This window comes from Flavobacterium sharifuzzamanii (genome assembly GCF_003254585.1).
GTDB lineage: Bacteria > Bacteroidota > Bacteroidia > Flavobacteriales > Flavobacteriaceae > Flavobacterium > Flavobacterium sharifuzzamanii.
In genome coordinates this window covers 115,343-346,028 of sequence record NZ_QJGZ01000038.1, presented here as the reverse complement: position 1 = coordinate 346,028, position 230,686 = coordinate 115,343, and the positions used below count along the sequence as shown (strand labels likewise).

Sequence of the window (230,686 nt, the reverse complement as noted above, 5' to 3'; positions counted from 1 at the left end):
TCGTCCGAAAGGAAATCACGTAAGTCTACACTAGGAATGTTTTGCATACTTTACATTTTTATTTTAAAGAAGAAAGGTGTCATAAATACCTTTTGATAACAAAGGTAGATAATATTTTAGAAAATAAACTTAAGATCAGGTATTAAAAGCAGATCTCTGATTAAAATTTTATTTCAAATTCTAATAAAACAGCAACAATTTGTTATATTTGAAACACTAAAAAACAAAAAATTACATGATTTTTTACCGCCAAAACCTGACTGACGCACAATTATTAGATTTATACAATAAAATATTGAAACCACGCTTGATCGAAGAAAAGATGCTTATCTTAATTCGACAAGGAAAAGTTTCTAAATGGTTTTCAGGAATAGGGCAGGAAGCAATTGCTGTGGGAGTAACTTCTGTTTTAGATGATTCTGAATACGTATTGCCAATGCATCGAAATCTTGGTGTATTTACAACCAGGAACATTCCTCTTCATAGACTTTTTTCGCAGTGGCAGGGAAAAGCAAATGGTTTTACAAAAGGACGCGATAGAAGTTTCCACTTCGGAACGCAAGAATACAATATCATAGGAATGATTTCGCATTTGGGGCCGCAGTTAGGAATTGCTGACGGAATTGCTCTTGCGAATAAACTTCAAGAAAACAAAAAAATTACCGCAGTTTTTACCGGCGAAGGTGCTACAAGTGAAGGAGATTTTCACGAAGCTTTGAATATTGCAGCAGTTTGGAAATTACCTGTAATGTTTGTTATTGAAAATAATGGTTACGGACTTTCTACACCAACTAATGAGCAATATGCTTGTGAAAATCTTGCAGATAAAGGTATTGGTTACGGAATTGAAAGCTGGATTATTGACGGAAATAATATTGTAGAAATCTACAATAAATTGTCTCAGTTAAAGAAAGAAATGCAGGAAGATCCGCGTCCAATTTTATTAGAGTTTAAAACTTTTAGAATGCGCGGACACGAAGAGGCGAGTGGTACAAAATATGTTCCTCAAGATTTAATGGATCAGTGGGAGCTAAGAGATCCTGTTACGAATTACAGAAAATATTTGACCGAAAACGGAATTCTAACAGATGAATTAGACGAACAATTTCATGCCGAAATCAAACACGAAATCGATGAAAATTGGGCAATGGCAAATGCAGAACCTGAAATTGAACCAACTTACAGTGAAGAGCTAAATGATGTTTACAAAGGATATGAATACGAAGAGTATAGCCATAATTCAGAATCAGAAAATATTCGTTTTATAGATGCTATTCGAAATGGTTTAGAGCAGTCTATGTGGCGCCATAAAAATCTTGTAATCATGGGGCAGGATATTGCTGAATATGGCGGGGCTTTTAAAATTACAGAAAGTTTTGTTGATGCTTTTGGAAAAGACAGAATACGCAATACGCCAATCTGCGAAAGTGCTGTTATTTCAACTGGAATGGGACTCTCTATAAACGGCTATAAAGCAATTGTAGAAATGCAATTTGCTGATTTTGTTTCATCTGGATTTAATCCAATTGTAAATCTTTTAGCCAAATCTCATTACCGCTGGGGTGAAAAAGCCGATGTTGTTGTTCGCATGCCTTGCGGCGGAGGAACTCAGGCAGGACCATTTCATTCGCAGACTAATGAAGCTTGGTTTACTAAAACTCCAGGTTTAAAGGTAATTTATCCAGCATTTCCATACGATGCAAAAGGACTTTTAAACACCGCAATTAACGACCCGAATCCTATTTTATTCTTCGAACATAAATTATTATACCGCAGTATTTATCAAGATGTTCCGAAAGACTATTATACTATTCCTTTAGGTAAAGCGGCTTTGGTAAAAGAAGGAAAATCGGTAACGATTATTGCCTTTGGAGCTACTGTTCATTGGGCTTTAGAAACTTTGGCCAATAATCCAGAAATAGATGCCGACTTAATCGATTTAAGAACTTTACAGCCTCTTGATACAGAAACTATTTTTGCTTCGGTTAAAAAAACCGGAAAAGCTATAATCTACCAAGAAGACACCATGTTTAGTGGAATTGCAAGTGATATTTCGGCATTAATTATGGAAAATTGCTTCGAATATCTAGACGCTCCAGTAAAACGTGTGGCAAGTCTAGATTCGCCAATTCCATTTACTAAAGCACTAGAAGATCAGTTTTTACCGAGAAATAGATTCGAGCAAGCTTTGAAAGAGCTGCTAGAATATTAAAAATACAAACACATAGAAACATAGCCTCTTGGAATCTACAAAAGGCGTTTCACTTGTTTAAACACACATAGCTATGTGTGAGAAACTAGTTTCTTTCCAATTCCCTTTTTTAAGAATAAAATTCTATGTCTCTATGTGTTTAAAAATATTAGATTACCACAACTAAACGTTTTCCGTCAGGAACTTCTGCATTCCACATTTTTTCTATATCGGATAGATTTACTGTTTCAATATTTACTTTTAGTATATTTTTTGACGCTAAAAGAAACATTTCAGGAAGTATCTCAGAAAATAATAATTTGACTTCTTCTTTTGACCAGCTTCCTAATCCAGATCCTGACAACTGAAGATCTACACTTCGTAAAATCTGAGCTGATAATTGAATTGTATCACCAGACATTGATCCTACAGAAACATATCGGGTTTTATGCGTAAAGTTTCCATTTCCTTTTAAAATAGAAAAAATAAGCTCTGCTGAATGTCCCCATAAATAATCAATTACAATATCTATTGGAGTATTTTTATGGATTTCTCTTAGTTGGGAAACAAAAGATTCATCATCTTGTTTTAGAGAAACAGTTTCATCGGCACCTAATTCTAAAAGACTTTCAAGCGCTTTTTCGTTTCTTCCTGTAACAATAATGTTTTTAGCTCCATAATGTTTTGCAATTTGAACAGCCATCTGTCCTGTAAAACCAGTCGCTCCATTTATTAAAACAGTTTCTCCAGATTTTATTCCAGCCCTAAAACGAAGAGCCATTGCTGAACCTGCAACTGCATTTGGCATCGCTGCGGCTGTTGCATCATTAATTCCGCCTGGTAATTCGACCATTCTATTTTTCTCTACAATCGCTTTTTCTGCAATTGTTCCAGAAATTCCGCGGGCGTAAACTCTTGTTCCGTTTTCTAGCACTCCAATTCCGTCGCTTCCAACTATAAATCCGTTTTGGTTTTCTTTTTCCGAAGAATAATGTTCTCCACTCGCAATTCCTTTATCCAGATTTGTAATGGCTACCGCTTTTACCGAAACTAAAACTTCATTTTCATTGGATGCAATTGGTTCTGCAAATTCTTCATATTTTGGCAATTCGCCTTTTTTATAAACTACTGCTGCTTTCATAATTATTAAATTTTATGAAGCAAAATTACAGAGCCGTTTATGGGCAGACAATAACATTTGTTATCAAATTTTTCGTCAAACCATATAAGTTATATAAGCTAATTTAAGTTTGACTTTTTAACTATTTTTATTTACTAATTTGCTTTTTAATCTGCTTAAATGCACAGTAGTTATTCCCAAATAAGAAGCTATATAATGTTGCGGAACACGCAGTATGATTTGAGGTCTTTCTTTAATTAAGTTACTATATCGCTCTGCAGGAGAATCTTTTATGAACGAAACAAAATACTTCATATAATCAAAAGTACGCTCAAAAAGCTTATTAATGAGACTATCCCTTAATTCTGGTATTTCTTTGATTTCTTCGAGAATTTTATCCAGATCATTTTTATGAATCCACCACAAAACCGAAGGCTCAATCGTTTCTATATTTGTCGGACTTGGGAGTTTCTTCATAAAACTTTCGATAGAAGCAACGCTCTCATTTTCAAAAAAGAATTGTGTAGTAAGATCTTTTCCATTGTTGTTAAACCAAACCCGAATACAGCCTTTTTCGATGATATAAAGTTTTTTTGAAACTTCACCTTCTTCTAAAAGAGTAGTTTTTGCAGGAACTTCAATTCGATTGAAATAACCGATGTATTCATTCCATTTTTCATCGGTTAAAGGGAATCTGTTTCGGAATTGGCTGAACATTTATTTTAAATATAAATTTATTGCATTAGAATTTATTTTCAAATCTCTTTAAAACATGTCTATCTGAAAAAACATCTTTCCACATTTCAATTCTATAATAATCCTTAGGTGCTTCAGAATATGCAGATTCTAAATTACCATAATAGACACGAACTCTATAATTCCCAGTTTCAATTTTTTCTTCTAAAATAAGGGTCGTTAACGGACAATCATTTATTTGTACTAAACCAGTTTTTATTTCTAAACTAGCTTCTACAACATGATCAAAATCACTGAAATCAGAAATTAAACTTTTAGAATCTAAAAATTCAAGTTCACATTTTACAATTCCGTCACTATTTTCAATAGAAATCCCTAAAATCCCTTTCTCTACAGCAAGTTTATCATTAAAAGCTTCATTAGACCAAAAACTTTCGCTTTCAGTATCTCCTTCATCATCTTTTTCATTTAAATAAAATTGACCATAATCTGTTGTAAAATCTAAACTAAATTTCATCTAAACTAAAATTGCATGCTTTTTTATTATTAATTTGATTCCACTTCAAACAACTGCACCTGATTTTTTAATCTATCAATCAGTAAATTCATCATACGTTTATTCAAATCAGAAGAATTCTTAATATAGGTATTGTATTCATCAACTGTAAAAAGCGCCATTACAATTCCTTTTAAAGAATTTCTGAATTTAATGTCTTTCTGAATGGAATTTTCGATGGTCTGTAGTTTCTTTTCAACTGAATAAGAATAGAAATCAGGTTTGTTTTTATTTACATAATTGATAAAAACGGCAATGAATAAGTCGTTTTGTAGTTTTAAAATTGGCCTGATGGTCTGGTTTTGAAAGATCTCATCTGCTGAAGATTGAGCACTTACAGTTCCTAAAGTTTCGCCTCTGAATTCTTTTAAAAAAGTGTCTCTATCTTCCATGGGGTTTTGTTTTAAGTTTTCCTTAAAGTTAAAGAAATAATCCCATTGTAAAAACCTATTTTTGTTTTTCTAAAAATAAATTATGCGATTATTTCTGTTTTTATGCTTATTACTAGCTTCTTGCAATTCTAAAGAAGATAAAGAAAAATACAATCGTCAATTATATCGTGCTGTAAACAATAAAGACACAGCGGTTTTGGATATTCATATAAACAACAAACGCTTTTATGGTCGTTACGAAATTAATCACTACGGAACCGGAAAAGATTCTGGAGATGTACGAGGTGATTTAAGAGGCGATACACTTCGAGGCGATTACCATTATATTTCTTTCGGCGGAGCTTGGAAAAGAGTTCCTTTAGCGCTTTTAAAGAAAGATGGAAAGCTTTATTTGGGAAAAGGAGTTATTGGAACGTATTTTAATCTTCCGTGTTACGTTCCAGAAGTTCCTATTGAATATCAAAATCCTGAGTTTCTTTTTGAAAGGATAGAGGAGAAATAATAAAAGTTCCAAATTCCAAACTGAAATAGTCTGCTATATTTTAACGCAAAGTTCGCAAAGCTTTATCAAAAAAACTTTGCGAACTTTGCTTATTCTTTGCGCTCTTTGCGGTTAAAATTTAACCAATACTCGACGGCAATTCAAAAATCTCAAGATCAAAATATCTTACTGATGCCATTACGTGGTCGAAAATATCGGCCATGATATATTCATAATTTGCCCAGCGCTTATCGCTTGAGAAGACATAAATTTCCAACGGAACTCCATGTGCGGTTGACTGCAACTGTCGGCACATAATATGCATATTTTTGTTCAATCCCGGATGGTCATGTAAATATTGCATAATGTATTTTCTAAACAATCCCAAATTGGTCATGTTTCGGCCATTTAGCGAAAGCGTTTTATCAATTCCTCTAAGATCATTGTATCTGTCAATTTCCGCTTGACGGCTGTCTATATACGAAGTAATCAGCTGAACTTTTCGCAATTGATGCAAATCTTCATCGTTTAAAAAACGGATTGTACTGCTTTTTATCAAAACATGTCTTTTGATACGTCTTCCATCAGATTTCTGCATTCCGCGCCAGTTCTGAAACGAATCGGAACTTAATGCATAAGTTGGAATTGTAGTAATGGTGTTATCAAAATTTCGAACTTTTACCGTTGTCAAATTGATTTCGATAACGTCACCGTCTGCACCAAACTTATCCATTGTAATCCAATCGCCAATACGAACCATATCGTTTATGGCAACCTGAACACTCGAAACAAATCCAAGAATTGTATCTCTAAAAATTAAGATGATAATTGCCGAAAGTGTTCCAAGAATCGTTAGTAGTTCGCCTTTTTTAATTCCGAATAAAGTCGAAATAATCATGGCTACTCCAAAAATCCAGAGCACAATCATGATAACCTGAACAAAACTGTCAATTGGCTTATCGCTATATTCAGGCTTTTGTTTTAAATAATCGCGTAACGAATTAAAAACAGTTCGAACAATCCATAATCCAAGCAATACAATATAAATACCAACTATTTTTCCGAAAATCGATTCCCAATATTCATATTTGTCTAGAATAACAGGAACGGCTTTATAAATAAAGAAAAACGGAATTAAATAAGCGGTATATCTTGTTGTTTTGTTCTGAATTAAATAATCGTCAAACTTTGTTTTGGTACGCTGTGCAAAAACGGCTGTTAGCGTAACCAAAAGAAATTTAGCAGCATAATAAATAACATATGCCAGCGCTATTAGAATAAGAATATTAAAAATCAGACTGGTATAAGACGCTACATTGCGGCTCATTCCCCAATCTCTAAAAACAGGATATAAAAAGTTAAATATTTTCTCCAAAAACTTATGCATTTGCTTTAGTTTCTAAATATTTTTTCTCGATGTAAAAAGTTCCAAACGGAATAAGAGAAGCAACTAGAATGATTGCAAAAGTTTTTAAATCCCAATTCATTGATTTTTTCAATAAAAAAGCTAAAAGAATGTATCCGATAAATAAAACACCGTGTGTCATTCCTAACGGACGTAATAATGTATGATAAAGTTCAGGATTATTATTTTTGATAATCAACATATTAGCAAACAATACTAAATAAGAGATTCCCTCTAAAATGGCAGTAACTTTGAAAATCTTGAGCATGTATATAATTTTTAAGTTTAATAGGCGCAAAATTAAGTATTATCGTTGGTTTTTGAGGTATTTATAAAGAAAGTAATTTACTTTTGTAATCTTAAGTTTTGAGAATGAGTAAAAGAGATTTAAAAAAATATTTAGGCGAATTAACAAAAGAGCAATTGGAAGAACAATTGATAGAATTGTACGAGAAATTTGCTCCCGTAAAAGTATATTATGACTTTGTTTTTAACCCAAAAGAAGACAAATTGCTTCAGGAAGCAAAGGTTAAAATCTCGCACGAATATTTCCCAATCAAAAAGCCTGGAGCAAAATGGCGTCCAAAAGCCAAAATGAGAAGATCTGTCGCTCAAAAACTCATTAAACATTTTATGATGCTTGGTGTAGACTCGTATGTTGTTGCTGATATTATGCTTTACAATATTGAAATAGCGCAAACGTTTTCTTCGCAAAATTTAATCAAGCAGGAATTATTCTACAAAAGCATCTTTAATTCTTTTGAACAAGCAGTAAATTTTATTGTTTCAAATGGAATTTTTAATGATTTTAAATTACGAATTAATGCAATTCAGGAGGAAACTTTAGAGCAAAAATGGAAAAATAGATACGATTTTGAGGCAATTTTGGAGAAAATCGACTACTAAAGCCCTTTCTCATAAAAAATATTTATTCAAAAAAAATATTTATTTTAGGTTAAAAGAGGATGAATAACTGTTTTTTCGATGTATTTTTGCAAAAATCCAAAAATAAACAATGTCTCAAACTTTAGAAATACAAAGAGAAGATAAAAAAGAACTGTATGCATACCAAAAAGGCGATATTGACGCTATTTTTGACCGTTTAGATAATGCTCCTCCAAAACACCACTTACTGTATCAGCTTCCAACAGGAGGAGGAAAAACAGTAATATTTTCTGAAATCGTTCGCCGCTATTTGTCTAATAATGATAAAAAAGTGGTTGTTTTGACGCACCGTATCGAACTTTGTAAACAAACTTCAAAAATGTTGACGGGTTTTGGCGTTACAAACAAAATAATCAATAGTAAAGTAAAAGAATTGCCAGACCAAAATGATTTTTCATGTTTTGTGGCGATGGTTGAAACTTTAAAAAACCGTATAAATGATGAAAAACTTCATCTAGACAATATCGGTTTAGTTATTATTGATGAGGCACATTATAACTCATTTAGAAAATTATTAAACTCATTCAAAAATGCTTTTATCCTTGGAGTAACAGCAACACCTTTGAGTTCGAATATAAAATTGCCAATGCACCAAAGTTACCACGAACTTATTGTTGGGGATACAATTGGTTCATTGATTGAAAAAGGTTTCTTGGCGAAAGCAACAACTTATAGCTATGATGTAGGTTTGACTTCATTAAAAGTGGGTATCAATGGAGATTATACCGTAAAATCTTCAGATGATTTATATACCAATACTTTAATGCAGGAAAAGTTGCTTCATGCATATACAGAACGTTCTTTAGGAAAGAAAACCTTGATTTTCAATAACGGTATTCATACTTCATTATATGTATATGAAACTTTTAGAGAAGCAGGATACGATATCAGACACTTAGACAACACGAGTAGTTCTGAAGAACGTAAAGACATCTTACAATGGTTTAAAAAGACTCCAGATGCAATTTTGACTTCTGTTGGAATCTTAACAACTGGTTTTGACGAACCAACAGTAGAGACCATTATTTTGAACAGAGCAACAAAATCATTGACTTTATATTTCCAGATGATTGGTCGTGGCTCTCGTAAATTGCCAGGAAAAGACGAATTTACGGTTATCGATTTAGGAAACAATGCCGCTCGTTTTGGTTTATGGAGTGATCCTGTAAACTGGCAGCATATTTTTAAATCTCCAGAATTTTATTTAGAGAATCTTCGTGATGACCAAGAAATCGAAATGTTCTTTAAATATAGCATGCCACCAGAATTGCGTGCAAAATTCAGTAAAACTGCCGATGTTAGTTTTGATGTCGATGAAGAGCACAAATTAATCATTAAACAAAATCTTCGTTCTAAAGTAGTTTTAGACAAATCTTTAGATCAGCATGCTGGAATGTGCGTAGATAATACAGAAACGCTTCAGGAAGCAAAAATGCTGGCTAGAGAACTAGAAGATGATATCGAGGATCGTATTAAACGTTATTCTAAATGTTTGAGCCAATGCAGTAAAAATTACCGCGAATGGCTGGTTGATGATTACAAACAGAGATTAACTTTATTAATTGGTAAAAAGTATCGTGAAAAAATCATGAACGAACCAGATTGATAAAATTTAGTTGAAAAGTTTCAGGTTTCATGTTTCAAGTTGTTGGAACCTAAAACATTATTTATAATATAAAAGGAGAAATAGCATTTCAAAGTAAATGTAATTTCTCCTTTCAACTTATTAAGTTTTTGGTGTAACTTGAAACCTGAAACTTTAAACAAATTAAAGAACATGTCTAAACCATTCTCAACATTAGGAATTTCAGCTCCAATTTTAAAAGCTTTAAGCGAATTAAATATTGTTGAACCAACAGAAATTCAACAAAAAACAATTCCGTTATTTTTGGACGAAACCCATGATATTGTTGGTTTAGCCAAGACAGGAACTGGAAAAACGGCTGCTTTTGGGTTGCCTTTATTGCAATTGGTAAATGCAGAATCGACAACAGTTCAAGCCGTAATTTTAGTTCCGACGAGAGAGTTAGGACAGCAAATTTTCAGAAATTTAGAAAGTTTTTCAAAACATATTCCGAATATCTCAATTGCGTCAATTTGTGGTGGAACTCCAATAAAACCTCAAATAGAAAGATTAAAAGAAGGTGCTCAAATTGTGGTGGCAACTCCAGGTCGTTTAATTGATTTGATTCAGCGAAAAGCTATTGACATTAAAAAAGCTGAATATTTAGTTTTAGATGAAGCTGACGAAATGGTGGCGATTCTTAAAGAAAGTTTAGACGAAATTATCGCTGAATTACCTAAAAAACACCGCACTTTATTATTCTCTGCAACACTTCCCGGAACAATTAAACAATTGATTCAGAATTATTTGAATAAAAATGTAGTTCAAATAAGCGCCAACATGGAAACTGTTGGAAACGAAGGAATTGACCACGAATACATTGTGGTTGATCCTATTGAAAAACTAGAAGTTTTAATGCATTTCTTGAATTCTAGAGATGGCGAAAGAGGTATTATTTTCTGTAAAACCAAAGCTGCTGTAAATAAATTAGCTAAAAATCTGGCAATTAACAAATTTTCTTCGGGAGCACTTCATGGAAGTTTGACACAAGGCATTCGTGATAGAATTATGGAGCAGTTTCGTGAAGGACACATTAATATTTTGGTTGCAACTGATTTGGCTGCGAGAGGTATCGATGTGAAAGAAATCTCGTATGTGATTAATTATCATTTACCTGACACTTACGAAAATTACGTTCACAGAAGTGGAAGAACCGCAAGGGCAGGGGCAAAAGGGCTTTCTTTGACAGTATTACAGCAAGAAGAAGTCTTTGAAATTGCTGATTTTGAAAGAGAGTTAGGAATTAAGTTCTCTGAATTTAAAAAGCCTTCTGCTGCAAGTCTTGAAGAAAATAATATGCTTTTATGGGCAAAACAGATCTTCAAAACAAAGCCAAATCACGAACTTTCTGCAGATTTAAAAACGAAAGTAAAAACGGTTTTTCACCATTTAACGAAAGACGAACTAATCGAGAAATTAATGGCAAGTTATGTCTTACAGAACAAAATCGATATAGTTGAAAAAACAGTTAAAAAATTCAAAAAGTAATAAATATGACAATTGTCATTGCATATTAAAGTTGTATATTTATAAGGAATTATTTTATAATCCTACTTAATACAACATATATGAAAATAGTCATTATTGGAGGTGGGTTTGCAGGAATTAATCTTGCAAAAGAACTTGTAAATCAGCCTCAAATACAAGTAACACTTGTCGACAAGAATAATTATAACTTTTTTCCACCACTTATATATCAAGTTGCGACGGCATTTTTAGAACCATCGAGCATTAGTTACCCTTTTAGAAAATTCTTTGCTGGTAAAAAAAATCTTAGTTTTCGTTTAGGCGAACTATTATCAGTTTCTCCAGCAGAAAAGAAAATCACGTTAAGCAACGGAGAATTAGAATACGATTACCTTGTTTTTGCTACTGGTGCAGAAACGAGTTATTTTGGCATGGAAAACGTGATGAAAAACGCTATTCCGATGAAAACTTTAAATGATGCCATCGTAATGCGTAATACATTGCTTAAAAATCTTGAAAAAGCGGCTATTTGCAAAGATATTCGCAAGCGTCGTAAATTATTAACGATAGTTGTCGCCGGAGGTGGACCAACTGGAGTTGAAGTTTCGGGAATGTTTGCTGAAATGAGAAAAAACATTTTATTAAAGGAATATCCAGAATTAGAAACATCTGCGAGTAATGTTTATTTAGTCGATGGAGGAGATGCTCTATTGGCACCAATGAGCAAAGAATCGCAAAAAGATACGCTCGATGCGCTTACAAAACTTGGTGTTGTTGTAAAACTTCATACTCGTGTTGTTGATTATGTTGACGATACGGTACATTTTGAAAACGGAGAAACTATAAAAACCAAAAACTTAATCTGGGCTGCAGGTGTTTCTGCCAAGATTTTTGAAGGAATGCCAAAGGAAAGTTATGGCCGCGGACGTCGAATGGCAACCGATGAATTCAACAAAGTAAATGGTGTAGACAATATTTATGCAATTGGCGACACAGCGATTTCTGCCGGAGATAAAAATTTCCCTGATGGACATCCTCAAGTGGCGCAGGTAGCAATTCAGCAAGGTTTGAATCTGGCTAGGAATTTTAAAGCTATGGTTGCCAATAAACCTCTTAAAGCTTTTGCTTACAAAGATAAAGGTTCAATGGCAATTATCGGAAAAGCAAAAGCTGTTGTAGATTTACCAAGTCCAAAATGGCATTTCAAAGGTTTCTTTGCTTGGATTATCTGGCTATTTATTCACTTAATTTCGCTGATAACTTATAGAAACAGATTAAATACTTTCTGGAACTGGATGGTAGCGTATTTCGCAAAAGATCAATCTCTTAGAATGATTATCAGACCTGATAAAAAGACACAAAATTAGGTTTTGTAAAATTCCATTTTTTTTAAATTGCTTCGCCTGTTCGCTATCGCTCGAGTCCAAATTTCAAAATTGGAAAGCTCAAAATACCAAAAAAGCCTAAAATCTATAGATTTAGGCTTTTTTATTGGAATTTGGAATTTTAAAAATTTGAAAATTAACCATTTATTCAGCTGTAGTTGGATCGATTATTCCTGTGACCTGATTTACAGAATTGGCAGGAAAACCACCTAATTTTGCGTGTTCATAAACCATTTCTTCATTTGGCGCTATATAAATGCAATACAATTTATCGTTTGTAATATAGCTGTTTACCCATTGAATTTGAGTTCCTAGTTGATTAAGTACGCCGCAGGAAGCCTGTGAAATACTTTTTAATTGATCAGATGTAAGTTTACCGGCATTTGGGATTTCTCTTTCAATAACATATTTAGGCATAATCTTTAGAAATTTATTCCTACTCATGTGGCTTTTCGGTTTCGCCCCGTTTTTAAAATGGTTTCTGGATTCCATTCCATTTTATGTCCTATAAAATTACTGAAATAAAACCGCAAAATCAATTATTATGTTTTGATTTTTAATTACTTACAACCTATATCAATGAACAGAAGCAATGTTGTCATCTGCAGATAATTCTACTTTTTGTTTAATGAAACGCTTTCCGATATTTAAAATTATAAATGCGGTAATAGTTGTAGTCGTCATAATAACTACCATTGGAGTCACAGAATTTTTTACAAAAACACCAACTGCAAACGAAGCCAAAGCACCAATTCCGAGCTGAATTGCGCCCATTAATGCAGAAGCGCTTCCGGTATTTTTAGCAAAAGGAGCGAGCGTTAATCCAGCAGTATTTGGATTTGAAATTCCTAAGCAAGCCAAAAACAAGAATAGCATTCCGATAGTTTGATACAATCCTAAAAGATCATTTAAAGCCAAAATCAAGAATATAATACTGATTATAGATTGAGAAATTAAAGCTCCAAAAATCATCTGTTCACTTGAAAATCGTTTTAACAGCATAGAATTCAACTGACTAGATCCGATAAAACTAACCGACATAAGGGCAAAAATCCACCCGTAAGTTTTCGCATCAACTTTATAAATATCCATAAAAACAAGTGGAGAAGCTGCTACATAAGAGAATAATCCCGAAAAAGCAACAGCTCCTGTAAACGCATACGTGTAAAATTGAGGTTCTCTTAAGACTAAAAGAAAATTCGATAAAATCGGTTTTGGTTTTAATGAAATAGAAGTATCTGGCTTATATGTATTTGGAAGTCCAAATTGTGAAGCGGCCAAGATCACGATTCCCATGCACATAAGTATAAAAAATACAGCGTGCCAACCTAAATCTTCGGTAACATAACCGCCAATAGTGGGCGCCAGCATTGGAGAAAGTCCAACAACAAGCATTAAAAGAGAAAATACTTTCGGAATATCTTTTACAGGAAACAAATCACGAACCATTGCTACTGAAGCAACTGTAGCAGCACAGCTTCCAATAGCCTGAACAAAACGAAGAAATATAAAAGAATCAATATCAGCAACATAAATACAGCCTAAAGAAGCAAGAATATAAATTAGAAGCCCAACAAACAAAGGTTTTTTGCGTCCGAAACGATCTAATAAAGGTCCATAAAGTAATTGTCCAGCAGAAATTCCGATAAAATAACTGGATAAACTCATAGAAACTTTAGCTACAGAAGTATTTAAATCCTTTGCAATACCCGAGAAACCAGGCAAATACATATCGATTGAAAAAGGACCAAGAGCAGTTAAAGATCCCAATATAAGAATCAGCTGAATATATTTTTTTGTTGTCATTATCTTAAAAAGTGGCTTATAATTTTTTGCAAAGGTAAAGATTTCATACCTTGTAATATAACATGAAGAAGTTTATAACAATAAATTAAAGTAATTGCCAACATTATTTAGTGTTACTATTTATTAATCTTTAAATTAAAATTATGAAAAAGTACCTTTTATTAGCAGCAGTTTTATTCACAACGATTTCATTTGCTCAAACTATTACATCCAAACAAGAAGAAGCCAGTGTTGAGCAATATGAACTTTTGAAAAAAGTAAACCAGTATTATCCAGACATTACATTGAGCAAATCGGTTACAAATTTTTACGCTGATGGAAAAATTATCGATTCTCAGCAAGATTTTGATTTAAGAGGCACAAAATTTTCAAGTTACAAATTAGGCATTGAGCCAGGAAATAAAAAAGTAAAATTTGATTATACATCTAGTGAAGCTGGTCATGTGTATGGTGACGTTACCATTTTTAACGGGAATGCTTTACGAACTACGTTTAACGAAAAAAACAATCAAATTGATGTATCATTAAACGGAAAATCGGTTTATTTGAAAAAATTATAGATTTTGAAGAATTTAGAAAAAGCATCGCAAATTTGTGATGCTTTTTTGATTTATATTTGGTTCAGATTTTAATAAAACAAACTACAATGAAAAAATTTCTTTTGCTGGCATTTTTAATTTCCATGCAAGCATTCTCACAGCAAAACAAATTCTCAGGAACTTGGGGAAACCAAAAATGCAAAAACTGCAAGAAAGAATATATTTTTAGAATTACGATAGCTCAGTCAAATTATAAGATTTTTGGAACTGCAGAAGTTACAAGTGAACACAAAGATTTAAATTCTGGAATTTTGGAAGTTACCGGACATGTTTATCCGCATGGCGATAAAGCACAAATAAAATAAAATTAAAAGATAAAGACGGAATTACAGCCAGTGCAGTTTTATTTGTAAAAGATGACGTAATTCAGTTTACAAAAAATGGCGGAGGCGATGTTGTACCAAAAGAGATGATTTTGAATAAATTATATGAATAAGCCCCTTTTCAGGGCTATTCTGTTTTGACCTATAATTTATATTATGTAAAATAGAATATTTCGAAAACTGCCCTATAAATACGCTGTACAGCTTTCAGTTTAAAATGTTTTCATTTAGCGGAAATCTATGATCCTTTGCTCTACAGTTATATTCTGCATGAGAGTTTTACTTTTTTTCTAAAACTGAAATCTCTGAGAATGCGTTATATGATTTTATTTTCTAAAAATTCTCAAATATTGAAAATTTAGACTGTTACATTTATACAGTTTGTTTTTGAATTCAAACATTTTCCTTAAATTCAAATCGCCATAAATCGGCTGTACGATTATTTATTTAAATAATTCTTAAATATCGCAAAACTATCAGCCTTCCTTTGCATAGTCATATTTTATTTGAATAAAATAGCTTATATTTAAAATTGGAAATAGTGAAAATTTCAAAACATAAAAACTTTTTCAAGTCTTATTACCATTATCTTTTAACATTTCCTTAAAATAATTAGTTTCTACTGAAGAACCTTTCGTTGTAAGACTTTATTTTACTATTTTTACATTCGATACTTTAAAAATAAATTATCACTTATATGAATACAGTTGCTGAGCATATTGCAGATTTTTTAAAAGAATACAAACCGTTTGATAATTTAACCTTCCAGGAATTATCGGATATTGCCACGAATATTCGTGTCATCAATTTAGAAAAGCATGCGGTACTATTTCAAAATAACGATCCGCTTCATGAAAGTTTTTATGTTGTAGCTTCTGGTGTCATTAATCTTACGACTATTGCAGACGCAGAAGAAACCATTATAAACAAATGTCATGAAGGCGATATTTTTGGTTTACGCCCGTTTTTTGCAAAAAACAACTATATGATGACGGCTAAAGCACGTGAAGAAAGTATTATTTATGCTATTCCTATCGCTGTATTCAGACCTTTTGTTGCTAATAATTCTGATGTATTGAACTTTTTATTGGAAAGTTTTGCTGTAAATTCACGCCACACAAAAGATAGCGTAAGTTCTAATGGCAAGCTAGTTTCTGACAGTGACTACATTGATCAGCAGACAGAAATGCAATATATTCAGTCACTTAACTATAATAATTCGCCTCTAACTACCCAGGCTAATTCTATAATTAAAGACGTTGCGATTTTAATGACTGATTCTATGGTAGATAATATCATAATTTGTGGCGAGAAAAATCATCCAATTGGTATTGTTACCAATGCCGATTTATCTTCAAAAATTGCAACAGGACGTTACCCTATTACTGAAACCATAGACAAGATTATGTCTTCTCCAGTTGTTACAGTTTTAGAAAATGTATCTTTGGCAGAAGCGCAATTGTTAATGCTTAAGCATAATGTAACGCACTTATGCGTTACTAAAGATGGCACTAGTAAATCTGTTGTTAAAGGAATTATTTCTGAACACGATCTTATTGTTGCTCAAGCTAGTAACCCAGGTGTATTAATTAAAGAAATTAAGCGTTCTCAGCTTCCAAAAGATTTAAAACAAATACGTGATCGTCTATCTGATTTGATTCAGAATTCGATTCAAAAAAATATTCCGATCTCGCATGTCAGCAATATTGCAAGTGAGATTAATCTAGCTATTATAAAAAGAGCAGTAGAACTGGCGATTTTAGATTTAGGCTCCCCTCCTGCGCGTTTTGCGTGGTTAAGCATTGGAAGTCAAGGACGTAAGGAGCAATTATTGCTTACAGATCAGGATAGTATTTTAATTTTTGAAGATGTTACTCCTGAAAAATACAGAGAAGTAAAAGATTATTTCTTAAGATTAGCAAAACGCGCTACTTCTATATTAGAAAAAGTAGGTTATGATTATTGTCCAAACGGGCACATGGCAAGTAATATGCTTTGGTGTAAATCGTTGAGCGACTGGACAAAACAATACAATAGCTGGATGAATACTCCAGGTGAAAATAGTAATGATTTGAGCAGCATTTTCTTTGATTATGAAATTGTCTTTGGGGAACCAAAAATTGAAGAAGCAATAGAAAACGTGATTTTCAAAAATGCTGTCAACAATACTTTATTCTTTGATTTCCTAGGAAATGATGCTCTAAAAAGAAATTCTCCTTTAAGTTTCTTCAAGAAATTTATAACTGAAGAAGATGGTCCAAATAAAGATAAATTTGACATCAAAACCAGAGCTTTGATGCCTTTGATTGATGGAGCACGTTTATTGATACTAAATGCCAATATAAAAGGAATCCAAAATACGTATCTAAGATTCAAACAATTAGCTATTACAGATTCTAAAAATGCAGAAATTTATTTAAGCTGTGCAGAAGCTTTCTTGACACTTTCTAAATTTAGAACTGTTGAAGGATTAAAAAATGACGACTCTGGGCAATATATTAATTTAAGAGAAATGTCAAAATCTGACAAAGAGAAATTAAAAAATGCATTATCCCCAATGAAAGATCTGGAGGAACTTATTAAGAGTAAATTTCAATTGACACAATTCTCATAAAATATGCTAGACTGGCTGAAAAATATCAATAAAGACTATCCAGATTTCTGGAAAGACTATTTAACTAAATTCGAAACTAAACCTAACAAGTTTGTTGTATTATCAACTGAAACTTCTGGCTTAAATCCGGATAAGGATGTTGTATTATCACTTGGAGCCTTTTCAGTTATAGATGATAGCATTGTTATTAAAGAAAATTTTGAAACAGTCTTACTGCAATACAAGTATCTTCAAGACAATGGACTCTCTAATGAATTCATCATTGAAAGTAAAATGATGAAAATGCCTGAACCTGATGCACTTGAAGCTTTTGTAAATTTTATTGGAAATTCTATTTTGGTTGGGCATCATATTAATTTTGATATTGAAATGCTAAATGCAGCTCTAGAGCGTCTAAATTGTGGAAGACTAAAAAATGAAGCTCTGGATGTTGATGTAATGTACAGAAAATTGACTGATATAAATGACAAACAATTTTCGCTTGATGATTTATGCGGAATTTACAAAATTCCAAAAAGCGATAGAAATTCTTCTTCTGAAGATGCCTATAGAATTGGCCTTCTTTTCTTGAAATTAAAATCTAGATTGGGAATAAAATAGATTAGTAAAATTTCAATCAATGCAATAAAAAAATGTCTCTTAATAATTTAAGGGACATTTTTTTTTAGACAGATGCTTTTAACAGAAAATTATAAGCTAAATCATTTTTCAAATTAAGTAAAGCTGTAATTTTATATTAGGAATATTTATAAAAATATAAACTATGAAAAACTTATTACTAATACTGCTATTACTGTTTTCTGGATCAGCAATTTTTGCACAAGATCAAGATCCCTCTTCCAAACGTATTCTCGGAAATTGGTATTCAAACACAAACCATAATACAAAATGGAGTTTTACTCAAGATGGAAAAGTTTACAATTATGTAAACAACCAAATGAAAGTAATGTATAAATATACAATCTCAAACAGTTGCCAAAACTTTTCAGATGACACTGCTGAATTTGTGACTTTTAGAGATAAAGACGGGAATGAGTTTTGTTTTAGAATAAATGGAATTAATGAAAATAAAAATGGAATCCTGTCACTTACAAACTTAAGCAATATGGAACAACTTACATTTATAAATGATGCAAGTTTAAAAAAAACGCAACAGCAGTAAATGCCATAAAAAAAGCCTCTTATTTCAAAGAGGCTTTTTTGTGTTTATATTTCAATTAAGAAATTCTATCCTTAATAATTTCGTCTACAATTTCTGGATTTAATAATGTTGAAGTATCACCAAAATTAGAATTATCTCCTTCTGCTATTTTACGTAAAATTCTACGCATAATTTTTCCAGAACGAGTTTTTGGCAAACCAGAAACGAATTGAATTTTATCCAATTTTGCAATTGGCCCAATGTGATCAGAAATATACTGATTAATCTCTTTACTTAAATTCGTTCTATCTCTAACTTCTCCCGTTTCTTTCAGAATAACATAACCATATAAGGCATTTCCTTTAATATCATGCGGGAATCCAACAATAGCAGATTCTGCTACAGCTGGGTGTTCATTGATCGCGTCTTCAATTGGTGCAGTTCCTAAATTATGACCAGAAACAATTACAACGTCATCTACTCTACCCGTGATTCTGTAATATCCAACTTCGTCTCTTAAAGCTCCGTCTCCTGTAAAGTATTTTCCTGGGAAAGCAGAGAAATAAGTTTCTTTATAACGATCGTGATTATTCCAAATTGTTCTAGCAATTCCAGGCCAAGGGAATTTGATGCATAAACTACCAACCACTTGGTTTCCTTCAATTTCATTACGTTTTTCATCCATTAAAACTGGCTGAATTCCAGGCAATGGCAAAGTAGCGTAAGTTGGTTTTGTTGGTGTTACAAAAGCAATTGGCGAAATCATGATTCCTCCTGTTTCTGTCTGCCACCAAGTATCTACAACCGGACATCTCTTATCTCCTACGTGGTCATTAAACCAGTGCCACGCTTCTTCATTGATTGGCTCTCCAACAGATCCAATAACTTTAAGTGATTTAAGTGGGTATTTTTGAATATAATCTAAACTTTCTTTTGCCAATGAACGGATTGCTGTTGGCGCAGTATAGAATTGTGTAATTTTATGTTTTTCGATGATATCCCAAAAACGGCTAAAATCTGGATAAGAAGGAACTCCTTCAAAAATTACAGTCGTAGCACCATTCAATAATGGTCCGTACAATATATAAGAGTGACCTGTGATCCATCCGATGTCTGCTGTACACCAGAAAATATCATTGTCTTCGTAATTGAAAACATTTTTAAAAGTATAGGCAGTATAAACCATGTAACCAGCCGTGGTATGAACCATTCCTTTTGGTTTTCCTGTTGATCCTGAAGTATATAAGATAAACAACGGATCTTCGGCATCCATAATTTCAGCAACACTATTGTCTAAAGCTGCGTCCAATAATGGCTGTAACCAAATATCACGACCATCTTTCATCTTAACATCAGTATTTGTTCTTTTTGCAACTAATACTTTTGTTACAGAAGGGCAAGTTTCTAGAGCTTCATCTACAATTCCCTTAAGATCAATTGTTTTGTTTCCTCTATATCCACCGTCTGATGTGATTACCATTTTACATTCACAATCGTTGATTCTTGCAGAAACTGCCGAAGCAGAAAATCCAGCGAAAATAACAGAGTGAATTGCTCCAATTCTAGCACAAGCTAAAACTGAAACTGCCAATTCTGGAATCATTGGCAAATAAATACAAACTCTGTCTCCTTTGCGAACACCTTGCTCGCGAAGAACGTTTGCCATTTTTGAAACTCGCTCGTATAATTCATTATACGTTATATGTAAAGCTTCTTCAGAAGGATCGTTCGGCTCAAAAATAATAGCCGTCTTCTCTCCTCTTTTGCTTAAATGTCTATCAATACAGTTTTTTGTAATGTTAACCTTAGCATCTGTAAACCATTTTACTTCTGCTTCGGCCATATTAAAATCAACAACTTTTTCCCATTGCTGGTACCATGTAAAATTCTCCTCAGCTATTTTTCCCCAAAATTTTCTTGGCTCTCTTATTGACTTATTGTAATGTTTAAAGTATTGTTCTAAATTTTCAATTTTGTAATAGCTCATCGTTTGTTGAATTTTTTTATAAATGTATTAAATCTGAACGTATCCGTGAAATAATTTAATTCATAAATTTTATTAAAAAGAAACATTTATTTAATAAAATATGATAATTATTTGAAATTATTTTAAAACTTTATTTTCTATTATTACTTAAGGGCAAAAAAGGCATAATAAATAGATATTATGCCTTTTTTAATTTAACAAATTTCAATAACAATTAATTTTGTAACCGCACTGCGTGATTTTTTTCTATTTTGAAAATAGCAGCATCTTTATTAATTAAAACAGAAATTTCAACAAGTATATTTTTCTACAAAATATACCCCATTTTAGGGATCCGCTTCACTTAACTTACTCACTCTCTGAAGTTAAGTGAATGCAATATGCATCTATATCTTTTTTCTTAATAAGTGCTTACTAATTCAAAATATTACAAATCATTGATACAGTGCAAATTCCGCAGAAAGAAATCTTTTCTGCGGAAGTTCCCAAATTTTATTATCCAATTTTTTTCATTGCTGTCATAGACTCTCTCAACCAAGCTCCTACTTCTTCGATAGGGTGCTGACGAATTTCTCTGTTTACAGCGATAAGTACTGCATTATCTACTCCGTTTGAAGTTGAAAATGGTTTACCAATAATATTAGTTTCTACTTTTTTCATGAATTCAGTCAATAATGGCTTACAAGCATGATCAAATAAATAACATCCGTACTCAGCAGTATCAGAAATTACACGGTTCATTTCGAACAATTTCTTTCTTGCAATTGTATTTGCAATTAATGGCAATTCGTGTAATGACTCATAGTAAGCAGATTCTTCGATGATTCCAGCTTCTGTCATTGTTTCGAAAGCTAATTCAACACCAGCTTTTACCATAGCAATCATTAAAACTCCATTATCAAAATATTCTTGCTCAGAAATTGGAGCGTCTTGCGGAGCTGTTTTCTCGAAGTTAGTTTCTCCTGTTGCAGCTCTCCATTTTAATAAGTTCACATCGTCATTAGCCCAGTCAATCATCATAGTTCTAGAGAATTCTCCAGAAATGATATCGTCTTGGTGTTTTTGGAATAACGGACGCATAATGTCTTTCAATTCTTCAGCTAATTCGTAAGCTTCAATTTTTGAAGGATTGTTTAAACGATCCATCATATTTGTGATACCACCGTGTTTTAAAGCCTCAGTGATAGTTTCCCATCCGTATTGGATTAATTTAGAAGCATATGCAGCATCGATTCCTTTTTCAACCATTTTATCGAAACATAAAATAGATCCAGTTTGCAATAAACCACAAAGAATAGTTTGCTCACCCATTAAATCTGATTTTACTTCAGCTACGAAAGATGATCTTAAAACTCCTGCTCTATGTCCTCCAGTTGCTACAGCGTAAGCTTTTGCTTGATCTAAACCAAATCCGTTTGGATCGTTTTCTGGGTGAACTGCAATAAGAGTTGGAACTCCAAATCCTCTTTTGTATTCTTCACGCACCTCAGAACCTGGACATTTAGGAGCACACATAATAACAGTGATATCTTTACGAATCTGCATTCCTTCTTCCACAATGTTGAATCCGTGAGAGTAAGACAAAGTAGAACCTTGTTTCATTAATGGCATAATAGCAGTTACCACAGCTGTGTGTTGTTTGTCTGGTGTAAGGTTGCAAACTAAATCTGCTGTTGGAATCAATTCTTCGTAAGTTCCTACTTTGAAACCATTTTCAGTTGCATTTTTATAAGAAGCTCTTTTTTCTGCAATTGCATCAGCACGCAATGCATAAGAAATGTCTAAACCAGAATCTCTCATGTTTAAACCTTGATTCAAACCTTGTGCTCCACAACCAACAATTACAACTTTTTTTCCAGCCAATGCTGCAATTCCGTCTGCAAATTCTGATTGCTCCATAAATTCGCAAACTCCTAATTGTTCTAATTGTAATCTAAGTGGTAATGTATTGAAATAATTTGCCATTTTTGTTTTAATATTTAATGAAATGAAATTTAATATTGATTATATATAACTAAGATTTTATTATTTAAAGGATTCTAATAATGTAGAAATCTCCATTTTTTGTTTAGAAACTGATATTCTTCCCGAACGTACAAACTGCATAATTCCGTATGGTTTGAACTTCTGGTATAATTCTTCAATTTCAGAACGTCTTCCTGATTTTGAAATCACAAAGAAATCGCGAGAAACTGTCACAATTGTAGACTGGCTTTCTTTGATGATATTCTGAATTTGTTTTTCGTCAAATAACAAACTTGAAGCGATTTTAAACAAAGCATTTTCTAAGAAAATCGTTTCTTCATCTGTATGATAAAATGCTTTTATAACTTCAATTTGTTTTTCAATCTGGCCTACAATATTCTGAACCCATTTTTCTGTCGTATTTACTACGATGATAAATCTTGAAACATTCTCTATTTCTGACTCTGAAACATTTAGACTTAATATATTAATGTGACGCTTTAAGAATATTCCAGATATTCTATTTAATAAACCCACATTATTTTCTGAATATACCGATATGGTAAATGTTTTATCTTCCATCTTGTTTTTTAGTTTATTTTGTTTCAAGTTTCAGGTTTCAAGTTGTTGAACTTGGAACATGAAACTTGAAACCTGAAACTTTTTTCCTTAACTTAATCTAATTTCTGACACACAAGCTCCTGTTGGAATCATTGGGAAAACGTTGTTTTCTTTTTCGACTACAACTTCTAAGAAGTATGAATCTTTTGAAGCCAGCATCTCAGCGACCGCTGCATCTAAATCTTCACGTTGTGTAACTTTTTTAGATTTGATATGGTATCCTTCAGCAATTGCAATGAAATTTGGATTAATCATTTTTGTTGAAGCATATCTGTTATCAAAGAATAATTCTTGCCATTGGCGAACCATTCCTAAGAATTCGTTATTTAAAACCACAATTTTAACTGGAACTTCTGTTTGGAAAATTGTTCCAAGTTCCTGAATTGTCATTTGGAAGCCTCCATCACCAATAATAGCTACTACTTCACGCTCTGGTTTTCCCATTTTTGCTCCAATTGCAGCAGGCAATGCAAATCCCATAGTTCCTAAACCACCCGAAGTAATGTTACTTTTAGTCGAATTGAATTTAGCATAACGACAAGCAAACATTTGGTGCTGACCAACATCTGAAACGATAATGGCATCTCCTTTTGAGTGTTTGTTGATCATTTCGATAGTTTCTCCCATCGAGATTCCTTTACCATTCGTTGGATTTAATTCTTCTTTTATTACAGAATCGTATTCAACTTTGCTTAATTCTTTGAATTCATTATGCCAAGCATCATGAGATTTTGCATCTAATAATGGTAATAAAGCCGCCAAAGACTCTTTTACATCTCCTAAAACAGCAATTTCTGTTTTAACGTTTTTATCAACCTCTGCAGGATCAATTTCGAAGTGAACTACTTTTGCCTGTTTTGCGTAAGTGCTTAATTTACCTGTAACACGGTCATCGAAACGCATTCCGAAAGCAATTAAAACATCACATTCGTTTGTTAGTAAATTTGGCGCATAATTTCCGTGCATTCCAAGCATACCAACATTCAAAGGATGATCTGTAGGTAATGCTGACAATCCTAAAATTGTCCATGCTGCAGGAATACCAGATTTTTCAACAACCTCTTTAAATTCTGCTTCAGCTTGACCCAAAATAACTCCTTGCCCAAAAACAATAAACGGTTTTTTTGCACTATTGATTAAAGCTGCAGCTTCGGCAACTTTGTCTAAGTTTAATTTTGGAACTGGAACATAACTTCTGATTCCTGTGCATTTTTCGTAGCTAAATTCGAACTCATCAAACTGAGCGTTTTTAGTAATATCAACCAAAACTGGCCCTGGACGTCCAGAACGAGCAATGTAAAATGCTTTTGCAATAATTTCAGGAATTTGAGAAGCTTCAGTTACCTGAAAATTCCATTTTGTAACTGGAGTTGAAATTCCGATAATATCTGTTTCCTGAAATGCGTCAGATCCTAATAAATGTCTTCCAACTTGCCCAGTAATACATACTAATGGAGTTGAATCGATCTGAGCATCTGCAATACCAGTTACTAAGTTTGTAGCTCCTGGACCAGAAGTAGCAATTGCCACCCCAACTTTTCCTGTAGCTCTTGCATAACCTTGAGCTGCATGCGTTGCACCTTGTTCGTGACGTACTAAAACGTGGTGTAACTGATCTTGAAATTTATATAATTCGTCGTAAACTGGCATTATAGCACCACCTGGGTAACCATAAATTAAATCTACTCCTTCTGCTAATAAACATCTTATAACGGCTTCTGCCCCTGATATTTTCATAGTATATTGTTTTTATCAATTTCAATGTTGCTGAAATTGATTTTTGATTTTTTTATAATTAATTATCGGTAACACATCCTGTTGATGCACTCGAAACCGACTTAGCATATTTAAGTAAAACCCCTCTGTCAACTTTTAATTTCGGCTGAACCCAAGCCGCTTTTCTTGCTGCAAATTCCTCGTCAGATATCTTCAGGTCGATTGTATTTTTCACCGCATCGATAGCAATTAAATCGCCATCTTTTACTAGTGCAATACCACCACCGTCATATGCTTCTGGTGTAACGTGACCTACCACGAAACCGTGCGAACCGCCCGAGAATCTACCGTCTGTGATTAGCGCACAACTGCTTCCTAATCCAGCTCCAATAATCGCAGATGTAGGCTTCAGCATTTCAGGCATTCCCGGACCACCTTTTGGCCCACAACCCCTGATGACGACTACATTACCTGGTTTAATTTTTCCGGCTTGAAGACCTGGAATTACTTCAAATTCACCTTCAAATACTACAGCTGGCCCTTCGAAATATTCCCCTTCTTTTCCGCTGATTTTTGCTACAGCACCTTCAGAAGCAAGATTTCCGTATAAAACTTGGATATTTCCTGTTGGTTTTAATGCTTTTTGAATTTCATGAATTACTTCTTGTCCGTCTTGTAAATCTGGAGTCGAAGCTAAGTTTTCAGCAACTGTTTTTCCTGTTACAGTTAAACAGTCTCCGTGAATAAGTCCTACTTTCAGCAAGTATTTCATTACTGCAGGAATACCGCCAACTTCGTGAATGTCTTCCATCATATACTTACCACTTGGCTTCATATCTGCCAATACTGGTGTTCTATCATTAATCGCTTGGAAATCATCTAAAGTGATTGTAATTCCAACTGAATGCGCCATTGCAATTAAGTGCATAACAGCATTTGTAGAACCACCTAAAACAGCTACAATTGTAATAGCGTTTTCAAAAGCCTTACGAGTCATAATGTCTCTTGGCTTAATATCTTTTTCTAATAATATTTTGATTGCTTTTCCAGCTTCAAGACATTCGTCTCTTTTTTCTTGACTTAAAGCAGGGTTAGAAGAACTATATGGCAAACTCATTCCCAATGCTTCAATAGCAGAAGACATTGTATTTGCAGTATACATACCTCCGCAAGCACCAGCTCCTGGACAAGCATTTTGAATAACTCCTTTAAAATCTTCTGGAGTGATTTCGCCTTTTACTTTTTTCCCTAAAGCTTCAAAAGCAGAAACAATATTTAGAGATTCTCCTTTCCATTTTCCAGAGTGAATAGAACCACCGTAAATCATCATCGATGGACGGTTCAATCTTCCCATTGCGATTAATGCTCCTGGCATATTTTTATCACAACCAGGAATTGCAATAATACTATCATACCATTGCGCTCCAGCTACAGTTTCGATAGAATCTGCGATTACATCTCTAGAAACCAATGAGTAACGCATACCTTCAGTTCCGTTAGAAATTCCGTCACTGACACCAATGGTATTAAAAATAAGTCCGACAAGATCTGCATCCCAAACACCTTTTTTAACATCTTTTGCTAAATCGTTCAAGTGCATGTTACAAGTGTTACCATCGTAACCCATGCTCACAATACCAACTTGTGCTTTTTCTAAATCTTCTTCAGTTAAACCAATTCCGTACAACATAGCTTGTGCCGCAGGCTGTGTTTGATCTTGTGTGATGGTCTTGCTGTACTTATTTAATTCCATTATAGTTTTATTTTTTTTAATTTTTTATTCAAAAAAAAACCTTCCAGTATTTGGAAGGTTTGTAATATAGTCTTTCAATTATATTTATAACATTCCCGATGCAGATGTGTGAATCACATTGACAACAACGACAGAAGTAATAATAATTGAGATTTGCATCATTTATTTTTTAGTGTTACAAAAGTAAATAAACTTCTGGAAGTAAAAAAATAAAATCTCAACATTTACAAGACTTCTTGTTATTATCTTCACATTTTAACAAAAAATATTAAACAATTGTAGATTGTCCAATACTTACATTATCATTATTAAAATACAGCAAATCATCTTTGCTGAAAATAAAATTAGAAACGAACTCTCCTACTTCGTTTGTTCCAAATTTTGAATCTGGTTTCAAATCAACCGTAACTACTTTGTATTCAATTGCTTTTTCTACCGCTTTGTAAATTACATGAGCTTCTTTAGTTAATCCAAAATGCTCTAACAAAAGCGCTGCCGCTAAAATCGAAGCAATCGGATTAGCAATGTTTTTTCCTTTTGCCTGCGGATATGATCCATGAATTGGCTCAAACAAAGCATTTTTCTCTCCTAAAGATACTGATGGCAATAAACCAATAGATCCTGTAATCACACTAGCTTCATCTGATAAAATATCTCCAAACAAGTTCTCAGTCAAAATCACATCAAATTGTTTTGGATTTAAGATTAACTGCATTGCTGCGTTATCTACAAATAAGAAATCAAGCTTAACATCTGGATAATTTTCGCTCACTTTCTGAACTACTTTTCTCCACAATCTTGAAGTTTCCAAAACATTCGCTTTATCCACCATTGTTAGCTTTTTGCGTCGTTTTTGTGCTGATTTAAAAGCTAGATGTGCAATTCTAGTGATTTCTTCTTCTGAATACTCACATAAATCCGAAGCATGTGTTCCTTCGTCATTTAGTGTTTTTGTACCAAAATAAGCTCCACCTGTTAATTCTCTAAAAATGGTAAAATCAGCTCCTTCAATAATCTCTCTTTTTAAAGGAGAAGCTTCTATTAAGGCTTTATAAGGTTTTATAGGACGAATATTAGCAAATAATCCTAACTCTTTTCGCAGTTTCAGTAATCCTTGTTCCGGACGAACCTTTGCGTTTGGGTTATTATCGTATTTAGGATCTCCAATAGCGCCAAGCAAAACTGCATCGGTATTTAAGCACAGATTCAGAGTTTGTTCCGGCAACGGATTTCCTGTTTTATCGATAGCAACCGCTCCCATCAGCGCTTCCTCAAAAACAAATTCGTGATTATACACTTCGCCAATGGCGTACAAAGCTTTTTTAGCCTGTAATATTATTTCAGGTCCAATTCCATCTCCTGGTAAAACTGCAATTTTTAAATTCATAATCTCTCGCTATTTATGTCTTTAAATCCTTATTGTTCCTAGTTTATTTTTTTAAATATTAACTTCTATTTTAGAAGCTTCTATAATTTGGTGAATATCTGCATCTACAACTTCTTTTTTAATGTCAGCAAATTTCAAGAATTCGATGTAAACGATATCCAACTGTACTTTTGTCAACTCGTAACCTACTTTTTTAGCACGGTAAGCCAAAGCAGCTCTTCCGCTTCTTGCTGTCAAAATGATCGAAGATTCATTTACTCCAACATCTAGCGGATCCATGATCTCATAAGTAGCTCTATTTTTGATTACACCATCTTGGTGAATTCCAGAACTGTGTGCAAAAGCATTTGCTCCAACAATCGCCTTATTTGGCTGAACAATCATTCCCATACTTTCAGAAACTAAACGGCTCATTTCGTTTAATTCTCTTGTATTGATGTTTGTATCTAAATTTAAGTAAGGGTGTTGTTTGAAAATCATTACTACTTCTTCAAGTGCAGTGTTTCCAGCTCTTTCACCAATACCATTAATAGTACATTCTATTTGTCTTGCTCCATTTATAGCTCCTGCGATTGAATTTGCAGTTGCCATTCCTAAATCATTATGACAGTGACATGAAAGGATTACGTTTTCGATTCCTTTTACGTTTTCTTTTAAGTATTTAATTTTTGCTCCGTATTCTTCTGGAAGACAATATCCAGTAGTATCAGGAATATTCAATACAGTTGCTCCAGATTTAATAACTTCTTCACAAACTTTAGCTAAGAACGCATTGTCTGTTCTACCAGCGTCTTCTGCATAGAATTCTACATCTTCTACATAAGATTTAGCGTGTGATACAGCAAATTTTGCTCTTGCAATAATATCTTCAGGCGTAGTTTGTAATTTGTGGAGTATATGAGATTCTGAAGTTCCGATTCCAGTATGGATTCTAGGTTTCTTAGCATGCTTTAAAGCAGCTGCCGCAACATCAATGTCATTTTTTACGGCTCTTGTTAGTCCGCAGACGGTTGCATTTTCTACAATTTTACAAATCTCAGAGACCGATAAAAAATCGCCCGGACTTGACACAGGAAAGCCTGCTTCGATAATGTCAACTCCCATTTTGTCTAGTCGTTCTGCAATAACTAATTTTTGCTTAGTATCTAACTTACATCCTGGAACTTGTTCACCATCTCGCAATGTGGTGTCAAAAATTTGAACTTTCTCTCTATTCATATTCATTTATTTAATGTAATTTCACATCTTGATAACAAATATATATTGTACTATTACAGTACGAAATTCATTTTAATGAAATTATACTGTTTATAAAACGATTTATACTTCATTAACTTACTTATAATCAATAAGTTATATTATTATTTTTTACAATGGCTAACCATCAAAAAGATTTCTTATTTGTTCTAATCAAATCACTTTCAAAATCAGAAAAAAGGCAGTTTAAAATTTTTGCAAGCCGATTAGAGACGAGTTCAAACACAAAATTTATCGAATTATTCAATATTTTAGATAAATCTGAAGTTTATGATGAAAAACTCATTTTGAAAAGTGGTGTTATCCAAAAAGTACAGTTATCTAACTTAAAATCATACTTATACAAACAGATCTTAGTGAGTATAAGATTAAATATTCCTAGCCAGAATATTCGCTATCAGCTTCGCGAGCAAATGGATTTTGCTGTTATTCTCTATAATAAAGGATTATATAAGCAGAGTTTAAAAATATTAGACAAAACAAAACAGCAGGCTCTTGAGAATGATGAAAAATATATGGCGTATGAAATTGTAGAATTCGAAAAATTAATCGAATCGCAATATATTACTCGAAGTATTCAAGGCCGCGCAGACGAATTGGTTATTCAAGCCAAAGAATTAAATTACAGAAATACAATTTCAAGCAAATTGTCAAATCTATCGCTTCAGCTATACGGAATCATGCTTAAAACAGGTTACGTAAAAAATGACGATGAATACAGATATATTGATGATTACTTCAATAAACATATCTCTAAACTTGATGAGAGCAAATTTGGTTTCCGCGAAAAATACTGGTTTTACAATGCGAATCTTTGGCGAAGCTTTCTAGTTCAAGATTTCTTGGCGAGTTATAAATTTGCCTATAAATGGGTGCAGCTTTTTTATGATAATCCAAACATGATTTATCTGAATCCTGTATTTTTCTTAAAAGGAAATCATTATTTTCTAGAATCGCTTTATATGCTAAAATATACATCGAATTTCAAGAAATACTTAAATCTTCTCGAAGAAACTATTGCAGATCCTAAATTTCCTGTAAATGATAATATTGCATCTTTGTCATTTCTTTATGTTTATAACAATAAGTTAAATCTTCATATTTTAGAAGGTACTTTTGCAGAAAGTGAGTATCTAATTCCTGAAATTCTAGAAAAACTGAAACTTCACAGTGAACATTTAGATGAACATCACGAAATGTTATTCTTCTATAAGTTTGCTTCTATTTATTTCGGAAACGAAAAATATAATGAATGCATAAATTATCTAGATAAAATCATTAATAATAAAAACTTGACCATGCGTGAAGATTTAATGTGTTTTGCGAGATTATTGTCGCTTATTGCACATTATGAGCTTGGAAAAGATTATTATCTAGAAAATCATTTAAAAAGCACTTATAAGTTTTTATTGAAAATGAACGACTTGCATGAAGTCCAAAAAGAAATCATCAAGTTTTTAAGAAACTTAAACAACTTCTACCCTGCCGATATTAAAAAGGAATTCAAGAAAATGCACACTCGTTTCGTAGAACTTGAAAAAAACACGTACGAAAAAAGAGCTTTCTTATATCTTGATATAATTTCTTGGCTTGAAAGCAAAATCGAAAACAGAAAAATTGCCGATATTATAAAGGAAAAGGCAAAACTTAATAATCGTTAGGTAAAATTCTATTAAAGAAATTCCAAATTCATATAAAAAAAGGTCTGAAAACAATAGTTTTCAGACCTTTTTGTCATTTCGACTGAAAGGAGAAATGACAAACTATATGTAAAAATAACAAACCCGACAGTCCTGAGGCTTCTAGACTGTCGGGTTTACTTTTATTTGTGAGTTTTAAAAATTACAAATTTGCAATTCATTAAATACTTTTTTCGTAATATCTTTTCGGCAAGTTCCAAAATCACTTCTGTTATTATTTCTGTCTTGTAAAAGTCTGGTAGCAAAAAAGTAACTTCTACCTTCTTTTTCAACATAACCTACCCACCAGCCAATATTAACACCTTTTTCTCTTGTCCATCCGGTTTTTGAATAAACTTTATAATCCGGACCTTCATCGCTTAACATTACTTTCTTTACTATCTGAATATTTCTTTTAGAAAAAGGCAACTTTTCATCGTATAACTTCTTTAGAAATTCAACTTGATTAATCGGAGAAATTCCAAAATCACCAAAGTTCCAAAAATCGGCATCTTTTTGAGAGAGATTAACATTTCCGTAATCGCATAACTGCAAATACTTTTCGTAATTCTGCTTACCAATTTTCTTTGCTAATTCTACAAATACCCATCCGGCAGAAACTTTAAAAGCTTCCTTTACTGTCATATCATGATAAATTTCTGGTCTATAACCGTACTTTACAGTATCCGTTTTCCCTATCCACTTTATTATATCATTCTCACTACTTATTGTTTTTGTTTCAAGCGCAATAAGCAGATTGGCGATCTTAAAAGTAGATGCTGGCAATGTTTGTATGTTACCAGCATCTTTATCAGACAAAATCCATTTGTATTTTACGTTATCATAAATAGCAATTGAGCCCGTAACACCACACGAATCAAAATATTTTTTAAAATCCTGACGAACTACAATAGTATCTTTTTCATCTTTCACAGCACTATTTTTATTTGTGCCCTTAGACAAACAAGAAATTAATACTGCGCTCGTTAAACTTAAAAATACTTTGTATGTCATTTCTAAAATGGATTATTAAAATCTATTCTACAATATTAGAAGTCGTAACATAGAAATCTTTATCAACCTCTAGTTTTCTGTCTTCATTATCTGTTTTTACAGATTGCCATTCTGTTGTTGGTTTCAGCCAAGTTTCAACACCGTTTAATTTTACTCTTACTGGCATATCAAATTTAGAAACACAGTTTGTCCAATGATATCCAAAAGTTCCATTTTTAAATATGTATTCGAAAACAGGAATTTGTGTTGTAGTTAAATATTGTGCAAAAACTCTGTTGAAATTAATTCCAGACTGTTCGTTAATATAATCTTGAATCTGCTTTCCGGTAACTGTCTGATGATAAAAAGTTTTATTCATACCTCTCAAAATCGATTTCCATTTAGCATCATCGTTGATTACCTGACGAATCATATGAAGCATTGAAGCTCCTTTTGGATACATATCGCCAGAACCTTCATTATTTACATCATAATGTCCGATAATTGGCTTATCATTTTGAATATTTTTTCTGCATCCAATTACGTATTCTGCACCAGCATCTTTTCCATAATAATATTCAACAAAAAGGCTTTCAGAATAGTTTGTAAAACTCTCATGAACCCACATATCAGCAATGTCTTTGTAGGTAATATTATTAGCGTACCATTCGTGGCCAGATTCATGAATGATGATAAAATCAAACTTTAAACCCCAGCCTGTGCCGCTTAAATCACGCCCTAAATATCCATTTTTGTATTGATTTCCATATGTTACAGAACTTTGATGCTCCATTCCTAAATACGGAACTTCAACCAATTTATAACTGTCTTCGTAGAACGGATAAGGTCCAAACCAGTTCTCAAAAGCTTTCAACATTCTCGGAGCATCTTTAAACTGCTCTTTTGCCAAAGCTAGATTATCTTTTAACACATAATAATTGCAGTCTAAATTTCCTTTTTCACCTTTAAATACTTCTGAGAAATTAACATAATCACCAATATTGATGTTTACACCATAGTTATTTATAGGATTTGAAACGTACCAGTTGAAAGTTTTAGTTCCATCTTTTTCTTTTTTAACACTTTGTAATCTTCCGTTAGAAACTTCTGTCAAATCTCCAGGAACATTCACGCTAATTAGCATATTTTCCACTTCATCATACATATGGTCTTTACATGGCCACCAAACACTCGCGCCTAAACCTTGACAAGATGTAGCAATAAAATCTTTTCCGTTTTTATCTTTTTTCCAAGAAAAACCGCCATCCCATGGTGCTCTAACGGCTTCTTTAGGTTTTCCGTTAAACGAAATTTTAATCTCTTTGGTATCTCCAACTTTTTGCTTTTCATTTAAAGTAATAAAAAACGCATTTCCGTCTCTTTCAAACTTTAACTCTTTTCCATTCTGCGTTACTTTAGTGATGTTCATTGGTTGCTGCAAATCGATCTGCATACGGTTGTTTTCTGTCAAAACAGTATAACGAACTGTATTAAAACCTGAGATTGATTTTTCTTTCGGATTCACTTTTACATCAAGGTGATAATATTTTAAATCCCACCAAGCTCTTTCCTTTGTGATGCTTCCGCGTAAAGTATCCTGATGTGTAAAAACGGTTTCTGACTTGCTTAAAAGTCCTTGAGCATTGGCAGTAAAACCAACCAAAAAGGCGAAAACTACGCCACCAAAGTATTTTTTCATTATTTTAGAATTTGAAATAATTAGGTAATTAAACCAGCTTAATCTTCAACAAATGTAAACATTCGAATCAAGTTTTTTAAAAAATTATGATCTCAATACAAATAAACAATATTCAAATTCATTATTCTTCTCTATTTTAGTACTTTCAAAATTTTAGATTTCATAATATGAGATTAACTACACTTGTTTTCTATTTAATTATAATGTTTTCGACAGTTGCCAATGCACAAACCATTCCTGTCCATAGAACAAATAAGCAAATAATGATTGACGGAAACTTATCTGATTGGAACGAACCATTTCTAGGTCCTTTTGTAATTCATAATTCTGGAGAAAAAGCATTGCAAAACACTTTTGTTTCACTTTCGTGGAATGATGAAAACTTATTCTTAGCCTATAAATGCAATGATTCTCAAATTATTGGAACATCAAAAAAAAGAGACTCTCAGATATTTGATACCGATGATTTAGTAGAAATTTTTATCGATCCAGATGGAGACAGCCAGAACTATATTGAAATTGGCGTAAATACATTCTCTACTTATTACGATTTACTTTTAAAATGCATTTCACCAGAATGCGGCGGTTGGAATACGTCAATGGATTTTGATATTAAAGGCTTAGAAGCTGTTAGTAAAATAACTCCTGAAGGATATATTGCAGAAATTAAAATTCCTTTTTCTAGTCTTGAAAAAGTTAAAAACGGCGGTTTCCAAAAACCAAAAATTGGAACAAAATGGAAAGGAAACGCTTTTAGAATTGATTACGGTAACACGACTGAATATCTTGCTTTACAGCCATATAAGAGCTTGAAATTTGGATTTCATCAACCAGCAGAATTTGCCGTTTTTGAATTTGTAGATTAATTATATAACGGGAAAAATTGTACTTCTGTTGGCTTGTAATACTCTACATCATCAACTAAAAACTTAAAAGCTGTATTCATTTTTGCCATTTTATAAACTTCAAAAATGGATTTAATGCGTACGAAATTTATATTTTGATAAAATCTATCATTAAAATTTCCATAAAACGCATACATATCCAAAAACATAGAAATCCCTTTCTTTAAATTTGTAGGGTTTAAAAAAGCTTTGGGCAAAAATATATCAAGAAAAGCGTTATTATCTATATACAACTCTCCTGTACTTTCATTGATGGGATAAAAATTTCCATATGGCGATTTTTCTAAAAACAAAATCATTCTCTGCCCAGACTTTAATTCTTTCATTCTTGAATCACAAAGCCATTCTTTCCAAATTGCTACATTAATTTTCGAACTAGATTTCCCTTTAATGAATTGATTTACTTTGAACTCATATTCATTTTTGGAAACTTTAGTGACAGTTCCGTCAACAATCAAAACAGCTTTAGAAATAACCAAGGAATATGGCATTATATCTTTCTTAAAGCCATAGTTTAAATTCGGAACCAAAAACAAAAACAAGTATACAATTAATCTCATAAATAATTATTTAGTACTAAAATAGTATATTTTTTTTTTGTCATTCTCAACTTAAGGACGACTAGAGCGATACTAAAAGGTAAAAAAATCACACCCCTAGATAGACAAAAATATTACAAACATAGCCCGCGGTTTCAACCGCGGGAAACGTATTGTAATATTGCATGCCCTCCCGCGGTTGAAACCGCGGGCTATATAATAAATGCTTCCTAAAATTATTTGAAACTATTTTTGGCGTCCTTTTAAAACTTCCACAACATCATTCAATTGGTAACCTTTTGCTTGAAGCAGGATTAAATAATGAAATAATAAGTCAGCGCTTTCGCTAAGAAACAAATCATCATTATTATCTTTTGCTTCGATAACAACTTCTACAGCTTCTTCACCTACTTTTTGAGCAATTTTATTGATTCCTTTTTCGAATAAAGAAGCCACATAACTTTTTTCAGAATCAGCATTTTCTTTGCGCGTTTTGATTGTATTTTCTAATTGCGAAATAAAACCATAATTCGCATCATTAGGTTCTTGCCAACAAGTATCTGCACCTTTATGACAAGTTGGCCCAACAGGTTTTGCCTGAATTAAAAGCGTATCGCCATCGCAATCATTTTTAATGCTTACCAGATTCAAAAAATTACCACTCTCCTCGCCTTTTGTCCAAAGTCTTTGTTTTGAACGACTAAAAAAAGTTACTTTCTGAGTTTCTATTGTTTTTTGAAGCGATTCTTCATTCATATAACCCAGCATCAAAACATTTTTTGTTTCAGAATCCTGAATGATCGCCGGAATTAATCCGTGTGCGCTTTTGATATCGATTTCCATTTTTAATTTTAGATTTTAGAGTTCAGATTTTAGATTTATTTCTAAACTCAGATTATTGGAATTTGGAATTTAAAAATTGGAATTTCTTCTCAAATTCTAACTTCTATATTATTATTTCTTAATTCTTGTTTTAAAGCTTTGATTTCTATTTCCTTAAAATGGAAAACACTTGCCGCTAAAGCTGCATCAGCTTTTCCTTCTTTAAAGGAATCAACAAAATGCTGAATGTTTCCGGCACCTCCCGAAGCAATTATTGGAATATTAACCAACTCTGAAAGTTTGGCTAAAGCTTCATTTGCAAAACCATTTTTAGTTCCGTCGTTATCCATTGAGGTAAATAAAATTTCTCCCGCACCACGTTCAGCCACTTCAACTGCCCAATCGAATAAATTTAATTCAGTTGGCACTTTTCCTCCAACTAAATGCACAATCCATTGTCCGTCAATTTGTTTCGCATCGATTGCGACAACAACACATTGACTTCCAAATTTCTGTGCCAAATCATTAATTAATTGCGGATTTTTTACTGCCGATGAATTGATAGAAACTTTATCAGCTCCATTATTCAACAGAATATCAACATCTTCAACAGATGAAATTCCGCCGCCAACCGTAAACGGAATATTAATTTTTTCCGCAACGCTTCGTACTATATTTACAAGCGTTTTGCGTCTTTCTTCAGTTGCTGAAATATCCAGAAAAACCAATTCATCTGCACCTTCAGCCGAATAAATTTCAGCTAATTCCACAGGATCGCCTGCATCACGCAAGTCAACGAAATTAACGCCTTTTACGGTTCTTCCGTTTTTTATATCTAAACAAGGTATAATTCTTTTTGCTAACATTTATTTAATGTGTTAATTAGATAATTAGTCAATTAGATAATTTTCTGCATTTGCTAAATCATTATCTAATTATCAAATTTTCTCATTTACTAATTATATAGCTCTCCAACTCTTTCAAACTAATTCTTCCCTCGTAAATTGCTTTTCCTATAATCGTTCCTTCACAACCTAATTCAGCTAATTTTGGTAATTCATCGAAAGTAGAAATTCCTCCAGAAGCGATTAACTTTATTCCTTTTGCTTCTGCTAAAATTTTACTGTACAAATCAAAACTTGGCCCTTGAAGCATTCCATCTTTAGCAATATCAGTACAAATAACATACTGAATTCCTTTACTTTGATAATCTTGAATAAACGGAACCAAATCTTCATTTGATTCTTCTAACCAACCAGAAACCGCGATTTTTTCGTCTTTCGCATCAGCGCCTAGAATAATTTTATCTGAACCGTATTCTGAAATCCATTTTTCAAAAATTGCTCTATTTTTAACCACGATGCTTCCGCCAGTAATCTGATTCGCACCGCTTTCAAAAGCAATTCTCAAATCATCATCAGATTTCAAACCGCCACCAAAATCAATTTTTAGGCTTGTTTGCGTTGCAATTTGTTCTAATATCTTATAATTTACGATTTTGCTTGATTTCGCTCCGTCTAAATCCACTAAATGCAAATATTCAATTCCGTGCGCTTCAAATGATTTTGCCACTTCAAGCGGATTTTCATTGTAAATTATTTTGGTATCATAATCACCTTTGGACAAACGAACACATTTTCCTTCAATGATATCTATGGCTGGTATTATTCTCATTTTTCTAATTTTAGAGTTCAGATTTTAGATTTTAGATTCTAAAACTGAAATTGACATTTTGATTGATTTTTGATATTGAAAACTTTACATCTTTAGGAAATTCCCAAGGATTTTCTCTCCAACATCACCACTTTTTTCTGGGTGAAATTGAGTTCCGTAAAAATTATCTTTTTGCAAAGCCGAGGCATATTCAACGTCATAATTGGTTGTTGCGATAGATTCTGCACAATTTGGCGCATAAAAACTGTGAACCAAATACATGAATTCATTTTCAGAAATATCTTTGAACAAGTCAGTTTTTAAATCATAAATCTGATTCCATCCCATTTGCGGCACTTTTACGTTATTTGAAAATTTCAAAACATCCACATTAAAAATTCCTAAACCTTTTGTATTTCCCTCTTCAGTTTTGTTGCACATCAATTGCATTCCCAGACAAATTCCTAAAACAGGCTGTTTCAATTGCGGAATCAAACTATCTAAACCACTTTCACGTAGCTTCGTCATCGCCGAACTCGCCTCGCCCACGCCAGGAAAAATCACTTTATCTGCCGATTTTATTTCAACTGGATTGTTACTCAGAACAGCTTTAAAACCTAATCTTTCAATAGCAAACATAATGCTCTGAATATTTCCTGCTCCGTAATTTATAATTACTATTTTCATTCGTTTTTTGTTTGTTTTGTTTCAGGTTTTACGTTTCAAGTTACTCAACAAAACGTGAAACCTGAAACAAAATTCATTAAAGCATTCCTTTCGTTGAAGGCAAAATCATTTTTTCGGTATCTCTTTTTACGGCTACTTTTATGGCTTTCGCGAAAGCTTTAAAAATTGCTTCAATTTTATGGTGTTCGTTGATTCCTTCTGCTTTGATATTTAAGTTCACTTTTGCGCCGTCTGTAAACGATTTAAAGAAGTGATAAAACATTTCTGTTGGCATTTTGCCTACCATTTCACGTTTAAATTCAGTTTCCCAAATTAGCCAGTTTCTTCCACCAAAATCAATTGCAGCTTGCGCCAAACAATCGTCCATTGGAAGACAAAATCCATAACGCTCAATTCCTAATTTGTTTCCTAACGCTTTCGCGAAAACTTCTCCCAAAGCAATTGCTGTATCTTCAATTGTGTGGTGTTCGTCAACTTCTAAATCGCCTTTTACAATTATTTCCAAGTCCATTTGACCATGACGTGAGATTTGATCTAACATGTGGTCGAAAAAGGCAATTCCAGTATCAATTTTACTTTTTCCTGTTCCATCAAGATTTAGATTGATGTAAATATCGGTTTCGTTCGTTTTACGCGTAATCGAAGCTGAACGCGCTTCTAATTTTAAAAACTCATAGATTTTCTTCCAATCCATTGATTGCAAAACGATTGTTGCGTCAAGTTCTTCACGTTTTGACGAAATTTCATTACTTCCAATTCCGTCTGTATCATTCATGAAAATCGCTTTTGCTCCCAAGTTTTTAGCCAGTTCAACATCTGTCAAACGATCTCCTAAAACAAATGAATTTTGTAAATCATATTCAGGATTATTTAAATATTTAGTCAGCATTCCGGTTCTTGGCTTGCGTGTTGGCGCATTTTCTTCCGGAAAAGTTCTGTCTACGAAAATTTCATCAAAAACGACTCCTTCATTTTCAAAAGCTTTTAGAATAAAATTCTGTGTTGGCCAAAAGGTATCCTCAGGAAAACTATCCGTTCCTAGTCCGTCCTGATTGGTTACCATTGCCAATTCGTAATCTAATTCATTAGCAATTTTAGCCAAATATTGAAATGCTTTTGGATAAAACTCTAGTTTATCTAAGCTGTCTAATTGATAATTTTCTGGTTCTAAAACAATCGTTCCATCACGATCGATAAAAAGTACTTTTTTCATATTTTTTTGTTTTGCCACAGATTTCGCAGATTACAAGGATTTTTTTTCTTTGCCCCGAATTACACTAATTTTCACGAATTTAATTTGTGTTAATTCGTGAAATTCGTGGCAAAAAATTAAACACAAACAGAATAAAAATCTTTTTAATCTGTATAATCTGTGGCTATATATTTTTTTAGCTCAACAATTTTAATTCTCTAATTACAACCGCATTTTCTTCTTTTGTGCCAATTGTAAAACGAAGACAATTTTCACATAAAGGCTGCGTAGTTCTGTTTCGAATCACAATTCCTTTTTCGATCAATTGATCGTATCTTTTATTCGCATCATCCACTTTTGCTAAAATAAAATTAGCTTCTGTCGGATATACTTTTTCTACAAAACTCACTTTAAGCAAAACTTTAAGTAATTCCTCTCTTTGCTCAATAATAGAAGCTATTTCTTGTTTTATTTTTTCAGAATCTTTCAGACGTTCTATCGCTCGTTGCTGAGTCAATTCGTTTACGTTATAAGGCGGTTTTATTTTATTTAAAATCGAAATTACAGCTTCAGAACCATAACAGATTCCTAAACGAATTCCAGCCAAACCATAGGCTTTAGAAAGTGTTTGCGTAATCACTAAATTAGGATATTCATCGATTTCTGTCAGCCAGCTTTCTTTATCCGAGAAATCAATATAAGCTTCATCAATTACGACTAAACCATTAAAGTTTTGAAGTAATTTTACAACACTTTCATCTGAAAATGAATTTCCAGTTGGGTTGTTTGGCGAACATAAAAAAATAATCTTGGTATTCTCATCAACGGCTTCTAAAATCTTTTCAACTTGTGGCTGAAAATCAGTAGCCAATAGAACTTCTCTGTTTTCAACAGCATTAATATTCGCTAAAACCCCATACATTCCGTATGTTGGTGGCAACGAAATAATATTATCCTTGTTTGGCTCACAAAAAGCCCTGAAAAGCAAATCAAGAACTTCATCACTACCGTTTCCTAATAAAATCTGGCTTTGCTTTACCAAATTGTTCTTAGCTAGAATTGCTTTAACCGAATTCTGCTGCGGATCTGGATAGCGATTTACTCCATTTTGAAATGGATTTTCATTGGCATCCAGAAAAATCATTTCGGCTGTGTCAAAATCTTCAAACTCATCTCTCGCAGAAGAATATGGCTTTAAAGATTTTACGTTTTCACGTGTTATTGTATTTAAATCGAATTTCATTTTTCTTTATTTTTAGAATATAGAAAATAGAATAAAGAGGATAGATTCTCCTCTGATTAGCAGAACTTTCTTTACTCTTTGTTCTATATTCTTTTCTCTCTTTATTTTAAACTCTTCAATCTCAATGTCACAGCATTTTTATGCGCTTGCAAACCTTCAGCTTCAGCCATTAATTCAATTGCTTTTCCTATGTTCTGAATACCCTTTTCTGAAATTTTTTGAAAGGTCATCGATTTCATAAAGCTATCTAAATTTACACCACTATAATTTTTAGCATAACCATTTGTCGGCAAAGTATGGTTAGTTCCTGATGCATAATCACCTGCACTTTCAGGAGTATAATTTCCGATGAATACAGAACCTGCATTTACAATTCCATTGCAATAGAAATCATCATATTCAGAACAAATTATAAAGTGCTCTGGTCCATATTCATTGATTAAATCTAAGGCAATCTGATCATTTTCAACATAAATTAATTTTGAATTTTCAATCGCTTTTTCAGCTATGGCTTTTCTCGGAAGCAGTTCCAATTGTGATTGCACTTCTTTTTCTACTTCTGCAATTAGTTTTTTTGAAGTCGAAACTAAAATCACCTGACTATCTGTTCCGTGCTCCGCCTGAGACAATAAATCTGATGCAACGAAAGCTGGAACAGCAGTATTATCGGCAACGATTAACAATTCAGAAGGCCCTGCAGGCATATCAATCGCAACACCAAACTGAGTTGCCAGTTGTTTTGCTACCGTTACAAATTGGTTTCCAGGCCCAAAGATCTTATATACTTTCGGAATAGATTGTGTGCCGAAAGTCATTCCTGCAATGGCTTGAATTCCGCCAACTTTCAAAATTTTAGTTACTCCACACAAATTAGCAGCATACAAAATCGCTGGATTTATTTTTCCTTTTTTATCTGGTGGCGAACACAAAACAATTTCTTTGCAACCGGCAATTTCAGCCGGAACAGCCAACATTAAGACTGTAGAAAACAAAGGTGCTGTTCCTCCTGGGATATATAAACCAATTTTCTGAATTGGTCTTTTTTCTTGCCAGCAGTTTACTCCTTCAATCGTTTCAACAGAAACGCGATCTGTTTTTTGAGCGTTGTGAAAATTATAAATATTGTTTTTTGCTAATTCGATCGCTTCCTTCAATTCAATTGGTATTAGACTAATTGCTTCTTCAATTTCTGCCTGAGAAACTTCATAATTGTCTAACGAAATTCCGTCAAAAATCGAAGTGTATTTCGCAACCGCTTCATCTCCTTTTCTTTGAACCTCTTTGAAAATCTCTTTTACTGTAACTTCAATATCATCAACAGTTTGTGTTGGTCTTTTTAATATTTCTGACCAGATTTCTGGTTTTGGACTATCTATTTTATTCATAATATTTTCAATATTAAATTCCAAATTTCTAAAATTCCAAATTCCAATTCTTTATTTTAAAAATCAACACTAAGCTTGGAATTTGGAATTTAAAAATTGAAATTTCTTTTTAAAGTACCATTTTCTCAATTGGACAAACTAAAATTCCTTCTGCTCCTACTTCTTTTAACTGGTCAATTACATCCCAAAAAGTATCTTTATCAATTACAGAGTGAACACTACTCCAGCCTTCTTGTGCTAATGGAAGAACTGTTAAACTTCTCAAAACTGGAAGGATTTTTCCAACGGCTTCGATTTTGTCGTTTGGAACATTCATTAGGATATATTTCGAATTTCTTGCTCTTAAAACCGCTTGAATTCTAAATTTTAAAGTATCAATGTGTTTTTGAATTTCTGGAGAAACTTTTGGAGAAACTGCCAAAACCGCTTCACTTTTTAAGATTACTTCAACTTCTTTTAAGTTGTTTTTGAAAAGTGTGCTTCCGCTTGAAACGATATCTACAATTGCATCTGCAAGTCCAATGTTTGGCGCAATTTCAACAGAACCAGAAATTTGGTGAATGTCGACAGTTAAACCAAATTTACTGAAATATTCGTTAACAGTGTTTGGGTATGAAGTCGCAATACGAAGATTGGCTAAATCTTGTACAGAATTGTATTCGAAGGTTTTAGGAACTGCTACAGAAACTTTACATTTAGAGAATCCTAATTTTTGAACCACTTCGATTCCTTTTCCTTTTTCTACTAAAAGATTATCGCCAACAATGGCTAAATCAACAACTCCATCAATTAAATATTGAGGAATATCTGAATTTCTCAGGTATAAAACTTCAAGAGGAAAATTTGAAGCTTCTGCTTTTAGCTGGTCGATTCCATTGTTTATTGAAATGCCGCAGTCTTTTAGAATTTGAATGCTGTCTTCGTTTAAACGACCAGATTTTTGAATTGCAATTTTTAAAGTACTCATTTTTTAGTTGTTTGTTGGATTAATAGTTTGAGTACAAAGAGAGCTTAAATTAAAAAACCCGTTTGATGTACTCAAACGGGTTTTAAAATATGATGATTTACACGCATACCATTAACACATCGCTTGAGAGCAATAATGTAAATGATGATGATGTAATTGAATTGAAATCATGATTTGTTTTGTTTTTTACTTCTTTGATTCGGTTGCAAATATACTAGATAAAATAATTAAAAAGCAATTTTTATTTTAACTTAACGATAGTTTATTGTTAAAAATCGTCGTACACTGCGATATGACTAATAATTTTAAAATTACTTTAACGAATTATCATATTCATCAAAAACCAATAGCACGTTGGTACCAACCCCAATTTCACTTTCAATTTTAAATTTAATTTTAAGCAAATCTGTCATTCGTTTTACAATAAACAATCCAAGACCAGTTCCTTTAATTTCTGAATGACTTAGCGAATCTGATCTGAAAAAAGGATTCAGAATTGACTCAAGGTCTTTTTTCGCAATTCCTATTCCGCGATCTGAAATGTTGCAGATAATTTTATTATCCTCTCTTGATAATGAAACCGTAACTTTACTATCAGGTTTGGAATATTTTACCGCATTTGAAATAATATTTCGAATAATTGTCACTGTCAAATAATTATCTGAATAAATATAAAATTCTTCAGATGCCTCTAAAATCACATTTATTTTTCCCGATTTAATTTTCTCTGTATTCAACTTGAGAACATCTAAAATTACAGCATTTAGATAAACATTTTCTTTAAGAATATTCTGTTTCTGATTCTCAAAACGAGCCATCATAAGCAGCTGATCAACAAGAGAATTTAAATGGTCAACTTCATTAATACAATAATTTATTTTTTCTTCATATTCTTTGCTATCTCGAGGTTTGCGTATCAACACTTCAAGTGTTCCTTTAATAACAGTTAACGGTGTTCTCAATTCATGAGAAGCATCTGAAGTGAACTGTTTTTCACGTTCAATTGCATCTTCAATTCGGTTTAATAGATTATTTATAGTCTTAGAAAGTGTAAACAGTTCATCTCTTGTTTTTGGCAACGGAATACGCGCTTTAAGATTATCTTTAGTAATAACTTTTGAGGTCTGAATAATATTATTTATGGGTTTAATGCTTCGTCCCGCATAAAATCTAGCTAAGAAAAACAGAATCAGCAAAATGATGGGAAAAGTAATCAATAAAGTATCCATCAGATTATCCAAAACTTTTGAAGAGTCGGAAAGCGACATTGCAATAAGCAAATAACCAACTTTCTTAGACTGCACATGGAGCGGAACCTGAATTTGACGAATTTTATTTCCTAATAATTTAGTATCAAAAGGGTGGAAATCTTCACTTTTTCTATGAAAAACGAGTTTTTCATTTTTCAGATTAGGTGATTTTTCAATGATTTTTTTGTTCAAGTCCAAAAACTGAACAAAAATTGGATTTACGTCGACCGAATTATGTTCTCTTTCCTCCCATTCTTCGGCATCCATAAAGATTACGACGCCTTTTTCTATCCTTAGCTCTTTTAGATGATCTTGAATTTCTATGTTCAAATTCTCATCTATATGATTGTAAACTGTCAGTTTTACAATAAAATAAATAGCAGAAAAGACCGCTAAAATCAACAGTCCCGTTCCTACAATATAATTTAATGCTATTCTGTTTTTAAAAGATAATGATGTCATTTGTTAATCATTGGCAATATATCCAATGCCTCGAATGGTTTTGATATAATCTTCCTCGATTTTAAGGTTCAGTTTTTTTCGAATTGCGTTCATAAAAACATCTATTACGCCTGTATCGTACTCAAAATTGATTTCCCAAACATCTCTTAAAATCTGGTTTCTAGTGCAGACTTTTCCTTTATGCTGAATCAGATATGCTAAAAGTTCAAATTCTCGCTGAGTTAATGAAATTTCTTCATCACCTTTCAATACAATATGTCTGGACAAGTCCATTGTAATGTTTCCGAGAGTCAGGGTTTCAGTTTGTTTTTTGTTTCTAAAGTGAACTTTTATTCGCTCAACCAATTCCTCAAAACTAAAAGGTTTTTTAATATAATCGTTTGCTCCAGCTTTCAGACCTTCTATAGTTTCTTGAACAGTATCTTTTGCTGTCAAAAAAATGATTGGAGTATCTTGATCTTTAATTCGAATGGCTTTGCATAAATCGAGGCCGTTAATTTTTGGCAGCATCCAATCTAAAAGAATTAAGTCAAATTTTTGCTCCTGAACCAGCTCAAACCCTTTAGAACCATCACCTGCAGTAGTAATTTGATAACCTTCTTCTTGCAAACCCTGTTTTAGAAATTGAACAATCCCTACTTCGTCTTCAACTATTAAAATGTGCATTTATCGTATCTGATTAAAATTTGAATTTCTTTTTTGCCATTCAAAGATAGATAATTTAGCTCTCAGAAACAGTTCAACACAGCAATAAATAAAGAAAACCAATATCTTAAGCAAACTTTAAGTTAATGTTAAGTAAGGTAAAAGTCGAACTTAATCTGGCATTAATCATTCGAAAGTAATTTTGTAAAAAAATAAAACTGATGAATTTTTACAAAAAACTTTCGCCTTTCTACAATCTTGCTTTATTGTATTTTATTGTGAGTTTTACACTTAGAATGGTATTGCTATTTCATCCTATTACCCAAAGTACTTTCACATTTACAGAGAGCTTAAAAATATTCTCATTGGGTTTACTATCAGACTCTTTTGTATTTGTACTGGCTTCAGGCTTTTTATGGCTTTACCTTATTTTTATTTCCAATTCAAAATACAACAAGCCTTACGGGTATATTGTACTAGCAGGTTTTATTGCGCTTTTACTTTATATCGCATCGGGAAAAAGCATTTTTGATGAATACGGCGGTGCTTTGCCAAGAATCGTTCTGATTTTTGTTTCGTTAAAAACACTTTTGTTTGCACTTTTTCTTTTTCTTCCAAAACATAGAGATAAAATCAGGTTTTGGCTTTTTGCTTTTGTTATCTTTTTGTACGTTATAGTTATTCTTCAGAATGCAATAAGTGAATTTTTCTTCTGGAATGAGTTTGGTGTAAAATACAACTTTATAGCTGTCAATTATCTGATTTACACCAACGAAGTTATTGGAAACATTATGCAGTCTTATCCTGTAATCCCAATATTTTCTGCTTTATTCATTATTACAGGAATCATCACTTATTTTATTATTAAAAAATCAAGAAATTATATTGATGAAATTCCGAGTTTTAGTGACAAAATAAAAATTACAGCTCTTTATGCAGTTCTATTTTTAGCCTCTTTAGTAGCTGTACCAGGATTAGCTAAAACAGAAAACTCTAAAAATGTCTTTGTTAATGAGTTACAATCAAACGGGATCTATAAATTCTATCTAGCTTTCCAAAATAACAAATTGGATTATTTTAAATTTTATAAAACAATTCCAAACGAAAAAGCATTTGCTCTGCTAAAACAGAATTTACCTTCTATATCAGGAAAAAACACATTACGCGAAATAAAAGAAGATTCTCTCGAACAGCGTAAAAATGTAGTGCTAATTACAATTGAAAGCTTAAGTGCTGATTTCATGAAAACGTATGGAAACGAACAGAACATAACGCCATTTTTAGACAGTCTTGCACAAAAAAGTTTACTCTTTACAAACATTTACGCTGCTGGAAATCGTACAGTTCGCGGGCTTGAAGCCGTTACTTTATGCTTACCTCCAACAGCTGGTGAAAGTGTTGTAAAAAGAGAAGACAATAAGAATAAATTCTCAACCGGATCGGTGTTCCTTAAAAAAGGCTACAATGTTAAATTTATGTATGGCGGAGATGCTTTTTTTGATAACATGCAGGACTTTTATTCAGGAAACGGCTATCAGATTATTGACAAATCGAGCTTTGCCGAAAATGAAGTCACTTTTTCTAACGTTTGGGGAGTTTGCGATGAAGACATGTACAATAAAGCAATCAAAGTGATGAGTGCTGAGGCTAAACAAAATAAGCCTTTTTTCAATCATATTATGACCGTAAGCAACCACAGACCTTTTACTTACCCTAATAACAAAATTGATATTCCTGGAAATATTAAATCTCGTGATGGAGGTGTGAAATATACAGATTACGCACTTAAACAATTCTTTAATCAGGCATCAAAACAGCCTTGGTTTAAAAATACCGTTTTTGTAATCATAGCTGATCATTGTGCTTCGAGTGCTGGAAAAACAGAACTTCCGTTAGATAAATACAGAATTCCTGCTTTGATATATTCGCCAAGTATAAAACCTGAAAAGTATACCAAATTAATGTCGCAGATTGATATTATGCCAACATTATTCGGACTTCTTAATTTTGACTACGAAAGCAAATTTTTTGGACAAGATGTATTTAAACCAACCTATCAGCCAAGAGCTTTTATAGCAACCTATCAAGATCTTGGTTTAATAAAAGACAATGTTTTGACAATTTTATCTCCAAAACAGCAAATAAAACAGTTTCAATTGAAGCTTAATGAAAAAGCTGGAATTTCTCCTGAATTTCAAATTCATTACGATGAAATTCCGTTAAAAACCGAAAATGAAAATCTGGTCGATGAAACTATTTCTTATTATCAATCAGCATCTTATGTATTGAAAGAGAAAGAATATCAGTTTAAAGATTTAGCTGCAAAAAATGCTAAACTTTATGCAAACGAAGTAAAACATAAATAATTAAAAAGCCGCAAACTGAGAGAGTTTGCGGCTTTTTTTATGTTTGACTTGAAGAGAACTTTAGTCGTTTTGATTCTTCATTCCAAATAAATCTCCTCTTTGGTATAATTTTAAATCATCCTGCAAAAATTGATAATTTCTTTGTGTAACAGCTGGTGAGTCTAAGTCACTTAAATCAGGTTTACCTGCGTTTACCCAAGCAGTATACCAAAAACTTGCCGTTGCAGCAATTGCTTTTCTCATTTGGCTCTCAACCATTCCGTTCAATTGTTCGTGTAATTTTTTAGCATATTCATCAGAGAATTTAGAAGTATTGTATTTCGTTTTTGCGATTTTACCTTCAGCATCCATTTCAAAAACTTTATTCTCTGGAGTTTCTACTCTCAGTTTTTTATCAATATCCAACAAAGGTTGCGCTAAGGTATGAGTGTCATTAATCATATCCCAAATTGCCTTGTGAACATTAGCATAATATTGTGCTTCTGGAACATTTAATTTGTAGTTCTTAACGAATAATTCTGGCAATCTGCTTTCCCAAAGAGAATGAATCCCTTTTTGATCAGTCAATTGTCCGTCGTGATTTTTAGAAGTGTGTAAAGGCATATGCGCATCACCAACATAATGGCCTAAATCTGCTGCAAGAAATAAGATTTCTGCTCTATTTTTTTCTTTAAAAGCTTTAGTCAACTTTGCCATCATATCTTCAATATACCAAGGCAAGATTCCATTATCGCTTAAAAATTTAGCATCATATTTTTGTTTTGCTTCTTCTAATGTCTGTGGATAAGTGTCAGCAGGGCCGAAGTTTTCCATGTCAAAATAATGTCTTTGACCTTCTTCTTTATAATTTAAAGCATACTTACGGATATCTGGAACCGATGCTTCTTGTGTAATAAAATCAATGTGATTGTAAAAAAAGATCTGTAATTGTTTTGGTAAAGCCATTACAGCTGCTTTGTTAATACGCTCATGGCCAACATTTCCCCATGACAGCATAATAAACCCAATAACTAAAGCTCCGAAAGCGATTAGTTTTGGTCTCATTTGGATTTTCTTCATTTGTTTTTTTATTAGAGGGAGCAAATTTAGTTTTAATTAAAGAATACGCAAAAAATACTGTAATTAAGATTTACTAAATTTAAATTTTTGAGATTTTTCGCCCTAAAAGCAACAGAAGTTCATATTAACAATAATTTTCTTTGTAAGTTTGTTTTAGTATTAAATCTTACATATGCGCCATACTTTTCTTATTGCTGCTAGTCTTTTATCTAGCATTTGCTTTGCTCAAGAAATTGAATTAAAACCAGGCAAAGTAAACGACACCATCTTAAATCAAAAAAGAACTTTAAAAATAGCCGAACCTTTTAAAGCAAAAAAGGTAATGTGGGAGCTTTTTCCTGGTACAGAATATGGCAAACGCGACGGAAGCGGTTTCATTAGTTGGATCTGTAAAACTTGTACACCTTCTCCTTTTACAGATGTAAACGGTGTTGAAGGCGATCAGTTATTTCCATACACAGAAGGTGTTGCAACGAGACTTTTAGCAAATATCGACTATTCAGATTCAAAAGGCAATCAATATAAAATATTAGCTTTTAATCATTCTGTCCATGATGAAGACGGACTTCAGACAGGGCGTTTTTCCGGAGGATTGCTTGGTTTGGCAAAATTTGCAAAAAATGGCAATTCTTGGGATATGAGATCTTTTCAGCCAGCAGTTGCCGCTTTTGGCTCTTTTGCGCAATGTCCAACCCCAAAATTGGTCGAGATTGGGGAAGATCAGTTTGCTTTTACATTATTGCATGTTAATGGCGGCGCAGGCGGACCTTTTGAAGGATGGCTGTATCTAGTTGCTGGTTTTGATGGAAAATACCAGCCTATAATGGAAGTGAACGATTATCAGCTTACCAACGTTCAAAGCATAGAATGGTCTGGAACATACACCGTTGTAAATGATAATACAAAAAAGCATTTTAGAGATATTATCATCAAAACAAAGGGATTTTTCAATAAAGCATTAAAAGCTCAAGATGAATTTGAAACTAATGTTCCTGAAGAAATTGCGGCAATGGCCAAAACAAAAAAGTCATTCAATTTTGAGATTGAACGACGTTTTGCTTTCAAAGGAAAATTTTACAAAATGATTGACAAGCCAATTGTAAAATTCTCCAATGTAAAGTAATATAGTTAAAAAACTTTGAGTATAGTTTTACCGTAAAGAGCGCAAAGTTTATTTGCCTAAAATTTTGAATAAAACGCAAAGTTCGCAAAGCTTTGCACAAAAAACTTTGCGAACTTTGCGTAATTCTTTGCGGTTAAAAATATTAGCCTAAATAAAGAATTGATAGTAAAGCCAAAACGGCTATAAAAATCCAAAGAAAAACACCTTGCAATAAAGGCTTTACTCCTACTGTTTTTAAAGTAGCGAAATTTAAAGTTGCTCCAATCAAGAACAAAGTTATCGTTAAACCAATTTTTGCAATCCCAACAAGATGACCCGTAAAAATGGCTGTTGAAGGTATATAAGTATTCACGAGCATTGCTATAACAAACAAACCTATAAAGTAAGGTATTTTGATTTTTGAATTCTTGCTTTTAAAAAGAAAAGCGGTCAAGATTGAAATTGGAATAATCCATAAAGCTCTTGCTAATTTTACAGTTGTGGCAACTTGCAGTGCTTCAGCACCATATTTATTGGCAGCTCCAACAACAGAACTGGTATCATGAATGGCAATGGCACACCATAAACCAAAATCTTTTTGAGATAAATCTAATTGATGTCCGATAAACGGAAAAACAAATAAGGCAATTGAATTCAGTATAAAAATAACACCCAAAGCAATTGAAGTCTGATTTTCGTTTGATTTGATTACTGGCGAAATTGCCGCAATAGCACTTCCTCCGCAGATCGCTGTTCCGCAAGAGATTAAATGAGACGTTTTTCTTTCTGTTTTAAGCCACTTACCTAAAAGAAGCCCAAAAAGTAAAGTACTAAAGATTGAAAAAACGGTTAAAATAAATCCTTCTTTTCCTGCTGAAACTGCGCTGTTGGCGTTCATTCCGAATCCTAAGCCAACAACCGAAAACTGCAATAAAAATGTAATCGCTTTATGATTGAATTCTACAAATGGATTCCCGAAAAGATTCACAATTAAAACTCCCAATAAAAGCGCAATTGGTGGAGAAATAATCGAAAATAAACATAAAAGAATTACAGCGAGAAAAAGCACTTGCTGTACTGATTGATTAATTTCAAATAATTGTGCTGTGGTTTGTTCTTTTGTTTTCAAAATAAATGGGTATTGATATTATATTGCAAAGTTCCGCCGTTTATATTGAAAACGCCAATCGTAAATTACAATTGGCTATAACTTCAAGTTATAATGAATTGCCAAATTTTGAATAAACAGTTCTGATAACGAATCTGATTTCCCTTGTAAAGTAGCAATATAAAAATATCTTTCTATTGATAACTTTTCAACATCTAAAACAATCAATTCTTTATTTTTCAACTCTTTACTCACGGCATGAATAGACATAAAAGCAAAACAATCTGAGTTTAACAAATATGATTTTATGCTTTCTGTACTTCCAAGCTGCATTTCAATTTGTAGATCCGAGAATTTTAAGCCAGCTTTTTTCAAGGCGAATTCAATAACTTCAAGTGTTCCCGATCCACGTTCTCGAGTTATGAATTTCATTGATTTTAAATCATTTACCGAAATTTCGTTTTTCTTGACAAAAGGATTTTTGCTATTGCAAACCAAAACCAATTCATCTTTTAAAAACGGAATGTATTTTATAGATTGATTTTTAGAATGTCCTTCTACAATTCCGATTTCGATTTCTTTATTGATTAAGGCGTTTTCGATTTGTTCTGTATTTCCATTCAGTAAATTGACTTTTATATCTTTTTGTTTTTGATGAAAACTAGCCAAAACTGGAGAAATAATATATTGAGAAATGGTTGTACTCGCTCCTAGCCTAAGCAATCCTTGACGTTCTGCATTAAACGAACTCATTTCAAAGTCAATTTCGCGATAGATATCAAAAATACTTTTAGTATACTTTAGAAGAATTTTTCCTGCTGGAGTCAAAGCAATTTTAGAACCGTTTCGCTCGAAGAGCTTGGTTTTATAAGTTTCTTCTAACTCTTGAATATGCTTAGAAACTGCTGGCTGTGTAATATACAATTCTGTTGCCGCTTTAGTAAAATTAAGGCGGAGCGCAACGGTGTAGAAAACTTTTAGCCTGAAGTCCATGATTTTGGTTTATTTTGTTTCACGTTTAAAGTTTCAAGTTAGTGAAAAACTTTGAACCTTTGTCTCTCTGAACCTTTGCAACTTATAGTAACCCATTATACTTCCTAACAAACCATTCGATTGTTAGTAAAGTAGCAATCAAAATCAATAACCAAACCCAATCAATAATTGGCGTTTTACTTGAAATATTTTTCTCGATTGATTTGTATTCTTTGTTTTCTAAAAGTGCATTAATCAATTGATCGGCTTGATTTTCGAAGAAAGCTTTTCCTCCTGTTTGCTGCGCCAATTGATTTAATTTTAAGACATCTGGGTTTACGAATTGTTTTTCGATATCAAAATCTAGAATTTCAAAATGACTTGCGTATGAAGTATTCGAATTCAATTCTTTTACAGTAAAATTATACTTTCCAGCTGGAAGTCCTTCTAAGTTGGCTGAAAAAGAATTGCTTCCTTTTAGTAAATCGTAATTTTTAGTTTGTTTGGTCGCTACATTTACCACGCTAATTGTAAGTCTGGCTTTTTCGTCAAACTCATAATTCTTGTTGAAATATTGCGCGTTGATGATAATTTCTTCTCCAGAATTATAAAAACTTTCGTGTGTTACTACCAAAGATTTCTTTGAAGTCGATGATGCTAAATATTGAACAATCTTATCAATGAAAACATCATATTTTTCAAAAGACTGATTATCAACATGACTTTGCAAACGCCATTTCCAGCTATTTTCTCCTAAAAGGAAAGCAGTTCTTTTTCCTTGATTTTCGGCGAAAGCCAATAATGGAGCATTTGTAGAAACGTTTCTAATTTTTGACGAAAGCAAAACAGAGACATTTCCGTTTGTACTTATATTTCCGAAAGGATTCTGCAGAGGCGGGAAATTTTCAAAACCAATATCGTCAATTGCAAAAAGATTAAAATCAGAATGGAATTCATTAAGAAAATCTTCTCGCTGATTGCTCATTTTAAAAATCAGATTGTTTTGCTGCTGATTTAAAAAATTGAAATCAGTATTGTTTCCTGTTATAATAAAGGCATTTGTTCCTTTTAATTTATTATTGTCAAATATCGGTTTAAAAGCCGTTGTTGGCTGATACAAAACCAAAACAGAAACATCTTGTAAGTCATTAATTTGGTTTGGTTTAACGAATATCACTTTACGCTGTGCATTAACTTCAATTGATCTTTTTAAAGATGCAATATCTGGATGGTTAATTGCAGAAACAATAGCAATTGTTGATTTCTGATCGATAATTTCAACTGCAAAATTTTTGATATTGTTGTAGCTATTTTTTTCTTTAGCCGAAGATTGAATACTGGCTTTATAGATCTGTAATCCCACTTTATCCGCTGGTAATAGCAAGTTTAAAGAGGCTGTTTTTTTTGATGGCGAAAACGAAAGTTTTTCTTTTGCTACAACAGTATTTCCTTGCGAAATGGTAAATTCTGCATTTGCCGTTTTGTTACCAGCATACTGAAGAAAAACTTCAACAGGAAATTTATTTTTATGAAAAGCGTACTTGTTTACGTTAAGCTGATTGATTTTTAAATCAAAAAAAGTAGTTGTATCTCCCACAACCAAAGGATAAACTTTATTGACAGGATCGAATCTATACACATAGTCGTTTCCTGTAGTTTGATTTCCGTCTGTAATAATTACAGTTGGGAAAATAAGGTTTTTATTGATGCTTTTTAAATTCTTTGCCGCTTCATCTAAATTGGTTTGATTTCCCTTAAAATCAAATTTATCTGAAGTTTTAAAATCGTTGTCAAACTGATAAGATTGGATTTCAAATTTCTCTTTTAAAGCCGGATTTGAAACTAGTTTTTGATATAATTCGACTGCTTTTTTATCTGATTTTAAAGTTGCAATAGAACTAGAATTGTCGACAACAACTGCCAAAGGAGTTTTAGTAATCTCCAAGGAATTTTTAGAAATTATCGGATTGATTAATAAAACCAATAATCCGAAGATGGCCAAAAAACGTAAAAAAGCCAAAAGTATAATCACATTGGATTTACTTTTGGCTTTGAAAAAATATTGAAAGTACGATAAACCACCAGCAATTACTAAAGAAAGCAATAATAAAAGAATCGTGTTTGTCGTCATATTTATTTAGTATTCAGTATCAGTTTACAGTCATCAGATTTTAAAAGTCAATTACTTGACTAAAAGTGTTCAGCTATCTAGAATCAGAATAGACTGAATACTAAAACCTTTGAACCTTTGCAACTTAGTACCTCAGTACCTTATGTTAGCATTCCTCCGCAAACATTAAGAACTTGTCCTGTAATGTATCCGCTCATATCAGAAGCAAGGAATAAACAAGCATTTGCTACGTCTTCTGGAGTTCCTCCGCGTTTCAACGGAATACCTTCTCTCCATCCTTTTACTACATCTTCGCTTAATTTTGCAGTCATTTCAGTTTCGATAAAACCTGGAGCAATTGCATTGCAACGAATGTTACGAGAACCTAACTCAAGAGCTACAGATTTTGTAAATCCGATTGCACCAGCTTTAGAAGCTGCGTAGTTTGTCTGACCTGCGTTTCCAGAAACTCCAACAACAGAACTAATATTGATGATAGATCCAGCTCTTTGTTTCAAGAAAGTTTTCTGAATCGCTTTTGTCATATTAAAAACCGATTTCAAGTTTACATCAATTACTTGGTCAAAATCTGCTTCAGACATACGCATTAAAAGGTTGTCTTTTGTAATTCCAGCATTGTTGATTAAGATATCTACAGTTCCAAAATCTGCTAAAACAGCATCAACAAAGGTTTGAGCTTCGTTAAAATCTGCTGCGTTAGATTGGTATCCTTTTGCTTTAACTCCTAAACTATTTAATTCTGCTTCTAAAGCTTCCGCAGATGCTGCAGATGAGCTGTATGTAAAAGCAACGTTTGCTCCATGTTTAGCAAAAACTTCAGCAATTCCTTTTCCAATTCCACGGCTTGCACCAGTAATAATTGCAACTTTTCCTTCTAGTAATTTCATATTAAGGTATTCGTTTTATTTTTTGAATTACAAATATAGATTATTTGAGCATTTAATAAAATTTGTAATCCAAAAATTGGCTTAAGAATTTTATATGCTGCTAAAACAAAAAAAAACAGCTCATAAAAATGAGCTGTTCCCCCCAAAATAAAAAAACAAAACTAAAAAAGTTTAAATGCGATTTTGAATTGCTTGATTCTATTCTTCTTTTTCTTCTCTATTCTCCTTAATTTTATCAAAGACTATACAGCCAATCGCAACTATTATTGAGATATATAAGTAAGTCCTTAAGTATTCATAGAAGTATTGATTTATAGTAAGAAGCCCTATTCCCCAAAGGAATATTGCAATTGTTGCCGGTGTCAATATTTTTTTAACCATAATATCTATACAATGAAAAGTTAGATTGTTTAATTCAGAAATTATGTTTGGTAAAAAACAGAACAAAAGAAAGTTTAAATGTGATTTTGTTTCGTAACATAAAATATAACAATCATGACTACCGCCATAATTAGCATTCTGAAAATCGAAGTTTTAAATTCATTTGTTTCTTCTACTTTATCCTTTTTCCATTGTTTGATAAGATTCCAAACCATAAAAGGAAAAATTACAAGTATAGAGATATACAAATAGTAGCGAACGTATTCGTAGTAATATTGATTTATAAGTAAAAGACCTATTCCCCAAAAGAATATTGCAATTGTTGCCGGTGCCAATATTTTTTTAACCATAATATCTATATAATGAAAAGTTAGATTGTTTAATTCAGAAATTATGTTTGGTAGAAGCAGCTCAAAAAATGAGCTGCTTTCTGAAATAAAAAATATTCTTAACTAATTATTGGAACGCATATGTAGTAATTCTAAAACTGCTTGATGCACCAGCAAAAGTGTAGATTGTGTTAGAGAAACTTATTCTGAAGTTTTCTCTAGTAACATATAAACCTTTAGGATCCATCAATTTGTCGTCAAGATTTTTAACTAAAGGATCTGCTGCAATCACTGCAGTTCCGTTATGCCATAATGAATGTTTTAGAATAATAGTTTTATTAACTGCATCTTCTGTAACAGTTGCTCTATGATATACAGTTGCTTTTCCTCCTGTAAAACTATACATAATGTCTACCGTACGATTATTGTAAAAAGTAAATTGTACTCTGTTTACTTTTGCCACTGATGCACTATTAATTTCATTTAATAAATAATTGCACAATTGCGAATTTGTAGGTGCGTTTACTAGATTTGCAGCAATATAACCATAAGCAGTAGATGGAGCTCCAGCTGCTGGCAATGTCACTTTATAGTCATCTGTAAGTCTTGGCGGTGCATTTGTATACATAATAGTAGCCTTAACCCCATCTTTTCCGGTAGCAACAAAAGTATTTGTAGCACTGTCGTAAACAAAGTCGGTAAGTTTTTGTCCTTTAACCTCTAATGGAAGTTTAGTGTAAGCTCCTTTTGGATTGAATGAGAATGCAAGATCATAACTTGTATTAACAGCAGGATCTAAAGAATATCCTGTACCGAAACGAGCACTAGCGTTATAACTAAAATCATAATTTTTAGTAGCTGTACCATCATTTATTGCTAATATTCTAAATAATGGGCTATACATATCACCTGTAATGGCTTTAATAATAGGAACGTTTCCTGGTAAATCTGCCCAATCTTTTGGTGTAGCTTTTACAAAACGAAGAAAGTGGCTATTTCTATTTGTTCTAAAGATAATGTCACCATTTTTTTGTCCATAGTAATAAAACTGAAAGTCACCTAAATATCCTTTTGCAAGAAGTGCCGCAGTTGGATAATTACTCGCATCTGATAAAAGGTGGATTCTATTTTGTGTACTAAAAACTAAACTCACAGTGCTTCCTACTTGAAGATCGTACTGGCTTTGGTAAGTTTTAGTGTCAATCTGACCATCTTTACCTGTAAAATCTGATGCCATATCTACTTTCATATCTGGCAAAAATTTAAACAAATGTGTCCATCCTCCTAATTGCGTACTATCAGTATAATAAACTGCTTTCCAGCCGTCTGCAGAAGAAAGCAACAAATCGTTTAATTCCTTTTGACGTCCACTTAATCGATCAGTAGCATTTTGATCGAATTTTGCATCAACTTCTGGGCTAGAACATGATCCCAAAAGCAAAGCTGCAAAAGCGATCGTTAAGCACTTATATATATTTTTTACTTTCATAATATTGAATTTTATAAAAATTTATTGTCCTTAATTATTTATTACAGCATCTGTATTCTTTTGAGCTTCATCTCTTAATGCGTAAAAGTCTATATTGAAAGAATCTTTATAATATTTAACTACCAAAGCTTCTTTTGCTTTAATATTAGCTTTTGCAGTAGCGTCTGTTATACTTGCTAAAATGGCATCATATTCAGCTTTAGAACTTGTTAAGATTGTAGCGGCAGTTTCTGCGAAATCTTCGTATATGTTTAATCTCGCATAACTTGTAATAAAACCTAAAGATCTAGAAGTCGCAATTGCTTCATTATACCATGTAGTGGTATATCCAGAAGGCGTTAATTTTGCCCACGCCTGCTCATCAAAAGGTTTAGTTTGGTTTAAAATATGTACGTATTCATGCTGAATAGTATGAATAAATTGCGTTACGCTAGATCTGCTTTTTTTATTAAGATTATCAACTTGAAAAAGAGACACTCTTTGACCAGCTTCTGCAAGTCCAAGCGTTACAGTACCATTTGTATTTAAGTTGACTCCACCTACAAGAACAAATTCTCTCGGAGCAATTTTTTTAACAAAGTCCTTTCCTCCAATAGTGCTATAACTATCAATCCAGATTTTCTTTACAACTTCCATTGCAGGCTGCACTTTAGCTCCCTGCGGAGGATATAAATATCTATTTTCGTCTACCATATTCTGGTTCCATTCGTAATACACATTGATATTGTATGGACTTAAGAAATTTGCACCAATCCAATTGTCTAATTCTGTTTTTTGTGGTGTAGAAAAATCTAACTGGCTTTCTTTTGGCTGATCTTCGTGTGCACATGACGCAAGCAATAAGGCACCTGCAATGACTACTGTTTTATATGTTTTGAATATCTTCATAATACTTTCTAATTAAAAATTTACCTAGGATTTTTTTCAATACCATTATCTGAAGCTCTAAGCGGTATTTGCAACGCTCTTCTTTTATCGTCTTTTTCTAAGATGTTGTTTTTTACCACTTTTCCAAATTCAAGAGTATTGTGCGTCACAACAAGATTAAAACGTTTGATATCAAACCATCTAAGACCTTCGCGGATAAAATCTCTTCTTCTTGCTTCGGCAATTGCTTTGATATACGATTTTTGAAGATCTGTTAATGCATAAAATGGCGTAAATTCATCTGCAATCGGCGGATATTTAGCAGTAACAATTGCTTCATTTAAAATATCTGTTGCTGCATTGTATCCTGAAGTTCTAGTTCCTAAGAAATATCCTAATTCTGTATTCACTTCAGCAATTCTGTTTTTCATTACCAATGCTTCAATACGGTTCAAATACATTTCATCATTACTAAATAATACAGAACCAGTGTAAGGCTCACCTGTACGAGATGTTAAATTTGTGTATTTAAAATACTCATAAAGCTTAGGAACAAATACGTTTGTACCTCCAAAATACTGGCCGTTTGCTCTAATTAAATTAGGTTTTGCCCACATATTGGTTTGTGTACCTAATATTTCATCAGATCTATTTCCAGGAAGCGCAAATCTGTACGCTGCTGATCTGTTTGCAATTGAGTTTGGATAAGCTACCAATAAATTAGTTTCTTGTTCAACTCTTGAATATTCAATTGGCATTTGAGCAAAAGCTGCAGCATTAAAAGCCGTATAGTTTCTGATTTTTGTCGGTTTAGAGCCAAGCCCTTCAGAATATTCCAATACCTTATCCCAATCTCCTTTGATTAAGTAAAAACGGCAAGCAAATGCTTTTGCTGCATCTACATTGAAGTGGTATTTTGGCTCTTTATATTCACTTGTGATGTATTTCATTCCTTCATTGATGTCTTGCTCAATAAAGTCGAATACTTCTTTTACAGTGTTACGCTTGTATTTTACCAATAATTCTGTTTCTGGTTTAGTTATATAAGGAACTCCTAAATCTGTCGCTGCTGTTGCAGGATTATAACGATTTGCCCACAATGAAACTAACATAAAATGATTGTAAGCTCTTGCAATTAAAGCTTCTCCTTTTAACGGATTAAGAGTCTCTTTGCCTCCAAGCTTTTCGATAGCATCTAAAGCCTGATTTGCCGCTGCAATTGCTTCGTAAGATGACATCCAGAATGCATTTTCACTATCAGTTCCGATTTGACTCTGCATTTCCCAGTTGAAGCTCTCCTCGTTAATTATGCTTACAGATTGTAATGATTCAGTATCAAAAACGTTATCTGACATTACCTCTGCAATCGGAAAGTACGATCTATCTGGATAAGCAGTAACTAATAATTCTGATATTTTTTCTGGAGTATCTATCTGTGTTCTATTATCTGGCACTTCTGAAAGAAAATCATCGCAACTGCTAATAGTAACCAGTAATAATAATGACAGTGCTATTTTTATATTTTTCATAATCAATTTAGTATTAGAATGAAATATTAATTGCAAAAGTATATTGTGCCGTAATTGGGAAAGCTACCCCTCCTGTGTTACGGAATTCAGGATCTTGTCCGTTTAATTTTTTATCTGAATAAATCAACCAAGGATTAACCGCTGAACCTTTCAAAGTGAAAGTTGACAATCCTAATTTTCTCTTATAATCGCTTGGGAATTCCCAGCTTAAAGAGATGTTTTTTAAACGTACGAAATCACCGCTTGCAATTCTAACATCAGAGTAATTGTAAGTATTATAAGCAATCTGCAAGTCGCTTGGACCATAATTTCTATTCATTAATTTATCTGCAATAACAGGAACATTAGTATAATTTTCGTCTCCCGGATTAATCCATCTGTTTGCAAAGTCTTTTGTAAATACTGTCTGATCTGTATACTTGTTGCTATACACAGGGTTTAATCTTACTTTGTTTCCTCCAGATCCAACAACAAATACATAAAGTGACCAGTTTTTGTATGTGAATGTGTTCGCAAAACCAATAGATTTGTTAGGCTCTACAGATCCTTCATATTTCAAATATTTAGTTACGTCATTAGTATCTTGGAAATTAGCATCTGTTATATTGTTTTCTGCTCCGTCTTGCAAAATAAAAGTTGGAAGACCTTCATTATTTAAACCTGTAAATTGGTAAGAATATAACGAGTTTCTAGGATGTCCTACTGTATTACCACCATTTGTAGCAATCAAATCAAAAACAGCTGGTTTGTTAGCCAATTTTGTGATTTTTTGATCATACACAGAGAAGTTTACTGTAGTAGACCATTTAAAATCTTTTGAAACAATGTTTTGAGTTGTAAAACCAACTTCAAGACCTTTAGTTTCCATATCTGCATTATTACCTTGTTTAATAGATTCTCCACCTACTCCAGATGTAATTACGTAATCGATCAAATCGAATGCTTTACGGCGATAAACATCTGTTGTAAACTGTACTCTATTTCTAAACATTCCAAGATCTACTCCAATATTTGTTTCATATTGTTTTTCCCAAGTCAAATCTTTGTTCTGTAAATCTTCTATACGAATTGCATTTTCTCTATCTCCAACAGCAAAACGGTCTGTGATAAAGCTTTTATAAATTGCCAATGAGTTTGTTGCCGGCCCAGCAGTTGCTGTTAAACCATAAGAAGCTCTTAATGCCAATGTATTGATAGTCTCAACATCTTTCATAAAGTTTTCCTCTTTAATATTCCATTTACCACTCACAGTATAAGTTGGTAACCATCTTGAAGAACCAACATCTCCTTGTCTATTTGAACCGTCATAACGACCTGTTAAAGAAGCTGTATAACGACGATCATAAGTATATCCTACTTTACCAAAGAAACCAACAGTACGCTCTCTTTCTGCTCCAAACTCATAGTAAGAGTTTCCTTCATTTACCAATTTTTCAATCAATTTAGGATCAACAAAAGAAGTAAGACCTTTCTCGAACTGAATACCAGCAGCAGTAAAATTGTCATTATTTCTATCTACAGATCTAAACTCTGTACCTACGAATGCTTCTAATTCATGTTTTTCATTAAATGTATTTCTGTATGTAACACTATTTCTAACATTGTAAGAAGTCATATCATTAGTAAACTTTCTTAAGAATCCACCATTTGGCAACACCGAAACTTTAGGTGCTGTTAAATCATTTGGATTTTGGTATAAAAACACGTTGTCTTTCTGAATTTGAGTATTCAAAGTTGCACCAACTCCAGCGTTGTAAGCTCCCACTACGTTAGAATCTTCGTAGATCTTGTGCTCTCTTGAAGTATTAGCATAACGTGCTGATGCTGTAAGGTTATAAGATAAATTTTTATTGATTTTATAATCTAAATCAGCTTGAAAACGAATATCATTTACTTTAATATCTAAAGTATTATTTTCCAATTCGTTAAGAATATTCATTGGAGCCCAGTTATTTTGGTAATATTCTAGGTTTCCATTTTCATCATAAGGTCTTAACGTTCTGCTTGTACTCAATACATAATTAAATGGGTTGATATCAAAATCTCTAGTTACTTTACCAAAAACAAGATCATTCTTGCTATCGTAAGCACCTGGAGCCTCTTGATCACGCATCGATCCTAAAGTCGATAACGTAATATTTAATTTGTCGTTAATGTAGAATGTCCCTTTAATGTTAGCTGACAACTGTTTTACATTATCTGCCACAGTCCATCCTGGATCTGTATAATACCCTAGAGAAGCATAAAAAGTATTATTTTTTCCTCCGCCAGAAAAACTTAAAGAGTGATTTTGAGTAATTGAAGGTCTAAATAAAACTTTAAACCAATCTGTATTTGCTAACTCGTATTTTTTCAAAAATTGATTAATGTATGGTTGCTCATTTCTAACTCCAAATTGTCCGTTAGAACTATCATATAAATTAATCTGTTTTGCCAAAATTCCATAAACACCACTAAATCTAGCTGTTAAAGAAGAGCTTTGATCCAAATATCCTTTTGTTCTCATTTCTTGAAAAACACTCATAGATTCTTGAGAGTTTAAGATGTCAAACTGAGTATAGCTTGGTACCGTTCTAACAGTATTCTCTACAGAATAGTTTATTTTTAAAGGAGAATCTCTACGACCTTGTTTTGTCGTAACAACCACAACTCCGTTTAACGATCTAGAACCATAGATTGAGGTAGCAGACGCATCTTTAAGAATTTCAATACTTTGAATATCATTTGCATTTAAACCAGCAACTGCAGAACTTAATAATGTAGCAGAGTTTCCAGATGCTAAATCTGCAAATGTTACATTGATAATATCTTCTTGAACCACACCATCAATAACCCATAAAGGTTTTGTATCACCAAAGATAGAAGAAGATCCACGAACTGTAATTTTTGGAGTAGCACCAAAAGATCCTGTTACGTTTTGTACCGTAACTCCGGCAGCTTTACCTTCAATCATTCTACTTACGTCTACAACACCATCAACTTTTAACTCAGCACCAGAAATTTTACTGATTGCTCCAGTAAATGTTCTTTTTGATGTTTTTTCATATCCTGTAGTAACAACAACTTCTTTAAGATTTTGTCCTGCCTCAGTTAAAACCACAGTTGGCGTAGGATTATTAATTCCGATTTCTTTTGTCTCCATACCTACATAAGAAATAACTAAACGATCTACGTTTGCAGGCATTTCGATAGAGAAATTTCCATCAAAATCTGTTAATACAGCAGTTTTCGTTCCTTTTGCCATTACAGTAGCTCCAGGAAGAGGCGACCCACTTTGATCTGTAACTTTTCCTTTGATGATTGGTCCGAAAGTCAAGATTTCAAACAAAGAATCGTGATTATTTGCATTAGAAAAAGAAACTGCACTTTTTTGAAGTACAATCTGATTACTCACTTCAGAAAAAGTAATATTAAAAGGAACCAATACTCTGCTCAAAATGCTGGCCAGAGTTTCTTGATTTGCTTCAATACTTACTTTCTCTCCAAGCTGAGGAAGTCTTGAGTTATAGGAAAATTTTACATGAGCAGACTTTTCGATTTTCGATAAAGCATTATCTAAAGTTAAGTTATCAACTGTAATCGTGACTTTAGTATCTAATTTTTTCTGCCCATTTACATTATTTGCGAGAGTAACGCTTGAAAATACAAGCGCTAACACAAACTGAAACAGCGTTATTTTCATGATTTGGTGAAGTAATCGTTGCTTGACAACAGGTTTTTTCATAATTTTGGTTTGTTTTGATTAATACTATTCGAGTGTATTTTAAGAAACATCATAAATTGCCCTTTACAGAGAGTAATTTATTCAGATTTAAGTGTCGTTAATGTTACAGCATTCTCGGCACTTTTTTTATGTATTAGTTTTTTACATAGGCAGTTATAAATTATTTTTTAGTTCTTAATTAGTTTAATTTTGGTTTTATTTTATTTCAATTTTTAATTGAATTAAGAATTCTAGTTACAGCCAGAACTCGTAATTACAATTTGATTTCCGTTCATTTCGTAATTAGTATCATTACCAATACTTTTACAAATTATTTTGAGCTTTTCGGCAAGCGGCTGATCGCTTAATGAAGTAGTTAATCGGCAATCTTTCAATTTTTCATGTGGAAAATCAATATCTACCAAATAAGCCTGCTCAATAGTTTCAAGAATTTGTGCCACAGGAATGTCGTTAAATTCAAAACTTAACTGTTCGATATTCCTAATACTGCTAACTAAAATAGGATCTTGCGTAATATTAGTTATTTTATTAAAAACTAATTCTTTACGAGCAAAACGCAATGCCTGATTAGGAAGAAGAACAATTTCCTTGTTTTCAACATTGTGAACTAAATTGTTAGATTTTACCTTAACTTTACCGGTGCGAACAAGAACTTCGACATTCTGCTGGTCTGGATAAGCCTTTATCCTAAAGCTTGTTCCAACAACGCGAGTTACAATTTCGTTAGCATAAACAAAAAAAGGCTTTTTAGGATTTTTACTAATTTCAAAGAAACCTTCGCCGGATAAATACACCTTTCTTTCGTTTCCGGTAAAGATTTTAGGGTAACTTAATTTACTGTTGGGCTGTAATAAAACCGAACTTCCATCAGATAAAGTAACTATCTGTGATTTTTCAGAATTGTTGGTTTGTTCTACCAAACCTTCATCATTATCCTGAATAAGTTCGTTATAAGTAACTACATTATCAGTAGTTATTATATTCATCTTAAAAAACCATACGGAAAACACACCAACTAAAATAGCCGCCGCAACGCCACTAATCCAGTATCTTTGTATTTTTAGTTTTTTAATTTTTGAAGTCTCTTGAGAAAGTTCTTCTCTCTGTTCAATTTTACGCCAAGTTTCTTTTAAGGCTTCATGAACATCGTTTGATGACAAATGAGATTCTGGAACTCGCATTGCCAAAAGTACGAGTCTAGCATCTTCAACAAGTTTGGCTCTTTGCAGATTCTCTAAAGTCCATTCTTCCCAGCCTTGTTCGTCAACTTTAGATAAAATCCATAATTGAAAAGATTCATCAGCTAGAAAGTCTTCTATTTCGATATAATTGTTACGTTTTTGCATCTTACTATTAAGGTTACAAAAACATAGAGGACAGTTTTATTATTATATACTCACCTATTTAAGATTTTTTTTTGATTTTTTCTTAAATTTTTAAAAAACTCCTGAAGATATAAGGACTAGAAGCGGAATACTGCCTTTCCATTCCTTACGAAGATTTAATAAACCACGATGAAGAAGGTTGCTCGCAGACTGATAATTCACCTCCAATAAATCGGCAATTTGATCTACACTCAAGCCTTGATGGTAACGTAAATACAATGCTTCTTTTTGGCGTCCAGGCAAATCATTTAATAATTTATTCAAAAGAAGAACACGTTCGGCTGTGACTTCGTCTTCAACCAAATCATTTTCTATCGAAAAGTCAAAAAGAAACTCCAAAACGTCAGTAGTTGTAGTTTTTCTAAAAACATGATCTCTTTCATGCAAACGAGCAATTCTCTTTCTAACACTTGAAAGTAAATATGCCTTAACAACAACATTATCTTGAAGAGAATCTCGGTAAAGCCAAATATCAGCAAAAACATCTTGAATACAATCTTGCACCTTTTCAGCATATGGACAAAGCGAATTGCCGTAACTGATTAGGTCTCTATAATACTTTTCAAAAAGTAAAGAGAAAGATTTCTCATTACCATTTTTCAAATTATTCCATAGAATAAAATCATCTAAAACTTTGTTTTTTAAAATTTGGCTCATACAAAATACTTTGGGCAAAAAATCCAATCATTTTCGATTACTTTAAAAGAAGATTAATTGCAAGAGATTAAAATTATGATGAAAAAATTTAATTCAATAGACTCGTCCAGATTCATAAACAAACTTTAATTTAACAGAAATTAAATAAGAATTTTACATTCCAACAGACTTTAGTCATCTCAAAAAGAACTAAGTTTTAACATTATTTTTTGTTTTTGTGTGATAAATATAGAAAAGCAAATGATTAAAACCCAATAATTCGCTAAAATTTGCTTCTTTTTCCAAATTCATCAGTATTTACCCTACTTTTTTGATCAAACTTAAAATTTACCATAATTTAAATTTTAATTAACAGAATTACGCAAAGTGATTTACATTTGACCTGATTATTCAATCAAATAAAAATCACAAAAAAAGCCTTACAATAAGTAAGGCTTTTTTCTTGAAAGTAAAATACTTTTAAATTTTAACAAACTTCACAACTGATGCTCCTGAAGCAGTTTTGACTTGAAGAATATAGTTTCCTGATTGAAATTTTGAAACATCAATTTTAGTAATATTCTTAGCATTTGGAATCACTTGAATCAATTGTCCCAAAACATCATAAAGATATATTGATTCTATTTCCACTAGATCTTTAGATTCTATTTGTAAATAATTTCGAACTGGATTTGGGTAAATATTAAAATGGGATAAAAGTCCGAAATCTGGTCTTCCTAAAGTTTTAAAAGTAGATGTTTCTTTATTTGTCAAAATAGGAAAATTATAATCAAAATAGATATTAGCTTCATTTTCAAAAGAATCACCGACATTTAATGTTGGTAAAGTTTTAATTTTAAAGACAATATAACCATCATTATTAGCATCATCAAAAGGAAGATTTATTTTTTCGAAAATAAATTCAACCTTGTTTCTATCAGAAATTTTCATTTTATATGAATGGCTTGCACTAGTAGGAACTAATGTAGAAATATCAAACTTTGATTCATTAATTATATCTTTAATTACTACATTTTCAGCTTTATAAGTTCCAGTATTTTCAAAACGAATTAGATAATGAACATATTTACCTATGAGCTCTGGTTTTATAACATTCCCTTCTAAACATGTTTTGTCATTAGGATCATAAGATCCTACAACAGTTTGATTCAATTCAAAAAGATTATCGTCTGGTGTTTCATCTGATACTAACGAACTAATCGCAACAGTGTATTTCAATGCGTCTCCGTTATTTACTGCTGGAGTTTCAATCGGAGAATTAACATTTAAAACCAATTCAATTTCTCTGTTTTCAAAAGGTTTTAGATTTAAAAAATTCCAAACTATTTTGTTAGAAGCTTGATTCGAAATTCCAAAATTTGAAGAAACAAAATCTAAAGTTGAATCATTAAAATTAAAAGTTATAGTTCCTGATTGAACAGCAGTTCCTTTGTTTTTATAAACCAATTTATACTTTGCATCAAAACCAGGTCTTGCAGCATCGATTGGTAGTATTGTAATTTCTAAATCGTTATAAGATCCGTTTGGGACAATACAAAAATTTTGATTAAAAGGACTTGTCTGTGCCGGAAAAACAACATCTACAGAAGACGGTGAAACCGCATAATAGTTTGCATTTTCAATAATAGGAGTTATTTTATATGAACCAGCAGGAACTTTTAAAGAATAATCGCCATTTGAATCTGCGGTAAAATTCTGCAAATTTGTTCCGTCAAAAATTGAAAACTTTAAGTGTGAAGCTCCTACATCACCAGTATCACAGCCGTTGCTATCAGCATCAATCTGACTTTTGCCTATTATGGTGTAGTTTGTTCCGCCTGGTTCAAATGAACAATAATTTCCAACTAAGCAATTTTCATACTTATATGGCACTATCTTGTTTGTAATAGTCTCCAAGTTAGAATCATCATCGCAGATGTATTGCAGATTAGGACAATTTGAAAAATTTAGACCATTGTAGCCTAACGAACTCAAAGGCGTTTCTAAAAAACTTAAATTTTTAATTGCTCCGTTTTTAATATTAAGAAATTCTAAGTTTGGACAATCTGATATATTTAACTCTTTTAACTTTTTCGAATTACTAATATCTAAAGACTTAATTAGTGTATGTCCAATCCATAAAGTTTCTAAAAGTTCTTGATTTGATAAATCAATAGATTCAATTGGATTTGCTCCACCATAACAATCTGTTATTTTTTTAGAATTTGAAAAATTAAGAGATGTTATTTTATTATCCCAAAAATCAAAATATTCAAGACCAGTTAGTTTTGCAATATCTAAGCTTGGCAATAAATTTTGAGCACACTTAAAGAACCACAGTCGTGGTGAATTAGGTAGTTTTAATTCAGTAAGCTTATTTTTATAACAAACGAGCTCTGATAGATTAGAACTATTTGAAACATCTAAAGATTGTATACTATTATTATTACACTCAAATATACTTAACTCTATTAAATTGCTGACATCCAAAGAAGTTAACTTGTTTTGAGCGCAAATAAGATTTCGTATTTTATTTAAACCAGAAAGATTTAAATCAGTAATTAAATTTGAAGAGCATACTAGTCTCGTAAGCTTTTTTAAATTACCAACATCCAACACTTCTAAATTATTATTAGAGCAGTTAAAATCAGTAAGATTAGAAAAGTTTGACAATTGATCCACCGATGAAATACTAGAATCGCTTAGATCTAAATAACTCACATTTAGTGCTTCAGATATTTCAATTTCACCATTACTGTTAGAATCAATTTTAAAATAATTTGAATTTAAATCTTTTGCGATCGTATTAGTTCCATTCGCTTGAAGCAATTTTGTCTTGAAATTAGCATCTGGAATATTAATTATTTGTGCATTTAAAAAAGAAAAAAAGCACAAAGCCAGTAATAACAGGTAGTTTTTTATCATAGGTTTTGTTTGTTTTTGGTATTTAAATATATAAAACCGAAAACTAAAAACCTATAACTTCATAAAAAAAACCTTACTAATTAATCAGTAAGGTTTTTTGATAATATTCAGATTGAAAGGAACTTAAAAAGCCACATTCCATTTTGGAAGTTTACCATTTTCATCTAAGAAGTTTTGCAAAACCTGTCCTTCAACAGCAGTTGGAATTGCTTTTACATCATCTCCAGCAAAAGTTTCATACCAAACTACTTCTAACGCTTCAATATTCTCTAACTTCATTTGAGCTGGCCAAGAATATTTTCTTCCTGTTTTAGCAAACTGATGTCCGTTTACGATTTTGTCATAAAGTCCACCATTTTTACTTTTTAAAGTTCCATCATTCTGCACAGTCCCTGTAGAACCAACCATAATTAATTCTTTTTCTCCGCCTTGAACAGCATATACAATAAAGATTCCAGCACTTCCTTCTGGAGCGTTGCAAGCCTCTTCTAAACTATCATTTACAGTAAAAGTAAAACTGTTTGTTGCTTTAAATTTTTCTAATTCTTTGTACATATTTCTTTTTTAAGCTTCTAAGATACTGAGGTTCTAAGATGCTAAGTTTTTTTTATTTACGCCTCAGCCTTTAAAATGTAAAAAAGTCTCAACAGAATATTGAGACTTTTTTTTGGAATTTGTTATTTTGAGACTTGAAGATTATCCAAGTACTTCTTTTACTTTTTTACCAATTTCAGCTGGTGAATCAACAACGTGAATTCCGTTGTCTCTCATGATTTGCTTTTTAGCTGCAGCTGTATCATCAGAACCACCAACAATAGCACCTGCGTGACCCATTGTTCTACCTGCAGGAGCAGTTTCTCCAGCGATAAATCCGATTACTGGTTTGCGGTTACCATCAGCTTTTACCCATCTTGCAGCATCTGCTTCAAGTTGACCACCGATTTCACCAATCATGATGATAGCTTCAGTTTCTGGATCGTTCATTAATAATTCAACAGCTTCTTTAGTTGTAGTTCCAATGATTGGATCTCCACCAATACCAATTGCAGTTGTGATACCTAAACCTTGTTTTACAACTTGGTCAGCAGCTTCATAAGTTAAAGTTCCAGATTTAGAAACGATACCAACTGTTCCTTTTTTGAAAACGAAACCTGGCATAATACCAACTTTAGCTTCACCTGGAGTAATTACACCTGGACAGTTTGGACCAATTAATCTTGAATTTCTTTCTTTAACATAATTATTTGCTTTAATCATATCTGCTACAGGAATTCCTTCTGTAATAGCAATAATTACTTTAATTCCAGCATCAGCAGCTTCCATAATTGCATCAGCAGCAAAAGCTGGCGGAACAAAAATGATAGAAGTATCAGCACCAGCTTGATCAACAGCATCTTTTACTGTATTAAAAACTGGACGATCTAAATGGCTTGTACCACCTTTTCCTGGAGTTACACCTCCAACAACATTAGTACCGTACTCAATCATTTGAGAAGCGTGGAAAGTACCTTCGCTTCCTGTAAATCCCTGAACAATTATTTTGGAATCTTTATTAACTAAAACGCTCATGATATATATTTTATGTAGTTTTTAAATTTGTGTTGCAAAAATAAGGTTTTGTAATGTATTTTGACTCTTTTATTGTCAAAAAAATATTAAGAAAATTGACTCATTTGATAACCTCTATAAAGTTTATCATCTTTTATTTGCCAAATGGTTGCAAAATGTGCTAAAAGCATCTCTTCTCTCGGATTCTCGATCGTTTTTACAAAATGAGAGTAACGCACTGATACTAAATCATCTTCGCTAATAATATGGCTAATTCTAACCTTAGAACGCACATAGGCACGACTAAGCTCATTAGCCATTTCAATTATCGAATCATAATCCATCTGAATAAAACCTTTACTGCTGTTCCATTCAAGCGTAACGTCAGGATGCAGATATGTTTTTAAAATTTCGCTATCAATTAAGGCATCTGACTTATAAAATTTCTGAACAAATTCTTTAATAGACATATTACTTCAATTTACTTAAAATTTCAGGAATCTTTTTGATATTGGCTAATTGTTTCAATTTTTCTCTCGATTCTTCAATTGGAGTACCAAAATACGATTTTCCACCTTCAACCGATTTAGTTACACCAGTTTGTCCCATCACAACTGCTTTTGCCCCAATTGTAATGCCACTTGTTGTTCCTACTTGTCCCCACAGCGTTACTTCATCTTCAATAATCACACATCCAGCAATCCCTGTTTGAGAAGCAATTAAACATTTTTTACCTATTACAGTATCATGCCCAACATGCACTTGATTATCTAGTTTTGATCCTGCGCCAATTGTCGTATCACCAGTAACACCTTTATCAATCGTACATAAAGCTCCAATACCAACATTATCTTCAATGACAACTCTTCCGCCAGAAACTAATTGATCGAAACCTTCTGGACGTTTTTTATAATAAAAAGCATCAGCCCCTAGAATAGTTCCAGCATGTATAATTACATTGTCTCCAATTACAGTATGATCGTAGATAGAAACATTAGAATGTATCAAGCAGTTCTTACCAATTTTAACATTATTACCAACAAAAGTATTTGGCTGAATTACAGTCCCCTCTCCTATTTCTGCAGATGGTGCAATAGCAACATTAGCAAACTGGAATGGTTTAAAATGTTTTGTAAGAATATTGAAATCTCTAAACGGGTCATCTGAGATTAAAAGCGCTTTACCTTCTGGGCATTCCACTTCTTTGTTTATCAAAACAATTGTCGCAGCCGATTGCAAAGCTTTGTCATAGTATTTGGGATGGTCAACAAAAACAATGTCTCCAGGCTCCACAACGTGTATCTCGTTCATGCCTAAAACTTGAAAGTCTTTGTCTCCGATAAATTTGCAATTAAGCAAACTAGCAATTTCTTGTAAAGAATGACTCTTTGGAAATTTCATATAGTATAATTAGAAAACTTGTAAATTAGAAAATGAGTCAATTAGAATGTGAATATACAAAATTATGTCGATTCACTTATTATCTAATTGACTCATTGTCAAATTATCTTAATTAAAATAACTATTCTTTAACACGCTCCATGTATGAACCTGAAGCTGTATCAATTTTAATTTTATCTCCTTCATTGATAAACAAAGGAACGTTGATGTTTGCTCCAGTTTCTACTGTAGCATTTTTTGTTGCGTTTGTAGCTGTATTTCCTTTTACGCCTGGCTCAGCGTAAGTAACTTCTAGAATAACAGATGCTGGCATATCTACAGATAATGGCAAATCTGTTTCTGTATTAATTTGAACCATTACATTTGTACCTTCTTTTAACAAATCTGGAGCATCCAAAATGTTTTTATTTAAAGAAATTTGCTCAAACGTTTCAGCATTCATGAAGTGAAACTCGTCACCTTCTGGATATAAATATTGAAATGTATGTGTTTCAACACGAATAACGTCAATTTTATGACCTGCTGAGAAAGTATTATCTAATACTTTACCAGAAGTTAAACTTTTCAATTTTGTTCTTACGAAAGCTGGACCTTTTCCAGGTTTTACGTGAAGAAATTCAATAATTTTATAGATATCGTGATTAAATTTAATGCACAATCCGTTTCTAATATCTGATGTAGATGCCATTTGTATTTGTTTTATTTTTTTGTTTAATCGTTTAACCGTCTAACTGTTTTTTCGATTAAACGATTAAACAAATAAACAATTAAACTCAATTTTTAATAATTTCCTGAGTAACCCTTCATAATTCCTCGAGAAGAATTTCTAATAAAATCTAGAATTTCATCTCTTTCTGGAGTCGCTTCCATTTCCGCTTCAATAATACTCAAAGCTTGAGTTGTATTATAATTCTTTTGGTATAAAATTCTATAGATTTCCTGAATCTCTCTAATTTTTTCAGTTGTAAACCCTCTTCTTCTTAAACCAACAGAATTAATTCCAACATAAGATAATGGCTCTTTTGCTGCTTTTGTAAATGGAGGAACATCTTTTCTAACCAAAGATCCTCCAGAAATCATAGCATGATCTCCAATATGAATAAACTGATGAATCGCTGCTAAACCTCCAATAACTGCATGATTTCCAACAACTACGTGCCCAGCTAATGCAACACCATTTACAATAATTGCATTGTTTCCGATCTCACAATCGTGTGCAATGTGCGCATAAGCCATTACTAAACAATTGTTCCCAATTACAGTCTGACCCGATGCTATTGTTCCTCTATTTATAGTTACACATTCTCTAATTGTACAATTATCACCGATAATCGCTAGAGAATCCTCACCTCCGAATTTTAAATCTTGTGGCACCGCAGAAATTACAGCTCCAGGAAAAATGTTACAATTTTTTCCAATTCGAGCACCTTCCATAATGGTCACGTTTGAACCAATCCAAGTACCATCACCAATAACAACATTATTGTGAATTGTTGTAAATGGCTCTATTACAACGTTTTTAGCGATTTTCGCGCCTGGATGAACATATGCTAATGGTTGATTCATCTGTATGTTTTATATTTTTAATTAAAATATTCTAATTTGAAGCAACAAACCTAAACAATAAATTTGATAATTTATTATTGTTTTCTTGCTATTTGTGCCATTAATTCTGCTTCAGTAACTAATTTGCCATTTGCATAAGCGTTTGCCTGCATATGACAAATTCCTCTTCTGATAGGAGATATTAACTCACATTTAAAGATTAAAGTATCACCTGGCAATACTTTGTGTTTAAATTTAACATTATCAATTTTCATGAAATATGTCAAATAATTTTCAGGATCTGGAACCGTACTTAATACTAAAATTCCTCCTGTTTGTGCCATTGCTTCTACAATTAATACACCTGGCATAACTGGAGCTTCTGGGAAGTGACCTACAAAGAAATTCTCATTCATAGTAACATTTTTCAATCCTACTACGTGGCGATCAGACATTTCAATAATTCTGTCAATCAACAAGAATGGAGGTCTGTGAGGCAGCATAGACATGATTTTATGAATATCCATCAATGGTTCTTGATGTAAATCATAAGTAGGAACATGATTTCTCTGCTCTATTTTAATAATCTTAGCTAGTTTTTTAGCAAATTGAGTATTTACAAAGTGTCCTGGTTTGTTAGCAATAATTTTTCCTTGAATACGAACTCCAATAAGAGATAAATCTCCAATAACGTCAAGTAGTTTGTGTCTTGCTGCTTCGTTTGGATAATGTAAAGTTAAGTTATCTAAAACACCGTTTGGCTTAACAGATATTTCTTCTTTACCAAATGCTTTCTTCAAGTTTGCCATTGTAGACTCAGAGATTTCTTTATCCACATATACAATTGCATTATTTAAATCTCCACCTTTAATAAGTCCGTGCTCCAATAATGATTCTAACTCATGAAGGAAGCTGAAAGTTCTAGAACTTGCAATTTCAGATTTAAAATCAGCTAAGCTTTTAAGAGTAGCATTTTGAGTACCTAAAACTTTTGTACCAAAATCTACCATTGTTGTAACTTGATATTCGTCGCTTGGCATTACAAGAATTTCACTTCCAGTTGCTTCGTCTGTAAAAGAAATTACTTCTTTTACTACATAAACATTACGTTGCGCGTCTTGCTCTTCGATACCAGCTTTTTCAATAGCTTCAACAAAATATTTTGATGAACCATCCATAATTGGAAGTTCAGAGGCATTCAATTCAATAATAATATTATCCAAATCGCAGCCAACTACTGCAGCCAAAACGTGTTCTGGTGTTTGAATTTTCACACCAAGTTTCTCAAGATTTGTACCTCTTTGAGTATTAACAACATAATTAGCATCAGCCTCAATGACTGGTTGACCTTGCAAATCTACTCTTACAAAAGTGAAACCATTATTAACGGGTGCAGGTTTAAAAGTCATTGTAACTTCTTTTCCAGTGTGTAAACCAACTCCTGTTAGTGAAATTTCATTTTTGATGGTCTTCTGTTTAACCATTATTTCCATTTTTTGGGTTTATTATTTGTTTCTTTAATTCTTCAACTTCGGCCACAATTTTAGGCAGATTCTTAAAATGAACGTACGATTTATTAAAATCTGTATATCCAAGAGATGGAGTTCCTTGTAAAACTTCATCATCTTTAATGTTTCTGGCTACACCTGATTGGGCTTGAAGCCTAACATTATTTCCTATTGTTAAGTGACCTGCAATACCAACCTGTCCACCAATCATACAGTTTTCGCCGATCTTTGTAGAACCTGCAACACCGCTTTGAGCCGCTATTACAGTATTTTTTCCTATTTCTACATTATGGGCAATCTGAATCTGATTGTCTAACTTAACTCCTTTTCTAATTATTGTAGAACCAAGAGTTGCTCTGTCAATTGTAGTATTAGCACCAATATCTACATTATCTTCAATAATCACATTTCCAATCTGAGGCACTTTACTATATTCTCCGTTTTCGTTTGGAGCAAATCCAAAACCATCTGCACCTATAATAACCCCAGAATGAACCGTACAATTATTACCAATTACAGTTTCAGAATAAATTTTAGCACCAGCAAAAATGAACACATTATCACCGACAACAACATTATCGCCAATAAAACTATTCGGATAAATTTTCACATTATTGCCTAAAACTACATTTTGTCCGATATAACTAAAACTGCCTAAATATAGATTCTCACCATATTTCGTTCCTTCAGACATAAACGACTGAGGCTCGATACCGTTTTTGTTTAATTTTACCTGATTATAAAAATGCAAAAGTTTAGAAAACGCCGCATAAGCATCTTCTACCTTTATAAGTGTAGTATTAATTTCCTGTTCCGGAATAAAGCTATCATTAACAATTGTTACTGTCGCTTTTGTAGTATATATATAATTGATATACTTTGGGTTAGCCAAAAAAGTAAGAGAACCTTCCTCTCCTTCTTCGATTTTAGAAAGCTTAGAAACTTCCGCATTGGGATTCCCAACAACTTCTCCTTCTAAAATTCCTGCTATTTGTTCTGCTGTAAATTTCATCGCGACAAAAATATAAAAAATAGGTTTTAAATGTTAATTTTATATAAGTTGTTTTGGAAAACAGATATAATATTTTGTTACCAATTTAGATAACGATTTCAAATTCAGCTGGTCAGAAGCTTCAACAACATCTTCAATTGTTTTATCTTTTTTCAAAATACGAATTGGTTCTGCTTCCTTACTATACGCCTGATTTTTTATTTTACCTCTAAAAATAAAATAACCTGCATCTACAGCCGAAATTTGATGTGCTTCCGCAAACTCTTCTTTTAAAGATTGCGATTCTTCCATCGGAATTTTTTCCGCACTAAGCTTAATTTTCAATAAATCTCTATTGATAATCATTTTACTTAATGTAGAAAGTATAAAATCACTATGCTTCTGCCAAGCTTTTAATGCGCTTATAATATCAAAATCGTCTAATTGTGAAAACAAATCCAATTTTTCAGCATCAAAATCTTCGAGTGTAATTTTATTCTGCATGAAATACATTAGAGGTTCACTACAAGGCAGTTTAACACCTTTTAAAGTCAGCTCTTTTGCTCTTTTCAGCACCTTCATTAAAATTAATTCAGCTACTAAACTTGTTTTATGCAAATAAGCTTGCCAATACATCAACCTTCTAGAAAGCAAAAATTTCTCAACAGAATAAATTCCTTTTTCTTCAATTACCAATACATCGTTTTCTACATTCATCATCTGAATCAATCGCTCAGAATTTACATTTCCTTCTGCAACACCTGTATAAAAACTATCACGTTTTAAATAATCCATTCGATCCATATCCAACTGACTAGAAATCAATTGCAACATAAATTTTCTGTGATACTCTCCTCTAAAAACCTGAATTGCCAAACTTAATCTCCCATCAAATTCTTCATTCAGCTGATTCATAAACAATAGCGAAATAGCTTCATGATGCACATCTTCTACAATACTTTTTTCCATGGCATGCGAAAATGGTCCGTGACCTATATCATGAAGTAAAATTGCTATCAAAAGTGCATTTTCTTCTTCTTCAGAAATAACAACATCTTTAAAGCGAAGCGTATCAATTGCTTTCTTCATCAAATGCATACATCCTAAAGCATGATGAAAACGAGTATGATTAGCTCCTGGATATACTAAATACGACAATCCCATTTGAGAAATTCTACGAAGACGCTGAAAATACGGATGCTGAATTAAATCGTAAACCAACGCATTCGGAATCGTTATAAAACCATATATAGGATCGTTGAATATTTTAAGTTTGTTGATCTGAGTCACTATTGAGTTATTTTTTAGGTCAACAAATATAAGTAAATAACTATAAAGAGATTGGTGTTTTTTATTTAAAAATCACAATCTAAATTGCAATGATTATCAATAAAATACATCTAAAAATGTTAAAATTCAAATTAAAATCGTGTCTAATCTTTGGTAATTTTATACTATTTTTAATACTTTTTAAGTTCTATAACTTTAAATTGCAGTAAAATTAAATTGATTTATGGATAAGATAAAAATACTTTGGGTCGACGATGAAATCGATCTTCTAAAGCCTCACATATTATTTCTAGAAAAAAAGAATTACGAAGTTACGACTTGCAATAATGGACTCGATGCGATTGCCTTATTTGAAGAAGATAATTTTGATATTGTTTTTCTAGATGAAAACATGCCCGGAATGAGCGGATTGGAAACACTTTCTGAAATGAAAGAGAAAAAATCAGCTATTCCGATGATTATGATTACCAAGAGCGAGGAAGAATATATTATGGAAGAAGCCATTGGTTCTAAAATCGCTGATTACTTAATCAAACCGGTAAATCCGAATCAGATTCTATTGAGTTTGAAGAAAAATCTAGATGATTCAAGATTAATTACAGAAAAAACAACTTTAGATTATCAGAAAGAATTCAGAAAAATTTCTATGGAATTAGCAATGGTTAATTCTTATGAAGACTGGATCGAATTGTATAAAAAATTGCTTTTTTGGGAATTAAAACTAGAAGACATCAATGATACAGCAATGATCGAAATTCTTGAATCTCAAAAAGTTGAAGCCAATTCGCAATTCGGAAAATATATCGAAAGAAATTATGAAGATTGGTTTGCTCCAAAAGCAGATAAACCTATCCAATCAAATACTTTATTTAAAGAATTAGTAGTTCCAGAAATTAAAAAGAAAGACAAACCAATTCTTTTTGTAGTTATTGATAACCTGCGCTACGACCAATGGAAAGCTTTTGAAGGTGTAATTTCAAATTACTATAAACTAGAAAAAGAAGTTCCGTACTACTCTATTCTTCCAACTGCCACACAATATGCAAGAAATGCGATTTTTTCTGGTTTAATGCCTTTAGAAATGGAAAAACAGTTTCCTGAATATTGGAAAAATGATGTTGAAGACGGCGGAAAAAACCTTTATGAAGCAGAATTTTTATCAGCTCAATTGAAACGTTTAGGTTTAAATATTAAAGAAGACTATTTTAAAATCACCAATTATGCTGGCGGAAAAAAACTAGCTGAAAACTTTAAAGCTTTAAAAGGAAACGACTTAGTAACCGTTGTTTACAACTTTGTTGATATGCTTTCGCATGCTAAAACCGAAATGGAAGTAGTTAAAGAATTAGCTTCTGATGATAAAGCTTACCGTTCTCTAACATTAAGCTGGTTTAAAAATTCACCTTTATTAGAAATTATTCAGCAGGCACAGCTTTTAGGTTTCAAATTGATCTTAACAACAGATCACGGAACTATTAATGTAAAAAATCCGTCGAAAGTTGTGGGAGATAAAAATACAAGTCTGAATTTGCGTTACAAAACCGGACGCAGTTTAACGTATGAACAAAAAGATGTTTATGTAGTTAAGGAACCAAAAACAATTGGTTTACCGGCAATTAACATGAGTAGTTCGTTTATTTTTGCTAAAAATGATTTTTTCTTGGCTTATGTAAACAACTATAACCATTATGTGAGCTATTACAAAAACACATATCAGCATGGCGGAATTTCATTAGAAGAAATGATTATCCCGTTCTTGGTATTTAACCCGAAATAAAAGTTTACAGTTTCAGTTTTCAGTTTCGAGCAGTGAATACAATTAAATAAAATATTTTTTGCCACAGATTTCACAGATTATCACTGATTAAAAAATCCTTTTTAATCTTTTAATCTGTGGCATTAAAAATAATTCGCGAAAATTTGCGAAATTCGTGGCAAAAATAAACACAGCAATGAACATCGTTTTTTCATTAGATCAAATTCAAGAAGTTGCCGAGCAGATTATAGCTTCAAATCCTAATAAAATTATCCTTTTTAATGGAGAAATGGGAGTTGGAAAAACCACTTTAATCAAGCAGCTATGTAAAAGCCTTGGAATCACTGACGCAACTAGCAGCCCAACTTTTTCTTTAGTAAACGAATATCAAATTCCAAGCGGAAAAAAAGTCTATCATTTTGACTTTTACAGAATAAAACAAGAAACCGAAGCACTAGATATGGGAGTTGATGATTATCTGTATTCTGGAAATTGGTGTTTTATTGAATGGTCTGAAAAAATTGCAAGTTTGATTCCAGAAGAACATTCTACTATAAATATCGAATTACTTTCTGACGGAAAAAGAAAACTAGAATTAGTCTAGAATATTTTCAAAAAGAGAAATCTGACCTTTATTGATAGTTATTAGAGTTTCTTAACTTTTGACCTTCAGTATTAGCAGAATTTTTACACTAATTTTAAAACTTTTTACGTAATTTGTACTCTTAATTTTTTGCACTATCCATGTCAATCACGTTAACTCCATTTACAAAACAACAATTAATACCGCAGGAAGAAAAACTTGAGGTTGGTCGTTTTAAAAGAGAACTTTTTATAGGAATCCCTAAAGAAACAAGTTATCAAGAACGTCGTATCTGTCTTACGCCCGATGCAGTCGCTTCCTTAACTTATGAAGGGCATCGCGTTATGATAGAATCTGGCGCTGGAGAAAGTTCGAGTTATAGTGATAAGGAATATGCTGATGCCGGTGCAGAAATCACAAAAGATGCCAAAAGAGTTTTTGGATGTCCGTTTCTATTAAAAGTAGAACCTCCAACTTTGGCTGAAATTGAGATGATTAATCCAGAAACGGTTATCATTTCTGCTATTCAGCTTAAAACCAAGAAGAAAGAATACTTTGAGGCTTTGGCAAAAAAGAAAATCACTGCCTTAGCTTTTGAATATATAAAAGATGAAGACGGTTCTTATCCAGCAGTAAAATCTTTAAGCGAGATTGCTGGAACTGCTTCTATTTTAATAGCCGCCGAATTAATGATTACAAATGAATTCGGAAAAGGACTTTTATTTGGAAACATTACAGGCGTTCCTCCTACTGAGGTTGTAATTATTGGCGCTGGAACTGTTGGCGAATTTGCCGCTAAAACCGCAATTGGATTAGGAGCAAACGTAAAAGTTTTTGATAATTCGATTACAAAATTGCGTCGTTTACAAAACAATTTAAATCAAAGAATTTTCACTTCAACTATACAGCAAAAAGGCTTGCTAAAAGCTTTAAGACGTTGCGATGTCGCGATTGGAGCCATGCGCGGAAAAGAACGCTGTCCGATTGTAGTTAATGAAACAATGGTTGAACACATGAAAAAAGGTGCTGTAATTGTTGATGTCAGCATTGATACAGGTGGCTGTTTTGAAACTTCAGAAGTTACCACTCATGAGAAGCCAACATTCATAAAAAACAATGTTCTGCATTATTGCGTACCTAATATACCTTCACGTTATTCCAAAACAGCCTCATTATCAATTAGTAACATCTTAACACCTTATCTGCATCAGATAGCCGAAGATGGTGGTATTGAAAGTGCCATTCGATGCAACAAAGGCCTTAAAAACGGAATTTATCTTTATCACGGAATCTTAACAAATAAAGCAATTGGCGACTGGTTCGATTTACCAGATAACGATATTAATTTACTTGTATTCTAAAGGAACTTTAATGTACCTTTGCAAAAATTTTATTTCATGAAGTTCGTACACCGTTTTGCATATTACCTGATTGGTCTCGTTATGGGATGTTTTATTGTATCAGGATTTTTTATCGGAAAAGACACCCGATGCAATTATTTTCCAAATGCCAGAGTTTTAAACAATCTTAGAACAAAACCTTTTCAATATTCTCCAAAAGCAGTTCAGACGCTTAACGAAAAATGGGTTGATACTGCAGATATCAAAAACACATTAACTTACGGAGATGTCGATTTTGATCAAAGCAACGTTCCATTCAAAAAAGGAAAACTTTATATCATTGAAGGAAAAACAGTAAAAAATCAAGAGATTATTCTAAAAGTGGTGAATTATGAAAACAAAGCCGTTTTAGAAGAAATTGTAAAAAAATAAAAAGAAACCCAATAACATTCAAACAGTTATTGGGTTTTCTTTTGTCAAAAATATTTATTCAAAAATCACAAAAACACAAAGTCTTTCCCTTTGTCACTTTGCAACTCTGAACCTTTGCAAATTAAAAAAAAATCACCATTCAATTTCTTTCAATCCTTTAGATTTTAAAAATTCATTAGTTTGGCTAAAATGTTTATTCCCAAACCATTTTCCTTGATTTGCACTCATTGGTGAAGGGTGGCCCGATTCTAAAACATTATGTTTTGACCTGTCAATTTTTGATCCTTTTTTCTGAGCAAAACCTCCCCACAAAAGAAAGACAACATTTTCTTTCTGATCAGAAATCGCTTTAATAACAGCATCGGTAAATAGATTCCATTTTAAATGTTTATGACTATTTGGACTATCTTTTCTGACTGTCAAAGATGCGTTTAAAAGCAAAACACCTTGCTGAGCCCAGTTTTCTAGATTGCCAGAAGTTGGCATAAAGATCGAATCAAAATCTGTATTTATTTCCTTGAATATATTTCGCAATGAAGGAGGTATCTTTACATTATCATTTACAGAAAAACTTAACCCATTGGCTTCTCCTTCTCCATGGTAAGGATCTTGACCAATAATAACAACCTTTACAGCATCAAAACTACAATTGTTAAAAGCTGAAAAAATTAACTCTGCAGGAGGAAAACAGGTATGCGCTTTATATTCAATATCAAGTGCCGCCATTAATTCCTGAAAATACAGTTTTTCTATTTCATCCTTTAAAACTCTCTGCCAGTCTTGAGCTAAATTAATTTTCATTTTATAAATTTTATTACAAATAAAGTAAAGTTTTATTCAAACTCCCAACTATTAGTGCTGTTTAGTTTTTAAAACTTTGTAACTTTGAAATCTTTACAACTTACGTTATATAATGGTATCTATTACAGAAAAAACATTACAAGATTTACAATTTCCAACGGTGCTCGAAACCATTTCTGATGGTTGCAATACCGATATTGGAAAAGAGAAGGCTTTACAAATAAAACCATTTAGAGATAAAGAAGAATTAATGCAAGCTTTGATGCAAACATCTGAGTACGTTTCTTCTTTCCAAAATAATAACGCCATTCCGAATCACGGATTTGACGCCATAACACATGAAATTAAATTTCTTGCCATCGAAGACAGTTTTCTTGAAGTAGGAAGTTTTAGAAAAATTGCCAACCTTTCTGCAACAACAAATGTCTTATTGAATTTTCTTAAAAAGTTCGACGATTATTATCCAAACTTAAATGCAAGAGCTTCAAGAGTAGAATTGACCAAAGACATCATAACTGCAATTGATGCCATTGTAGATAAATATGGAGAAATAAAAGACAATGCATCTCCTGCTCTAGCCGGAATTAGACAAAATATGAACCTAGTTCGCGGAAAAGTGAATCAAAGTTTTGGAGTAGCTTTAACTCAGTATAATGGTTTAGGTTATCTAGATGATATCAAAGAAAGTTTTGTACAAAACCGTAGAGTTTTGGCAGTTCTAGCAATGTATCGTCGCAAAGTAAAAGGTTCTATTTTAGGAAGTTCAAAAACTGGAAGCATTGCTTATATCGAACCTGAGGCCACTTTGAAATATTCGAGAGAATTAGCCAATTTGGAATATGAAGAGAAAGAAGAAATTACAAGAATTTTAAAAAATCTGTCGAATGTAATTCGCCCCTATCTTCCTTTATTAGTTGAATATCAAGACTTTTTAAGTGATATTGATGTTGTTGCGGGTAAAGCTAAATATGCAAATCGAATTAACGGAATTCTCCCAACAATTACAGAAGAAAGAAGATTATTCTTCAGAGAAGCATATCATCCTATTTTGTATTTGAACAACAAACAGAAAAAAGAAGTTACGCATCCGCAAACCATTGAGTTAAAACAAGAAAACAGAATTATTGTAATTTCTGGACCAAATGCTGGAGGAAAAACCATTTCCTTAAAAACGGTTGGATTATTACAATTAATGCTGCAATCGGGAATTTTGATTCCGGTTCACGAAAGAAGTGAAACTTTCTTGTTTGATAGAATCTTAACCGACATTGGAGACAATCAATCTATTGAAAATCACTTAAGTACATATAGTTATCGATTAAAAAACATGAATTACTTTTTAAAGAAATGTAATAGAAAAACCATGTTTTTAATTGACGAGTTTGGTACAGGTTCTGATCCTGAATTAGGAGGGGCTTTGGCTGAAATTTTCTTAGAAGAATTTTATCACCGTGAAGCATTCGGAATTATCACAACGCATTATTCTAATTTGAAAATTTTGGCAAACGAATTGCCTTATGCGACAAATGCGAATATGATGTTTGATGAAAAATCTCTTGAACCAATGTATAAATTAGCTTTGGGTCAAGCAGGAAGTTCGTTTACTTTTGAAGTCGCTCAAAAAAATGGAATCCCGTTTGGATTGATCAATCGTGCGAAAAAGAAAATTGAAGTCGGAAAAGTTCGTTTTGACAAAACTATCGCAACACTTCAGAAAGAGCGTTCGAAGTTGGAAAAAACTTCTTTGAATTTAAAGGAAGAAGAAACTCGTGCTCGTGAAGAAAGTAAAAAGATGGAAAACATCAATACTAGAATCCAACAGAAATTAGAAAGCTATCAGGAATTATATGACAGCAATCAGAAAATAATTTACATCGGACAAAAAATTGATGATATTGCCGAAAAGTATTTTAACAACAAAAACAAAAAAGAACTGATTGGTGAGTTTTTGAAAATTGTTGAAATTGAAAATTCAAAACGAAAAAAAGCAACTCCAAAAGAAGTCAAAGCAAAAGTTGAAAAACAAAAAGAAGTTTTGGCTGAAGTACAAGTGAAAGTTGAGGAAATTAGAAAAGAGAAAAAAGAGAAAAAACTAAAACCAGTTATTGAAAAACCAAAACCAATCTTAAAAGTTGGTGACCGAGTAAGAATGCTTGATGGAAGATCTGTTGGAAGTATCGATTCTATTGAAAAAAACAAAGCAACTGTAAATTATGGCATTTTTACTTCCAAAGTAAATCTCGATGAGTTGGAATTGGTGGAAGCTGTTAAAAAATGATTTTTCTGTGAAAACAACAGTTTTTGACTCTTAAAAAAGACTAAAAAACATCAAAACTAAAATAAGCCGATTTAAGCAACGATTTTTCTTTTTACACAAAAGAAGATTCCAAATTTTCAAAAACAGATTTAAACCTATTTATTGATGCTGTTTTTGATTCGTAAAACTTATTAAAAAGTAAAAATCAATAGATATTTATAATACAAGCAAAAACATATTAATTCCTGTTTTACTCGTTTCAATTTAAAACTCAAACGTAAAACTTGAAAAACAAATTAAAAAATGGAAAGTCTTCCAGAAAATAAAAAAATAGTTCTTTTTGATGGAGTTTGTAATCTCTGTAGTTCTGCTGTCCAGTTTATTATAAAATATGACAAAAAAGACATTTTTAGATTTGTAGCATTGCAGTCACAATTAGGCATTTCAATCTGCAAACATTTGGGAATCAGTTTTTCTAAAATGGATAGCATTATTTTGTATGATCCAAAAACAGCTTACTTTTATAAATCTTCAGCAATTATTGAAATTGCTAAAAATTTTGGAGGCTTATGGAGACTCAGTCCAATTTTTAGAATTGTTCCCATTTTTATTAGTGACAGAATTTATGATTATGTAGCAAAAAACAGATACAATTGGTATGGCAAAAAAGAAAGCTGTATGATTCCTACTCCGGAATTAAAATCTAAATTTCTTTAAAAAGAAATTTCAAGCTGAAAATTTCAAATTCCAAAAGCAAAACTTCAGTGAACGCAATATTGTCATTTCGACGAAGGAGACTCGAGCGATAGCGAACAGGCGTAGCAAATCTTCGTGAGAAACTCAACAAAGATTGGATTCTCGTTGCGGAATTACTTGCGAAGATTTCTCCTTCGTCGAAATGACAAACTCAACGTAAAAACCTATAAAATATAAAAATCCCAAGCTCCGATAAATTTGGAACTTGGGATTTTTTATTTGAAACTTATTAGAAAAATTATCTAATCAATTTTCTGTATTTCAAACGTTTCGGAGTTAAGTCACCACCAAGACGTTTCTTTTTGTTTTCTTCGTAATCAGAGAAACTTCCTTCAAAGAAATAAACTTCAGAATCTCCTTCAAAAGCTAAAATGTGCGTACAAATTCTATCCAAGAACCATCTGTCGTGAGAAATAATTACAGCACAACCAGCAAAATTCTCCAAACCTTCTTCAAGTGCACGAAGTGTATTTACATCAAGATCATTCGTAGGCTCATCCAGTAAAAGTACATTTCCTTCTTCTTTCAAAGTCATTGCTAAGTGTAAACGGTTACGTTCTCCACCAGAAAGCATTGAAACTTTTTTGTTTTGCTCGCCACCACCAAAGTTGAAACGAGATAAATAAGCTCTTGAGTTCACTTGCTTTCCACCCATCATAATCAATTCCTGACCATCAGCAAAGTTTTCCCAGATTGATTTATTCGGATCAATGTTCGAGTGTGACTGATCTACGTAAGCAATTTTCACTGTATCTCCAACTGAAAATTCTCCGCTATCAGTAGCTTGCTCACCCATAATCATTTTGAAAATGGTAGATTTACCAGCACCATTTGGCCCGATAATTCCAACAATACCAGCTTGTGGCAACGTAAAGTTCAAGTTATCATACAATAATTTATCACCAAATGCTTTCGCAACATTTTTAGCCTCAATAACATTTGTTCCTAAACGCGGACCATTCGGGATATAAATCTCTAATTTTTCGTCTAGTTGTTTTTGATCTTCATTTAATAATTTGTCGTAGTTCTGTAAACGAGCTTTTTGTTTTGTCTGACGACCTTTAGCTCCTTGACGAACCCATTCCAACTCACGCTCTAAAGTTTTTCTACGTTTAGAAGCTACTTTTTCTTCTTGAGCCAAACGATTAGATTTTTGATCCAACCAAGAAGAATAATTTCCTTTCCATGGAATACCTTCTCCTCTATCTAACTCTAGAATCCATCCGGCAACATTATCTAAGAAATATCGGTCGTGCGTTACAGCAATTACAGTTCCTGAATATTGTGCTAAGTGTTGCTCTAACCATAAAACTGACTCAGCGTCAAGGTGGTTGGTAGGCTCATCTAGTAACAATACATCTGGTTGTTGCAACAACAAACGACATAAAGCTACACGACGACGCTCTCCACCAGAAAGGTTTTTAATTGGTGTATCTCCTTCTGGAGTACGCAATGCATCCATTGCGATTTCAAGTTTTGTATCGATTTCCCAAGCACCAAGAGCATCAATTTTATCTTGCAATGCCGCTTGACGGTCCATCAATTTATCCATTTTATCCTGATCTGAATAGTTTTCTTCAAGACCAAACAAATCATTGATTTGATTGTATTCTTCTAAAACCGCCATAGTCTCAGCTGCTCCTTCACGAACAATTTCGATAACTGTTTTAGTATCATCAAGAATTGGCTCTTGCTCCAAGTATCCAACTGTATATCCTGGCTGAAAAACCACATCTCCCTGATAATTTTTATCAACTCCTGCAATAATTTTTAAAAGTGAAGATTTTCCAGAACCATTAAGTCCCAAAATACCAATTTTAGCTCCGTAAAAGAAACTAAGGTAAATATTCTTAAGAACTGGTTTGTCTGCTCCTTGATAGGTTTTACTCAATTTCTGCATTGAGAAAATTACTTTCTTATCGTCTGACATTTTTTATATTTTATTTTAATTATTTATTTCGATTTGAGATTAATATTATTTGGTATTTAAATTAAACTCTACCTTTTAAAGCATTGAACACCCAGGCATTTGCAAAAAAACCAACTCCAACAGCAGCAAATCCCCAGCCTGAAACATCACTGTACCTAAAGATTCCAAGACCTATAAGCAACAACCCCATAAGCACCATTATTAAAGTAGCCCATCCTAAAATGGTATTTTTATTCATTCCCATAGTTTTATAAATATTTTAATGCAAGATTTTTAGAAAGGCAAATATCGTGAATTTTAACGGCTTAATTAAAAATTTTATACAGCATTTCTTTTAACAAATCAGATTGAGGTAAAGCATTAGCTCCCACACCTTTACTCTTAACATCAATATCTCGTAGAGCTCCAACAATTTGACTTACTTTTCTCATTGGATAATTTTTTACTGCCAAATCATACTCTTTTAAGAAATACGGATTAACTCCAAGCGCTGTTGCCACATTTTTAGGACTTTTATCTTTTAATCCGTGATATTTTAGAAGCTGTACAAAAAAACCGAATACCAAACCAGTAGTCATAACCAAAGGATACTCTTTTGGATTATGAGCAAAATTCTCTGCTATCTTATATGCTTTCAACTGATTGCGCTCTCCAATTGCTTTTCTAAGCTCAAATACATTATAATCTTTACTGAAACCAATATTTTCCTCAATGTGCTCAGCTGTGATCATCGTTCCTTGAGGTAAGATAATCTGTAATTTTTCTAGCTCATTATTAATTTTACTCAAATCTGTTCCTAAAAACTCTACTAACATTGCATTGGCTTTTGGATCAATGGTATATTTTTTTCCAGCCAAAACACGCTTAATCCAGTCTCCTACTTGATTTTCATACAATTTTTTGCTTTCATAAACTATTCCTTTCTGCCCTAGCAGTTTAGTAACTTTTTTACGTTTATCTAGCGTTTTATATTTATAGCAAAAAACCAAAACAGTTGTCTGCATCGGATTCTCTACATAAGATTCGATTTTATCAATTGTTCTGGATAAATCCTGCGCTTCTTTCACTATAACAACTTGACGTTCAGCCATCATAGGATAGCGCTTGGCCGTTGAAATAATATCATCTACAGAAACATCTCTTCCGTATAAAACTGTCTGATTAAAACCTTTCTCTTCCTCAGCTAATACATTCTGTTCAATATACTCCGACAACTTATCTATATAATAAGGTTCTTCACCCATTAAAAAATAAATTGGTTTAATATCTCCGGCTTTAATATCGTTAACAATTTTTACTACTTCGTCCATTCAATCTTTTGTTTCAAGTTTAAAGTTTCAAGCCTTGTTTCAAAACTTGAAACTTTAAACTTGAAACCTGAAACTATTTTATATTTTTGCTTTATGCTTAAACTTAATTTCCCAGCTTACACTTTCCGATTCAAAAATAGCGAAAATAAAGTGTCTATTTTTGATGAAATCAGGAAAAAATTTATAATTCTCACGCCAGAAGAATGGGTTCGCCAACATGTAGTTCATTTTTTAATGCATGAAAAAAAATACCCAAAATCACTTATCAACGTAGAGAAAGTTTTAACTGTCAACGGATTACGAAAACGATACGACGTAGTAGTGTTTAACTCAGATGGCTCTATACATATATTAGTAGAGTGTAAAGCACCTGAAGTTAAAATCTCGCAGGCAACTTTTGATCAAATTGCTCGTTACAATATGACAATGCAGGCACGGTTTTTGAATGTCACAAACGGACTGAACCACTTTTATTGTCAAATGGATTTTGAAAACGAAAAATATGAGTTTTTAAGAAACCTTCCTGACTATAAAGAAAACCATTAACAAATAATAAAGAACTAAGAACTTTTGGATAAAATAGCAGTTGTCATTTTAAATTGGAACGGAGTAAAATTGCTGGAGCAGTTTTTACCATCTGTTATTCAGTTTTCAGAAGAAGCAACAATTTACGTTGCTGATAATGACTCTACGGATAACTCTGTAGAATTCGTCCAACAAAATTTCCCTACAGTTAAGATTGTAAAAAACACAGGTAATCATGGTTTTGCAAAAGGTTATAATGATGCCCTGCAACATATAGATGCAGAAATTTACACATTAGTAAATTCAGATATCGAAGTTACCGAAAACTGGCTTAAACCAATTCTTGATACTTTCGAAAAAGAAAAACAAACTGCCATTATTCAGCCAAAAATCCTTGATTTTAAGAATAAGGAATATTTCGAATATGCTGGAGCTGCGGGTGGTTTTATTGATAAATATGGTTTTCCTTTCTGCAGAGGAAGAGTATTTGAAACCATCGAAAAAGATAACGGACAATATGATGATAACATTGAATTGTTCTGGGCTTCTGGCGCATGTTTCTTTATAAGAAAAAAAGTTTACCACGAATTAGGAGGTTTTGACGAAAGCTTCTTTGCACATCAAGAAGAAATAGATTTATGCTGGAGAGCTGCAAATGAAGGACATATTATAAAATACAATTCGCAATCTGTTGTTTACCATGTTGGTGGCGCAACATTACAACAAGGAAATCCGAAGAAAACCTATCTGAATTTTAGAAATTCATTATTAATGATGGTCAAAAATCTTCCAAAAAGAGGATTATTCTGGGTGATATTCTTCCGTATGGTTTTAGATGGAATTGCCGGTATCCGTTTTCTTACACAGGGTAAAATTAGCCACACTTTTGCCATTTTGAAGGCTCATTTTTCCTTTTATTGCTTATCTTTAAAATATCTCGGAAAACGAAAAGATTTTCAAATTCAGCAATACTATATGGTAAAAAGTATCGTTTTCCTTTACTATATACGAAAATTGACCTTATTTAAAGAAATCTTTAACAGTATTCAAAATATTAAAAACTAAATTTGTAATTCAAGTCTAATTAAAATTAAATTTATGAGAAAAATAGTTATCGCACTATCAGTATTAATGGCTCTAACATCATGTGTTTCTAAAAAGAAATATGCTGAGTTGGAAGCTAAAAACAAAGAAACTCAAGATTTGTTAAACTCATGTACTGTAAAATTAAATACGTGCTTAGAAGAAAAAGCTGGATTAGCTGCTACAGCTGAAAGCTACAAACAACATAATCAAGATTTAATCAATAGTTCTAAAGATTTAACTATCTTAACTACTAAAGGTGCTGAAAACCTTGAAAAGTCTCTTGAAAGTTTAAAAGAAAAAGATTTGAAAATCTCTAGACTTCAAGATGCTTTAACTAAAAAAGACAGTGTAACTTTAGCATTAGTTACAAGCTTGAAAGGCGCTGTAGGTATCAACGATCCAGACATCGAAATCAATGTTGAAAAAGGAGTTGTATTTATCTCTATCGCTGACAAATTATTATTCAAAAGCGGAAGCTACGACGTAAGCGATAAAGCTAAATCTGTATTAGCTAAAGTTGCCAAAGTTGTAAACGACAAACCTGATTTTGAGTGTATGGTTGAAGGACATACAGATGACGTTCCTTACAAAAGCAACGGAATTATCTTAGACAACTGGGATTTAAGTGTTAAACGTTCTACTTCTATCGTTCGTGTATTAACAAACGATCTTGGAGTTAACCCAGCTAAATTAATTGCTGCTGGTAGAAGCTCTTACGTACCATTAGTTGCTAATGATTCTGCTGAGAACAAAGCTCGTAACAGAAGAACTCGTATCGTAGTTATGCCAAAAATCGATCAATTCTATGATATGATTGAAAAAGAGATGAAAAAACAAGCGAAATAATTCTTGTTTTCATACTATAAAAACAGAAAAAGCAGGTCGTTTGACCTGCTTTTTGCTTTTGTATTCTTATTTTTTTTAACACAAATTAAGAATAACATTATTTTTAAGTAACTAACTAAATTTTAACATAATAAAGTTACTCATTATTTTTTGCATTTTACGCTTTTAGTGTATTTTTTTACAAAATATCAATATCGCCCTTACCTTCTCTTACTATAATTGGCTCATGCTCAGAAAGATCTATAATTGTTGACCCCACATTATCTCCATAGCCACCATCTATTACCATATCGACAAGATGCTGCCATTTTTCAAAAATCAATTCTGGATCTGTAGTGTATTCTATTACATCATCTTCGTCACGAATAGAAGTCGAAACTACAGGATTTCCTAACTGACGAACAATTTCTAAAATAATATTATTATCTGGAACACGGATACCAACAGTAGTTTTCTTTTTAAACTCTTTTGGCAAACTACTGTTTCCAGGTAAAATAAAGGTATAAGGCCCTGGAAGAGCTCTCTTTAATATCTTAAAAGTTGATGTATCAATCTGGCGCACATAGTCTGATAAATTACTCAAATCGTGGCAGATAAAAGAAAAATTGGCTTTCTCTAATTTTACTCCCTTTATTCTAGCAATTTTTTCTAATGCACGCGAATTGGTAATATCACAACCTAAACCATAAACAGTATCAGTCGGATAAATTACCAAACCACCATTCTGAAGCACTTTTACAACTTTTGCAATTGCAGCTTCACTAGGTCTATCTGGGTATATTTTTATAAATTCTGCCATGGTTTTTTAGTTTATTTTGTTTCAAGTTTCAAGCTTCAAGTTTCAGGTTGCTTCTTATAACGTGAAACCTGAAACTTGAAACACATTTTTTATCCTACGACATCTAATTTAGCAAATCTTAACAACAATTTCTTGATTCCGCCCACTTCAAATTTAATTTCTGCTTTTCTGTCTGCTCCAACACCTTCAAGATTAATCACTTCTCCTTTTCCAAAACGTTCATGCATCACGACATTTCCAACAGTCAGTTTACTGTCAAATAAATTCGAATTTCCATTACTTGGCGCATTTCCAGAAACTGGTTTAAGTTTTCTGATATTCAAATCAGGCTTTGGACTATTGTCTGTAATATGCTTTGGAGGAGTTCCTCCAACAGGTTTGTTTAATCTTAATTTTGATTTATCGATGTCGCCAAAAATATCACCATCAATTGGAGATTTATAACGATAATTGGTCTCTGCAGGCGTTAAATATTCTAAATACTGATCTTCAATTTCTTCAATAAAACGAGATGGTTCACTGTCTGTCAGTTTTCCCCAACGGTAACGAGACTGAGCATAAGTCAAATAAGCCTGATGTTCTGCACGAGTCAATGCCACATAAAACAGTCGACGTTCTTCTTCTAACTCGCTTCTGGTACTCATACTCATAGCACTCGGAAATAAATCTTCTTCCATACCCACCACAAATACATGCGGAAACTCTAATCCTTTTGCTAAGTGAATCGTCATCAAAGCAACACGATCCTCATCATTTGTATCTTTATCCAAATCTGTTGCTAAAGCCACATCTTCCATAAATTCAGAAAGCGCACCTCTTGCTCCGTCAATTTCTCTCTGTCCTTCAGTAAAATCTTTAATACCGTTTAAAAGCTCTTCGATATTCTGAATTTTTGCCATTCCCTCAGGAGTCGCATCTTTCTTTAATTCCTGAACCAAACCAGTTTTCTTTGCAACGTGATCTGTCAAATAGAAAGCGTCCTGATTTTGATCAATAACCTGAAAACTCTGAATCATTGTCACAAAATCTTTCAGCTTATTTTTTGTACCAGCATTCAGCTTCAAATCGATTTTATCGATATTCACCATTACTTCCCAAATCGAACGTTTGTAATGATTTGCCGCAATAGTAAGTTTTTCAACTGTTGTATCTCCAATTCCACGAGCTGGATAATTAATCACACGAATCAAAGCTTCTTCATCTTTTGGATTCAGAACCAAACGTAAATAACATAAAACATCTTTAATCTCTTTACGCTGATAGAATGACAATCCGCCATAAATTCTATACGGAATATCGCGTTTTCTCAACGCGTCCTCCATAGCACGCGACTGCGCATTGGTTCTATATAAAATCGCAAAAGCCCCATTATGAAGCTGATTCTGCATTTTCTGTTCAAAAATAGTACTCGCTACAAAACGACCTTCTTCAGCATCGGTCAAACTTCGGTGCACTTTTATTCTCGGACCAAACTCATTGGCCGTCCAAACTACTTTATCCAGCTTGGTTTTATTATGCTCCATAACCGTATTTGCCGCCTCTACAATGTTTCGTGTCGAGCGGTAATTCTGCTCTAAACGATACATTACTACCCCTTCATAATCTTTCTGGAAATTCAAAATGTTATTGATATTCGCTCCACGGAAAGCATAAATACTCTGCGCATCATCACCAACCACACAAATATTCTGAAATTTATCAGACAAAGCCCTAACAATCAAATACTGAGAATGGTTCGTATCCTGGTACTCATCAACCAGAATGTAGCGGAAACGGTTTTGATATTTCGCCAAAACCTCTGGAAAACGAGTCAATAATTCGTTGGTTTTCAATAATAAATCATCAAAATCCATTGCACCGGCTTTAAAACAGCGCTCCACATATTGCTGATAGATCTCTCCTAATCTAGGCTTTTTGGCCATTGCATCGGCCTCCTGCAATTCAGGATTATTAAAATACGCTTTTACCGTAATCAAGCTATTCTTATAACTTGATATACGTCCTAAAACCTGTTTGGGTTTATAAATATCACGGTCCAGCTGCATTTCTTTGATAATCGAAGAAATTAGACGCGCCGAATCCTGAGAATCGTAAATAGTAAAATTGGAAGGATATCCTAAAAGTTCCGATTCTGCACGAAGAATACGAGCAAATATCGAGTGAAAAGTTCCCATCCAAAGATTCTTAGCTTCAGAGGCTCCCACAATATCCGAAATTCTATGCTTCATTTCTCTTGCCGCTTTATTAGTAAAAGTCAGCGACAAAATATTAAATGCATCAATTCCCTGATGCATCAAATAAGCAATTCTAATCGTTAAAACACGGGTTTTTCCCGAACCTGCACCAGCAATAATAATCATTGGCCCGTCTTTTTGTAAAACAGGCGCTCTCTGCGCTTCGTTGAGCTGGTCAATATATTTCTGCATGTAATTTATCTCCTTTTAGGCAAAAATAAGAATTTAAAGAGAAAGTTCCTAAGATACTGAGACGCTAAGGTTCTAAGTTTTTTTTGAAGCCAAACAATTGGCATTTTATTAAACATGGTTTCCCGCTTTCGGCTATATCTCTCCGCTCCGCTGCGAGGATACCGCCTCAATCGGGGCTAAATTTAAATAATTGGATCAAGTTAAATTGAAAGAAAATTCTTTAAAATAATTTATATTTGTAAACTTATAAAAAAGCAAATGAAAGTAAAATTAACAGAAAACGCCGAAAAGACATTTTTACAAATCATAAGTAGATATAGTAATCTCAAAGCGACTAAATTTTCAAATCAAACCATCTCGACTATAGAGATAATTGTTCAAAATAATTTTATTGGCTCTAAGTATAAAAAAACATCTTATAGAAAGTTCCCCATATCCAATCAAGTATTTTTATTTTATCAAATAGAAAAACAAATCATCTACATTGTTTTATTCTGGGATAATAAAAGAAACCCTCTAGAATTAGATAATATACTTAGCTCTTAATTTTTGCTTAAAATCTTCAAAGTCTACTGTCCTTCCTGCCTTAATATCTTCTTGACTTTTTTGTAATTCCTGCATTAAAATTTCTTCAGGAAATAGTAAAGAAGTAATCAACTTCACTTCCTGATGTGTAAAACTATTCGACTTTAATTTTCTGTAATAAGTAGCATGTTTTAAGCCTAGTTTTTGAATAAAAAACTCTGTCTTATAATAAGATTTATCAATTAATTCAGGCAATGAATTAATGTAATTTTCATAATTCTCAACTATTTCTATCATTTTACGCAAATTAAATTATCAAAATATGATACAAAAATAATCATTTTATAATTGCAAAAGATAATTTTAACTATAATTTCAAAAAAGGAAAACTTAGAAGCTCAGTATCTCAGAACCTTAGTCACTTACTTAAAAAACACATCATAAGCAAATCGAATCAGTGTTCCGACAACCACAATTAAAAAGAAAATTCTAATAAATCCGTTGCCTTTATTGATTGCTAGTTTTGCACCAAACCAACCTCCAAGTCCGTTGCTAACAGCCATTGGAATAGCAATTGCCCAAATGATTTTTCCTTTTATCATAAACAAACAAATCGAACCAAAATTGGTTGCCAGATTTACCATTTTAGCATTCGCGGAAGCGTGAAGAAAATCAAAACCTAAAAGCGCAATAAAAGCAACTACAAAGAAACTCCCTGTTCCTGGACCGATAAATCCATCATAGAATCCAACAATTATACTAATGACCACGGCATACATAATTTGTGTTGCAGCAGAATGATCTTTTGCAACATGCTGTCCGAAATTTTTCTTAGCATAAGTATATACAAACAGTAAAGATAAAACCACCAATAAAAGTGGTTTCATAAAATCATTGCTTACAAGCGTCAAAATTGTTGAACCAAGAAATGCTGACGGAACCGCCAGACACATCATAATAATTAAGAGTTTCCATTGAATTACTACTTTCTTTAAGTATTGAAAAGCAGCAAAAGCGGTTCCGCTAAAAGCTGGAATTTTCAATGTTCCAACTACCGTCGAAACTGGAAGATTTGGCAATAAAATTAATCCCATTGGTGTTTGGATTAATCCGCCGCCACCAACAATTGCATCAATAAAACCAGCAGCAAAAGCCGCTAAACAAAGAAAAAGTATTATGTATGAATCCATTAAGAATATATTTCGGTCTCAGTAAAAAACAAGTTGCAAAAATACAGCTTCCTTTTTGTTTATTACCATAAATTTAAAAACGAATTTTTATAAAAAATCGTTTTTAAATTGACCTTAATTTTATATTTATATAATAAAAAGAATAAAAAATCGATTTTATTAAACATTCGCTAATCCTAAATTGATTATGATTTTAGATCGCCATTAATCATCAAAAAATAACTTTAGAAAAATTATGAAATCAATTCAAGCAATTGCACATCTATCATCACCTTTTGACAGCGATGAAGTTCCTACTTCAGATTCAGATGTTATCTTGAACTTAGTAAAAGGAAGAGAATGGTGCCTTACAATACATTGCAAATTATGTGATTTCAATGTACTTGAAAAAATACGTGAAGCTAAATGGGATGATCACACATCAATACAATTTGGTTCATGTCTTGAAAAACCCACTTGGTGGTCATTAGAAGAAGAAGGAATAATAATTCTTGTTGGTAGCGATACTGAATTCTGGGAAATTTGTGTAACCATACCTTCAGATGAAATTAAGAATTTCTTAAATTAACTTTCCAATATACCTCTTAAACTCGGCTTTAAGTAATATTCTTATTTGTTTATTCAAATAAATTTAAAGTTGATTTCTCATCAAAAAGTATATTTTTGCTTAAAAATTATTCCAATGGATTTCAACAAAATAATAGAACTTGCGAGTTATACTTTACCAGCCTTAGTTACAGGAGTTGTAGCATATCGTTTCTTTGAGCTACACATTAAGAACAATGACAGAAAGCGTGCTTTTTTACTAAATAAACAAGCACACAAAGAATCTCTTCCTGTACGTTTACAAGCATGCGAGCGTATGACTTTGTTCTTAGAACGTATTAATTTGACCAAATTGTTAATTAGAGTTGCTCCTATTTCGCAAAACAAAAATGATTACGAAAATTACTTAATTGACCTAATCGAGCAGGAATTTGAACATAATCTGACACAGCAGATTTATATGTCTGAAGAATGTTGGACGATCATTACCACTGCAAAAAATGCAACAATCCAAATGATTCGTAAAGCTGCTATGAGCGATAAAGTGGAAAATGCTGATAAACTTCGTGAAGTAATCTTAAATGATTTATTAGAAAAACAATCTCCAAGTAATGCCGCTTTGAGTTTCATTAAAAGTGAAGTTGCTGAGCTTTGGTATTAAATATTATTGCAGATTTTAGATTTAGAACATCCAATCTAAAATCTAAAATCTGCAATCTAAAATCTTAAATCAATATCTTATTATCGCTCATAACTTCCGATTTATTCTGAGCATATTCATAACCTTGCTTCCACCATTCTTTCATTACCTCTTTATTAAAAATCAAAGCATTATCGGTTAATTTTATAGGAGTATAATATAAATTTAATTTCACATTCTTATTGTTTGCCATAAGTTTTCCTATAGCAATATCATGTTTTTCTACTTGATCTAAAGCAATTCTAAACAAATCGATCATTAATGAAAACGGGTTTTTCCCGATTACTGTTTTCGTTGTATTAACCTCCGTTTCAAGCACAATTACATCAATTTCTGTTGCTCCTCTGTTGATTGCTTCACGAATTGGAACTAAACTTGAAAATCCGCCATCGCCATATTCGCAGTTGTTTTTTTCAACTAGACTCATAAAAGGAACATAGTTGCTCGATATCCAAGACCATTCACAAAATTCCTCGTATGTACAGTCTTTTACCGATTTATATTCTGATTCGTTTTTAGTAAAATTGGTTACCGTAACAATTACATCGGTTTTTAGCTTTTTAAGCTTATTAAAATCAGAAAGAGAAAAATTATTCTGAATATACTTTTTCAGTCCTTTACTTTCTCCAAAAGTGCGTTTCCCTTTAAAAAACTGGCGTAATACATTAAAGTGATTTATGGTTACAATATCGACTCCATCCTTGCTTTTCACCACAAATGGGCAAATATTAAAAATACTCGACATGGTTACGTTAGTATAAACAGAATGGATTTTTTTGATATGACCTAGAGCTAAATGCGGAATCAATAAACTTCCTGTAGAAGTCCCTAAAAACAAGTCATATTCGTGTTTTTTTTCTTCTATCAAATATTGGGCAACACCGCCAGCAAATGCGCCTTTACTGCCACCACCTGAAATAACCAATGCTCTCATAAATTGTAATGTAGGTTTTGTTTTTTTTGGGATATACTTTATTTTGAAAATAGAAGCAAGAAACAAGAGCAAAGAATTCTAAAGTCTTTTTTCTTGACTCTTGTTTCTATTTTTCAATTCTCTCACGTCTTTTCATTCTTTCAACAAACGATTCAATTGAAACTGTTCATCGGGTGTCAAATTAGGTAAAATTCTATTAAAAGAAGCACGCATTTCAGGATTTTTTAACAGAAGTCTTATCGTATCTCTTCCAAATTTTGAAAACTGCCACATATGATGTGTTGTAGCACCAACTAAATTACTCAAAACCTGATCGTTAATAATTTTAAAAGCTATCAATTTTTCTAGCGCATTTTGTCGTGTTGTAGCTTCGTATTTTGCCGAAGAAAATGCAATCAGTTCATTTGCCAAAGAATCAGTATCATTACTATAATTTGTCGTAGATAAAGCTAGTGAAAGCCATAGAGTTCTAAGATTGTAATCGTTAAAACCAATCCAATTTTTAGATTTATTCAAATATTCTGTTCTATGGTTAGGGAAATTTCTCCACAGCCAATAAAGTGCTATTTCTTGCGTCTGATAGGATTTATCATCCAAAAGCGTCTCATAATTTGCTCTGAATTCTTCTGGAATTGTAGTCAAAGAACTGGCTACATTCTGGCGTACTTTTGTATTATTGGTTTGCAATGCTAAAAGCAATAAAGACTTTTTATCTTCATACTTTTCATTTTCCAATTGATCAACAACAGCTTCTTTTACCGATTGATATACATCAGATTCTAAAGTTGTTTTCAAAATATCTTTTTTCTCTGCAAAAGGTGTTTTTTTCAATTTATCGATTTCCAATCGTTTTTGAATCGTCTTGTTTTTGCTCAATAATGCATTTGCTGTTGGTGTATCAAAAGTTGTAGATTCTAGCCAAGTTTTCTTAAATTTATCCAAATCAAAATCAGAAACTTTTTTAATTTCATCAAAGAAATTCTGTGTATTAACGGTTTGATAAGCATATTTATTCAAATAACTTTTTATTGCTTTTTTGAATGCTTTATCGCCAATTGATTCGTGCAAAACAAACAATGCCCAAGCTCCTTTTTCATAAAATGTAAGCGAACTTGCTTTTGCATTTAAAACTGGAATCACATCAGTACGAGATGCAAACTTAATCTGCTGTGCTGTATCGTATAATTTAGAGTAAAAATAATCTTCTCCATAAATGTCTTTTTCAGCAAGCAACGCAAAGTAAGTTGCAAAACCTTCTTGTAGCCAATGATGCGTACTGCTTTCGGCAGTAATAAGATCTCCGAACCAATGATGTGCCAATTCGTGAGCGTCAACATTGGTATAATTTCGATCGCAAAAACCAATGGAATCTACTACATAACGTGTTGCAAAAAGAGTCGAAGTAGTGTTTTCCATTCCAGCATACAAAAAGTCTCTTACTGGAATTTGTCTGTTGATTTTCCATGGATATTTTACGCCAATTTCTTTCTCTAGGAAGTCAAAAATGCGTATAGAATATCGGTAAGTTGGTTCAAAACGATCTGCATCTTTGGGTTCGTAATAATATTCTAAAGGGATCCTACTCTTAGATTTAAATTCTTTTTTATCAAATTTCCCAATAGCCAGCATTAATAAATACGAACTCATTGGTTTTTCCATTTCAAACTGCCAGTGATTTAAGCCTCCGTTTGCTTTTTTATCTTTTAAAACCCCATTAGAAACTACCTGATAATCCTTATCGTAGGAAATTCCTAAATTGAAAATCAATTTTTCATTGACATCATCAAAACTCGGAAACCAATTGCTTGTATATCTTCCCTGCCCCTGTGTCCAAATTTGCACTTCATCATTGCCCATATCAACAAAATACAGTGCTTGCTTTGGCTTTGCCGTATAATTGAACGTCAAATGATTCTGTCCTTTTTTAAAAGGAAAAACCAACTTTAGTTCTTTGTTAGTATTGATAAACATGATTTCATTTTCATTGATTTTTACATTCGAAAATTCCATGTTTTTAGCGTCAAGGGCAATAGTGTCACATTCTTCTAAAACCTCAAATTGAAAATCTACAGCACCAGAAATTAATTTATCTTTTGTATTGAATGACAATTGCCCAGAAACCAATTTAAAATCGACGAATTGTGTTTGCTGCGCAAAAAGAAAGCTGGTGAATAATAAAAGAATGTATTTCATTGAAACGAATTTAAAAGGCAAAATCCCAAAGTTACAAAGGTTTCCTTTACAAATAGAACGAATTTTGTAAGTTTACCATATAAAACAGCCAAATCGTGTCTACACCTCAAAAAGCCTTATTTAACTGGAGCAGCGGAAAAGATTCTGCTCTTGCCTTATATAAAACATTACAAAATAATGATTTTCAAATTGAATGTTTGCTGACCAGCGTAAACCAACAATATCAGCGCATTTCTATGCACGGAATTCGTGTTGAATTATTGCAGGAACAAGCACAAAACATTGGAATCCCGCTAAAAATTCTAGAAGTGCCCGAAATGCCAACAATGGAAGTTTACGAGAAAGTAATGACCGAAACTTTAACCGAATTAAAGCAAAATGGTATAACACATTCTATTTTCGGAGATATTTTTCTGGAAGATTTACGTCAATACCGCGAAAATCAATTGGCAAAAATTGGGCTAACCGGCGTTTTCCCTATTTGGAAAATCCCAACTCAAGATTTAATTCAAGAATTTATTTCATTGGGATTCAAAACAATTGTGGTTTGTGTCAACGAAAAGTATTTGGATAAAAGTTTTGTCGGCAGAATAATCGATCAGGATTTTATAAATGATTTACCGGAAAACGTTGATGTTTGCGGTGAAAACGGTGAATTTCATACTTTTACATTCGATGGTCCAATATTCTCAAAACCCATTGATTTTGAAATTGGCGAAATCGTCTATAGAAAATACGAAAAACCCCAAAAACAAGATTCATCAAATACAGCCTGCGATACTAATGATGAAACTGCCTTCGATTTTGGCTTTTGGTATTGTGATTTAATTAAAAAATAAATGAAATTTTTCTTTAAATTAGTTTTACTAATCCTAGTTTCTTTTTCTCTTCAAAGCTGTTTAGTCAGCAGATGCGAGAGACCTCAAATAACAGGATATATTTATGATGCCGAAACAAAACTGCCTATTGTAAATTGTAAAGTTGGAGAAGTTTTAAGTCAGTCAAACGGTTATTTTTCATTAAAAGAAAAACGGTATCGCCAATTTACCTTTTTTGGTTTTGAAGCGCCAACTTTGGCTGTAAATGAAGTAGTTGAAAAAGAAAATTACGAATCTCAAAACATTCAATTTATGCAGCCTTTTGGCGGTGGAATGAAAAAAGGAGCTTTTCATAATGCAGACACGATTTATATCAAGAAAAACATTTTAAAAACAAACTGATTATGGATTTAAAAGAAAATGATGAAGTAAAAAAAGTAGTTTTCTTTTTGAAAGAAATTGGAATTGATATTATCGAAAAAGAGCTTGGAGATACTTTTTTACCTGGATTGGATTTAGGTCCTGACTGCATTTATATCGATTACAATAAATTATTATATCCTGGCGACATTTTGCATGAAGCTGGACATCTTGCTGTAACAGTTCCAATGGAAAGAAAACTAATCGGTACAGCGGAAATTTCTCAAGACTGGCCAACTCAAGGTGACGAAATTGCGGCGCTTTTATGGTCTTATGCAGCACTGCATCATTTACAGCTCTCACCTGAATTTGTATTTCATCCACACGGTTATAAAGGCAATTCTGAGTGGTTTATTTCGAATTTTACTTCAGGAAATTATATGGGTTTGCCTCTTTTAGAATGGATGGGATTATGCCTAGGAAACGAAAAAGCCGAAAAAGAACAAAAAATGCCTTTTCCAGCTATGCAAAAATGGATTCGAGATTAATATTAAGTCGATTGATCGACCAACGTTTTCAAGAACCATTTGTTCTCTTTTAATTCAAAGACATAATCAATATAAATTCCGTTATCAAGTCCGCGTTGCTCAAGAGTAGCTTTGTTTTTCTTTACTAATAATGTGCGTTTTAAATATTTCTCATCAGCTTTATTATTGAGATGAAGGACTTTGTATCCTTCTTTTGCCATTGTATAATCTGATAATTCAAAATCGTCATTGTTCGCTTTGTACTTTAGAGGAAAAATAACTCTGCTGATTTGAAATTTAGTATCTGAATTGAACTTCTTAAAAAATTCACTAAAATCTTCGGAGGCTGTTTTTGTGCTCTGAGCATAAACAAATGAATTTAAACTCATTGCAAAAACAAGAAATATATAAAAATACTTTTTCATTATTCATTATACATTTTAAGCAAGTTGGTAACCGTGTTCCAGTTTCGAATTGTTGCTGTTACATTTAATTTCTTCTCAATATACTTTTGGTCAAAACGGGTTTTTCCGGCACCAATATCATATTTTATAAAAATTTTATTTTCATCAATGCTGGCTTCATCGGGTTTGAACTGGCTAATTTTCAAATCGTTTATATTTTCTTTTTTCAATGTCGTTGAAACGAAAGCCACATAGAGTTTTTTCGTATCGATATCCTTCTCTTTCAAAAACGGATTATTAGTAAAACACGATTCCAAGTTTTCTTTGGTAATCATCACGACAGGAACTTCGTGGCCAAAAACTTTAAAGATTTCCTGTTTGATCATAAAACCAACTTTCGAAGCATCTTCTTCACTATCCACAAAAACATTTCCAGATTGCAGATAGGTTTTTATATTTTGAAAACCAAGATTCTCCAGCATTGCTTTCAAAGCTTCCATTTTCATCATATTATGCCCAGAAACATTGATTCCGCGTAAAAGCGCTAAATGTGTTTTCATTTTTTCTAATTTTTTTTCAAAGATAAAAAACACTATTCATCTTCTTCACTGATTTCAATGCCAAACTTTACTAAAAAGTCGTTAAACTTTTGTTTATACTTTTTTTGTGCTTCTTCTACAATTTCATCGGCTTCTTCGTTGGTTTCTACTGCATTGAGATTAAATTCTTCTTGTACCCATTCACGAAATTCTTCCTTATTTTCACTTTCTTCGTAATATTCTTCGTCTTGATAAAAATAAGCTTTATCGAAATCAACAGAAATTTCGGTGTCTAATGTTAGAAGTTGAATTAATTTTTGAGTGTTTTCTGCTACGACATGAACTCCGCCTTCATCTCCAAAAACAACTATAGGGCAATTGTTCAAATCATTATCGATAATCCAATACGCATACGAACTTCCTGAACCATTTGCGCCTGCAAATTCGATAAAACTATTATAAAATTCTTCTTCTTCAGACCATGTTTTTATACCAGTTTTTTCCTCCGTTATGGTTAGTCCAAAACATTCCGAATACGTTTCTACGCCATATTCCTGCTCAAATTTATACAGTTTTACTAAATCTTCTGGCAGTTTGTAATTGCCAAATTGAGAAGCAAATTCCTCCAATGAAAATCTATTACTATAATCGGCATATTCTGTTTCATCATCTTCGTCATTATCTTCAACAACTTCGGCCGTCAATATTTCAAAAGTTTTCATGACAGCATTTTTTACACAGAAAAATTCAATTCCTGGAGCATTTTCGTCATTCATCCATTGGTATTTCGGATCTCCGTTTTCATCTAGATATTCCAGAATAATCATAATTTCTTGATCCTCATGACACCATAAAGCACGCATTCTGATATTAAAACCATTCGAAATTTCTTCTGAAATCTGACTGTATTTCTTCCCTTCATAATCAAAAGGGACAAACAAATAAGTTGTTCCCGAGATATGTCTAACGATTTTTCCACTTTCTTTTAGCTCTTCAGTTTCAGACAAAACTTCGACCATATTAATAAACTGATTTCGGAAATCAGCATACATGTACTTTTCTTTTTTATCGTAATCTAAGATTGAAAGACCTTCTTTAAAAACATCTAAATAATTATTGCCTAATATTTCTTCGTTATAATCTGAAATTTCAATAAAAGAATCTTCAACAATATCAGACAGTTTATGGGTTGAAGGCAGATAGTTCTCAACAGTAATAATAGATCCGTCAGTATCTTGCACAGAACTACAGATTAAAATATCGGGTCTGTTGGCACTGATAATTGCTTGAACATCTGTAAAACGCTCAAAATGAAATAGCATATCGTCACTATAAATCAGCCAAGCTGTAAGATCTCCTTTTACAAAAAGTTCTCCGTGATTGTATTCGCCTGCAAGTGTGTCGCATTGCAGGCCACCGCCTAAATAATGAACACTTCCGAACAGATTAATATTTACTGTTGTAGTTTTTCCTAAAACGATCAAAGCAGGAGAATTATCGGTATCATAAGAACTGATCAGTTTTGAAACTGTTAGATTTCCTTTAAAAATAAAACCTAAAATAAAAATATCAGGATGTTCTTCGGTACTGAAATCCATCTCAAATGAATCCATTTCTACATCTTCTTCTGCTAATAAAAATATTGGATTTTCTTCGTAATCGGGAAAACGCCAAGTATCTTCAAAAACATTATAGATTTTCTGATTGCTGAAATCAGTAAGATCTCCAATGATATTATGCGCTTCATGTCGGTTAATTACCTTGAATGTAATCCCAGAAAATACCATTGTTTCAAAAGGAACTTTTTCTTCTTTAATCATAATTTGAGGCTTATAATTTAAATGTTTTAACAAATCTAGTAATTATCTTTTTTATTAAAACAATACTGACGTTAAATAAAAAACTCCGTTAGGAAACTAACGGAGTTTTACAAATTGCAATATTAAATTTTAATTTGATTTCTTAAATACGAAACTGGCATCACATGCACGGGCATCATCTATTAATTTTCCCGACTCGTCTAGAGTAAAACTTTCTATCAAACCGCCTCCACAGCTCGAAATAAATGAATTATCCTTTTTCTCTTTATAAGTTAATACAAAACGAGTAAGATTATCTTTGATTATAATCTCAAAAGTTCCTGTCAGCGTTACATTGATATTTTCATATACTCTGTTTTTTGAAAATGTATTATCCTTATTAAAAATATAAGAATACTGATTTGAAGAAGGATGGTCATTCTTAGGTTCATTATATTGCACCCATTTTCCATAATAGTCTGTAATGGCTGTATCTGCCTTATTGCTTGAATCGTCATTTGAGCAAGAAATTAAAGACGCAAACATTACAATTAAAAGTCCAATTTTTTTCATTTTTAAAGTTTTTGATGGTTAATTATTATTAAGATTTTACTTTCTTAAAATGGTTGCGTCTTCAATTTACAATTTTACGATAAGTTAACATTCAAGCACTTGAAAACAACAAATCATTTTCAAAATTCCTAATTAAAATCTATCTTCGCTTTTTAAAGAAAAAAGAATCTAGAAGAAAGAAAATAGAATATACTTTGTCTTTCTTCTTGGTTCTCTACTCTTTTATTCTTGGCTCTATAAAATCTAATCTTCGAATGTCTAATAATCTTTTTGAAACTCCTATTGAATACTTAAAAGGTGTTGGTCCAAGCCGTGGCCAGCTGCTTCGTAAGGAATTGGGCATTCATAAATATGGGGATTTAGTTAATCTTTTTCCGAATCGATACATTGACAGAACGCGTTATTATAAAATTAATGAACTGCAAAATACGGGCTCTGAAGTTCAGATAATTGGCAAAATAATCAACATCAAAACAGTTGAATTTGCTAAAAACAAAAAACGTCTTGTGGCTTCTTTTGTTGATGAAACGGGGCAAATTGATTTAAACTGGTTTCAAGGCCATAAATGGATCCGCGAAAGTTTAAAACTCAATGAACCTTTGGTAATTTTTGGAAAATGTTCGCTGTATGGAAGCCAGTTTAGTATGGCGCATCCCGAAATTGAATTATTAAGCGAACACGAAAGAAGTTTGCGTTCTGCCATGCAACCGGTATACCCTTCAACAGAAGCTTTGGCTAACAAAGGCATTTCAAACCGAACGATTAATAAATTAATGGAACAGCTTTTCTTGGAAACACAAGCGTTGTTTACAGAAACTTTTCCGCCATTTTTGATCGAAGAACTGAAGCTGATTCCGAAACGTGCCGCTTTATTCAATATTCATTTTCCGAAAAGCGCTGAGATTTTAGCGAAAGCGCAATTCAGACTAAAGTTTGAAGAACTGTTCTTTATTCAGCTGCAGTTAATCACTAAAAACCTTATTCGAAAGCATAAAATAAAAGGACATCCATTTGATAAAGTGGGCGAACTTTTTAATGAATTTTATAAAAATCATCTGCCTTTTGATTTAACAAATGCCCAAAAAAGAGTTATTAAAGAGATCAGAACTGATATGGGAAGCAACGCTCAAATGAATCGTTTGCTTCAAGGTGATGTGGGTTCTGGTAAAACTATTGTGGCTTTTATGAGCATGCTTTTGGCTATTGATAATGGTTTTCAGGCTTGTTTGATGGCTCCGACGGAAATCTTAGCCAATCAGCATTTTCTTGGATTGTCTGAATTTGCTCAAACATTAAACATCAATATTCGAATTTTAACCGGTTCTACCAAAACTTCTGAAAGAAAAATTATTCATGAAGAATTAGAAAGCGGAGAACTTAAAATTTTGATCGGAACTCACGCTTTATTGGAAGATAAAGTGCAGTTTCAGAATTTAGGTTTGGCTGTAATTGATGAACAGCATCGTTTTGGTGTGGAGCAAAGGTCTAAATTGTGGAAGAAAAATGATATTCCGCCACACGTTTTGGTTATGACTGCCACTCCTATTCCGAGAACTTTGGCTATGAGCTTATATGGTGATTTGGACATTTCGGTTATTGATGAATTACCACCAGGCAGAAAACCTATTCAAACCGTACATCGTTATGATACAAATCGTTTGAAAGTATGGAAATTTCTTCGTGATGAAATTGCAAAAGGTAGACAGATTTACATTGTTTATCCGTTGATTCAAGAATCAGAAAAAATGGACTATAAAGATTTAATGGATGGTTACGAAAGTATTTCTCGTGATTTTCCGCTTCCTCAATATTCTATTTCTATTCTTCACGGAAAAATGAAACCTGCAGATAAAGATTCCGAAATGAAGCGTTTCTCTGAAGGAAAAACGAATATCATGGTTGCCACAACTGTGATTGAAGTTGGTGTAAACGTGCCAAATGCTAGTGTAATGATTATAGAAAGTGCCGAAAGATTCGGACTTTCTCAATTGCACCAGCTTCGCGGACGTGTAGGACGTGGTGCCGAACAAAGTTATTGTATCTTAATGACAGGACATAAATTAAGCTCCGACAGCAAAACCAGAATGGAGACTATGGTACAAACCAACGATGGTTTCGAAATCGCCGAAGTAGACTTAAAGCTTCGTGGTCCAGGCGACTTAATGGGAACACAACAAAGCGGTGTTTTAAACCTGCAAATTGCAGATATCGTAAAAGACAGAGAGATTTTATCTCTAGCAAGAAATTACGCCATGAAAATCTTAAAAGAAGATTCTGCTCTTCAAAAACCAGAACATGCTGTTTTAAGAAACATCTTCATAGAGTTGACTAAGAAAAAGAATATTTGGAATTATATTAGTTAACTGAGGTGCAAAGGTACAGAGGTACAAAGGCTCAAAGGTTTTGAAGATTCTAGTTTAAACTTTGAACCTTTGAACCTTTGAGCCTTTGAACCTAAAATAAAAAAACTCCATTGCGTCCTTAATTATTTATCATTCAGGTGATTTAGTTTTGCTGGGGGACAAATTTAAAGGGGATGAATATTCTTCCGGACACAATGAAGTATATACTTGATTATTTCTTTTTCACATCATTCTTTTTTTCGAAAATACCACTGAACAAACCTTTGCTAATTTTGTTTTTATCATCTTTTCCAGTTGCAATCAAATGATCGATATATTCCATATAGGTCTTCTTTCTTTCTTCTAGAAAACCTACCAGATACTCTTCAGATGCGTGCATACCGCTGGTTTCTTCTATCTGCAAAAGTTTCTTGTACAAAGGCTCGATAAATTTTACAATAATCTCATTCGGAACCGATTTTCTGGTGCCAAAATAACCAACAATTTCACCATCTGTATCGGCGATTATTTTAAAATCAGTTACAACCCAGTAATAACGCCCAGTTTTAGCCATGTTCTTTATGATAACATGAATATTTTCGCTGGATTTAATACTGTCCCATAAAAATTTAAAAATAACCTTAGGCATATCCGGATGGCGAACTATATTGTGAGGCTGGCCGACAAGCTCAAATTCATCATAACCAGAAACATCTATAAAGTCTTCATTAGCATATAAAATGGTTCCTTTTTTATCAGTTTTACTTAGCAGTACTTTATTCTTATTCCAATCCACTTCTCTATCAGAAGGTGTCGGACGGTGCAATCTGGTATCCATAAATTTTACATTTAAATTAATTTACAATTCAATAAGTATAAAATGAATCCTTTAAACCATTTTTAATTTGACTCGATCTCCAAGACAAGCAGAATATTTCTGATTTTGCGAAAAACTGTTTCCAGTTCATTTTCCAACCATTCAGGAATCTCGTTATTAACCGCAAGATTAAGCTGGCGAATATCATTCATAATCTGGATTAGCTTTTTATACTGAAAGTCAAGATCGTAAACATGTGAACTAGTTTGGTAATTTTTAAAAATCTCTTTTACCTCTATTTCAAAATCAGATTGGACTTTAATTTTTTCAATCGAATCTAATGTTATGCTTTCATTCAAAAAATCTTCAATTATCTTTTTAAGATTATGCAGCGTAGGCACTGCAGTTGGTAAATCATACTTAAACATACAATTGGTTTAAAAAATATTAGTATTGTTTTTGGGGGGCTTGGTTTGAATTCTAACTCTTGCTATTTGTTGATTTCACATGGATATCATTAACTAGATCATCAATTTTTTTAGCACTTTCTCTCATCATTTCAAGATAAGTAAGCAATTTATCATTATCTGTATGGCCTTTTGAGACATCAATAAGCTTTAAAACTGAATTTACAGGTAATTTCAAATCTAAAGTTGTTCTATGAATAAAATCATTATAATCTTTTGTAGCAGACATTGAACTGTATTTTGCAGAAGCCAATTTCATGTTTTCCAATTCATATTCGTCTGAAATTTTTGAAATGTGATTTTCACTGTGCTCTTTAAAATAATACGCCCAATAGCCGTTCATAAAAAATACTACAGCCGCCAAAACGGTATGGATAATTAAGGTTTCAAGATCAAAATTTACTTGTGAAAAATAAACCTGAAGTCCGTTTGCGTCATTGTATATATAATTTTGAAGATAAGCTAGTCCTGCGTGATGAAGCACAACCAGCAAAGTAAGCGGAATTTGAAGTTTCCAGTTTTGATAAATAATCAAAATCGTACTGGCAATAAATACCGTAAAATGCATTTCGAACATTCCGTGCATTTGATAAATGTACTGTGCCATAAAAATAGCCAGAACAATAGACAGGACATACTGGTAAAACTTAGAATTTTTCATAAAAAATTTTGCCGAGTAGTACAAAAGAAGATTCAGCGTTCCAACGCCAACGCCAATTTCGAAAGTATCGTATTTAAAAGACAGTCCGATACCCAAAAGAAAATATACTGCAAGTACATAATTGATAATTGTATCTGATTTTTGTGTCATTGTAGACATAAAACTGTGCAGATAATCTTGTTCGTTTAAGCTAGCTTTTGCTTTCATAGGTTAATAGATTTTGGTTATTGGAAAATAGTTATTTAGTACATTTTGGTAATGAACATCCGTAAGCTCTTAGAGCTAAAGCATTAAAAGAAGGATTGTCTTTTCTGCTAAGGAGAGAATCGATCGCCATTTGAGCATAATTGCTTGAAGCATCTGTACAATATCTTGTTTTATTGTAATTGCCTCGATAGTACAAATTATGCGACTGATCTAGTAAAACTGCTTGAGGTGTTGAAATAACGCCACAATTTTTAGCAATTGATTCATCAAAATAAACAGGAATTTTAGCATCAAACTTTTGCTGGATTTCATCAATAGTGAAATTTTTCTGTTTGTTTAACACTACAATTTTAAAATTTATCAGATCTCCATACTTTTTTATCAAACTGCTAACATGTGGTACATTGAACCGCGAACAAGGGCATTCGGGATTAAAAAAATGTATAAAAATAGGCTTATTATCAAATGCGCAACATGGGCCAAGTTCTACTTTAGATCCCATTGCAATAGCGTGATAATTTTTTGGAATAGGCGTTGGAAGACTGTATTTAAACTCGTTCTGCCAAAACAGGTAACCAATTGAAAGAAGTAAAAATGTAAACCATAAACCTAGAAGTAATTTTTTCTTCATAAATTATTTTTTTTATATTATTCAACAACGAAAGAATAAACACTTGTTAATATAATTATTCATTATATATAACCAAACCCAAAAAAAAACAACTTCTACATAGAAATTTTAACATAAATAACAAACGCAACCGTTAGCTTTTATGTAAAATCTTTTCATTTTGTTTAACATATCAATAATACAAATAAAATCGATAAAGTGCAAAAAAAATCAGACAAAAAGATTAAAATTTTCTTTCATGGCAGAAACAATCGATACTTCGACAGATGAAAAAGCAAACTCTATTTGGAGTTTTGTTTGTTTTCGAGAAAAAAATTTAATCTTTAATTAAACCTTTTTGCCAACTTATAGTCTAAATGCAAACCTTTGTACATACAAATGTTAAATAAAAGCTAACGGCTTTCGATTTCACACCAAAAAGTTAAATTTGTAAACTTGCTGAAAAACAAAACCTAAAATCTATATTCACCTCAATTTTATGAAAGTAAAACACCTCATTTACACCCTTTTAATTATTACAATTGGAGGCTTTATTACCTACAGAATCGTCTCTAATAAGGGTAAAAACGAAGACTCTAAAAAGTTTAATGATAAAAAATCTCCAACAACTGTTAACGGACTTGTAATAAAAACAGCAACTTTTGACAATAATTTAGCGTTGTCTGGATCTATTGAAGCAAATGAACAAGTTGAAATTCACAGTGAGGTTTCAGGAATTGTGGAAGGCATATTCTTTAACGAAGGTACGAATGTAACTAAAGGACAAGTACTTCTTAAAGTAAATGACATTGAACTAAAAGCACAGTTAAGACAAGCTTTAACCAGAGAAGATTTGGCTGCTGAAAATGCAAGAAGAGCGAAATTGCTATTGCAAAAAGAAGCAATCAGTCAGGAAGAAGCTGATGTTGCAAAAGCTGATCTTGCTTCTGCTCAGGCTCAAAGCCAATTAATTAGAGCTCAGATTTCTAAAACATCAGTAAGAGCACCATTTTCAGGAAAAATTGGTTTACGTAACATTTCTCCAGGAACTTACATTACTCCTACTGTCTTGGTAGCAAAGTTGGTAAATACTAGCAAATTAAAAATTACTTTTTCAATTCCGGAAAAATACGCATCAGAAGTAAAATCGGGATCTATAATCGATTTTAAGGTTTCTGGATCAGACAAAATATATAATGCAAAAATCTACGCTATCGAACCAGAAGTTGCTGTTGCGACTCGTACACTTCAAATTCGTGCACTTGCTGATAATAATGACGGAAAACTTTTTCCAGGAACTTTTGCAGACGTCAAATTACCTTTAAATATTATTAAAGACGCTATAGTTGTTCCTTCTCAGGCAATTATTCCGATTCAAGATGGTAAAAAAGTTTTTATTGCTAATAACGGACAGGCAAAAGAAGTAATGGTTGATGCAACAACAAGAACAGATTCTTCTATTTTAATTTTATCAGGATTAAAACCTGGAGACACTTTAATTACAAGCGGTGTTATGTCTTTAAAAGATGAAGCTCCAATTAAAGTTCAAATAAAATAGTTCTAAAGCCAAAAGTCAAAAGTCGAAAGACTTGAATATAGATTTAAAGATGGTAGGTCAAGATTTAGCAATAAATCTGAAATCTAAAATCAACAATCTAAAATCTAAAATCAAACATGAGTTTATCAACTACAAGTATTAGAAGACCTGTTTTAACAATAGTACTGAATCTATTAATTATATTATTCGGTTTTATTGGTTATACTTTTCTAGGTGTTAGAGAGTTTCCCTCTATTGACCCTGCTCAGGTATCCATTCGTACTAATTATACTGGTGCCAATGCTGATATTATTGAATCGCAAATTACAGAACCACTTGAAAAAGCAGTAAATGCAATTGACGGAATTAGAAATATTACATCTTCAAGCAACCAAGGAAGCAGTAACATTACCATAGAGTTCAACTTAGATAAAGATCTAGAAGAAGCAGCAAACGACGTTCGTGACAAAGTTTCGCAAGCCATTAGAAGTTTACCGCAAGATATCGATGCTGCTCCAGTTGTATCTAAAGCCGATGCAGATAGTGAGGCGATTATTTCGATGACTGTTCAAAGTGACACTAGAAGTTCATTAGAATTGAGTGATTACGCTGAGAACGTTATTTCGCAAAGATTAGAAACAATTCCTGGCGTAAGTGCTGTGCAAATCTGGGGACAAAAACGTTACGCAATGCGTTTGTGGATTGATCCAGCAAAACTTTCTGCTTATGGATGTACCGTTTCAGATGTTCGTACAGCATTAAATGCTCAAAACGTCGAATTGCCTTCTGGAAAACTTACAGGAGACAATACTGAATTAACAGTAAAAACAGTTGGAAATCTTTCTAAACCAGAAGAATTCAACAATATTATTATTCGTACAGATGGTGATAAAATTGTTCGTTTAAGTGATATCGGAGGCGCTGAATTAGGGCCAGAAAACTTAGAAACAAAATTAAGCCAATCTGGACTTCCGTTAATTGGTCTTGCTATCGTTCCGATGCCCGGCGCAAATTATTTGGACATTTCAGCAGAGTTTTATAAAAAATATGAAGCTTTAAAGAAAGATCTTCCAAAAGACATCAAACTTAATATCGCACTTGACAATACTATTTTCGTAAAGAAATCAGTACTTGAGGTTGCCGAAACATTAGGGATTTCAATCATTCTGGTTATCATTATTATTTATCTGTTTTTCAGAGACTGGGCTATTGCTTTCAGACCTTTAATTGATATTCCAGTTTCTTTGATTGCTACTTTTTTTATCATGTGGCTTTTTGGATTCTCTATCAACGTTTTAACCTTATTGGCTATCGTTCTGGCAACAGGTCTTGTGGTTGATGACGGAATTGTGGTAACAGAAAATATCTTCAAAAAAGTTGAAGAAGGAATGACACCTATTGAAGCAGCAATTAAAGGCTCTAATGAGATTTTTTATGCAGTAATTTCGATTTCAGTAACATTGGCGGCAGTATTCTTACCTGTAATTTTCTTAGAAGGTTTCGTTGGACGACTCTTTAGAGAATTCGGGGTCGTAATTGGAGCTGCAGTATTAATTTCTGCCTTTGTATCATTGACATTAACTCCTATGTTGAATGCTTATTTAATGAAAGGCGGCGAACAGAAAAAGTCGAAATTTTACATTAAAACCGAGCCTTTCTTTGAAAAAATGAACAGCAGCTATGCTGAAGCGCTGACAAAATTTATGGATAGAAAATGGATCAGTTTTCCTATCCTTATTGCTTGTTTTGGATTAATTTATTTATTCTTTACTATTCTTCCAAAAGAAACTGCTCCTTATGATGACCGAAGCGCTGTAACTATGCGTATGACGACTCCTGAAGGTTCTTCTTATGAATATACAGATAAATTTATGCAGGAGATTTCAAGACTAATTGATGACTCTATTCCAGAGAAAAAAGTTAGTTTGGTAATTACTTCTCCAGGATTCAGTTCAAACTCTGTAAACAGCGGTTTGGTGCGACTTACCCTAAAAGATGTCGACGAAAGAAAGAAATCTCAAAAGGAAATCGCTGACGAATTAACCAAATGGACAAAACAATATCCGAATGCTAAAACTTCTGTAACGCAGCAACCAACAATTGCTGTAAACAGACGTGGTGGTCTGCCAATTCAATACATTATTCAGGCTCCTAATTTTGATAAACTAAGAGAAAAAATTCCTCTTTTTATGAATGAAGTTGGAAAAAGCGATGTGTTTTCGACAACAGACGTAAACCTTAAATTTAACAAACCTGAAATTAATGTTAGCATTGACCGTGCAAAAGCTGAAAGTTTAGGAATTTCTATTCTTGATATTGCGCAGACTTTACAGCTTTCTTTAAGTGGTCAGCGTTTTGGCTATTTTATTAAAAACGGAAAACAATATCAGGTAATTGGACAGTTTGACCAAAAAGACAGATCGAAACCCTTGGATTTGACTTCTATGTTTGTAAAAAACAAAAAAGGCGAATTGATTCAGATGGATAACGTTGTAAGCGTTTACGAGCAAAGTAATCCTCCACAATTGTATCACAATAATAGATACATGTCTGCGACTGTTTCTGCTGGTTTAGCACCTGGAAAAAGTTTAGGAGAAGGTATCGAAGAAATGAACCGAATTAAGGCTAAAGTTTTAGATGAAAGTTTCACAACAGATTTAGCTGGAGAATCAAGAGATTTCGTAGAAAGTAGTTCTAATACTTCTTTTGCTTTCGGATTGGCTTTACTGTTGATCTTCTTAATTCTAGCAGCACAATTTGAAAGCTTTATTGATCCGTTTATCATCATCCTGACAGTTCCTATGGCTGTTGCGGGAGCATTATTCTCATTATGGCTATTCAACCAAACTTGGAACATTTTCAGCCAAATTGGTACCGTAATGTTAATTGGTTTGGTAACCAAAAACGGTATTTTGATTGTAGAATTTGCTAATCAATTACGAGAACAAGGCAAACCTAAACTAGAAGCTATTTTAGAAGCTTCAGAAGCACGTTTACGTCCAATTTTAATGACGAGTTTAGCTATTGCATTAGGAGCGCTTCCTATCGCAATGTCACTTGGAGCTGCATCTACGAGTAGAATTGGTATGGGAGTTGTAATTGTGGGTGGAACTATTTTCTCATTGGCTTTAACGCTTTTTGTAATTCCTGCTATTTATTTTATGTGGTCTAAAGCAAGAAAACATTATCCTGAGTTTGACCATATTGACGAATACGAAAGAGACAGCATTAAATAGAAACCGAAAATCGATTTTTGGTTAAAGAAAACGAATATGAATATCAAAAAAATATACTGTACAGCACTTATCCTATTCCTTTGCACTTTCCAGTCAAAGGCACAGGAAGTTCTTACTATTGAGCAGGCTATGACTATAGCTCTGGAAAATAATTTTGAAATTAAAATTGCTAAAAATAATTCCAAAATAAACGAAACAAACGTAACAATTGGAAATGCAGGAATGCTGCCTACAGCAACGGCAAATATTACCGACAACAACAGCATTACAAATTCTACACAAGTAAGACAGGATGGAACATCGACTTCTTTGGACAATGCAAAAAACAACAGTTTAACTTATGGCGTAAGTTTAGGCTGGACTGTTTTTGATGGAATGAAAATGTTCGCAAAACTTGATCAGCTGAAAGAACTTCAGAAATTGGGCGACGCAGAACTTAAAAGAACTATTTTAGTTAAAATTGCTCAAGTAAATTCTGCTTATTATGATTTAGTACAAATGCAACAACAATTATCTGCATTGGACACTACAATTGTAATTTCAAATCAACGATTAACTTTGGCTAAAAACCGTTTCAGTATCGGAAAAGCATCAAAATTGGAAGTTTTAAACGCACAAGTCGATTTAAACTCAGATCAAGTTGCTTTATTGAGACAAAAAGAAGCATACGCTAATGGTAAAATTTTATTGAATCAGCATTTGGCACGCGACCCAAAAATTGATTTTAAGGTTACAGATGAAGTAAAAGTGGACAATAAATTGGTTTTGGCCGATTTAATGGATTTAGCTCAAAAACAAAATCCAGGTTTAGAAGCACAAATCATCAATAAACGTATTGCCGAATTACAGCTAAAACAAGTAAAAGCAGATCGTTATCCTACTTTAAGACTAACTTCAGGATATAATTTTTCTGAAAGCCAGTCAAGTTTAGGTTTTACGAGCGAAACATCTTCAAGGGGTTTAAATTATGGTTTTAATGCTTCTATGAACATATTTGATGGTTTTAATCAGCATCGAAATGAAAAAGTAGCCAAACTACAGATCGAGAATTCGCAGATTGCTATAGAACAGCAAAACACTGTTCTAAATACGCAGTTAAGCACAGCTTTTCAAACGTATTTAACCAATCTGGAATTAATTGATTTAGAAGAAAACAATGAAGCAATTGCTAGACAAAATTTAGAAATTACATTGGATAAATTTAAAATTGGAACCATTACAACACTCGATTTTAGAACTGCCCAGCTAAATTATGTTAACGCAAAAGTACGCTACAGTAACGCACAATACGAAGCAAAACTATCTGAAATTGCTCTAAAAGAATTAGCAGGAAATATTAATTTTTAATTTTCCTTTTAAAAATCAAATATTATCTGCCGAATCTGCTAAATCTGCGAGCTATTTTTCTCTCGCAGATTTAGCAGATTCGGCAGATTTTTTTTAATGTCATAAAGGATATACAGCACTTTTCAAGGAAATATTCTGTTTGTATAATCTTAAATCACCACTATTTCTTGGTATTCAATATTTTTCTATTTTACACACAGCAGAATATTTTTTTAATTTAAATTTGTTTCAAAACATACTTCAATGATTACATACAATACCAAAGACTGGTTCACCTTTATTTTTCATTTTCATAAATCGGATACTGTTCGAAAACTGTTTACGATTATGATCGCAATTGGAATCTATGCTGCCATCGTATGCTATCTTGAACTTCAATATTTTAAGGTAACCAAAAACGATTATATTCATAACATTCCGATGATGCACGGAATGCTTGGATTCGTGATTTCACTTTTGCTTGTTTTTAGAACCAATACGGCTTACGACAGATGGTGGGAAGGTCGAAAACTTTGGGGCGGACTTGTAAATAACAGCCGTAATCTAGCTATAAAACTTTCGGCAATTTTAAAAGACGAAAATGACAGAAAGTTTTTTAGAAAATTTATTCCGATGTATGCTGAAATTCTAAATATCCATTTAAAAGACGAAGAAACCAGCAAACAGCTTTTTGAAGATGTTGATTTGGAAATTGACCATCACAAACACAAACCAAATCAGCTGAAAAGAATCATGTATCATAAAATCAATGATTTGTATGATGCAGGAAAAATAACTGGAGAACAGTTAATCACTATTAATGATGAATTAGTTGCATTTACAGATATTTGTGGTGCTTGCGAGCGTATTAAAAACACTCCTATTCCCTACTCTTACAGTGCTTTTATAAAGAAATTTATCTTCTTTTATACCATGACTCTTCCGTTTGGTTACTCTGTTAGTTTAGGCTATCTAGTGGCTCCTGTAGTGGTTTTCATATTTTATGTATTAGCGAGTTTAGAGCTAATTGCCGAAGAAATTGAAGATCCGTTTGGAAATGACGAAAATGACCTTCCTACAAGAAAAATAGCCGAAAATATCAAAAAACATGTGGAAGAACTGATTTAACAAAACGTTAAATCTGCCGTTTATATTTTTATTTTCATTAAATTTAGAGTCTTCACCAAAAATAAATTTAATGAACAATCAACGATTTTTAGTCAATCCGCTTCAATTATCGCAAGAGAAATCATTAAAAACTCTTGTAGAAAACAGAACTATTTACAATCTTAATAATTGCGAATTAAATCTATTTGAAACCTACGAATCGACTCAAAAAGTTCCTTTGAAATTTAATGATTTGGTAGTCACCAGTATGCTGAGAGGCAAGAAAATCATGCACCTTTTTGATGATCCTGAATTTGTTTACCTTCCTGGTGAAACAGTTATTGTTCCGTCAAATGTAGAAATGAAAATTGATTTTCCCGAAGCTACAAAAAACAATCCTACACAGTGTTTAGCATTGGCTATTGATCAGGATAAAATTATTGAAATATTAAACTTCTTAAATGAACAATATCCGAAAGAAGGAACTAATATGTACTGGCAGTTAAACTATCAAAACTACTTCTTTTACAATAATGTAGAAATGGCTGCAACAATCAATAAACTCATAAAGGAATGCATGAGTACTTCTGTTGCCAAAGATATTTTTGCAGATTTGACTTTAAAAGAATTACTAATCAGAATTATTCAGACACAAACAGTTAAATCTATTGACGAAGGAAAATTTTTAGATGCAAATAATCCAATAAAAGAAGTTACAGAATATATCAAACAAAATCTGAAAGAAAATATAAGCTTAAAATCACTGAGCGAAAAAGCTTGTATGAGCACAACTTCTTTCTATCGCTTCTTTAAGCGTGAACTCGGAATGAGTCCGATTGAATATATTTTGAATGAGAAAATAAAATGTGCTAAAAATCTTCTGAAGAATCCAACCCTTCAAATTAACGAAGTCTGTTATTTGGCTGGCTTTGAAGATGCCAATTACTTTATTCGATTATTTAAAAAACACGAAGGAATTACACCGAAACAGTATCAGTTACTTTATATTAATTAGGGTCAAAGTAACAAAGGTGCATAGGTACAAAGTTTTGAAAACCTTTGTCGCTTTGCGCCTTTGTTACTTTGCACCTAAAAAAAGGTTACTGGTTCTAAATCCTTCTCTTCTTCGGGAGTAAAAATTCGGTATTCTATTTGAAAAGTCTTTTTTAATGGAGTTTCTAAAGAAAAACCTCCTACTCCAAATGCATCAATTACAGTCAAAGTAAAATGAGCATGTTTCCAATATTCAAATAAATCTTTGTCGACCCAAAATTCGGTATCTTCAATTGTACCAATACAAACATCGCCTGTTCGCTGATAATAACCTCCTTTTTCAAAACACTGTGGCTGTGTGCCTTCACAACATCCGCCTGCTTGATAAAACATCAGATCACCGTGTTTTTCTTTTAGAACTTTAATCAGTTCAATTGCTTTTTCTGTTGCATCAATTCGTTTAATCATCGCTTTCAAAATTAAAAAAAGCAGCAAATTCAATTAAGAATTTACTGCTTCAACATAAACCACCTATTTACGATTGTGCTATATCAAGTACGACTCTACCTTCTATTTCACCTTTTTTCATTTTATCAAAAACATTGTTAATGTCTTCCAATTTTGTTGGCGTTACTGTAGCTTTGACTTTTCCATCAACGGCAAATTCAATCGCTTCTTTCATATCTTTTCGAGTTCCGACAATAGAACCTCTAATGGTAATTCTATTTAAAACAGTATCGAAAATAGACAAATCAAAATTACCTGGAGGAAGTCCGTTTAATGCCATTGTACCTTTTCTTCTCAATGTTTCAAGCCCTTGTTTGAAAGCAATTGGAGAAACTGCGGTAACCAATGCCCCATGCATTCCACCAACTTCTTTCTTTAAGAATTCTCCAGGATTTTGATTTTTAGCATTCACTACCAAATCGGCGCCTAATTTTTTTGCCAGTTCCAATTTATCATCTCCAATATCAATTGCAGCCACATTCATTCCCATAGCTTTTGCATATTGCACAGCAACGTGTCCTAAACCTCCAATTCCAGAAATTGCCACCCATTCGCCAGGTTTTACCTCAGTTTCTTTTAACCCTTTGTAAACTGTAACGCCGGCACATAAAATCGGAGCCATTTCGATAAAATTCACGTTAGAAGGCAAAATTCCAACATATCTGGCATCTGCAATTACATATTCTGCAAATCCGCCATCTACGCTGTAACCGCCGTTCTGCTGGCTCTCGCATAAGGTTTCCCAACCAGTGATACAATGGTCACAGCCACCGCATGCACTATACAGCCAAGGCACACCAACAGCATCGCCTTCTTTTACGTTTTTTACATCTTGCCCAACTGCTACAACATATCCGACAGCTTCGTGTCCAGGAATTAAAGGCATTTTAGGTTTAACTGGCCAATCTCCTTCTACAGCATGTAAATCGGTGTGGCACACTCCACTTGCAATTACTTTTACAAGAATTTCATTTCTACCTGGGCGTTTTACTTCAACTTCTTCGATTTGCAGAAGAGAACCAAATTCTCTAACGACCGCAGCTTTCATTGTTTTTGGAAGCATAATTCTATGGTTTACGAGAGCAGAAAGTCTATCGAAATTCTATTCTCTGGTTTATATTCTTTATTATGAACTATCTACCAAACGAACTACTAATTAAATGACGCTGATAAAACGCATTTACTTCGTAAAAACGCAGATTAAGACGGATTTAATTCAGATTAATAAAAAACCCGTCTCAATCCGTGTCTTCGCGTTAGCGAATCAGTATCATCCGTGTGCCCTTTCTAAAATTAGCACAGGGGATGGATAGTCCTATTCTTTCTTTAGAAGAATCCTAATTTCTTTTTGTCGTAAGAAATCAGCATATTTTTGGTTTGGCGATACTGGCTCAGCATCATTTTGTGGTTTTCACGACCAATTCCAGATTGTTTGTAACCTCCAAATGGAGCGCCAGCAGGATAAGAATGATATTGATTAATCCAAACACGACCTGACTGAATTGCTCTCGGCACCTGATAAATCTCGTGTGCATCACGTGTCCAAACTCCTGCACCTAAACCATACATGGTATCATTGGCAATTTCGATCGCTTCTTCAGTAGTTTTGAAAGTCGTAACTGCTAAAACTGGCCCGAAAATCTCTTCTTGGAAAATTCTCATCTTGTTATGCCCTTTAAACAGCGTTGGTTTGATGTAATAACCACCTTCTAAATCACCTCCCAATTTATTTTCATCACCTCCAGTCAATAATTCTGCTCCTTCTTCTTTTCCTAATTTGATATAAGACATAATCTTCTCTTTCTGAACAATCGAAGTCTGAGCACCAATCATAGTAGATTTATCCAGCGGATTTCCAGCAATAATCGCTTCTGTTCTCTCAATTACTTTTTTGATAAACTTGTCGTAAATATCTTCATGGATTAATAATCGAGAAGGACAAGTACAGATTTCACCTTGATTTAAAGCAAATAATACGGCACCTTCTACGGCTTTGTCAAAGAAATCATCATCATGATCTGCTACTGATGGGAAGAAAATATTTGGAGATTTTCCACCCAATTCTAATGTAACCGGAATAATATTTTCTGTCGCATACTGCATTACCAAACGTCCTGTTGTTGTAGAACCAGTAAATGCAGCTTTCGATACCTTTTTATTGGTTACTAATGGACGTCCTAATTCAGCACCAAATCCGTTTACAATATTCAGAACTCCAGGAGGAAGAATATCGCCAATTAATTCCATTAAAACCATAATAGAAATTGGCGTGCTTTCTGCTGGTTTCAAGACAATAGTATTTCCTGCTGCAAGAGCTGGAGCAATTTTCCAAACCGCCATTAAAATTGGAAAATTCCACGGAATAATCTGAGCTACAACACCAAGAGGTTCGCTCAAAGCGATTGAAACAGTTTGCGAATCCAATTCAGAAATCGCACTTTCTTCTGCACGAATTACACCGGCAAAATATCTAAAGTGATCAATAGCTAACGGAATATCTGCCGCAAGTGTCTCACGGATTGGTTTTCCGTTGTCTACCGTTTCAACTGCTGCAATATATTCTAAATTGTCTTCAATTTTTTGTGCAATCTTATTTAGTAAAATACTTCTTTCGGTTACAGAAGTTTTTCCCCACGTTTTAAATGCTTCATAAGCAGTATCAACAGCCAATTCAAGGTCTTCTTTTCCAGAATGCGCTGCTTTTGTAAATACTTTTCCATCAATAGGAGAAACTACATCAAAGTATTCTCCTGTAATTGGCGCTACAAATTTTCCTCCAATATAGTTATCGTATTTTGCCTTAAATTCAGGTCTTTTTACTGCGGTACTCATAATATTCTTTTTTTGATTTACTCCAAATTTAGTTTCATAAAAAGAAAAAGAATAGCATTATTCATTCATCTTGTAGCACAAAAATTACACATTCAGTTTTTTTAATCTTTTATAATAATCATTTATCAAAATTTTAATCTATAAATTGCTAAATAATTAGTAGGCAGCATTTTTCGGTCAATTAAAAACAACTAGAAAAAACTACTCAATTTTTTCCTACTCCAACGCGCAATCCTTATATTTGTAACCTCATACAAAGAATTAAAGAACTACAATGAAAATATCTTACAACTGGTTAAAACAATTTATTAAAACAGATTGGACATCTGAGCAGACTTCTGAATTACTAACAGATTTAGGTTTAGAAGTTGAAGTTGTTGAAAAATACGAATCTATTAAAGGAGGTTTGGCAGGCGTTGTTGTTGGACACGTTTTGACATGCGAAAAACATCCTGATGCTGATAGATTGAAAGTTACTACAGTTAATATTGGTTTAGAAGCTCCTGTACAAATTGTGTGTGGCGCTGCAAACGTGGCTGCAGGACAAAAAGTGCCAGTTGCTACTATCGGAACCGTTTTATATGATAAAGAAGGTGAAGAATTTACCATTAAAAAAGGAAAAATCCGCGGACAGGAAAGTCACGGAATGATCTGTGCTGAAGATGAATTAGGTTTAGGAACAAGCCACGACGGAATTATGGTTTTGGCTGATGATTTAGTTCCTGGAACACCTGCTTCTGAAGTTTTCCAAATTGCAAATGACGAAGTTTTCGAAATCGGATTAACTCCAAACCGTGCCGATGCCATGAGCCATTTTGGAACTGCGCGTGATTTAAGAGCGGGAATGTTGCAGCGTGGCGTAAACATAGAATTGATTACACCTTCTGTAAGCAATTTTAGAGTTGACATGCGTACGCTAAAAATTGATGTAAATGTTGAAGATACTCATTTAGCTCCAAGATATTGTGGTGTAACTATTTCTGGAATTTCTGTACATGAATCTCCAAGCTGGCTACAAGACCGTTTAAAAGCGATTGGATTAACTCCGAAAAATAATATTGTTGACGTTACAAATTATGTTCTTCATGAGTTAGGACAGCCTTTACATGCTTTTGACGCTGCCAAAATCAACGGCAAAATTATTGTAAAAACAGCTACTGAAGGAACTAAATTTGTGACTCTTGATGATGTTGAAAGAACACTTCACAAAGAAGATTTAATGATTTGCGACGAAAAAGGTCCATTATGTATTGCTGGAGTTTTTGGAGGTAAAAAATCTGGAGTTTCTGAAGGAACAATATCTATTTTCTTAGAAAGTGCTTATTTTGATCCTGTAAGCATTCGTAAAACAGCCAAAAGACATCAATTAAGTACAGATGCTTCTTTTAGATTTGAAAGAGGAATTGATCCAACGATTACAGAATATGCTTTAAAACGTGCAGCACTTTTAATTCAAGAAGTTGCTGGCGGAAAAATCACTTCTGATGTTGTTGAAGTTTATCCTAAAAAAGTGGAAGATTTCTCTGTTTTACTGAATTTTAGCCATGTTTCTAAAATCATCGGACAGGAAATTCCAAAAGATACCATCAAAAAAATCTTGGTTTCTTTAGATATTAAAGTAAATAGCGTTTCTGATACTGGTTTAGGCTTAACGATTCCTGCATATCGTGTAGACGTTCAGCGTGAAATTGACGTAATCGAAGAAATCTTGAGAGTTTACGGTTATAATAACATTAATTTCTCTAAGAAATTTAATGCTACTGTAGCAAATTCGCCAAGAACAGAAGATTATAAGGTACAAAACGTAATTGCTTCTCAGTTGAATTCGCAAGGTTTCCACGAAATGATGGCTAACTCATTGACAACTGCGGCTTACGCGAAATTATCTTCTTCATTAAAAGAAGAACATAACGTTTCAATGTTGAATCCGTTGAGTAGTGATCTAGCGACACTTCGCCAGTCTTTATTGTTTTCTGGATTAGAAGCTGTTTCTTATAATATCAATAGAAAAAATTCGGATTTAAAACTTTTCGAATTCGGAAAAACCTATCATAAGTATTTAAACGGATATGAAGAGCACAAACACCTTTCTTTATTAGTTTCTGGAAACCGAAACAAAGAAAGCTGGACAAGTCCACAAAAAACAACAGATTTCTTCTTGTTGAAAGGATATGTAAAAGCGATTTTATCTCGTTTAGGAATTGAAAAAATTTCGAATGCGCCCGTTCAATCAGATATTTACTCTGAAGGAACTGCGATTACATACAACAATGATATTTTAGTTGAAATGGGTGTTATTAAAAAACCTATTTTAAAACATTTCGGTATTAAACAAGACGTTTATTACGCAGATTTTAACTGGGATTTGGTTCTAAAAATCATTACAGGAAAAATTAAATACACTGAAATTCCTAAATATCCAGAAGTACGTAGAGATTTAGCCTTATTGATTGACGAAAGTACAACTTATGAAAGTATTTTCAATTTGGCTAAACAAACAGAAAAAACACTTTTAAAAGACGTTAATCTATTTGATGTCTATCAAGGTGATAAATTACCAGAAGGAAAAAAATCGTATGCATTGAGTTTTACCATTCAAGACAATACTAAAACTTTAACTGACACTCAAATTGACAAAATCATGTCTAAATTACAGCAGACATTTGAAACGGAACTTGGAGCAAGTTTAAGATAGATTCTTTCAAATTCTAAAATAAAAACCCGACAGGTCTAAGATCTTGTCGGGTTTGTTTTTTTGTTTCAAGTTTTAGGTTTCAAGTTTCAAGTTTCAGGTTTCGGGTTTCAGGTTTCAGGTTTTTAACCGCAAAGAACGCAAAGGTTTACGCAAGGTTCGCTAAACTTTGTTTTCTTTGCGTAAGCCTTTGCGTTCTTTGCGGTAAATCTACACTCAAAGTTTATCAACTTGAAACCTGAAACTTCAAACTTGAAACAAACTCATTTAGCATATTTCTGATACGCTCTCATCAGCTTTTCATCGTATTTATTGGTTTTATAAGCTGGTCCGTTGTATTTTAAAGCAAACGAAGCCCAGTTTTTATTTTGTAGCAATCCGATCAAATTATTTTTCTCAAGAAATCGTCCAAAAGCTTTGAGATGTTCTCCTTCATTCTGATTCATTTTATCTACAAATTCATCAATACTGCTATATCCGATAGAAACTGCATTAAAGCCCATAATTTGAAAAAGTCCCCAAGAAGCTGAACAGTTTGCCGCATCAGCTATTTTTTTGTCTGAGCCGAGCTTTTTTGCCTTTTCTAAGCGTGTATATTCGGCTGTTCCTCCAACGTAATACTTCTTAGTATAATTTTCGAATAAAATATCCTGCGTATTTGCATTAACAAAAGTCTTCGGATCGATATTTCTTTTCTTCAATTCACTCCAAAAAATATGTCCTTCAAACAAAATTTTCGGACGTCCGTCAATTAAAAAACCTTTTCCGTTACTTTCAACTTCGTTAACCGCTTTTACAACTGCGAGTTCCAACTTAAACTCATTCGAAAAATTAATCAAATCCTGTTCTGATAATAGCTTATTATTTGTCGACAAACCATTTTTGCTTTTTTCTAAAAGTGTCGACCAAGTTTTAAGCCCCACTACTCCATCAACCACAAGACTGTTTTTCAACTGAAAATCTTTGATTGCTTTATCTGTTTCTTTCCCGAAATAATCGGAAACAATTACACCGTATTTTAATTTTGCTAAAAGTTCATTTAAGTAATAAACTTCAGGAGATTTTGTACCTGCTTTTATGGTTCTCATTATTTTTATTTTTGGTTTTACTTGATGTTTGAAGAAATCAAGAACATCACTTTGTCAAAACAATTGACTTTGTAGAAATCAGAATATTATTGTTCATCGTGCTTCTTACAATAAAACTGAACAATATAAGGGTCGGGAATTTAGATATTGATTGCAAAACAATCTAACTAAACTTAGAAATGATATTGGCCGTGATATAATCTCAGAAAAATAATTATTTAAGAAACTACCTTTTGAATGTCTGTTTTTTTATCTCAAAACTGGCAATGTAAAATTAAATTTTTATAAAATACTACACAACAGTACTTTAACCCGATTTTTTAGATAATTTTACTAAGCAAAAAAGGGTATATTTCCCCTTGTCGAAATTTTCTGATTCAGATAATTTTGTCCTGTAAACAAACTCAAAAAACTGTTAACTAAACATTTAAACCAATTAACAATAAAAAACTATGAAAAATCCACCTGCAAAACCTAGTCAATTGATTACTAAAGAATTTGCCAAACAATTAAATGCAAATTACAATAATAAAAGAGCTTCTCTTAGAGCTGGGATAGAGGAAAAAGAAGATGCTAATGCCATTTGGTATTCTCTAGAAGAATTAGAAAACTACATTCATTATATAAAAACTAATGGCGCAAAAGACGGTTACAATGTTGATGGAATCCGTTTTTATTTTGGAGTTTATCCTGAGGATGAAAAACATGGAGAGAAAGCAGGAATGACTACTTTATTTCTGGTTCCAACAGGCAAAAAGGCAGAAAATAACACGCAAGTCCAGCGCATGGCTTTAATGCAAGAAGCCTCTTCAGACCTACAAGACATTGAACCAATGAATTACGGAAACATTGGAAGACCACCAAGCCTAATTTACTAAAAAAATATGTTCGAATTTTTAAGATCTTATATCATTTATTTGGCTTTATTGTCAGGAATTATTGGTTTGTTTGCAATGCCAAAACTTCCTAGCAATAAAGCTAAATTTTTAGTACTTTTAATCTGGTTTTCTGTTGTAATAGAAATTGTAGGCTATTATTTTACCCAATGGACGGGTTTGCTGAATTTTCACGTCTATAATTTCTACATGTTTGCCAGCCTCTCTGCCTATATTTTACTTTTAAGAGCCCTACTTACTAAAAAAGATCACAGAATTTCGGCTGTACTTTTTTTAATTCTGTTTATTGTTTCCTTTTTCTTAAATATTTTATATTTCAAAGAAGACATTAACCGTTCTTTTACCTATAGTTTTGCAATTGGTGTATTATTAATTTTAATATTATCCTGCCTATACCTGATCGAGATATTCAACTCAGAAAAAATATTGAATTTTAAAAAATCGGTTTTTTTCTGGTACATTCTCGGCATACTGGTTTTTCATGTTCCGTTTACACCTTTTATGCTGGCTATCAATTGGTTTTTAATAAAACAAGATGATTCTATTTTTAGTTTAGTCGTCTTTATTTTAAATTTTCTGGCGCATAGCTGTTTTATAATCGGATTTATATGGAGCGAAAAGAAATACAACTATTAGTTATTTCCCTGGGTATTGTTTTCTTTACCCTGATCGTTATTTTGCTCGTTATTTTCTTCTATTTTTTAAAGAAAAAGAATAAGTTTTTAGTAGAAAAAATGGAAGCTGATTTATATTTCCAATCCGAATTGGTCAAAACAAGGATTGAGATAAAGGATCAGACTTTATGCGAAATCAGCAAAGAATTACACGATAATATTGGACAGATTATTTCGGTTGCTATTATGCAGCTTAATATCTGTATTAGCAGCAAGGATGTCCAAATGAACGAACTTAAAGATTTAAAAACTCTCCTCGCAAAATCTTTAGACGAATTACGAATTCTTTCGAGAATTATAAACAAAGACAATCTACTTCAAAATAACTTTCTCGAAGCTATTCAGCAGGATTTGGAGCGGATTAAAAAACTCAAAAAAATTAAATTCAATTTTAGCCAAATTGGAGCAGTTCCCACAATAAACAAAGAGCATGAACTCATTATTTATAGAATTTTCCAAGAAGCTCTCCACAACAGTTTAAAACACTCTAGAAGCGATTTATTTGATGTTCATATCGAAACTACTGATTCTCTTTTTACGTTGAAACTAAAAGACTTCGGAATTGGATATGACCTCGAAAAGTCAAATTCAGGAATCGGATTAAACAATATGAAATTAAGAGCCAAACTTATTGGCGCCGAATTAATTCTAAACTCAGACAGCACCGGAACCAGTGTAACCATCGAATATCCTTTACCCCTAAACCATGAAGACTAACTCTAAAAGAAAAATAATAATTGTAGACGATCATTTACTTTTTTCCCAGTCTCTTGAACTGTTGATTAAAAGTTTTGGCGATTATGAAGTTGTAGAACGTTTTGAAAACGGAAAAGTCTTTATAGACTATCTGGAAGAAACTAATCCTACTGAAATCGATCTTATTTTACTAGATGTCAATATGCCTGTTCTTGATGGATTAAGCACTATGCAATGGCTCAAAGACAATAGACCTGATCTAAAAGTAATTGCCTTATCTGTTAATGACGACGAAGAAATTATAATTAAAATGATTACAAATGGAGCAAAAGGCTATCTACTGAAAGACACTTCGCCTGAGATATTCAAAGAAGCAATTGAATGCGTCATCGAAAAGGGCTTTTATTTTACCGAACTTGTTTCTGGAATGCTGATTAATAAAGTTAACAGCGATAACAAAAAGATCTCTCTAAAAGAAAAAGAGATTGTTTTTATCAAACATGCCTGCACTGAAATGACGTATAAAGAAATCGCATCAGAAATGTGTTTGAGCCCTAAAACCATCGACGGATATAGAGAATCACTTTTTGATAAACTGGAAATAAAAACCCGAATCGGACTGGTACTTTATGCCATTAAGCATAAAATTGTTTTTGTTTAATACGTTAAAGCTGCAAAAACAGGATATGGCGCAATTTTTTCTCTTCCGTTAAGAAAAGTCAGTTCCATCAGGAAATTGCATTGCACGATTTCGCCACCTAGTTTTTCTACCAATTCGCAAACTGCTTTAGCCGTTCCTCCCGTAGCCAATACATCGTCATGGATTAAAACACGATCTCCTTTTTTGATGGCATCTGTATGCATTTCCAAGCTATCCGTTCCGTATTCTAACTCGTAGGAAGCAGAAATCGTATCAAACGGAAGCTTTTTTGGTTTACGAACAGGAACAAATCCAGCATTTAATTCTTGAGCAAGCAACATTCCGAAGAAAAAACCGCGACTTTCTGCTCCAACAACCTTATCAATTTTCTGGCCTTTTAAAGAATCTAGTAAAATTTTGAGACAATTTGTTCGCGCTTCTGGGTTAATTAGTAAAGGTGTGATATCTTTAAATAAAATTCCTTCTTTTGGAAATCCCTGAATATCACGTATATAATTTTCAAACTGCATTTTTTTTTAATTTTATGTTATTTTTCCCTTGTTTATCTCACATTTATGTCTATCTTTGCACCCGCAATAAGCAATCAACAAAGCTACAAAAAAATAGCTAATTGATAACAAAAAGGCCTCGTGGCGCAACTGAATAGCGCATCTGATTACGGCTCAGAAGGTTACAGGTTTGAATCCTGTCGAGGTCACTAAAATTAAAATCCCATTTCTAGCGAAATGGGATTTTTTTTATTCAAAATTCAAGATCCTCTTAGCAAAAGCTTTCTTTTCACTTCGGGAAGCTTTTTTTTCATTCGCAATTATTTAAAAATATTCAGTTCTTCATTATAAACAGGACTTTCTATATTTAGAAAATTTAAAACACTATGAAACACATGATTTTGTGATACTGTTTCATTTGCTTTAAGCTGTTTTGAATTATCTGATACCCAAACTATAAAAGGAATTTCATATTGTTCTTTAGGAGCAATACTTAAAGGCACGCCATGCATATACAAGTTCTTTTCTCCTAAAGATTCTCCATGATCGGAAACAAAAATCATAGTGCTTTTATATTCCTTTAATTCTTTTAAATCATCAATAATTTTAGAAAGAATATAATCGGTATAAACGATCGTATTATCATAGGCATTCATCAATTCCTGCTGGGAACATTTACCCAATTCGACACTGTTACAAACAGGTTTAAAAGACTCAAATCTAGATGGATATTTCTTGCTGTACAAAGGGCCATGACTTGTACTTGTATGTAATACAATTAATACTTTATTCTTTTTACTATGTAATATCTGTTCTTTCAGTCCTGTAAGCAAAATTTCATCATAATTGCATCCTTCTCCTTGGCAGTCCTTCATCAAATATTCCTTATTTTGATAGTTTTTTATATGAACAGGAGGCTCTCCCCAGTTTGTTGTCCTCCAAATCACTTCTACATTATTCCTGTAAAGATAATTTGGAAGAATCTCATACAAATCATCAGAATTGGCATGTTCTAAAATACACTTAACACCTGCTGTTGTATAGGTTGCACATGACGAAGCTTCAAAATGAAACAGGTTCTTTTCTGCAGACAAAAGCGGATTAGTATTCTTATTGTAACCATAAAGAGAAAAATTCTGTCTTCTCGCCGATTCACCAATAACCAAAACAACAACCGATTTCTGATTATCTTTTATAGTAGCTTTTGGGAGTAAAATTTCTTTTTCATTCTTTTTGTGTTTGTGAATGTAAAAAAGCGAAATGTTTACCGAATAAGACCATGGCATTGCAAGTCCGCCTAATTTCTTGGAGTTTTTGTCAATCCAAAGCCAATTGCTTGCGTTTGCGAAAACTAAAACAGCAATAAATAGTAAGGTAAGTGAGGAAAGACTTAAAAATTTTCGCAATGAATCTTTTACAATTTGTGCTTTTATAATGAAGATTGCAGGAATAACACCCAGAAAAATAATGTAAAGAACCAATTTAACTGAGAAAAAACTGCGAGATTCTTCATAATTGGTATTCAGGATATTGCCAATCATGCTTTCGTCTATTATAACACTGTAAGTATTAATAAAATAAAGCGCAGTAGAATTAATCAAAAAGAAAATCGTCAGTAAAAATTTTCCAAGATTACGAGAAAGAGAAAAAAACAAATAAAAAACAAAAGCATTCAAAACCAGCATTAGTATTATTAAGCTGATAATCAAAATCACTCCATTAAAACTTCTGTAATCAACATTATCAAAAACATAGCTATAGAATGGCAAGTGAAAGAATAAAAAATTCAAAAAACTCATCAGTAAAACAAAATGAGTAAGTCGCAGGTTATTTTTTAACATAGATATAAATGATTAAAAACAATGATACAGCCATGCAATTAAAACGTAATAAAGAAACACTATATTCTCAGAAAACATCCTGCAGATCAACAAAATGCAACATCCCAAAAACAACAGCATAAAAATAGGATAATATTCTTTGCTGTTAATCCATGCCCATAATAAATCCATATAATAAAATCGATAATACTGTAAAATATAGTTATCGAATGTCTCGAAGGTAAATTATTATGTCCGCAAACAGCTTTGTATACGATATAAAACTATCAGTATTCTCATTCTTGATTAGAACAATGCGTTTGCAAATGGAATAATTTACAATAGCTCCTTTATTATCAGATTGTATTTATTTCAACCCTCTAAAAAAGAATTATCATCCTTTCTTTACAAATATTTAACTTTAAATACATTAAAACAGGTATTTTTACGCTAAATTCTTACATTATCTGTTTCTAATTTTACTACAGAAAAATAAGCCTTATCAGCCCCACTATTGTACAACACTTTCTGTACACCATACAACTTCCCAATTCAAGCCTTAAAAATAGAATCCTAAGTCCTTTTTATGAAATAGGATTGGCTTCTTAGAACCATACAAATAAGACTAACATTTAAATAAACTAATATTATGGAATCAAAAAATTTAAACGAGCAAGAGGACGTTGCTGTAATCAGTGACGCAAACAGCAATTTTCAATTTAGAACACCAGCTGGTATTCAGGATTTTCAATCTGATCCTTCGAAGCAAACTGCAATGAATCAACTGTGGAGTGCGAATCTGGATGAATTTACACAACAGGGTATGTTAAGCAATCCGTGGAATTCTACTAATACTCCAGCAGTCACAAATTATTACAATCCAGTAAAAAACAATCCTAAAAGTGTTGTAAATAATGTTACATGGTCTGCGTTTCCGGGAAGATTGGCTTTTAATTTTCCTGCTGCCTCGCAAGATCAATTAAACCAAATGGCAGATACTGGTAATATGATATCGCTAATTAATAATAATCCATGCGGCACTCCTACTGAAACTATTCCTTATTTTCCGTATGGTCCAAGAGGTTGGCAAGATGAATACTGCGAATGGGCAGTAACTCGAAATGCTCAAAATAAAATTACACGCATTGATTTTACTTGTGAAAATCCAGAATATTGGAACAGCCTTTGGATTATTGACCCGAACAAAGTGCTATCGCTTTATCAATCTATATTAAATAAACCTCAAATCACTTTAGAAGATTTAAGTTTACCGGGCGCTGTAAACCCTGCTACAGGAGGACCAATCTACAATCCGTTGAATAAATGGAACTCTGGACCTGTATCAAATGCCAATTTGGGAGGTGCAATACATTTAACCAGCACGCCTAACACTTTACAGACAGAAATAGGACTGGCTACTGCGGCAACAGTACAGCGCAATAATCCTTCAGGAACAACAGGAAACACTATATGGCCTTCAAGGTTATATAACAACTTATTGTGCGATGCCCAATATGGACAGAAAAACCGAAATAGTGACCCTAATATTGGTGGTACTGTAAACAATCTTGTTACTGGTAATGTACTAATTCCAACTTTAGGCCCACAGGTAGCTACTCTAGCAGATCCGCCAGGACTTTATATTCAAATGCCTGATTTTACTCATTATGAAACTCCTGATGGCACAAATGCTGCTACATTCTGGAAAATTGCACGAGGATCTGAAACCTTGAATGATCAATATGGTAATCCGATGCCGGGTAATTTTATATTGCATGCTGTGTTTGAAGTTCCTGCAGACAAAAACTATACTATCAGCGATATAACGATAAGCAATAAAAAGATTGATTGGGCATCTCAAGTAGCATCAACTTTTAAAATGCAAATTGTTGCCAGTAGTTACGATAGTCCAACAACTCCTAAAGGTTATGATGCTGTGGGCACTCCTAGCGTTACTTTTGCTCAGCCCTTACAGCTTTTCTATCAGGATTACTTTAATGCCATGTACAAAACCAGCGTTCCTAATCCTGTTAATCATCCAATTTCTCTTTTAAGCAACAGTACCTTTATTCCGCCAACGATATTTAATTCGACAAACGGAGCCAATATGGTATTGATTTGCGATACGTGCACTGCAAGTCCAGGCGATCCTAGTACTTATCCGTCTGTAACTTTTGATGATCCTAACATTACAGCTGTTGTAAATTCTGTTCAAAACGATATAACTTATGCTGTACCAGGAAACAGTATGCCTGGTACTTATACTGCTTTGTTCATTAGCGTTAGTGTCGGTTCAAATGCCGCTGCCGGTCCTCATGGAGTGTTCATCACTAATCCTGGACAACAGCAAAAACCTGCAATGCCTGGATTGCTTGTTGTATCACCTACAACTATACAAGCTAATGTTAAATGGCAAAATACTGGCGTTATTGTACAGTCAGGAACTTCTGTAAATGTTGCTTATCAAAGTGGTCTTTGGACAGCAAATCCAAATGACAATGGCGGACAATTGTATAATGCTTCGGGAAATCCATACTTTATTGCTGCTAAGACAGGCTACACGATGCCGGGACAAAATGAAGGTTCACTTATAGGAAAAATAGGCAACTCTGTATTCTTTATCGGTATGGGAACTACGGTACCCGCTAACCTTCAAGGCGAATTACAACTATGCATTAATGATGATTTAAATGGTATCTACGGAGTTGGTTTTGCAGATAACATTGGCTCTATAACGGTAAAAATTACAGTTGGATAATCATTACTGAATCTACTAATATGGGGGGAAATGCAGGTCATATACTTCAAACCTTACAATTTCCCCTTTCTATTTCATTTAAATACTAAAACAATGAATTTAAAAACTACTTTATCTAAAAAAATGTTTTGGATAGGTCTTGTCATAATTCCATTGGCTGTTATAGCTTCTAAATCAGCACTTGGAAATGCAGAATCCAATTATTTATTGATTCCTTCATCACAAACCAATACTTGTAATTGTTATTCTTCAAGTTTACCAAGCAGTATACTTCCTATTACATTCAACAATATAGTTCCAGCTGATTTATTATCATTTAATCAACCACTAGCAAATTGTTTTGCATGGAAGGAATTTATTGCACTCAATTGGCCCACTAATCCTAATGCCAGTTTTGGAGCTCCAAACGATTTTACCTTTGTGCAATGGGAAACCTATATGCCAAGAGAAGTACTATTTCCTGATGATGGATCAAAACCGCCAGCTTGGGGAACATTGGTATCAGATGAATATAGCAGTCTTTTCAAATCGCAAAAACTTCTGCTGAAGAAAACACAGACCAAACTGCTTACATTTGTCAGTAAAATTGAAGAAAATGATGCCGAAGTAAATTTTAGTCCCAATCAAGCCGAACCATTTAACAAGCCAAGCTGGCTAGGTGCGCAAAACAGCACAAATTTGTGGTATGAAATTATGCTCAATAAAGACTATTATGATTTTATCGTTAAAAAAGGATTCTACAATGCAATAGTACAGCACGACACTGTAAAACTAAACCAGCCCATTAATTTTCCTCAAGGTGACTATAGTACTGGATTTGTTGGTGCAATTGAATTAAAAGCAGCATGGATGGAAGTTACGGATGTAAAATCTCCCAAATGGCAAAGGTATAAATTGTCAAATGCTACAGTATTGGATCCTATTACAAAAAAGCTTAGAAATACTGTAGTGGCACTTGTAGGGCTTCATATATTGCATAAAACACAAAATCAGCCTACATGGGTATGGGCTACTTTCGAACAGATTGACAATACTCCTGATCAAAGTAATTTAAATGGTGCGCCTCCATCTCAATATGGGTATAATTTTTACAATCCAAATTGCAAAAATCAAAATGTAACTATTAAAACACCTACCGGAGATTCTACAAAAGTCGTCACTTGCAAGCCAAATACACCTCCTCCTTATTATCTCAATCAAGCTGGTCCAGTACCTACACAATCTACACGGATAAACAAAATCGATCCAATTGATGCAGCCCCTATCAATGCGCTAATGCAACAAAATATACGAAAGTTTTATCCTAATTCCGTTTGGCAATATTATCAGTTAGTAGATGTAATCTGGTCACAAAGTTTTCAGCAAGATCCAACTACTGCAATTCCTGCGCCAAGAAAGATAAATAATTCATCAATGACTAGCGGAGCTTCTATTGTAGCCAATTCAACAATGGAAACCTATGTGCAATCGACAAAAACCTGCTTTAATTGCCATGTACATTCCACAATAGCTCCATATCCTGGAGACTCTGTAAACAATAATAAATTTGCTGATTTTAGTTTTGCCATCTCTTTTGCAAAATATCCGTCATCAAAAGAAAATCAAAAGAAAAAGTCGATTAAAAAATAACCGACTGTATTTGTATTCATGAATGAGAAAAGCTGCCTCAATTTGAGACAGCTTTTTTTATTAAAAGATGCTTAATATTACTTTAGCCCTAAAATCCAATAAGGCATGAGAACTTTTAAAAGGAAGTTTAGAAAAAATTTTACTATACCATTTTATAGATGAAATTAAAATCTTTCTATCATAAAATAAGCTAATTCCTCTTCGTTTCTTATCAAATTATTCAATCGTTTAAATCCGACCTTTTGCAATACATTTTGCGAACCGATGTTGTCAAGATCTGTTATTGCCACAACTTCTTTCTTATCTGTATTTTCAAAACTATAATGCATAATAGCATTACATACTTCTGTAGCAATGCCTTTTCCCCAATAATCCCTGCTTAGTACATATCCAATCTCTATTTGGTTGGTGTTGTGCACAAAAATTCGGGCAACACACATTCCTATAAAATCATTATCTATAGCATTAAATATAGCCCATCGACTAAGATTTTTCTTTTCATAGTTTTCAAGCAGTTCATTAAACATTTCGATATATCTTTCTGGCGAAGTATCGGGAAGATATTTTGTAACTTCGTTATCTTTAAAAAGGCTTAAAAATGTTTGCTGCTCTTGAGGTAAGAATTCGCGAATAATTATTTTTGGGCTTTGATACAGAATATTCATTGCTTGTTAGGTTAAATAATTTAGAATATTTTCTAAATTGATATTAGTTCTTTTCTTGTAAATACAACCAAATTTACAGAAAATAAGTAGAGCAACCTGAAGTAATCTTATGATTTTATAATTACCACAATTTCTTTAAATCCTTTTGCCTGCGCATGCTGTAGCGGAGTTATTCCATCATGGTCAGGTATATCCATTCTTGATCCTGCGTCTTTTAAAATCTGAACAATCTGTTGGTATTTTAAACTTCCGTCTCCCAACACAATAGCCTCCATTAAAGCAGTCCAACCTAAACGGTTAACATGATCAATTGGAAAGTTTTTAGTGTTTGCAAGCAATCTAACTGTTTCTACATGGCCACGTTCGCATGCGGGTATAAGTGCCGATCCGTTGTAGCGATTGAAGATATCGAAGCGTGCGCCATTGTTCAAAAATAAACGTACCAGTTCTGTCTGTCCGCTTGCGCCCGCATACAAAAAAGGGCTGTCCCTGTTTTCTGCCTGTTGATTCACATCTGCCTTATATTTTACTAAGATCTTTGCCATTTCTATCTGCTTACCCATTGTCGCAATTAGCAACAGAGAACGCTTATTATTATCAACAGCATTTACATTTGCTCCATTTTCTAAAGCTTTCGAAACCCCAGAAATATCATTCTGTTGTACTAGCTGCAGAATATCTTTTTGCATAATTTCATTTTTTTTTAAAGCCCAAACTGACTCACAAGAACCAATAGGCATTATTAGTATTAATAAAAGAATTATAGTTTTTTTCATAATCAAATAAATTAGAAAACGATATTCCCTTTGTAAATCAGAGATTTTATTGGCGATATGCGAGAAACTGCTTCTGCAGAACAACTGGCATCAACAAGTACCAGATCGGCAGTATCACCTTCTTTTGGCCATTGCTGTACACCTTTGTCATCTAACGGAATGGGGCCTGCTGTTGCCAGTTTTAGCATTCTAGACAATCCGAATTCAGAAACCTGTCCGTATAATTGCGACGCTAAATTGGCTTTCTGCAATACGCTTCCAGTTCCCATAGTGCTCCAATAATCTACAATACTGTCATTTCCTGTCATAACATTTACTCCGTGTTTTAATAATGTTGGAATTGGCATAATCGTACCGCCAAAAGGTATTGTAGAAATAATCCCCACTTATGCAGCTGCCAACTGTTCCGCAATTGTTTCCTGTTTGACTTTATCTAAAGCAGCAAGAGCAAAGGCATGACTAACGAAGGTTTTTCCTTTTAAAACTGGGTTTTCATTTACTTTGCCAATTAAGTATTCGATAGTATCAAGACCTGATTTTCCTGATTCATGTAAATGGATGTCAATTCCTTTATTATTGTCCAGAGCGAGCTGAATCGTTGTATCCATCGTTTTTTGAATTGAACCGTCCACATTTGTAGGATCTAAGCCTCCAATAAAATCAATATCCATTTTTGCAGCTTCCTTCATATAAGGAAGTGAGTCTGTATTGTACAAACCATGTTGGGGAAAAGCTACTAACTCTGCTCCAAAACTATTCTTTTTGTTTGCTAGCGCAATTTGAAGATTTTTAAGTGAATCCAGTTTAGATGTAGGCTCAATATTGACGTGGCTGCGCGCAAATCCTGTTCCGTGCGACTGCAATAGTTCGATGAGTTTTTCTGCTTTATAAGTAGAGTTTTTTAGCATATCGGGCAATGTTTTCTGTTCCAGCGCAATCATTCCTTTTATTCCTCCTGAACGACGTACTGCACGCCATTTTTCAGCATACAAAGTTTTATCCAAATGAATGTGCATGTCTCTAAAAGACGGCAACATTAGCATTCCCTTTGCATCTATTTCTTCCTTACCAGTCGCTTTAGAACTGATTCTCTTTATTTTACCATTCTCAATTTCTACAGAAAAAAGTCCAGTCTTAGTTGCCACAACTTCTTCTCCTTCAAATTCAAAACCAGTTTCCAGACGAACATTTTTCAAAACATAAGAATTTCCCAATGCTGTTGTCTGATCTTTCTGCAAATGACTATTTTGCCCTTGTAGTATTGATGGCATAAAGGCAATACCTGCCAAACCTAATCCAGAATTCTTTAGAAAATCTTTACGTGAAATACCTCGCTTGTCCATATTCATTTTTATTTAATTAAGAGCTTTCTTTATTTTAACAAAAAAACAAGATAGCGTTTTTCAAATGTACAGATTTGCAAACCAGAAAACTTGCATGATTCCTACGGCAACTTGAAGAATTTATCTTTTTTTCCGAAATTCAGTTGGCGATATTCCTATATGGCTTTTAAAAAAATTAGAGAAGTAAGCATGGTCTACAAAGCCCAACTCAAAAGTAATTTGTTTTATGGATAAATCGGCACTTTCCAGTAACCTTTTAGCTTCTGTTTCCACACGTTGCTGTATGAGCTGTGTAGCAGATATTTTAAGATGCTTTTTACAGAGGACATTCAAGTAATTAGCAGAAATATTTAACTTGGCAGCATAAAATGCCACAGATTTCTCCTGCTTGAAGAATTCATCTATCAGCATATTGAAAGCTGCTAATCGAGAATTGGACTGATATACTTTAAATTCAGTAAAAGCATATTCTGCTTCTCTACTAATAATGGATGCTATAACTGCTGCACGAGCATTAATCAGATAAGTCAGGAAATCTGGCCGTTTCAGCTCATTTTTGATTGCATCAAATTCATAATGCAACAGTTCAAAAGCAGTTTGGGATAATTGTATAACAGGATGATTCTGGTAATTGGTAAAAGAAAATCTAAAATATGGAGCAAATCTTTCAAAAAAACTTTGTTCAATCATAAGCTGATAACCTATTGTTCCTTCCTTTATGTCCCATTTGTGCATTTGTCCCGGAAATAATACATGGACCTGATAATCACCAATAGGATAATCTATAGAATCAATTGAATGAACTCCATTTGCCTTTTCGAATAAACTAATAGTAAAAAAATCATGTGAGTGAGGTTTTTCAATAATTCTTGCTCCATGGAGATCATTAAATAAAATCTCTACGTTGCCTGCGAATTGGTCATCTCTAAATTCCTGTATACCGATCACTGATACAGAATGTTTTCTTTCAGGTTTATCCATAATAAAAAAGTGAATTTTTTATGAAGCTTTTACATAAAAAAAATCGGCTCAAAAGCATTAAATAAACAGCAAAATTTATAAAAAACAATAAAAGTATAAATTCCTCCCATAGACTACTAATTATGATTTGTTCTTTTTATCACTTTCAAGACTTTATTGCCTTTACACAAGAACCTCTAAATTATCTATAATTTTATTATAATTAGAATTCCAGCTAGCAGAAAATAACTTAAATTAGTGCTTCATTTTTTAGCTGCATATCTGATTTTAAGATTAATTATAATCCCATATTAAGACCTACACATTTGCATCTGCAGCTAATAGCACAAAATTAGGTTTCAATGAAAAACAACCCTAAATTAATTAGTAATTATGAGTACAAGAAGTTTTTTCTTCCAGATATATCTACTCACAATCTATTTAATAATTCGAATGTACAATTGTATCGAATTGAAAAATATTTAAAAAAAATCGTAATTCCTGTTAACCCTTATCAAACGACTTTTAACTTTCTGATTTTTGTAACAAAAGGATTTGTAAAACAGCAGCTAGAAACATCTGTTTTTGAAATTAATGCTAATCAAGCGCTTAGTATTAAACAAGGAAATTTTACGGCAACCTTAGAATTGTCAGATGATGTCGAAGGTTTTTTTGTTATCTATGAAAATGAGGTCATTACTGAAATTTCATTAACAACAGGAGATTTAAACTTCTTTTACACTTCGCCTTTCTCTATTTTAAATCCTAATAAAATTAACTGGCTTATTCGTTTATTTGAATTACTGGAAGAAGAATTAAACCAAACTGAACATATTAATGCAATCACTACATCACTTCTTCAATCTGCGTTATTAAAAATTATACGAACAGAAAATACTACGAACAAATCACTCAGTCGTGCAAGCTTTATCTCTTTCCAGTTTAGAGAATTGGTTCAGAAAAACCATATTCAACATAAAAACATCGATTATTACTCCAATCTATTAAAAATATCAGATAATTATTTGAACAAATGCGTCAAAGAAACCACTGGAAAGGCGCCAAAACAGTGGATAAACGAAATTACTATACAACATAGCCAAATTCTTTTGCAAGATAATTCAAAAGAAATAGCAGAAATAGCATTTGAATTGCATTTTCAATCGCCTTCGTATTTTTCTCGCATGTTTAAAAAAGTGACAGGAGAGTCTCCTTCTGAATATCGATCACAATTTTTAAAACATTAAAATTTGCAATTCATTCAAAAAAACGAAAACGCTTAAACAGGATGTTTAAAAATCCTGTTATAAGCGTTTTTTGTCTAAAAAAGACTCTACTTAAAAAATGTAACTTTTAATTAGTTAATTAAGCTGGTGTACCTTCACTATTAGAAACAACAGCATCAATTTGGATTAAAGCATCCACAGGAATTGCCGAAACTCCAATTACCGTTCTTGCAGGCAGATCTCCGTTGAAAAATGAAGTATAAATTTCGTTTACAGCAGCAATATCAGCCACATTTTTAAGCTGAATGTTTATTTTAACAATATCATCCATTTTGTGGTCTATACTTTCTACAATTGCTTTGATATTGTTTAAACATTGTGCAGCCTGTTCTTTAATTCCGCTTCCAACTATTTGATTGTTTTCTGGAACCAAAGGCAATTGACCTGAAATATGATTGTAATGTGAATAAGCAACTGTGTGTGAATATGGAACTTTTGGTGCGTTTTCTGTGTTATTTGCTTCAATAACTAAAAAACGTGCATCTTCTGGAAGTTGCGGAGGTGTCCCGTCACCATGAGAAACTGCAGTATCTATTTGAACTAAAGCTCCTAATGGCAAAGCTGAAGCGCTAACAATTGTTCTAGCTGGAACATAGTTTGGGAAGAATTTTGCTAAAACTTCGTTTACAACCTCAGCATCTGAAATATCTTTAAGAAAAATAGTAGTTTTAACCACATCATTCATAACGTGTCCAATGCTTTCTAAAATAGCTTTAATATTTTCTAAACATTGTTCAGTCTGTTCTTTTATGCCACCTGCAACAATTTTACCAGATTGTGGATCGATAGGCAATTGTGCAGAAATATTGCTATAGTGAGAAAACGCTACGTTATGTGCGTGTATGCTCTTTGGTGCATTTTCTGTATTTCTGGTTACTTTAACAAGATCTAAAGCTTTTTGCGGAGTTGTTCCCTCGCCGTTTGAAATAAGTGCATCGATTTGAATTAAAGCCCCTTCTAGTGGCAGAGCTTCTACAGCAACCGTTGTACGAGTTGGAAAATTGCTTTTAAAGAATGTTTTGTACACTTCGTCTACTGCTTCTATATCAGAAATATTTTTTAAGAAAACAGTTAGTTTTACTGCATCATCCATAACATGGCCAATGCTTTCTACAATTGCTTGAATATTGGTCAAGCATTGTTTTGCCTGCTCTTTAATACCGCCACTAACAATTTCTCCCGTTTTAGGATCGATAGGCAATTGCGCCGAAAAATTGTTGTAATGAGAAAACGCTACAGTTTGCGTTGAAAATGGGCTTTTTGGCGCATTTTCTGTGTTTCTCGAGTTCTTTTTAATTTCGCTCATAATTTATTTGTTTTTCTGTTTTAATTATTTCTTTTTTATGGACTAATCTTGCTAATAACTTATCATGCCCCAAAAGGATTTTTCCAAATTATATCTAAGGCCAGATAATTCACGTCTGAAATATCAGATCCTTTACCAATAAGGTCATACATATATCCTACATCGAAAATAAATGGAATTTCATGCGGAGTAAGTGAGTAGTAAAGAGTGAGTCGGCTTTCTTTATAATCAAATTTTGACCATTCCTTCTCGGGTTCATTTTCTTTGCTTATTGCAAAAAGAACTTCGGCACCTCCTATAATATGATGTGTTTTGGTAGTTCCTAAATCCAAGCTTAGCTGTGTTTTGAGGCGAGTACGCAACTGAAAATTCTCTTCGGTATTACTAAAATCAGGATTGAAAAATTTCCTAAACTCTTGTCTTATCGTATTTTTCCATTTCAGTCCGTTGCCTTCTGTGATATAAGAATAACGGCCGTATACTCTAAATTCCTGTTCAATTGCAGGATTTAATTCCTCATAAGGCGCTTCAGAGTCATAATTATTAGATCTTCTATAGCTAAGCGCATACGAGTATTCCCAATTTTTACTGTAACGGTTGGAAATTTCCTCGTTGATTACCAAAATTGCCATTTTAGAAAATGGATTATTCTCATCTGGACTGCTCTTTAATCCATAGCCTACATAAGTTGTCGATTCTTTCTGTTTAAGTGAATCTAAAGACTGCCTAACTCCAAAGGCAAACCAAGCTGCGTTTTTTCCTTCTCCTAAACCTGGTGGACTTAACTGTGCGTATGATTTATTACTAAATGTGACCACAAAAATGACCACTGCCAATAGCAATTTGCTTTTTGCAGACACGTTTTTCATATTTTCTAAATTTTAAAATTTGTAGCTTATTCCTGCTTTTACAGCGAACGGAGTTCCGGGAGTAAAACATAATTCTGATACTGAACTAGCCTCGTCTCTAAGTCTGGTTTCTGTTTCAAATTGCGCTTCATTCCATTTGGCATTAAAGATGTTTTGAAACTGCATATTTACTTCCCAGTTTCTTTTTCCATAAGCCAAGACAAGATCATTAACAAAATAGCCTCGCGTTCTTACCGAATTGTCTTCTATGGCTGGACGCGAATCCATATAGCGGTATCTTAAGTTTGCCGAGAACCCCGAAGGTAGTTTTACCGCTACACCTCCAGTGCTTGTAAATGTTGGAACCAACGGAATATAATCTTCTCCTTTTGGCTCATCAATAAAACGGGCATGGGCATAATTAAGATCTCCGTCTAAATAAAGCCAAGAAATCGGTTGGTATCTCAAACTCAAATCAAAACCTAAACGACGTGTTTTTCCTGACGGTTCTACCACAGCTTCGTCTCCAACATATACAAATTCTTGCTGCAAATACATGTGCCAGATCGCCGGCTGAATAATCATATTGGCTGTTGGACGCAGAATAACACCAAAATCACTTCCAAAAGAATAAGGAAGAATATCTTTTCCATCTTGTGCTACTACAACTCTTACGTCATTAGAATGAAATCCAAAACCAGACTTAATATACCATTGTACATTTTGGTTCTGTGTATACGAAATATTCAATTTTGGACTTACTCTAGCCGCCGAAGCTTCTTTCGCCGCAGGTAAACTAGCAAGACGATCATGAAGACTAAAGGTAAAATAGTCTAGCCTCGCTGATGGATTGATGAGCCATTTCCCCACTCTATAATCGATTGAGGTATAACCGTGAACATTGACTTCTGTAGCAGATCCATCAGATAATCTATTTAATAATAAATCGCGCTGATAGACATGATTTAATTGTAAATCCTTGATATCATCAAAACGAAATCCTGCTCCCGATGTCCAAGTCATGTTGCTATTTTCAAATGCAAATCTTCGGATATACTTATTTTCAAGACCATAAATAGAACGATTGTCCGTTTGCTGAATTTCGTCTCCATAAACAGGATCATTTAGAAAAAAAGTAAAATTCGAAAACAGATTAAAATTGTATTTAGAATAGAATAAATTGCTCGAAAACTCTTCATTCTCATTGGCTAGGTATTTATAATTTATAGCAAGGTTTGTTCTCGAAGTCCTTCCGCCTTCAGTTGGATCTATAGATCCCCATCTGCTTATAATTCCTTCTTCTACTGCCCTTTCAGGAATTTGTCCCGAAGCATTCCAGTTTGAAGAAAAGGTAGATCCTAAAATAGAGATATATTGTTTTTCATCAATCCATTGGCTGTACTTCGCTAAAAAATTAACGCGCGTAAAATCCTGTTTGACATCAAACGGTCCATCGGTATAATTGAATTCGCCTGCTACATAGAAACTTTTGTCTTTGTCATTTTTATTTAAAAGATTAAGCATGGTAACGGCGCGCATCGTATTAAACGAACCACCTTCAATTTTAAAAAGGTTGTTTTCTAATTTGTCATACGTACTAAAATTTACATAGCCCGAGGTATTAAAATCTCCTTTGTCGGCATAATAAGATCCTTTACCAAAATCGATATCTTTGATTGTTTCTGGAATCAGAAAATGCAAATCGGCATATCCCTGTCCATGTGCATGTGAGACTATGTTTACTGGCATTCCGTCAGCCATAACGCTGATATCGGTTCCATGATCATTATCAAAACCTCGCAAAAATATTTGTTCTGCTTTACCTCCTCCAGCATGCTGGGCAATAAAAAGTCCAGGAACTTTTCGCAATAGATCCTGCGCAGAATTTACTGGAGCCATTTTTAAATCGACTTTCATTATTTGTTTTCTGAAGTCGATATTACTAATTACTATTTTACTCAGATGCACCGTATCTGCTTCTGATTTGTTTACTTCTATTTTTTTTGCTTCTGGCTTATTTACTTCTTGAGCAAATCCATTCTGCACCGCTAACAATACTATTACAATTGCTGTAAAAAGTTTGTTTCTCATTATTATTAATTTTCTTCTACAATTGCCGTTTTATTTTCAAAACGACCTACTATTTTTTTTAAGGAAACAATTACCCACATTGATAAAACAAATGGAAACGTAAGTGTAATCCATCCGTTATGCATCATAAAAATGTCAAAGTATGTTGCTATGATTACTGATAGCAGCACATATAATCCATCTCTAGGTTTTGTTCCGCTGCATGCAATTCCGCATAAAACAGCGTTGAAACTAAACATTCCATCTTCTATTAATTTTACAGAATCCTGATCAAAATGCGCAATTGCCGCTGCAATTACTGCCGCTAGGAATCCGTATAAAGCTGCTGTGGGATTATTGAGAAAAACCCCAATAAAAAACAGCAAACCTGCGGCAATAGTTCCCTGAAAAATTACTTCGCTATAAGCATGCGCTGCTACTGCAAAATCTTCAAGTTCCTTCATTTCTACATTAACTGCAGGAATTCTTGCAACCGCTAGTCCAAAATGTTGGATACTCAATACTGCAATTACCGTAATTACAATAAAAGGAAAGGTGAAAAAGGGAATCTTTTTACGAATAGAAAATTCCATTAGCAATGTGCTTAGTACAGATCCTAAAACAAGTAAAAACCATATTAACGGACTGGTTTCAAAGAAGAAAACTAATCCTACTCCAACTAACGTTGCGTTAAATCCGTATAAACCTGCCTTTATATTTTCGTCACTGAAATTGCAAATTTTTGCTGTCGCAGTACCGATTATAGAACTTAGCAAAGCTGCAACTCCCATCAGGATCGAGTCATAAGATATCGCAATTAAAAATAATAATCCTGTCCAAGCACTTTCTTGAAGCATGATTTGTCCAATGCCTTTAAGCACTGTTTCTACTATTGATTTTATTTTTTTCATTTGTGTATACTTCTAGAAATAAAAATTATTTGAATTACCAGCCTAAAAAGACCATCCCGACACCACATGCTAAAACTACTGCTCCGCTAATTGCTGGGGTATAACGTTCGAGTTTTTCTGTTTTGAAAAAAGAATATCCATATACTCCTAAAAGCACCATACCAAGCATAGTCAAAACAGTGCTTAGCGTAAAAACACCAATGATTGTAGAAATTTCACCAACAGAACGTTTCAATCCAGAATAGAATAATAAAGGAATTAGCGGTTCACTTGGCCCCATTACAAAAATGGCAAACAAAACTAAAGGCGTTACTTTAACTCGATTCGTAGGCATAACTACTTCCCCATGTTTATGCGAAAACACAAATACATCTTCTCCCATTACGTCAAAATGTTTGTGCGCTTTGTTCTTGTATGCAGCCCAAAGCCCGTAAATAAGATAAATTGCACCAAATAACAGCAGTGCCCAGCTTGCAACATTACCTCTAAAATCTTGGAAAAATGTTATTTTATTGATTTGCCATCCTAAGAAAACTCCAATAAATCCTAAAACTACCGAACTCAAAATATGTCCGAAACCGCAAACTATTGTAAGCATAATTGTCTTGGACATACTCCATTTGCGAGATCTTGACAAAACAATAAATGGCAAATAATGATCAGGTCCCGAAGCGGTGTGAAAAAAGCTGATGCTGATTGCTGTAATTGATAATGCTATTAAATTTGAATCCATAATCTGCTTAAATTTGTATTACTGCTTTTTCTTCCCAAAGCACATCCTGCACTTTTCTGAAAAAATCAAACATTTGCTCTCCTCCATTTCCTAGAATTCTAATGACAAAACCGTTTGCTTCTAGTTTACTGATTCCGAATGATACATTTTCTAGTCCTTCTAGTTCTTTAAAAAAGTATTCTATAAGATCTTCTAAGTCGTCATCTTTTGTATTGAGATATACAAAAGTTCCTTGATGGGTAAAGCCTTCCAGCAAACCCATCGCTGCTAAGGGCATAATATCTGGTCTTAAGAGAACATTGTCTTTTAAGACCAGTCTATCGTGATGAAAAACCTCTAGAAGATTTTGAAAATGAGCATACTTAAAAGTTTCTCCGTGGTGTTTGCGTCCACAGGTAATAATTTCGCTTATTGTCAAATCACAGTCATCTTCGATGTAAATCTTATTATGACTTTTAAATGTTGAATCTTCATGAGGCACCACAGGGTGAGGAACATACGAGAAAGATGTTCCTTTTTCCATTTTGACATTCATGATTTGCGAAGCACTCCCATCCATGTTAAACAATCGCTGATAGGATTGTGACTGCAATTGCAAACGAGCATTTTCTTTTACATTCACCTGAATATCGTAAACGTCACCGCTTAAAATTCCAGGTGATGAACTCATGATCATCAAATACGAAGCTCCATCAGATTTATACTGTCCAACAGGCATAATCCTGAAGGGTTGTGTCACGTATGCATCTCTTAAAAATGATTCCCCATCCCTTTTTTCTACTTCTATTTTTAGGGTACTTACCATTTGATTAACGAACTAAATTTGGTTCTTCAATATCTTCTAGCAATGCATATTTCTTGATCCAGCCAATAACTTCATCAATTCCTTCTGTAGATCTAAGGTTTGAAAACACAAATGGTGCACCTTTTCTCATTCTACGTGCATCGTTCTCCATCACTTCTAAACTAGCTCCAACATATGGCGCTAAGTCAATTTTATTTATCAAAAGCAAATCTGATCTTGTGATACCAGGTCCACCTTTACGAGGGATTTTTTCTCCTTCGGCCACATCAATTACGAAAATCGTCACATCGGCTAAATCTGGTGAAAAAGTTGCTGAAAGGTTATCTCCACCACTTTCAATTAGAATTAATTCGATATCAGGAAAGCGAGAAACCAATTCATCTACAGCTTCCAAATTCATACTAGCATCTTCACGAATTGCGGTGTGAGGACATCCTCCAGTTTCTACTCCAATGATTTTTTCTTTTGGCAGTAAACTGTTTTTTACCATAAATTCGGCATCTTCTTTAGTGTAAATGTCATTAGTAATTACTCCTAAATTATAGTCGTTTAGCATTTTTCGGCTTAAACGTTCTAACAATGCTGTTTTTCCTGATCCTACAGGCCCAGCAACTCCTATTTTTACATACTTTCTAGTTTCCATTTCTTTATTTTTTTATTTTCTCTTTCTTCTTTTCTCTATTTCTACGACATGTATAATCTTGAATAAAGTCTCTCGTGCTGCATACATCGAATATCAAAAGCGACGCTGCAAAGACCTACAAGTTCTCTGTCTATTGTTAAAGTTTCTTTTGCTAATTTTTTAAGCAGTGGCTGCAATTCGAATAAAACATCCTGTCCATCTAATTGTCCTAAAGGCACTAGTTTAACCGAATTGGTAATCATTCCGATAGCGGCATTGTAGTAGAATGCGAATAAAGCTTCGTCCAGCGGAATTTCTAATAACTGTGCATAGATTCCAAAAGCGATGCAATAATGAGCAGATGCTTTTTTGTCGGTGATTGCACGTTCATAATTATTAACGAGATCAAAGGCCTTCTGTCTTCTAAAAATCTTGATTAATCGAATTCCCAACTTCTGACTTGCTTCACGAATTTCCCGTGGACTCTTTAAAGCACTGCATTCTTGATCTAGTTTTATTATAGTTTCCAAATCATTATTTTCAGCCGCTACATAAGCTAATTTCAAAAAAGAGGCATCATTATATTTAATGTTATACATTAACATGTTTGTTACAAACTCTTTTGCCGAAGCCACAGAATTTACCGCTTCATCTTGAACATAAGTCTCCAATCCATTAGAGTGTGTATATCCTCCAATTGGCAAAGTTGGATCTGCCAGATGGAGAAGACTTCCTAAATAAGTGTTTTCTATATTAGTCATTTGAAGAAGCCATGTTTAGGATTTTTGTAAAAAGAGACGAATTTCCATGACCATGAGGCGCTACATTTGATTTTAGTAAATGCAAGAGCTTTATCTCCTGTTTTTCTGGTTTGTAACCACTCGCTTCAAGCCATCTAAACATTGGCATTTCAAAAGGCATCATAATCTGATCATTCTGAATGAATAATGGAAGATGTTTATTTCCAATTTCATAACAGATCGTACCCATTTCTAATAAAGACGAAGGTGTCATTACAATCGCCTCGCAAGGTTTAATGTTTACAACGACTGCTTTTTTATCATCTTGATAAAGAATATCATCTTGATTCAATCGCTGTCCTTCCTGAATAAACTTAATCGCAATTTCAACCCCTGAATTTGTTCGCTTGCGCTGAATTCTTTTAGTAGTTTCAAACCACTCAATTTCGAGAAGATCTATCTCAAGACCTTCAATTGAATGTGTTTTTGTATTACCTATTGTCTGTTGTATAATCATTATTTCGATTTTTTAAGGGAAATGTTTTTTGAAACTCCTAATCCGAATGTTGATCCATTTATTCCAGCAACAAATGTTCGATTATTCGTTTTATTTGCATCATTTCCTGTAGTATTTTCATATGATAATTCACAGAATTTGGCCTTTAGCGCCCATCCATGACCAAGAAATACAGCTACAATTGGATAGATTCTTCCTAAATAGCCATTATAGCTATAAGATCCTGGCGTATTCATAAGCGTATTTCCCCATACATAATGCGCGTCAGCCTGAGCGATGATGGCAAAATGATCTCCAATATTCCAAGAGTCACTGTAAAAAGGACCAATTTCGTGTTTAGAGTCGGTAAGATTTCCTGCTGCGTTTTTCTCTTGGTCAAAAGCAAAATTCATCCCTGCAACAACGTGATCATTAAAAAAATATCCAACTCCGATTGGGTTTGCGCCAAAACTGCTTCCCGTATTATTATTGTCTTTATAAGTTAAAGAACCATAAAGCATTAAAGATCCTTTTTGTGCACGAACCGTTGTAAGACTGGCACATACTAGAAAAAGAATAAAACCCAAATTAATTTTCCAATTATTCATAAAATTCTTTTTTTGTTTTTATCTAATCTTACTGCAACAAGTTAAATTGCCGCAGTAAGAAGTAGAATAACAGTTATTAATTAAAACAAGTAGTATAATTGTGCTAATGGAAGTTTATCCACAGGTTCGCAAGTGATTTTTTCTCCATCGATTGTCACGGTATAGTTTTCAGCATTTACCATGATTTCTGGAGTTGCGTTGTTGTGAATCATATCAGCCTTGCCAATGTTTCTGCAATTTGAAACTGCTAGTAATTTCTTTTCCAAACCATATTCTTCGGCAATATTATTGTCGATACCAGCTTGAGAAACAAAGGTGAAAACCGTTTTAGTCAATGCTTTTCCATACGTACCAAACATATTACGCATAATGATAGGCTGCGGTGTTGGAATAGAAGCATTAGCATCCCCCATTTTGCTTGCGGCAATAAAACCTCCTTTTACGATAATTTCTGGTTTAACTCCAAATAATGAAGGTTTCCAAATTACCAAGTCAGCAATTTTGCCTGCTTCTATTGATCCAACATAATTAGAAATTCCGTGCGCGATTGCAGGATTAATTGTGTATTTAGACACATATCTTTTTGCGCGATAGTTGTCGTTTTTGTTTGCTGCATCTTCGGCTAAATGACCTTTCTGTTTCTTCATCTTATCTGCCGTTTGCCATGTACGGGTAATTACTTCACCTACACGTCCCATAGCTTGCGAATCGGAACTCATGATACTGAATACTCCCATATCTTGAAGCACATCTTCTGCAGCAATAGTTTCTGGTCGAATACGCGAATCAGCAAAAGCCACATCCTCTGGAATTTTTGGACTCAAGTGATGGCAAACCATCAACATATCCAAATGCTCGTCTATCGTATTTGTTGTGTACGGTCTGGTTGGATTTGTAGATGCTGGCAATACATTTGGATACATTGCTGCTTTGATGATATCTGGCGCGTGACCACCTCCTGCTCCTTCTGTATGGAAGGTGTGAATAACACGTCCTGCGATAGCATTCATGGTATCTTCAAGAAATCCTGCTTCATTAAGCGTATCGGTGTGAATGGCTACTTGTACATCATATTTGTCCGCTGCCTTTAGAGAAGCATCTATCACGGCAGGAGTTGCTCCCCAATCCTCATGAATTTTGACACCCAAAGCTCCTGCTTCAATTTGTTCTTCAATTGGAGCTTCTGTAGCTACATTCCCTTTTCCGAAGAAACCAACATTTACAGGAAATGCTTCTGCAGCCTGTAACATTCTTTTAATGTTATGTTTTCCGGGTGTAACAGTTGTCGCATTTGTTCCGTCAGCAGGGCCAGTTCCACCACCAATCATGGTTGTAATACCACTGTACAAAGCTGTTTCAATTTGGGTAGGACTAATAAAGTGTATGTGCGTATCAATTCCTCCGGCTGTAACAATATACCCATGTCCTCCATGAACTTCCGTTGAAGCTCCGATAATCATGCCAGGTGTAATATTGTCCATGGTATCTGGATTTCCTGCTCTACCAACTCCAACAATTTTTCCATCTTTAATACCAATATCCCCTTTTACAATTCCCCAGTGGTCAATAATTGTAGCACCGGTAATTACGAAATCTAGAACGCCTTCATCACGCAAAGCAGTAGAAGATTGGCACATCCCGTCTCTAACGGTTTTTCCTCCTCCAAATTTTGCTTCATCTCCATAAGAGCAGAAATCTTTTTCAATTTCTATAATAAGCTCTGTATCACCTAAACGTATTTGATCTCCAACAGTTGGACCAAAAATACTTGTATAATTTTTTCTAGTTACTTCTAAACTCATGATTTCACATTTTTAAATTGGCCTTCTTTTAAACGTTCTAATGCAACAGCTTTGTTATGAGGAGATAAGTCTCCATCTACTAAGTTGTTGTGTCCAAAAAGTCTCTGGTTTCCGCCAAACTCAGTCAGTTCAACTTCTTTCTCTTCTCCTGGCTCAAATCTCACTGCTGTACTGGCAATAATGTTTAATCGCATTCCGAATGCTTTTTCTCTGTCAAAAGACATCATTCTGTTCACTTCAAAAAAATGAAAATGTGAACCTACCTGGATTGGTCTGTCTCCAGTATTAGTAACTTTTATGGTTAACGTTTCACGGCTATCATTACAAATAATAGCGCTATCTTTTAATATAATTTCTCCTGGAATCATCGCAGTATTTTTTAAGTTTATCGCACAGGATTGTGCACTGTTACTAATTTGGTACCATCAGGAAATGTTGCTTCGATTTGTATATCATGAATCATCTCAGCAACGCCTTCCATTACATCTTCTTTACGAAGCAGTGTCGCACCATATTGCATTAACTCGGCTACTGTTTTACCATCTCGTGCGCGTTCCATCAGTTCACTGCTAATAAGAGCAATGGTTTCAGGATAATTTAGTTTTAAGCCACGGGCTTTTCTCTTTTGAGCAAGTTCGCCAGCTGTATGCAGCATTAGCTTCTCAATTTCTCTTGGTGTTAAATGCATAATAAAATATTTTGGGTTATGTATATAGAGATTCGCATAACTGATCTCTTTTTTTAGATCAATAATGTTTTCTTTAAATAATAAACATGGATTAGATAAGGCAATAACTGCCCGTTCCAATATAGAATAATCTATATGGATAAATATGATGGTGCATTTTTTACGATAAGATACACCTGTTGTTATTTACTGCAAAATGTGGTGCCCACTTATAGAGAATAAGTGTAAACTAAAATTTAGGCATAATTCTTCACTCTAGGTAAAAATCTACTTTTTACCATAAACAGAATGTGCTAAATCCAATTAAGCAGTAAGCAATAAGAATTAAAAATAATTAAATGTGGATTTTCAAGCTGTGAAATAGGATATTTCGTGACGTGTTTCTAAAAGGAGTTATGTTTCGTTCCCATAATCCTTGACTGTTCAATTTTATATTTTCTACATAAATAGAACAGTCCTCTTTTAAGTTTTTGAAATTTAAATTTAGCGGAGATGCTGGCAAAGAACTGTTAGATTTCTCCGTTTCAGAAGTATTCTCTAATAAAACAAATTTTAGCTCATCTGAATCTGAAAGTGCTTTATTAATTACAGTATTATTGGTGGTTAGCGCAAGAACTGATTCGGTTCCTGTGTGAGCATTTATTCTATTTACAATGCGGTTGCTGTAACTATTTGGGATAGTTAAAAAGCAAATTTGTAAAAAAATAATATAAGCTAACTTCATCGGGAAGATTTCAATTACTAGAGGATTATTCCTTGTATAATGGCAAATTTAGCAGGGTTGAAACACAATTGAGTAGCACAAATCTTGACTTTTCTTTTCCAAATTTCCCAATAACAAAAATTTAACACTTTTTACAGTTCATTGATTTTGCTAATGAATCTTTATTTTGAAAACGTAATTTCTAAATACTTTTCGAAGAGTTTAAGCAAATGCTAAATTAAGGTTTACCCAATACCACTTCTACCCCATTAAAAACCAACAAACTAAAAACCAGTATATTAACTGAATAAAAAAGGGGGATTTTCCCCTTTTTTGGTACATGTGCATTTATCTAATTTAGTCGAATCTTAAAAGCACTGTTAGAAGCCTGATTTCTAATTGCATTCTTCGCCCAGAATCTTATTCCTTCCTATAAAATTTCATTTAGTATTTATAATAATTTTTATCAAAAGATGATTTTTGAAGTAATACAAATAATTACAGAACAAGTAAACAACTATCTCGAGGAAATTGGGTTGGACAAATCTGTTGTACCAGAAAATATTGCTTTTTTAGAATCTCAGAATGATGATATCACAGATGCTTTAAAAAATGCTGTGGCGCTTACGATAATTAATTTAGATGAAGAAGCTACTTTAAAAAACTTCCCAAATCATATTATTGAAAATACGAAAACCATATATAAAAACAGTATTATCAATTTAAATCTCTTTATACTTTTTAGCGCCAACAGAGATAAATATATCAACTCGCTCAAAGACATTTCAAAAATTATTGAGTTTTTTCAGGGGAAAAAACTTTTTACTCAAGCCAATACCATCTTTAACAGAAACAGTAGTGCCATGAGCAATGTAGACAACTTTAGATTTACCGTTGAACTCTACACTCCCACTTTTGAAGAATTAAATTATATCTGGGGAACACTTGGCGGAAAACAGCTTCCGTCGGCTTTATACAAAGTCAGTATGATCCAAATTGAACGCAATATTGCGCAAGCAGAAGGAGAGCTTATTGGTGAATTTACGGGAATAACTAAAAAGAAAGAACAGTCATGAGTTATTCTTCTACATATGGATTGTTATTTCAAGTGACGCTTCTTCATAATTATTTTTTGAATAACGGAGAAGAAATTTTCACTAGTATGACAGATGATAAAAAAGAAAAAATGCTGCAGCAATTTAGTACAGATGCCTTTATTGCTGTAACACCATCTATAGAAACCACAACCGTACTCAAAAACTACAAAATGGTATTCAAAAAAACCAAAACAGGTTTCGGAGTATACGTTAAATTAAAAGGTGAATCAGATCCTTTTATTAAAGTCCCTGACAATCTGAACCTAACGTTTTTAATTAAAATTAATGATTATCAGTTTGAAAATTATACTAATCTTGATTTTGCTCTTACTCAAGCATATCTCTTCAGTAATGTAAAACCATTGACTGAACCAGTTTCATTTAAATATCTTCCAAAAATAAGTGACAATAAACTTATTTCAAACGCTTATTTGGTATCTGAAAAAACAACTGCCGATTTAATCTCAACACTGCAGCCGTCAGAACAGCAAAATGTCTTTGGAGTTATTTCTCTTACTGCTAAGGGCGACAATAGCTCAGAAGATATTATAGACAATTCGAACAAAATGATAAGTCCAAATTTTAAAATTCATTTTGATAACCGAAAAACCTTTTGGAGATATATCAACCGTAAAGCAAAAACCGAAATTAAAACCAAGACCGTCAAACCATTAACGCGATCTGGTTTTGTAGAGATTGACCCTGTTAACGATTTGGATCCTTCGCAACCTGCAGAAAGTCAATATCCAAATCCGTCTGTAAAATCAATAACAAAAATCGATAGTGATTACTATTCAGAAATATTTATTTAATAATTAAAAAACAAATCAATTATGGCAACAACTTACAAAACGCCTGGAGTATATGTTGAGGAAATCGTAAAGTTTCCCCCTTCTGTTGCCCAGGTAGAGACTGCGATTCCGTGCTTTATTGGCTATACTGAAAAAGCCACGAACAAGATTAATGGAGATTTGAAATCAAAACCGACAAGAATAACATCTCTTTTAGAATATGAACGCTTTTTTGGCTTTGCCAAACCAGAAACAACAATTAGTGTAACCATTAATGATGTTGCAACAGAGAATGGAGATACAAGATCTATTGTTGTGGATCAGCCAACTTCAAAACAGCCTTTTTTAATGTATTATTCATTGCAGCTATTCTTTGCAAATGGCGGTGGTCCTTGCTACATTATTTCGGTTGGGCGTTATGGAAATGATTTAGATGAAGAAGACGCTCCAGTCACAACAATCAATAGCATTGCTAAATTGGCTGAGGGATTGGCAGAATTAGAAAAGGTAGACGAACCAACTCTAATTCTATTTCCTGATGCAACAAAAGTAAGCGGAATAGATAAAGCTAATTTCTACGGATTGTACAATAGCGCATTATTGCAATGCCAAAATCTTCAGGACAGATTTACCTTAATAGACACTTTAAGTTATGATGAATCAAGTCCAACAGATCCAAATATAGATGATTTAAGAGGTGTAATTAGTGCTGAAAAAGATACTATTAAATACGGAGCCGCATATTATCCGCACTTAGAAACCATCTTAGACTATGCCTTTGACAGCAGTAAAATTGTACTAAAACATTACTCTTATACAGCAAAAGCGTATGATCAAATCGCTGTGGGACTAGAACCAATTGAAAATGCAACTACAGGAATTGATGCAACTGTTGCGAAATTGGTTGACGTTACCACTACTCCTGGAGATATTTCTGGACAAATAAGCGATTTATTTTTGCAAATGTACAGTGGTGGCGCAACAGGTTTTAATTTAGCCGTAACCTTTGAAAGTGACCCTGCGAAAAAAACAGCTTTCCTAGAAAAACTGAATGTTCTGCTTACTTCTTTAGAAAGTTTGTCTCTTTTGAGAAATTCGCTAAACGATGAAGCAAATGCAGCAATCAGCACAATATCTGATGAGGATATGGTTATTGCAAATAACATCACAAGTGCTTTGACTACTTTTAATTCGAATTTTACTGCTGCAGATAAAATTGATTCTGTATATAAAAATCTAAAAGCATTAAAGAAAAAAATACAGGACGAGAACGCAACGGCAAAACTGCTTAAAATTGTTTCAACAGATCCTGTAAGTTTTGATAAAGAATTAAAAAAACTTGTAGAATACGATCCCTTTACTAGTCAAACTGGAATTACGGTATCTAAAAATACTTTTTCTCCTATTAAGGCAAACCTTCTTACACTATTAGATGCTATTAAATCTGTTAGCGGAAAAGATGTCAACAACGGAGCATTAAACGGAAGAAAATTAAGCACTTTAGAAACTATCGACAATGCGACTTTCAATAAAATCCTTACTGAAATCTACAACCTTCCTATAACACTTCCGCCAAGCTCTGCTATTGCGGGAATATATGCCAGAGTTGATAAAGATCGAGGCGTATGGAAAGCTCCTGCAAATGTAAGTCTAAACTATGTCATAAAACCAACGGTTAAAATAACAAATACCATTCAGGACAACTTAAATATTGATACTGTCGCAGGTAAATCTATCAACGCTATCAGAACATTTACCGGTAAAGGAACCTTGGTTTGGGGGTCAAGAACCTTAGCCGGTAACGATAGTGAATGGCGTTATGTGCCCGTTCGTCGCTTCTTCAATATGGCCGAAGAATCTATTAAAAAAGCAACTGAACAGTTTGTTTTTGAACCTAACGATGCTAATACTTGGATAAGAGTAAGAGCTATGATTGAAAATTTCTTAATTCTTCAATGGAGAGCTGGAGCTTTGGCTGGAGCAAAACCAGAACAAGCATTTTACGTAAGAATTGGTCTAGGACAAACCATGTCTGCTATGGATATTTTAGACGGCAAAATGATCATCGAAATCGGTATGGCAGTAGTTCGTCCAGCTGAGTTCATCATTCTTCGTTTCTCTCACAAAATGCAGGAATCTTAATTAAAACATCATTAAAAAATATAAATCATGAGTTATCCGTTATCAAAGTTTCATTTCTCAGTTGACTGGGGTGGAACAAAAATAGGCTTTACAGAAGTTTCCGGATTAGATGTAGAAACTGAAGTTATTGAGTACCGTCAGGGCGCCAGTCCAGAGTACAGCAAAATTAAGATGCCAGGCATGCAAAAGTTCTCCAACATTACGATGAAAAGAGGAACTTTCAAAAGCGATAATGAATACTACGCTTGGTGGAATACAGTAAAACTGAACACCATCGAGAGAAGAGATATTACCATCAAATTACTAAACGAGGAGCACGAACCAGTGATTACTTGGAAAGTAAAAAATGCGTGGCCAACAAAAGTGCAATCAACCGATTTAAAAGCCGATGGAAACGAAGTAGCCATTGAATCTATTGAACTGGTTCACGAAGGTTTATCTATTCAAAATGACTAATCATGGCTAATTATTATCCACCCGTAGGCTTTCATTTTCTGGTTGAGTTTGATCAGCTGGGCACAAAAGAAAAAGACCATCAATTTCAGTCGGTATCAGGACTCTCTGTAGATCTTGAAACAGAAGAATTTGTTGAGGGTGGAGAAAACAGATTCAAACACAAGCTTCCTGTAAAAACCAAATATCCAAATTTGGTTCTAAAAAGAGGAATTCTTATTGACTCTGAAGTAATTGAATGGTGCAGAAAAGCAATAGAAAACTTCGAATTTAAGCCCGTTGATTTAACGGTAAAACTCTTGAATCAAGATCACGAACCGTTAATGCACTGGAAAGTGGTACATGCTTATCCAGTAAAATGGGCTGTTGAAGATTTCAGTGCTTTAGAAAGCAAAATTGTTGTTGAAAGCTTTGAGCTTGCTTATAATCATTTCACCCTTCACAAAAAATAATTTTGACATGCCAATTGAAATCAAAGAGCTTCACATCAAAATAAATGTGAACGAAAGTCCAAGTTCGGGTGCAAAACCAGCTTCATCATCATCTTCTTCTACAGAAAAAGATAATGTAGCTGAATGTGTCGAGCAAGTAATGAAAATTATTGAACGAAAAAAAGAACGCTGATATGACAACTGGTGAATTAAAAAAACTGAAGATTATTGCCTATAGCGATCCACAATTCAATAGTCCGATTTCGGATATTGAAGAGTTCATTACTTTGATGAATCCCGAAAAATATACTTTTCATTACAGAATAGAACAAGATACAACCCAAGCCGCTGGAACGAGCAGTCCTGCACCAAGATTTACAGCGATTGCTCCCGAGGAATTGGAACTGGATTTTGTTTTTGACCGAACTGGTGTTATCGCTGGCAAAGAAAGTACCGAAAATGGTGTTATTGAAGACATTGAGCATTTTAGAAAAGTAATTTTAGAATATAACGGTACAGAACATAAGCCGAATTATTTAAAAATTGCTTGGGGAAGCCTGCTTTTTAAAGGGTCTCTCACCGAAATGACCATTGAGTATAAACTTTTCAGACCAGATGGAACGCCCATTAGAGCCATTGCAAAAGGAAAATTCAAAGGAGTTGTTGAAGATGAATTAAGAGCAAAACAGCAAAACAATCAATCTCCTGATTTAACACACACTAGAACTGTAAAAGCAGGCGATACGCTTCCGCTAATGTCTTTTAAAATCTACGGCGATTCAAAATATTATCTCGAAGTAGCAAAAGCCAACAAGCTTATCAATTTCAGAAAATTAAAAATTGGTCAAAAAATATTCTTCCCTCCTCTACAAAAACAACAATAGATGAACAATACTGACGTCATACAAACCAGTAAAAGTGCCGACTTAGTAACGCATAAGTTGCTCATTGAGGGAACTGAGCTGTCTGGTGTTTACCAAGTAATGAGCATTGTCGTTCATAATGAGGTAAACAGAATACCTATGGCGCAGATTATTTTGACCGATGGAGATGCTGCTGCAAGAGATTTTAAATTAAGTAATGAAGATTTGCTCATTCCAGGAAAAAAGATAGAAATCAAAGCGGGCTATCACAGTGACGAAGAAACTATTTACAAAGGAATCGTTGTAAAACATTCTATAAAAATAAAAGACAATTCGTCTCTGTTGATTGTAGAATGCAAAGACGAAGCCGTAAAAATGACTATCGGGAGAAAAAGCAAATATTTTTATGACGTAAAAGACAGTGATGCTTTTGAAGACATTATTGGCACTTACGGATTGCAAAAAGATGTAGAAAGCACGAATTATAGCCACAAAGAGTTAGTGCAATATAATACATCCGACTGGGATTTTATTGTTTCTCGTGCACAAGCTAATGGAAAATTATGTTTTGTTGAAAATGGAAAAATCTCGGTTAAAAAGCCAGATTTAACTTCAGAATCAGTTGAAACGGTTGCTTTTGGTGCCACTATGCTAGATTTTGATGCTGAGATTGATGCAAGAAATCAGTTTGCCAAAGTTTCATCCTACAGCTGGAATGCATCTAATCAGGAATTATTAGAAATTGAAGCTAAAGATCCTAGCGTTAGTCTAAACGGAAATTTATCTGCTTCTGACTTATCAGACATTGTAAAACTGGAAAATTTAGAATTGCGTCACGGCGGTCATGTCACCGATACCGAATTACAAGATTGGGCGGATGCTAAATTATTATTTCAACAGCTGTCAAAAGTTCGCGGAAGAGTAAAATTTCAAGGAATTCCTGCAGTAAAACCCAACACCATTATCACGCTTGAAGGTGTTGGAGATCGTTTTAATGGCAAAGCTTACATTACTGGAGTATTCCATGAGATAGCAAACGGTAATTGGACTGTAAATGTGCAATTTGGATTAAATCCTGAATGGTTTTCTGAAACGTATGACGTCAATACGCCATCGGCTTCAGGAATAATTCCATCCATAAAAGGACTTCATATTGGAATTGTAACCCAACTTCAGGACGATCCTGATGGTGAAGACCGAATTTTAGTCAAAATTCCAATCATCAATAACGAAGAACAGGGTATTTGGTGCAGAGTCGCAGCTTTAGATGCAGGTGACAACAGAGGCATTTTTTTTAGACCAGAAATTGAAGACGAAGTAATTATTGGCTTTATCAACGAAGATCCGAATGATGCGATTGTTTTAGGAATGCTTCACAGCAGCGCAAAACCCGCTCCATTAAAAGCATCTGATGATAACCATCAAAAAGGAATTTTCACAAGAAGCGAAATGAAAGTGCTCTTTGATGATGATAAAAAATCGATTGCAATTGAAACTCCAGCAGGAAAAAAAATAACGCTCGACGAAGACAAAGGATCTATCGTTGTAGAAGACGAAAATTCTAATGTTATTACAATTGACAGCGCAGGAATAAAGATGGAAAGCGCGGGCGATATTTCAATAAAAGCAACAGGCGATGTAAAAATTGAAGGCACCAATGTCAATCTAAAAGCAACCGCCCAATTTAAAGCCGAAGGAAGTGCAGGCGCAGAAATGTCATCGGCTGCCGTAGCGATTGTAAAAGGTAGCATTGTGCAGATTAACTAACTCATATTATGTCTTCTATTACAAAACACTTAAACAAAAGGTTAACTATAAAAATAAGCAATTATGGGAGCACCAGCCGCAAGAATAAACGATATGCATGTTTGTCCAATGGTAACAGGAACCGTACCTCATGTTGGCGGACCAATATTACCGCCAGGCTCACCAACAGTACTCATAGGCGGTCAACCAGCAGCATGTCTTGGAGATATGATAGTTTGTACAGGTCCTCCGGATAGTATTATTGCGGGCTCAGCCACAGTGCTAATTGGAGGAAAACCAGCCGCAAGAATGGGAGATTCAACTGCGCATGGAGGCACAATTGTATTAGGATGTCCAACCGTTTTAATAGGCTGATTATGGAAAATAAAGAAGCTTTTTTAGGTACTGGATGGAGTTTTCCGCCAGAGTTCAAAAAGAACAGTAAAGCAGTTGTAATGACATCTGATGAGGCAGACATTAAAAGCAGTCTGGAGATATTGCTTTCTACCAAAATAGGCGAACGCATTATGCTGCCCAGATATGGTTGTAATATGGACGAATTGCTTTTTGAAACATTAGATAGAACACTAAAAACCTATGTTTCAGAACTCATAAAAACGGCGATTTTATATTATGAACCGCGAATTGATGTTGAAAAAATCGATATCACACAAAGTGATGATTTAGAAGGAGAATTATTAGTCATAATCGATTATAGAATAAGAAGTACGAATTCAAGAAGCAATCTTGTTTATCCTTTTTACAAAGAAGAAGGCACTAATGTTTAAAAGTTTATAAGCTATGAGCACCAACGGCAGCCAAATAGACAATGTTATTTTTAAAAGAAATGGAGTTAATCAGGAAGAACGCTTTAGTGATGCACTAGAGCCTAGCAACCTGAAACTTCATGATTTTACTATTGAAGACTGGCTGTTATTTGCTTATAATTTTGCAAAAGAAGTCAACTTTTTCGATACGAATAACGATAAAAAACCAGAAGGCAACTGGCAGGAGCTTTTCAATTATTTCGGCTTTTCAAAAGATAATCTTCCAAATGGCAACATCCCACAAAGAACAGATGAAAGATATGGCTATTTAAAAGAAAATATCACCAAAACATTATCAACTGCCAATATCAATCAAGACCTTACTCCTCACCTAACCTTGTTTGTGTGTTTTTTAAAATTATTAGAATTATCACAAAACAAACTTAATGGCATTACCAAAAAACATTTAGATTTTTTCTATAAAGACATACTTCAAATTGAAAAACTGCCTGCAAAAGCAGATAAAGTCAGTATCATTTTTGAACTGGCAAAAAAAGTCGCCGAAGAAAAAATCGATGCAAACACAGAACTTGATGCTGGAAAAGATCCCGATGGCAAAAAACTAATTTACAAAACCACAGAAGAATTTATTGCCAATAAAGCCCATATAGCGTATTTAAAAAGTGTGTACAATGACATTAATTTGGGTGAAATTAAATGTAGCGAAATAGCTAATTCTCTAGATGGAAAAGGCGAACCGTTAAAAGAAGATTCTCCATATTGGTTTCCTTTTGGATATACTTCCAAAGAAGAGAAATATCCAAAACTAGACGATGCTAAACTGGGTTTCGCAATAGCTTCGGAATTATTTAATCTTAAAGAAGGCGACAGAAATATTGACATCACAATTGATTTTGATGAGGTTTTAACTTTTCATGATCTATTGGATACAAATGATCTTTTGAATAATATCAGCATCCTATATAGCGGAAAAAAGGGATGGATTGGAAATATTAAGCTTAGCACAGACCTCTCTTTTAAAAATGTGAGTCAATATACGAGCATTAGCAGCAACCAATTAAAATTGGTTTTTAAGATCCCAAAAGATAATCCCGCAATTGCTAACTACGATCAGTCAGTTTTAGGCGAATTTTTCTCTACAGAACTGCCAGTGATTCGATTTTTAATTAACACGCAAGATAAAAAAGGCCATACTCTTTTTAGAAGTCTAGTTACAAAACCAATAACAAACATTACGGCAAAAGTTGAGGTTAAGGATGTAAAATCTCTTATCTTAGAAAGTGATACTGGAGCCCTTAATGCAGCAAAACCTTTTTTCCCTTTTACAACCCAGCCTGAAAAAAACAGTTCATTTATCATAAACTATCCTGAAATCTTTTCTAAAAATTGGACTGACGCCTATATTAACATAAAGTGGAAAAACACTCCTTTATCATTTGTAACTCATTATGCTGCTTACAAAAATAGTTTCCTTGAAACCGTAAGCAAACAGAGTTTTCTTGATGCGATTTTCCCAAAGGAGAGCGTTAAAAAAATGATGAGCGCCAACCAACCTGAAGATGGTATTTCCAAAAAAAACAATTCGAAAATAAAAGCTCCTATAGAGATTAATGAGGAAATAGAAGCTGTTGAAGAAACACCCGAAACGCCCGAAATAGACCCAAACGCTGGAATTGTTATTGAGAACTACTTTAAAGCAACCTTATCTGTCTTAGATAAAGAAGTTTGGGACGAACAGGATGAAACAGTCAATTTATTTGACGCTGATGATGAAGAAGATAATGCATTCGAATCGAATATCCATGTAAAAGGCGATTATGGCCCTGGGAAAAGCGGACCTATACGATTGACCTTAAATCAGTCATTTTTGCATTCGTTATTTCCAAAAATATATACTTTGGCCATAATGAATGTGGCGGACGAGCCAACAACACCAATTCCAAATGAACCTTACACTCCTGTTGTAGAAAGCATCAGTCTGGATTATTCTGCTGAGGAAAGTATTGTTTTTTCTGAGGAAAACATTGATTTTACTCTTTCTGCCTACGAATCTAACCGAATAAAATTGTTTCATGAAGCTCCTTTTGGCCAGCAGGAAGAACATTCTTATTTGAAACAGCAAGCCATCAAAAAAGAAATCTTAGATCCTTCTGCTCCAATCGCTAGCTGTTTGGTTCCTGATTATTGCAATGGAGGAGAATTTTATGTTGGTTTTCAAGATGCCGAAATAATGCAACAAATTTCGTTATTATTTCAAATATTAGAAGGAAGCGAAAACACCAGCGTTGATACTTTTACAGGAATACAAAAGGTAGAATGGTACATATTATGCAATAATTACTGGAAAAATCTTGATAAGGATATTTTAGCAAATGGTATCGATAACTTTTTAAAATCAGGTATCGTAAAATTCGGCATTCCAAAACAGGCAACTAATGACAATACGCTGTTTCCTGCCAATACCATTTGGATCAAAGCAAAAATGCACAAAGATTATAATGCAGTTTGCAAAGTTATCGATGTGAAAACTCAAGTTGTTACCGCACAATTTTTTGACAACAACAATAATTTAGCACATTTAGAAAGTACATTACCTGCGAAAACAATATCTAAATTAATTACAAGAGTTCCACAAATTAAAAGCATTGAACAGCCATTTAATTCATTTGATGGAAAACCATTAGAATCAGACCCCTCCTATTATCTGCGTGTAAGCGAACGTCTGCGCCACAAAAACAGAGCGATAACGCTTTGGGATTATGAGCATCTTATTTTACAGGAATTTCCAAATGCTTTTAGAGTAAAATGCCTTAATCATACATTTATTTCAGGTAAAGACACCTCTTTTTTAGCTCCGGGGAAAGTAACGTTGGTTGTAATTCCAGATATCGTCGACAAAAATGTATTCGATATTTATGAGCCAAGAGTAAGCACGGCGACTTTAAACAGCATCGAGAGTTTTATTAATTCTAAAAATTCAATGTTAGTTTCTGCAAAAGTCATTAATCCAGATTATGAAAAAGTTATAGTAAAACTGAAGGTAAAGTTTTATCCAGAATACGATGAGAATTTCTATAAAAAACAGCTTAATGAAGATCTTATAAAATTTCTATCTCCTTGGGCCTTCGACACTTCAAAACAAATCATATTCGGAGTTGAACTACAACGCAGTGTTGTTATAGAATATATCGAAAATTTATATTACGTAGATTTTTTATCTATGCTAGAAATGGCAATATACATTGATAAAACAAATAAAGAAGAGCCCAAAACATTAGAAGATACAGATAAGAATGATGCCAAAGCTTATCTATTAGATTTTCAAACTACGTTATCGCCTTCAAGTCCAAAAAACATTTTAGTCTCTGTTAAAAACCACATTATCAGTACCGATATAGATACTTGCAAAAAAATAACCCCACAAGAACCTGAAAAATGTCAATACTAAACCCACATATCACCATTCCTAAAAAATCGGCATCAGAGGACGATTTGGATTTCTTTTATTTAAGAAAAAAAGGAATCGAATATATCGAGTCTTTTGGCAGTAAATTTTGGACTGATTTTAATGAGCATGATCCAGGTATCACGATGCTGGAGATGCTTTCTTATGCCATTTCAGATCTTGGCATGAGACTTAATCTTCCTATAGAAAATATTCTCGCATCAGACGATATTAATAAAGGCATTCCAAAACAGTTTTTTAAAGCTTCAGAAGTATTATCATCAAGTCCAGTAACACAAAATGATTACCGAAAACTGTTTATAGATATAGAAGGCGTTCGAAACTGCTGGCTCGCCAAACATGAGAAAAAAGTATATGTTGACTGCAAAAAAAATCAGCTTTCATATGATTTTAAGGATTATGAAAATCTACCAGATAACTTAAGAAAAACTTTTAAACTAAATGGTTTGTATGATTTGTATGTAGATTTTGAAAGTTCAAAACCCGCAGATATAGAAGCTGTTAAAGAAAAAATAAGAAAACAGTATCATGCTAACAGAAACCTTTGTGAAGATCTTGTCGATATCAAAAAAGTAGTAGACTATCCTATAAAAATATGTGCTGATATTGAAGTAAATACTGAAGCCGATGAAGAATTGGTTCATGCCAATGTTCTTCATGCCCTTGAAAGTTACTTATCTACAACTGTCAATTTTTATTCGCTAAAGCAAATGATTGACAAAGGATATTCGACTTTGGAAATTTTTGACGGCCCATCTTTAGAAAACGGTTTTATCGACACAAAAGAATTGCTTAAAGCCGATTTGAGAAACGAAGTGCGTCTCTCTGACATCATGAGAATAATCATGTCGGTGCCAGATGTAATCTTAATAAAAGATATTTCTTTAGGAAACTGCGGTGGTGATGACTTGGAAAACAAATGGCTTATCTGCCTTGCTCCTTATCAAAAACCTGTTGTTTGTGTCAAAAGTGTTTTCAACTACAACAAAGGATTATTGCCTCTTAACATCAATCAGGCGAAGGTAAAAAAATATTTAGACGCTATAAAAGCAGAAAAAGACAAAGCTACAACCAACGCCAGCCAAAATAAAGAATTAGAAATACCAAATGGCGAATATCTCAATACTGATTTTTATACCACCATACAAAATGATTTTCCTGAAACCTATGGTATTGGCGAAGTGGGTCTTCCAACCAGAGCATCTGTTGAGCGTAAATCTAAAGCAAAACAATTAAAGGGATATCTTTTATTTTTTGACCAGATATTGGGAAGTTATTTTAAACAATTAGGTCAGGTAAGCGAATTGCTTTCCGTAAGCGGAAATTTGACACGAACTCTCTTTACTCAAGTAATTAAAGATATTGAAGGCGCAAATGACATTGTAGACGGATATGATAATTATACTGACGACAGCATTACAGAACTGCTTTTTGACCAGCAGGACAATAATATCGAACGAAGAAATAAAATTTTAGACCATTTATTATCTCGTTTTGCCGAGAATTTTTCAGAATACGTTTTTGTCAATAAAACCATTTACGGCAATACTACAGATCAAGTTGTACTGCGCGACAAAGAAAACTTTTTGAAAGATTATAAAGTCGTAAGCAAAGAGCGCGGCAATGCTTTTGATTATTACAAACAGCCCATTGCCAATTTATGGAATACAAATAATGTTTCAGGAGCAGAAAAAAGGATTTCGAGACTCATTGGTATTAGAGATTACAGTCGCAGAAATCTTTCCAATTCGTTTGTCCAGATGTACAATTTTATTGATTCAGACAATCAATCGGTTTATAGATGGCGAATTGTCGATACAAATAATGAAATTGTGCTTTCTTCAACCGCTGAATACTTTGACACTTCTGCTGCAAATAAGGAACTTTATTTTGCTGTATTACAGATTATTCAAACTCGTGAATATAAAATAAAAGAGGCTTTTAAAAACGGTACTGTAAAAGATTTAGCTATTATCGATAATATTTTAATTCAGCAGTCAGATGCAGGAAAATATTCTTATGATATTATCAATCCAGCCATACCCATTAAAGACAAGAAAAATCCAGACCGTATTATTGCGCGAAGATTTGAATACTATACTAATCTGGCAGATTTAGAAAAATCGATTCTAGACTTGATTCAATTCATGAAAGAAGATTTTACAGAAGAAGGAATGTTTTTGGTCGAACACATGATGTTGCGTCCAGATGTAAATCAGACCACAGTAAATCCAGATACTTTCATGCCAATCTGCGCCGAAGAGTGTGGCGATTGCGAACCTATAGATCCCTATTCCTATCGCGTGAGCGTAGTGTTGCCAGGATATACATTGCGATTTGCTAATACCGATTTTAGAAATTATATAGAAAAAATAATCAAAGAAGAATTGCCTGCTCACGTTCTAGCAAAAGTATGTTGGATTGGATATAGGGAAAAAGATGTAAAAGATCCCGCAGAAAACCAACTCGTTCAATTTGAAAAAACATACAAAGAATATTTAATCGCTAAAACCGATTTGAATCAAGAACAGCCAGAACCGCAATTAATCAGTTTTATTAAATCACTAACCAGTCTGGACAATGTTTACCCAATAGGACGTCTATTTGACTGCAGTGATGAAAACGAGCGATTGTCAGATAAAATTATACTAGGAAAAACGAATTTAGGATCACTATAAAAACTATTGCCATGTCAGCAAAACTTTCAACAATAACAACACAATACCGACGATTCACAAAGAATCAGGTACTTACAGAAGGAAACCTTAATGAGGTTGTAGATTTTTTTGACGACCAGGATCGCCTATCGCGCGTTTACCTGAGTGGCGTTGGTATAGTTTGCGGACTTTATCCAAGTTATGATGAGTCTCCAAAAACCATTTCAATAACACAAGGAACTGGTATAACTACAGATGGTGATCTTTTTAAGTTATATCAGGCAGATGTATTGGGAAACAAAAAAATCGATTTTGATTCAAAAACCTATACACACTGTAAAGTTTATGATAATACAAAAGCGGCGTATAAACCTTTTTTCTACGGAGGTGCAAACCAACAATTGCCACTTTTTGAACTCTTAACAGAAGAACAGCAAAAAAAAGAAAAGGATCCTAATTTTGCTTTAGCACAATTTAAAGCAAACACAGGATTTGAAATTAAAGATGCTGTAATTCTTTTGTATCTGGAGTCTTATGAGAAAGAATCTGACTTATGCGTAAGCCTTTCGTGTGACAATCAGGGACTGGAAATTGTGGGCAATTATAAAGTTTTAATTGTCAGTAAAGACGTTGCCAAAAAAATAATGAATTATGACAGCATGATTGGTAAAATCAATTATGTCAATTTATATCATACATTACCAGATTTAAAATCAAATAGAATTGTACTAAAAAAAGAAGATTTTGTTCATCTTGAAGCATTAAAACAAACTTTTACGAAAGGAATTTTCAAAAACAATGTTGTTAAAAATTTGCAGGAAGGCTACAATAAGCTGCTGACAGGTTTAAATATGCCAGTAGTTTTAGAAGTTATTCAAAAAAAGATAACCGAACTATTCAATTTTGATGGAGATCCGGTACTTCCATCAGATTTTCAATATCGATATGATTTGCTTAACGATCTTGTTGATACTTACAATGAAATCAGAGCACTTTTACTCGACATAGAGGATAGTTATTGCTATCCTGATATTAATGCGTTTCCAAAACACTTAATGCTTGGCGAACTAATAAAAACAGAACCTTGTTTTGAATTTCGTCATGCTTTTTACAAATCACCTTTGCTTACAGGAGAAAGCCTTACCGCTTGCAATGACTGCCTTGAAGACGCTTCTAAAGACTCTGAGGAAGAAATAAAAATATGTTATGGCGAAAACACAGCCAGACAAAGAATGTACAGTCTTATTCTGAGAAGTACAGAGCTATTAGAAAATTACAATACATCGTATGATTATATAAAAATTACACCTTCTCTGCAATTGGGCAAATTGGGCAAAAAAGCTATTCCTTTTTACAATGATGTGAAAGATTCGCTTATTAAAGCTTGGGATTTTAATAAAACTATTTTAGGGTTAGAAAAAAACAATGTTAGTTACCACGATGATTTATTAAATACTAAAAAACCGCTCGAAATACATCTTGATAGTGATTTTTACAGAATTGAAGGTCATCAAGGGCGCAATTACAAAGAAGCATTAAAAGTAATCCAGCAAATTAGACTAGATAATGGTCTTGGATTCAACATAATAATACTAGCAGTAAATGCTAATGAACTGGATAAAACTATCCAGAAATTCACCGAGTATTATCTTAACAAAAATCATGGTTACGAGCATAAAGCGGGTGTAATTCCAGGCGGCACATTTATAATGATCTATCTGGAAGAAAAAGTGCCTTATTACTATTATTATAATACCCGTAGACCATCTTTAACTGGGGATTTTGAAAAATTCACAGAAGGCATTCCTATTTTAAATCCAATTGTTGCCGATTTTTCATTGCCTTATTTGTGTTGTGATGAAAACAATATTGGTCTTAGTTTACCTGTAGATAAAATTTGCTTTGACAGCAAAACACCTCCTCTGCCTTTTAAAGTGTCTCCATCTGGAGGTTTTGTAAAAGCCAATGTTAGACCTGATCAAAATGGAGGAATAACAGTAAATGAATATGGCGCACTTGTATTTGACCCAAATTTAGTAAGCAAAGAGTTAATTGGCCAGCCTATAACCTTTACGGTTAATAATTTTGATACCGATTGCAAAATAACCATTTTTGAAAAACCAAAATTCGATTTTGCTGGTGTTCCTTTAAAATCTCCAGGAGCTGACGAAACCGAAGTCACTTTTACCATAACTGGCGAAAATATCGAAGGAAATAAGTATACCTGGGATTTTGGAGACAAAACCGATTGGGTTACAGATGATAAAACCGAAATAACACACGTCTACAAGTATAACAGTGAATCACAAAAGAAATTTACATTTGATGTTATGCTTTATGCAGACAATGGCAATTGCGATTTTAAAGTCACTCATCCTATAAGCTTTGAAATTCCAGATCCAAAAATACTGGTTGATGGTAAATTAGTAAACAAAATATCTTTTTGCCGAAACGATAAACCTGTAGAACTTACTCTAGAACCTAATGTAAAAGGGGCACAAATTTTAGGAGAAGGAGTTCAAGTTACATTCGGAGAAAAATATATGTTCACTCCAAGCGAGGTATCTAAGGACGTCCAAATCGTAACCATTTTTATAGACGACAAACCATCCAATCTTACCATTACACTTCTAGATCTGCCTACTGCTAGTTTAAGTTACAATGTAGATGCTACGACCGGAATTCTAACACTAAATAACAATTCTATAAACGCCGCAACATACATCTGGGAAATCAATAAAGAAGTAGTAAAAACAGATAAGAAAGATGCAATAACACGCCCAATTTCTTTATACAATGAATCTTCTATTTCTGTTTCATTAATTGCCGAAGGTAAATGTGGTTCGGTTACTGATGGTCCAAGGTTAATTGAAATTAGAAAACCAGTTGAAGGAAATAAATGTCTTGATAATGCTGGTTTATTTATAAACAATTCGCTTGTAACGATTTATAATTTAAAAGAAATTTCTGTTTCAAATAAATTCAATAGAGAAACTAATCGCTTAATTTCTGAAACAGAAAACAGATTTGTCGAAGTTCAAAAAAATATTGAGAGCTACATTGCCGGTAAATCAAATGATAATTTATCTGAATTATTCACACAAGAAAACTTCAATTTAATATCGACAGTTGTTGGCGCTGCCATTAAACTTCAAAATCCGGAACTAATTACTGCAGTACAAACGCTTATATCGCTAAATACCTCATTGTTTTACACTATTTTGAGATGCCAAGATCCAGAAACGCTTAAAACATCAGAAAAACAAATTATCCCAATAGAATTACTTTTTACGGATTTATTTAAAAGTTTCGTCGAAATAAAATTCAATGCGGATAAAGACGGAACCTTGAAAGAGTTTTTAACAAGCATGCTGAAAGTATTTCCAAAAATTGATTTTATCATATCCTCTTTAAACATACAAATAGAAACCCTTACAGCTAGTGCAAAATTCAAGTAAACATATCATCAATAAAGTATTCCTCGAGATAAATACCAATTCTAAAGAAAAAGGATATTATCTCAAGGACAATATTGATGCGTTTTTACAAAAAGAAGTATTCTCGCTTTTGGAAAATTATTTTAATGAAGTGGATTCAAAAAATCCTTCATACAGTATACAATTAGATAAACTCAATCTTGACATTGCTATAAATCAAAACTTAGATTTTGAAGATTTCAAAAAACAGATTCTAAAAAAAATCACCACACAAGTTGAAGAAATTTTTGAAACAGAAGAAAAAAATATTGAAGGGTATAAACTCATTAAACCGCAAGAAAAAGAAATAGAAAGCTTCTTTCATTTTCTAGAAACTGGCACAAATGCTTGGTGGATAACTTTAGATAATGACTTTAAAACAATTGAGGGCAAAATAATTAATAAAATTATAAATGATAAAAATTTCTCTTTTAAATGGAACAATGCAATTCAAAAACCAATTGTAAGAACACGATTTATCAAACAATTTAGCGACAGCCAAATCGTAAACATTATTAAAAAAGGAATATTGCTCAAAAAAAATAGTGCCGATAGCAGTGCCAAAACAATCTCTATTAGCGCCATACAAAAACACATTGAAACCTGTATTGCCAAAAATCAATTGATTCCAAATCAAAGATTCTTGATGTGGGAAATAGTTCTTTTAAGCCTTTTGGAGACAAGCAACACCAATAATTCAATTGTCAAACAAAAACTTTCTGGATTGATTTTAAGTGCATTTGAATTTCGTGAAAAGAACATCTTTCTAAAACACAAAGAGATTTTTATAAAAGAAATTGAAAATCAGATCAAAAACCAAAACGAACTGGAATTACTAGCAAATCTTGATACTATTGTTTCAATTATTGAAAAAAAACTAGAACAAGTTATTTTAAAAGAAAAAGAAACAGAATCAAATACTGTCTTAAATAATCAAGCAACTATAAAAACCGAGACAGAGATAAAAAATGCAACAGAAGCAGAAAATGAAGTAAAAATCGAAAATGCGACAAAATTTGAAAGTGAAACAGAATTAGAAAATGCAAAAAAAATAGAAAATCTGAAAGAAACCGAAAACGACGCAAAAATCGAATCAGAAAAAATTCAAGAAAACAATGAAAATCATGCGCAAAACGAGAGTTTGATTTTGTTTAAAAGCAAAGATGCGACTATTAGTGACCATAATAAAAATATCGAAAACCTTTCGAACGACTCAAAAGAAGAAACTCCTAACATTCACGAAAGAGCAATTGATAAAAAGGATTCTGCTTTTGAGAAAGAAAAAGCTAAAAACGAAGACCGATTTGATGACAATGACATTATTAGCGAATCATATGTTGACAATGCGGGTTTAGTATTGATTCATCCTTTTTTGAAATCCCTTTTTGAGAATTGCAAACTGCTCAATAAAGACAATACTATAAACAATCCTGAAGTTGCCGCGCACCTCTTGCATTATATAGCTACAGGAAAAGAACAGGATTATGAAAATGCTATGATCTTCGAAAAGTTTTTATGCAATATTCCGATAGTCGAACCTATTGAAAGAAACATTGTGCTCTCTGAAGAGATGAAAAAAGAAGGAGCTACAATGCTGCAAGCCGTGTTGAACAATTGGGATATTATGAAAAAATCTTCGGCAGAATTGCTTCAAAACGAATTTTTACAGCGTCCCGGAAAACTGGACATTAATGGTGATGAAAGCCCTGTAATTACTATGGAGCGCAAAACACAAGATATTTTATTAGAGAAATTAAGCTGGAATCTGAGCATTATAAAATTGGCTTGGAAAAAACGAATCATATATGTTAACTGGTAAAAATTAAAGATATGAATGTTGAAAACACCTCTTTTTTAGAATATGATAAAAAAAATATTCGCAGCTTTCAGCAAATGGCTTTAGAGTTTTTATTCAATAATGTGAATCTATCTAAAGTAGTCTTTTGCGGAGGTATTGCAGACTACCTTAATCTTCGTGAATATTATGACATTACCATTAATGACATAGATCTGCTTTTTGAAAATGAATTGGATTTACAGCCAATGATCACCAAATTGGAAACCAAAAGATATCTCTCTAAATACTATAAAACAAAAAATGGAGAAGCTTTGGTGCATATTTTCAGAATTGGCGAAAAATCAGTTAACATAGACAGCTTTCCGAGGATTTTTTCTAGTTCAACCTTTGTACAATCTCCTTTGATGGGAAAAATGGTCTGGCATACCTCGTTTGAAGAAAGTAAAAAAAATCATAATACCGAAATACATCTCAATACTTCAAAAGTAAAGGGCAATGATTACCAATGGAGACGATTGTACAAACACAGCCGAAAAGCTTCTTTGTACAACAATGTTACTTTTCTGGAAGAGAAAAACTTAATTCATACCATTAAAAAAAATATTTCATGAGGGAAGAGCCTAGAATAATTTACAGCTTAGATGCATTTCCTATCAGTAATAACCGATGGAATGAAGGCAATAAATTTAAAGAAACGATTTATTCTACTGCTCTAAGCATACTATACAGCCATTTATGGTATAAGGATATTGAACTTTATGCTGATGAAACAGCGTATAGGTTTCTTTATATGCTTCCTTGCAGAGTAACTAAAATCAGCAGTAATAAAGACGCTGTCATTTGGATGAAATCAAAGATTGATGTTATGAAAAAACAAACGAAACCCTTTATTCATCTTGATAATGACGCCTTTATAAAGAAAAAAATAAATTTTGATTTTGACAAAGTGATTGTTGAACAAAATGATTACGAACTGTATGGCATGTATCAATATCGCTTGGATTTCTTTAATAAATATACTCAGGATTTAGATTATTGGAAACCCGATTTAGGATATGCATTCAATTGTGGCGTATTAGGTTTTAGAGATTTAGAACTTCGGGATCAGTTTTTAAAAGCCTACTATGCTTTAGAAGAAATATTTATAAAAAATAATAATCCAAGTATAAAAAGAATAGAACCTTGTATTGTTTTAGAACAATATAATCTGGCCACATTATTACATCATAAAAATATAAAACCAACATTATTGCTGTGGAAAAAAAACTTGTTCGAAAATAGCCAGCTAGCTGATAGAATTGGTTACACACACATTGCGGGCCAAAAAAAATACAGAATTGACATTGTTCAGGAAATAGAAAACAGGCTTTCTAAACTGTTTCCGTATTGGTACAAAGAAGTAAAGAATGCTTTAGAGAAAGAAGGCATAGCTTAAAAACAAAACGATATGAAACAACAACACAAGATGATTTACAGCCTTGATGTGCTTCCGATAATACATAACAGATGGAATATGGGAGACAAATTAAGAGAAACTATCTACATGACTGCTCTAAGCATACTATATAGTCATTTGTGGTATGATGAAATCGAGCTTTATGTAGACGAAATAGGCTTCAAATTCCTGCATATGCTTCCTTGTGCCGTTACCAAAGTGCAAAACGAAAACAGAATTGAGCTTTGGATGAAATCAAAAATTAATGCTATGGAACTTCAAACAAAGCCATTTGTTCACATCGATACGGACATATTTATAAAGAAAAAAATAGATTTTAGTTTCGATGATGTTATAGTAGAACGGAAAGAAGACACTTATGAAATCCATTATAAAAAACAGGTAGAGTTTTTTAATAAATATACTAAGAATCTTCCCTACTGGCATACCAATCTAGGTTATTCTTATAACTGCGGCATATTTGGTTTTAACAATCTCAAGCTCCGTGATGAATTTATAAAAAGCTATTATGACTTGGAGAAGATATATATCGAAAACCAAGAAAACTTTACCGAATTAAAACAAGAAGGTTATGAAACCTGCATTTTAATTGAACAATATACGCTTGCATCGCTATTGAATTATAAAAACAATAATCCGACAATGCTTTTGAAAGGAGAAAATATAACAGAGCATGGAAAACATGCCGATAGTATTGGGTATTCTCATTTTTTTGGAATGAAAAAATATGACAAATATGTTGTTGATGAAATTGAACTTCGACTCTCTAAAATATTTCCGTATTGGTACAAGCAAATAAAAAATGCATTAGAGAAAGAAGGTGTTATCGCAAATAATCTGCAGTTTGTTTAGTGAAACAAATTAGTATTTCAAAATGATAAAATAACAATCATGAGAGAATTTGAACAAAAGAAAATAGCTAATCACTCCTCTTCTACTTTTTTTGGACCAAAAGTTCAAAAGAAACTAACTACGGGCACTGTAGGAGATAAATATGAAGCAGAAGCCGACAATGTAGCCGATAAAGTAGTGAACAAACGCAAAACTGGAGGTTTATTGCAATCCCGAAGTGAAGAAGCCGTACAGCAAAAACCTATTGCAGAAAGTATTTCAACAGTTCAAAAAAAGGACTTGGCACAAGAACAGCCTCTGCAAAAAAAGGGAGAAAAAGAAGAGGATAAAAAAGTCCAAAAGAAATCGGACAAGGAAGAAGATAAAAAAGTACAGAAAAAAGGAGAAAAAGAGGAAGACAAAAAAGTCCAAAAGAAATCCGATAAAGAAGAGGACAAAAAAGTACAGAAAAAAGGCGAAAAAGAAGAAGACAAGAAAGTCCAAAAGAAATCTGATAAGGAAGAAGATAAAAAAGTTCAGAAAAAGGGAGAAAAAGAAGAAGACAAAAAAGTACAAAAGAAATCGGACAAGGAAGAAGATAAAAAAGTGCAGAAAAAATGTGCAGAATGTGAAAACGAAGATAAAAAGGCTCAGAAAAAAGAAGAAAAATCAGTTCAAGCAAAACTAAAAGAATCAAACTCAGTAAATGAAAACGTCGAAAGCAATCTGAACAGCTCAAAAGGCGGAGGCAATGCCATGGACAAAAACACAAAACGTGAAATGGAATCAGGTTTTGGAGCCGATTTTAGTGGCGTAAATATCCATACAGACAGTAGAGCCGTTCAAATGAGCGAAGAACTGGGCGCACAAGCTTTTACTCATGGTAACGATGTTTATTTTAATAAAGGAAAATACAATCCAGATTCCAAAGAAGGCAAGCATTTACTAGCGCATGAACTCACACATACAATTCAGCAGACTGGATCTAAACAAAAATCAGGAACAATACAAAAATCATCTATAGAAAACCATTCAGAAGATTTACGCGCAGAGAGACCAGAAAACCCACAGTTTAAAGGCAATCCACCGTTAGAAAAAGCAAATGATAATCAGATGCTTATTTCTACTGGTCAAAAAGGGCAATATGTTGCCGAATTGCAAAACGGACTAATGCAGGCAGGTCAAAGTTTGCCAAAATTTGGAGCAGATGGCGATTTTGGAAGCGAAACGCGAAATGCAGTAATCGGCTTTCAAGCAGAAAATGGTCTGAATAAAATTGACGGTATTGTAGGGCCGGAAACTATAGGAGCTTTAGACAATAAGCTGGTAGGACAAAAAGGCGGTGATAGCAATTGTTGCGGAGAAGCATTTCAACTACCACAAAATAATAACGATTTTAATATCAATGATTCCGTTATGTCTTCCTCAACTTTTTGTTCAAAAGGCAATTTTAAAATAACCTCTACCGCAAATTGGGTTACTCCGCATAATGCAAAACATTACAATATATTATTGACTGCCATACAAGGCGGAACAATACATAAAACTGGCAGAAGATATGATGTTGGCAGAACAGAAACACAATCATTTACTGTAAAAACCAAAGATTGCATCTTCTTTAAAGTAGAAGTTCAAGTAATTAATCCTGGAGGTAGTCCAAATCTAAAAGGAAGTTTTAATGTAACCAATTAGAGATGCCAGCATTAAAGCAAATATCAAAATCAAATTCTCCGCACTCCGCGTCGCATCATGACAAGGGGAAAGAATCTTTTTTTGGTGTTCAGGCAAAATTGAATATAGGAAAATCTAACGATAAATTTGAAGTAGAAGCCGACAGAGTCGCAGACCACGTAGTGGCCAATAAACAAACGCCAAAAGCAGAATCTTTCTTTTCGCCATCGCCAGTAGTGCAAAAGAAATTGGCGCGTAATGTTCAAAAACAAGAAGAAAAAAATAAAGAAATACAGCGAAAAACTGCACCTCAAACCATAACACCTGTTGTACAGCTCAAAACGGATTTAATCCAAAACAAACTTGATTCTAGAGTAACCGAAAAACGAGAAGCTAATCCTGCTTTTTCTGGATCAAAATCATTAATTCAGCGCAAGCTAGAAGATAAAGTCCAGAAAAAAGAAGAAACTGTTCAGAATAAAAAAGAAGTTAAAAAACCTGAAACGGTTTCAAAAAGCACTCCATCAATCAAACCTTTAATTCAAAATAAAGGTGAAGAGGAAAATGTACAGCAGAAAAAAGAAGAAGAGAAACAAAACTCAGACGAAGAAAAACAACTGCAAAAAAGTGCGGCTGGTGATGCTAATCCTACCGATAATTCAAACATAGAATCCAAATTAAACAGCAGTAAAGGCGGAGGTTCTCCTCTATCCGGAAAAGTAAAAACCGAAATGGAATCTGGAATTGGAGCCGATTTCAGCAATGTTCGCATACACAATGATTCTAATGCTGTTCAAATGAATAAGCAATTGGGCGCTCAGGCATTTGCTACTGGAAACAATATTTATTTTAACGAAGGAAAATACAATCCGAATTCGAAAGAAGGCAAACATTTACTTGCCCACGAATTAACGCATACCGTACAGCAGGGAGCGGCAATTAGAAAAAAACCTGAACCCATCTCCCCTGCTCCAGAAATGATTCAGGGCTCATTATTATCCACTCTGATTCCTGGTTATATCAAAGACAATGTCAGACATATTCCAGGTTATACACTGCTTACAGTTGTAGCAGGTTACGACCCTCTGAATGATGTAAATGTCGAAAGAAATGCCATTAATCTTATTGAAGGATTTATGGGACTTGTTCCTTTTGGAACAGCCATATTCGATAAATTACAAGAATATGGCATCATAGACCGTGTATTTAATTGGGTTAACGGACGTTTGAGCGAATTGGGCTTAACGCTGGATTCATTGCTTAAATTAGTAAAAGATGCTTGGGACGAATCCACGCTTGGAACTTTTATAGATGTAGTCACTTCAAAATTTAATACCGTTGTTGCTAATGTACGTTCGTTTGCCTCTTCTCTTGTTGATCAGGTTATAACTTGGATAAAAGAAGCGCTGATTGATGTTGCAGAACCATTATTAGCTGAAAATAAAGCGTATGCATTAATCAAAAAAATAATCAAATTTGATCCCTTACGCAATGTAGCAGTTACTGCAACAACGGTCGAAATATTAGAAGATTTCTTAATACTGATAGACAAGCAGACAGAGCTTGAGCAAATGCGCGAAAAAGGCACGCTGCAAAAAACTGCCGATTGGCTTGACACGCAAGTTGGAACTTTCGACTCTTTGTTAAGCGAACTTGGCGGACTCATAACTGCCGCTTGGAATGCCATCCAGCCTTCAAATCTGGCCAATATTGCAGATAATCTCTCTGCACTTGCTAGTCAGGCTGGAGATTTTTTACAAAGAGTTTGGGATTTTGCCTCAGGGGTTGCCCAAAAAGTATTAGAGCTTGTTAAAGATTCCTTATTAGCATGGCTGTCTTCTCAAGCCGCTACCGTAAGAGGTTATTCGCTTGTTAAAGTGATTATCGGAAAAGATCCTTTTACGCAAGAAGTTGTACCTCGCACAGTTCCAAATATGATCAGAGGTTTTATGAGCCTTATGGATGGCGGTGAAGAACAATATGCACAAATGGTAGAGTCTGGTGCAATAGCCAGAATTGCAGGCCAAATTGAAGCTGCAGTAGAGACGCTCAACATGACGCCACAGTCTATTATACAGCTCTTTACCGATATTTGGGATTCTATGACTATAGATGACCTCATTCATCCGTTAGATGCTTTCATGAGAATCATCGAGAAATTTGGAGAACCTATAGGCCGACTAATTGCTTTTGTGGCAGAAATTGTCCGAATTGTTATTATGGCCATTCTCGAAATCATGAATTTCCCATTTGATCTAATCGGAAATATCATTACAAGAGCCCTAGAAGCGATTGATGACATCAAGAAAGATCCAATCGGTTTCTTGAAAAACATACTTCGAGCGCTTAAACAAGGATTCGTACAGTTCTTTGACAATATCGTTACCCATTTAATCAATGGTGTCACAGGCTGGCTGATGAGCGAGCTGAAAGATGCCAATATTCCAGTACTTACCGATTTCTCTTTACGCGGTGTTATCAGCTGGATATTAGAAGTGCTAAATATCTCGATGGAAAGAATCTGGGAGAAACTAGCCGCACATCCTCGCATTGGCCCTGCAAGAGTGGCCAGAATCCGTAGTATGATTAATACGCTTGAAGGTATTTGGACATTTATCAAAGATGTTCAGGAACGTGGTATGGCGGCCATTTGGGACAAAATACAAGAACAGCTTAGCAATTTATGGAATACCGTTCTCGATGCCGTGAAAAACTTTGTCATGGAACGTATTGTCAATAGAATTACAGCCAGACTTTTAAGCATGTTAGATCCAACAGGAATCATGGCTGTAATAAACGGTGCAATGGCATTCTTTAACGCGATACAAAGTTTTATCAAATACTTGCGCGAAATGCTCGAAGTGGTCAATTCGTTTGTCAATGGTGTAGCCGATTTAGCTCGAGGAAATGTCGCCACGGCCGCAGATTATCTAGAAAGAACCATGGGGCAAGCAATGCCTGTAGTAATAGGTTTCTTGGCAAACCAAGTTGGCTTAACAGGCATTGGAGCAAGAATTGGCGAAATGCTTATTGCTGTTCGCCAAATGGTTGATGAGGCGTTGACATGGCTCGTGAATCAGGCTGTGGATAGAGGAATGGCTTTGTTGGACAGAGTGATGGGAAGAGGTGGCGCAGATGGACTGACAACTGTTAGACAAAACCTGCATCAAGAAGAAGAAACTCATTTAACCAATGGTGGCATTACACATGAAAATGCTCAAGCTGTGGCACAAACTGTGGCTACTAGAAATAGTACTTTGGTAAGCTCAATACAAGTTGTAGATGGTGGTGATAAATGGAATTACAATTTAATTCAGAGAGCAGCGGAAGAAGGTAAAAATAAAGCAGAAGCTGGTAGTGATATACACGAAGGAACTATTGTTGGCAGTAATCGCAATAAAACTACAGCAAGAAGTGAGTTAACAAGAATAACAGTTTCTATGGTTGGTAATGGAATAGATCAAACTACTTTGGATCGATATAAAGGGCTTGCAGACGGTTATTTAAAATATTTACGCACCAAAGGCACCTCAGACATGATTCAATGGCCTCTAACTTATTTAAAACTTAGATCATCACGTAGCAGAGGAAGAAATGGAGAAGAAGGCTGGATTAAGGAACAATTTGGTGAATCAGCAAGAAAAAACAATGATACGTACCATCCGAGAATAGTTGATGATGAAGGTAGATCAAAAGTGGTACCAACAATACCCGATTACATAGCTGGTAATGAAATTGGTGACGTTAAAGATGTTAATTACCAATCATATACAGAGCAATTAAAAGCCATAAAACAAGTGGCAAGAGATCAAAGAAAACGATTCTCATTAATTATTCGTAAAGATGATAACCCCAATGGCCCAACGAGTTTGAGCTCTAACTTATCTAATGAAGTACAAGTTGGCCCACATAAAATTATTACACCAGAAGAAGCTTCTGAATAAAATTTAAAATTATGATAGTTTTTAATATATATACTACGTTTCATTTTGACAATTTAAAATCTGTTAATGATTTAATAGCTTTTATTGTTAACAATAAATTTCCATTGTTTGAGAACTATGGAACTACTGAAGACGGCAATAAAAAAATCGAAAAATCTAATTTTAAAGCTATCGAAAAGATAATATCAGATTATCCAATACATGCTTTTGGGGAAATTTATTTTAGAACAAAAGACAAAAAAATTATTCTAAAAATAGAAAATAATGTAACAGGGATAAGTCGTTGGATCCTTTTCCTATCTGAAAATAAAATTGAAAACAATACCGCCTTAAATCCTTTATTTGATTTTTTTGAACAAATTATTAATAAATATGACATCTTTTTTATAGGAGGAGATACCCAAGAGGAATTTGATAAATTAAATATTAGAGAAGAAGTTAATAGTAACGGAAAACAAACTATTGTAAAAGTTGGTTTCGATGACATTAATCAATTACCAGGTATTTATTGGTTTAATTTTTTAACGAAAAAACTCATTCCAAAAAGCTTTCTATCAAATAAAGCAATCAAATCTGTATTTACTAAAACAATAAATGAAGGAGTGTTTATTGTCCTTACTGAAAATATTTTTAGTAAAGACAAAAGAGATATTGCAAATAATATTATCAAAGTATTTCCTGAGAATCTTTTTTTTGACAAAAATAAAAACGTGTATTTAGATTGGGCTTTAGATGAAATTATTCTTAAACATAAAATTCAGGAATACAAACATATTTTATTACCCTACTTCGATATATACAATCATAAAGAAAGTAAGAAAATAAACTGGAATACATATGATCAAAAATCAATTGAAGAAATAAAATCCTTAGTTGATTATAAAATCTTAAAACCATTTAAAAATCAAACAAAATTTGAAGATATCTGTACAAGTATCCCTTTAATTATAAAAGAAAATTCTGCTTTAGAAAACAAACTGGAAAAGCTCACAGTAAGTTTAGGTGTATTAATTGGAGATGCTTTCGTTGAAGAATACAAATGCCAATGGTCGGCAAATAAAGGGATTTTCAATTGCTCGATTATAATTCCTAAGCTTGCTCCAAAAGGTTTTTCTCCTTTCTTTTTTATTCTTCAAATTATTGTCAATGATTTAGTACCAGAAGATTTCATTAATGAGTTGAAATATTATATTAAATAAATTCTGTAATTAAATAATTAACATTTCAGAAAAAAATGTAGCCAATTATGAGATAGCAACCAAAATAATAACTTCTAAAAAACATTAATCATGCAAAAAACATTCTACCAAAAAGAGCTGCTTATTAAAGCACCACAACAAAGAAACGGAGCAAATAACAACAAGAAAGACGTCGAAAAAATTCAGTCTTGGCTTAATTTATTTGCTGCGCAGAATCCTGGTTCGGGAACGGCAACGGGTATTGATGGCGATTTTGGCCCTGCAACTGAAAAAGCAGTACTGAATTTTCAGAAATTCAATGGTTTGCCTCAAAACGGAAATGTAGACCAAAGCTTGTTCGACAAATTGGCATCTCCGCTTAAAAAAGCTTTTGAAAGTCCAATATCTGGAAATAATCTAAGAGAATTAATTCTGAACACAGCCAAAAATCATCTTAAAAACCAACCTCTGGAACTGGTTATAAACAACCAAAGCAATACAGGACCGTGGGTTCGAAGCTATATGGATGGACACGAAGGAACAGAATGGTTTTGGTGTATGGGTTTCGTTCAGTCGATTATAGATCAAGCGGCTTCCATTCAGGGAAAAAACTTTAAGACATTGATGCCACTAACTTATAGCTGCGATACGGTTGGAACAACGGGTCTTCAGAAAAAAATATTGACCCGTTATCAAACTGCCAGAACCAATTCGTCTTTGATAAAACCTGGAGATATATTTCTTCTTCAAAAAACGCCAAACGACTGGATTCATACCGGAATTGTAACTGCTGTTCATGCCGACACTATTGAAACCATTGAAGGCAATACTAATTCTGGCGGCTCTAATAACGGAAACGCTGTTATGGACAAAATCAGAAATTACAAACAATCTAAACTTGATTTTTTCTCAATTGACTCATTAGCATAGCAAATGGAAAATGTATTTACATATCTTAAAAACCAATTCGTATTTCAGCTAAATACTCTTTTTCAAGTCGAAAGTCCGACAGAAAAACCTGTTTTGAATCAACTGGATGCGAATGGTTTTATTGATGAATTTATCATCGAAAATAATCTGTCCGAAATTGATATTCTTATTTTGGGATTGTCTCTAGTTCCGCATTTGAAACCCGATTTCTTAAGTTCTATTATTGCCGAATATTTGCCAAATGGTGGCGAACTGCCTGAGTTTGGCGGAATAAAGACTAAAAACCATCGCGGAATTCTGCCAACAGGCGAAACAGCTCAGTTTTTAATTGCGGGAAATGATCTCGAAAACCGAATTTCATTTTATAATTACCTGCACAATCAATCTTTTTTATACAAAAAGGGCATTGTCAAAGTAGAATCTGTTCCAAATGGCGAACCTAAACTAAGCGGTCTATTGGTTTTAGAAGATGAATACATTGAAAAATTCATAACGGGAAAAATCCTGAAACCTCAATTGAGCAGTATTTTCCCCGCACAATTGATAGAAACGCAATTAGATTGGGACGATTTGGTTTTGAATTCCAATACTTTAAACCAAATCAAAGAGATAGAAACTTGGCTTAAATTTAACGATATTCTGCTTCACGAATGGGATATGAAAGCCAAAATAAAACCCGGTTTTAGAGTTATGTTTTACGGCGCACCCGGAACAGGAAAAACACTTACGGCTTCACTTTTAGGAAAATATACTCACAGAGATGTTTATAGAATAGATTTGTCTATGGTAATTTCGAAATACATTGGCGAAACCGAAAAAAATCTTTCTTCTCTTTTTGACAAAGCGACTGATAAAGATTGGATTCTGTTTTTTGATGAAGCCGATGCCGTTTTCGGAAAAAGAACCAATGTGAGAGATGCACACGATAAATATGCCAATCAGGAAGTTTCGTATTTGCTACAGCGAATCGAAAACCATCCTGGATTAGTGATTTTGGCTTCTAATTTTAAAACCAATATTGATAGTGCTTTTACCCGCAGATTTCAATCTATTATTGAGTTTGAAGTTCCTTCTTATGGCGAACGCTTAAAATTGTGGCAAAATAATCTGCCAAAAGGAATTAAAATTGCTGAAGATGTAAACCTTCAAGAACTTTCAAAAAAATACGACATTACGGGGGCAAATATTGTCAACATTATTCAATATGCCTGTCTGAGAACTTTAGAAGATAAAAACAAAAGCATCAACCTGGATCATCTACTGCAAGGAATTAAAAAGGAATATGCAAAAGAGGGAAAAATGATGTAACTGAACTAGGATTTAAAACAATATCGAAAAACCTTTGGCATACTTTAGAAACAGATCGACTGCAACCAAAATAACGATCACTAATATAATAGCAATAAAAATTGCATTTCTTTCGGCCTTTTTGTCAAACTCAAAAGTTTTGGGATTAATAAAATTAGAAGTATAAACTACTGGAGAAATTTTCAAATGTGGGCAAAATAAAGTAGCGCCCTGCAGAAAATGAGCAATTAACTGATATTTATTTTTTGGTACATAAGACAATCCATTTTCGGCTGTAGAAAAATGAATGGGAATTTTTACACCATCTTTAAAACCGAAAATGTACGCTGGTGAATATTTTGTTCCAACTTTTCGATCAATATCATTTACATAACTTTCTCCACTCCTTCCCAGATCCTTGTACAAAACACTTTTTACTGTCCCATCATATTGATAATGGTGCACACCGTGCTGATCTACAGAAATCAAAATGACTTTTTTTTGCCTCTGTCGCTGGTAATTTTTGTAAAGAGCCCAAACGCCCCAAAACAGCAAAGGGAAATATATAAAATTGAAGATCATTTCTTCGTTTGACAAACGGCTATTATACTCCAACTGGAGGCTCAAAGGAATTCCAACAAATAAAACAAGCATTGCGATGCATAAAAGTCCAAATAGCATATAAATTGCTACAGTAGCTGCTGTATTGCGTTCAGAAGATATTTTTGGAAAGTTTTCTTTGTTGTAAATCATTAAGTTCTTAATACTAAAAAATGAATTATGTAAGATTTTACCTTTTTGTCAAATTAAAACAGAATAAATCAAAAAATAAAATTAAAGTATATTTTTTTTAGTACTTCAAGAATTAAAAGGAAAGAAGCATGACAGGTCTTCTATATATCATTTGTCCAATTAGTTCTATTTACTTTTTATATAGAAAAAATGCTATTTTTATATTAAATCTAAGTAGAAATTCTATGAAAAAAATATTGCTATTACCTTGTGTATACTTGTTTCTGTCTGCTGAATCTTATACTCCTTTCTTCAGTAGTCAGTACACTAAAGAATCTAGCGCCTATAAAGTGCAGGAAATTCCAGGAAAAATTGAATGCGAGTTTTATGACCTTGGCGGACAAGGAATAGCTTACTTTGATGAAGACAGCATCAATAACGGAAGCGGGAAACTTAATCCTGTAAATGGAAATCCTCTGAATGAATTCAGAATTAATGAAGGTGTAGATATTTCATATACAAAACCAGATAACATTGATGTTACTCCTTACAGCAAAGTTCCTGTAAAACTTGAACAGTTTTATGTAGGTTGGACGCAACCCGCTGAATGGATCAACTATACTGTTCAGGTAAAAAAGACTGGCAAATACAAAATAGGGCTTCTATACACTGCTAATGGAGATGGCGCAATCTCTTTTGATGTCAACGGAAAAGATGCCACCGGAAAAATGAAAATAACCTCTACACATGACGATAAAGACCCTGTAGCGTGGAGACAGTGGCATCATTGGAATAGTTCGGATAATATTGGAAGCATAACCCTTGAGAAAGGAAAACAGCTTCTCACATTGCATATTGTAGAAAACGGAAACATGAATTTAGATTATATCACTTTTACGCCTTATTAATATACACTACTATTTGTTGTTTTTTAAGCAACAGTTTCAAATCAAGTATTTCTACCTAAACCCAATTTATTCTATCTTCCTATATTAGTTTCATAAAACAATCGTCATTCTTAATTCTCTTATAAAAACATTATGAGTAATTTCTATCTTACTGCCCTATTACCAATACAAAAAGATTATCCTTTTCATGTTTTGCCTAATAGAAATTTTCTTCCATTTAATGGAATACCTATGTACCAGTATATGATTGAAAAATTACTAAAATTTACTCAATTTGAAAGTATAGTAATTAACACGGATTCAGATGAAGTTAAAGAATATTGCAAATGGAACGGCAGATTAAGAATAATTGACCGACCGAAATCATTGATTGGCGAGGACATAAAATCAGATCTGATAACTGCTCATACTCTTGAGAAAATTTCGGGCGAACATTTTATCGAGTTTCAAAGTTTTAATCCGTTAATAACAAATTATACCTTAGATAGTTTCATCAAACAATATATGGATCAAATCGCGGCTGGAGAATACTTTGATTCAGTTTTTAGTATACAGCGTTACGAGTTGAGAAATTATGATCTCGAAAAAAGAGAAATGAATGACGAATTTCAATTTTCAATAATCGAAAATGGAATTTTTCATGGTTTTACACGTACTTCTTTCCGCAAACACGGAAAAAAGATTGGAAAAATGGCTACAGCATTCGAAGTAAAAGAAATTGAAAATACACTTCTGGATTCGGATTCTAATTATGAATTAGCCAAGCTGGTTTTTGCTAATCAGGATAAATTTCCTGCTGTTTTTCATAGCGGTGTTTAGTGAGAGCGGTTCTATGAAACTGCTATCTCTCAAAACCAGCCGGTCCTCTTTTTAATGTGTAATAATTTTAAAACCAAATACTATTTTTCCAATTATTTCTTAGATTGCCAAAATCTATCTTTTCCTTCTGCAATCCATTCTAGAGATTGTGAAATTCTTTTGTTTCTAGTTTCATCTGTTTTTGCATCTGCAATCCAAATAATATAGTTTTTACGGAATGACGGCGATTTGCTTTCAAAAATTTCAGTCGCTTTAGTATCCTTTTTTAAGGCATCTACAAATTCTTTAGGCGCCACCACTTCTGCTGTTGATTTTTCTTTTACTGGTTTGGGCTTAGCGGTTCCATTTTCATTAAAAACCATTGCCTCTTTAATGTATGCAGTTAACTTTTCTTTGCTTGGCAATTCAGATAAATCTTTGATCTTGTCCATATAACCAAACTTTTTACCCGCTTTTACACTTGCTTGAATTTCCGCGTCTTTCATCAATTCGGCCTTATACAAACTAAAAGAGCAATGCTGTTTAAAACCGCCCATCATAACTAAATGATCGCCTTTATAAGAATAATGTGGTGTTCCCCATTTAATATTTTCTTCTGCTTCTGGACAAGCACTAAAAATTACTTCTCGCAAATGATTTAAAATAGGTTTGGCAAAATCAGCCATTTTTGCAATGTAAGCTGTAACGTCTTTGTTATAATTTTCCATTGATTGAACTATTTAATTCGTTATAAAATTTCAAACTATTTCAATACTAATATACTCTAGCACAAATTGATGCCGTATTATTTTTTCGAAGATATGACAAATCTAATTAAATGATTGCACTTCTTAAAACGTCATAAAAAATAAAATCCCATTTCATTAGAAATGGGATTTTTATAAACTACTTATTTTTTCGCTTTATAAACTTTATAAAATATAAAAAGAATACCTAGCCAGATAGGAATTAATTCTACTGATAGCTTCATATCCGTCATCCACATGATAGATAAAATCCCCAACAGAAATACGAAACAGATGTAATTGCTTATTGGATAAAATATTGAGGCAAACTGAGTTTTTACGTTTTCTCTGTCTTTTGCGCGTCTAAATTGAAGATGCGTATACGAAATCATAACCCAGTTAATAACTAAACAAGAAACAACTAAAGACATTAAAATACTAAAAGCCTCTTCTGGCATTATTTTATTGATCAAAATACAAATCGCGGCGAAACATGAAGAAATTAAAATGGCATTAACCGGTACCGAGTGTTTGTTCAGTTTCTTTAAAAACTTAGGAGCACTCCCCTGATCTGCTAAACCAAACAACATACGTGAATTACTGTATACACTACTATTATAAACCGATAATGCGGCAGTTAATACAATTAGATTAAGCACATTAGCTATAAGACGCGTAAAGTATATTTTGTTGCCAAACAGCTCAAATTCCATTCCGTTAAGATTCTGAAAAACCATTACAAACGGACTGCTGTCTGTAGTAATTTGTCGCCAAGGCGATAAAGCAAATAAAATTACCAATGCGCCAACATAAAATATAAGAATTCTATAAATAACCTGATTGGTTGCTTTTGGAATGTTTTTTTCTGGATTTTCTGCCTCAGCAGCTGTAATTCCAATTAGCTCCAAACCTCCAAAAGAGAACATAATTAGCGCCATTGCAGATAATAAACCTTGAAAACTGCCATTTGTCGTTTTTTCAAAGAAACCTTTTGGAAAAAAACCTCCATCGTTATATAAATTATGAATTGTAGCGTGCTCTCCTCCTGTTCCACTTATAAGCAAATAAGTACCGAAAAGAATCATAGCAATAATCGCTACTACTTTTATGATAGAAAACCAAAATTCAGTCTCTCCGTACACTTTTACAGAGGCAAAATTTAAAGCATTAATAACTAGAAAGAAAAATAAACTAGATGCCCAAAGCGGAATTTCAGGCCACCAAAACTGCACATAAACCCCAATGGCTGTAAGTTCAGCCATACTAACCAAGATATATAAAATCCAATAATTCCAACCTGATGCAAAACCAGCAAAAGAACCGCAATATTTATAGGCAAAATAGCTAAAGCTTCCTGATACAGGCTCTTCAACAACCATTTCACCAAGCTGTCTCATAATAAAAAAGGCGATAATTCCAGCAATTGCATATCCTAAGATAACAGATGGCCCTGCTAATACAGCCGCTGGGCCAATACCTAAGAAAAGACCTGTTCCTATCGATCCGCCAAGGGCAATTAATTGAATATGGCGGTTAGTTAGTCCGCGTTTAAGCTGATTGTCTTCTGCGGCTTCATGATTTTTTTCCACAAATTCGGTTTTAAAGGATTTAAATGTTTTTCAGAAATCTATAATCAGCGAAGATAGGTTAAAAAAGGAATCACACAAAACCATACTCAAAATTGTATGATGGTTATCAATTGCCAAGAAGCTTCAAAGCTTCAAAAAAACAGTAAGAAATATCGGGAGTTTCATTATATTTATAATATATTTTTATTTCCATAAGACACTAAGCGCTTAAATTTCAACTCGTTTAAAATCACTATCGCATTAATATAAAATTATCTATGTCTTACAATATACCTGAACATCTTAAAGGACTTAACGATAACGAAGTAACCCTTTCAAGAAAAAAATACGGTTACAACCAAATAGACAATGCCGATAAAAATACGTGGCTAGAGCTTCTTATAAATATACTCAAAGAGCCAATGCTTGTGCTGCTATTTGCTATTTCAATTATTTATCTTGCCATAGGAGATTATGGCGAGGCTCTTTTTATGTTTCTGGCTATTGCAGCGGTTGCCGCCATTTCATTATATCAGGACAATCGAAGCAGAAAAGCTTTGGAAGCATTAGAAAAACTCAATGAACCATTAAGCAAAGTTATTCGCAACGCAAAAATTATTGAGATTCCTACCCACGAAATTACCATTGGAGATCTGTGCATTGTTGAAGAAGGAAAGATGATTAATGCTGATGGAGAAATTATGCATAGCAATGATTTTTCTGTTAATGAATCTTCTCTTACTGGTGAAAGTCTCTCTGTTTTTAAAAGCAGCGAAAGTGATGATAACAAGGTTTACAGCGGAACTTTAGCCGTTTCAGGACTAGCTGTAATCAAAGTCGAAAAAATTGGAAAAGAAACCCGTTTGGGTAAAATTGGCGTTTCTATTTCAGAAATAAAAGAAGAAACATCGCCTCTACAGCTTCAAATAGGAAGGTTTGTCAAAGGAATGGCGATTGTTGGCATTATTGTGTTTGCAATGGTATGCATCATTAGCTTTTATCATACACGTAGCCTTCTGGACAGTCTGCTCAACGGACTTACATTGGCAATGTCTGTTTTGCCAGAAGAAATTCCCGTAGCATTTTCGACCTTCATGGCATTGGGCGCTTGGAAACTAATGCGCGAAGGCATTATTGTCAAACGCAGCAGCATAGTCGAAACATTGGGCAGCACAACAGTTATATGCACCGATAAAACTGGGACGATAACAGAAAACACGATGCAGCTCAAACATATCTACAATTTCGCTTCTGACAAAATTTTTGATCAAAACGATTTTAGCAATCCCGATCTCTCTACAATTATTGATTATGCGATGTGGAGCAGCGAACCTGTACCGTTTGATCCTATGGAAAAAACCTTGCATCGTTTGTATGAAAAGTCTAGAAAAGACGACCGTCGCAAAGATTTTCAAATGATACACGAATATCCACTTGAAGGCAAACCTCCTATGATGACGCATCTTTTTGAAAATACAGAAAAGGAACGCATTATAGCCGCAAAAGGTGCACCTGAAGCTATTCTGAATGTTTCAGCACTTAGCGAAAATGAAAAAAATAAAGTACGCGATATTATTAAGAACCTTGGCAGTCAAGGATTTCGAATTTTAGGCGTGGCCAGATCCAATTTTGAAAGCAATAATTTTCCAGAAAAACAACAGGATTTCAAATTTGATTTTCTTGGATTGGTTGTTTTCTATGATCCTCCGAAAAAAGGTATTCAAGAAGTTTTTAGCCATATTTATGATGCGGGAATCAAAGTAAAAGTAATTACGGGAGATAATGTTGATACAACCAGAAGCATAGCTTTGCAGGCAGGAATAAAACAGACTTCTCAAGCTATTGAAGGCAAAGATATTATGGAGTTTTCAGAAGAACAGCTTCTACAAGCTGCCGAAGAAAAAGTGCTTTTTACAAGGATGTTTCCTGATGCCAAACTCGCTGTCGTAAATGCGCTGAAAAAACAAGGTGAAGTTGTTGCCATGCTTGGAGATGGCGTAAACGATTCGCCTGCGCTGAAAGCAGCTCATATAGGCGTTGCAATGGGCAGTAAAGGAACTGAAATTGCCAAAGCCGCCGCTGCGTTGGTAATTACCAATGATGATCTGGACAAACTAATTGTCGGAATTGCTTCGGGCAGAAGAATTTATGCCAATATCAAAAAAGCGGTTCAGTATATCATTTCCATTCATATTCCGATTATTCTAACGGTTTCACTTCCATTGCTTTTAGGATGGGTATTTCCACAGATATTTACTCCAGTTCACGTTATCTTTTTAGAACTTGTCATGGGTCCCACCTGCTCCATTGTGTATGAAAACGAGCCTATGGAACGCAATACAATGCAAAATAAGCCAAGAAAAATGACCGATACTTTTCTTAATTGGAAAGAACTCTCTATCAGTATTATCCAAGGAATATTAATAACAGCGGGCGTTCTCTTTATTTATCAGCATACGGTTCAAAATGGCGGGAATGAAGAAAAAACTAGAGCAATGGTTTTCAGCACCTTAATTTTCGCTAATATTTTATTGAGCTTAACAAACCGCTCTTTTCATTACAGTCTTTTTGAAAGCTTTAAAAATAGAAACATTCTTTTTCCTATTGTCAGTTTTTCAACGCTCATCATGCTGTCAGCCATTTTGTATATCAATCCTTTCTCTGATTTTTTCCATCTCACTGGACTTACTATAAGAGAATTAGGCTTAGCTGCTGGAATTGCTTCCATATCTGTATTATGGTTTGAAGGGTATAAGCTCTTTAAAAGGCTAAAATCTGAAAACACTAAAGTTTAAAAGAATCTTTTAAACTTTAGTGTTTTATTCCGTTACAACATCAATCAGATTTCTTTTCTTGATTTTCTCAACTCCCCTTTCTCTTATTAATTCTGTCGCATCGAGCATTTTTATTACATGAATATAAGGCGTCGTTAAATCAGGGTCAGAATCTGCGACATGAGGAGATAACGAAAGCTCTAAGATTTGATATAAAAATGATTCAAATTCTTCTAGCGTTTTTTCTGCAAATGCTTTTTGAAATACTACAAATGGATTCTCGTATTCTTCTTTTGTTAGTGAAGAAAGATGAAAAACAGTTTCAGATCGCAGAGATTCTTTTATCATCCATTTTTTGCTCTTTTCTTTCAGACAGTAACAAATTTTGAGGAAAGATTTGATAACGGTGTACAAAACAAAAACATCCGAAGGATTGTCCTGTTTGCAGACTTTTGTTTTATAGCTGTACAGTACCGCTTCGCTTAAACTCTGTTTATAATAATCGAGATGTGCAAAAGTAAAAAAGGCATCGATTGCCTTAAACGGATTTCCCGCTGCATATCCTGCCCAGAAGCTAGTTTCGAAATTTGTTTTATTCTTTTTCATGGCTTATAGTTTAAAATTCTAAAGCGAAATTCTGTTCTTTCTAAAAGATAATCTATTCGAAATACAGGTATAATATTCTTACAAAACAATTCTTCTTTGAAATATTTTTTTATCTTTGAAACTCATGATTTTTAGCCCAAATGGCTTTATCTTTGAATCTTCAGAAAACCAATATTCATTATGGAACAGAAAATACATCAGGGAAGAAACGTAAAACGTTTTAGAGAAATGCTTAACATAAAGCAGGAAGCTTTGGCTTATGATCTGGGCGAAGACTGGAACCAAAAGAAAATCTCTATGCTGGAGCAAAAAGATGTAATTGAAGAAAACCTTCTGAAACAAATTTCAGCTGTACTGAAAATTCCTGTTGAAGCTTTTCAGAATTTTGATGAGGAACAAGCGATAAATATTATTTCTAATACTTTTCATGAAGGAGCAATAGCAGTTGGTAATAATTCTGGACATGTAAGTACTACTGTTAATCCGATTGATCAGTTCATTAAACTACACGAAGAAAAAATTGCTTTGTACGAGCGTATGTTGAAGGAGAAAGATGAAATGATGGCGAGGCTTGAGAAATTAATCAAGTTCGAATAATAAATGGAAACTGTAAAAGAATTTTTTCAAAGTATATAAGACAGTTATAAAGATAGAATTAAAAGTCCTTTAGTAGGATCATTCATAATCTCTTATATAATATTTAACTGGAGAGCTGTTGCAATTTTATTTTATTCAGATTGGCCTATGGATAAAAGAATTTTGTGGATTGATAAGAATTATTGCAAATGGTATCATTATACTGTCCCGTTACTTATTTCCCTTTTTTATATTATCGTCCTACCATATATTAATTTGGGTTTTGAACGGTTGTTATCAATTTACTCTAAAAGTAAACAGAATAGAAAAAATATCAACAGAACTGCCGAATTAGAAAGACAAAAAATTGACGCAAAATTAATTAGAGAGATTTCTGATGTTAAAGCTGGTACAAGTGAAATAGATAACTTAAAAGAAAGAAATGATTCCTTAGTTAAAGAACTGAACAATGCAGTCGCTCAAACCGAAGAAGACTTAAAACGCCACAACTCTACCATAGAACAATATCAAGCTAGAGAAAAAGAATTAAAGGATCAAAACAAAAATTATGTTATAGCAGAACTTTTGAATAATCATGTAGAATATTATGTGAGTGTTGACGATGTTTTAAAAATTAATGAAATATATAATTTAATGACAGATAAGGGAAGAGCACATTATTTAGAGGCTGTAAAAGAATTCGAAAATGAAAATTATGATTATAATGAAAATTTAGACAATTTACTTAGGTATCGAGATTTAGACTTAGTAGAATTTGTAGTCGATGATAAAACAGGAAAAAGATTCAGTAAACTTACTAATCTAGGAAAATTATTAAGTACTTACATTGAAAAAGGATATGATCTAATGTAAAAAGAAAGCCACTCCTGCGAGTGACCTTTATTTTTTCATATTATTCCCTTTTTATAGCCATTTGAACAATATAATTTTTAATTGCATTTGAAAAATTTTCTAATTTTGGTCTAACTTCGTCATCAAAATCCGTCACCTTTTTATTGTATTGATCAAACATTTCACTTCTGGCACTATAAAACGCCTTAGCCTCAGTAGCACTTTGATTTTTAAAATTTGAATTCATTTTTTGTAGGTTTATTAGAAAATCAACCATTTCCTTTGCTATCTTTGCATAATCTACGCTAATTTCTCTTACTATTTTTTTTATTTCATCTAGATAACTGCCTTCACTAATAAATAAATATGATGTCATTTTACTAGTAAGAAATTTATCATATAGACTAGACCTTAAAGAAATATACTTAAAGATATCATCATTACTATTATAATTCAAACTTCCATGAGTATAATCGATCAAAAATGTATGATACTCATAAATTGCTTTATGAAATTCGATGATGTAGGTTCTGTCTTCGTTATGAATTCCTAACGAGATCTGATTTGATAAATCAAGTTGAGCTTTGATAGATTGAGATTGAATATCATACTTATGTTCAATATTTTTCACTGCCTCTGTTAATTTTTCTATATCCTGTATTTTAGCATAATTTTTCCCTTTTTCTTTAAAATATGATGGAAGATAAAATTTTGCAACAAATAGGATTACTACCAATAGTGTAAGAACTAAAATTTCAAAAGCATTATTCCAAGTAAAGATCTGAAAAAAGTTTATTTTCATAAGATAAATTTTTAGATTTAATTTCAGACAAATTTATTTAATTGTTCTTAGACAAAAAAGCCACCTTAAACTTTGGACTTTTTGAATTTTCGGATGATGAATCATTTTAAGAACGTCATTAAAATGTTCATATCTTTTATAGATCGCTTTTTCACCAATTAGATAGTTTCGACTTATACATTTATTCAAAAAAAAATAAATTTTAAAGTTTTAGTATTTAATCCCCACAATACATACAAACCGCCCTCTGGTGTTTTTATGAAAAGCTGCGCAATCCCGAAAGCCTTCAGCATTGCGCAGCATTTCAGTTGAACTTTCATGAATTGCGAAAATAATTGCATCCACAAAAAAACCAGTGAATCAACTTCACTGGTTTTCTAATCATTTTATATAAATCATCATCTATTTCAAGATGATTTATAGAACAGGTTTATTTCGTAATTCCAAACATCATTACCAATCTATCGTTAAGATAAAAATTAAGAGTTTGCTCTGCTACATCAAAACGTAGATCTTTATTATTTAGATAAGATAATACTTTTTGCTCTGTTTTATTTCCTTCTTCACCAATACATGCCATTGCTGTAACTGCTACTTTATCAAAAGAAATAGTATCACCGTTGGTTTCATAAGTTCCAGCGAAGTTGTTGCAACCTGTGTTTCCGCTTACTTTCTTTTCTGCTACATTAAACTTAATAGAAGCTTTTCCGTAATCTTGTCCAACATTTTCAAGTGCAATTAATTTCCAATTGTTTTTACCAATAAAAGCCCACAGTTCGTTTTGAGTCGGAATAGAAAATTCCATAACCACTTTGTTCTTCGTATTTTTAAACTGTACTTTATTGTTTTTCTTTACAATTTTGAACTTTTTATTAGTTATCGCAGCACTAAAATCTTGCTCCAATTTCATACTTTCTTTGTCACAAGCCATCAAAGTCCCCATAGGAGAATTGGTCTTAATTTGATTCTTTGAAGAAAGCTTGGTGTATTTTACGTTGAAATTATTACATCCGTTTTTACCGCTTATTGTACCCGTTTCATCGTTAATTGTGATAAATGCTTTTCCGCTGTTTATCTTTTTTCCGTTTAACTGCGTTAAGATCATTTTGGTGTTATAAATTCCTTTTTCCTTAGTTACAGGAGTTTTAGAAATTATGCTTTTCAGTTTATACTGGTACGCAGAAGCATCAGCCGGAATAGGTTCTGGTCTTTTTGTTTTCGTTACCAGTAACTCATATCGATTTCCCTTTTCAAAATTAAAACCTTCAATATGATCATAAAATAATTGCCATTCTTTGTCATTATCATACTTTACCTGTAGACATTCCATAGGGCCAACACCCGTACATGGCACTTTACTTTCTTTTACAAACATTTTTAAACTTTCCTGACCATATGTAAATGTTGATAATAACACTACTACAAAAACATACATACATTTAAATCTTTTCATTTATTTTAATTTTTTTAGAACACCGATTAAGCGCTCTGATTATTCAATGATTTTTTTGCAGGCAGGAATTGTGCCACTTTAAAATTAAGAATGCTTTTAACTTTTTTTTATCAGCGCCGAATTCCGTTTTTTCTTTAACAATTAATCTATTACAATACTGGCAATCAGCTTGTTTATCAAATATAACAAAAATTCCTCTTTTTGTTATACTTAACAATATTTTTGTAGTGTTTTTAGCTTATTAAAATTTAACTGCCACGATGGATAATAGAACTGCCTTTTGAATTAGACCTACAGAAAATAAAAAATAGTCGCTTAAGATTTAAGCGCACCAGATCGAGAGGAAAGACTAGAAAGCAATTCTAAAGGTTCTACATAATGCGGGTTTTTGCTAATTTTTCCGTCCTTAATCACATACGGATGCGTAAGCAATATATCTGTAAGCGCCTTTTGGCTGAAACTGCTAATATCGTACATGCAAATTAGTGAAACTGGGTGTTGTGGCGTAAGCAGATTCAGTTTGGCTTCATACTCCAAGAGTTCATCAGTTCCTGGCAGGTTCTTAAGAGCCCAAACCATATCTCCACACGCTCTTACACTATCATAACCCGCTCTTGATGCCGACAATAAAGTTTGTTCGAGCGTTGCATACATTTTATCTGCGGCAAATTTACCGCCATTGATATAAGTATTTTCAGAAGCTAGGACTTCCAATTGACCGCTTAAGAGTTTTTCAGCAATAGAGATTCCGTTATCTGCCAGACAACGGCAATGTTCACTATGGCGGTTTCCTTCAAGAATGTTTATGACTTTATCATTGGCTTCCAGACCTTCCAAAATATAAGGAATAATCACTTCATATTGCTGTTCTCTAGAATCGAAAAAACCGCAAATATGCATTGGAGCCGACAATGATTCTCCACATACCGAAAAAGATGTCTGTTTGTTCATGTATCAAATATACGCAATTAGTATTTTGCTACTTCATTATCCCTATAATTAGAAAACTATTTTATCATAAATCATGTTTTATTTCAAAACTTGGTGTAAATTTACACCAACTTAAAACTTGAATTATTTATGACACGACAAAGTATATCATTAACTGCTCTAAATGATGAATGGTTGAAAAATCAGATTGATACAGAAGAGTTTAGCAGTAAAAGTGAAGCTATTAACTATTTGATTAAGCAAGCTCGTTCAAAAGAAGAATACTATGAATTTGTGAGAGCTAAAATAGAAAAGGGAGAAAAAAGTGGTTTTGCAGAAAAACAAACTAGAGAAGAAATGTTAGCAGAATTTAAAAAGGATTTGCCTAATGTATAGCTATTATTTAAGTAGCGAAGCCAAAGAAGATTTAAAAAGAATTTATCATTATGGTGTTAGTAAATTTGGCATTAATCAAGCTGATAACTACTTTAATATGTTTTATGATTGTTTTGAAAAAATAGAAGAAAATCCTTTTTTATTTCCATCTGCTGACCACATTAAAACAGGATATCGCTATTGCGTTTGTGGCGTTGATACCATTTATTACCAAATTAACGGAAATAAACGCGTAGAAATCATTACCATTATTGGAAGGCAAGACTTTTAAAGCGGTTTTAATTTTTTGAGAATACTTTTTTTATAGAATTTTAAACTCTAGAGTCTTGATTTTTCAACAAATCAACAACAGCCGATATTTGCCATCATTTTCTACAGGCGCTCTATGAACACAAGGCAATACTTCTTGTTTTGGATGATCTACTGCCAAGCGCCAAAGATGTCCTAGTCCTAAATTAACAGGTTCTGCATTTTGATGAAGCTGATAATGCAGATCAAAGTAATTTTCTTTTAAAAAGTCTTCAAACTCCTCTTCTGTTCCATCATGAAGTTCTTTTAGCTTTTCTCGAATTTCTGGAATTAAGATTTTTTGTTCTGCTTGCGAATTAGCCACAATATCACTTGTTGCCCCGTGATAAGTACATAAAAAAGTATCGGTTGCAATGGGCGAACGATCAACGTGAAATGAATATACATCTGTAGATATGAAATCAAATTCATCATCGCGTTCGTAACATTTCAGTAAATTAAGCGAAGGCGAAGCTCCAAAATCGGCTAATAATTGCAAATCGTTTAAGATTATTTCTCTTGCTATACTTCCTTTTTCTGAGAGTTGAAGCGTGATTAAATCTTCGGGAGTAACTTCGGTTATATTTTCTTTTAAAGACAGCTTGTTTACAATTTCCTCAAAATCGCCATCCAAATTTCTGTGCCAACATAAGGCATTCATTTCTCCTTTGAAATCGGTATGCACTAGTTCAGAAAAAGTAGACACTACTCCTATTTGGCTATTGTCAGAAAATATATTGCTCATAGTAGAATATAAAAAGCTAATGGCTTTGTACCCCACAAAATTATGCAATAACGGGCAGTTGAAAAATATTTCGAAGAGGCTTTTTAGATAATTAGGTTTCTATTGTCGCACTTTTTTTGTCCTTGAGATATAATCGGCAAACAGTACAACCGCAATTGATACTACCAAAACAGGCACAATAGAAAGTAAAATTGTATAGAAAAATTCTTCTTGAAGAGTGCCAATACTACATGAAGATTTGTGGTCAACAAAAATGGCGTAATTCAATAAAACCCAAATCGGAATTAAAACAATCATCTCAATTACGCTTTTTAAATAGATTTTTTTTATGAAAGAAAATACCAAAAACACTATTGTTAAGAAAATGGCTGTCAGTATAGACATTAAATACACATTTTCAACAAAAGAACAATCTAAAAAACCCAATGATATTCTTTCAGAAAAATTTCCTATAGACCAGCAAATCTCCATATAAGTAATTGTAAAAAGTATTGCCGCAATCAATACTTTTTTCTTTAAACACCGAATGGTTTCATTCGGCATAATTTAGAGATATGTTTTATTCTTAAGCGGACTATTGTCATTAGTAAGCAAGTCATCTGCAATCCGCACCATTCCGCTGTTATTTGCTCCGCCCCAAACTGCTCTTCCAAAAATATAGCTCGTGGTGTATTCTTTCCAAGTGGTGCAATATTTTTTCAAATCGGCATGGCATTTTTCTAAATATTCTTTCATTTCATTTTCTGAAAGATATCCCAAATCATAACAGCAGCGGGCTAAAAAAGCGCCTCTTCCGTAATTCCAACCGCTGTCTTTGATCTTTCTTATTTGAGAAAAATCTGTGAAAATATTTTGTTCTATTAATTCTGGAACAATATCATTTAGTGTTCTAAATAGCTCTATATAATGTTCAAACAAACCTCTTTCTTTTGGCAGATTAGATTTTAAAACCTCAACATAATTTTCTCTATCCTCAAACGCTCTGTATACAATTTCCATATTTGCGTCTTGGTTTCTGTCGTGCAGATTTTGAAGCACTTCAATCGCTTGGTCTCTATTATATATTCCCCAGTAATCTCCCGTTAATGTAGCAATATCAGATCTGTTTAAACCCGTTTCATAAGAATTCAAGTAAGCTGATTGCTGTTCTGCATACATGGAACCAACAAGCAAATGATCTAATAAATAACCTTTTACAGCATTTTGGTTGTTCAATTTAATGCTTTGAAATGAATTCAAAATTTTTGAAAAGAATCCCATAATTATTTAAGCTACTTTTAAATTAGGGTTTCTGTTTTGTAAAACAGAGACAAATCTTTCGCCTACTACTTGATATTTGGCTCTAGTTTCCAATTGTTTTTTCAAGTTTAGCATATCTTCTGGAGCTGTTACATAATTAAGTCTATCATGAATTTCAAGCGACAGCGGACTTCCATCAATATAAAAAGTGATGATATGTGTTTTTGGCAAATATTCTTCTGAAGATTTAGAATAAACACCCAATTGCGATTTCAAAACACCACCAAATTCAAGTTTAGCATCTTCAATTCTGAAATTATCAAAAACAATATGATCGTCTAATTCGCCCACAGTGTTGGTTGTAAAGAAATGCAAATCGTTTCCGCTTAGAACCCAAAAACAATCTGTTTCTACTCTTCTCAGTTTTACGCCAATTGTAGATAATGCTACATTTTTGAGACCATCAGTTACGATTTCCTGAACTTTACTGCTTGTAGATTGAGGTACAGATGCAGAAGTAAATGCGTCTATAGATTTACCTTTCATCCAATGTTTCAATTGTGAAAAATCATTAGCCAATAATTCTTGCTTGTATTGGTCATATTTTGTTCGTTCAAAATTTAAATCAATTTCTCCTTTTGCAACCTTGTGTTTCTTATTCACATAAATCATAAAAACTACTCCTGCAATTACCAATACAACTGGAATTAAAAATAATGTGCTCATGCCTTTTTTTTGTTTGATTAATTTGGTTTTAAATACTTGTTGGTTTTAATGTCTTGCAGTACAGCAAAACGGTATTAGAACACAAATTTTAGAAAAAAGAGAATGGGAATTTAAGCAGATATAAATTCGCCTGAGATGATTGGATATCCGTAGATATTTTTTATAAATGTGTTTTTCATTTTAGTTTTGGATGAGCATTTTTTTTAAATTTTAATTTATTGTCAGCTTTATACTCATAATTTGAATGACATTTTGAACAAAGTAAATTGACTTTTTAAACAAAATCAAGCCTTTAAAGTATGCCTTACTTTGCATCATAACTTTTAATAATTAAAAAAATGATACAAAACAATTATCAAGGATCGTTACAGCAACCGCTTAATTCAGGGTTTAATGCATTATCAACAACAAATGATGTAATCAAAGGAATTAGTCTTAAGGGAAAAAATGTAATTGTAACGGGCGGAAATGCAGGCATAGGTCTAGAAACTACTAAAACACTTGCAAATGCTGGCGCAACAGTAATCGTAGCGGCAAGGGATATCGAAAAAGCTAAAAACAACTTGAAGGGCATTAAAAATGTAGAAATAGAAGCAATGGATATTATAGATCCTAATTCTATTACTGCGTTTGCAGATAAATTTATCTCCTCAGGCAGAGCTTTACATTTACTTATAAATAATGCTGGAATTATGTGGGTTCCCTTACGCAGAGACAGCCGCGGAATCGAATCTCAACTGGCTACTAATTACTTAGGGCAATTTCATCTAACATTAAAGCTGTTTTCTGCACTTAAAAAGGCTAATGGCGCAAGAGTCATTAATGTGTCTTCGCTTGGACACCATATGTCGCCTTTCAACTTTGAAGATCCTAATTTCCTTGAACGGGAATATGAAACTTTACAGGCCTATGGACAATCAAAAACGGCATGTAACTTATTTTCACTTGAGCTTGATAATCGTATAAAAGCATACAATATAAGAGCCTACTCGCTTCACCCTGGTTCAATTGGCGGGACAGAATTAGCAAGAGAAGCTTCGTTGGAATTATTTCAAAAAATGGGTTTCTTAGATGCAGACGGAAATATGCTTCCTGAAGTTGCTGCAAGATTAAAATCGATTCCACAGGGCGCTGCTACAACTGTATGGTGCGCAACAAGTCCTTTACTTGACAATATTGGGGGAGTTTATTGTGAAGATGCAGATATTGCACCATTAGCATCTGAAGAAAGCATCGGAATATATGGTGTTCAACCTTATTCTCTCGATGAAAACAATGCTAAAAAATTATGGGATTTAAGTGAGCAAATGACAGGCGTGTCCTTAAACTTAGCAAACTAATATGAGTTTTAAATAAAAAGAACTGATACTTTCTATCTTTGCAATAATAAATCTTAACATGCGCAGACATGAAAGATAAATTCATCAACTAGTTATGGATCACATATCAAGATATTTAACTCCAGAAATTAAACTTTCCTGCTACGAGGATAAATTCTTCAAATCAGATATTATGTTTGATGATCACATGCTGATCTGGTTTATTTCTGGTGAAACAAAAATTATACAGTATGATGCCTCCTTTCTTTTTAAGAAAGGAGATATTTTCTTAATACCAAGAAACCAACTTGCCACTATCATCAATTATCCTTCAAACGGAGAACCACATAAAACGGTTGTGATGCATCTTTCTGTTGAACGGCTAAAAAACTTTTATCAGAATATTGAACTTGTAAAGCAACCAGTACCTGAAAACAAAATTTATAGTTTTAAGAACCATCCTTTATTAGAAAGCTGTCTAGGTTCACTTATTCCTTATTTTGATTTAGAAAGCCATTTCTCAGAGGATTTAGCTTCTTTAAAAATAATTGAGGCTTTAAGCATTTTGAGAGAAATTGACAAAAATGTTGATAATGTACTCGCAAATTTTGATGAACCCGGTAAAATCGATCTAATTAGTTTTATGGAACGCAATTTTATGTTTAACATGCCATTAGAAAAACTAGGCTATCTTACCGGTCGCAGTTTATCAACATTCAACAGAGATTTCAAAAAACATTTTAATAGTACTCCTCAAAAATGGCTTACTCATAAAAGACTTGAATTGGCCTATTATCAATTGGCAGAAAAAAAGAAAAAACCAATCGATGTGTATCTTGAGGTAGGTTTCGAAAACTTATCTCATTTCTCACACGCATTTAAAAAACTATATGGCATTTCTCCTAAGCAGATAATGTAATAACAAACGTTTTAAACCGACCTTAACTCCATTCTGGAAACTGAGTTCTATTTAAATCCAATTTTTCAATCGCTTTCATATCATTATCATCAAGCTTAAAATCAAATATATTAAGGTTTTCTAGAATATGTGTTTTTTGAGAAGATCTCGGAATAGCCACAATACCGCGCTGGAAATGCCATCTTAGACTTACCTGTGCAGTAGTTTTACCGTGCTTCTTTGCAATTTGAGTTAATACTTCATTTGTAAAAAGACCATTACGTCCTTCTGCAAAAGGCGCCCAAGCCTGCATTTGTATATTATCCTGCTTTAACACCTTATAGTCATTTGTCTGCTGATAATAAGCATGAGTTTCTATCTGATTTACAACTGGTTTTACTTGAGCGTAAGACAAAAGATCTGCCAATTGCGCAGGATCGAAGTTGCTAATTCCGATAGCTTTTATTTTTCCTGCTTTGTAAAGCTCTTCCATTGCCTTCCAAGATCCTTTTACATCACCTCTCGGACGATGTATAAGATACAGATCCAGATAGTCCAATTGCAATTTTCTTAGCGTTTCTTCAAAACCTTTTTTAGCATTTTCGTAGCCAGCATCATCAACCCATAATTTTGAAGTAACAAAAAGCTGTTTTCTGTCTATTCCACTTTGCTTTATTGCCTTGCCTACTTCTACTTCATTCCCGTACACTTTTGCAGTATCAATAAGACGATAACCTGAAGATATGGCTTCAACTACAGATTTTTGGCAAACCTCGCCGCTAAGTCCGTAAGTTCCAAATCCAAGTATCGGCATTTTCAAGCCATTATTCAGTTTAACATCTGGAATGCCTTTAGCGTCTTTATCCATCAAGACATTTCCGAATAGTTTAGGCGTACCTAAAATACCCAAGTAAATTCCAGCAGCCGCTAATGTAGTGTTCTGCAAAAATTTGCGTCGGTTTATTTCGTTTTTTTGGTTTTCAGAATTCATGTTTTTTGGGTCTATTAGTCAGTTAGTAATCAATTACTAAAAGTATATATTTTTTTAATAAAATGATTTGTTTTCTAATGCTGAAAATTTTTCAAAAAGAAATTAAAAAGGCTATTCCATAGCCATTTGTCTTTCTCCCCAAATTCGCATCTGGTCAATAAACGGAATTAATTCTTTTCCCGTTTCCGAAAGACGGTATTCTACACGCGGAGGCACTTCCTTATAAACCTTTCTTATAATTAATTTATCTTCTTCCAATTCTCTTACAGTTTGAGTAAGCATTTTGGGTGTTATTCCCTCTACAATTCTTTTTAACTCCCCATATCTCATAATGCCATCTTTCAAATACCATAAGATTCTTCCTTTGTATTTTCCGCCAATTCTTTGAAAAGCATAATCAACGGGACAATAGGCCGTTTTATTTTTTTTTATCATTTTTCAATTTATTTACATACTGATAATCAGCATTAATATACTTTTAGTCTATAGGGTACCAAATTGTACCTACTTGTCGTAAAGATATTGTTTAATTTACTTTGTGTAAACATTTTAAATAGAAAAATATGGCTTACAATAATCTAGAAGACTCAGAAAATATTCAAGTTTTGGAAGTTCGTAATTATTTATTGAAACCAAATTTAGCCGACTCATTCAGTGATTTTTTTCACACGAAATTTGTTGAACCAATGCAGAAATTAGGCGGTTACACTTTGGGGGAATTTAAAATTGAGAACTCAAATGACCGATTCGTTTGGCTTCGTGGCTTTAAAGACATGAGCACAAGAATAAAATTTTTAAATGATTTTTATTGTGAAAGTGCTGTCTGGAAGGAAAACGGAAATGCTGCAAATGAAATGATGATAAACTCTGATAATGTTTATCTGTTAAAACCACTATACAAAAACTCAAATCTTAAAACGAATAAAGGTATTACAGTTATTGATTTCTATATCTGCAATAGCACACTAGAACAAGTAATAAAGCTATTTGGCGAAGAGTACATTCCGTTTCTGAATTCTATAAATAGTATTGATATCTCTTTTTGGATAAGCGAAATGAAAGAAAATGATTTTCCAAGGCTGCCTGTTTTCCAAGATAAAAATCTCTTGGTATCTATAACCCACTATGAAGACAGAAATGAATATGAAACGAAACAGAAAGCGATTGACAATATGCCATCTTCATTAAAATTTTCAATACAGCAATTGGTTACCATACATCATAAATTATTACTTTTAAACCAACAAACTAATAATCAAAGAACTAAAAATGATGCAAACTGAAAATTTGGAAATACCAAAAATAAATTTTGATGCTAATGGAGAATTAATCATTACAGCTTCTCCAACATCGTCGAAAGATGATTTTGATTTTTTTGAAGGAAAATGGAAACTTCGTAATAAGAAACTCAATTCCAGATTGTCTAATTGCACGGAATGGACAGAGTTTGAATCGACGCAAGAAATGTACAAAGTTCTAAACGGAATTGGCAATATTGATAATTTTCTAGCCACTTTTGACGGACATCCATTTGAAGGAATGACCGTAAGATTATTTAATCCGAAAAATAGATTGTGGAGTATTTATTGGGCTGATTCTAATGAAGGAAAACTAGATCCTCCAGTTTTAGGTTCTTTTGAAAATAATGTGGGGCATTTTGTTACTAAAGATACTTTTAACGGAAAAAATATTCTAGTAATTTTTCGCTGGGATGCGAGAGACAAAAACAATCCTGTATGGAGCCAAGCATTTTCTGAAGATAATGGCAATTCGTGGGAATGGAACTGGTATATGTATATGTCTAAGTTTAATCAGGAAAACTGATAAATATAAAAGCCGTATCAAACTCTCTGTTGACACGGCTTTGTTTTTTTTACATTTATTAATATTATTTAAAAATATTTCGAATCGCTTTTCCTATTTCTGCAAAATCATCATGACTACTTACAGATCTTTTTTCTGTATTGTTTGCAGCAGTTTTAGAAAAAGGATAAATAAGCATATAGTTATTGCTAATAAACCTATTGTTCAAAAGATCTGGAATATCTCTCATTTTAGGAAAATACGAATGCATTCCTCTATCTCCCATCATAATAACTAGGCCTTCATTTTCCTCAATAGAAAGCGCTGTTTGTTCTGCATTTTCCCAATTTGAGTAAACATCAAATGTAGCTTCTATAGAGGCTTTTTTTGCAATTCTTTTTAGAATATCGAGCGTTTTTTCTTTTCCGTAGAAACTCATTTTTGCTCCAGAATTACGGCCTATATTCCAGATTCTTAACATCGAATGAAAAAATCCAGCGTCCATTTCGGCATCAGCTGGTATAAAAACCAAATATCTTTTAATCGTAGCAGCAGGCTGTACAGCATGATACACCATCAAATTAATGCTTTTATTTCGGAGATAACCATTATACAGATTATACACAAATGAAGCCGAAAAACCCTTTCCTCCTTCAAGTCCTACAATAAGATCTGTAATTTCTTTTTCTTTTATCACATTACTTATTCCGCTTGCTATATCATTATCATGACGCGTAATAGGGTGTAATTCTACATCGGCAGCAGAAGCGGCTTTAACAGCATTTTCTAATATTCGTTCAGCATTTTTTTCAGAAGATTCATTTGCATCATCATTAATTACATTTACGGCATAAAGCTGTTTGTTAGACGAGGACTTTACCATTAGCCCAAGATTTACCATTTTTTCTACAGTAGCTTCATGATTTACTGCCAAAAGTATATTTTCTCTTTCCTCGTTCTTACCTGATACTGTATTGTCTTTATCTGCCTGTGCAATACGCTGAGCGCTTGCCATCGACACAAAAGACGACACAGTACAAGAAACAAGAATAAGAAGAATACTACCGTTAAGTACATGTTCATTTAAAAGTCTTATAGGTTCTCCTGCATCATTTTCGCCAATAATTATATTATAACCCACCATTACTGAAGCCAGTGTAGCTGCAGCAGATGCCGAACTCAATCCAAAAATCAATTGCCCTTCATCATTAGTAAGTTTAAATGTCTTTTTCGTCAGTATAGCGGCAACATATTTTCCTCCAATAGAAGCAATTAGCATAATTGATGCAACCCACAATGTTTCCCAACTTTGAATAAAGGCATTAAAATCAATCAGCATTCCTACGCTTATTAAAAAGAATGGGATAAAAATGGCATTTCCGACAAACTCCACTCGGTTCATCAATGATGAAGTATGCGGAATCAATTTATTTAAAGCCAATCCAGCAAAAAAAGCTCCAATGATAGATTCAATACCTGCCAGTTCAGCTAGAAGCGCCGCCAAATAAATCATGACAAGTACAAAAAGATATTGGGAGATTTTATCTTCTACGTTTTTAAAAAACCATCTTGCAATTATCGGAAAAACCAATAATACAATTAAAGTAAAAATGACCATTGAAACCGATAACTTAACCCAGAAAGCCGTTCCTACTTCTCCTTGAGACATTCCGACAATGGCGGCCAAAACCAGAAGCGAAAGCACATCTGTAATCATCGTTCCTCCAACGGTTATATTTACCGCAAGATTTTTAGCAATTCCGAGCCCGCTTACCATTGGATAAACAATCAAGGTATGCGACGAAAAAAGACTGGCGAAAAGAATTGAAGTAAGCAAAGAAAAGCCTAGTATATAATAACCGCCGACAAGTCCTAGAATAAAAGGAACGGCAAAAGTGAAAATGGAAAAAATGATACTCTTCCATTTGTTCTTTTTAAAATCGGCCATATCAATTTCTAGACCGGCTAAAAACATAATATATAAAAGCCCCGTTGTTCCTGTAACTACTACACTACTATCTCTAGAAAGCACTCCAAAACCGTTTGGACCTATAAGCGCACCGGCAATAATAAGACCAAGCAGATGTGGCACTTTAATCTTATTTAATAAAAGCGGAATGCATAAAATGATAATAATTTCGATAAGATACTTTAAAAGAGGATCTTCAATAGGAAAACTTATATGATGTATACTCAGTAGCATAAATTACTTTTTATTAGATGGAGTAAGTTCAACTGAGAATTTTGCAGTGCAATTATCCTGACCTGTTATAGTCTGAGTGCCTTTAATGATGTTCCTTTTAATATCATCGAGTACTACGCTTACTTTTATTTTGTTTTTAGAAGAAGTTTCTTTTGCCGAATCTAGCACTATTTTGCTTTCTAAATATTGTCCTGTAAAAACACGTTTAATTTCATTATTGTTAAGTACATTGGCATACATACCCGTCGAATCTGATCGAAACTCCCAGACTTCACTGCGTTGGTCGCCAATAACATAATTACTGCAATTCGATTCCTTGCATATCATTTTGCTGTTCCATGCAACTTTAAGATCTTCTGGCCATTCCTTTATTTTAGGAAGCGTGTCTTTTACTTTAGTGAGAGACAATAGGCTGTCTTTCATTTTTAAAAGCTTTTCATATTCTGCTTCTTTATCCTGAAACTGTTTCTCCCTTTCTAAAAGCGAGTTTTCGCGCACAATTAGCTCCTGCTCTTTTTTATTGCTGCAGGAATATAATACAAGGGTAAAACTGATAAGAATAAGTCTTTTTAAAGTCATAAGAATTGATTTTGGATTTTACAAGTTAAGCATAAAAATCCTTTTAATAAACCAAAAACTAGCAAAAAAGGAAAATTTGATTTTTACTTGTTGAAACAAAACCTGTCTTCTTCTGTTTGACTTTTAATTAGGAATAAATACACTTTTAGACAAATTCAAAAGATTTATAGTAAAAACTGAAACACAGTTTTCGTAGTCCCATTTAATTTCGCTTTAAAGATATTCACCCAAACCGAATATCAATAAACCGATTACACTATGAAAAAAACCTTTAACCTATTTCTGGCATTTACATTTACCGCATTAAGTTCTTCTGCAAAACCTGTTCTAGAAGATCCGTCACCACTTTGGTTTACAAAAACGACCGAAGTAATTCATTTTCAATTAAACAAAGCCGCACAAACTTACCAACCCGGAAAAAATCCGCGATCTGTTAATCCAGACGGAACCGTTCGTCTTGCAGGAATAACCGACTGGACAACGGGTTTCTTTCCAGGAAGTCTTTGGTACGGATATGAACTTACAGGCGATAAAACAATGGCAGAAGAAGCTAAAAAATTTACCCTTGCCTTAGATTCCATCAGAAACATCAAGAACACACACGACGTAGGTTTTATGCTGTATTGCTCTTACGGAAATGCTTACAGAATTACGGGAGACAAAATATATCTTCCTGTTTTGGCAGATGGTGCAGCAAATCTTTATGCTCGTTTTAGTCCAGTAGTAGGCACTATCCGTTCTTGGGATTTCCCTTGGTTGCATTATCCAGTCATTATAGACAATATGATGAATTTGGAGTATTTATATTGGAGCGCCAATCAGTTTGATAAACCTGAATATGCAAAAGCCGCCAATACACATGCTTTAACGACTATGAAAAATCATTTTAGAAAAGATTACAGTTCGTACCATTTAGTAGATTATGATCCGAATACAGGTAAAGTTTTACGCAAAAGAACGCATCAAGGTGTTACAGACGAATCATCGTGGGCACGCGGACAAGCGTGGGGATTGTATGGTTATACGATGTGTTATGCAAACAGCAAAAATCTTAAGTTTTTACAGCAGGCAGAAAACATTGCCAAATTCATTATGAACCATCCTACAATGCCAAAAGACAAAGTTCCTGTTTGGGATTTTGATGTGCATAATGCTTTAGACACTGCAGAACTTGCGCCACGAGATGCTTCGGCTGCCGCTGTTATTGCTTCTGCCCTTTTAGATTTAAGCACTCAGGTAAAAGACGGAAAAAAATACGTTGATTATGCCGAAGAAATACTAAAATCCTTATCATCTGATGCTTATTTGGCTAAACCTGGAGAAAATCATTTCTTTTTACTGAAACACAGTGTGGGCGCTTTTTTATACAATTCAGAAATTGATACACCGCTAGATTACGCCGATTATTATTATTTAGAAGCATTGAAAAGATATGCGGCAATTAAAAAAATTGAGATTTAAATTCAAGAAGTAAAATAAAACTATAGAAAGCTATCTTTGATATGACAATATCATCCAGATAGCTTTTTAATTATAACAACAAATTATCGAACTCACTTAATTAAAAACCTAAATGAAGAATTTAAAGAAAACAGCCCTCTTATGCTTTCTCTTCCTGTCTTGGTTCTTGGGCAATGCACAAGAAAAACCAATAAAAAAAGAAAGCTTTGACATTATCAATCTAAACTACAAAGGCTTAGAAAAGGTAAACAGTCTTTTTAACGCAACCAAATACGATGAAGCAGCACGAGAACTGCTAACGTATTATCGCGATAGAAAAACCGTTAAACATCCTGATTTTAATGCTGGAGACGAAAATAGATTTCGAGGAAAAGAAATTGGTAAAGCAAACCAGGAAAAAGCAGACAATGCTTTGGAACATAAATTTCAGCCTCAAAAAGGATATGGATTTTATGATTACGGAAAAGATATCAACTGGGAATATTGGCCTGTAAAAGACAATGAAGTCCGCTGGCAATTGCACCGCGTTACATGGTGGCTGCCAATGGGAATGGCGTATCGCAGTTCTGGAGATGAAAAATATGCCAAAGAATGGATTTCACAGTTTCGCGATTGGGAGAAAAAGAACTATCTAGGAAGTTCTAAAGAAAATGATTCTTTTGCATGGCGTCCGCTAGAAGTATCAGATCGTGTACAGAGCTTGCCTCCTACATTCAATCTATTTGTAAATTCTCCGAACTTTACTCCTGCTTTTTTAATGGAGTTTTTAAATTCTTATAACAAACAAGCCGCATATATTCCGGAACATTATAGCAAAGAAGGCAATCATTTATTGTTTGAAGCACAACGTATTCTGGGAGCTGGAGCATTTTTTCCTGAATTGAAACAAGCCGAAGCATGGCGCAAAAGTGGTATCGAAATCCTAAACCGCGAAATAAAACTGCAAGTACTTCCTGACGGCATACAATGGGAACTCTCTCCTATTTATCATGTTGCGTGCATCGATATTTTTCTGAAAGCTTACAATTCGGCTAAAATGGCTGGCGTAGAAAAAGAATTTCCAGATACTTATTCAAAAACCATCGAAAAAATGATTCTAGCTTCGGCAAGCATGATGTTTCCTAATTACAACAATCCGATGTTTGGCGATTCTTGGCTGGTTGAAAAAGAAAGCCGATTAAAGCAGTTTAAAATTTGGTCTAAAGTATTTCCAGAAAATGCACAAATCAAATATTTTGCAACTGACGGCGCCGAAGGAAGACAACCAGATTATCTTTCAAATGCCTTACCAAACGGCGGATTCTATACTTTTAGAAACGAGTGGAACGACCAATCTACTGTAATGATTGTAAAAGCAGGACCTCCAGCAGAATTTCATGCACAGCCAGATAATGGAACTTTTGAACTTTGGATAAAAGGACGAAATTTTACACCAGACACAGGCTGCTACATTTATAGCGGTGATGAAGAAGTTACTAAAAAGAGAAATTGGTTTCGTCAGACCAAAGTCCATAGCACTTTGACATTAGACGATCAGAATATGGTGATTACCAAAGCAGAACAAAACAAGTGGGCGACAAGTAAAACTTTAGATATTCTAACGTACTCAAATCCTAGTTATACCGATTTAGACCATCAACGCAGTATTTTGTTTATTGATAATAAATACTTCCTAATAATAGATAAAGCAATCGGAAAAGCAACTGGTAAATTGGGCGTTCATTTCCAGTTAAAAGAAGATAGCAAACCTGTTTTTGATAAAGTAAATAACAAGGTATATACGGCCTATGAAGATGGGAATAATCCAATCTTTAAATACAGATAAAATTGCATTAAATGAAGAAACAGGAAAAGTTTCCTATGCTTATGCTAAAGAACTTTCTAGACCTGCGTTTGTCTTTGAAAAAGTTAAAAATGATGCAAAAACAGAACAATTTATCAGCATCCTTTATCCTTTTGCAGACAAAGCTCCAGACATCAAAATTCAGCCCAACAAAGACAATGATTTTGATAAAGGAATTATTAGTTTGAACATTGTGATTGACGGCAAAAAAAGCGAGATTAAAACTCGACTAAACTAAACATTACAATTGCTCTACTTAAAAACGTCTAAAATTATTTTTAGACGTTTTTTTTGATAATTATTAAAATATAACCCGTGGTCGAAACCACGGACCATATCCTAAAAATATTTCTTAATAAGGTTAATCTGAAACTCTTTTGTTCAAACAAATCTTCGAATCGAATTTGAATTTGTAAAGATAATTTTACGTAACATTTTACTTCATTTCGCTTAACGTATAAATTTTACGCAAACGATTTAGAGATTGCTCGCAATTACTAGCTTTGCACCAAAAATTAATTCGGCAAAACACCACTAAACTCAAATTAAACCCTGATTTTAAAGGACTTTAAACATTGTATTAATCAAATTCAATAGTATTTTGGACGCATTCAAAACTGTCATGAAAACCCGATTTCTATATTTGTTTCAATTAAAAATCAAAAAAACATGACTAATCCAAAAAAAATGACCAGGCCTTTACAAAATTTAAATCTCTTTCCTAAACCTAAAATTCCGTTGCCCTTTTTTTAAGTTATTTAATTGTTATGATTTTCTCCACAACCGCTATCTAGAAAATATTGTGGTGATTTTTTAAACCAAAACCAACTTAAATAATATCAACAGGAATTCTACTTACTATCTAATTCCTCTTTTAAAAAAAAATTATGAAAAGGATTATATTTTTACTCTTACTGCTAACCACAAGTAAGATGATGTACGGGCAGGACAAAATAACCGTAAAAGGTCTAGTAACCGATGCTCAAAACCTGCCAATGCCGGGAGCAACTGTTACAGAAAAAGGAACTAAGAATGCTACCCTAACTTCAATGGACGGGGATTATCAAATTAAGGTAAAACCAAATGCCACGCTTGTATTTTCTTTTATTGGTACCAAAACGAAAGAAGAACAAGTTAAAAACAGAACAGAAATCAATACTAAACTCCTTGATGATACCAACAATCTTGACGAGGTAGTAGTTGTAGGATATGGAACAAAAACCAGAAAAGATCTTACGGGAGCTATTTCTTCTGTAAAAGGTCAGGAATTGGCCAAAGTTCCTGTACAGAATGTAGCACAGGCATTGCAAGGTCGTATTGCGGGTATGCAGGTAACCATGTCTGACGGAACTCCAGGATCTGAACCTTCGTTAAAAATTAGAGGTGGAACTTCTATTACTCAAAGCAACGAACCTTTGTATGTTGTTGACGGAGTAGCACAAACGGGCGGATTAAGCTTTTTGGACCCAATGGATATCGAATCTATCGATGTTTTAAAAGATGCCGCATCAACATCTATTTATGGTGCGCAAGGTGCAAACGGAGTTGTATTGGTAACAACCAAAAAAGCCAAAGGCGGAAAACTGACTATAAGCTATGATACTTATGGCGGAATAAAGACCATTGCTAAAAAGCTTGAGGTAATGAATCCGTATGATTACACCAAATTAATATACGAATCTGCTACAGATGATGCTAGAATGCAGAAGTTTGTAGGCGCTTATGGAACTTATGATGAACTAGAAGGTTTATACAAAAACAGAAAAGGAATTAACTGGCAAGATGAAGTTTTTGGAAACGCTGTCGTAAATCAGTACCATAAAATTAGCATTAGCGGGGGTGAAAATGATACTAAATACAATGCTTTCTATTCTGTAAATGATGATGAAGGAATTATGCTTGGAACGGGTTCTGTAAAAAACATCGTAAAATTGAACGTGATCAATAACATCAGCAAGAAATTCTCTGTAAATGCAATTGTAAACTACTCGAATCAAAAAATTACTGGACTTTCTACTGCTGATGGCGGAAATACGAGATTGAGCATGCTGCAAAATTTATTACAATACAGACCAACTATCGGGAAAAATGGATCTGACGAAGATCTTAAAACTTTAGTAGTTGATCCGTTAGACAATCAGGATTCACCAACATTCCAAAGTCCGCTTATTACAATTGACAGCCAGAAGAGAGAAGCCATCAACAGATCGATTAACATGAGCTTACAGCTGCAATATAATATTACGCCAAACTTGATTTACCGCGGATTGGTAAGTTATACAGATAATAGTAATAAAAGCAAGTTTTTTAACGACTCGAGAGGTATTCAGGCTATTAGAGCTGGTGGTGCAAATGGAGGCGTAACGCATAATATTGGAACCCGTTTAAACTATAACAACGTTTTAACGTACAGCAATACTTTTAACAAAGACCATAAATTTGATGCTACTCTTGGACAAGAATACATCTACAATTATACAGAAGGCGTTACAGCAACCGCTTCTGCTTTTCCTAATGTAAATTTAAGCTGGGATAAGTTACAGCTTGGAACTATTGCCGGAATACCGACAACTTTTGCAGAAGATGACAAATTGCTTTCTTTCTTCGGAAAAGCCAATTATTCCTTCAAAAATAAATACTTATTCGCAGCTAGTTTAAGAGCGGATGGATCTTCAAAATTTGGAACTGAAAATCAATGGGGCTACTTCCCTTCTGCATCAGTTGCTTGGAGAGTTATCGAAGAGAATTTCATGCAAAAACTTCCTGTGTTTTCAGATCTTAAGCTTCGTTTAAGCTATGGTGAAGCAGGAAACAACAGAATTGCTAATTATGCTGCTTTAGGAATTTTTAATTCTGGTTCATATCCGTTAAACAACCAGACAAATATTACCGCTTTTCAAAACAACCTTCCTAATCCGTTCTTAAAATGGGAAGCGACCAAATCGACTAATATTGGTCTTGATCTAGGATTTTTTAAACAAAGAATCTCGTTAACGACTGAATTGTATGAGAATAAATCGAAAGATCTGCTTTACAACACTCGTGTGCCAGCAAGTTCTGGCTTTAAAAAGCAGTTTCAAAATATTGGGGCAACTTCTAATCGCGGTTTAGAGTTTACGCTGAATACGATAAATATTAAAAACGATAATTTTATTTGGAATACTACTTTTAATATTGCTTTCAATAAAACAAAAGTGCTGGCATTAAGCGAAGGCGAAACTTCATTAATTACAAACAGTTACACAGACAAAAACGATTATATTCTGAAAGTCGGACAGCCAGTTGGAACCATGTACGGTTATGTAAATGATGGTTTGTATCAGGTTAGCGATTTTGATTACAATGCAACCACAAAAGTGTATACTTTAAAATCGGGTGTGCCAAGCGATAATATTGTGGTACAGCCAGGATTTATCAAATTTAAAGACATAAGTGGCCCTGACGGAAAACCTGATGGCGTAATAAACGATTTGGACAGAACGATTATCGGAAATGCAAATCCAAAATATACTGGTGGCCTAAACAATACTTTCAGCTATAAAGGAATTGATTTGAGTGTTTTCCTTGATTTTACGGTGGGTAATGATATTTACAATGCCAATGTATTAAACAATTCAAGGCTTAACCTAGACAATTTAAACACATTTGCCATCTACGCTGATCGATGGACTACGATTAATAACGCTGGACAACGTGTTACCGATCCAGATGAATTAACAGCTTTAAATGTGGGCAAAAAGTATCCAGCTTTTAATGGTAATACTACTGGACGTTTGTACAGCGACATTATCGAAGATGGTTCTTTCTTAAGAATTAACAACATCAGCTTAGGTTATACATTGCCAAAAGACTGGCTTAAGAAATCTAAAATCTCAAATCTAAGAATCTATTTTACGGCTTATAACTTATATGTATTTACTAAATATTCTGGTTATGATCCTGAGGTAAATGTTCTTAACAATGCCATTACCAGAGGAGTCGATTTTAGTGCTTACCCTAGAAGTAAATCCTTTGTTACAGGATTAAATATTTCATTATAATTTAAAGTTTAAAAAGATGAAACACAATATATTTTCACGCAAAGCAATGGTTATAGCAGGTGTAGCCTGTCTCCTATTGCCTCTTAATTCCTGTGACAAAGATTTAGACGTTACTCCTTACTCTTACTTTACCACAGCTAACTTTTTTTCTGATGTAAACGAAGCCAATATGGCAACCCTCGGAGTTTACGAAGCGATGTCTTCTATGGACAGTTATGGATGGAACATTTCGCTAATTTTTGATGCTGATACTGACATTGAACAAATGTCGGGAATTGGTGCCGATGACTGGCGAACAATTGCACATTATCAAGGCATTTCTCAAACCAACACCTTTTATCTGGCTTGGAGTAAATTGTACGAAGGAATTGACAGAGCAAATGTGGTGATCGAAAGAATTCCGCAAATGGAACTGTATACTAACGGAACCGAAACTCAAAAACAGCAATTAAACCGTTTTCTTGGCGAAGCTAAATTCCTTCGCGGATTTTACTATTCAGAATTGGTGCGTTTGTGGGGAGATGTGCCATTTAAAACAAAAAGTTCACAGTCGGGAGATAAACTTAGCGGTGCTTTGGTAGATCGTCAGGAAATATACACTCAGGTTATAAAAGATATGCAGGAAGCTGCTTTACTTCTGCCAGACCAGATGCCAACAGACGAACGTATCAATAAATGGGGCGCAAAATCTATGCTTGCCAGAGTAGCTTTATTTGCTGGAGGATACTCTTTAGGCGCAGACGGCGTTATAAAACGTCCTGCCAATTATAAAGACTATTATAAAATTGCGCAAAAGGAAATCAATGATGTAATGGCGCAAAATCCGTACAAATTGAATCCGTCTTATTCCAAAGTGTTTAAAAACCAATGTCAGCACGTTTTAGAACCAACCGAGAATATTTTTCAAGTTGCCTTCTATAATCCATCAGGAAATATTGGAAATGCTTCATGGATTGGTAATTTTAATGGCCCTACGACTGCAAGCGGCGTATATCCGTCAAATATTGCTAGATGTTTAGTCCCGAAACCTTTTTACAACAGTTATAACGCTGCAGACCAAAGAAGAGACTTCTCAATTGCCACTTATCAGATTAATAATTTGGGGAATAAAATTCCGCTTTTGACTACCAATCAAGACGAAAGATGGACCGTTTCAAAATGGAACAGAGAATTTATGACCAATGCAACCGCAGAAAGAGTCTACACGCACATCAATTGGGTTATTATGCGTTATTCTGACTTGCTTTTAATGCGTGCAGAAGTAGAAAATGAATTAAACGAAGGCCCAAATGCACTTGCTTACGAAGCTATAAACCAAGTTCGTAAAAGAGCTTTTGGCGCTGACATTCAAGGGAGCCGAATTGCAATTGATTTAAAAACAAAAGGAACTGGCTATACCAATGCAGCAAATTTGGTTATTCAAATTACTGGAGGCGGCGGTACAGATGCTGCTGCTGCAGTCGTTAACCTTGCCAGCGGAGGCGTAAATACTATTGCCCTGCTTCGTTCTGGAGATGGTTATACTTCTGTGCCAACAGTAACCATTACCAGCACAGACGGAAAAGGTTCTGGAGCAACAGCAACAGCGAGATTATTGCCTAAACCAACAACTACTGAAATAAACTTGCCAACTGGACTTGATAAAGTGGCATTCTTTAAAGCTTTACAGCAAGAAAGAGCTTGGGAGCTTTCTTTTGAAGGAATGCGCAGAGCCGATTTGATCAGATGGGGAATTCTAGCAGATAAACTGGCAGAAACAAGTGCAGCCGTAAAACAAATACGTTCAACCTACTTTTATCCTTCTATTACCAATTTTGTTACTGGAAAACACGAGTTATATCCTTTTCCACAAAATGAAACCGATGTCAATAAAAATATCACACGTCAAAATCCTAAATACTAAGTGCTTACTATCTATTTTAGAAACCATTCATGTTTAATGTTAGTGCAGAGCTTCGGTTCTGCATTAACTGTTATTAAAGAAAGCTGATTTTAGACGAAAAAGCGTTTATTTTAGCTAAATCTAATAGCATTTTGAACAAATTCAAAACTATAAATAAACAATGATTGGTATTTTCGTTTTTAGATTCAAAGCATTAAAATAAAAGAATCCACTAGTAAAATAGAGATGAAATTTCAAAAAAACATATTCGTTCTGTTCCTCTTAGGAATTTTAAATATTCCATTACTTAATTATGCGCAAAAAGCTGACCGTCCGAACATTTTAATCATTATGACCGATCAGCAAACCGCTGATGCGATGAGCAACGCAGGAAACTCAAACCTGCATACGCCTGCGATGGATAAACTGGCTCAAAATGGAGTTCGTTTTACCAAAGCCTATTGTGCACAGCCCTTGTGTTCGCCATCACGTTCTGCCATTATGAGCGGTAAAATGCCTTATGAGACTGGCTTTATTGGCAATGCCCCAGAAAAAGACGGACAATGGCCAGATGATTTATTGATGATGGGGAAAATTTTTCAAAACGGAGGATATAAAACAGGTTATGTTGGAAAATGGCATCTTCCCGTTCCTAGTTCCAAAAAAAGTCAGCATGGTTTCGAGTATATAGAAAACACTAATTTTCAGGATTACAACGATGCTGCGACGCCTTCTTTCTGTGCACGATTTATTAAAGAAAATAAAAACACGCCTTTTTTACTTGTAGCCTCTTTTTTAAATCCGCATGACATTTGCGAATGGGCACGCGGAGAAGATCTTAAAATGGATGTTTTAGAAAATGCTCCATCTCCAGACCAATGTCCCCCACTTCCTGCCAATTGGAAAATTCCAGAATACGAACCCAAAATAGTACGCGAACAGCAAAAAGTAAGTTTTAGAACTTATCCATCAGTAAACTGGACAGCCGATCAATGGCGTCAATATCGTTGGGCGTACAATAGACTGATTGAAAAAGTAGATAGTTATATTGAAATGGTTTTGGCTTCGCTAAAAAAATACGGAATAGAAAAAAATACAATCATAGTCTTTACTGCCGATCATGGTGATGGTTATGCAGGGCACAGCTGGAATCAGAAACAGATTCTTTACGAAGAATCGGCTAAAATTCCGTTTATCATTTCAAAAATTGGAGAATGGAAACCAAGTACAGATGAAATGTTGGTTTGCAACGGAATAGACATTATTCCAACCCTCTGCGGTTTTACAGGAGTTTCAAAACCTTCTGATTTAAAAGGAATTGATTTAAGCAAAAAAATAGCAAATCCAGCTCTAAAACTGCGCGATAGTTTGGTTATAGAAACCGATTTTGCCGATAACGAAGAACTTTTAGGAATTAGCGGACGTGCTGTCATTTCTAAAGATTTTAAGTATATCGTTTACAACAAAGGCGATTTAAAAGAACAACTATTCAATCTAACCACAGATCCAGGCGAAATAACAAATTTAGCCGTAAACAAAACGTATAAAAAAGAACTGCTCAACATGCGCCGTTATCTAAAAGAATGGTGCAAAAAGAACGGCGATTCGTTTCAATCTGGATTATAAATCATTCAACACCAAACAAATGATCAATAAAAAAACATATACAGTTGCGTTACTTTTGGCAGCCTTCTCAGTTTTCAGTCAGAAACAGCAGGCTGTCATAAAGTTAACCGCCGAAAAACTGCACTCAAGAGTACGCGAATGGCCGTATCCTGTAAACGGAGTAACAGTTCCAACAAATGCTCCTGCCCTTCTTTGGCCTGGAACTAATGGCAAAGAAATGGTGAAACCAATGGAAAGCGGCAGTGATGTTAAAGAAGATCCAAATATTGGCAACGTTCGCTATAAAGTGATGCTTGCCAGCGATAAAAACTTTACCAAAAATGTAATTGCCAGCGCAGAACAGCGTTGGGCAGTTTATCCTCTGCATCAAGCACTACAAGCCGGAAAATGGTACTGGAAATATGCTTATGCCCTAAAAAGCAGCAATCAATGGACATGGTCACCCACTTACGATTTTGTAATTGATGCCAAATATGCAAACGAAAAAGTTTCTCCGCCAGTAACCGAAGTTTTAAAACGAAATGAAGGAACACATCCAGTTTTGTGGGACATGCGTACTATTGGCGACGATTTTTATCGCAACAACTTGAATAATCCTGAGGCGAAAAAGTTTATCGCTTTCGCGGAAAAATTAATGCTGGCTCCTCTTCCAACTGAAAAACCACAACGTGTCATTGATACGACAGGCAAAAATCCTTTAGAGAAAAAGATCATTATTGAGCGAATGTATCATGGTTTTGGAGATGCTGTTGGAACTCCTGTTCGCAATTTATGCATTGCCTATCAGCTTACTAAAGACGAGCGTTTTATTTTGGATGCGAAACGCAGAGCTATAAACATTGCCAACATGAATCCTGACGGACTAGCAACAGGCGATGACTTTACAGGAGGTGCCGTACTTGAAGCTTTAGGATGGTTTTATGATGCAGGTTATGAGTTTCTATCTCCGCAGGAAAAAGAACTTTTTAAAAACATTATTAAACTTAGAGCCAAAAGAGTTTACGATCATTTGCCTAATCGTTTTGAATTACACGTTAGCGACAATCATGTTTGGCAGATTACCATGCGAAACCTTGCAATTGCAACTGTTGCGGTTATAAACGATGTGCCTGAAGCAAAAGAATGGCTAACGTATTTGTATGAAGTCTGGTCGTCGCGTTTTCCTGTTTTAGGCACAACAGATGGTGGCTGGCACGAAGGAAACGGGTATTTTAGAGTCAACTTTAAGTCAATTATATATTTGTCACAAATGTTTGGCGATTTTAGCGGAGTCGATTATTTCAAATTGCCTTGGATGCAGAATCTGCCTTACTATATGCTTTATACACATCCTAATAAATCGGCAAGCACTGCTATTGGCGACATGTGGGAGAATATTCCCTACATTACAAAAGGCGAAGCTTGGTTTGCAGATGCACTTACTTATAAAATGGACAATCCTTACTTAAATTGGTATGTTGACGGCATAAAAAGGGATTATTCGAAGTATTATCACGGTACAGACGATTATCTTCTTTTCCGACTTTTAAATTATAAACCAAACCGAAATTTACCTGCTTCCTCGCCTTCTGTTTTACCAAAAACACGCAAATTTGGAGATGTAGGTGTTGTCGCGATGCACGAAGATTTAGCAAACGCCGATAAAACGTTAAGCAGTTATTTGTTCAGCAGTCCGTTTGGTTCTTCTGGACATGGGCACGCTTCGCAAAATGCCTTTACCATCAATTATAAAGGAAAAGTAATCTTTGGAGGAACGGGTTATTACAGCAATTTCAGTGACAAACACAATCTTCTCGATTATCGATCAACAAAAGCATACAACACCATTTTAGCCGACAGTTTAAATCAGAAAATTGGTGAAGAAGGTTACGGATGGATTCCGAGAGCGATTGCAGGAAAACGCATTCAATATGCTCTAGGAGATGCTAGCAATGCGTATGGCGAAATTAAAAGTGAGTTTTGGCTGAATAGATTTCAACAGATAAAAGTGGTTCCGAGTAAAGAAAACGGTTACGGAGAATCTGGCGTAACCTTATACAGAAGACATATGCTGCAATTGGAAGGCGGATATATTGTTTTATATGATGAATTGGAAGCGAAAACTCCTGTAAAATGGACAACTCAGTTTCATTGCCCTTATTATACAATTGAAGGCCAGAATTCAGAAAATTCAAATCAGCAGCAATTTGCAGTTAAAACCGATTTAGGAAGTGTTACCGCTAATGTTTATGCTGAAAGTCCGTTAAAAATGGCGGTACACAATCAGTTTTTCGAAGCTGCTGTAAACTGGAATAAAGTGACCAATGATGAAGGGGAAATTAAAGAATTTAAAGATCAATGGCACGCGGGAATCACTTCTCAGCCAAAACAAAAATTTAGATTCTTAACCGTCATCCAAATTAAAAATGGGAAAACAGAAGTCATTAAAACACTATCCAACAAAGATGGGATTACAGCTTTACAAGTGGGAGATTGGAATATAAAAGCACAATTAAACGGAGAAAAACCTGCGGCATTGCAAGTTTCACGAAATACAGTAAAATCAATGTTTAGCTACGGAAATCTGCCTATTCAATTTGAAGGAAAAAAATACATGCCAAACATCGATGGAAGTTCTTTATTGCTTGAAATTGATCATGCTAAAGTAATCCGACAAGAAGCGATAGATGAATTGCCAAATGTGGCCAAATATGACAAAAATTAAGAATAAAAAGTATTTGCTTTTTGTTTAAATTTAAACATTCAGTAAAAACAAATAACAAATTATAATTCAAACCTTTATGAAGAAAACGATTGTCCTTTTTACGTTTTTCTACATAGCTCTTTTCAGTGTGAAAAGTTATGCCCAAGTGCAAGACCGCTATTTCCGAACCATTTCGGTCGATAAAGGCTTGTCGCAAAGTTCTGTTTTTGCCATTCAGCAGGATACCTTGGGTTTTATCTGGATTGGAACACAAGACGGATTAAATCGTTATGATAGCAAAGGTTTTAAAGTGTATCGCCCAATAAAAGACGTTAAAAACAGTCTGCAATCGTATTACATCCGAAGTTTGTTTACCGATCATAAAGGACAATTATGGGTTGGCGGTAATCAAGGCATTAGTGTTTACAATTACAATACGGATAGTTTTACCAATTATCCGCTTCCGCGAAATATTGGCGAATGGTACATTTCTGCCATTACAGAAGACAATCATCATAGAATCTGGGCTTCTTCTATTGCTGGAGATGTTTTTGTGCTTTCTCCAAATGAAAAGAATTTTGTTCCGATAAAGTTTAATGCTTCTTCGCATGAAATCAAAAAAATCGCATACATCGGCATTTGGCAAAAGCAGATTTTATTAGGAACAGATGTTGGCCTTTTTCAACTGAATTCCAAATCTCATCAGCTTTCAAAAATAAATCTGACTTCAAAAAAAACTTATATCAATGATGTTTTTATCGAAGAAAAAAAATTATGGATCGCTACAGAAGGCGAAGGTGTAATTGAATACAATGCCCAGAACAAAGTCCTTACTTCTCTCCTGCACAACACTGGAATCACTAGCATTGCCGATAATAACATCAGATGCATTAACAAAGATACCGAAGGAAATTTATGGTTTGGAACGTTTAAAGGTTTGAGCATTTATAACCTTAAAAACAACTCATTCAACAATTATTCACACCAAATTTCACAACCTTATACCATAAGTCAGAATTCGGTTCGATGTATTTTTAGAGACAAACAAAACGGAATCTGGTTGGGAACCTATTACGGAGGTTTGAACTATTATCATAAAAACGATATTAAGTTTAATCTTTTAAGCCAAAACTCAGGAAAACCATCTTTAAACGATGAAGTTATTGGCGTTATCAAACAAGATGCTAAAGGCAATTTCTGGATTGGCAGTAACGATAAAGGGCTGAATTATTGGAACAAAAATGCCAATACCATCAGTTATTATTCTAATAGCGAAAACAATCCAAACAGTTTAAGTTCGAACAATATTAAAGCCATTGAATTTGACAATAACGGAAATGTTTTAGTGGGAACACATAACGGTGGGTTGAATATTTTGAATCCGAATACGGGTTTGGTGCAGCGTTTTCGCCATGACGAAAACAATCCGAACAGTATTGCTGGAGATTTAGTTTATAGTTTACTGAAAGATTCTAAAGACAGAATTTGGGTTGGAACACGATCTGGATTGGATCAGTTTCATCCCGAAACCAAAACATTTACCCATATTCATTTGGATAAAGCAGGGAAAAGACCCGCTTCTGACGATATTACTTTTCTTTTTGAAGACAGCAAAAAACGAATCTGGATTGGTACAACCAATGGCGTAACGCTTTTTTATCCAGAAACACAATTGTTTGGTACTATTGGCCACGGAAAATTAAGCGATGATATTGTAAACTGCATTACCGAAGATCAAAAACACAGAATCTGGATTGGAACGCGAGAAGGCTTGCGATTGTACGATGAAACGCAGGAATCGTTTATTAGTTTTAAAGCTAGAAAAGATTTCTTCAAAGAAACGATTTACGGCATAATTCCGGACGATGATAACTTATGGATTTCTACCAACACGGGATTAATTAAGTTTAATCCAGACAAAGGCTCTGTGCAGACTTTTGACGAAAGTGATGGTTTACAAAACAAGCAATTTAACGATTATGCTTTCTGCAAAGCTAAAGACGGAATGTTGCTTTTTGGCGGTATAAAAGGAGTTTCGTACTTCTACCCGTCTATGGTAAAACAAAGTCCGCTGCCTTTAAAATTGAGTTTTACAGCTCTAGAAGTTCTAAATAAAACCGTTGCTGTTGGCGACGAAACTGATATTTTGGAACAGCATATTGATCAGATTAAAGAATTGGAAATTGGACCAGAATACAAGCAGTTCAGCATCTTTTTTAATACGTTCAATTATATTTCTTCCAACAGAACTTACTATTTCTACAAACTGGAAGGAGTTGATAAAGACTGGCAAAGAACAGATGAATTGAAGGTAAGCTACAGCAATTTATCTGCAGGAAAATATAATTTTCAGATAAAAGCTGTTGGTCCAAATGGCGAAATGAGCGCTGTTAGAAGTTTGCAAATTGTAATACTTCCGCCTTGGTACAAAACAATATGGTTTTCATTGTTACTGTTGGTTATTATTGGTACAGCAGTTTATATCGGTTTTAAAATCATTAAGGAAAGAATTCAAGCCGAGCAGCAGTTAAAACTGGAAAGAATTGAGAAGGAAAGAGTGAGTTATATCAACCAGATCAAAATGGATTTCTTTACTAATGTATCACATGAACTAAGAACGCCTTTAACCTTGATTTTAGCACCTTTAGAAGAATTATTAAAAATGCCATTTGCAGATAAAGTCACCAAAAAGAAACATGAACTAATGTTCATTAATGCCAAACGTCTTTACAATTTGGTCGATCAGTTGTTTGAGTTTAGAAAAACAGAAATGGGAACGCGTCCGTTAAAAGTGGGCAAAAGCGATATTGTTCGTTTTACGCAGGAAATTTTTGAGTCATTTAAACCGCTTTCAGAAAAAAACAACATTCATTATATTTTCCACTCAGCCGAACCGCAGCTTGTATTTCTTTTTGATAAAGATGCGATGGAGAAAATTTTGTTCAATCTCTTGTCTAATGCTTTTAAATACACCAAAGAAGGACAAAGTATTCATGTGGAATTATTGAAAAAAAATGATTTGGTACAAATAAAAGTCGCTGACACGGGAGTCGGAATTAGTGCGGAGAATTTATCTAAAGTCTTTGATCGTTTTTATCAAGTAAACAACCGCGAAATGAATTTGGGCTCTGGTGTTGGTTTGGCTTTTACAAAACGTTTGGTCGAATTACATCATGGCGAAATTAGCGCTGAAAGTGCCGAAGAACAAGGAAGCACTTTTACAGTTGCCATTCCGATTTTAGATCAGGTTTACAAAAACGATCAGCAGATAGAAGAATCATTATACGATTTGTCTATTGTTACCGATAATGAATTGGATAATGAAAATGAAATAGAAGAAGAAAATGAAGTAATAGACAGCAATCAGCCTGTGAAATTACTGATTGTAGATGATAATAAGGAAATTCTAGATTATCTGCAGGATTATTTTAGCAAAACCTACGATGTAACGGTTGCGTACAATGGTCAAATGGCATTAGATTTATTAGAAATTAATCCTTTTGATTTAATTATCAGCGATGTAATGATGCCTGAATTGGATGGTTTGCATTTTTGTAAACGTGTCAAACAAAACATTAATACATCGCATATTCCGCTGATGCTTTTAACGGCGCGAAATGAAACCAGCCAACAAATAAAAGGCCTTGAAATGGGCGCTGATGATTATATTACAAAACCATTTTCGACGCCACTATTGGCTGCAAAAATCACCAATTTATTGCGTTCTCGCAAACGATTAAAGGAGTACTATTCTGTTGGAAAAGAAATGGTTCCAGAGAATATTGCATTCAATACTTTAGATGAAGAATTTTTAAAAGAAGCCATTAGAATTGTCGAAGATCATTTGGCAGATTCTGAATTTACTGTGGATCATTTCAGCCGTGAAATCGGAATGAGCCGCTCGAATCTTTATATCAAATTAAAAGCAATTACAGGCGAATCGGCAATGGATTTTATTAAAAGAATCCGTTTTAAAAAGGCTGTTGAACTAATGCAGAGCAAGCGATATACAATTGCTCAAATAACCTACATGTGCGGTTTTAATTCGCCCTCTTATTTCTCGACAGCATTTAAACAGCATTATGGCTGTATGCCAAGCGAATATTTAGCCCGATTAGAAAACACAAAAGAATAACTTACAACAACACAACGAAACCTTAATGCAAACATTTCATCAATTGATCCTACGAACCTAAAAACGGTTTAAGCTAATTTTTTAAAACTCGAAAAATTTTGTCCGAAAAAGAACTTTTACAAGTCGGACAGCCCAATCTATGCCTTAACTGAACCTATTCATTCAAAAAATATTCAAAACAAATCTCATGAAATTTTCACACTTTATTTTACTGTTTTGTGCTTTACCTTCTGCATTAATTGCTCAAAACAAGGCTAGCATTACCATTACAAACCATTCTGCTCTAGACAGAAAAGAAACGGTGACAGCCATAAAATGGAAAGACATTCTTCTCTCCTATCCGCAGATTGATACTGCCGATTTTATAATCATTGATCCTAAAACAAAAAAGCAAATTCCATTTCAATTAGAGCACAAAGGACAATCTGCCATTCAGAATGTATTGGTTCAAATAAATCTTAAAGCAAAGAGTTCGTTGCAGCTTTTCATTCAAAAGGGAAAACCAGAAAAATTCGCTTCTAAAACTTTTGCTCGATTTGTCCCTGAAAGATTGGACGATTTTGCTTGGGAAAATGATAAAATCGCTTTTCGTGCTTACGGAAAAGCTTTAGAAAAAACAGAAGGCGATGCTTACGGTTTTGACGTATGGGTAAAAAGCACTTCTAAATTGGTTCTAAATGACCGTTATAAACGTAATGATTATCATATCGATCACGGGGACGGACTTGATTACTATCATGTTGGCTATACTTTGGGTGCAGGAAATATGGCTCCTTTTGTAAAAGACACTATTCGTTATTCTGGAAATTACCATCAATGGAAAATATTGGATAATGGGCCGCTTCGCACGACTTTTCAATTGATTTATGACAGCTGGAATGCTGGCGAAATTAAAGTGAAGGCCACAAAAACCATTTCTATAGATGCTGGTTCACAGCTTAATAAAATTGAAAATAATTTCATTTTCGACGATAAAAACCCTTTGCCTGTTGTGGTTGGGATTATAAGACGTGATAAGCAAGGCATAATTGGCTTAAACGAACAACAGGGAATTATGAGTTATTGGGAGCCCACTTTTGAAAAAGAAGGAACTACAGCTGTGGGTGCAATATTGAGCACTCCTGCCCAAAAAATGTGGATAGATAAAGAACAGATGCTTGCCCTAACTTCGGTAAGAAATAACGAACCTATTGTTTATTATTCAGGCGCTGCTTGGGATAAGGCGGGACAAATAAGCAACTCTAAACAATGGCAGGATTATTTGGATCATTTCAATCAGGAACTTCAAAATCCTTTGATTGTAAATGTGAAAGAAACATCAAAAACAAAAAAATAATTAAGAATACTATTAACCAAAAAACAAAAAAATGTCAATTAACTTATTTGATTTAACAGGGAAAACAGCGCTAATTACAGGAGGAGTTCACGGATTAGGAATGGCAATGGCTAAAGGTCTTGGACATGCAGGCGCAAAAATTGTGGTAAACGATCATTCTTCGCAAGAGGCTGTAGACAGCGCAATTGCAGAATATAAAGCAGAAGGAATTGATGCTTATGGCTATTTATTTGATGTGACTGATGAAAACGCTGTAATTGCCGCAATCAGCAAAATTGAAGATGAAGTTGGTCCTATCGATATTTTGATCAATAATGCCGGAATTATTAAAAGAACTCCGATTATCGAAATGGAAGTTGCCGATTTTGAAGCGGTTATAAAAGTAGATTTAACGGGTCCTTTTATTGTTTCTAAGAATGTGGTTAAAGGAATGATCAATCGTGGTGGCGGAAAAATCATTAATATGTGTTCTATGATGAGCGAATTGGGAAGAGATTCTGTAAGTGCGTATGCATCGGCAAAAGGAGGTTTGAAAATGCTGACTAAAAACATGGCGACAGAATGGGCTAAATTCAACATTCAAACTAATGGAATTGGTCCTGGTTATTTTGCTACAAGTCAGACCGCACCAATTCGTGTAAACGGTCATCCTTTTAACGAGTTTATTATGGGAAGAACTCCTGCTGGACGCTGGGGAGATCCTGAAGATTTACAAGGCGCAGCAATATTTTTAAGCTCAAAAGCTAGTAATTTTGTAAACGGGCATGTGGTTTATGTTGATGGCGGAATTCTAGCTACAATTGGAAAACCTTCAAACGAATAATTTCTATAACTGGTGCACTAATCTGTTTTGATTGATGCACCAGTTTCATTTTATAATGAACCAAGATAACTTCTGTCAAATGAAAAATTCACTTGATAAGAATAGACGTTTACACAAATTCAAAACATTTATAATCGAATTTGAAATATCATTTTCATCACCTCATTTAACTTAGCTACACCAAACATTCATCAAATTAAGAAACCTTATTTTTTGTTTTAAAAATATAGAACTGATGAATTTCTAAACAGCACTGAATCAAAAATTGAACTTATAAAAACAGCTTTATCGAATTAAAAACGAACATTAAAACATATTTTCTATAAAAACAACAAGCTTTTCTTTGGCTTGAAAATACAATCTAGCCAAAAATCGCTGATTTACTAACTCAACCAAAACCGCTTTATTATGAAAAAAAGTTTACTTGTTTTACTTTGTGTATTTTCTTTATTAGAAAGTAAAGCACAAAATTCCAATTGGGAATACAACTTTGGCATTACCACCTCGATGCCATACGCGTCTACTGCTTATAGTTCAACTTATTTGCCTTCACCAACGGCTGGTGGAGGTACTGCTAGTGTAAGAGCTTCGTCTACTACTGAAGGTTTTGTTGAACTCACTTCTTCTAATTTGGCAGGAGGTTCGGGAGCCGAACTTAAAATGAGTGGTGGTACAACCGTATCGGGTGCTAAATTTGGTTTGAGTTCTTTTACAGCTACAGCCGTTGCAGCATTTGAATGCAAGATCAACATTACATCAGGAACTAATGGCAGATTCTTAATCTATTTTGGCAATGGCAGCAATTTTACCAACGGTAGCGGAATAAGTTTACCACAAACATTTGCTGCTTTAAGACTGTCTCCTACTCCCACTGCTATAAGCCTCGATTGGCTTTCGTCTACGACAAGTCCAAACTATACAACAGCAGGACTTTCACGAGTTACAATAAATAAAAGTCAGGTTTATGTTCTAAAATTTTTTATGAACAATAGCAATGCTGAAACTTCCTATACAACTGGAAGTGCGTCTAACTTAACTACTCATAACCTTGCTGCAGGAACTTTTGACATCTGGATCGACAATATTAAAGTACTTACCAATGCTGACCCTGGAACTGGTTTTCTTCCGCAAGGCTCTAATATTAACAGTATGAATTTGCTGAATGTGGGAGCAGGATCATCGGCGCCTGTAATGTACATGGATGATATCGTTTATTCTAACTCTTTAATTGCAACACCACCTGCAACGATTACCGATACGCTTGTTACTGTTGACTATGAAAGCGGTACAGCAAACTCTGGAATTTCAAACTTGACTACAACACACGCCACTGCTAGTGATGCGGAATACTTGGTAAGTCCTGGCCGTACTGGCAATTATGCTATAGCTCATCGCGTAACCATTGGAGATCCGGGTTATTTTTCTGATAACCATTGGCGAAGCGAGGCAGCTACAGCTCAAATGTTTGCAGATGGAAAATATTATCCTGGAGATGAACGCCGTTTTGAAGTGAGTCTATTGCTGAAAGATTGGGAATCTTATACTGCGGGAATGGCTCAAAATGGAGACATTATTTTTCAAGGCAAACAAAGTGGAGGAGAAAATCCTGCATGGTATTTAAGCGCAAAACGCAATAGCATAACCTTCCGTATACCTAACGACAATATTGAACCGTCTATCATAGATGATTTTCGTCCTTATATTAATCAATGGATTGATTTTAGGATTGATGCAAAAATGACAACTGATAATACTGGTTATTATAAGGTTTATTATAGGTTACCTGGACAAACTGATTATACATTGGCATGGCAGGTGAGCAACTTTAAAACTTTCAATCAGGATGTTCCTGAAGCTAACCCTTCGGGATATTTGAAATGGGGCTTGTATCGTCCCGGACAGTCTATTACATCTGATCCTCCTAATGTTATGACACGAATTATTTATCATGATGACATCAAAATTTTTGAGCTGAATAATACTAGTGCGCCTGTACAAATCTGGGGAAACACATTCACTGGAAATAATGTTGAATTTATCGCACCTATTACGGCAGGAAACACCACAAATCCGAATATAATCAGTGACGGAAATGCAGCACCAAATTTTTATTATGGCACTAGCGGTGGCCTCAATACAGCAGGCGTAATTAGTGGTCGCGTTTTACTAAATGGCTGGACCAGCAAAACAAATACTTTAGATCCTGCTACTTCACTTAATCCAGATCAGTATTTTGAGTTCAAACTTCAACCTAAAAATGGCAACAAAATAAATTTTTCTAATCTTAAATTTACAGCTAGAAAAGGAAACGCTTCTGATCCTAGCACATTTGTTATAAGATCCAGCATAGACGGTTTTACAAGTGATATTACGGCACCTCAAACCTTCACTGGAACTGCTGCAACTTTGCTTACTTATGACTTAAGTCCTTTGACCAATATCAAAACCCCAATTACATTTCGTTTATATTGGTACGGATCAAACAGAACCTCTGGAACTTCTTTAGTGGGTATTGATGACTTTTCATTCAACGGTCAAGTTAAACCAGTACTTTATCTACCTGAAATATCAAATATTATCACTAACACTAATACGGGTTTGCCTACCTATACAGCACAAGCCAATGAATTTGACATCACCGCATTAAACAACTGCAGTAACGTTGCTTTCAGCTATTTGCTTACTGGAGCAACCTCTGCTACTGGTAATACTACATTAGCCAATAAAGTTTTTAATAAAGGAATTACAACTGTTACGTGGACAGCAGCCGATGGATGCAATAATAGTTCGACTTCTTTTACTATTACGATTAATGATACAGAAAAGCCTGTTTTTGCAATACCTGCACCCATAACGCTCTCAAATGACGAAAATCAGTGTGGTGCGACATTACTGTTAACTCAACCAATAGTAACCGATAATTGTGCTGTAACAGGTATTACCAATAACGCACCAGCATTATTTCCAAATGGTACAACAACTGTAATATGGACTGCTACCGATGAAAATGGCAATACCGCCACAACCTCTCAAACGGTGACGGTTACGGATGCACAAAAACCAACTGTAAACTCAGTTACTTCTGTTGTTCTTTGTTATGAATCAAGCGGAAATTACAATATCCCTTTAGCAACTGCTACCGATAATTGTACAATTGATACCGTTACTTATACAATTACAGGTGCAACTACAAGAAACGGAAATGGATTAGATGCAAGTGGAAATTTTAACGTAGGAACATCCGTTATAACATGGACCGTTACTGATAACGCAGGAAATAACAGTACTAACACCTCAACAGTAATCATCAATACTCCGATTGCAGCTCTCATTCCAGATGTATATGCTGTAAATCCGGGAGGAGACGCTAATACTATTTACTTAGGATATGGCCCTACTTCTTTAACATTGAACGCAACGCCTACAAATGGAACAGCACCTTTTACTTATTTGTGGAGTAACGGAGCTATAACAGATGCTATTTCTATTAATCCATCAACACCGGGAGTTCAGGATTACAGCGTCACTATTACTGATGCGAAAGGTTGCTATATTACCATAACAAAACAAATAAAGGTAATCGATATTAGCTGTGGTGCAAAAAAAGTACTAATATGCCATACGAACAATAAAAGTCTTTGCATTTCTGCCAACGCTGTGTCAGCACATTTAGCACATGGCTGTCATCTAGGCTCATGCGAGGCTACCTTGTCTTTAAAAAATACTGCAACAAAAATTTCAGAACATCAAATAGATGATTTTATAGTTAATGCATCGCCAAATCCGACAAAAACTGAATTTCAGATAAACATCATTGGAGGAGATGAAACACAG

Annotated in this window: 194 protein-coding genes, 1 tRNA gene and 1 pseudogene (2 of these 196 cut by a window edge); 88 read left to right on the top strand and 108 right to left on the bottom strand. The window is 33.6% G+C overall.

Features of this window, described 5'->3' with window-relative positions:
- Positions 1-47, bottom strand: the beginning of a protein-coding gene (locus DMA14_RS12165; protein WP_111424919.1) for an isopenicillin N synthase family dioxygenase. 904 nt of this gene lie to the left of the window's left edge; 47 of the gene's 951 nt are visible here — the first part of the coding sequence; its start codon is at positions 45-47; its stop codon lies beyond the left edge, outside the window.
- Positions 48-235: 188 nt separating this feature from the next.
- On the opposite strand from DMA14_RS12165, the gene DMA14_RS12160 reads away from it, so the two are divergent.
- Positions 236-2,212 carry an alpha-ketoacid dehydrogenase subunit alpha/beta gene (locus tag DMA14_RS12160; protein WP_111424918.1) on the top strand — a complete coding sequence of 659 codons (1,977 nt, stop codon included), beginning with the start codon at positions 236-238 and terminating at the stop codon, positions 2,210-2,212.
- A 148-nt stretch (positions 2,213-2,360) separates the two neighbouring features.
- On the opposite strand, the gene DMA14_RS12155 is transcribed toward DMA14_RS12160, so the two are convergent.
- The 4 genes from DMA14_RS12155 to DMA14_RS12140 form a co-directional block, all read right to left on the bottom strand.
- On the bottom strand, positions 2,361-3,332 hold the full coding sequence (locus tag DMA14_RS12155; RefSeq protein ID WP_111424917.1) for a quinone oxidoreductase family protein: 972 nt from the start codon (positions 3,330-3,332) through the stop codon (positions 2,361-2,363).
- A gap of 117 nt (positions 3,333-3,449) precedes the next feature.
- Positions 3,450-4,028, bottom strand: coding sequence for a Crp/Fnr family transcriptional regulator (locus tag DMA14_RS12150; protein WP_111424916.1), 579 nt, complete (start codon positions 4,026-4,028; stop codon positions 3,450-3,452).
- A gap of 25 nt (positions 4,029-4,053) precedes the next feature.
- A complete protein-coding gene (locus DMA14_RS12145; protein ID WP_111424915.1) occupies positions 4,054-4,524 on the bottom strand; it encodes a hypothetical protein in 471 nt (156 codons plus the stop codon).
- A gap of 29 nt (positions 4,525-4,553) precedes the next feature.
- Entirely contained in the window at positions 4,554-4,955 is a 402-nt protein-coding gene (locus tag DMA14_RS12140) for a glyoxalase (protein ID WP_111424914.1), read from the bottom strand.
- Positions 4,956-5,037: 82 nt separating this feature from the next.
- Between DMA14_RS12140 and DMA14_RS12135 the strand changes: the two genes are divergently transcribed.
- On the top strand, positions 5,038-5,457 hold the full coding sequence (locus tag DMA14_RS12135) for a hypothetical protein (protein WP_111424913.1): 420 nt from the start codon (positions 5,038-5,040) through the stop codon (positions 5,455-5,457).
- A 118-nt stretch (positions 5,458-5,575) separates the two neighbouring features.
- Here the strand turns inward: DMA14_RS12135 and DMA14_RS12130 are convergent, their stop codons facing one another.
- Entirely contained in the window at positions 5,576-6,823 is a 1,248-nt protein-coding gene (locus tag DMA14_RS12130; protein ID WP_111424912.1) for a mechanosensitive ion channel family protein, read from the bottom strand.
- Positions 6,816-7,109, bottom strand: coding sequence for a DUF3817 domain-containing protein (locus DMA14_RS12125; RefSeq protein WP_008464118.1), 294 nt, complete (start codon positions 7,107-7,109; stop codon positions 6,816-6,818). The genes DMA14_RS12130 and DMA14_RS12125 overlap by 8 nt, the downstream gene beginning before the upstream one ends.
- Before the next feature lie 104 nt (positions 7,110-7,213).
- On the opposite strand from DMA14_RS12125, the gene DMA14_RS12120 reads away from it, so the two are divergent.
- The 4 genes from DMA14_RS12120 to DMA14_RS12105 all read left to right on the top strand — a co-directional run bounded on the left by DMA14_RS12120 (position 7,214) and on the right by DMA14_RS12105 (position 12,244).
- Positions 7,214-7,747 carry a DUF6155 family protein gene (locus DMA14_RS12120; RefSeq protein WP_111424911.1) on the top strand — a complete coding sequence of 178 codons (534 nt, stop codon included), beginning with the start codon at positions 7,214-7,216 and terminating at the stop codon, positions 7,745-7,747.
- A gap of 109 nt (positions 7,748-7,856) precedes the next feature.
- A complete protein-coding gene (locus DMA14_RS12115) occupies positions 7,857-9,392 on the top strand; it encodes a DEAD/DEAH box helicase (RefSeq protein WP_111424910.1) in 1,536 nt (511 codons plus the stop codon).
- A gap of 171 nt (positions 9,393-9,563) precedes the next feature.
- A complete protein-coding gene (locus DMA14_RS12110; RefSeq protein ID WP_111424909.1) occupies positions 9,564-10,898 on the top strand; it encodes a DEAD/DEAH box helicase in 1,335 nt (444 codons plus the stop codon).
- 80 nt (positions 10,899-10,978) lie between these two features.
- Positions 10,979-12,244, top strand: coding sequence for an NAD(P)/FAD-dependent oxidoreductase (locus tag DMA14_RS12105; RefSeq protein ID WP_111424908.1), 1,266 nt, complete (start codon positions 10,979-10,981; stop codon positions 12,242-12,244).
- 162 nt (positions 12,245-12,406) lie between these two features.
- Here DMA14_RS12105 and DMA14_RS12100 read toward each other — a convergent pair whose 3' ends face one another.
- Both DMA14_RS12100 and DMA14_RS12095 read right to left on the bottom strand, forming a co-directional pair.
- A complete protein-coding gene (locus tag DMA14_RS12100; protein ID WP_238989964.1) occupies positions 12,407-12,706 on the bottom strand; it encodes a DUF4242 domain-containing protein in 300 nt (99 codons plus the stop codon).
- 132 nt (positions 12,707-12,838) lie between these two features.
- The gene (locus DMA14_RS12095) at positions 12,839-14,068 is read right to left on the bottom strand and encodes a multidrug effflux MFS transporter (RefSeq protein WP_111424907.1); all 1,230 of its coding nucleotides are present in this window, start codon (positions 14,066-14,068) and stop codon (positions 12,839-12,841) included.
- A 143-nt stretch (positions 14,069-14,211) separates the two neighbouring features.
- Here DMA14_RS12095 and DMA14_RS12090 point away from each other — a divergent pair, with 143 nt between their 5' ends.
- The 5 genes from DMA14_RS12090 to DMA14_RS12070 all read left to right on the top strand — a co-directional run bounded on the left by DMA14_RS12090 (position 14,212) and on the right by DMA14_RS12070 (position 18,766).
- The gene (locus DMA14_RS12090; RefSeq protein WP_111424906.1) at positions 14,212-14,628 is read left to right on the top strand and encodes a hypothetical protein; all 417 of its coding nucleotides are present in this window, start codon (positions 14,212-14,214) and stop codon (positions 14,626-14,628) included.
- A gap of 86 nt (positions 14,629-14,714) precedes the next feature.
- Positions 14,715-14,972 (top strand): hypothetical protein, encoded by a 258-nt coding sequence (locus tag DMA14_RS12085; RefSeq protein WP_238989963.1) that lies wholly within the window; start codon positions 14,715-14,717, stop codon positions 14,970-14,972.
- 715 nt (positions 14,973-15,687) lie between these two features.
- A complete protein-coding gene (locus tag DMA14_RS12080) occupies positions 15,688-17,604 on the top strand; it encodes a DUF294 nucleotidyltransferase-like domain-containing protein (RefSeq protein WP_111424905.1) in 1,917 nt (638 codons plus the stop codon).
- Between the two features lie 3 nt (positions 17,605-17,607).
- Positions 17,608-18,204 carry a 3'-5' exonuclease gene (locus DMA14_RS12075; protein WP_111378040.1) on the top strand — a complete coding sequence of 199 codons (597 nt, stop codon included), beginning with the start codon at positions 17,608-17,610 and terminating at the stop codon, positions 18,202-18,204.
- Between the two features lie 163 nt (positions 18,205-18,367).
- Positions 18,368-18,766, top strand: a complete 399-nt coding sequence (locus tag DMA14_RS12070; protein WP_111424904.1) for a hypothetical protein — start codon at positions 18,368-18,370, stop codon at positions 18,764-18,766.
- 55 nt (positions 18,767-18,821) lie between these two features.
- Here DMA14_RS12070 and acs read toward each other — a convergent pair whose 3' ends face one another.
- The 7 genes from acs to DMA14_RS12035 all read right to left on the bottom strand — a co-directional run bounded on the left by acs (position 18,822) and on the right by DMA14_RS12035 (position 29,392).
- Positions 18,822-20,732, bottom strand: coding sequence for an acetate--CoA ligase (gene acs, locus DMA14_RS12065; RefSeq protein ID WP_111424903.1), 1,911 nt, complete (start codon positions 20,730-20,732; stop codon positions 18,822-18,824).
- Between the two features lie 495 nt (positions 20,733-21,227).
- Positions 21,228-22,697, bottom strand: coding sequence for a ketol-acid reductoisomerase (gene ilvC, locus DMA14_RS12060; protein ID WP_111424902.1), 1,470 nt, complete (start codon positions 22,695-22,697; stop codon positions 21,228-21,230).
- Between the two features lie 60 nt (positions 22,698-22,757).
- Positions 22,758-23,279, bottom strand: a complete 522-nt coding sequence (ilvN, locus tag DMA14_RS12055; RefSeq protein ID WP_095929307.1) for an acetolactate synthase small subunit — start codon at positions 23,277-23,279, stop codon at positions 22,758-22,760.
- A gap of 87 nt (positions 23,280-23,366) precedes the next feature.
- On the bottom strand, positions 23,367-25,055 hold the full coding sequence (gene ilvB / locus DMA14_RS12050; protein ID WP_111424901.1) for a biosynthetic-type acetolactate synthase large subunit: 1,689 nt from the start codon (positions 25,053-25,055) through the stop codon (positions 23,367-23,369).
- 58 nt (positions 25,056-25,113) lie between these two features.
- Positions 25,114-26,787 (bottom strand): dihydroxy-acid dehydratase, encoded by a 1,674-nt coding sequence (ilvD, locus tag DMA14_RS12045; protein WP_111424900.1) that lies wholly within the window; start codon positions 26,785-26,787, stop codon positions 25,114-25,116.
- 268 nt (positions 26,788-27,055) lie between these two features.
- Entirely contained in the window at positions 27,056-28,174 is a 1,119-nt protein-coding gene (gene leuB, locus DMA14_RS12040; protein ID WP_111424899.1) for a 3-isopropylmalate dehydrogenase, read from the bottom strand.
- Between the two features lie 51 nt (positions 28,175-28,225).
- Positions 28,226-29,392 (bottom strand): 2-isopropylmalate synthase, encoded by a 1,167-nt coding sequence (locus DMA14_RS12035; RefSeq protein ID WP_111378209.1) that lies wholly within the window; start codon positions 29,390-29,392, stop codon positions 28,226-28,228.
- A 155-nt stretch (positions 29,393-29,547) separates the two neighbouring features.
- Between DMA14_RS12035 and DMA14_RS12030 the strand changes: the two genes are divergently transcribed.
- A complete protein-coding gene (locus tag DMA14_RS12030; protein WP_111424898.1) occupies positions 29,548-31,092 on the top strand; it encodes a hypothetical protein in 1,545 nt (514 codons plus the stop codon).
- Between the two features lie 174 nt (positions 31,093-31,266).
- Here DMA14_RS12030 and DMA14_RS12025 read toward each other — a convergent pair whose 3' ends face one another.
- Together DMA14_RS12025 and DMA14_RS12020 are read right to left on the bottom strand one after the other, a co-directional pair.
- Positions 31,267-32,124: a penicillin-binding transpeptidase domain-containing protein gene (locus tag DMA14_RS12025; protein WP_111424897.1), complete on the bottom strand. Its 858-nt coding sequence runs from the start codon at positions 32,122-32,124 to the stop codon at positions 31,267-31,269.
- 22 nt (positions 32,125-32,146) lie between these two features.
- Positions 32,147-33,802 (bottom strand): M1 family metallopeptidase, encoded by a 1,656-nt coding sequence (locus tag DMA14_RS12020; protein WP_111424896.1) that lies wholly within the window; start codon positions 33,800-33,802, stop codon positions 32,147-32,149.
- A 167-nt stretch (positions 33,803-33,969) separates the two neighbouring features.
- Here DMA14_RS12020 and DMA14_RS12015 point away from each other — a divergent pair, with 167 nt between their 5' ends.
- On the top strand, positions 33,970-34,668 hold the full coding sequence (locus DMA14_RS12015; RefSeq protein ID WP_111424895.1) for a carbohydrate-binding family 9-like protein: 699 nt from the start codon (positions 33,970-33,972) through the stop codon (positions 34,666-34,668).
- Here DMA14_RS12015 and DMA14_RS12010 read toward each other — a convergent pair.
- From DMA14_RS12010 to DMA14_RS11960, 11 genes are all read right to left on the bottom strand, one after another.
- Entirely contained in the window at positions 34,665-35,267 is a 603-nt protein-coding gene (locus DMA14_RS12010; RefSeq protein WP_111424894.1) for a hypothetical protein, read from the bottom strand. The two genes, DMA14_RS12015 and DMA14_RS12010, sit on opposite strands and share 4 nt — an antisense overlap.
- Before the next feature lie 225 nt (positions 35,268-35,492).
- On the bottom strand, positions 35,493-36,089 hold the full coding sequence (gene hisIE, locus DMA14_RS12005; RefSeq protein WP_111424893.1) for a bifunctional phosphoribosyl-AMP cyclohydrolase/phosphoribosyl-ATP diphosphatase HisIE: 597 nt from the start codon (positions 36,087-36,089) through the stop codon (positions 35,493-35,495).
- 89 nt (positions 36,090-36,178) lie between these two features.
- Positions 36,179-36,934 (bottom strand): imidazole glycerol phosphate synthase subunit HisF, encoded by a 756-nt coding sequence (hisF, locus tag DMA14_RS12000; protein WP_111424892.1) that lies wholly within the window; start codon positions 36,932-36,934, stop codon positions 36,179-36,181.
- Between the two features lie 82 nt (positions 36,935-37,016).
- Positions 37,017-37,742, bottom strand: coding sequence for a 1-(5-phosphoribosyl)-5-[(5-phosphoribosylamino)methylideneamino]imidazole-4-carboxamide isomerase (gene hisA / locus DMA14_RS11995; protein WP_111424891.1), 726 nt, complete (start codon positions 37,740-37,742; stop codon positions 37,017-37,019).
- Between the two features lie 84 nt (positions 37,743-37,826).
- Entirely contained in the window at positions 37,827-38,408 is a 582-nt protein-coding gene (hisH, locus tag DMA14_RS11990; RefSeq protein WP_111424890.1) for an imidazole glycerol phosphate synthase subunit HisH, read from the bottom strand.
- Between the two features lie 76 nt (positions 38,409-38,484).
- Positions 38,485-39,621, bottom strand: coding sequence for a bifunctional histidinol-phosphatase/imidazoleglycerol-phosphate dehydratase HisB (gene hisB / locus DMA14_RS11985; protein WP_111424889.1), 1,137 nt, complete (start codon positions 39,619-39,621; stop codon positions 38,485-38,487).
- A 175-nt stretch (positions 39,622-39,796) separates the two neighbouring features.
- Positions 39,797-40,843: a histidinol-phosphate transaminase gene (hisC, locus tag DMA14_RS11980; protein ID WP_111424888.1), complete on the bottom strand. Its 1,047-nt coding sequence runs from the start codon at positions 40,841-40,843 to the stop codon at positions 39,797-39,799.
- A gap of 101 nt (positions 40,844-40,944) precedes the next feature.
- On the bottom strand, positions 40,945-42,228 hold the full coding sequence (gene hisD / locus DMA14_RS11975) for a histidinol dehydrogenase (RefSeq protein WP_111425043.1): 1,284 nt from the start codon (positions 42,226-42,228) through the stop codon (positions 40,945-40,947).
- Positions 42,229-42,337: 109 nt separating this feature from the next.
- Positions 42,338-43,195 carry an ATP phosphoribosyltransferase gene (hisG, locus tag DMA14_RS11970; RefSeq protein WP_111424887.1) on the bottom strand — a complete coding sequence of 286 codons (858 nt, stop codon included), beginning with the start codon at positions 43,193-43,195 and terminating at the stop codon, positions 42,338-42,340.
- Between the two features lie 311 nt (positions 43,196-43,506).
- Positions 43,507-44,907, bottom strand: coding sequence for a sensor histidine kinase (locus DMA14_RS11965; RefSeq protein WP_111424886.1), 1,401 nt, complete (start codon positions 44,905-44,907; stop codon positions 43,507-43,509).
- A gap of 3 nt (positions 44,908-44,910) precedes the next feature.
- A complete protein-coding gene (locus DMA14_RS11960) occupies positions 44,911-45,573 on the bottom strand; it encodes a response regulator transcription factor (protein WP_111424885.1) in 663 nt (220 codons plus the stop codon).
- 200 nt (positions 45,574-45,773) lie between these two features.
- Here DMA14_RS11960 and DMA14_RS11955 point away from each other — a divergent pair, with 200 nt between their 5' ends.
- Complete coding sequence (locus tag DMA14_RS11955; protein WP_111424884.1) at positions 45,774-47,918, top strand: LTA synthase family protein; 2,145 nt, start codon at positions 45,774-45,776, stop codon at positions 47,916-47,918.
- A gap of 60 nt (positions 47,919-47,978) precedes the next feature.
- On the opposite strand, the gene DMA14_RS11950 is transcribed toward DMA14_RS11955, so the two are convergent.
- The gene (locus DMA14_RS11950) at positions 47,979-48,977 is read right to left on the bottom strand and encodes a zinc dependent phospholipase C family protein (protein ID WP_111424883.1); all 999 of its coding nucleotides are present in this window, start codon (positions 48,975-48,977) and stop codon (positions 47,979-47,981) included.
- Positions 48,978-49,149: 172 nt separating this feature from the next.
- On the opposite strand from DMA14_RS11950, the gene DMA14_RS11945 reads away from it, so the two are divergent.
- A complete protein-coding gene (locus DMA14_RS11945; protein ID WP_111424882.1) occupies positions 49,150-50,100 on the top strand; it encodes a hypothetical protein in 951 nt (316 codons plus the stop codon).
- Between the two features lie 142 nt (positions 50,101-50,242).
- Here DMA14_RS11945 and DMA14_RS11940 read toward each other — a convergent pair whose 3' ends face one another.
- The 21 genes from DMA14_RS11940 to DMA14_RS11835 all read right to left on the bottom strand — a co-directional run bounded on the left by DMA14_RS11940 (position 50,243) and on the right by DMA14_RS11835 (position 76,725).
- The gene (locus tag DMA14_RS11940; protein ID WP_111424881.1) at positions 50,243-51,208 is read right to left on the bottom strand and encodes a YeiH family protein; all 966 of its coding nucleotides are present in this window, start codon (positions 51,206-51,208) and stop codon (positions 50,243-50,245) included.
- 75 nt (positions 51,209-51,283) lie between these two features.
- Entirely contained in the window at positions 51,284-52,180 is an 897-nt protein-coding gene (locus DMA14_RS11935) for a LysR family transcriptional regulator (RefSeq protein WP_111424880.1), read from the bottom strand.
- An 82-nt stretch (positions 52,181-52,262) separates the two neighbouring features.
- A complete protein-coding gene (locus DMA14_RS11930) occupies positions 52,263-54,290 on the bottom strand; it encodes a hypothetical protein (RefSeq protein WP_111424879.1) in 2,028 nt (675 codons plus the stop codon).
- Positions 54,291-54,430: 140 nt separating this feature from the next.
- Positions 54,431-55,177, bottom strand: coding sequence for a 3-oxoacyl-[acyl-carrier-protein] reductase (gene fabG, locus DMA14_RS11925; protein WP_111369193.1), 747 nt, complete (start codon positions 55,175-55,177; stop codon positions 54,431-54,433).
- Between the two features lie 455 nt (positions 55,178-55,632).
- Positions 55,633-55,908, bottom strand: coding sequence for a hypothetical protein (locus DMA14_RS11915; RefSeq protein WP_111424877.1), 276 nt, complete (start codon positions 55,906-55,908; stop codon positions 55,633-55,635).
- Positions 55,909-56,014: 106 nt separating this feature from the next.
- Positions 56,015-57,376, bottom strand: coding sequence for a DUF4302 domain-containing protein (locus tag DMA14_RS11910; protein WP_111424876.1), 1,362 nt, complete (start codon positions 57,374-57,376; stop codon positions 56,015-56,017).
- A 30-nt stretch (positions 57,377-57,406) separates the two neighbouring features.
- Positions 57,407-58,264: a zinc-binding metallopeptidase gene (locus DMA14_RS11905; RefSeq protein WP_111424875.1), complete on the bottom strand. Its 858-nt coding sequence runs from the start codon at positions 58,262-58,264 to the stop codon at positions 57,407-57,409.
- 20 nt (positions 58,265-58,284) lie between these two features.
- A complete protein-coding gene (locus DMA14_RS11900) occupies positions 58,285-59,772 on the bottom strand; it encodes a RagB/SusD family nutrient uptake outer membrane protein (protein WP_111424874.1) in 1,488 nt (495 codons plus the stop codon).
- A gap of 13 nt (positions 59,773-59,785) precedes the next feature.
- Positions 59,786-63,496, bottom strand: a complete 3,711-nt coding sequence (locus tag DMA14_RS11895) for a SusC/RagA family TonB-linked outer membrane protein (RefSeq protein WP_111424873.1) — start codon at positions 63,494-63,496, stop codon at positions 59,786-59,788.
- Between the two features lie 230 nt (positions 63,497-63,726).
- Entirely contained in the window at positions 63,727-64,842 is a 1,116-nt protein-coding gene (locus tag DMA14_RS11890) for a FecR family protein (RefSeq protein ID WP_111424872.1), read from the bottom strand.
- Between the two features lie 90 nt (positions 64,843-64,932).
- The gene (locus DMA14_RS11885; RefSeq protein WP_111424871.1) at positions 64,933-65,538 is read right to left on the bottom strand and encodes an RNA polymerase sigma factor; all 606 of its coding nucleotides are present in this window, start codon (positions 65,536-65,538) and stop codon (positions 64,933-64,935) included.
- A gap of 459 nt (positions 65,539-65,997) precedes the next feature.
- Positions 65,998-68,442 (bottom strand): DUF7619 domain-containing protein, encoded by a 2,445-nt coding sequence (locus tag DMA14_RS11880; RefSeq protein ID WP_111424870.1) that lies wholly within the window; start codon positions 68,440-68,442, stop codon positions 65,998-66,000.
- 123 nt (positions 68,443-68,565) lie between these two features.
- The gene (locus DMA14_RS11875) at positions 68,566-68,997 is read right to left on the bottom strand and encodes a hypothetical protein (RefSeq protein ID WP_111424869.1); all 432 of its coding nucleotides are present in this window, start codon (positions 68,995-68,997) and stop codon (positions 68,566-68,568) included.
- A 141-nt stretch (positions 68,998-69,138) separates the two neighbouring features.
- Entirely contained in the window at positions 69,139-70,011 is an 873-nt protein-coding gene (gene sucD / locus DMA14_RS11870; protein WP_057118027.1) for a succinate--CoA ligase subunit alpha, read from the bottom strand.
- A gap of 86 nt (positions 70,012-70,097) precedes the next feature.
- On the bottom strand, positions 70,098-70,460 hold the full coding sequence (locus tag DMA14_RS11865; RefSeq protein WP_008464044.1) for a nuclear transport factor 2 family protein: 363 nt from the start codon (positions 70,458-70,460) through the stop codon (positions 70,098-70,100).
- 1 nt (position 70,461) lies between these two features.
- Complete coding sequence (locus DMA14_RS11860) at positions 70,462-71,391, bottom strand: UDP-3-O-(3-hydroxymyristoyl)glucosamine N-acyltransferase (protein ID WP_111424868.1); 930 nt, start codon at positions 71,389-71,391, stop codon at positions 70,462-70,464.
- A 121-nt stretch (positions 71,392-71,512) separates the two neighbouring features.
- Positions 71,513-72,079: an elongation factor P gene (efp, locus tag DMA14_RS11855; protein WP_095929274.1), complete on the bottom strand. Its 567-nt coding sequence runs from the start codon at positions 72,077-72,079 to the stop codon at positions 71,513-71,515.
- 92 nt (positions 72,080-72,171) lie between these two features.
- Positions 72,172-72,957 carry an acyl-ACP--UDP-N-acetylglucosamine O-acyltransferase gene (lpxA, locus tag DMA14_RS11850; RefSeq protein WP_091497682.1) on the bottom strand — a complete coding sequence of 262 codons (786 nt, stop codon included), beginning with the start codon at positions 72,955-72,957 and terminating at the stop codon, positions 72,172-72,174.
- A 74-nt stretch (positions 72,958-73,031) separates the two neighbouring features.
- Positions 73,032-74,420 carry a bifunctional UDP-3-O-[3-hydroxymyristoyl] N-acetylglucosamine deacetylase/3-hydroxyacyl-ACP dehydratase gene (locus DMA14_RS11845; protein WP_111425042.1) on the bottom strand — a complete coding sequence of 463 codons (1,389 nt, stop codon included), beginning with the start codon at positions 74,418-74,420 and terminating at the stop codon, positions 73,032-73,034.
- Positions 74,413-75,456 (bottom strand): UDP-3-O-(3-hydroxymyristoyl)glucosamine N-acyltransferase, encoded by a 1,044-nt coding sequence (lpxD, locus tag DMA14_RS11840; protein WP_111424867.1) that lies wholly within the window; start codon positions 75,454-75,456, stop codon positions 74,413-74,415. The genes DMA14_RS11845 and lpxD overlap by 8 nt, the downstream gene beginning before the upstream one ends.
- A 39-nt stretch (positions 75,457-75,495) precedes the next feature.
- Positions 75,496-76,725 carry an HD domain-containing protein gene (locus tag DMA14_RS11835; protein ID WP_111424866.1) on the bottom strand — a complete coding sequence of 410 codons (1,230 nt, stop codon included), beginning with the start codon at positions 76,723-76,725 and terminating at the stop codon, positions 75,496-75,498.
- 223 nt (positions 76,726-76,948) lie between these two features.
- Here DMA14_RS11835 and porX point away from each other — a divergent pair, with 223 nt between their 5' ends.
- The 4 genes from porX (at position 76,949) to DMA14_RS11815 (ending at position 80,836) form a co-directional block, all read left to right on the top strand.
- Complete coding sequence (gene porX / locus DMA14_RS11830; protein ID WP_008464034.1) at positions 76,949-78,502, top strand: T9SS response regulator signal transducer PorX; 1,554 nt, start codon at positions 76,949-76,951, stop codon at positions 78,500-78,502.
- A 175-nt stretch (positions 78,503-78,677) separates the two neighbouring features.
- Positions 78,678-79,085, top strand: a complete 408-nt coding sequence (tsaE, locus tag DMA14_RS11825) for a tRNA (adenosine(37)-N6)-threonylcarbamoyltransferase complex ATPase subunit type 1 TsaE (protein ID WP_111424865.1) — start codon at positions 78,678-78,680, stop codon at positions 79,083-79,085.
- A gap of 140 nt (positions 79,086-79,225) precedes the next feature.
- A complete protein-coding gene (locus tag DMA14_RS11820) occupies positions 79,226-80,425 on the top strand; it encodes an alanine dehydrogenase (protein WP_111424864.1) in 1,200 nt (399 codons plus the stop codon).
- A 36-nt stretch (positions 80,426-80,461) separates the two neighbouring features.
- Positions 80,462-80,836: a DUF4258 domain-containing protein gene (locus tag DMA14_RS11815; protein ID WP_111424863.1), complete on the top strand. Its 375-nt coding sequence runs from the start codon at positions 80,462-80,464 to the stop codon at positions 80,834-80,836.
- 132 nt (positions 80,837-80,968) lie between these two features.
- Here the strand turns inward: DMA14_RS11815 and DMA14_RS11810 are convergent, their stop codons facing one another.
- Positions 80,969-81,637, bottom strand: coding sequence for a uracil-DNA glycosylase (locus DMA14_RS11810; protein ID WP_111424862.1), 669 nt, complete (start codon positions 81,635-81,637; stop codon positions 80,969-80,971).
- A 112-nt stretch (positions 81,638-81,749) separates the two neighbouring features.
- Between DMA14_RS11810 and DMA14_RS11805 the strand changes: the two genes are divergently transcribed.
- Positions 81,750-83,915, top strand: a complete 2,166-nt coding sequence (locus DMA14_RS11805; protein ID WP_111424861.1) for an endonuclease MutS2 — start codon at positions 81,750-81,752, stop codon at positions 83,913-83,915.
- A gap of 282 nt (positions 83,916-84,197) precedes the next feature.
- Positions 84,198-84,611 carry a thiol-disulfide oxidoreductase DCC family protein gene (locus DMA14_RS11800; protein ID WP_111424860.1) on the top strand — a complete coding sequence of 138 codons (414 nt, stop codon included), beginning with the start codon at positions 84,198-84,200 and terminating at the stop codon, positions 84,609-84,611.
- 277 nt (positions 84,612-84,888) lie between these two features.
- On the opposite strand, the gene ettA is transcribed toward DMA14_RS11800, so the two are convergent.
- The 3 genes from ettA to holA all read right to left on the bottom strand — a co-directional run bounded on the left by ettA (position 84,889) and on the right by holA (position 87,890).
- The gene (ettA, locus tag DMA14_RS11795; protein ID WP_111424859.1) at positions 84,889-86,580 is read right to left on the bottom strand and encodes an energy-dependent translational throttle protein EttA; all 1,692 of its coding nucleotides are present in this window, start codon (positions 86,578-86,580) and stop codon (positions 84,889-84,891) included.
- A 61-nt stretch (positions 86,581-86,641) separates the two neighbouring features.
- Positions 86,642-86,824, bottom strand: a complete 183-nt coding sequence (locus tag DMA14_RS11790; RefSeq protein WP_035643908.1) for a CAL67264 family membrane protein — start codon at positions 86,822-86,824, stop codon at positions 86,642-86,644.
- Between the two features lie 61 nt (positions 86,825-86,885).
- Complete coding sequence (holA, locus tag DMA14_RS11785; protein WP_111424858.1) at positions 86,886-87,890, bottom strand: DNA polymerase III subunit delta; 1,005 nt, start codon at positions 87,888-87,890, stop codon at positions 86,886-86,888.
- Between the two features lie 93 nt (positions 87,891-87,983).
- Here holA and DMA14_RS11780 point away from each other — a divergent pair, with 93 nt between their 5' ends.
- From DMA14_RS11780 to DMA14_RS11770, 3 genes are read left to right on the top strand one after another with little or no spacing between them, the layout of a single operon-like run.
- A complete protein-coding gene (locus DMA14_RS11780; RefSeq protein WP_111378087.1) occupies positions 87,984-88,436 on the top strand; it encodes a type I restriction enzyme HsdR N-terminal domain-containing protein in 453 nt (150 codons plus the stop codon).
- Between the two features lie 24 nt (positions 88,437-88,460).
- Positions 88,461-89,480: a glycosyltransferase family 2 protein gene (locus tag DMA14_RS11775; protein WP_111424857.1), complete on the top strand. Its 1,020-nt coding sequence runs from the start codon at positions 88,461-88,463 to the stop codon at positions 89,478-89,480.
- A 33-nt stretch (positions 89,481-89,513) separates the two neighbouring features.
- Complete coding sequence (locus tag DMA14_RS11770; protein ID WP_111424856.1) at positions 89,514-90,347, top strand: OmpA/MotB family protein; 834 nt, start codon at positions 89,514-89,516, stop codon at positions 90,345-90,347.
- A gap of 178 nt (positions 90,348-90,525) precedes the next feature.
- Here the strand turns inward: DMA14_RS11770 and DMA14_RS11765 are convergent, their stop codons facing one another.
- From DMA14_RS11765 to DMA14_RS11745, 4 genes are all read right to left on the bottom strand, one after another.
- Positions 90,526-91,146: an L-threonylcarbamoyladenylate synthase gene (locus DMA14_RS11765; RefSeq protein ID WP_111424855.1), complete on the bottom strand. Its 621-nt coding sequence runs from the start codon at positions 91,144-91,146 to the stop codon at positions 90,526-90,528.
- An 89-nt stretch (positions 91,147-91,235) separates the two neighbouring features.
- Positions 91,236-93,572: an ATP-dependent helicase gene (locus DMA14_RS11760; RefSeq protein WP_111424854.1), complete on the bottom strand. Its 2,337-nt coding sequence runs from the start codon at positions 93,570-93,572 to the stop codon at positions 91,236-91,238.
- A gap of 522 nt (positions 93,573-94,094) precedes the next feature.
- On the bottom strand, positions 94,095-94,394 hold the full coding sequence (locus DMA14_RS11750; RefSeq protein WP_111424852.1) for a hypothetical protein: 300 nt from the start codon (positions 94,392-94,394) through the stop codon (positions 94,095-94,097).
- Between the two features lie 125 nt (positions 94,395-94,519).
- A complete protein-coding gene (locus DMA14_RS11745; protein ID WP_111424851.1) occupies positions 94,520-95,287 on the bottom strand; it encodes a sulfite exporter TauE/SafE family protein in 768 nt (255 codons plus the stop codon).
- 235 nt (positions 95,288-95,522) lie between these two features.
- Between DMA14_RS11745 and DMA14_RS11740 the strand changes: the two genes are divergently transcribed.
- Entirely contained in the window at positions 95,523-95,855 is a 333-nt protein-coding gene (locus tag DMA14_RS11740; protein ID WP_111424850.1) for a hypothetical protein, read from the top strand.
- Positions 95,856-95,969: 114 nt separating this feature from the next.
- A complete protein-coding gene (locus DMA14_RS11735) occupies positions 95,970-96,494 on the top strand; it encodes a DUF7935 family protein (protein WP_111424849.1) in 525 nt (174 codons plus the stop codon).
- Between the two features lie 64 nt (positions 96,495-96,558).
- On the opposite strand, the gene DMA14_RS11730 is transcribed toward DMA14_RS11735, so the two are convergent.
- Together DMA14_RS11730 and DMA14_RS11725 are read right to left on the bottom strand one after the other, a co-directional pair.
- Positions 96,559-97,467, bottom strand: coding sequence for a patatin-like phospholipase family protein (locus DMA14_RS11730; protein ID WP_111425041.1), 909 nt, complete (start codon positions 97,465-97,467; stop codon positions 96,559-96,561).
- 132 nt (positions 97,468-97,599) lie between these two features.
- Positions 97,600-99,660, bottom strand: a complete 2,061-nt coding sequence (locus DMA14_RS11725; protein ID WP_111424848.1) for a M1 family metallopeptidase — start codon at positions 99,658-99,660, stop codon at positions 97,600-97,602.
- 95 nt (positions 99,661-99,755) lie between these two features.
- Here DMA14_RS11725 and DMA14_RS11720 point away from each other — a divergent pair, with 95 nt between their 5' ends.
- Genes DMA14_RS11720 through DMA14_RS11710 form a run of 3 tightly spaced genes read left to right on the top strand, consistent with a single transcriptional unit; the run spans position 99,756 to position 101,386 of the window.
- Positions 99,756-100,499, top strand: a complete 744-nt coding sequence (locus DMA14_RS11720; protein WP_111424847.1) for a Dph6-related ATP pyrophosphatase — start codon at positions 99,756-99,758, stop codon at positions 100,497-100,499.
- Positions 100,500-100,880 (top strand): hypothetical protein, encoded by a 381-nt coding sequence (locus DMA14_RS11715; protein ID WP_111424846.1) that lies wholly within the window; start codon positions 100,500-100,502, stop codon positions 100,878-100,880.
- A 2-nt stretch (positions 100,881-100,882) separates the two neighbouring features.
- The gene (locus DMA14_RS11710; RefSeq protein ID WP_111424845.1) at positions 100,883-101,386 is read left to right on the top strand and encodes a hypothetical protein; all 504 of its coding nucleotides are present in this window, start codon (positions 100,883-100,885) and stop codon (positions 101,384-101,386) included.
- Between the two features lie 2 nt (positions 101,387-101,388).
- Here DMA14_RS11710 and DMA14_RS11705 read toward each other — a convergent pair whose 3' ends face one another.
- The 4 genes from DMA14_RS11705 to DMA14_RS11690 all read right to left on the bottom strand — a co-directional run bounded on the left by DMA14_RS11705 (position 101,389) and on the right by DMA14_RS11690 (position 104,680).
- Entirely contained in the window at positions 101,389-101,790 is a 402-nt protein-coding gene (locus DMA14_RS11705; protein WP_111424844.1) for a DUF4348 domain-containing protein, read from the bottom strand.
- Positions 101,790-102,329, bottom strand: a complete 540-nt coding sequence (locus DMA14_RS11700) for a DUF1697 domain-containing protein (RefSeq protein WP_111425040.1) — start codon at positions 102,327-102,329, stop codon at positions 101,790-101,792. Before DMA14_RS11700 ends, DMA14_RS11705 begins: the two co-directional genes overlap by 1 nt.
- Positions 102,330-102,361: 32 nt before the next feature.
- A complete protein-coding gene (locus DMA14_RS11695; protein ID WP_238989962.1) occupies positions 102,362-104,128 on the bottom strand; it encodes a hypothetical protein in 1,767 nt (588 codons plus the stop codon).
- Between the two features lie 129 nt (positions 104,129-104,257).
- Complete coding sequence (locus DMA14_RS11690) at positions 104,258-104,680, bottom strand: hypothetical protein (protein ID WP_111424843.1); 423 nt, start codon at positions 104,678-104,680, stop codon at positions 104,258-104,260.
- A gap of 254 nt (positions 104,681-104,934) precedes the next feature.
- Here DMA14_RS11690 and recG point away from each other — a divergent pair, with 254 nt between their 5' ends.
- Positions 104,935-107,043 carry an ATP-dependent DNA helicase RecG gene (recG, locus tag DMA14_RS11685; RefSeq protein ID WP_111424842.1) on the top strand — a complete coding sequence of 703 codons (2,109 nt, stop codon included), beginning with the start codon at positions 104,935-104,937 and terminating at the stop codon, positions 107,041-107,043.
- 211 nt (positions 107,044-107,254) lie between these two features.
- Here recG and DMA14_RS11680 read toward each other — a convergent pair whose 3' ends face one another.
- The 4 genes from DMA14_RS11680 to DMA14_RS11665 form a co-directional block, all read right to left on the bottom strand.
- The gene (locus DMA14_RS11680; protein ID WP_111424841.1) at positions 107,255-107,860 is read right to left on the bottom strand and encodes a PAS domain-containing protein; all 606 of its coding nucleotides are present in this window, start codon (positions 107,858-107,860) and stop codon (positions 107,255-107,257) included.
- 62 nt (positions 107,861-107,922) lie between these two features.
- Entirely contained in the window at positions 107,923-108,267 is a 345-nt protein-coding gene (locus tag DMA14_RS11675; protein WP_111424840.1) for a hypothetical protein, read from the bottom strand.
- Between the two features lie 52 nt (positions 108,268-108,319).
- On the bottom strand, positions 108,320-109,174 hold the full coding sequence (locus DMA14_RS11670; protein ID WP_111424839.1) for a hypothetical protein: 855 nt from the start codon (positions 109,172-109,174) through the stop codon (positions 108,320-108,322).
- A gap of 31 nt (positions 109,175-109,205) precedes the next feature.
- A complete protein-coding gene (locus tag DMA14_RS11665) occupies positions 109,206-109,805 on the bottom strand; it encodes a DUF6436 domain-containing protein (RefSeq protein WP_111424838.1) in 600 nt (199 codons plus the stop codon).
- A 478-nt stretch (positions 109,806-110,283) separates the two neighbouring features.
- Here DMA14_RS11665 and DMA14_RS11660 point away from each other — a divergent pair, with 478 nt between their 5' ends.
- The 5 genes from DMA14_RS11660 to DMA14_RS11640 all read left to right on the top strand — a co-directional run bounded on the left by DMA14_RS11660 (position 110,284) and on the right by DMA14_RS11640 (position 118,005).
- Positions 110,284-111,342 (top strand): efflux RND transporter periplasmic adaptor subunit, encoded by a 1,059-nt coding sequence (locus DMA14_RS11660; RefSeq protein WP_111424837.1) that lies wholly within the window; start codon positions 110,284-110,286, stop codon positions 111,340-111,342.
- A gap of 116 nt (positions 111,343-111,458) precedes the next feature.
- The gene (locus tag DMA14_RS11655) at positions 111,459-114,557 is read left to right on the top strand and encodes an efflux RND transporter permease subunit (RefSeq protein ID WP_111424836.1); all 3,099 of its coding nucleotides are present in this window, start codon (positions 111,459-111,461) and stop codon (positions 114,555-114,557) included.
- A 36-nt stretch (positions 114,558-114,593) separates the two neighbouring features.
- Positions 114,594-115,904, top strand: a complete 1,311-nt coding sequence (locus tag DMA14_RS11650; RefSeq protein ID WP_111424835.1) for a TolC family protein — start codon at positions 114,594-114,596, stop codon at positions 115,902-115,904.
- 243 nt (positions 115,905-116,147) lie between these two features.
- A complete protein-coding gene (locus DMA14_RS11645) occupies positions 116,148-117,011 on the top strand; it encodes a bestrophin family protein (RefSeq protein ID WP_111424834.1) in 864 nt (287 codons plus the stop codon).
- Between the two features lie 70 nt (positions 117,012-117,081).
- Complete coding sequence (locus tag DMA14_RS11640) at positions 117,082-118,005, top strand: AraC family transcriptional regulator (protein WP_111424833.1); 924 nt, start codon at positions 117,082-117,084, stop codon at positions 118,003-118,005.
- 74 nt (positions 118,006-118,079) lie between these two features.
- Here the strand turns inward: DMA14_RS11640 and DMA14_RS11635 are convergent, their stop codons facing one another.
- From DMA14_RS11635 to DMA14_RS11625, 3 genes are all read right to left on the bottom strand, one after another.
- Positions 118,080-118,451, bottom strand: a complete 372-nt coding sequence (locus DMA14_RS11635) for a DUF779 domain-containing protein (protein ID WP_111424832.1) — start codon at positions 118,449-118,451, stop codon at positions 118,080-118,082.
- Between the two features lie 67 nt (positions 118,452-118,518).
- Positions 118,519-119,553, bottom strand: a complete 1,035-nt coding sequence (gene adhP / locus DMA14_RS11630) for an alcohol dehydrogenase AdhP (RefSeq protein WP_111424831.1) — start codon at positions 119,551-119,553, stop codon at positions 118,519-118,521.
- 263 nt (positions 119,554-119,816) lie between these two features.
- On the bottom strand, positions 119,817-121,322 hold the full coding sequence (locus DMA14_RS11625) for an aldehyde dehydrogenase family protein (protein WP_111424830.1): 1,506 nt from the start codon (positions 121,320-121,322) through the stop codon (positions 119,817-119,819).
- Positions 121,323-121,596: 274 nt separating this feature from the next.
- Between DMA14_RS11625 and pheT the strand changes: the two genes are divergently transcribed.
- Complete coding sequence (gene pheT / locus DMA14_RS11620) at positions 121,597-124,017, top strand: phenylalanine--tRNA ligase subunit beta (RefSeq protein WP_111424829.1); 2,421 nt, start codon at positions 121,597-121,599, stop codon at positions 124,015-124,017.
- Positions 124,018-124,277: 260 nt separating this feature from the next.
- On the opposite strand, the gene DMA14_RS11615 is transcribed toward pheT, so the two are convergent.
- Complete coding sequence (locus DMA14_RS11615) at positions 124,278-125,102, bottom strand: N-acetylmuramidase domain-containing protein (RefSeq protein ID WP_111424828.1); 825 nt, start codon at positions 125,100-125,102, stop codon at positions 124,278-124,280.
- Between the two features lie 452 nt (positions 125,103-125,554).
- Between DMA14_RS11615 and DMA14_RS11610 the strand changes: the two genes are divergently transcribed.
- From DMA14_RS11610 to DMA14_RS11595, 4 genes are all read left to right on the top strand, one after another.
- On the top strand, positions 125,555-125,980 hold the full coding sequence (locus tag DMA14_RS11610; RefSeq protein WP_111424827.1) for a hypothetical protein: 426 nt from the start codon (positions 125,555-125,557) through the stop codon (positions 125,978-125,980).
- Positions 125,981-125,986: 6 nt separating this feature from the next.
- Positions 125,987-126,634 carry a hypothetical protein gene (locus DMA14_RS11605; RefSeq protein ID WP_111424826.1) on the top strand — a complete coding sequence of 216 codons (648 nt, stop codon included), beginning with the start codon at positions 125,987-125,989 and terminating at the stop codon, positions 126,632-126,634.
- Between the two features lie 98 nt (positions 126,635-126,732).
- A complete protein-coding gene (locus DMA14_RS11600; RefSeq protein ID WP_238989961.1) occupies positions 126,733-127,389 on the top strand; it encodes a sensor histidine kinase in 657 nt (218 codons plus the stop codon).
- Positions 127,379-128,029: a response regulator transcription factor gene (locus DMA14_RS11595; RefSeq protein WP_111424824.1), complete on the top strand. Its 651-nt coding sequence runs from the start codon at positions 127,379-127,381 to the stop codon at positions 128,027-128,029. The genes DMA14_RS11600 and DMA14_RS11595 overlap by 11 nt, the downstream gene beginning before the upstream one ends.
- Here DMA14_RS11595 and DMA14_RS11590 read toward each other — a convergent pair.
- On the bottom strand, positions 128,026-128,538 hold the full coding sequence (locus tag DMA14_RS11590; RefSeq protein ID WP_111424823.1) for an adenine phosphoribosyltransferase: 513 nt from the start codon (positions 128,536-128,538) through the stop codon (positions 128,026-128,028). The two genes, DMA14_RS11595 and DMA14_RS11590, sit on opposite strands and share 4 nt — an antisense overlap.
- 114 nt (positions 128,539-128,652) lie before the next feature.
- Between DMA14_RS11590 and DMA14_RS11585 the strand changes: the two genes are divergently transcribed.
- Positions 128,653-128,726 (top strand) — tRNA-Arg (locus tag DMA14_RS11585).
- A 111-nt stretch (positions 128,727-128,837) separates the two neighbouring features.
- Here the strand turns inward: DMA14_RS11585 and eptA are convergent.
- A complete protein-coding gene (gene eptA, locus DMA14_RS11580; RefSeq protein WP_111424822.1) occupies positions 128,838-130,358 on the bottom strand; it encodes a phosphoethanolamine--lipid A transferase EptA in 1,521 nt (506 codons plus the stop codon).
- Positions 130,359-130,986: 628 nt separating this feature from the next.
- Between eptA and DMA14_RS11575 the strand changes: the two genes are divergently transcribed.
- Both DMA14_RS11575 and DMA14_RS11570 read left to right on the top strand, forming a co-directional pair.
- Positions 130,987-133,095, top strand: a complete 2,109-nt coding sequence (locus DMA14_RS11575) for a hypothetical protein (RefSeq protein ID WP_203418294.1) — start codon at positions 130,987-130,989, stop codon at positions 133,093-133,095.
- A gap of 93 nt (positions 133,096-133,188) precedes the next feature.
- Entirely contained in the window at positions 133,189-134,724 is a 1,536-nt protein-coding gene (locus tag DMA14_RS11570; RefSeq protein WP_111424821.1) for a cytochrome c family protein, read from the top strand.
- Positions 134,725-134,888: 164 nt separating this feature from the next.
- On the opposite strand, the gene DMA14_RS11565 is transcribed toward DMA14_RS11570, so the two are convergent.
- The 4 genes and pseudogenes from DMA14_RS11565 to DMA14_RS11550 all read right to left on the bottom strand — a co-directional run bounded on the left by DMA14_RS11565 (position 134,889) and on the right by DMA14_RS11550 (position 138,489).
- On the bottom strand, positions 134,889-135,389 hold the full coding sequence (locus tag DMA14_RS11565; RefSeq protein ID WP_111424820.1) for a GNAT family N-acetyltransferase: 501 nt from the start codon (positions 135,387-135,389) through the stop codon (positions 134,889-134,891).
- A 107-nt stretch (positions 135,390-135,496) separates the two neighbouring features.
- Positions 135,497-136,165, bottom strand: a complete 669-nt coding sequence (locus DMA14_RS11560; protein WP_238989960.1) for an ankyrin repeat domain-containing protein — start codon at positions 136,163-136,165, stop codon at positions 135,497-135,499.
- A gap of 11 nt (positions 136,166-136,176) precedes the next feature.
- Positions 136,177-137,508, bottom strand: a pseudogene (locus DMA14_RS11555) (amidohydrolase).
- Positions 137,509-137,628: 120 nt separating this feature from the next.
- Positions 137,629-138,489 (bottom strand): AraC family transcriptional regulator, encoded by an 861-nt coding sequence (locus DMA14_RS11550; protein ID WP_111424819.1) that lies wholly within the window; start codon positions 138,487-138,489, stop codon positions 137,629-137,631.
- 341 nt (positions 138,490-138,830) lie between these two features.
- Between DMA14_RS11550 and DMA14_RS11545 the strand changes: the two genes are divergently transcribed.
- Positions 138,831-139,715 carry a helix-turn-helix domain-containing protein gene (locus tag DMA14_RS11545; protein ID WP_111424818.1) on the top strand — a complete coding sequence of 295 codons (885 nt, stop codon included), beginning with the start codon at positions 138,831-138,833 and terminating at the stop codon, positions 139,713-139,715.
- 118 nt (positions 139,716-139,833) lie between these two features.
- Here DMA14_RS11545 and DMA14_RS11540 read toward each other — a convergent pair whose 3' ends face one another.
- From DMA14_RS11540 to DMA14_RS11475, 14 genes are all read right to left on the bottom strand, one after another.
- Positions 139,834-141,060, bottom strand: a complete 1,227-nt coding sequence (locus tag DMA14_RS11540; RefSeq protein WP_238989959.1) for a RidA family protein — start codon at positions 141,058-141,060, stop codon at positions 139,834-139,836.
- 62 nt (positions 141,061-141,122) lie between these two features.
- Entirely contained in the window at positions 141,123-141,929 is an 807-nt protein-coding gene (locus DMA14_RS11535; RefSeq protein WP_111424816.1) for a DUF2490 domain-containing protein, read from the bottom strand.
- Between the two features lie 12 nt (positions 141,930-141,941).
- Entirely contained in the window at positions 141,942-143,999 is a 2,058-nt protein-coding gene (locus DMA14_RS11530) for a TonB-dependent receptor (RefSeq protein ID WP_111424815.1), read from the bottom strand.
- Positions 144,000-144,004: 5 nt separating this feature from the next.
- The gene (locus DMA14_RS11525; RefSeq protein ID WP_111424814.1) at positions 144,005-144,889 is read right to left on the bottom strand and encodes an urea transporter; all 885 of its coding nucleotides are present in this window, start codon (positions 144,887-144,889) and stop codon (positions 144,005-144,007) included.
- A gap of 34 nt (positions 144,890-144,923) precedes the next feature.
- Positions 144,924-145,622, bottom strand: coding sequence for a hypothetical protein (locus DMA14_RS11520; RefSeq protein ID WP_111424813.1), 699 nt, complete (start codon positions 145,620-145,622; stop codon positions 144,924-144,926).
- Positions 145,623-145,629: 7 nt separating this feature from the next.
- Positions 145,630-146,427, bottom strand: coding sequence for an urease accessory protein UreD (locus tag DMA14_RS11515; protein ID WP_111424812.1), 798 nt, complete (start codon positions 146,425-146,427; stop codon positions 145,630-145,632).
- Between the two features lie 4 nt (positions 146,428-146,431).
- Complete coding sequence (ureG, locus tag DMA14_RS11510) at positions 146,432-147,070, bottom strand: urease accessory protein UreG (protein WP_074658210.1); 639 nt, start codon at positions 147,068-147,070, stop codon at positions 146,432-146,434.
- 41 nt (positions 147,071-147,111) lie between these two features.
- Positions 147,112-147,801, bottom strand: coding sequence for an urease accessory protein UreF (locus DMA14_RS11505; protein ID WP_111425037.1), 690 nt, complete (start codon positions 147,799-147,801; stop codon positions 147,112-147,114).
- Between the two features lies 1 nt (position 147,802).
- On the bottom strand, positions 147,803-148,306 hold the full coding sequence (gene ureE / locus DMA14_RS11500) for an urease accessory protein UreE (protein WP_111424811.1): 504 nt from the start codon (positions 148,304-148,306) through the stop codon (positions 147,803-147,805).
- Complete coding sequence (locus tag DMA14_RS11495) at positions 148,306-148,893, bottom strand: hypothetical protein (protein WP_111424810.1); 588 nt, start codon at positions 148,891-148,893, stop codon at positions 148,306-148,308. Before DMA14_RS11495 ends, ureE begins: the two co-directional genes overlap by 1 nt.
- An 80-nt stretch (positions 148,894-148,973) precedes the next feature.
- Positions 148,974-150,695: an urease subunit alpha gene (ureC, locus tag DMA14_RS11490; protein WP_111424809.1), complete on the bottom strand. Its 1,722-nt coding sequence runs from the start codon at positions 150,693-150,695 to the stop codon at positions 148,974-148,976.
- A complete protein-coding gene (ureB, locus tag DMA14_RS11485; protein WP_111424808.1) occupies positions 150,692-151,063 on the bottom strand; it encodes an urease subunit beta in 372 nt (123 codons plus the stop codon). Before ureB ends, ureC begins: the two co-directional genes overlap by 4 nt.
- A 17-nt stretch (positions 151,064-151,080) precedes the next feature.
- Complete coding sequence (gene ureA / locus DMA14_RS11480) at positions 151,081-151,383, bottom strand: urease subunit gamma (RefSeq protein ID WP_111425036.1); 303 nt, start codon at positions 151,381-151,383, stop codon at positions 151,081-151,083.
- Positions 151,384-151,717: 334 nt separating this feature from the next.
- Positions 151,718-152,107 (bottom strand): hypothetical protein, encoded by a 390-nt coding sequence (locus DMA14_RS11475; protein WP_111424807.1) that lies wholly within the window; start codon positions 152,105-152,107, stop codon positions 151,718-151,720.
- A gap of 452 nt (positions 152,108-152,559) precedes the next feature.
- Between DMA14_RS11475 and DMA14_RS11470 the strand changes: the two genes are divergently transcribed.
- The 22 genes from DMA14_RS11470 to DMA14_RS11370 all read left to right on the top strand — a co-directional run bounded on the left by DMA14_RS11470 (position 152,560) and on the right by DMA14_RS11370 (position 183,112).
- Complete coding sequence (locus DMA14_RS11470; protein ID WP_111378150.1) at positions 152,560-153,162, top strand: DUF4255 domain-containing protein; 603 nt, start codon at positions 152,560-152,562, stop codon at positions 153,160-153,162.
- Positions 153,159-153,995 carry a hypothetical protein gene (locus DMA14_RS11465; protein ID WP_111424806.1) on the top strand — a complete coding sequence of 279 codons (837 nt, stop codon included), beginning with the start codon at positions 153,159-153,161 and terminating at the stop codon, positions 153,993-153,995. Before DMA14_RS11470 ends, DMA14_RS11465 begins: the two co-directional genes overlap by 4 nt.
- Before the next feature lie 21 nt (positions 153,996-154,016).
- On the top strand, positions 154,017-156,116 hold the full coding sequence (locus DMA14_RS11460; RefSeq protein ID WP_111424805.1) for a phage tail sheath C-terminal domain-containing protein: 2,100 nt from the start codon (positions 154,017-154,019) through the stop codon (positions 156,114-156,116).
- A gap of 27 nt (positions 156,117-156,143) precedes the next feature.
- Positions 156,144-156,572 (top strand): phage tail protein, encoded by a 429-nt coding sequence (locus DMA14_RS11455; RefSeq protein ID WP_008463601.1) that lies wholly within the window; start codon positions 156,144-156,146, stop codon positions 156,570-156,572.
- A gap of 2 nt (positions 156,573-156,574) precedes the next feature.
- Complete coding sequence (locus DMA14_RS11450) at positions 156,575-157,021, top strand: phage tail protein (RefSeq protein WP_111378153.1); 447 nt, start codon at positions 156,575-156,577, stop codon at positions 157,019-157,021.
- A 7-nt stretch (positions 157,022-157,028) separates the two neighbouring features.
- Complete coding sequence (locus tag DMA14_RS22915; protein WP_203418292.1) at positions 157,029-157,193, top strand: DUF5908 family protein; 165 nt, start codon at positions 157,029-157,031, stop codon at positions 157,191-157,193.
- Between the two features lies 1 nt (position 157,194).
- Positions 157,195-157,884 (top strand): CIS tube protein, encoded by a 690-nt coding sequence (locus DMA14_RS11445; protein ID WP_111424804.1) that lies wholly within the window; start codon positions 157,195-157,197, stop codon positions 157,882-157,884.
- On the top strand, positions 157,885-159,630 hold the full coding sequence (gene vgrG / locus DMA14_RS11440) for a type VI secretion system tip protein VgrG (protein ID WP_111424803.1): 1,746 nt from the start codon (positions 157,885-157,887) through the stop codon (positions 159,628-159,630).
- 63 nt (positions 159,631-159,693) lie between these two features.
- Positions 159,694-159,984, top strand: a complete 291-nt coding sequence (locus DMA14_RS11435; protein ID WP_111378156.1) for a PAAR domain-containing protein — start codon at positions 159,694-159,696, stop codon at positions 159,982-159,984.
- A 2-nt stretch (positions 159,985-159,986) separates the two neighbouring features.
- On the top strand, positions 159,987-160,397 hold the full coding sequence (locus DMA14_RS11430; RefSeq protein WP_111424802.1) for a GPW/gp25 family protein: 411 nt from the start codon (positions 159,987-159,989) through the stop codon (positions 160,395-160,397).
- 13 nt (positions 160,398-160,410) lie between these two features.
- Complete coding sequence (locus DMA14_RS11425) at positions 160,411-163,845, top strand: baseplate J/gp47 family protein (RefSeq protein ID WP_111424801.1); 3,435 nt, start codon at positions 160,411-160,413, stop codon at positions 163,843-163,845.
- Positions 163,833-166,541 (top strand): hypothetical protein, encoded by a 2,709-nt coding sequence (locus tag DMA14_RS11420; RefSeq protein WP_111424800.1) that lies wholly within the window; start codon positions 163,833-163,835, stop codon positions 166,539-166,541. The genes DMA14_RS11425 and DMA14_RS11420 overlap by 13 nt, the downstream gene beginning before the upstream one ends.
- 11 nt (positions 166,542-166,552) lie before the next feature.
- On the top strand, positions 166,553-169,978 hold the full coding sequence (locus tag DMA14_RS11415) for a hypothetical protein (protein ID WP_111424799.1): 3,426 nt from the start codon (positions 166,553-166,555) through the stop codon (positions 169,976-169,978).
- Positions 169,962-171,815 carry a contractile injection system tape measure protein gene (locus tag DMA14_RS11410; protein ID WP_111424798.1) on the top strand — a complete coding sequence of 618 codons (1,854 nt, stop codon included), beginning with the start codon at positions 169,962-169,964 and terminating at the stop codon, positions 171,813-171,815. The genes DMA14_RS11415 and DMA14_RS11410 overlap by 17 nt, the downstream gene beginning before the upstream one ends.
- A gap of 11 nt (positions 171,816-171,826) precedes the next feature.
- Positions 171,827-172,405, top strand: coding sequence for a hypothetical protein (locus DMA14_RS11405; RefSeq protein WP_111424797.1), 579 nt, complete (start codon positions 171,827-171,829; stop codon positions 172,403-172,405).
- Positions 172,402-173,229 carry a DUF6734 family protein gene (locus tag DMA14_RS11400; protein WP_111424796.1) on the top strand — a complete coding sequence of 276 codons (828 nt, stop codon included), beginning with the start codon at positions 172,402-172,404 and terminating at the stop codon, positions 173,227-173,229. Before DMA14_RS11405 ends, DMA14_RS11400 begins: the two co-directional genes overlap by 4 nt.
- A gap of 12 nt (positions 173,230-173,241) precedes the next feature.
- On the top strand, positions 173,242-174,102 hold the full coding sequence (locus tag DMA14_RS11395; RefSeq protein ID WP_111424795.1) for a DUF6734 family protein: 861 nt from the start codon (positions 173,242-173,244) through the stop codon (positions 174,100-174,102).
- A 39-nt stretch (positions 174,103-174,141) separates the two neighbouring features.
- Positions 174,142-175,773: an eCIS core domain-containing protein gene (locus DMA14_RS11390; RefSeq protein WP_111424794.1), complete on the top strand. Its 1,632-nt coding sequence runs from the start codon at positions 174,142-174,144 to the stop codon at positions 175,771-175,773.
- A 2-nt stretch (positions 175,774-175,775) separates the two neighbouring features.
- Positions 175,776-179,696, top strand: a complete 3,921-nt coding sequence (locus DMA14_RS11385; protein ID WP_111424793.1) for an eCIS core domain-containing protein — start codon at positions 175,776-175,778, stop codon at positions 179,694-179,696.
- 11 nt (positions 179,697-179,707) lie between these two features.
- Positions 179,708-180,895: a hypothetical protein gene (locus tag DMA14_RS11380; protein ID WP_111424792.1), complete on the top strand. Its 1,188-nt coding sequence runs from the start codon at positions 179,708-179,710 to the stop codon at positions 180,893-180,895.
- Between the two features lie 90 nt (positions 180,896-180,985).
- A complete protein-coding gene (locus tag DMA14_RS11375) occupies positions 180,986-181,804 on the top strand; it encodes a peptidoglycan-binding protein (protein WP_111424791.1) in 819 nt (272 codons plus the stop codon).
- Between the two features lie 3 nt (positions 181,805-181,807).
- Entirely contained in the window at positions 181,808-183,112 is a 1,305-nt protein-coding gene (locus DMA14_RS11370; RefSeq protein ID WP_111424790.1) for an ATP-binding protein, read from the top strand.
- Between the two features lie 12 nt (positions 183,113-183,124).
- Here DMA14_RS11370 and DMA14_RS11365 read toward each other — a convergent pair whose 3' ends face one another.
- Positions 183,125-183,844: a hypothetical protein gene (locus DMA14_RS11365; protein ID WP_111424789.1), complete on the bottom strand. Its 720-nt coding sequence runs from the start codon at positions 183,842-183,844 to the stop codon at positions 183,125-183,127.
- Between the two features lie 224 nt (positions 183,845-184,068).
- On the opposite strand from DMA14_RS11365, the gene DMA14_RS11360 reads away from it, so the two are divergent.
- Entirely contained in the window at positions 184,069-184,731 is a 663-nt protein-coding gene (locus DMA14_RS11360) for a carbohydrate-binding protein (protein WP_111424788.1), read from the top strand.
- A gap of 132 nt (positions 184,732-184,863) precedes the next feature.
- Positions 184,864-185,550, top strand: a complete 687-nt coding sequence (locus DMA14_RS11355; protein WP_111424787.1) for a cytidylyltransferase domain-containing protein — start codon at positions 184,864-184,866, stop codon at positions 185,548-185,550.
- A 92-nt stretch (positions 185,551-185,642) separates the two neighbouring features.
- On the opposite strand, the gene DMA14_RS11350 is transcribed toward DMA14_RS11355, so the two are convergent.
- Both DMA14_RS11350 and DMA14_RS11345 read right to left on the bottom strand, forming a co-directional pair.
- Positions 185,643-186,257, bottom strand: coding sequence for a YdeI/OmpD-associated family protein (locus DMA14_RS11350; RefSeq protein ID WP_111424786.1), 615 nt, complete (start codon positions 186,255-186,257; stop codon positions 185,643-185,645).
- A gap of 182 nt (positions 186,258-186,439) precedes the next feature.
- A complete protein-coding gene (locus DMA14_RS11345; protein WP_111424785.1) occupies positions 186,440-187,864 on the bottom strand; it encodes an amino acid permease in 1,425 nt (474 codons plus the stop codon).
- 257 nt (positions 187,865-188,121) lie between these two features.
- Here DMA14_RS11345 and DMA14_RS11340 point away from each other — a divergent pair, with 257 nt between their 5' ends.
- Positions 188,122-190,638 (top strand): cation-translocating P-type ATPase, encoded by a 2,517-nt coding sequence (locus tag DMA14_RS11340; protein ID WP_111424784.1) that lies wholly within the window; start codon positions 188,122-188,124, stop codon positions 190,636-190,638.
- 24 nt (positions 190,639-190,662) lie between these two features.
- Here DMA14_RS11340 and DMA14_RS11335 read toward each other — a convergent pair whose 3' ends face one another.
- Positions 190,663-191,223: a hypothetical protein gene (locus DMA14_RS11335; RefSeq protein WP_111424783.1), complete on the bottom strand. Its 561-nt coding sequence runs from the start codon at positions 191,221-191,223 to the stop codon at positions 190,663-190,665.
- A 180-nt stretch (positions 191,224-191,403) separates the two neighbouring features.
- On the opposite strand from DMA14_RS11335, the gene DMA14_RS11330 reads away from it, so the two are divergent.
- Both DMA14_RS11330 and DMA14_RS11325 read left to right on the top strand, forming a co-directional pair.
- Entirely contained in the window at positions 191,404-191,820 is a 417-nt protein-coding gene (locus DMA14_RS11330) for a helix-turn-helix domain-containing protein (protein WP_111424782.1), read from the top strand.
- A gap of 147 nt (positions 191,821-191,967) precedes the next feature.
- On the top strand, positions 191,968-192,672 hold the full coding sequence (locus DMA14_RS11325; RefSeq protein ID WP_111424781.1) for a hypothetical protein: 705 nt from the start codon (positions 191,968-191,970) through the stop codon (positions 192,670-192,672).
- A 40-nt stretch (positions 192,673-192,712) separates the two neighbouring features.
- Here the strand turns inward: DMA14_RS11325 and DMA14_RS11320 are convergent, their stop codons facing one another.
- The 3 genes from DMA14_RS11320 to DMA14_RS11310 all read right to left on the bottom strand — a co-directional run bounded on the left by DMA14_RS11320 (position 192,713) and on the right by DMA14_RS11310 (position 195,857).
- Positions 192,713-193,453: a hypothetical protein gene (locus DMA14_RS11320; protein WP_111424780.1), complete on the bottom strand. Its 741-nt coding sequence runs from the start codon at positions 193,451-193,453 to the stop codon at positions 192,713-192,715.
- Positions 193,454-193,883: 430 nt separating this feature from the next.
- Positions 193,884-194,906, bottom strand: a complete 1,023-nt coding sequence (locus DMA14_RS11315; protein WP_111424779.1) for an META domain-containing protein — start codon at positions 194,904-194,906, stop codon at positions 193,884-193,886.
- 315 nt (positions 194,907-195,221) lie between these two features.
- Complete coding sequence (locus tag DMA14_RS11310) at positions 195,222-195,857, bottom strand: MEDS domain-containing protein (protein WP_111424778.1); 636 nt, start codon at positions 195,855-195,857, stop codon at positions 195,222-195,224.
- Positions 195,858-195,986: 129 nt separating this feature from the next.
- Between DMA14_RS11310 and DMA14_RS11305 the strand changes: the two genes are divergently transcribed.
- Positions 195,987-196,232 carry a ribbon-helix-helix domain-containing protein gene (locus DMA14_RS11305; RefSeq protein ID WP_111424777.1) on the top strand — a complete coding sequence of 82 codons (246 nt, stop codon included), beginning with the start codon at positions 195,987-195,989 and terminating at the stop codon, positions 196,230-196,232.
- Positions 196,225-196,503 carry a type II toxin-antitoxin system RelE/ParE family toxin gene (locus tag DMA14_RS11300; RefSeq protein ID WP_111424776.1) on the top strand — a complete coding sequence of 93 codons (279 nt, stop codon included), beginning with the start codon at positions 196,225-196,227 and terminating at the stop codon, positions 196,501-196,503. Before DMA14_RS11305 ends, DMA14_RS11300 begins: the two co-directional genes overlap by 8 nt.
- Before the next feature lie 63 nt (positions 196,504-196,566).
- Here the strand turns inward: DMA14_RS11300 and DMA14_RS11295 are convergent, their stop codons facing one another.
- The 4 genes from DMA14_RS11295 to DMA14_RS11280 all read right to left on the bottom strand — a co-directional run bounded on the left by DMA14_RS11295 (position 196,567) and on the right by DMA14_RS11280 (position 199,230).
- Complete coding sequence (locus tag DMA14_RS11295) at positions 196,567-197,265, bottom strand: DUF1826 domain-containing protein (RefSeq protein WP_111424775.1); 699 nt, start codon at positions 197,263-197,265, stop codon at positions 196,567-196,569.
- A 99-nt stretch (positions 197,266-197,364) separates the two neighbouring features.
- Positions 197,365-197,808, bottom strand: a complete 444-nt coding sequence (locus DMA14_RS11290; RefSeq protein WP_111424774.1) for a hypothetical protein — start codon at positions 197,806-197,808, stop codon at positions 197,365-197,367.
- A gap of 3 nt (positions 197,809-197,811) precedes the next feature.
- Positions 197,812-198,504 carry a DUF1266 domain-containing protein gene (locus tag DMA14_RS11285; protein ID WP_238989958.1) on the bottom strand — a complete coding sequence of 231 codons (693 nt, stop codon included), beginning with the start codon at positions 198,502-198,504 and terminating at the stop codon, positions 197,812-197,814.
- Between the two features lie 27 nt (positions 198,505-198,531).
- A complete protein-coding gene (locus tag DMA14_RS11280) occupies positions 198,532-199,230 on the bottom strand; it encodes a hypothetical protein (protein ID WP_111424772.1) in 699 nt (232 codons plus the stop codon).
- Between the two features lie 338 nt (positions 199,231-199,568).
- Here DMA14_RS11280 and DMA14_RS11275 point away from each other — a divergent pair, with 338 nt between their 5' ends.
- Both DMA14_RS11275 and DMA14_RS11270 read left to right on the top strand, forming a co-directional pair.
- On the top strand, positions 199,569-200,570 hold the full coding sequence (locus DMA14_RS11275) for an SDR family NAD(P)-dependent oxidoreductase (RefSeq protein WP_111424771.1): 1,002 nt from the start codon (positions 199,569-199,571) through the stop codon (positions 200,568-200,570).
- A 94-nt stretch (positions 200,571-200,664) separates the two neighbouring features.
- Complete coding sequence (locus DMA14_RS11270) at positions 200,665-201,468, top strand: helix-turn-helix domain-containing protein (RefSeq protein ID WP_111424770.1); 804 nt, start codon at positions 200,665-200,667, stop codon at positions 201,466-201,468.
- A gap of 22 nt (positions 201,469-201,490) precedes the next feature.
- Here the strand turns inward: DMA14_RS11270 and DMA14_RS11265 are convergent, their stop codons facing one another.
- The gene (locus tag DMA14_RS11265) at positions 201,491-202,438 is read right to left on the bottom strand and encodes an aldo/keto reductase (protein ID WP_238989957.1); all 948 of its coding nucleotides are present in this window, start codon (positions 202,436-202,438) and stop codon (positions 201,491-201,493) included.
- A 111-nt stretch (positions 202,439-202,549) separates the two neighbouring features.
- Entirely contained in the window at positions 202,550-202,870 is a 321-nt protein-coding gene (locus DMA14_RS11260) for a winged helix-turn-helix transcriptional regulator (RefSeq protein ID WP_394336015.1), read from the bottom strand.
- A gap of 131 nt (positions 202,871-203,001) precedes the next feature.
- Between DMA14_RS11260 and DMA14_RS11255 the strand changes: the two genes are divergently transcribed.
- Positions 203,002-203,721, top strand: a complete 720-nt coding sequence (locus DMA14_RS11255) for an NIPSNAP family protein (protein WP_111424768.1) — start codon at positions 203,002-203,004, stop codon at positions 203,719-203,721.
- The gene (locus DMA14_RS11250) at positions 203,708-204,262 is read left to right on the top strand and encodes a hypothetical protein (RefSeq protein ID WP_111424767.1); all 555 of its coding nucleotides are present in this window, start codon (positions 203,708-203,710) and stop codon (positions 204,260-204,262) included. The genes DMA14_RS11255 and DMA14_RS11250 overlap by 14 nt, the downstream gene beginning before the upstream one ends.
- A 64-nt stretch (positions 204,263-204,326) precedes the next feature.
- Here DMA14_RS11250 and DMA14_RS11245 read toward each other — a convergent pair whose 3' ends face one another.
- Together DMA14_RS11245 and DMA14_RS11240 are read right to left on the bottom strand one after the other, a co-directional pair.
- The gene (locus DMA14_RS11245; protein ID WP_111424766.1) at positions 204,327-206,444 is read right to left on the bottom strand and encodes a cation:proton antiporter; all 2,118 of its coding nucleotides are present in this window, start codon (positions 206,442-206,444) and stop codon (positions 204,327-204,329) included.
- Between the two features lie 3 nt (positions 206,445-206,447).
- Positions 206,448-207,023, bottom strand: a complete 576-nt coding sequence (locus DMA14_RS11240) for a hypothetical protein (protein ID WP_111424765.1) — start codon at positions 207,021-207,023, stop codon at positions 206,448-206,450.
- 258 nt (positions 207,024-207,281) lie between these two features.
- Here DMA14_RS11240 and DMA14_RS11235 point away from each other — a divergent pair, with 258 nt between their 5' ends.
- The 11 genes from DMA14_RS11235 to DMA14_RS11190 form a co-directional block, all read left to right on the top strand.
- Positions 207,282-208,484 carry a glycoside hydrolase family 88 protein gene (locus DMA14_RS11235; RefSeq protein ID WP_111424764.1) on the top strand — a complete coding sequence of 401 codons (1,203 nt, stop codon included), beginning with the start codon at positions 207,282-207,284 and terminating at the stop codon, positions 208,482-208,484.
- 112 nt (positions 208,485-208,596) lie between these two features.
- Positions 208,597-210,309, top strand: coding sequence for a heparin-sulfate lyase HepC (hepC, locus tag DMA14_RS11230; protein WP_203418290.1), 1,713 nt, complete (start codon positions 208,597-208,599; stop codon positions 210,307-210,309).
- Positions 210,278-210,565, top strand: a complete 288-nt coding sequence (locus DMA14_RS22910; protein ID WP_203418288.1) for a hypothetical protein — start codon at positions 210,278-210,280, stop codon at positions 210,563-210,565. The genes hepC and DMA14_RS22910 overlap by 32 nt, the downstream gene beginning before the upstream one ends.
- Before the next feature lie 649 nt (positions 210,566-211,214).
- Entirely contained in the window at positions 211,215-214,367 is a 3,153-nt protein-coding gene (locus DMA14_RS11225) for a SusC/RagA family TonB-linked outer membrane protein (RefSeq protein ID WP_238989956.1), read from the top strand.
- Between the two features lie 16 nt (positions 214,368-214,383).
- Positions 214,384-216,270, top strand: coding sequence for a RagB/SusD family nutrient uptake outer membrane protein (locus DMA14_RS11220; protein WP_111424762.1), 1,887 nt, complete (start codon positions 214,384-214,386; stop codon positions 216,268-216,270).
- A 225-nt stretch (positions 216,271-216,495) separates the two neighbouring features.
- Positions 216,496-217,875 carry a sulfatase family protein gene (locus DMA14_RS11215; protein ID WP_111424761.1) on the top strand — a complete coding sequence of 460 codons (1,380 nt, stop codon included), beginning with the start codon at positions 216,496-216,498 and terminating at the stop codon, positions 217,873-217,875.
- Between the two features lie 19 nt (positions 217,876-217,894).
- Entirely contained in the window at positions 217,895-220,579 is a 2,685-nt protein-coding gene (locus tag DMA14_RS11210) for a DUF4962 domain-containing protein (protein ID WP_111424760.1), read from the top strand.
- 76 nt (positions 220,580-220,655) lie between these two features.
- Complete coding sequence (locus tag DMA14_RS11205; RefSeq protein ID WP_111424759.1) at positions 220,656-224,693, top strand: hybrid sensor histidine kinase/response regulator transcription factor; 4,038 nt, start codon at positions 220,656-220,658, stop codon at positions 224,691-224,693.
- Positions 224,694-224,880: 187 nt separating this feature from the next.
- On the top strand, positions 224,881-226,029 hold the full coding sequence (locus DMA14_RS11200; protein ID WP_111424758.1) for a DUF4861 family protein: 1,149 nt from the start codon (positions 224,881-224,883) through the stop codon (positions 226,027-226,029).
- A 31-nt stretch (positions 226,030-226,060) separates the two neighbouring features.
- A complete protein-coding gene (locus tag DMA14_RS11195) occupies positions 226,061-226,852 on the top strand; it encodes a gluconate 5-dehydrogenase (protein WP_111424757.1) in 792 nt (263 codons plus the stop codon).
- Between the two features lie 408 nt (positions 226,853-227,260).
- A protein-coding gene (locus DMA14_RS11190) for a heparin lyase I family protein (protein ID WP_111424756.1) crosses the window boundary here: on the top strand, positions 227,261-230,686 show its 5' portion. The gene runs 165 nt beyond the window's last position; only the first 3,426 of its 3,591 coding nucleotides appear in the window; the start codon lies at positions 227,261-227,263; its stop codon lies beyond the right edge, outside the window.

Coding starts and splice junctions, on each gene's coding strand:
- DMA14_RS12160 (WP_111424918.1), top strand. CDS start 236: ATGATTTTTTACCGCCAAAACCTGACTGACGCACAATTATTAGATTTA.
- DMA14_RS12155 (WP_111424917.1), bottom strand. CDS start 3,332: ATGAAAGCAGCAGTAGTTTATAAAAAAGGCGAATTGCCAAAATATGAA.
- DMA14_RS12150 (WP_111424916.1), bottom strand. CDS start 4,028: ATGTTCAGCCAATTCCGAAACAGATTCCCTTTAACCGATGAAAAATGG.
- DMA14_RS12145 (WP_111424915.1), bottom strand. CDS start 4,524: ATGAAATTTAGTTTAGATTTTACAACAGATTATGGTCAATTTTATTTA.
- DMA14_RS12140 (WP_111424914.1), bottom strand. CDS start 4,955: ATGGAAGATAGAGACACTTTTTTAAAAGAATTCAGAGGCGAAACTTTA.
- DMA14_RS12135 (WP_111424913.1), top strand. CDS start 5,038: ATGCGATTATTTCTGTTTTTATGCTTATTACTAGCTTCTTGCAATTCT.
- DMA14_RS12130 (WP_111424912.1), bottom strand. CDS start 6,823: ATGCATAAGTTTTTGGAGAAAATATTTAACTTTTTATATCCTGTTTTT.
- DMA14_RS12125 (WP_008464118.1), bottom strand. CDS start 7,109: ATGCTCAAGATTTTCAAAGTTACTGCCATTTTAGAGGGAATCTCTTAT.
- DMA14_RS12120 (WP_111424911.1), top strand. CDS start 7,214: ATGAGTAAAAGAGATTTAAAAAAATATTTAGGCGAATTAACAAAAGAG.
- DMA14_RS12115 (WP_111424910.1), top strand. CDS start 7,857: ATGTCTCAAACTTTAGAAATACAAAGAGAAGATAAAAAAGAACTGTAT.
- DMA14_RS12110 (WP_111424909.1), top strand. CDS start 9,564: ATGTCTAAACCATTCTCAACATTAGGAATTTCAGCTCCAATTTTAAAA.
- DMA14_RS12105 (WP_111424908.1), top strand. CDS start 10,979: ATGAAAATAGTCATTATTGGAGGTGGGTTTGCAGGAATTAATCTTGCA.
- DMA14_RS12100 (WP_238989964.1), bottom strand. CDS start 12,706: ATGAGTAGGAATAAATTTCTAAAGATTATGCCTAAATATGTTATTGAA.
- DMA14_RS12095 (WP_111424907.1), bottom strand. CDS start 14,068: ATGACAACAAAAAAATATATTCAGCTGATTCTTATATTGGGATCTTTA.
- DMA14_RS12090 (WP_111424906.1), top strand. CDS start 14,212: ATGAAAAAGTACCTTTTATTAGCAGCAGTTTTATTCACAACGATTTCA.
- DMA14_RS12085 (WP_238989963.1), top strand. CDS start 14,715: ATGAAAAAATTTCTTTTGCTGGCATTTTTAATTTCCATGCAAGCATTC.
- DMA14_RS12080 (WP_111424905.1), top strand. CDS start 15,688: ATGAATACAGTTGCTGAGCATATTGCAGATTTTTTAAAAGAATACAAA.
- DMA14_RS12075 (WP_111378040.1), top strand. CDS start 17,608: ATGCTAGACTGGCTGAAAAATATCAATAAAGACTATCCAGATTTCTGG.
- DMA14_RS12070 (WP_111424904.1), top strand. CDS start 18,368: ATGAAAAACTTATTACTAATACTGCTATTACTGTTTTCTGGATCAGCA.
- acs (WP_111424903.1), bottom strand. CDS start 20,732: ATGAGCTATTACAAAATTGAAAATTTAGAACAATACTTTAAACATTAC.
- ilvC (WP_111424902.1), bottom strand. CDS start 22,697: ATGGCAAATTATTTCAATACATTACCACTTAGATTACAATTAGAACAA.
- ilvN (WP_095929307.1), bottom strand. CDS start 23,279: ATGGAAGATAAAACATTTACCATATCGGTATATTCAGAAAATAATGTG.
- ilvB (WP_111424901.1), bottom strand. CDS start 25,055: ATGAAAATATCAGGGGCAGAAGCCGTTATAAGATGTTTATTAGCAGAA.
- ilvD (WP_111424900.1), bottom strand. CDS start 26,787: ATGGAATTAAATAAGTACAGCAAGACCATCACACAAGATCAAACACAG.
- leuB (WP_111424899.1), bottom strand. CDS start 28,174: ATGAATTTAAAAATTGCAGTTTTACCAGGAGATGGAATTGGACCTGAA.
- DMA14_RS12035 (WP_111378209.1), bottom strand. CDS start 29,392: ATGAATAGAGAGAAAGTTCAAATTTTTGACACCACATTGCGAGATGGT.
- DMA14_RS12030 (WP_111424898.1), top strand. CDS start 29,548: ATGGCTAACCATCAAAAAGATTTCTTATTTGTTCTAATCAAATCACTT.
- DMA14_RS12025 (WP_111424897.1), bottom strand. CDS start 32,124: ATGACATACAAAGTATTTTTAAGTTTAACGAGCGCAGTATTAATTTCT.
- DMA14_RS12020 (WP_111424896.1), bottom strand. CDS start 33,802: ATGAAAAAATACTTTGGTGGCGTAGTTTTCGCCTTTTTGGTTGGTTTT.
- DMA14_RS12015 (WP_111424895.1), top strand. CDS start 33,970: ATGAGATTAACTACACTTGTTTTCTATTTAATTATAATGTTTTCGACA.
- DMA14_RS12010 (WP_111424894.1), bottom strand. CDS start 35,267: ATGAGATTAATTGTATACTTGTTTTTGTTTTTGGTTCCGAATTTAAAC.
- hisIE (WP_111424893.1), bottom strand. CDS start 36,089: ATGGAAATCGATATCAAAAGCGCACACGGATTAATTCCGGCGATCATT.
- hisF (WP_111424892.1), bottom strand. CDS start 36,934: ATGTTAGCAAAAAGAATTATACCTTGTTTAGATATAAAAAACGGAAGA.
- hisA (WP_111424891.1), bottom strand. CDS start 37,742: ATGAGAATAATACCAGCCATAGATATCATTGAAGGAAAATGTGTTCGT.
- hisH (WP_111424890.1), bottom strand. CDS start 38,408: ATGAAAATAGTAATTATAAATTACGGAGCAGGAAATATTCAGAGCATT.
- hisB (WP_111424889.1), bottom strand. CDS start 39,621: ATGAAAAAAGTACTTTTTATCGATCGTGATGGAACGATTGTTTTAGAA.
- hisC (WP_111424888.1), bottom strand. CDS start 40,843: ATGAAATTCGATTTAAATACAATAACACGTGAAAACGTAAAATCTTTA.
- hisD (WP_111425043.1), bottom strand. CDS start 42,228: ATGAATAAAATAGATAGTCCAAAACCAGAAATCTGGTCAGAAATATTA.
- hisG (WP_111424887.1), bottom strand. CDS start 43,195: ATGAGTACTTTAAAAATTGCAATTCAAAAATCTGGTCGTTTAAACGAA.
- DMA14_RS11965 (WP_111424886.1), bottom strand. CDS start 44,907: ATGACATCATTATCTTTTAAAAACAGAATAGCATTAAATTATATTGTA.
- DMA14_RS11960 (WP_111424885.1), bottom strand. CDS start 45,573: ATGCACATTTTAATAGTTGAAGACGAAGTAGGGATTGTTCAATTTCTA.
- DMA14_RS11955 (WP_111424884.1), top strand. CDS start 45,774: ATGAATTTTTACAAAAAACTTTCGCCTTTCTACAATCTTGCTTTATTG.
- DMA14_RS11950 (WP_111424883.1), bottom strand. CDS start 48,977: ATGAAGAAAATCCAAATGAGACCAAAACTAATCGCTTTCGGAGCTTTA.
- DMA14_RS11945 (WP_111424882.1), top strand. CDS start 49,150: ATGCGCCATACTTTTCTTATTGCTGCTAGTCTTTTATCTAGCATTTGC.
- DMA14_RS11935 (WP_111424880.1), bottom strand. CDS start 52,180: ATGGACTTCAGGCTAAAAGTTTTCTACACCGTTGCGCTCCGCCTTAAT.
- DMA14_RS11930 (WP_111424879.1), bottom strand. CDS start 54,290: ATGACGACAAACACGATTCTTTTATTATTGCTTTCTTTAGTAATTGCT.
- fabG (WP_111369193.1), bottom strand. CDS start 55,177: ATGAAATTACTAGAAGGAAAAGTTGCAATTATTACTGGTGCAAGCCGT.
- DMA14_RS11915 (WP_111424877.1), bottom strand. CDS start 55,908: ATGGTTAAAAAAATATTGGCACCGGCAACAATTGCAATATTCTTTTGG.
- DMA14_RS11910 (WP_111424876.1), bottom strand. CDS start 57,376: ATGAAAGTAAAAAATATATATAAGTGCTTAACGATCGCTTTTGCAGCT.
- DMA14_RS11905 (WP_111424875.1), bottom strand. CDS start 58,264: ATGAAGATATTCAAAACATATAAAACAGTAGTCATTGCAGGTGCCTTA.
- DMA14_RS11900 (WP_111424874.1), bottom strand. CDS start 59,772: ATGAAAAATATAAAAATAGCACTGTCATTATTATTACTGGTTACTATT.
- DMA14_RS11895 (WP_111424873.1), bottom strand. CDS start 63,496: ATGAAAAAACCTGTTGTCAAGCAACGATTACTTCACCAAATCATGAAA.
- DMA14_RS11890 (WP_111424872.1), bottom strand. CDS start 64,842: ATGCAAAAACGTAACAATTATATCGAAATAGAAGACTTTCTAGCTGAT.
- DMA14_RS11885 (WP_111424871.1), bottom strand. CDS start 65,538: ATGAGCCAAATTTTAAAAAACAAAGTTTTAGATGATTTTATTCTATGG.
- DMA14_RS11880 (WP_111424870.1), bottom strand. CDS start 68,442: ATGATAAAAAACTACCTGTTATTACTGGCTTTGTGCTTTTTTTCTTTT.
- DMA14_RS11875 (WP_111424869.1), bottom strand. CDS start 68,997: ATGTACAAAGAATTAGAAAAATTTAAAGCAACAAACAGTTTTACTTTT.
- sucD (WP_057118027.1), bottom strand. CDS start 70,011: ATGAGCGTTTTAGTTAATAAAGATTCCAAAATAATTGTTCAGGGATTT.
- DMA14_RS11865 (WP_008464044.1), bottom strand. CDS start 70,460: ATGTCTATTAAAGAATTTGTTCAGAAATTTTATAAGTCAGATGCCTTA.
- DMA14_RS11860 (WP_111424868.1), bottom strand. CDS start 71,391: ATGAAATTTCCAAAGAGTCATTCTTTACAAGAAATTGCTAGTTTGCTT.
- efp (WP_095929274.1), bottom strand. CDS start 72,079: ATGGCATCTACATCAGATATTAGAAACGGATTGTGCATTAAATTTAAT.
- lpxA (WP_091497682.1), bottom strand. CDS start 72,957: ATGAATCAACCATTAGCATATGTTCATCCAGGCGCGAAAATCGCTAAA.
- DMA14_RS11845 (WP_111425042.1), bottom strand. CDS start 74,420: ATGGTTAAACAGAAGACCATCAAAAATGAAATTTCACTAACAGGAGTT.
- lpxD (WP_111424867.1), bottom strand. CDS start 75,456: ATGAAATTTACAGCAGAACAAATAGCAGGAATTTTAGAAGGAGAAGTT.
- porX (WP_008464034.1), top strand. CDS start 76,949: ATGGATAAGATAAAAATACTTTGGGTCGACGATGAAATCGATCTTCTA.
- tsaE (WP_111424865.1), top strand. CDS start 78,678: ATGAACATCGTTTTTTCATTAGATCAAATTCAAGAAGTTGCCGAGCAG.
- DMA14_RS11820 (WP_111424864.1), top strand. CDS start 79,226: ATGTCAATCACGTTAACTCCATTTACAAAACAACAATTAATACCGCAG.
- DMA14_RS11815 (WP_111424863.1), top strand. CDS start 80,462: ATGAAGTTCGTACACCGTTTTGCATATTACCTGATTGGTCTCGTTATG.
- DMA14_RS11810 (WP_111424862.1), bottom strand. CDS start 81,637: ATGAAAATTAATTTAGCTCAAGACTGGCAGAGAGTTTTAAAGGATGAA.
- DMA14_RS11805 (WP_111424861.1), top strand. CDS start 81,750: ATGGTATCTATTACAGAAAAAACATTACAAGATTTACAATTTCCAACG.
- DMA14_RS11800 (WP_111424860.1), top strand. CDS start 84,198: ATGGAAAGTCTTCCAGAAAATAAAAAAATAGTTCTTTTTGATGGAGTT.
- ettA (WP_111424859.1), bottom strand. CDS start 86,580: ATGTCAGACGATAAGAAAGTAATTTTCTCAATGCAGAAATTGAGTAAA.
- DMA14_RS11790 (WP_035643908.1), bottom strand. CDS start 86,824: ATGGGAATGAATAAAAATACCATTTTAGGATGGGCTACTTTAATAATG.
- holA (WP_111424858.1), bottom strand. CDS start 87,890: ATGGACGAAGTAGTAAAAATTGTTAACGATATTAAAGCCGGAGATATT.
- DMA14_RS11780 (WP_111378087.1), top strand. CDS start 87,984: ATGCTTAAACTTAATTTCCCAGCTTACACTTTCCGATTCAAAAATAGC.
- DMA14_RS11770 (WP_111424856.1), top strand. CDS start 89,514: ATGAGAAAAATAGTTATCGCACTATCAGTATTAATGGCTCTAACATCA.
- DMA14_RS11765 (WP_111424855.1), bottom strand. CDS start 91,146: ATGGCAGAATTTATAAAAATATACCCAGATAGACCTAGTGAAGCTGCA.
- DMA14_RS11760 (WP_111424854.1), bottom strand. CDS start 93,572: ATGCAGAAATATATTGACCAGCTCAACGAAGCGCAGAGAGCGCCTGTT.
- DMA14_RS11750 (WP_111424852.1), bottom strand. CDS start 94,394: ATGATAGAAATAGTTGAGAATTATGAAAATTACATTAATTCATTGCCT.
- DMA14_RS11745 (WP_111424851.1), bottom strand. CDS start 95,287: ATGGATTCATACATAATACTTTTTCTTTGTTTAGCGGCTTTTGCTGCT.
- DMA14_RS11740 (WP_111424850.1), top strand. CDS start 95,523: ATGAAATCAATTCAAGCAATTGCACATCTATCATCACCTTTTGACAGC.
- DMA14_RS11735 (WP_111424849.1), top strand. CDS start 95,970: ATGGATTTCAACAAAATAATAGAACTTGCGAGTTATACTTTACCAGCC.
- DMA14_RS11730 (WP_111425041.1), bottom strand. CDS start 97,467: ATGAGAGCATTGGTTATTTCAGGTGGTGGCAGTAAAGGCGCATTTGCT.
- DMA14_RS11725 (WP_111424848.1), bottom strand. CDS start 99,660: ATGAAATACATTCTTTTATTATTCACCAGCTTTCTTTTTGCGCAGCAA.
- DMA14_RS11715 (WP_111424846.1), top strand. CDS start 100,500: ATGAAATTTTTCTTTAAATTAGTTTTACTAATCCTAGTTTCTTTTTCT.
- DMA14_RS11710 (WP_111424845.1), top strand. CDS start 100,883: ATGGATTTAAAAGAAAATGATGAAGTAAAAAAAGTAGTTTTCTTTTTG.
- DMA14_RS11705 (WP_111424844.1), bottom strand. CDS start 101,790: ATGAAAAAGTATTTTTATATATTTCTTGTTTTTGCAATGAGTTTAAAT.
- DMA14_RS11700 (WP_111425040.1), bottom strand. CDS start 102,329: ATGAAAACACATTTAGCGCTTTTACGCGGAATCAATGTTTCTGGGCAT.
- DMA14_RS11695 (WP_238989962.1), bottom strand. CDS start 104,128: ATGATTAAAGAAGAAAAAGTTCCTTTTGAAACAATGGTATTTTCTGGG.
- DMA14_RS11690 (WP_111424843.1), bottom strand. CDS start 104,680: ATGAAAAAAATTGGACTTTTAATTGTAATGTTTGCGTCTTTAATTTCT.
- recG (WP_111424842.1), top strand. CDS start 104,935: ATGTCTAATAATCTTTTTGAAACTCCTATTGAATACTTAAAAGGTGTT.
- DMA14_RS11680 (WP_111424841.1), bottom strand. CDS start 107,860: ATGGATACCAGATTGCACCGTCCGACACCTTCTGATAGAGAAGTGGAT.
- DMA14_RS11675 (WP_111424840.1), bottom strand. CDS start 108,267: ATGTTTAAGTATGATTTACCAACTGCAGTGCCTACGCTGCATAATCTT.
- DMA14_RS11670 (WP_111424839.1), bottom strand. CDS start 109,174: ATGAAAGCAAAAGCTAGCTTAAACGAACAAGATTATCTGCACAGTTTT.
- DMA14_RS11665 (WP_111424838.1), bottom strand. CDS start 109,805: ATGAAGAAAAAATTACTTCTAGGTTTATGGTTTACATTTTTACTTCTT.
- DMA14_RS11660 (WP_111424837.1), top strand. CDS start 110,284: ATGAAAGTAAAACACCTCATTTACACCCTTTTAATTATTACAATTGGA.
- DMA14_RS11655 (WP_111424836.1), top strand. CDS start 111,459: ATGAGTTTATCAACTACAAGTATTAGAAGACCTGTTTTAACAATAGTA.
- DMA14_RS11650 (WP_111424835.1), top strand. CDS start 114,594: ATGAATATCAAAAAAATATACTGTACAGCACTTATCCTATTCCTTTGC.
- DMA14_RS11645 (WP_111424834.1), top strand. CDS start 116,148: ATGATTACATACAATACCAAAGACTGGTTCACCTTTATTTTTCATTTT.
- DMA14_RS11640 (WP_111424833.1), top strand. CDS start 117,082: ATGAACAATCAACGATTTTTAGTCAATCCGCTTCAATTATCGCAAGAG.
- DMA14_RS11635 (WP_111424832.1), bottom strand. CDS start 118,451: ATGATTAAACGAATTGATGCAACAGAAAAAGCAATTGAACTGATTAAA.
- adhP (WP_111424831.1), bottom strand. CDS start 119,553: ATGCTTCCAAAAACAATGAAAGCTGCGGTCGTTAGAGAATTTGGTTCT.
- DMA14_RS11625 (WP_111424830.1), bottom strand. CDS start 121,322: ATGAGTACCGCAGTAAAAAGACCTGAATTTAAGGCAAAATACGATAAC.
- pheT (WP_111424829.1), top strand. CDS start 121,597: ATGAAAATATCTTACAACTGGTTAAAACAATTTATTAAAACAGATTGG.
- DMA14_RS11615 (WP_111424828.1), bottom strand. CDS start 125,102: ATGAGAACCATAAAAGCAGGTACAAAATCTCCTGAAGTTTATTACTTA.
- DMA14_RS11610 (WP_111424827.1), top strand. CDS start 125,555: ATGAAAAATCCACCTGCAAAACCTAGTCAATTGATTACTAAAGAATTT.
- DMA14_RS11605 (WP_111424826.1), top strand. CDS start 125,987: ATGTTCGAATTTTTAAGATCTTATATCATTTATTTGGCTTTATTGTCA.
- DMA14_RS11600 (WP_238989961.1), top strand. CDS start 126,733: ATGGAAGCTGATTTATATTTCCAATCCGAATTGGTCAAAACAAGGATT.
- DMA14_RS11595 (WP_111424824.1), top strand. CDS start 127,379: ATGAAGACTAACTCTAAAAGAAAAATAATAATTGTAGACGATCATTTA.
- DMA14_RS11590 (WP_111424823.1), bottom strand. CDS start 128,538: ATGCAGTTTGAAAATTATATACGTGATATTCAGGGATTTCCAAAAGAA.
- eptA (WP_111424822.1), bottom strand. CDS start 130,358: ATGTTAAAAAATAACCTGCGACTTACTCATTTTGTTTTACTGATGAGT.
- DMA14_RS11575 (WP_203418294.1), top strand. CDS start 130,987: ATGGAATCAAAAAATTTAAACGAGCAAGAGGACGTTGCTGTAATCAGT.
- DMA14_RS11570 (WP_111424821.1), top strand. CDS start 133,189: ATGAATTTAAAAACTACTTTATCTAAAAAAATGTTTTGGATAGGTCTT.
- DMA14_RS11565 (WP_111424820.1), bottom strand. CDS start 135,389: ATGAATATTCTGTATCAAAGCCCAAAAATAATTATTCGCGAATTCTTA.
- DMA14_RS11560 (WP_238989960.1), bottom strand. CDS start 136,165: ATGAAAAAAACTATAATTCTTTTATTAATACTAATAATGCCTATTGGT.
- DMA14_RS11550 (WP_111424819.1), bottom strand. CDS start 138,489: ATGGATAAACCTGAAAGAAAACATTCTGTATCAGTGATCGGTATACAG.
- DMA14_RS11545 (WP_111424818.1), top strand. CDS start 138,831: ATGAAAAACAACCCTAAATTAATTAGTAATTATGAGTACAAGAAGTTT.
- DMA14_RS11540 (WP_238989959.1), bottom strand. CDS start 141,060: ATGAGCGAAATTAAAAAGAACTCGAGAAACACAGAAAATGCGCCAAAA.
- DMA14_RS11535 (WP_111424816.1), bottom strand. CDS start 141,929: ATGAAAAACGTGTCTGCAAAAAGCAAATTGCTATTGGCAGTGGTCATT.
- DMA14_RS11530 (WP_111424815.1), bottom strand. CDS start 143,999: ATGAGAAACAAACTTTTTACAGCAATTGTAATAGTATTGTTAGCGGTG.
- DMA14_RS11525 (WP_111424814.1), bottom strand. CDS start 144,889: ATGAAAAAAATAAAATCAATAGTAGAAACAGTGCTTAAAGGCATTGGA.
- DMA14_RS11520 (WP_111424813.1), bottom strand. CDS start 145,622: ATGGATTCAAATTTAATAGCATTATCAATTACAGCAATCAGCATCAGC.
- DMA14_RS11515 (WP_111424812.1), bottom strand. CDS start 146,427: ATGGTAAGTACCCTAAAAATAGAAGTAGAAAAAAGGGATGGGGAATCA.
- ureG (WP_074658210.1), bottom strand. CDS start 147,070: ATGGAAACTAGAAAGTATGTAAAAATAGGAGTTGCTGGGCCTGTAGGA.
- ureE (WP_111424811.1), bottom strand. CDS start 148,306: ATGATTATACAACAGACAATAGGTAATACAAAAACACATTCAATTGAA.
- DMA14_RS11495 (WP_111424810.1), bottom strand. CDS start 148,893: ATGAATAATTGGAAAATTAATTTGGGTTTTATTCTTTTTCTAGTATGT.
- ureC (WP_111424809.1), bottom strand. CDS start 150,695: ATGAGTTTAGAAGTAACTAGAAAAAATTATACAAGTATTTTTGGTCCA.
- ureB (WP_111424808.1), bottom strand. CDS start 151,063: ATGATTCCAGGAGAAATTATATTAAAAGATAGCGCTATTATTTGTAAT.
- ureA (WP_111425036.1), bottom strand. CDS start 151,383: ATGCATTTAACACCAAGAGAAATTGAGAAGCTAATGCTGCATACAGCT.
- DMA14_RS11475 (WP_111424807.1), bottom strand. CDS start 152,107: ATGAAGTTAGCTTATATTATTTTTTTACAAATTTGCTTTTTAACTATC.
- DMA14_RS11470 (WP_111378150.1), top strand. CDS start 152,560: ATGATTTTTGAAGTAATACAAATAATTACAGAACAAGTAAACAACTAT.
- DMA14_RS11465 (WP_111424806.1), top strand. CDS start 153,159: ATGAGTTATTCTTCTACATATGGATTGTTATTTCAAGTGACGCTTCTT.
- DMA14_RS11460 (WP_111424805.1), top strand. CDS start 154,017: ATGGCAACAACTTACAAAACGCCTGGAGTATATGTTGAGGAAATCGTA.
- DMA14_RS11455 (WP_008463601.1), top strand. CDS start 156,144: ATGAGTTATCCGTTATCAAAGTTTCATTTCTCAGTTGACTGGGGTGGA.
- DMA14_RS11450 (WP_111378153.1), top strand. CDS start 156,575: ATGGCTAATTATTATCCACCCGTAGGCTTTCATTTTCTGGTTGAGTTT.
- DMA14_RS22915 (WP_203418292.1), top strand. CDS start 157,029: ATGCCAATTGAAATCAAAGAGCTTCACATCAAAATAAATGTGAACGAA.
- DMA14_RS11445 (WP_111424804.1), top strand. CDS start 157,195: ATGACAACTGGTGAATTAAAAAAACTGAAGATTATTGCCTATAGCGAT.
- vgrG (WP_111424803.1), top strand. CDS start 157,885: ATGAACAATACTGACGTCATACAAACCAGTAAAAGTGCCGACTTAGTA.
- DMA14_RS11435 (WP_111378156.1), top strand. CDS start 159,694: ATGGGAGCACCAGCCGCAAGAATAAACGATATGCATGTTTGTCCAATG.
- DMA14_RS11430 (WP_111424802.1), top strand. CDS start 159,987: ATGGAAAATAAAGAAGCTTTTTTAGGTACTGGATGGAGTTTTCCGCCA.
- DMA14_RS11425 (WP_111424801.1), top strand. CDS start 160,411: ATGAGCACCAACGGCAGCCAAATAGACAATGTTATTTTTAAAAGAAAT.
- DMA14_RS11420 (WP_111424800.1), top strand. CDS start 163,833: ATGTCAATACTAAACCCACATATCACCATTCCTAAAAAATCGGCATCA.
- DMA14_RS11415 (WP_111424799.1), top strand. CDS start 166,553: ATGTCAGCAAAACTTTCAACAATAACAACACAATACCGACGATTCACA.
- DMA14_RS11405 (WP_111424797.1), top strand. CDS start 171,827: ATGAATGTTGAAAACACCTCTTTTTTAGAATATGATAAAAAAAATATT.
- DMA14_RS11400 (WP_111424796.1), top strand. CDS start 172,402: ATGAGGGAAGAGCCTAGAATAATTTACAGCTTAGATGCATTTCCTATC.
- DMA14_RS11395 (WP_111424795.1), top strand. CDS start 173,242: ATGAAACAACAACACAAGATGATTTACAGCCTTGATGTGCTTCCGATA.
- DMA14_RS11390 (WP_111424794.1), top strand. CDS start 174,142: ATGAGAGAATTTGAACAAAAGAAAATAGCTAATCACTCCTCTTCTACT.
- DMA14_RS11385 (WP_111424793.1), top strand. CDS start 175,776: ATGCCAGCATTAAAGCAAATATCAAAATCAAATTCTCCGCACTCCGCG.
- DMA14_RS11380 (WP_111424792.1), top strand. CDS start 179,708: ATGATAGTTTTTAATATATATACTACGTTTCATTTTGACAATTTAAAA.
- DMA14_RS11375 (WP_111424791.1), top strand. CDS start 180,986: ATGCAAAAAACATTCTACCAAAAAGAGCTGCTTATTAAAGCACCACAA.
- DMA14_RS11370 (WP_111424790.1), top strand. CDS start 181,808: ATGGAAAATGTATTTACATATCTTAAAAACCAATTCGTATTTCAGCTA.
- DMA14_RS11365 (WP_111424789.1), bottom strand. CDS start 183,844: ATGATTTACAACAAAGAAAACTTTCCAAAAATATCTTCTGAACGCAAT.
- DMA14_RS11360 (WP_111424788.1), top strand. CDS start 184,069: ATGAAAAAAATATTGCTATTACCTTGTGTATACTTGTTTCTGTCTGCT.
- DMA14_RS11355 (WP_111424787.1), top strand. CDS start 184,864: ATGAGTAATTTCTATCTTACTGCCCTATTACCAATACAAAAAGATTAT.
- DMA14_RS11350 (WP_111424786.1), bottom strand. CDS start 186,257: ATGGAAAATTATAACAAAGACGTTACAGCTTACATTGCAAAAATGGCT.
- DMA14_RS11340 (WP_111424784.1), top strand. CDS start 188,122: ATGTCTTACAATATACCTGAACATCTTAAAGGACTTAACGATAACGAA.
- DMA14_RS11335 (WP_111424783.1), bottom strand. CDS start 191,223: ATGAAAAAGAATAAAACAAATTTCGAAACTAGCTTCTGGGCAGGATAT.
- DMA14_RS11330 (WP_111424782.1), top strand. CDS start 191,404: ATGGAACAGAAAATACATCAGGGAAGAAACGTAAAACGTTTTAGAGAA.
- DMA14_RS11325 (WP_111424781.1), top strand. CDS start 191,968: ATGGATAAAAGAATTTTGTGGATTGATAAGAATTATTGCAAATGGTAT.
- DMA14_RS11320 (WP_111424780.1), bottom strand. CDS start 193,453: ATGAAAATAAACTTTTTTCAGATCTTTACTTGGAATAATGCTTTTGAA.
- DMA14_RS11315 (WP_111424779.1), bottom strand. CDS start 194,906: ATGAAAAGATTTAAATGTATGTATGTTTTTGTAGTAGTGTTATTATCA.
- DMA14_RS11310 (WP_111424778.1), bottom strand. CDS start 195,857: ATGAACAAACAGACATCTTTTTCGGTATGTGGAGAATCATTGTCGGCT.
- DMA14_RS11305 (WP_111424777.1), top strand. CDS start 195,987: ATGACACGACAAAGTATATCATTAACTGCTCTAAATGATGAATGGTTG.
- DMA14_RS11300 (WP_111424776.1), top strand. CDS start 196,225: ATGTATAGCTATTATTTAAGTAGCGAAGCCAAAGAAGATTTAAAAAGA.
- DMA14_RS11295 (WP_111424775.1), bottom strand. CDS start 197,265: ATGAGCAATATATTTTCTGACAATAGCCAAATAGGAGTAGTGTCTACT.
- DMA14_RS11290 (WP_111424774.1), bottom strand. CDS start 197,808: ATGCCGAATGAAACCATTCGGTGTTTAAAGAAAAAAGTATTGATTGCG.
- DMA14_RS11280 (WP_111424772.1), bottom strand. CDS start 199,230: ATGAGCACATTATTTTTAATTCCAGTTGTATTGGTAATTGCAGGAGTA.
- DMA14_RS11275 (WP_111424771.1), top strand. CDS start 199,569: ATGATACAAAACAATTATCAAGGATCGTTACAGCAACCGCTTAATTCA.
- DMA14_RS11270 (WP_111424770.1), top strand. CDS start 200,665: ATGGATCACATATCAAGATATTTAACTCCAGAAATTAAACTTTCCTGC.
- DMA14_RS11265 (WP_238989957.1), bottom strand. CDS start 202,438: ATGAATTCTGAAAACCAAAAAAACGAAATAAACCGACGCAAATTTTTG.
- DMA14_RS11255 (WP_111424768.1), top strand. CDS start 203,002: ATGGCTTACAATAATCTAGAAGACTCAGAAAATATTCAAGTTTTGGAA.
- DMA14_RS11250 (WP_111424767.1), top strand. CDS start 203,708: ATGATGCAAACTGAAAATTTGGAAATACCAAAAATAAATTTTGATGCT.
- DMA14_RS11245 (WP_111424766.1), bottom strand. CDS start 206,444: ATGCTACTGAGTATACATCATATAAGTTTTCCTATTGAAGATCCTCTT.
- DMA14_RS11240 (WP_111424765.1), bottom strand. CDS start 207,023: ATGACTTTAAAAAGACTTATTCTTATCAGTTTTACCCTTGTATTATAT.
- DMA14_RS11235 (WP_111424764.1), top strand. CDS start 207,282: ATGAAAAAAACCTTTAACCTATTTCTGGCATTTACATTTACCGCATTA.
- hepC (WP_203418290.1), top strand. CDS start 208,597: ATGAAGAATTTAAAGAAAACAGCCCTCTTATGCTTTCTCTTCCTGTCT.
- DMA14_RS22910 (WP_203418288.1), top strand. CDS start 210,278: ATGGGAATAATCCAATCTTTAAATACAGATAAAATTGCATTAAATGAA.
- DMA14_RS11225 (WP_238989956.1), top strand. CDS start 211,215: ATGAAAAGGATTATATTTTTACTCTTACTGCTAACCACAAGTAAGATG.
- DMA14_RS11220 (WP_111424762.1), top strand. CDS start 214,384: ATGAAACACAATATATTTTCACGCAAAGCAATGGTTATAGCAGGTGTA.
- DMA14_RS11215 (WP_111424761.1), top strand. CDS start 216,496: ATGAAATTTCAAAAAAACATATTCGTTCTGTTCCTCTTAGGAATTTTA.
- DMA14_RS11210 (WP_111424760.1), top strand. CDS start 217,895: ATGATCAATAAAAAAACATATACAGTTGCGTTACTTTTGGCAGCCTTC.
- DMA14_RS11205 (WP_111424759.1), top strand. CDS start 220,656: ATGAAGAAAACGATTGTCCTTTTTACGTTTTTCTACATAGCTCTTTTC.
- DMA14_RS11200 (WP_111424758.1), top strand. CDS start 224,881: ATGAAATTTTCACACTTTATTTTACTGTTTTGTGCTTTACCTTCTGCA.
- DMA14_RS11195 (WP_111424757.1), top strand. CDS start 226,061: ATGTCAATTAACTTATTTGATTTAACAGGGAAAACAGCGCTAATTACA.